This is a genomic window from Nostoc sp. FACHB-888 (assembly GCF_014696655.1).
Taxonomy (GTDB): Bacteria; Cyanobacteriota; Cyanobacteriia; order Cyanobacteriales; family Nostocaceae; genus Nostoc.
This window is the reverse complement of record NZ_JACJQM010000003.1, coordinates 1-230,686: the sequence shown is the minus strand read 5'-3', so window position 1 is coordinate 230,686 and position 230,686 is coordinate 1. Positions and strand designations below refer to the sequence as shown.

211 protein-coding genes, 3 tRNA genes and 3 pseudogenes (1 of these 217 cut by a window edge) are annotated in these 230,686 nt (G+C 42.1%); 126 read left to right on the top strand and 91 right to left on the bottom strand.

The window, feature by feature from the left end; translation table 11 throughout:
- Positions 1–100, bottom strand: the beginning of a protein-coding gene (gene folP, locus H6G26_RS03730) for a dihydropteroate synthase (protein WP_190727965.1). The gene continues 749 nt to the left of window position 1, outside the view; the window shows 100 of its 849 coding nt (coding positions 1–100); it begins with the start codon at positions 98–100; the stop codon falls past the left edge of the window.
- Between the two features lie 52 nt (positions 101–152).
- The gene (tpiA, locus tag H6G26_RS03725; protein ID WP_190727988.1) at positions 153–884 is read right to left on the bottom strand and encodes a triose-phosphate isomerase; all 732 of its coding nucleotides are present in this window, start codon (positions 882–884) and stop codon (positions 153–155) included.
- A gap of 212 nt (positions 885–1,096) precedes the next feature.
- On the opposite strand from tpiA, the gene H6G26_RS03720 reads away from it, so the two are divergent.
- Positions 1,097–2,578: a GTP-binding protein gene (locus tag H6G26_RS03720; protein ID WP_190727964.1), complete on the top strand. Its 1,482-nt coding sequence runs from the start codon at positions 1,097–1,099 to the stop codon at positions 2,576–2,578.
- Positions 2,579–2,656: 78 nt separating this feature from the next.
- Here H6G26_RS03720 and H6G26_RS44195 read toward each other — a convergent pair whose 3' ends face one another.
- Together H6G26_RS44195 and H6G26_RS03710 are read right to left on the bottom strand one after the other, a co-directional pair.
- Positions 2,657–4,069, bottom strand: coding sequence for a tetratricopeptide repeat protein (locus tag H6G26_RS44195; RefSeq protein ID WP_190727963.1), 1,413 nt, complete (start codon positions 4,067–4,069; stop codon positions 2,657–2,659).
- A gap of 351 nt (positions 4,070–4,420) precedes the next feature.
- Positions 4,421–6,073: a mechanosensitive ion channel gene (locus H6G26_RS03710; RefSeq protein WP_190727962.1), complete on the bottom strand. Its 1,653-nt coding sequence runs from the start codon at positions 6,071–6,073 to the stop codon at positions 4,421–4,423.
- A gap of 255 nt (positions 6,074–6,328) precedes the next feature.
- Here H6G26_RS03710 and H6G26_RS03705 point away from each other — a divergent pair, with 255 nt between their 5' ends.
- Positions 6,329–6,769, top strand: a complete 441-nt coding sequence (locus H6G26_RS03705; protein WP_190727961.1) for an SRPBCC family protein — start codon at positions 6,329–6,331, stop codon at positions 6,767–6,769.
- Between the two features lie 56 nt (positions 6,770–6,825).
- Here the strand turns inward: H6G26_RS03705 and H6G26_RS03700 are convergent, their stop codons facing one another.
- A complete protein-coding gene (locus tag H6G26_RS03700) occupies positions 6,826–7,650 on the bottom strand; it encodes a SirB1 family protein (protein WP_190727960.1) in 825 nt (274 codons plus the stop codon).
- A gap of 389 nt (positions 7,651–8,039) precedes the next feature.
- Here H6G26_RS03700 and H6G26_RS03695 point away from each other — a divergent pair, with 389 nt between their 5' ends.
- From H6G26_RS03695 to H6G26_RS03680, 4 genes and pseudogenes are all read left to right on the top strand, one after another.
- Positions 8,040–8,717 (top strand): PEP-CTERM sorting domain-containing protein, encoded by a 678-nt coding sequence (locus H6G26_RS03695; RefSeq protein ID WP_190727959.1) that lies wholly within the window; start codon positions 8,040–8,042, stop codon positions 8,715–8,717.
- Between the two features lie 413 nt (positions 8,718–9,130).
- Entirely contained in the window at positions 9,131–10,579 is a 1,449-nt protein-coding gene (gene atpD / locus H6G26_RS03690) for a F0F1 ATP synthase subunit beta (protein ID WP_118167550.1), read from the top strand.
- 129 nt (positions 10,580–10,708) lie between these two features.
- Positions 10,709–11,122 (top strand): ATP synthase F1 subunit epsilon, encoded by a 414-nt coding sequence (gene atpC / locus H6G26_RS03685; RefSeq protein ID WP_100901210.1) that lies wholly within the window; start codon positions 10,709–10,711, stop codon positions 11,120–11,122.
- A gap of 492 nt (positions 11,123–11,614) precedes the next feature.
- Positions 11,615–12,022, top strand: a pseudogene (locus H6G26_RS03680) (serine/threonine protein kinase); the annotation flags it as partial.
- Positions 12,023–12,032: 10 nt separating this feature from the next.
- Here H6G26_RS03680 and H6G26_RS03675 read toward each other — a convergent pair.
- Positions 12,033–12,332: a 30S ribosomal protein PSRP-3 gene (locus tag H6G26_RS03675; RefSeq protein WP_069071048.1), complete on the bottom strand. Its 300-nt coding sequence runs from the start codon at positions 12,330–12,332 to the stop codon at positions 12,033–12,035.
- A 258-nt stretch (positions 12,333–12,590) separates the two neighbouring features.
- On the opposite strand from H6G26_RS03675, the gene H6G26_RS03670 reads away from it, so the two are divergent.
- Together H6G26_RS03670 and H6G26_RS03665 are read left to right on the top strand one after the other, a co-directional pair.
- Positions 12,591–13,394 (top strand): TIGR01548 family HAD-type hydrolase, encoded by an 804-nt coding sequence (locus H6G26_RS03670; protein WP_190727958.1) that lies wholly within the window; start codon positions 12,591–12,593, stop codon positions 13,392–13,394.
- Positions 13,395–13,670: 276 nt separating this feature from the next.
- Positions 13,671–15,065: a cytochrome P450 gene (locus H6G26_RS03665; RefSeq protein WP_190727957.1), complete on the top strand. Its 1,395-nt coding sequence runs from the start codon at positions 13,671–13,673 to the stop codon at positions 15,063–15,065.
- A 292-nt stretch (positions 15,066–15,357) separates the two neighbouring features.
- Here the strand turns inward: H6G26_RS03665 and H6G26_RS03660 are convergent, their stop codons facing one another.
- The 3 genes from H6G26_RS03660 to ruvB all read right to left on the bottom strand — a co-directional run bounded on the left by H6G26_RS03660 (position 15,358) and on the right by ruvB (position 18,099).
- Complete coding sequence (locus H6G26_RS03660) at positions 15,358–15,789, bottom strand: glycosyltransferase (RefSeq protein WP_190727956.1); 432 nt, start codon at positions 15,787–15,789, stop codon at positions 15,358–15,360.
- A gap of 148 nt (positions 15,790–15,937) precedes the next feature.
- Positions 15,938–16,741 (bottom strand): tetratricopeptide repeat protein, encoded by an 804-nt coding sequence (locus H6G26_RS03655; protein ID WP_190727955.1) that lies wholly within the window; start codon positions 16,739–16,741, stop codon positions 15,938–15,940.
- Between the two features lie 257 nt (positions 16,742–16,998).
- Positions 16,999–18,099 carry a Holliday junction branch migration DNA helicase RuvB gene (gene ruvB, locus H6G26_RS03650; RefSeq protein WP_190727954.1) on the bottom strand — a complete coding sequence of 367 codons (1,101 nt, stop codon included), beginning with the start codon at positions 18,097–18,099 and terminating at the stop codon, positions 16,999–17,001.
- A 192-nt stretch (positions 18,100–18,291) separates the two neighbouring features.
- Here ruvB and hisF point away from each other — a divergent pair, with 192 nt between their 5' ends.
- The 6 genes from hisF to H6G26_RS03620 all read left to right on the top strand — a co-directional run bounded on the left by hisF (position 18,292) and on the right by H6G26_RS03620 (position 22,587).
- The gene (gene hisF / locus H6G26_RS03645; protein ID WP_190727953.1) at positions 18,292–19,065 is read left to right on the top strand and encodes an imidazole glycerol phosphate synthase subunit HisF; all 774 of its coding nucleotides are present in this window, start codon (positions 18,292–18,294) and stop codon (positions 19,063–19,065) included.
- 99 nt (positions 19,066–19,164) lie between these two features.
- Positions 19,165–19,359: a hypothetical protein gene (locus H6G26_RS03640; RefSeq protein ID WP_100901219.1), complete on the top strand. Its 195-nt coding sequence runs from the start codon at positions 19,165–19,167 to the stop codon at positions 19,357–19,359.
- 95 nt (positions 19,360–19,454) lie between these two features.
- Positions 19,455–19,527 (top strand) — tRNA-Ala (locus H6G26_RS03635).
- A gap of 364 nt (positions 19,528–19,891) precedes the next feature.
- Positions 19,892–20,638, top strand: a complete 747-nt coding sequence (locus H6G26_RS03630; RefSeq protein ID WP_190727952.1) for a GDSL-type esterase/lipase family protein — start codon at positions 19,892–19,894, stop codon at positions 20,636–20,638.
- Positions 20,639–20,764: 126 nt separating this feature from the next.
- Positions 20,765–21,199, top strand: a complete 435-nt coding sequence (locus tag H6G26_RS03625) for a hypothetical protein (protein WP_190727951.1) — start codon at positions 20,765–20,767, stop codon at positions 21,197–21,199.
- 554 nt (positions 21,200–21,753) lie between these two features.
- The gene (locus H6G26_RS03620) at positions 21,754–22,587 is read left to right on the top strand and encodes an AMIN domain-containing protein (RefSeq protein WP_190727950.1); all 834 of its coding nucleotides are present in this window, start codon (positions 21,754–21,756) and stop codon (positions 22,585–22,587) included.
- A gap of 90 nt (positions 22,588–22,677) precedes the next feature.
- Here H6G26_RS03620 and H6G26_RS03615 read toward each other — a convergent pair whose 3' ends face one another.
- Positions 22,678–23,217 (bottom strand): DUF3172 domain-containing protein, encoded by a 540-nt coding sequence (locus tag H6G26_RS03615; protein ID WP_190727949.1) that lies wholly within the window; start codon positions 23,215–23,217, stop codon positions 22,678–22,680.
- Positions 23,218–23,994: 777 nt separating this feature from the next.
- Here H6G26_RS03615 and H6G26_RS03610 point away from each other — a divergent pair.
- Complete coding sequence (locus tag H6G26_RS03610) at positions 23,995–24,825, top strand: ABC transporter permease (protein WP_190727948.1); 831 nt, start codon at positions 23,995–23,997, stop codon at positions 24,823–24,825.
- A 53-nt stretch (positions 24,826–24,878) separates the two neighbouring features.
- Entirely contained in the window at positions 24,879–25,352 is a 474-nt protein-coding gene (locus tag H6G26_RS03605; RefSeq protein ID WP_190727947.1) for a GNAT family N-acetyltransferase, read from the top strand.
- Between the two features lie 35 nt (positions 25,353–25,387).
- Here H6G26_RS03605 and H6G26_RS03600 read toward each other — a convergent pair whose 3' ends face one another.
- Positions 25,388–25,864 (bottom strand): NAD(P)H-quinone oxidoreductase subunit N, encoded by a 477-nt coding sequence (locus H6G26_RS03600; RefSeq protein ID WP_190727946.1) that lies wholly within the window; start codon positions 25,862–25,864, stop codon positions 25,388–25,390.
- A gap of 956 nt (positions 25,865–26,820) precedes the next feature.
- Here H6G26_RS03600 and rplC point away from each other — a divergent pair.
- The 31 genes from rplC (at position 26,821) to prfA (ending at position 44,749) form a co-directional block, all read left to right on the top strand.
- Entirely contained in the window at positions 26,821–27,453 is a 633-nt protein-coding gene (gene rplC / locus H6G26_RS03595; RefSeq protein WP_190727945.1) for a 50S ribosomal protein L3, read from the top strand.
- Positions 27,454–27,556: 103 nt separating this feature from the next.
- On the top strand, positions 27,557–28,195 hold the full coding sequence (gene rplD, locus H6G26_RS03590) for a 50S ribosomal protein L4 (protein ID WP_190727987.1): 639 nt from the start codon (positions 27,557–27,559) through the stop codon (positions 28,193–28,195).
- On the top strand, positions 28,188–28,502 hold the full coding sequence (locus H6G26_RS03585) for a 50S ribosomal protein L23 (protein WP_012410723.1): 315 nt from the start codon (positions 28,188–28,190) through the stop codon (positions 28,500–28,502). The genes rplD and H6G26_RS03585 overlap by 8 nt, the downstream gene beginning before the upstream one ends.
- 102 nt (positions 28,503–28,604) lie before the next feature.
- A complete protein-coding gene (gene rplB, locus H6G26_RS03580; RefSeq protein ID WP_100901241.1) occupies positions 28,605–29,468 on the top strand; it encodes a 50S ribosomal protein L2 in 864 nt (287 codons plus the stop codon).
- A 99-nt stretch (positions 29,469–29,567) separates the two neighbouring features.
- On the top strand, positions 29,568–29,846 hold the full coding sequence (gene rpsS / locus H6G26_RS03575) for a 30S ribosomal protein S19 (RefSeq protein ID WP_012410721.1): 279 nt from the start codon (positions 29,568–29,570) through the stop codon (positions 29,844–29,846).
- A gap of 81 nt (positions 29,847–29,927) precedes the next feature.
- Positions 29,928–30,284: a 50S ribosomal protein L22 gene (gene rplV / locus H6G26_RS03570; protein ID WP_190727944.1), complete on the top strand. Its 357-nt coding sequence runs from the start codon at positions 29,928–29,930 to the stop codon at positions 30,282–30,284.
- Between the two features lie 55 nt (positions 30,285–30,339).
- Entirely contained in the window at positions 30,340–31,122 is a 783-nt protein-coding gene (rpsC, locus tag H6G26_RS03565) for a 30S ribosomal protein S3 (RefSeq protein WP_094342453.1), read from the top strand.
- Positions 31,123–31,209: 87 nt separating this feature from the next.
- Positions 31,210–31,635 carry a 50S ribosomal protein L16 gene (gene rplP / locus H6G26_RS03560; protein ID WP_190727943.1) on the top strand — a complete coding sequence of 142 codons (426 nt, stop codon included), beginning with the start codon at positions 31,210–31,212 and terminating at the stop codon, positions 31,633–31,635.
- A 3-nt stretch (positions 31,636–31,638) separates the two neighbouring features.
- Positions 31,639–31,866, top strand: coding sequence for a 50S ribosomal protein L29 (gene rpmC, locus H6G26_RS03555; protein WP_069070774.1), 228 nt, complete (start codon positions 31,639–31,641; stop codon positions 31,864–31,866).
- 6 nt (positions 31,867–31,872) lie between these two features.
- Entirely contained in the window at positions 31,873–32,121 is a 249-nt protein-coding gene (gene rpsQ / locus H6G26_RS03550) for a 30S ribosomal protein S17 (protein ID WP_100901244.1), read from the top strand.
- Positions 32,122–32,167: 46 nt separating this feature from the next.
- Positions 32,168–32,536, top strand: a complete 369-nt coding sequence (rplN, locus tag H6G26_RS03545) for a 50S ribosomal protein L14 (RefSeq protein WP_069070772.1) — start codon at positions 32,168–32,170, stop codon at positions 32,534–32,536.
- The gene (rplX, locus tag H6G26_RS03540) at positions 32,536–32,889 is read left to right on the top strand and encodes a 50S ribosomal protein L24 (RefSeq protein WP_100901245.1); all 354 of its coding nucleotides are present in this window, start codon (positions 32,536–32,538) and stop codon (positions 32,887–32,889) included. The genes rplN and rplX overlap by 1 nt, the downstream gene beginning before the upstream one ends.
- A gap of 109 nt (positions 32,890–32,998) precedes the next feature.
- A complete protein-coding gene (rplE, locus tag H6G26_RS03535; RefSeq protein ID WP_190727942.1) occupies positions 32,999–33,547 on the top strand; it encodes a 50S ribosomal protein L5 in 549 nt (182 codons plus the stop codon).
- 20 nt (positions 33,548–33,567) lie between these two features.
- On the top strand, positions 33,568–33,969 hold the full coding sequence (gene rpsH / locus H6G26_RS03530) for a 30S ribosomal protein S8 (RefSeq protein WP_012410712.1): 402 nt from the start codon (positions 33,568–33,570) through the stop codon (positions 33,967–33,969).
- Between the two features lie 86 nt (positions 33,970–34,055).
- A complete protein-coding gene (rplF, locus tag H6G26_RS03525; protein WP_190727941.1) occupies positions 34,056–34,604 on the top strand; it encodes a 50S ribosomal protein L6 in 549 nt (182 codons plus the stop codon).
- 2 nt (positions 34,605–34,606) lie between these two features.
- On the top strand, positions 34,607–34,969 hold the full coding sequence (rplR, locus tag H6G26_RS03520; RefSeq protein ID WP_100901248.1) for a 50S ribosomal protein L18: 363 nt from the start codon (positions 34,607–34,609) through the stop codon (positions 34,967–34,969).
- 110 nt (positions 34,970–35,079) lie between these two features.
- Complete coding sequence (gene rpsE, locus H6G26_RS03515) at positions 35,080–35,607, top strand: 30S ribosomal protein S5 (protein WP_190727940.1); 528 nt, start codon at positions 35,080–35,082, stop codon at positions 35,605–35,607.
- A 48-nt stretch (positions 35,608–35,655) separates the two neighbouring features.
- Positions 35,656–36,099: a 50S ribosomal protein L15 gene (gene rplO / locus H6G26_RS03510; protein WP_190727939.1), complete on the top strand. Its 444-nt coding sequence runs from the start codon at positions 35,656–35,658 to the stop codon at positions 36,097–36,099.
- 74 nt (positions 36,100–36,173) lie between these two features.
- Entirely contained in the window at positions 36,174–37,484 is a 1,311-nt protein-coding gene (secY, locus tag H6G26_RS03505) for a preprotein translocase subunit SecY (RefSeq protein WP_190727938.1), read from the top strand.
- A gap of 2 nt (positions 37,485–37,486) precedes the next feature.
- Positions 37,487–38,041 (top strand): adenylate kinase, encoded by a 555-nt coding sequence (locus H6G26_RS03500; RefSeq protein ID WP_190727937.1) that lies wholly within the window; start codon positions 37,487–37,489, stop codon positions 38,039–38,041.
- Between the two features lie 178 nt (positions 38,042–38,219).
- A complete protein-coding gene (gene infA / locus H6G26_RS03495; protein WP_006276978.1) occupies positions 38,220–38,444 on the top strand; it encodes a translation initiation factor IF-1 in 225 nt (74 codons plus the stop codon).
- Positions 38,445–38,561: 117 nt separating this feature from the next.
- Positions 38,562–38,675 carry a 50S ribosomal protein L36 gene (rpmJ, locus tag H6G26_RS03490; RefSeq protein ID WP_015129703.1) on the top strand — a complete coding sequence of 38 codons (114 nt, stop codon included), beginning with the start codon at positions 38,562–38,564 and terminating at the stop codon, positions 38,673–38,675.
- Positions 38,676–38,788: 113 nt separating this feature from the next.
- The gene (gene rpsM, locus H6G26_RS03485; protein WP_190727936.1) at positions 38,789–39,169 is read left to right on the top strand and encodes a 30S ribosomal protein S13; all 381 of its coding nucleotides are present in this window, start codon (positions 38,789–38,791) and stop codon (positions 39,167–39,169) included.
- 54 nt (positions 39,170–39,223) lie between these two features.
- Complete coding sequence (gene rpsK, locus H6G26_RS03480) at positions 39,224–39,619, top strand: 30S ribosomal protein S11 (RefSeq protein WP_012410703.1); 396 nt, start codon at positions 39,224–39,226, stop codon at positions 39,617–39,619.
- Between the two features lie 326 nt (positions 39,620–39,945).
- Positions 39,946–40,893 carry a DNA-directed RNA polymerase subunit alpha gene (locus tag H6G26_RS03475; protein WP_190727935.1) on the top strand — a complete coding sequence of 316 codons (948 nt, stop codon included), beginning with the start codon at positions 39,946–39,948 and terminating at the stop codon, positions 40,891–40,893.
- A gap of 32 nt (positions 40,894–40,925) precedes the next feature.
- Complete coding sequence (rplQ, locus tag H6G26_RS03470; RefSeq protein WP_118167591.1) at positions 40,926–41,276, top strand: 50S ribosomal protein L17; 351 nt, start codon at positions 40,926–40,928, stop codon at positions 41,274–41,276.
- An 89-nt stretch (positions 41,277–41,365) separates the two neighbouring features.
- A complete protein-coding gene (truA, locus tag H6G26_RS03465) occupies positions 41,366–42,214 on the top strand; it encodes a tRNA pseudouridine(38-40) synthase TruA (protein ID WP_190727934.1) in 849 nt (282 codons plus the stop codon).
- A 65-nt stretch (positions 42,215–42,279) separates the two neighbouring features.
- Complete coding sequence (rplM, locus tag H6G26_RS03460; protein ID WP_012410699.1) at positions 42,280–42,741, top strand: 50S ribosomal protein L13; 462 nt, start codon at positions 42,280–42,282, stop codon at positions 42,739–42,741.
- Complete coding sequence (gene rpsI / locus H6G26_RS03455) at positions 42,741–43,157, top strand: 30S ribosomal protein S9 (protein WP_104906415.1); 417 nt, start codon at positions 42,741–42,743, stop codon at positions 43,155–43,157. The genes rplM and rpsI overlap by 1 nt, the downstream gene beginning before the upstream one ends.
- A gap of 148 nt (positions 43,158–43,305) precedes the next feature.
- Positions 43,306–43,548, top strand: a complete 243-nt coding sequence (rpmE, locus tag H6G26_RS03450; protein ID WP_069070756.1) for a 50S ribosomal protein L31 — start codon at positions 43,306–43,308, stop codon at positions 43,546–43,548.
- 103 nt (positions 43,549–43,651) lie between these two features.
- Positions 43,652–44,749, top strand: coding sequence for a peptide chain release factor 1 (gene prfA / locus H6G26_RS03445; RefSeq protein WP_190727933.1), 1,098 nt, complete (start codon positions 43,652–43,654; stop codon positions 44,747–44,749).
- Between the two features lie 9 nt (positions 44,750–44,758).
- Here prfA and H6G26_RS03440 read toward each other — a convergent pair whose 3' ends face one another.
- Positions 44,759–45,205 carry a hypothetical protein gene (locus tag H6G26_RS03440; RefSeq protein ID WP_190727932.1) on the bottom strand — a complete coding sequence of 149 codons (447 nt, stop codon included), beginning with the start codon at positions 45,203–45,205 and terminating at the stop codon, positions 44,759–44,761.
- A gap of 240 nt (positions 45,206–45,445) precedes the next feature.
- Between H6G26_RS03440 and H6G26_RS03435 the strand changes: the two genes are divergently transcribed.
- Both H6G26_RS03435 and H6G26_RS03430 read left to right on the top strand, forming a co-directional pair.
- Positions 45,446–45,808, top strand: coding sequence for a helix-turn-helix transcriptional regulator (locus H6G26_RS03435; protein WP_094328443.1), 363 nt, complete (start codon positions 45,446–45,448; stop codon positions 45,806–45,808).
- Positions 45,805–45,969, top strand: coding sequence for a DUF29 family protein (locus H6G26_RS03430; RefSeq protein ID WP_190727931.1), 165 nt, complete (start codon positions 45,805–45,807; stop codon positions 45,967–45,969). The genes H6G26_RS03435 and H6G26_RS03430 overlap by 4 nt, the downstream gene beginning before the upstream one ends.
- A 50-nt stretch (positions 45,970–46,019) precedes the next feature.
- Here H6G26_RS03430 and H6G26_RS03425 read toward each other — a convergent pair.
- Positions 46,020–47,080: pseudogene (locus H6G26_RS03425) on the bottom strand (IS630 family transposase).
- 343 nt (positions 47,081–47,423) lie between these two features.
- On the opposite strand from H6G26_RS03425, the gene H6G26_RS42035 reads away from it, so the two are divergent.
- From H6G26_RS42035 to H6G26_RS03395, 6 genes are all read left to right on the top strand, one after another.
- Entirely contained in the window at positions 47,424–47,588 is a 165-nt protein-coding gene (locus H6G26_RS42035) for a hypothetical protein (RefSeq protein WP_206757530.1), read from the top strand.
- A gap of 204 nt (positions 47,589–47,792) precedes the next feature.
- Positions 47,793–48,656 carry an Rpn family recombination-promoting nuclease/putative transposase gene (locus H6G26_RS03415; protein WP_190727930.1) on the top strand — a complete coding sequence of 288 codons (864 nt, stop codon included), beginning with the start codon at positions 47,793–47,795 and terminating at the stop codon, positions 48,654–48,656.
- Positions 48,657–48,823: 167 nt separating this feature from the next.
- The gene (locus H6G26_RS03410; RefSeq protein ID WP_190727929.1) at positions 48,824–50,509 is read left to right on the top strand and encodes an ABC-F family ATP-binding cassette domain-containing protein; all 1,686 of its coding nucleotides are present in this window, start codon (positions 48,824–48,826) and stop codon (positions 50,507–50,509) included.
- A gap of 221 nt (positions 50,510–50,730) precedes the next feature.
- Complete coding sequence (gene gpmI, locus H6G26_RS03405) at positions 50,731–52,329, top strand: 2,3-bisphosphoglycerate-independent phosphoglycerate mutase (protein WP_190727928.1); 1,599 nt, start codon at positions 50,731–50,733, stop codon at positions 52,327–52,329.
- Positions 52,330–52,420: 91 nt separating this feature from the next.
- Complete coding sequence (gene secG / locus H6G26_RS03400; RefSeq protein WP_094328436.1) at positions 52,421–52,654, top strand: preprotein translocase subunit SecG; 234 nt, start codon at positions 52,421–52,423, stop codon at positions 52,652–52,654.
- Positions 52,655–52,664: 10 nt separating this feature from the next.
- Positions 52,665–53,480, top strand: coding sequence for a peptidase (locus H6G26_RS03395; protein WP_190727927.1), 816 nt, complete (start codon positions 52,665–52,667; stop codon positions 53,478–53,480).
- 225 nt (positions 53,481–53,705) lie between these two features.
- On the opposite strand, the gene H6G26_RS03390 is transcribed toward H6G26_RS03395, so the two are convergent.
- From H6G26_RS03390 to H6G26_RS03370, 5 genes are all read right to left on the bottom strand, one after another.
- Positions 53,706–54,854, bottom strand: a complete 1,149-nt coding sequence (locus H6G26_RS03390; RefSeq protein ID WP_190727926.1) for a glycosyltransferase family 4 protein — start codon at positions 54,852–54,854, stop codon at positions 53,706–53,708.
- Positions 54,855–55,208: 354 nt separating this feature from the next.
- Positions 55,209–56,846, bottom strand: coding sequence for an MFS transporter (locus H6G26_RS03385; protein WP_190727986.1), 1,638 nt, complete (start codon positions 56,844–56,846; stop codon positions 55,209–55,211).
- Positions 56,833–57,837, bottom strand: coding sequence for a DNA repair protein RecO (recO, locus tag H6G26_RS03380; protein WP_190727925.1), 1,005 nt, complete (start codon positions 57,835–57,837; stop codon positions 56,833–56,835). The genes H6G26_RS03385 and recO overlap by 14 nt, the downstream gene beginning before the upstream one ends.
- A gap of 80 nt (positions 57,838–57,917) precedes the next feature.
- On the bottom strand, positions 57,918–58,598 hold the full coding sequence (gene deoC, locus H6G26_RS03375; RefSeq protein ID WP_190727924.1) for a deoxyribose-phosphate aldolase: 681 nt from the start codon (positions 58,596–58,598) through the stop codon (positions 57,918–57,920).
- 170 nt (positions 58,599–58,768) lie between these two features.
- A complete protein-coding gene (locus tag H6G26_RS03370) occupies positions 58,769–59,947 on the bottom strand; it encodes a DNA cytosine methyltransferase (protein WP_190727923.1) in 1,179 nt (392 codons plus the stop codon).
- A gap of 294 nt (positions 59,948–60,241) precedes the next feature.
- Between H6G26_RS03370 and H6G26_RS03365 the strand changes: the two genes are divergently transcribed.
- Complete coding sequence (locus H6G26_RS03365; RefSeq protein WP_190727922.1) at positions 60,242–61,519, top strand: glycosyltransferase family 4 protein; 1,278 nt, start codon at positions 60,242–60,244, stop codon at positions 61,517–61,519.
- Positions 61,520–61,637: 118 nt separating this feature from the next.
- Here the strand turns inward: H6G26_RS03365 and H6G26_RS03360 are convergent, their stop codons facing one another.
- The 6 genes from H6G26_RS03360 to H6G26_RS03335 form a co-directional block, all read right to left on the bottom strand.
- Positions 61,638–62,975, bottom strand: coding sequence for an iron uptake porin (locus H6G26_RS03360; RefSeq protein ID WP_190727921.1), 1,338 nt, complete (start codon positions 62,973–62,975; stop codon positions 61,638–61,640).
- 138 nt (positions 62,976–63,113) lie between these two features.
- Positions 63,114–64,121 (bottom strand): phosphotransferase, encoded by a 1,008-nt coding sequence (locus H6G26_RS03355; protein WP_190727920.1) that lies wholly within the window; start codon positions 64,119–64,121, stop codon positions 63,114–63,116.
- A gap of 104 nt (positions 64,122–64,225) precedes the next feature.
- Positions 64,226–66,061, bottom strand: a complete 1,836-nt coding sequence (locus tag H6G26_RS03350; protein WP_190727919.1) for an ABC transporter ATP-binding protein — start codon at positions 66,059–66,061, stop codon at positions 64,226–64,228.
- Positions 66,062–67,243, bottom strand: coding sequence for a glycosyltransferase (locus tag H6G26_RS03345; protein WP_190727918.1), 1,182 nt, complete (start codon positions 67,241–67,243; stop codon positions 66,062–66,064). It lies immediately after the preceding gene.
- A 3-nt stretch (positions 67,244–67,246) separates the two neighbouring features.
- Positions 67,247–68,512, bottom strand: a complete 1,266-nt coding sequence (locus H6G26_RS03340; RefSeq protein WP_190727917.1) for a glycosyltransferase family 4 protein — start codon at positions 68,510–68,512, stop codon at positions 67,247–67,249.
- A gap of 52 nt (positions 68,513–68,564) precedes the next feature.
- The gene (locus H6G26_RS03335) at positions 68,565–69,851 is read right to left on the bottom strand and encodes a glycosyltransferase family protein (RefSeq protein ID WP_190727916.1); all 1,287 of its coding nucleotides are present in this window, start codon (positions 69,849–69,851) and stop codon (positions 68,565–68,567) included.
- A gap of 423 nt (positions 69,852–70,274) precedes the next feature.
- Between H6G26_RS03335 and H6G26_RS03330 the strand changes: the two genes are divergently transcribed.
- The 8 genes from H6G26_RS03330 (at position 70,275) to H6G26_RS03295 (ending at position 78,268) form a co-directional block, all read left to right on the top strand.
- Positions 70,275–71,831, top strand: coding sequence for an ATP-binding protein (locus tag H6G26_RS03330; RefSeq protein ID WP_190727915.1), 1,557 nt, complete (start codon positions 70,275–70,277; stop codon positions 71,829–71,831).
- A gap of 6 nt (positions 71,832–71,837) precedes the next feature.
- A complete protein-coding gene (locus tag H6G26_RS03325; RefSeq protein WP_190727914.1) occupies positions 71,838–72,512 on the top strand; it encodes a response regulator transcription factor in 675 nt (224 codons plus the stop codon).
- 22 nt (positions 72,513–72,534) lie between these two features.
- Positions 72,535–73,665 carry a HAMP domain-containing protein gene (locus tag H6G26_RS03320; RefSeq protein ID WP_190727913.1) on the top strand — a complete coding sequence of 377 codons (1,131 nt, stop codon included), beginning with the start codon at positions 72,535–72,537 and terminating at the stop codon, positions 73,663–73,665.
- A gap of 191 nt (positions 73,666–73,856) precedes the next feature.
- On the top strand, positions 73,857–74,315 hold the full coding sequence (gene rsfS / locus H6G26_RS03315; RefSeq protein ID WP_190727912.1) for a ribosome silencing factor: 459 nt from the start codon (positions 73,857–73,859) through the stop codon (positions 74,313–74,315).
- The gene (locus tag H6G26_RS03310) at positions 74,312–74,812 is read left to right on the top strand and encodes a CGLD27 family protein (RefSeq protein WP_190727911.1); all 501 of its coding nucleotides are present in this window, start codon (positions 74,312–74,314) and stop codon (positions 74,810–74,812) included. The genes rsfS and H6G26_RS03310 overlap by 4 nt, the downstream gene beginning before the upstream one ends.
- 86 nt (positions 74,813–74,898) lie before the next feature.
- Entirely contained in the window at positions 74,899–75,852 is a 954-nt protein-coding gene (locus tag H6G26_RS03305) for an asparaginase (RefSeq protein ID WP_109011960.1), read from the top strand.
- 451 nt (positions 75,853–76,303) lie between these two features.
- A complete protein-coding gene (locus tag H6G26_RS03300) occupies positions 76,304–76,786 on the top strand; it encodes a group I intron-associated PD-(D/E)XK endonuclease (protein ID WP_190727985.1) in 483 nt (160 codons plus the stop codon).
- 42 nt (positions 76,787–76,828) lie between these two features.
- Complete coding sequence (locus tag H6G26_RS03295) at positions 76,829–78,268, top strand: DUF697 domain-containing protein (protein ID WP_190727910.1); 1,440 nt, start codon at positions 76,829–76,831, stop codon at positions 78,266–78,268.
- A 191-nt stretch (positions 78,269–78,459) separates the two neighbouring features.
- Here H6G26_RS03295 and H6G26_RS03290 read toward each other — a convergent pair whose 3' ends face one another.
- From H6G26_RS03290 to dnaJ, 5 genes are all read right to left on the bottom strand, one after another.
- Positions 78,460–80,049, bottom strand: a complete 1,590-nt coding sequence (locus H6G26_RS03290; protein WP_190727909.1) for a glycoside hydrolase family 57 protein — start codon at positions 80,047–80,049, stop codon at positions 78,460–78,462.
- 711 nt (positions 80,050–80,760) lie between these two features.
- Positions 80,761–81,480, bottom strand: coding sequence for a Uma2 family endonuclease (locus H6G26_RS03285; protein WP_190727908.1), 720 nt, complete (start codon positions 81,478–81,480; stop codon positions 80,761–80,763).
- 184 nt (positions 81,481–81,664) lie between these two features.
- Complete coding sequence (gene rsgA, locus H6G26_RS03280; protein WP_190727907.1) at positions 81,665–82,765, bottom strand: small ribosomal subunit biogenesis GTPase RsgA; 1,101 nt, start codon at positions 82,763–82,765, stop codon at positions 81,665–81,667.
- A complete protein-coding gene (locus H6G26_RS03275) occupies positions 82,762–83,019 on the bottom strand; it encodes a sulfurtransferase TusA family protein (RefSeq protein WP_190727906.1) in 258 nt (85 codons plus the stop codon). Before H6G26_RS03275 ends, rsgA begins: the two co-directional genes overlap by 4 nt.
- Positions 83,019–84,146 carry a molecular chaperone DnaJ gene (gene dnaJ, locus H6G26_RS03270; protein WP_190727905.1) on the bottom strand — a complete coding sequence of 376 codons (1,128 nt, stop codon included), beginning with the start codon at positions 84,144–84,146 and terminating at the stop codon, positions 83,019–83,021. Before dnaJ ends, H6G26_RS03275 begins: the two co-directional genes overlap by 1 nt.
- Before the next feature lie 167 nt (positions 84,147–84,313).
- Here dnaJ and H6G26_RS03265 point away from each other — a divergent pair, with 167 nt between their 5' ends.
- Positions 84,314–84,592 (top strand): hypothetical protein, encoded by a 279-nt coding sequence (locus tag H6G26_RS03265; RefSeq protein ID WP_190727904.1) that lies wholly within the window; start codon positions 84,314–84,316, stop codon positions 84,590–84,592.
- A 184-nt stretch (positions 84,593–84,776) separates the two neighbouring features.
- Here H6G26_RS03265 and dnaK read toward each other — a convergent pair whose 3' ends face one another.
- Both dnaK and grpE read right to left on the bottom strand, forming a co-directional pair.
- The gene (dnaK, locus tag H6G26_RS03260; RefSeq protein WP_190727903.1) at positions 84,777–86,735 is read right to left on the bottom strand and encodes a molecular chaperone DnaK; all 1,959 of its coding nucleotides are present in this window, start codon (positions 86,733–86,735) and stop codon (positions 84,777–84,779) included.
- Between the two features lie 227 nt (positions 86,736–86,962).
- Positions 86,963–87,712 (bottom strand): nucleotide exchange factor GrpE, encoded by a 750-nt coding sequence (gene grpE, locus H6G26_RS03255; RefSeq protein WP_190727902.1) that lies wholly within the window; start codon positions 87,710–87,712, stop codon positions 86,963–86,965.
- A gap of 611 nt (positions 87,713–88,323) precedes the next feature.
- On the opposite strand from grpE, the gene H6G26_RS03250 reads away from it, so the two are divergent.
- From H6G26_RS03250 to H6G26_RS03235, 4 genes are all read left to right on the top strand, one after another.
- Positions 88,324–90,330, top strand: coding sequence for a GspE/PulE family protein (locus H6G26_RS03250; RefSeq protein WP_190727901.1), 2,007 nt, complete (start codon positions 88,324–88,326; stop codon positions 90,328–90,330).
- Between the two features lie 154 nt (positions 90,331–90,484).
- Positions 90,485–91,615: a type IV pilus twitching motility protein PilT gene (locus tag H6G26_RS03245; protein WP_190727900.1), complete on the top strand. Its 1,131-nt coding sequence runs from the start codon at positions 90,485–90,487 to the stop codon at positions 91,613–91,615.
- A gap of 73 nt (positions 91,616–91,688) precedes the next feature.
- Positions 91,689–92,912, top strand: a complete 1,224-nt coding sequence (locus H6G26_RS03240; RefSeq protein WP_190727899.1) for a type II secretion system F family protein — start codon at positions 91,689–91,691, stop codon at positions 92,910–92,912.
- A 127-nt stretch (positions 92,913–93,039) separates the two neighbouring features.
- Entirely contained in the window at positions 93,040–93,585 is a 546-nt protein-coding gene (locus H6G26_RS03235) for a hypothetical protein (protein ID WP_190727898.1), read from the top strand.
- 169 nt (positions 93,586–93,754) lie between these two features.
- On the opposite strand, the gene H6G26_RS03230 is transcribed toward H6G26_RS03235, so the two are convergent.
- Positions 93,755–94,759, bottom strand: coding sequence for a saccharopine dehydrogenase-like oxidoreductase (locus H6G26_RS03230; protein WP_190727897.1), 1,005 nt, complete (start codon positions 94,757–94,759; stop codon positions 93,755–93,757).
- Positions 94,760–95,305: 546 nt separating this feature from the next.
- Here H6G26_RS03230 and H6G26_RS03225 point away from each other — a divergent pair.
- From H6G26_RS03225 to H6G26_RS03215, 3 genes are all read left to right on the top strand, one after another.
- A complete protein-coding gene (locus H6G26_RS03225) occupies positions 95,306–96,238 on the top strand; it encodes a hypothetical protein (RefSeq protein ID WP_190727896.1) in 933 nt (310 codons plus the stop codon).
- 8 nt (positions 96,239–96,246) lie between these two features.
- Positions 96,247–96,807, top strand: coding sequence for a hypothetical protein (locus H6G26_RS03220; RefSeq protein WP_190727895.1), 561 nt, complete (start codon positions 96,247–96,249; stop codon positions 96,805–96,807).
- A 159-nt stretch (positions 96,808–96,966) separates the two neighbouring features.
- Positions 96,967–97,236, top strand: a complete 270-nt coding sequence (locus H6G26_RS03215; RefSeq protein ID WP_190727894.1) for a DUF4926 domain-containing protein — start codon at positions 96,967–96,969, stop codon at positions 97,234–97,236.
- A gap of 75 nt (positions 97,237–97,311) precedes the next feature.
- On the opposite strand, the gene H6G26_RS03210 is transcribed toward H6G26_RS03215, so the two are convergent.
- The gene (locus tag H6G26_RS03210; RefSeq protein WP_190727893.1) at positions 97,312–97,581 is read right to left on the bottom strand and encodes a DUF2442 domain-containing protein; all 270 of its coding nucleotides are present in this window, start codon (positions 97,579–97,581) and stop codon (positions 97,312–97,314) included.
- Positions 97,553–97,798 (bottom strand): DUF4160 domain-containing protein, encoded by a 246-nt coding sequence (locus tag H6G26_RS03205; protein WP_190727892.1) that lies wholly within the window; start codon positions 97,796–97,798, stop codon positions 97,553–97,555. Before H6G26_RS03205 ends, H6G26_RS03210 begins: the two co-directional genes overlap by 29 nt.
- Positions 97,799–97,974: 176 nt before the next feature.
- Here H6G26_RS03205 and H6G26_RS03200 point away from each other — a divergent pair, with 176 nt between their 5' ends.
- From H6G26_RS03200 to H6G26_RS03175, 6 genes are all read left to right on the top strand, one after another.
- Positions 97,975–98,235, top strand: a complete 261-nt coding sequence (locus H6G26_RS03200) for an AbrB/MazE/SpoVT family DNA-binding domain-containing protein (RefSeq protein ID WP_190727891.1) — start codon at positions 97,975–97,977, stop codon at positions 98,233–98,235.
- The gene (locus tag H6G26_RS03195) at positions 98,229–98,552 is read left to right on the top strand and encodes a type II toxin-antitoxin system PemK/MazF family toxin (protein ID WP_347242429.1); all 324 of its coding nucleotides are present in this window, start codon (positions 98,229–98,231) and stop codon (positions 98,550–98,552) included. Before H6G26_RS03200 ends, H6G26_RS03195 begins: the two co-directional genes overlap by 7 nt.
- Before the next feature lie 94 nt (positions 98,553–98,646).
- The gene (locus H6G26_RS03190) at positions 98,647–99,024 is read left to right on the top strand and encodes a hypothetical protein (protein WP_190727889.1); all 378 of its coding nucleotides are present in this window, start codon (positions 98,647–98,649) and stop codon (positions 99,022–99,024) included.
- A 923-nt stretch (positions 99,025–99,947) separates the two neighbouring features.
- The gene (locus H6G26_RS03185; protein ID WP_094328129.1) at positions 99,948–100,157 is read left to right on the top strand and encodes a DUF2997 domain-containing protein; all 210 of its coding nucleotides are present in this window, start codon (positions 99,948–99,950) and stop codon (positions 100,155–100,157) included.
- Positions 100,158–100,196: 39 nt separating this feature from the next.
- The gene (locus H6G26_RS03180) at positions 100,197–100,583 is read left to right on the top strand and encodes a DUF1257 domain-containing protein (protein WP_190727888.1); all 387 of its coding nucleotides are present in this window, start codon (positions 100,197–100,199) and stop codon (positions 100,581–100,583) included.
- Entirely contained in the window at positions 100,583–101,044 is a 462-nt protein-coding gene (locus tag H6G26_RS03175) for a ferredoxin (protein ID WP_190727887.1), read from the top strand. Before H6G26_RS03180 ends, H6G26_RS03175 begins: the two co-directional genes overlap by 1 nt.
- A gap of 176 nt (positions 101,045–101,220) precedes the next feature.
- On the opposite strand, the gene H6G26_RS03170 is transcribed toward H6G26_RS03175, so the two are convergent.
- From H6G26_RS03170 to H6G26_RS03150, 5 genes are all read right to left on the bottom strand, one after another.
- A complete protein-coding gene (locus H6G26_RS03170; protein WP_190727886.1) occupies positions 101,221–101,505 on the bottom strand; it encodes a YiaA/YiaB family inner membrane protein in 285 nt (94 codons plus the stop codon).
- Between the two features lie 555 nt (positions 101,506–102,060).
- Complete coding sequence (locus H6G26_RS03165) at positions 102,061–103,704, bottom strand: DUF4335 domain-containing protein (RefSeq protein WP_190727885.1); 1,644 nt, start codon at positions 103,702–103,704, stop codon at positions 102,061–102,063.
- 231 nt (positions 103,705–103,935) lie between these two features.
- On the bottom strand, positions 103,936–104,541 hold the full coding sequence (locus tag H6G26_RS03160; protein ID WP_069069205.1) for a DUF3038 domain-containing protein: 606 nt from the start codon (positions 104,539–104,541) through the stop codon (positions 103,936–103,938).
- Positions 104,542–105,263: 722 nt separating this feature from the next.
- Complete coding sequence (locus H6G26_RS03155; RefSeq protein ID WP_190727884.1) at positions 105,264–105,914, bottom strand: Uma2 family endonuclease; 651 nt, start codon at positions 105,912–105,914, stop codon at positions 105,264–105,266.
- 14 nt (positions 105,915–105,928) lie between these two features.
- Positions 105,929–108,343: an endonuclease MutS2 gene (locus H6G26_RS03150; RefSeq protein ID WP_190727883.1), complete on the bottom strand. Its 2,415-nt coding sequence runs from the start codon at positions 108,341–108,343 to the stop codon at positions 105,929–105,931.
- A 451-nt stretch (positions 108,344–108,794) separates the two neighbouring features.
- Between H6G26_RS03150 and H6G26_RS03145 the strand changes: the two genes are divergently transcribed.
- Both H6G26_RS03145 and H6G26_RS03140 read left to right on the top strand, forming a co-directional pair.
- Entirely contained in the window at positions 108,795–109,298 is a 504-nt protein-coding gene (locus H6G26_RS03145) for an OB-fold-containig protein (RefSeq protein ID WP_190727882.1), read from the top strand.
- A complete protein-coding gene (locus tag H6G26_RS03140; protein WP_199326616.1) occupies positions 109,192–109,656 on the top strand; it encodes a flotillin domain-containing protein in 465 nt (154 codons plus the stop codon). Before H6G26_RS03145 ends, H6G26_RS03140 begins: the two co-directional genes overlap by 107 nt.
- On the opposite strand, the gene H6G26_RS03135 is transcribed toward H6G26_RS03140, so the two are convergent.
- From H6G26_RS03135 to H6G26_RS03100, 7 genes are all read right to left on the bottom strand, one after another.
- The gene (locus H6G26_RS03135) at positions 109,653–109,949 is read right to left on the bottom strand and encodes a DUF2288 domain-containing protein (RefSeq protein WP_190727984.1); all 297 of its coding nucleotides are present in this window, start codon (positions 109,947–109,949) and stop codon (positions 109,653–109,655) included. The two genes, H6G26_RS03140 and H6G26_RS03135, sit on opposite strands and share 4 nt — an antisense overlap.
- 77 nt (positions 109,950–110,026) lie before the next feature.
- Positions 110,027–111,064, bottom strand: coding sequence for an AI-2E family transporter (locus tag H6G26_RS03130; RefSeq protein WP_190727983.1), 1,038 nt, complete (start codon positions 111,062–111,064; stop codon positions 110,027–110,029).
- A gap of 154 nt (positions 111,065–111,218) precedes the next feature.
- A complete protein-coding gene (locus H6G26_RS03125; RefSeq protein ID WP_190727881.1) occupies positions 111,219–111,857 on the bottom strand; it encodes a 1-acylglycerol-3-phosphate O-acyltransferase in 639 nt (212 codons plus the stop codon).
- Positions 111,858–112,069: 212 nt separating this feature from the next.
- On the bottom strand, positions 112,070–112,960 hold the full coding sequence (gene fabD, locus H6G26_RS03120) for an ACP S-malonyltransferase (protein WP_190727880.1): 891 nt from the start codon (positions 112,958–112,960) through the stop codon (positions 112,070–112,072).
- A 129-nt stretch (positions 112,961–113,089) separates the two neighbouring features.
- A complete protein-coding gene (locus H6G26_RS03115; protein ID WP_190727879.1) occupies positions 113,090–114,082 on the bottom strand; it encodes a beta-ketoacyl-ACP synthase 3 in 993 nt (330 codons plus the stop codon).
- Between the two features lie 214 nt (positions 114,083–114,296).
- The gene (gene plsX / locus H6G26_RS03110; RefSeq protein ID WP_190727878.1) at positions 114,297–115,319 is read right to left on the bottom strand and encodes a phosphate acyltransferase PlsX; all 1,023 of its coding nucleotides are present in this window, start codon (positions 115,317–115,319) and stop codon (positions 114,297–114,299) included.
- Between the two features lie 253 nt (positions 115,320–115,572).
- A complete protein-coding gene (locus H6G26_RS03100) occupies positions 115,573–117,054 on the bottom strand; it encodes a leucyl aminopeptidase (RefSeq protein WP_190727876.1) in 1,482 nt (493 codons plus the stop codon).
- 189 nt (positions 117,055–117,243) lie between these two features.
- Between H6G26_RS03100 and H6G26_RS03095 the strand changes: the two genes are divergently transcribed.
- A complete protein-coding gene (locus tag H6G26_RS03095) occupies positions 117,244–117,588 on the top strand; it encodes a type II toxin-antitoxin system RelE/ParE family toxin (RefSeq protein ID WP_347242428.1) in 345 nt (114 codons plus the stop codon).
- A 19-nt stretch (positions 117,589–117,607) separates the two neighbouring features.
- Positions 117,608–117,778, top strand: a complete 171-nt coding sequence (locus H6G26_RS03090; protein WP_190727875.1) for a hypothetical protein — start codon at positions 117,608–117,610, stop codon at positions 117,776–117,778.
- 138 nt (positions 117,779–117,916) lie between these two features.
- Here the strand turns inward: H6G26_RS03090 and H6G26_RS03085 are convergent, their stop codons facing one another.
- The 5 genes from H6G26_RS03085 to H6G26_RS03065 all read right to left on the bottom strand — a co-directional run bounded on the left by H6G26_RS03085 (position 117,917) and on the right by H6G26_RS03065 (position 121,603).
- A complete protein-coding gene (locus tag H6G26_RS03085; RefSeq protein WP_190727874.1) occupies positions 117,917–119,083 on the bottom strand; it encodes an EcsC family protein in 1,167 nt (388 codons plus the stop codon).
- Between the two features lie 207 nt (positions 119,084–119,290).
- Positions 119,291–119,554 carry a type II toxin-antitoxin system PemK/MazF family toxin gene (locus tag H6G26_RS03080; RefSeq protein ID WP_199326615.1) on the bottom strand — a complete coding sequence of 88 codons (264 nt, stop codon included), beginning with the start codon at positions 119,552–119,554 and terminating at the stop codon, positions 119,291–119,293.
- Positions 119,541–119,789 carry a hypothetical protein gene (locus H6G26_RS03075; protein WP_190727873.1) on the bottom strand — a complete coding sequence of 83 codons (249 nt, stop codon included), beginning with the start codon at positions 119,787–119,789 and terminating at the stop codon, positions 119,541–119,543. The genes H6G26_RS03080 and H6G26_RS03075 overlap by 14 nt, the downstream gene beginning before the upstream one ends.
- A 50-nt stretch (positions 119,790–119,839) precedes the next feature.
- On the bottom strand, positions 119,840–120,667 hold the full coding sequence (locus H6G26_RS03070) for an alpha/beta hydrolase (protein ID WP_190727872.1): 828 nt from the start codon (positions 120,665–120,667) through the stop codon (positions 119,840–119,842).
- A gap of 210 nt (positions 120,668–120,877) precedes the next feature.
- Positions 120,878–121,603: a 1-acyl-sn-glycerol-3-phosphate acyltransferase gene (locus H6G26_RS03065; RefSeq protein WP_190727871.1), complete on the bottom strand. Its 726-nt coding sequence runs from the start codon at positions 121,601–121,603 to the stop codon at positions 120,878–120,880.
- Between the two features lie 370 nt (positions 121,604–121,973).
- Between H6G26_RS03065 and metG the strand changes: the two genes are divergently transcribed.
- The 5 genes from metG (at position 121,974) to menH (ending at position 127,190) form a co-directional block, all read left to right on the top strand.
- The gene (gene metG, locus H6G26_RS03060; RefSeq protein ID WP_190727870.1) at positions 121,974–123,578 is read left to right on the top strand and encodes a methionine--tRNA ligase; all 1,605 of its coding nucleotides are present in this window, start codon (positions 121,974–121,976) and stop codon (positions 123,576–123,578) included.
- 168 nt (positions 123,579–123,746) lie between these two features.
- On the top strand, positions 123,747–124,376 hold the full coding sequence (locus H6G26_RS03055) for an NYN domain-containing protein (RefSeq protein ID WP_041565095.1): 630 nt from the start codon (positions 123,747–123,749) through the stop codon (positions 124,374–124,376).
- Positions 124,376–125,584, top strand: coding sequence for an LPS export ABC transporter periplasmic protein LptC (lptC, locus tag H6G26_RS03050; RefSeq protein ID WP_190727869.1), 1,209 nt, complete (start codon positions 124,376–124,378; stop codon positions 125,582–125,584). Before H6G26_RS03055 ends, lptC begins: the two co-directional genes overlap by 1 nt.
- 143 nt (positions 125,585–125,727) lie before the next feature.
- Complete coding sequence (locus tag H6G26_RS03045) at positions 125,728–126,129, top strand: metal-sensitive transcriptional regulator (protein WP_190727868.1); 402 nt, start codon at positions 125,728–125,730, stop codon at positions 126,127–126,129.
- A 242-nt stretch (positions 126,130–126,371) separates the two neighbouring features.
- Positions 126,372–127,190 (top strand): 2-succinyl-6-hydroxy-2,4-cyclohexadiene-1-carboxylate synthase, encoded by an 819-nt coding sequence (menH, locus tag H6G26_RS03040; RefSeq protein WP_190727867.1) that lies wholly within the window; start codon positions 126,372–126,374, stop codon positions 127,188–127,190.
- A 14-nt stretch (positions 127,191–127,204) separates the two neighbouring features.
- Here the strand turns inward: menH and H6G26_RS03035 are convergent, their stop codons facing one another.
- Positions 127,205–127,900: a glycoside hydrolase family protein gene (locus H6G26_RS03035; RefSeq protein ID WP_190727982.1), complete on the bottom strand. Its 696-nt coding sequence runs from the start codon at positions 127,898–127,900 to the stop codon at positions 127,205–127,207.
- Positions 127,901–128,106: 206 nt separating this feature from the next.
- Positions 128,107–128,766, bottom strand: a complete 660-nt coding sequence (locus H6G26_RS03030; RefSeq protein WP_190727866.1) for an NAD(P)H-binding protein — start codon at positions 128,764–128,766, stop codon at positions 128,107–128,109.
- A 178-nt stretch (positions 128,767–128,944) separates the two neighbouring features.
- On the opposite strand from H6G26_RS03030, the gene H6G26_RS03025 reads away from it, so the two are divergent.
- Positions 128,945–129,619, top strand: coding sequence for a DUF1997 domain-containing protein (locus H6G26_RS03025; protein WP_190727865.1), 675 nt, complete (start codon positions 128,945–128,947; stop codon positions 129,617–129,619).
- 64 nt (positions 129,620–129,683) lie between these two features.
- On the opposite strand, the gene H6G26_RS03020 is transcribed toward H6G26_RS03025, so the two are convergent.
- A complete protein-coding gene (locus tag H6G26_RS03020; protein ID WP_190727864.1) occupies positions 129,684–130,154 on the bottom strand; it encodes a DUF4079 domain-containing protein in 471 nt (156 codons plus the stop codon).
- A gap of 296 nt (positions 130,155–130,450) precedes the next feature.
- Here H6G26_RS03020 and H6G26_RS03015 point away from each other — a divergent pair, with 296 nt between their 5' ends.
- On the top strand, positions 130,451–131,734 hold the full coding sequence (locus H6G26_RS03015; protein WP_190727863.1) for an ankyrin repeat domain-containing protein: 1,284 nt from the start codon (positions 130,451–130,453) through the stop codon (positions 131,732–131,734).
- 669 nt (positions 131,735–132,403) lie between these two features.
- On the opposite strand, the gene H6G26_RS03010 is transcribed toward H6G26_RS03015, so the two are convergent.
- From H6G26_RS03010 to hpsA, 12 genes are all read right to left on the bottom strand, one after another.
- Positions 132,404–133,792: a SpoIIE family protein phosphatase gene (locus tag H6G26_RS03010; protein WP_190727862.1), complete on the bottom strand. Its 1,389-nt coding sequence runs from the start codon at positions 133,790–133,792 to the stop codon at positions 132,404–132,406.
- A 922-nt stretch (positions 133,793–134,714) separates the two neighbouring features.
- Positions 134,715–134,957, bottom strand: coding sequence for a hypothetical protein (locus tag H6G26_RS03005; RefSeq protein ID WP_190727861.1), 243 nt, complete (start codon positions 134,955–134,957; stop codon positions 134,715–134,717).
- A gap of 333 nt (positions 134,958–135,290) precedes the next feature.
- Complete coding sequence (ftsY, locus tag H6G26_RS03000) at positions 135,291–136,943, bottom strand: signal recognition particle-docking protein FtsY (protein ID WP_190727860.1); 1,653 nt, start codon at positions 136,941–136,943, stop codon at positions 135,291–135,293.
- 210 nt (positions 136,944–137,153) lie between these two features.
- Positions 137,154–137,795: a transcription antitermination factor NusB gene (gene nusB / locus H6G26_RS02995; protein WP_190727859.1), complete on the bottom strand. Its 642-nt coding sequence runs from the start codon at positions 137,793–137,795 to the stop codon at positions 137,154–137,156.
- Positions 137,796–137,917: 122 nt separating this feature from the next.
- Positions 137,918–138,682: a DUF502 domain-containing protein gene (locus H6G26_RS02990; RefSeq protein ID WP_190727981.1), complete on the bottom strand. Its 765-nt coding sequence runs from the start codon at positions 138,680–138,682 to the stop codon at positions 137,918–137,920.
- 534 nt (positions 138,683–139,216) lie between these two features.
- Complete coding sequence (locus tag H6G26_RS02985; protein WP_190727858.1) at positions 139,217–140,125, bottom strand: glycosyltransferase family 2 protein; 909 nt, start codon at positions 140,123–140,125, stop codon at positions 139,217–139,219.
- A gap of 126 nt (positions 140,126–140,251) precedes the next feature.
- Positions 140,252–141,094, bottom strand: coding sequence for an HpsJ family protein (locus tag H6G26_RS02980; protein WP_190727857.1), 843 nt, complete (start codon positions 141,092–141,094; stop codon positions 140,252–140,254).
- A 367-nt stretch (positions 141,095–141,461) separates the two neighbouring features.
- Positions 141,462–142,109 (bottom strand): TIGR04282 family arsenosugar biosynthesis glycosyltransferase, encoded by a 648-nt coding sequence (locus H6G26_RS02975; protein WP_190727856.1) that lies wholly within the window; start codon positions 142,107–142,109, stop codon positions 141,462–141,464.
- Positions 142,110–142,193: 84 nt separating this feature from the next.
- Positions 142,194–142,724, bottom strand: coding sequence for a type II secretion system protein (locus H6G26_RS02970; protein WP_190727855.1), 531 nt, complete (start codon positions 142,722–142,724; stop codon positions 142,194–142,196).
- A 22-nt stretch (positions 142,725–142,746) separates the two neighbouring features.
- On the bottom strand, positions 142,747–143,643 hold the full coding sequence (locus H6G26_RS02965) for a hypothetical protein (RefSeq protein WP_242053575.1): 897 nt from the start codon (positions 143,641–143,643) through the stop codon (positions 142,747–142,749).
- Between the two features lie 242 nt (positions 143,644–143,885).
- Positions 143,886–144,587 carry a type II secretion system GspH family protein gene (locus tag H6G26_RS02960; protein WP_190727853.1) on the bottom strand — a complete coding sequence of 234 codons (702 nt, stop codon included), beginning with the start codon at positions 144,585–144,587 and terminating at the stop codon, positions 143,886–143,888.
- Between the two features lie 24 nt (positions 144,588–144,611).
- Positions 144,612–149,120 (bottom strand): hormogonium polysaccharide biosynthesis protein HpsA, encoded by a 4,509-nt coding sequence (gene hpsA, locus H6G26_RS02955; RefSeq protein ID WP_206757528.1) that lies wholly within the window; start codon positions 149,118–149,120, stop codon positions 144,612–144,614.
- Between the two features lie 781 nt (positions 149,121–149,901).
- On the opposite strand from hpsA, the gene hpsE (H6G26_RS02950) reads away from it, so the two are divergent.
- From hpsE (H6G26_RS02950) to H6G26_RS02935, 4 genes are all read left to right on the top strand, one after another.
- Complete coding sequence (gene hpsE / locus H6G26_RS02950; RefSeq protein ID WP_190727851.1) at positions 149,902–150,876, top strand: hormogonium polysaccharide biosynthesis glycosyltransferase HpsE; 975 nt, start codon at positions 149,902–149,904, stop codon at positions 150,874–150,876.
- The gene (gene hpsE, locus H6G26_RS02945) at positions 150,867–151,838 is read left to right on the top strand and encodes a hormogonium polysaccharide biosynthesis glycosyltransferase HpsE (protein ID WP_190727850.1); all 972 of its coding nucleotides are present in this window, start codon (positions 150,867–150,869) and stop codon (positions 151,836–151,838) included. The genes hpsE (H6G26_RS02950) and hpsE (H6G26_RS02945) overlap by 10 nt, the downstream gene beginning before the upstream one ends.
- Before the next feature lie 83 nt (positions 151,839–151,921).
- The gene (locus H6G26_RS02940; RefSeq protein WP_190727849.1) at positions 151,922–153,052 is read left to right on the top strand and encodes a glycosyltransferase family 4 protein; all 1,131 of its coding nucleotides are present in this window, start codon (positions 151,922–151,924) and stop codon (positions 153,050–153,052) included.
- Between the two features lie 12 nt (positions 153,053–153,064).
- Positions 153,065–153,955 carry a glycosyltransferase family A protein gene (locus H6G26_RS02935; protein ID WP_190727848.1) on the top strand — a complete coding sequence of 297 codons (891 nt, stop codon included), beginning with the start codon at positions 153,065–153,067 and terminating at the stop codon, positions 153,953–153,955.
- Between the two features lie 125 nt (positions 153,956–154,080).
- Here the strand turns inward: H6G26_RS02935 and metH are convergent, their stop codons facing one another.
- Positions 154,081–157,608 carry a methionine synthase gene (gene metH / locus H6G26_RS02930; RefSeq protein ID WP_190727847.1) on the bottom strand — a complete coding sequence of 1,176 codons (3,528 nt, stop codon included), beginning with the start codon at positions 157,606–157,608 and terminating at the stop codon, positions 154,081–154,083.
- 465 nt (positions 157,609–158,073) lie between these two features.
- Between metH and H6G26_RS02925 the strand changes: the two genes are divergently transcribed.
- From H6G26_RS02925 to H6G26_RS02910, 4 genes are all read left to right on the top strand, one after another.
- Positions 158,074–158,703, top strand: coding sequence for a DUF4126 domain-containing protein (locus tag H6G26_RS02925; RefSeq protein WP_190727846.1), 630 nt, complete (start codon positions 158,074–158,076; stop codon positions 158,701–158,703).
- A gap of 488 nt (positions 158,704–159,191) precedes the next feature.
- Positions 159,192–161,564 carry a COR domain-containing protein gene (locus H6G26_RS02920; protein WP_190727845.1) on the top strand — a complete coding sequence of 791 codons (2,373 nt, stop codon included), beginning with the start codon at positions 159,192–159,194 and terminating at the stop codon, positions 161,562–161,564.
- A 579-nt stretch (positions 161,565–162,143) separates the two neighbouring features.
- The gene (locus H6G26_RS02915; protein ID WP_190727844.1) at positions 162,144–163,481 is read left to right on the top strand and encodes a P-loop NTPase fold protein; all 1,338 of its coding nucleotides are present in this window, start codon (positions 162,144–162,146) and stop codon (positions 163,479–163,481) included.
- Positions 163,451–168,625: a hypothetical protein gene (locus H6G26_RS02910; RefSeq protein ID WP_242053572.1), complete on the top strand. Its 5,175-nt coding sequence runs from the start codon at positions 163,451–163,453 to the stop codon at positions 168,623–168,625. Before H6G26_RS02915 ends, H6G26_RS02910 begins: the two co-directional genes overlap by 31 nt.
- A 248-nt stretch (positions 168,626–168,873) precedes the next feature.
- Here the strand turns inward: H6G26_RS02910 and H6G26_RS02905 are convergent, their stop codons facing one another.
- The gene (locus tag H6G26_RS02905) at positions 168,874–169,200 is read right to left on the bottom strand and encodes an XRE family transcriptional regulator (protein ID WP_190727843.1); all 327 of its coding nucleotides are present in this window, start codon (positions 169,198–169,200) and stop codon (positions 168,874–168,876) included.
- Positions 169,197–169,571, bottom strand: a complete 375-nt coding sequence (locus H6G26_RS02900) for a type II toxin-antitoxin system RelE/ParE family toxin (protein WP_190727842.1) — start codon at positions 169,569–169,571, stop codon at positions 169,197–169,199. The genes H6G26_RS02905 and H6G26_RS02900 overlap by 4 nt, the downstream gene beginning before the upstream one ends.
- Positions 169,572–169,681: 110 nt before the next feature.
- Here H6G26_RS02900 and H6G26_RS02895 point away from each other — a divergent pair, with 110 nt between their 5' ends.
- On the top strand, positions 169,682–169,912 hold the full coding sequence (locus tag H6G26_RS02895) for a DUF433 domain-containing protein (protein ID WP_190727841.1): 231 nt from the start codon (positions 169,682–169,684) through the stop codon (positions 169,910–169,912).
- Entirely contained in the window at positions 169,909–170,262 is a 354-nt protein-coding gene (locus tag H6G26_RS02890) for a DUF5615 family PIN-like protein (protein WP_190727840.1), read from the top strand. The genes H6G26_RS02895 and H6G26_RS02890 overlap by 4 nt, the downstream gene beginning before the upstream one ends.
- A 367-nt stretch (positions 170,263–170,629) precedes the next feature.
- Here H6G26_RS02890 and H6G26_RS02885 read toward each other — a convergent pair whose 3' ends face one another.
- The 3 genes from H6G26_RS02885 to H6G26_RS02875 all read right to left on the bottom strand — a co-directional run bounded on the left by H6G26_RS02885 (position 170,630) and on the right by H6G26_RS02875 (position 173,199).
- Positions 170,630–171,106, bottom strand: a complete 477-nt coding sequence (locus tag H6G26_RS02885; protein ID WP_190727839.1) for a hypothetical protein — start codon at positions 171,104–171,106, stop codon at positions 170,630–170,632.
- Between the two features lie 888 nt (positions 171,107–171,994).
- Positions 171,995–172,068: transfer RNA gene (locus H6G26_RS02880), tRNA-Arg, on the bottom strand.
- Positions 172,069–172,101: 33 nt separating this feature from the next.
- Complete coding sequence (locus H6G26_RS02875; protein ID WP_190727838.1) at positions 172,102–173,199, bottom strand: tocopherol cyclase family protein; 1,098 nt, start codon at positions 173,197–173,199, stop codon at positions 172,102–172,104.
- Between the two features lie 35 nt (positions 173,200–173,234).
- Here H6G26_RS02875 and H6G26_RS02870 point away from each other — a divergent pair, with 35 nt between their 5' ends.
- From H6G26_RS02870 to H6G26_RS02860, 3 genes are all read left to right on the top strand, one after another.
- Entirely contained in the window at positions 173,235–173,846 is a 612-nt protein-coding gene (locus H6G26_RS02870; RefSeq protein ID WP_190727837.1) for a tetratricopeptide repeat protein, read from the top strand.
- Positions 173,847–173,925: 79 nt separating this feature from the next.
- Positions 173,926–174,894, top strand: coding sequence for a WD40 repeat domain-containing protein (locus H6G26_RS02865; RefSeq protein WP_347242427.1), 969 nt, complete (start codon positions 173,926–173,928; stop codon positions 174,892–174,894).
- A 320-nt stretch (positions 174,895–175,214) separates the two neighbouring features.
- The gene (locus tag H6G26_RS02860; protein WP_190727836.1) at positions 175,215–175,970 is read left to right on the top strand and encodes a hypothetical protein; all 756 of its coding nucleotides are present in this window, start codon (positions 175,215–175,217) and stop codon (positions 175,968–175,970) included.
- Positions 175,971–176,545: 575 nt separating this feature from the next.
- Here the strand turns inward: H6G26_RS02860 and H6G26_RS02855 are convergent.
- From H6G26_RS02855 to H6G26_RS02840, 4 genes are all read right to left on the bottom strand, one after another.
- Positions 176,546–177,379, bottom strand: coding sequence for a metallophosphoesterase (locus H6G26_RS02855; protein WP_190727835.1), 834 nt, complete (start codon positions 177,377–177,379; stop codon positions 176,546–176,548).
- A 197-nt stretch (positions 177,380–177,576) separates the two neighbouring features.
- Positions 177,577–178,407: a metallophosphoesterase gene (locus H6G26_RS02850; protein WP_190727834.1), complete on the bottom strand. Its 831-nt coding sequence runs from the start codon at positions 178,405–178,407 to the stop codon at positions 177,577–177,579.
- Positions 178,408–178,650: 243 nt separating this feature from the next.
- The gene (locus H6G26_RS02845; protein WP_190727833.1) at positions 178,651–179,106 is read right to left on the bottom strand and encodes a pentapeptide repeat-containing protein; all 456 of its coding nucleotides are present in this window, start codon (positions 179,104–179,106) and stop codon (positions 178,651–178,653) included.
- 277 nt (positions 179,107–179,383) lie between these two features.
- Complete coding sequence (locus H6G26_RS02840) at positions 179,384–180,262, bottom strand: alpha/beta hydrolase (protein WP_190727832.1); 879 nt, start codon at positions 180,260–180,262, stop codon at positions 179,384–179,386.
- A gap of 259 nt (positions 180,263–180,521) precedes the next feature.
- Between H6G26_RS02840 and H6G26_RS02835 the strand changes: the two genes are divergently transcribed.
- From H6G26_RS02835 to H6G26_RS02820, 4 genes are all read left to right on the top strand, one after another.
- Entirely contained in the window at positions 180,522–181,340 is an 819-nt protein-coding gene (locus tag H6G26_RS02835; RefSeq protein WP_190727831.1) for a DUF1206 domain-containing protein, read from the top strand.
- A 33-nt stretch (positions 181,341–181,373) separates the two neighbouring features.
- A complete protein-coding gene (locus H6G26_RS02830) occupies positions 181,374–182,519 on the top strand; it encodes a family 10 glycosylhydrolase (protein ID WP_190727830.1) in 1,146 nt (381 codons plus the stop codon).
- 12 nt (positions 182,520–182,531) lie between these two features.
- Positions 182,532–182,963, top strand: coding sequence for a DUF2358 domain-containing protein (locus H6G26_RS02825; RefSeq protein ID WP_190727829.1), 432 nt, complete (start codon positions 182,532–182,534; stop codon positions 182,961–182,963).
- A 187-nt stretch (positions 182,964–183,150) separates the two neighbouring features.
- Positions 183,151–184,716, top strand: a complete 1,566-nt coding sequence (locus H6G26_RS02820; protein WP_190727828.1) for a DUF262 domain-containing protein — start codon at positions 183,151–183,153, stop codon at positions 184,714–184,716.
- 76 nt (positions 184,717–184,792) lie between these two features.
- On the opposite strand, the gene uvrA is transcribed toward H6G26_RS02820, so the two are convergent.
- The 5 genes from uvrA to H6G26_RS02795 all read right to left on the bottom strand — a co-directional run bounded on the left by uvrA (position 184,793) and on the right by H6G26_RS02795 (position 193,969).
- Positions 184,793–187,681: an excinuclease ABC subunit UvrA gene (uvrA, locus tag H6G26_RS02815; RefSeq protein ID WP_190727827.1), complete on the bottom strand. Its 2,889-nt coding sequence runs from the start codon at positions 187,679–187,681 to the stop codon at positions 184,793–184,795.
- Positions 187,682–188,297: 616 nt separating this feature from the next.
- Positions 188,298–190,673 (bottom strand): AAA-like domain-containing protein, encoded by a 2,376-nt coding sequence (locus H6G26_RS02810; RefSeq protein WP_190727826.1) that lies wholly within the window; start codon positions 190,671–190,673, stop codon positions 188,298–188,300.
- Positions 190,660–191,460, bottom strand: coding sequence for an AAA-like domain-containing protein (locus H6G26_RS02805; protein ID WP_190727825.1), 801 nt, complete (start codon positions 191,458–191,460; stop codon positions 190,660–190,662). The genes H6G26_RS02810 and H6G26_RS02805 overlap by 14 nt, the downstream gene beginning before the upstream one ends.
- A gap of 409 nt (positions 191,461–191,869) precedes the next feature.
- Positions 191,870–192,928, bottom strand: a complete 1,059-nt coding sequence (locus tag H6G26_RS02800; RefSeq protein ID WP_190727824.1) for a serine/threonine-protein kinase — start codon at positions 192,926–192,928, stop codon at positions 191,870–191,872.
- 147 nt (positions 192,929–193,075) lie between these two features.
- On the bottom strand, positions 193,076–193,969 hold the full coding sequence (locus H6G26_RS02795; RefSeq protein ID WP_190727823.1) for an alpha/beta fold hydrolase: 894 nt from the start codon (positions 193,967–193,969) through the stop codon (positions 193,076–193,078).
- A gap of 199 nt (positions 193,970–194,168) precedes the next feature.
- Here H6G26_RS02795 and H6G26_RS02790 point away from each other — a divergent pair, with 199 nt between their 5' ends.
- Positions 194,169–195,857: an S-layer homology domain-containing protein gene (locus tag H6G26_RS02790; RefSeq protein ID WP_190727822.1), complete on the top strand. Its 1,689-nt coding sequence runs from the start codon at positions 194,169–194,171 to the stop codon at positions 195,855–195,857.
- Positions 195,858–195,868: 11 nt separating this feature from the next.
- Here H6G26_RS02790 and H6G26_RS02785 read toward each other — a convergent pair whose 3' ends face one another.
- On the bottom strand, positions 195,869–196,306 hold the full coding sequence (locus H6G26_RS02785) for a VOC family protein (RefSeq protein WP_190727821.1): 438 nt from the start codon (positions 196,304–196,306) through the stop codon (positions 195,869–195,871).
- A 111-nt stretch (positions 196,307–196,417) separates the two neighbouring features.
- Between H6G26_RS02785 and H6G26_RS02780 the strand changes: the two genes are divergently transcribed.
- Positions 196,418–197,197 carry an MBL fold metallo-hydrolase gene (locus H6G26_RS02780; protein ID WP_190727820.1) on the top strand — a complete coding sequence of 260 codons (780 nt, stop codon included), beginning with the start codon at positions 196,418–196,420 and terminating at the stop codon, positions 197,195–197,197.
- Between the two features lie 107 nt (positions 197,198–197,304).
- On the opposite strand, the gene H6G26_RS02775 is transcribed toward H6G26_RS02780, so the two are convergent.
- Positions 197,305–198,327, bottom strand: a complete 1,023-nt coding sequence (locus H6G26_RS02775) for a mechanosensitive ion channel family protein (RefSeq protein WP_190727819.1) — start codon at positions 198,325–198,327, stop codon at positions 197,305–197,307.
- A gap of 108 nt (positions 198,328–198,435) precedes the next feature.
- Here H6G26_RS02775 and H6G26_RS02770 point away from each other — a divergent pair, with 108 nt between their 5' ends.
- The 8 genes from H6G26_RS02770 to H6G26_RS02735 all read left to right on the top strand — a co-directional run bounded on the left by H6G26_RS02770 (position 198,436) and on the right by H6G26_RS02735 (position 213,137).
- Positions 198,436–199,353 (top strand): histone deacetylase, encoded by a 918-nt coding sequence (locus H6G26_RS02770; protein ID WP_190727818.1) that lies wholly within the window; start codon positions 198,436–198,438, stop codon positions 199,351–199,353.
- 87 nt (positions 199,354–199,440) lie between these two features.
- Positions 199,441–203,916: a translation initiation factor IF-2 N-terminal domain-containing protein gene (locus tag H6G26_RS02765; RefSeq protein ID WP_190727817.1), complete on the top strand. Its 4,476-nt coding sequence runs from the start codon at positions 199,441–199,443 to the stop codon at positions 203,914–203,916.
- A 365-nt stretch (positions 203,917–204,281) separates the two neighbouring features.
- Positions 204,282–205,160 (top strand): bile acid:sodium symporter family protein, encoded by an 879-nt coding sequence (locus H6G26_RS02760; RefSeq protein WP_190727816.1) that lies wholly within the window; start codon positions 204,282–204,284, stop codon positions 205,158–205,160.
- Positions 205,161–205,224: 64 nt separating this feature from the next.
- Positions 205,225–207,057, top strand: coding sequence for a hypothetical protein (locus tag H6G26_RS02755; protein WP_190727815.1), 1,833 nt, complete (start codon positions 205,225–205,227; stop codon positions 207,055–207,057).
- A 745-nt stretch (positions 207,058–207,802) separates the two neighbouring features.
- Positions 207,803–208,942, top strand: coding sequence for a glutamate--cysteine ligase (gshA, locus tag H6G26_RS02750; protein WP_190727814.1), 1,140 nt, complete (start codon positions 207,803–207,805; stop codon positions 208,940–208,942).
- Positions 208,943–209,357: 415 nt separating this feature from the next.
- Positions 209,358–209,819, top strand: a complete 462-nt coding sequence (locus tag H6G26_RS02745) for a tRNA (cytidine(34)-2'-O)-methyltransferase (RefSeq protein WP_190727813.1) — start codon at positions 209,358–209,360, stop codon at positions 209,817–209,819.
- 790 nt (positions 209,820–210,609) lie between these two features.
- Positions 210,610–212,898, top strand: coding sequence for a peptidoglycan DD-metalloendopeptidase family protein (locus tag H6G26_RS02740; protein WP_190727812.1), 2,289 nt, complete (start codon positions 210,610–210,612; stop codon positions 212,896–212,898).
- 165 nt (positions 212,899–213,063) lie between these two features.
- A tRNA-Met gene (locus tag H6G26_RS02735) sits at positions 213,064–213,137 on the top strand.
- Positions 213,138–213,206: 69 nt separating this feature from the next.
- On the opposite strand, the gene H6G26_RS42315 is transcribed toward H6G26_RS02735, so the two are convergent.
- A complete protein-coding gene (locus H6G26_RS42315) occupies positions 213,207–215,513 on the bottom strand; it encodes an amylo-alpha-1,6-glucosidase (protein ID WP_242053570.1) in 2,307 nt (768 codons plus the stop codon).
- 131 nt (positions 215,514–215,644) lie between these two features.
- Between H6G26_RS42315 and H6G26_RS02720 the strand changes: the two genes are divergently transcribed.
- From H6G26_RS02720 to H6G26_RS02710, 3 genes and pseudogenes are all read left to right on the top strand, one after another.
- Complete coding sequence (locus H6G26_RS02720) at positions 215,645–216,256, top strand: peroxiredoxin (RefSeq protein WP_190727811.1); 612 nt, start codon at positions 215,645–215,647, stop codon at positions 216,254–216,256.
- A 158-nt stretch (positions 216,257–216,414) separates the two neighbouring features.
- Positions 216,415–216,951, top strand: a complete 537-nt coding sequence (locus H6G26_RS02715) for a peroxiredoxin (RefSeq protein ID WP_190727810.1) — start codon at positions 216,415–216,417, stop codon at positions 216,949–216,951.
- Between the two features lie 57 nt (positions 216,952–217,008).
- Positions 217,009–217,673 (top strand): annotated as a pseudogene (locus H6G26_RS02710) (glutathione S-transferase family protein).
- A gap of 42 nt (positions 217,674–217,715) precedes the next feature.
- On the opposite strand, the gene H6G26_RS02705 reads toward H6G26_RS02710, so the two are convergent.
- The 3 genes from H6G26_RS02705 to H6G26_RS02695 form a co-directional block, all read right to left on the bottom strand.
- Positions 217,716–218,750 carry a J domain-containing protein gene (locus H6G26_RS02705; RefSeq protein WP_190727809.1) on the bottom strand — a complete coding sequence of 345 codons (1,035 nt, stop codon included), beginning with the start codon at positions 218,748–218,750 and terminating at the stop codon, positions 217,716–217,718.
- Positions 218,751–218,869: 119 nt separating this feature from the next.
- Positions 218,870–219,379 (bottom strand): AAA family ATPase, encoded by a 510-nt coding sequence (locus tag H6G26_RS02700; protein WP_190727808.1) that lies wholly within the window; start codon positions 219,377–219,379, stop codon positions 218,870–218,872.
- A gap of 73 nt (positions 219,380–219,452) precedes the next feature.
- A complete protein-coding gene (locus H6G26_RS02695) occupies positions 219,453–220,742 on the bottom strand; it encodes a glucose-1-phosphate adenylyltransferase (RefSeq protein ID WP_190727807.1) in 1,290 nt (429 codons plus the stop codon).
- A gap of 191 nt (positions 220,743–220,933) precedes the next feature.
- On the opposite strand from H6G26_RS02695, the gene H6G26_RS02690 reads away from it, so the two are divergent.
- The gene (locus tag H6G26_RS02690) at positions 220,934–221,155 is read left to right on the top strand and encodes a CU044_2847 family protein (RefSeq protein ID WP_199326613.1); all 222 of its coding nucleotides are present in this window, start codon (positions 220,934–220,936) and stop codon (positions 221,153–221,155) included.
- A gap of 43 nt (positions 221,156–221,198) precedes the next feature.
- Here the strand turns inward: H6G26_RS02690 and H6G26_RS02685 are convergent, their stop codons facing one another.
- Positions 221,199–221,498: a hypothetical protein gene (locus H6G26_RS02685; RefSeq protein WP_190727806.1), complete on the bottom strand. Its 300-nt coding sequence runs from the start codon at positions 221,496–221,498 to the stop codon at positions 221,199–221,201.
- 279 nt (positions 221,499–221,777) lie between these two features.
- Between H6G26_RS02685 and H6G26_RS02680 the strand changes: the two genes are divergently transcribed.
- Positions 221,778–222,650: an S-methyl-5'-thioadenosine phosphorylase gene (locus H6G26_RS02680; RefSeq protein ID WP_190727805.1), complete on the top strand. Its 873-nt coding sequence runs from the start codon at positions 221,778–221,780 to the stop codon at positions 222,648–222,650.
- Between the two features lie 206 nt (positions 222,651–222,856).
- On the opposite strand, the gene H6G26_RS02675 is transcribed toward H6G26_RS02680, so the two are convergent.
- A complete protein-coding gene (locus H6G26_RS02675; RefSeq protein WP_190727804.1) occupies positions 222,857–223,453 on the bottom strand; it encodes a hypothetical protein in 597 nt (198 codons plus the stop codon).
- Positions 223,454–223,551: 98 nt separating this feature from the next.
- Entirely contained in the window at positions 223,552–224,121 is a 570-nt protein-coding gene (locus H6G26_RS02670; RefSeq protein WP_190727803.1) for a DUF6658 family protein, read from the bottom strand.
- 341 nt (positions 224,122–224,462) lie between these two features.
- Here H6G26_RS02670 and H6G26_RS02665 point away from each other — a divergent pair, with 341 nt between their 5' ends.
- Positions 224,463–225,383 (top strand): lysylphosphatidylglycerol synthase domain-containing protein, encoded by a 921-nt coding sequence (locus H6G26_RS02665; protein ID WP_190727802.1) that lies wholly within the window; start codon positions 224,463–224,465, stop codon positions 225,381–225,383.
- A 12-nt stretch (positions 225,384–225,395) separates the two neighbouring features.
- Here H6G26_RS02665 and H6G26_RS02660 read toward each other — a convergent pair whose 3' ends face one another.
- On the bottom strand, positions 225,396–226,715 hold the full coding sequence (locus tag H6G26_RS02660) for a hypothetical protein (RefSeq protein WP_190727801.1): 1,320 nt from the start codon (positions 226,713–226,715) through the stop codon (positions 225,396–225,398).
- 1,169 nt (positions 226,716–227,884) lie between these two features.
- Between H6G26_RS02660 and ndhL the strand changes: the two genes are divergently transcribed.
- The 4 genes from ndhL (at position 227,885) to H6G26_RS02640 (ending at position 230,248) form a co-directional block, all read left to right on the top strand.
- The gene (gene ndhL / locus H6G26_RS02655) at positions 227,885–228,097 is read left to right on the top strand and encodes an NAD(P)H-quinone oxidoreductase subunit L (protein ID WP_190727800.1); all 213 of its coding nucleotides are present in this window, start codon (positions 227,885–227,887) and stop codon (positions 228,095–228,097) included.
- Positions 228,098–228,121: 24 nt separating this feature from the next.
- Positions 228,122–228,433 carry a DUF3007 family protein gene (locus tag H6G26_RS02650; protein ID WP_190727799.1) on the top strand — a complete coding sequence of 104 codons (312 nt, stop codon included), beginning with the start codon at positions 228,122–228,124 and terminating at the stop codon, positions 228,431–228,433.
- Between the two features lie 85 nt (positions 228,434–228,518).
- The gene (trpA, locus tag H6G26_RS02645; RefSeq protein ID WP_190727798.1) at positions 228,519–229,346 is read left to right on the top strand and encodes a tryptophan synthase subunit alpha; all 828 of its coding nucleotides are present in this window, start codon (positions 228,519–228,521) and stop codon (positions 229,344–229,346) included.
- A gap of 236 nt (positions 229,347–229,582) precedes the next feature.
- Positions 229,583–230,248 (top strand): heterocyst differentiation related protein, encoded by a 666-nt coding sequence (locus tag H6G26_RS02640; protein ID WP_190727797.1) that lies wholly within the window; start codon positions 229,583–229,585, stop codon positions 230,246–230,248.
- Positions 230,249–230,686 lie beyond the last annotated feature (438 nt).

Here is a 230,686-nt window from a genome sequence, read left to right as displayed (position 1 = left end):
CATCACTAAAGCTATCAGGCGTTACATTCAAAATGCCCATCAAATAAGTTCGCTGTCCCCACTCGAAACAGCGTCCCCGAATTATCAAATTGCTTGGCATAAATCTACATTAGGCATTCCCATGCAGAGCATGGGAACGAGAAAAAAACACATTACACTGACTTAAAATTCACAATTCGAGCGAAACTTTCAGGTTCCAAACTTGCACCTCCTACGAGGACACCATCAATTTCTGGTTGAGCCATAATCTCATCAATATTATTTGGCTTGACTGAGCCACCATATTGAATTGATACATTTGGATTACTCAACTGGCTACGAATTAAGCCAATAATTCGATTAGCTTCCACTGCTTCACAAGTGTCACCAGTGCCAATTGCCCAAATTGGCTCGTAGGCAATCACCAAATTACTTTGATCAATATCTAGTAAGCCTTTATCGAGTTGGAGAGCAATCAGTGATTCAGTTTCTCCCGCATCTCGTTGTTGTTTAGTTTCGCCAACACAGAGAATTGGAGTCAAACCAAACCTTTGAGCAGTTCGGAGGCGCAGATTAACGGTTGCGTCCGTTTCACCAAAGTATTGTCGTCGTTCGCTATGACCGACAATTACAAAGCGCACACCACTTTCTGTCAGCATTGGGCCAGAAATCTCACCTGTATAGGCTCCGTATTCTTCCCAATGGATATTTTGTGCCCCCAGTTGGATGAGGCTACCGTGCAAAGTCTTGGACAAAACACTTAAATCAGTGAAAGGAGGGCACAATATCACTTCTCGCCCTTGGGGGGTTTCTTCTAAGTGGGGCAGAAATCCTCGTAGAAACTCTTGGGTTTCTGCCTGGGTTTTGTACATTTTCCAGTTGCCGGCAATAAAGATTTTCCGCACAGGTAATTTAGTCAATATCCTAACGAGTTATTTAGATGCATTTTTCAGTTTATGACTTTTTGTTAGTCATTAGTCTACGAATTGGGCATGGGGCATACTTATTTCCCTTGTCTCCTTTGTCTGCGTTGTTATCTCGCCAAACCGCTTCTAAAAATAACTAGGATAGTAAATGAGGTGTATTTAAAATCTAAAAACTAAAATCTAAAATTAATATGACTTCGATATTGCCCTTACCTGAACCTCATCAAAGCAATTCCGCCAATACTGATGCAAATTCTCTTAGCTGGGAGGAAGAACTGGATAGTGCCATTTTCAGTTTTGAAGATATTCAGACAGAACTGAACTATAAACAAGCACAAACGGCGTTGCGAAACTTGGTAGCCAATCTTGACCTCACCCCCCAAGAAAAAACCGGATTGGAGACGGAAATTGCTGATTTGGAAACCATGTTAGGGAAATTAGACCGCATGGTGGTACAGATTGCGGCTTTTGGTATGGTGGGACGTGGTAAGTCTTCTCTACTAAATTCTTTGGTTGGACAAACAGTATTTGAAACAGGGCCGCTGCATGGTGTCACTCGTGCTGCACAAAGAGTTAATTGGAGTATTAGTGAGGAAGCGATTGGAGAAACTGAACGTGCTTTGCGAGTTACTCTCCCTGGCGTAGGTCAATCTCAGGTGGAATTAATTGACACTCCTGGGTTAGACGAGGTAGATGGTGCAACCCGTGCTGCATTAGCTGAACAGATTGCAAAACAAGCGGATTTGATTCTGTTTGTGATATCTGGCGATATGACAAAGCTAGAACACGCTGCCCTTTCTCAGTTGCGGGAAGCAGGTAAACCGATCATTCTGGTGTTTAACAAAGTAGATCAGTATCCAGAAGCAGACCGGATGGCAATTTATCACAAAATCCGGGATGAAAGGGTGCGGGAATTACTCACCCCGCTAGAAATTGTCATGGCTGCCGCATCGCCATTGGTAAAGACGGCAATTCGTCGCCCTGATGGTACTAGGGGCATACAGTTGCGTACAGGTAATGCCCAAGTCGAGGAACTGAAGCTAAAAATCTTGGAGATTTTGCATCGTGAGGGTAAAGCCTTAGTTGCTCTTAATACTATGCTTTATGCCGATGTTGTAAATGAGCATTTGATAGAGCGAAAACTGACGATTCGGGAACAGAATGCCGATCAGTTGATTTGGAAGGCTGTTATGACCAAGGCATTAGCGATCGCACTTAATCCCGTAACTGTGGTAGATATTCTGAGTAGTGTGGTAATTGATATTGCTCTGATTTTGGGTTTATCTAAACTCTATGGCTTCTCTATGACTGAAGCCGGGGCTGTACAACTGCTACAAAAAATCGCCCTCAGCATGGGCGGAATCGGTGCAAGTGAATTGTTAGCAAATTTAGGCTTGAGTGGATTAAAAACTATACTTGGTATCTCTGCAACAGCTACCGCAGGTATTGCCCTTGGCCCTTATATATCAGTGGCAATCACACAAGCGGGAGTAGCTGGTGTTTCTTCTTACGGTATTGGACAAGTTACCAAAGTTTATTTAGCCAACGGCGCAACTTGGGGGCCTGATGGGCCGAAAGCAGTGATTAATCGCATTTTGGCAAACCTGGATGAGACTTCAATTCTCAACCGCATTAAAGATGAATTGCTCCACAAAGTAAAACTGAGGAAATGAAGGGGATAAATAAGAGGCGCAGGAGACAAGATCCTCCCCTCTGCTCCCTGCTCCCCTGCTTCTTTCCGTGCCCAATGCCTAATGACTAATCAAATCTTGAAACTGCTGATATTCTCGAATATTGTCAAAATCAGCGTCAGTCTTTGCCATCTCTCGGTATTCAGGATTTAGATTGATAGCTTGTTGCAAATTCTCTATTGCCAAATTGATACTTCCTTGCAAACCATAACAGCAAGCTTTGTTGTACCAAGCTTCGTCTTTGTCGGGTTTGAAATTGAGGGCTTGGTCATAAGAGGCGATCGCTTCTTCTAATCTGACCAAATCAAATAGCGCATTGCCTTTAGCAAACAAGATGTTAGAGGAATCAGGTGTAAAAGTGAGAGCTTTGTTTAAGCAACGTAGTGCATCTTGATAGCGTTTTGAGTTGATTAAATTCCAGCTAAAACTCAACAGAGAAGTTTGAATTTCTTGGTGTTTCTCTGCTAGCTGCAAAATTAACCGAGTGAAGGGCAATGTGTATTCCCCTGCTTCTACTTGCTTTGGTTTCGCCTCAATTTGCCCATCACGGGGTTCTAGGATGCGTTCAGCTGAAATCAGATAATTGGTAGCTTTGCGTATTTGCCAATAATACCAAAGTCGCTGCCAGAAATTCCCAGCCGCTAACATCCGTGCAGTCGGCTCTACTGTGAAGCGATAAAGTGGAATGTCGAATTGTTGCAGCAAGTCCACGGCATCATAAATGTAGCGGCTTACAGAGTACTTTTCTACTGCCTTCTTGTAACGTTTTTCCCAAGGACTGGGTTTTCCAGGATCTTCGGAGTGTGTTTCATTTCGGGCGGTGGCGATGACGCGGATTTCTGTCGGTTCGCATAACTCCTCATACTTATTCAAAGCTTGCAACAGCCTTTCTTGCAAGGGGACTTGAAACCGTTCTGCGAGACTTTTCTCGGCTTCGGGGGATATTTCGTGGCGGCTGGCATACATTTTTTGATTGAGATCGTCAAAGAAAAACAGCAATTTGCGGTTTGTGCCAATCTCCCTTGGCATAGCTGCCGGAATATCTAGCCATTCTCCTAATTTGAGGTAAAGCACCGTCCAGCCTTCTTGGTTGAGATGGTTTACTAACTCTGCGGCTTCCCGTGTTTTGCCTAATCCCGTGCGTCCTAAAATCAATATCCAGCGATCTTTTTCTAACTGCCGCTTTAGCTCATTGCAGATGTGACGATTTGCTACACGTTCTTGGTAAACTATGTTTCTATCAGCCAAAGGATCGTCATCTTTACCACCCAAAATTCGCTGCATCAGGTCTTGACTCTTGGGTGTAATTACCTCAAAAGCAAAATTTTTCTCTGGAATGCGACGCTGGCGGTGTCGCCAGATGAGCCACCACAAAACACCCACAATTGCAGGGAACGCACCTGAGAGCAGGTTGTTAATAAACTCTTTGTTGTTGATGTAAAAATCTACAATTGGCTGAAGAAGGTTAAACACGCAGTTTATTTTGAGCGATCGCTACCTAATTGCTTCTTAATCACAGTTTAATTCTTCTTAGCGCTTGCTATGAAGCCCTGAGCTAGTAAAAATAACTGCTGCTTCAGCCGTATTTTAGTATTAGTTTAGCGATCAAAGCCAAGCTTTTGACCTTTTAACTCGGCAGTTTGACCTTTTAACTCGGAACTTGAGCTTCTGAACTCAAAATATCAAGTTCTACACTCAAATTCCAAGCTCCTAAGTTGTAACTTTCAACCTTTTAGGTAAAATGGCCGAGAAATTTTTTCCACTATTAATGCTTAAGGCTGCACTTTCTAAGATTTACAGAAGAAATTGCGCCTTCATCAACTTTTAGTTTCTACCTTTGAAAGAGTTTAGCCATTCTTGAACTTGCTCACGGGCAATATCGCGTCCCCCAAGACCAAAGGCTAGAGCAATAGCAACTGCGATCGCACCTAGTAAAAGTCCAAAGGCTAAATTCACAATATCACTGGCAACTCCAATCTGTTGCAGTGCCATTGCAGAGACTAAAACAATGATGGAAATCCGCGCTACTTGACCTAAAATTTGTGCCTGGCGATCGCCGGAACTGGTAATGATGTTAAAAGCCAGATTTGCCAGGAATAAGCCAATAGCAAATATTATCAATCCCGCTAAAATCCGCCCGAATATGACCACGATACCAGATACTAATGCTGTCAGGGCTGCAATATTCAGGATATTCACCGCCGCCACCGTTGCAAACAGCATGATACCCACTAAAGCAACAATGCCTGCAATTTCTGATGGAGTGCGGGTTGGAGTAGATTCAACTGTTGGTTCTGTTGAAATTTCGATTCGTCTACTGGGTCTTCTCAGACCCAATATAGTGAAAATGTTATTAAAACCTAAATTGGTGAGGATACTTGTAACTAAATCCGCGACAAAGCGCCCCACGAAATAGGCAACAATCCAAATTGCAACGGCTGTAAAGATGGCAGGTAGCGCGTTGAGAATCTGTTGCAGCATTGCAATCGCCGGCACAGATATCGCATTAATTTGCAAAGCATTAAGGGCTGCGATCGCTACAGGAATCAAAATCAAAACATAGACAATCGTGCCGATAATACTCGATAGAGGTTGCACCCCCGCAGTGGCAGATAATCCCAACCGACTACCTAAATGGTCAATACCAGTTGTCGCCAGCAAGTTCGTCACAATCCGCCGCACCACATTAGCTATGAACCAGCCAACGACAGCAATTAATATCGCTGCTAAAATATTCGGCAGAATTAGCAGAATTTCGGTAATTAGAGCTTGTACTGGTTGTAGAGCCTGCCTTAGTTCGAGAGTATCCAAAACTGGGGCAAGAAACAATAAAAATATAAACCAATACAAAGCATTGCCAATTGTTTCACTCAGAGACAATTGATTAAGCCTGGGTGCGCTGTCTGCTGGTTCTGGATTCAAACGCTCATCCAAGTTAAATGCCTGTAATGAACGAATAGTGATAATCTTCACAATGGTCGCCAAAAACCAAGCAGTTAGCAAAATGATTCCAGCACCAACTAACTTTGGCAAAAAGCCAATAAGTTGATTGAGAAAATTATTAAGGGGCCGAGACGCTATTTCCAGATCCAATGTCTGTAAAACAGCTACTGCCGTCAACAAAAGAATGCTCCAAAATACTATGCTGGAGATAAATTTCTCCACTTGGGGAACATCTTGACGGCCTGTTATCCCTGCGGCAATCCGGTTATCAATGTTTGTGCGATTAAGGATTCCTCGCGTCACTGCTGCTGCGATCGCTGCAATTAGCCAACCTACTAACAAAATTGCTACTGCCCCTAGCAGACGGGGTGTAAACAAAATCAACTGTTGAACAATACTTTGCACATCAGCGATTCCTTGGTTCACTGCTGGTTGAACCTGTTGCAAGCTGGGCGATTGTGCCAAAAATTGCTGTCCCCTCATCGATAAACCAATATCTATCAACTGGGTTATTCCCTGCCAAGTTGTGTTCATGGTTTCCCGCTATTAAGGTTTTAAGTGTTTCGTCAAAAACACTGGCATACTTATGAGGTGCTTAGATTTGAATAATTTTGCACGCCAGTAAGTTTACTAGTATTTTGCCTATCAATTTACCAGCAAATTACCCGTAAACTCATTTTGTTTGTTATTTGCTCTTTTTCCTTGCTAAATACCCCATGCCCAACTAATCTGCTGAAAGTGCTTGATTTTGGGTTATTCTAAGTGCAGCAACAGCATAAAAAATGTAGAATGTCCCAAGTTTTGGAACAATCGATTCAAATTAATGCTACAGCTACGGTAGTGGAGTGCTGTATTACTGATCTAGCGTTGATGCACCGTTGGCTGAATCCCGTTCTCCGTTGCGAACCTGTGGGCGACACTTGGAGTACCGATGTAGGCAGCCAAAGTCGTTTTATTATTCAAATTCCTCTACTAAAACCCACGTTGAACAGCGTAGTTGTAGAACGACAACCAGGTTTGGTAATCTGGGGATTTGAGGGATTTTTTCAAGGGCGCGATCGCTGGGAATGTCAACCCACAGAAAAGGGAACGCTCTTACTGAACCGCTTTGAATACGATATCCCTAACCCTTTAGTTAGTTGGGGTTTTAACACCTTTGCCGCATCTTGGACAAAAGAAGATATGCAAACCCAACTGCGTCGCCTCAAACGAGTTGCAGAAAATTTGTAATTCGTAATTCGGCATTAGGCATTGGTTCTTCTTTCTCCCCCTGCTCCCCCTGCTCCCTACCTATCCTTACCCAATTCAATAAGTAGCCGCCGAATCACAGATGCATCCTCGGCATCAGGAACTTTTGCTAAATAATTTTGAAAGTCGTCTATGGCTTGGGGATAGTAACCAAGTTGATAGGAGATCAAACCGCGATCGCGCAATTCTAAAGTTAAATCAGGAAACAGTAACAAAATTCGTTCCACTGCTGCTAGCGTTTTTTCTAACTCTTGCTGTTTAAGGTAAATAAATTTTAAATTTGTCAGCATCCGTGCTAAAAACTGCCGACGACTGACTACGGCTAAAAATTCTGGTTGTAGCGTTACAGGTTGCTGATAAAGTTGAGACAGCCGTTCTTCGCAATCTTGGGCAAATATTATTTCACCACCATTGAAAGCATCGACAAAAATCTCTATATCTGGAATATCAGGGCGGATTAGGAAATGTCCCGGCATCCCCACACCCACCATTGGGAAATCAATCCGTCGGGCAACCTCTAGATAAACCAACGCCAAGCTAATAGGAATCCCCAGCCGACGTTCAATTACATCATTGAAAAAGCTGTTGCGCGGGTCGTAATAGTCAATTTTATTACCAGAAAACTTTAAATCTTCGTAGAGATACTGATTAATACTTTGAACTATCCGCAAAGGATATCGTGAATCAGGTAGGCGTTCCTGAAGCTCCCATGCCATTGTATCAAGAGCGTTGAGATATTCCTCTGCATCTAGCTTGGGATATTCTTCTTGTGCAATATATAAAGCTGCCTTTGCTAGGTCAATATGCTCGTCAGACTGTTGAATCTCCTGATAAAAATATTGTCGTGCTGACGATAAATTCATAAGCTGTTGTTCGGTGGAAGTGTAAAGATGAAGCGGGTGAACTTGCACCAGTTTGTCGTAACTACATTTATTTTAGCAGGTGCATCAACACCATTTTACGGCAGTAGTTCCCAAACTTACACAGCTTTAGATTTTTAGCCTTAATCAAACCCTGTGGGTACAAGAGTAGTATAAAGCTGCTGTAAAAAAACATCGCAACTTTAAATTTTTTGTCTATGTATTTGCTAAAAAATACCTATGTAAACCTTATATTAACTCAGCTTTTACTACTATGTTAATTGAATTCACAATTTAAAGTTTACGTATTTATACTTATTTTTCATGCTCAATAAATAAATTAACCACTAAGCTATTTAACAGTTACTGAGCAAGGAAATAAAGTAATTTCTATGACTACGTCAATCGGTTTAAAATATTTAAGCAAAATCAGCATAGCGATCATAGCTTTTACTGCAATTGGAATTGCAACATCGGCTTCTGCGAAGGCCGCAACCGTAGTTCTTGTAGAAGACAATTTTAATACCGAAAATAGCGGTAATAGGGCGTTAAACTATAACAATTTTGCCAATTGGAATGTTACAAACGGAACAGTTGACCTGATTGGAAATGGCTTTTTTAACTTTTTCCCAAGCAACGGGCTATACGTAGATACCGATGGCTCATCATCTCTGGCTGGCAAACTTGAATCTAAAGAAACATTCGCGTTTAATGTAGGTGACATCCTCAACCTAACTTTCAAGCTAGCTGGCGATCAAAGAAATAACGGTTTTAACTCTGTGGCCGTATCGTTGGGTAGCCTGTTTAACGAAACAATCACACTGCCATCGACCGATAACTTTACAACTTTTACTCGTAACATCACAGTCACCTCAGCGACAACCGGCAAATTGGCTTTCGATGGGGTTGGTGGAGATAATGTTGGACTACTGCTGGATGACGTGAAATTTACCAAGACCACCTCTGTTCCTGAGCCTACTTCCATAATCGGTATCCTAGCCTTCGGTGCTTTCAGCGCTACTTCCCTTTGCAAGCGCAAACAGCTACAAAAAGCTGCCGTAAAAGCCTAAATTTTTTCTCACCCCATTTTGATACCCGCTGTATTTATTAATATCAGGCACAGCAGTTTTTTATTTTGACTAAATAATTTTAGATTTTAGATTTTTTTGGTTCATGACCCGTATCCTTTCCAGGGTCAAATCCCTTTCTGAATTGCTCCTCGTGCCTGCTGCCTCCTTCTTCAATCCAAAAAACGCTCGCAGGCTCGCTTTTGGCATAGCTATCGGAAATCCAAAATCCAAAATTGCTTGACTGACTTGAACAGTTTTACAAGCAAGTCTACCTTGGCTACTCAGACAACAGTCTTAAGGATCAATTTAAGGCGAAGGTAGGGTCGTTCAGTGCTAATCTGAAAGGTGACATTGCTTAATTTTATGTCTTCTCCGACCGTATCTGAAATATAGCTTCAATCATTAGGCGCAGCATGGTCACAACCGCAGAAAAAACAAACATTGGCTACATTACCCAAATCATTGGCCCAGTTGTAGACGTTAAATTTCCCGGCGGGAAATTGCCACAAATCTACAACGCTTTGAAAATCGTTGGCACTAACGAAAGTGGACAGGAAATCAACATCACCGTTGAAGTACAGCAACTGCTGGGCGACAACCAGGTGCGGACTGTTGCGATGAGTTCCACCGAAGGCTTAGTGCGCGGTTTTGAAGTTACCGATACAGGCGCTCCCATTACCGTGCCAGTTGGTAAAGCCACTTTGGGTAGAATTTTCAACGTCCTTGGCGAACCTGTGGATAACAGGGGTCCAGTAAATGCTGAGGCAAGTTTACCCATCCACCGCTCTGCTCCCAAATTCACCGACTTGGAAACCAAACCTTCGGTGTTTGAGACTGGGATTAAAGTTGTTGACCTTCTAACTCCCTATCGACGCGGCGGTAAGATTGGTCTGTTCGGCGGTGCTGGTGTTGGTAAGACCGTGATCATGATGGAATTGATCAACAACATTGCTACCCAGCATGGTGGAGTATCCGTATTTGCTGGCGTGGGTGAACGCACCCGTGAAGGCAATGACCTCTACAACGAAATGATTGAATCTGGGGTTATCAATAACGAGAACCTCAACGAATCAAAAATTGCTCTAGTCTACGGTCAAATGAACGAACCACCCGGAGCGAGAATGCGGGTTGGTCTTTCGGGATTGACAGTAGCAGAGTACTTCCGGGATGTGAACAAGCAGGATGTGCTGCTGTTTATTGATAATATCTTCCGGTTTGTGCAAGCAGGTTCGGAAGTATCCGCGCTATTGGGACGGATGCCTTCTGCAGTAGGATATCAGCCCACATTGGGAACCGACGTAGGTGAACTGCAAGAGCGGATTACCTCGACTACAGAGGGTTCCATTACCTCCATTCAGGCAGTGTATGTACCTGCGGATGACCTCACCGACCCCGCACCTGCTACTACCTTCGCCCACTTGGACGGAACCACAGTACTGTCTCGTGGTTTGGCAGCTAAGGGAATTTATCCCGCAGTTGACCCCCTTGGCTCCACTTCCACCATGCTTCAACCAAACATTGTAGGTGAAGAACACTACAATACTGCCCGTGCGGTGCAATCAACTCTGCAACGTTATAAAGAACTCCAAGACATTATCGCTATTCTCGGTTTGGATGAATTGTCTGAAGAAGACCGTCTAATCGTGGCGCGGGCGCGGAAAGTTGAGCGCTTCTTGTCTCAGCCGTTCTTTGTAGCAGAAGTATTTACTGGTTCTCCTGGTAAGTATGTGAAGTTGGAAGATACCATCAAAGGGTTCCAGAAGATTCTGTCTGGTGAGTTGGATGCTCTGCCAGAACAGGCTTTCTATTTGGTTGGCGATATTAACGAAGCGATCGCAAAAGCTGAAAAAATTAAAGGTTAGTCATTAGTCATTAGTCATTGGTCATTAGTCATTAGTCATTAGTCATTAGTTCAACTGCTAATGACTAATGGCAATTACAAATGACAAAGGACAAAAGACAAAAGACAAAGGACAAAGGACAAAAGACAAATGACATTAACCGTTCGTGTAATTTCCCCAGACAAAACAGTATGGGATGCCCCAGCTGAAGAAGTAGTTTTGCCTAGCACCACTGGTCAACTAGGTATCCTAACTGGACACGCGCCACTTTTGACCGCCCTAGATACTGGTGTAATGCGAGTTCGCGGCGCGAAAAATCAGAATTGGGAAGCGATCGCTCTTTTGGGCGGCTTTGCCGAAGTCGAAGAAAATGAAGTGACAATTCTGGTTAATGGCGCTGAACGTGGCGACAAAATTAACCTTGATGAAGCACGTACTGCTTACAACCAAGCAGAAGCGCGTCTAAGTCAAGTGTCAGCAGACGATCGCCAAGCCCAAATCCAAGCAAATCAAGCCTTCAAACGCGCCCGCGCTCGGTTTCAAGCAGCTGGCGGTTTGGTCTAATTTAACTTTCTATTTCAAGTTTGTAGGTTGGGCAATGTCCAACCTACAAGATATTTATGAAGAAGAGCTTGCCCACCTTGTAGGTAGGGGAATTTTGCTTTTATAAGAACGTTATCGTTTAATCAAGCAGATTGGTAAAAAGGGATTCTATAAAACTTAGATTTGGCAACTGTTAGAAGATTTGTTGCCAGTTTTTCAATTTATTAGCGATCGCAACATTATCCACCGCGATATTAAACCCCAAAATATCATTCGTAGATCCCTAATTACAAAAAAAAGGGATTTCGTCGGTAAATTCAGTAGCATTTAGTCCCCAAAAAAGCTTTTAGCTAGCGCTAGTTATAACAGAACAATTCGTTTGTGGCAGATACCTGCATTAGAAAGAGGCGGAAAAGCAGCGAGCAGGGAGCAGGGGGATATGAATAGTACTGAGTTAAAAGACCACTCACAAGAGGGGCGGAGGACATTCCCCCTTCCCCCTTGCCTCCTGTTGAAAACCGTCCATGCTATACCTTGTTAGGCACCCTTTCGGGTCATGCATGGGCGGTTTCGACAGTCGCTTTTAGTCCTGATGGTCAAATTTTGGCGACCGGTAGTGATGATAACACTATTAAATTGTGGGAGGTAAACACTGGTCAGCTAATTTGCACACTTGTAGGCCATTCTTGATCTGTGGTGGCTGTGGCTTTTACTGCGGATGGCGAAACACTCCTAAGTGCAAGTTGCGACAAAAAAGTTAAACTTTGGAGGATAAGCACAGCAGAAGAGATTGTTACTCTCTCTGGTCATGTAGACTCAGTATCTGCTGTTGCTGTGAGCAAAGTTACACAATTAATTGCAAGTGGCAGCCGGGACAAAACTATCAAACTGTGGCAGCTTGTAGAACAGCACAATAGCTAATTTTGTAATATCAGGCGCTACCTGTGAAGGCAACTTCTGGAAATTTCAATTGAGCTTCTGCCATTGGACGGTTTCTGCCTTCCTCTTGCCAGTAGTTAATCACTTCTGTTGCTTTATTAAGCAACTCGACACGATCCACATCAGTAATCCAATGTTTGGACTCTAATTCTTTTTTTAACTCTTCCCAGGCATCATTTCTGGGCCAGAAAAAGTACTTAGTCAAGGGACTTGTGCCTTTGCCGACAATTTGATCGACTGCTAGAGCAACGTTTTCGTCTAACCACAGAATTTTCAAAATAAACTTGGTCAATCACACCTCCGGGAATCTCCGGGCATTACTGAACTAGGATAGCGATCGCTTATTTTAACGCAATACCCTATCAAATGACCAAACAGTGATTGGATTCGGCTAGCATAAGGTTTAGTCGGTGCTAACTACAAATGCTTATGACTGCCCAACTGCCCTAATCTCAAACCACATCTGGTTCAGATTTGTATGAGCAAGATTTTTACCTGAGTCATGATCTCACGTTTTATGATGATGTAAAACTCTTTTGCTTCCTACCCCATGACTCAACCAACTTCTGCAAAAGCGATCGTTGTTTTCGATATTGATGGCGTTGTGCGCGATGTTAGCGGTTCCTATCGCCGGGCGATCGCAGATACCGTAGAATATTTTACTACCCAAGCATATCGTCCAACCCCACTGGATATTGACCAACTGAAGTCTGAAGGTGTGTGGAATAACGATTGGGAAGCATCGCAGGAATTAATTTATCGCTACTTTGAAACCCAAGGACAGAGCCGAGAACAACTGCAATTAGATTACAGTGCGATCGTTGCCTTTTTTCAATCCCGCTACCGAGGCTTAGATCCAAATAATTTTACAGGGTATATCTGTAATGAACCCTTATTATTACAACCTAGCTATTTAGAACAACTTACCCAAGCCGGGATTGCGTGGGGATTTTTTAGCGGTGCAACTCGTGCTTCCGCCAACTATGTATTAGAAAAACGCCTGGGCTTAGAATCTCCGGTGTTGATTGCGATGGAAGATGCACCAGGGAAACCTGACCCTACAGGACTTTTCGCTACAGTTCGTGAGTTAGAAGATGGAATTGAGGAAAGATTAGCGATCGTGTATGTGGGAGATACGGTAGCAGATATGTATACCGTCGAGAAAGCGCGGAGTCTAGATTCTGCTCACATTTGGCTTGGTGTAGGCGTTTTACCACCGCACGTCCAGGAAACAGCAGCGCGTAGTGATGCATACAGTGAGACACTAATAGCAGCAGGAGCAGCAGTAGTTTTGCGTAATGTGCAGGAATTGACTCCAAGACAAATTCAAGAATTGGTAAATTCATTTGCTTGATCTGTAGTCTAAGATTAATCAAGCTACTACAGCACGGCATAAATAAACCACCCCTTCGGGTTCGGCAGTTCCTCATGGGGGGAACCCCCATCGCCTTTGGCGTCTCCCCTTGGGAGAAGACCGGACTGCCTCACCATTCCAAATCAACGAAGCTCTTACGCTGTATAACTGTTTGACTTTTGACTTTTAACTTTTGACTTCCGCCTTGCGGTACTAGGGGTGCATGAATGACTGGCTGATAACAATCTTGCTCCAATTATTGGAAGATAAATAAAAATGTCTGCACTTAAACTGCCTAACGGCCCTCAAACTCACCCTTGGGTACAGATGTATCAATGGCTTACTAATCCCTTAGAATACATCGAAGACTGTGCTAAACGTTATGGTGATATCTTCACCCTTCAGCTAGGAAAAAATGTTGCTCCTCAAGTTTTTATTAGCAATCCCCAGGCGATTGGGCAAATTTTTACTACAGATCCAAAACAGTTAGACTCTGGTGAGTCAGCAGGGATTCAAGCGCCTTTATTAGGACGGCAATCACTACTGGCGCTGGAAGGAAAGCCTCATCAGCGACAACGAAAGCTATTGACACCACCCTTACATGGGGAACGAATGCTAGCTTATGGTGAATTAATCTGCGACATCACTCAGCAAGTAACTAATCAGTGGCAGGTTGGAGAAAACTTTGCAGTTCTGTCATCAATGCAAGCAATCTCTTTCCAAGTAATTTTGAAAGCTGTATTTGGTCTAGAAGATGGGCCACGTTACGAGAAACTCCATGAATTCTTGATTACAATTCTGAATCCCAAAATCCCTATTTTAAGAACAGTTCTGCTTCTTTTCCCATCACTGCGACAGGATTTAGGAGCGTGGAGTCCTTGGGGAAAATACTTGCGTTTACGGCAGCAAATTGATCAACTTATTTACGCCGAGATTCGCGATCGCAAAGCACAACCCGATCCATCTCGCACTGATATTCTATCTTTGATGATGGCTGCTCGTGATGAAGCGGGAGAGCCGATGACAGACTTGGAATTACGTGATGAGTTGATGACTCTATTAGTGGCGGGTCACGAAACTACTGCAACTTCGTTATCATGGGCGCTGTACTGGATTCATCATCAGCCGCAGGTGCGGGTAAAACTGCTGCAAGAACTAGATAAGTTAGGTGAACAACCAGATCCAAACGCTATTTTCCGATTGCTTTATTTGAATGCTGTCTGTTCTGAAACCCTACGCCTTTACCCAGTAGCGGTATCGGGACTAAATCGATTGGTCAAATCACCGCTACAAATTGGGGAATACAACTTTGAGCCTGGTACTTTGCTCATTCCCTCTATTTATTTGACCCATCATCGGGAAGATTTATATCCTGAGTCGAAGCAATTTAAGCCAGAGCGTTTTCTGGAACGGCAATTTTCTCCTTATGAGTATTTACCCTTTGGTGGCGGGAATCGTCGCTGTATTGGAATGGCATTTGCCTTGTTTGAGATGAAACTGGTTTTGGCAACAGTGCTGTCTCACTGGGAGATGGAACTGGCTGATAGCAAACCAGTGCAGCCAGTACGTAAGGGTTTGCTATTTAGCCCAGCAGGTGGTGTGCAGATGGTGGTGAAGGGGAGACGCCAGCAAAATCAGGTAGTTCGAGAGACTAGCTCTAGTTTATTGTGAAATAAAGATTTTTACTCAATCCTCGCAACGCAATGTATAAACTGAAAACTAGCCCTTCTATATAACTCAATATGCTTGGGTTAAGAAATTTGCACGAGCTATAACTTCTCTCTCTTCTCTCTACACACATCAGATATCCACAAAAAATCCTTAACCCAAGCGTATTCCTATATAACCTGTTAAATTCTGATAACTTTATCTGTCTATGCAGATTTGCCCTTAGCGTCTTCGTTGAAATTGTCAAATACGCTCAAAAACCATCTATTTGAACATTGACCACTTAGCATAAAATTTATCCAGCATTAGGTATTAAATAGCTGATTCCTTCAGTAAGTCTTGTCTCTACAATATCAGCAGCTTTGTCCAATCCCCCGGTGCTTTTTAGTACCATCGACATCCGACGTGCCGCATCAACATAGCTTGAGTTCACGAGTAGGTCATTTATTTTATGGCGCACCTCAGTACTGTCAAAATGGTTTTTGTTGAGTTTTAAGGCGACCCCTAAGTCTAAAGCACGGGCTGCAAAATAGTGCTGATCTCCAAAGAAAGGTAATGCCAGGATCGGTTTTTCCCAATACAAAGCTTCGTTAATGCTGTTCATACCACAATGACTGACAAATGCACTAACAGCTGGATGAGAGAGAACTGTTCGTTGTGGAACAAAGTCTTCAATACGGAAACAGGCAGGTAAAGCAGGAAGACTACGCTGCTGGTTCTTAGGCAATGACCACAGTATCCTAAATCGACTATCCGTAAGTCTAAAGTGACGCGATGACCGCGCTTTTGGAGTTCTTTACCCAAGGGGAGCATAGTGTTGAGATGACCAGTTGTTGCTGGACAGATCAGCCCAAAATGAGTCATTATCAATACCTCTATTTGATTTTCAAGAACTTATCTAAAGCTGACACCATACTGGGAGGCCAACGCCGGATATTTTTTACCCAGTCGATATCCTTGTAGCGGCTATCCAGTCCATAAGCTGCTACCCAGTTACTCTCGGCTTCACCTTGTTCTCCATTTACCCAATATGCAGCTGTGAGAGCGGCACGCACATCAGCAAACTTCGAGTATTTACGGGCAATATTTCGCATCTCGCGGATTGCTTGCTTTTTTTGACCTGTTTCATAAAGAGCAAGTGCGTAGTTAGCACGGGCGAAGGCAAAATTTGGGGCTATCTCATTAGATTTTTTGTAGTCTACGATCGCATCTTCCCATTTTCCTAAACCTGTTTTGGCATTTCCCCGATTGTTATATGCCATCGCATCGTTAGGATCGAGTTCTAAGACATGATTATAATCTGCGATCGCATCGTCCCATTTTCCCATCCCTTCCAACGCCGCACCCCTGTTCAAATATGGATCAGTGACATTTGGCGCTAGTTCTATCGCTTTGTTATAATCTGCGATCGCCTCTTGCAACTTATTCTGACTCACCCGCGAATTTCCCCGGTTACTCCACGCCCCGGCATTTGTCGGAAATTGCTCAATAATTTTTGTCCAGTAAGTTTCAGCCGTCGCAAAATCACCTTGATTCGTTGCTGCAAAGGCTTGATTTGCCCACTCATCACCTTGTTTTAACTGTTCTTGAGTAATAGGCGGTTGAGATTGTGCCATGACTGGAGTACCCCAGCCAAACACAAGTAACAAACTGAGAAAAATACCAATAAGTTTAATCATCTAGGTTTACTTAATTTGTCATTTGTCATTTGTCATTTGTCACTCGTAATTGAGCATGGGGAAGAGGAATGGAGTTCAAAGGCTCATTAATGGAGTTCAAAGACTCGTCGCCGAGTATTAAAGACTCCTTTACGAGTATCAAAGACTCGTCGCCGAGTATTAAAGACTCATTAACGGAGTTCAAAGACTCGTCGCCGAGTATCAAAGACTCGTCAGCGAGTATTAAAGACTCATCCCCTATTCCCTATTCCCCATAATTACAATAATGACAACTGTTCATTAGGCGGCGTGAATCCTAAATGCTTATATGCTGCCTTAGTCGCCATCCTGCCGCGATGAGTCCGAGTTAAATACCCAATCTGCATGAGGTAAGGTTCGTACACCTCTTCAATTGTTTGAGTATCTTCACCCGTCGCGGCTGCCATTGTTTCTAACCCCACTGGGCCGCCGTTAAATTGTTCAATTATTACACTTAGCATCTGGCGATCTGTCCAATCTAAACCGCAAGGATCTACTTGGAATAGTTGCAATGCCTCAGATGCAATGCTTTCATTAATTTCACCAGATACTTTTACTTCCGCATAATCACGGACTCGCTTAAGTAATCTATTAGCAATCCGTGGTGTTCCGCGTGAACGACGGGCAATTTCTGTAGCCCCATCTTCTGTAATAGGGGTTTTAAGTAATTGAGCGGTTCGCAGTACAATTTGAGTCAGTTCGTCAACTTCGTAAAATCGCAGTTTTTGAATTAAACCGAAGCGATCGCGCAGTGGTGAAGTTAAAGCACCGACACGGGTTGTAGCACCCACTAAGGTAAACTTTGACAGAGGCAAACTTCTAATCCGAGCGCTGGAACCCTTGCCAATAGTAATATCTAAGCGATAATCTTCCATCGCCGGATAGAGAATTTCCTCCGTCATCCGCGAGAGACGATGAATTTCATCCACAAATAAAATATCCCCAGGCTTCATGTTCACCAGTAGCCCGACAATATCCCGTGGACGTTCTAGCGCTGGCGCACTAGTAATTTTGTAATTTACCCCCATTTCCGATGCTAAAATCATTGCCATTGTGGTTTTGCCCAATCCTGGCGGCCCATACAGCAGCAAGTGATCCAGCACCTCACCACGAGACTTGGCTGCTTTGATGGCAATATCTAGCACATCCTTTAAATCTTTTTGCCCAATGTAATCAGCAAATCGGTGTGGTCGAATACCCTCTTCTTGTTGATCTTGTTCATCAATAGCAGCTTCAGGTTGCAAAATGTTGTCTGTGGATGGTGCTTTCGTCGACTCTCGAAGCTGCTTTGGTTCTCCGTTGGGTTCTGGAGGCTGTTTTTTCGAGGAGATTATCGCCATAATTCAGCTATCTACTTTATAAGGGACTAGGGAGTGGGAGAGCAGGGGGAGTAGAGAGAGTAGGGGGAGTGAGAGACAAGAATTAAAAACCAATGCCCAATGCTCCATGCCCGTGAAAATTTTAGTTTGAGAATACCCGCGCCAATTTAAAATTTAAATTCCGGTCAATTACCCAGAAGTACAAAAGTTATTATGTTATCTAAAAGAATCTTACCGTGCTTAGATGTGAAGGCGGGACGGGTTGTAAAAGGAGTTAACTTTGTAAATCTCCAAGATGCAGGCGATCCGGTAGAGCTGGCCAAGGTTTACAACGAAGCCGGTGCTGATGAGTTAGTATTTCTGGATATTACAGCTACTCATGAAGACCGAGCTACAATTTTAGATGTGGTCTATCGAACTGCTGAACAGGTCTTTATTCCATTGACTGTGGGTGGTGGCATTCAATCCTTAGAAAATGTTAAAGCTTTGTTACGAGCAGGCGCAGATAAGGTTAGTATTAATTCTGCGGCGGTGCGTGATCCAGACTTGATTAATCGGGCAAGCGATCGCTTTGGTAATCAATGCATAGTTGTTGCTATTGATGCCAGATGCAGAAATAACCCGGAAAATCCAGGTTGGGATGTGTATGTACGGGGTGGCAGAGAAAATACAGGCTTAGATGCCCTACTTTGGGCACAAGAGGTTGAAAAACGGGGGGCCGGAGAACTGCTAATCACAAGTATGGATGCTGATGGAACCCAAGCCGGGTATGACATTGAGATCACACGGGCAATTGCCGATGCTGTAGAAATTCCAGTCATTGCTTCTGGTGGTGCAGGTAATTGTGAACATATCTACACAGCCCTAACTGAAGGCAAAGCTGAAGCAGCATTACTTGCGTCATTGTTACATTACGGTCAATTAAGCGTAGCAGAAATTAAAAATTACTTGCGCGATCGCAATGTACCAGTAAGAACATTATCTTGAACCATAATTTACCATCTAATGACATCTATCTAGGGTTAGCCACACTTCCCTAAAAGGGTGTTAATATTATTTTACAAGTATTAACAAATATTAAAAAATATGTTGCTTCCTATATTACTTTTTGATGTAGCCCTAGTGGCATGGTCGCTGCATTTAATGGAAAGAGCCTACGAGAGTAAAGAATTTTCTTTAATGCTGGCTGGTACATTGGTTGCTCTGGCTGCTGCTGCCATGTTAGTAGTTTACTTCTTGATGGGGCACTGTATGACCTATTTATTGCAAGTGTCGTTGTGAATGCTGAGTGGTAGAGAAAATATTAAAAATTTAGTTTCCAAAAAAAAGCTTGACAAGGTACTAACAATTAAGCAATTATGTATAATGGATTTTAAGGGGTTATAGCGCAGTTGGTAGCGCACCTCAATGGCATTGAGGGGGTCAGCGGTTCGAATCCGCTTAGCTCCATTCTGGAAGCACAAAGCCTTTCCGTTAATGGAAAGGCTTTGAAAATGTTAAGAGAGTTTTATTTTCTGTCTACCTAGCTAGTTTGGAAAGTTGGAGTGATAGAGACTGTAATGATTTTCTGGAGCGATTTGTGGTTGCTGTAAGAACTCTAACCAATTTTATAGCAATTCTTCAACTTCATACTCATCAGTATCAATGATTTGTGCGATCGCTTCTTCTTCCTCTATATTCTTTGCGGTTCCGGCAATATTAACTTTGCAACCATATCAAGAACTAGAACCATAGATGCTTGGATCTTTAAATATAGGCATCTATGGTATAGAAATGTATAGAATCTTGTAAAGATATAAAATATAGTTCTTAAATGCACACATTTCTAGCTTCTTCCTCAATGCAGCTGTCTGTACCACCAAATCACTTTCAGCCAATGAAAATTGTCGCGCTGGGGGACAGCTTAATTTATGGATTCGGCGATCCGGAAAAAGGAGGCTGGATCGAGCAACTACGGCGATGGTGGATGTTGCCGGATAGTGCTGGCCATGTTCTTTATAATTTAGGGGTAAGAGGCGATCGCACGCAACAAGTAGCCCAACGGCTAGAAGTTGAATTTCGCCACCGGGGTGAATTGCGAAATCGTGTCCCCGACTTGATTATTTTATCAGTAGGCGTGAATGACTCAGCGCGGTTGGCACGTCTTGATGGTCGAAGCTACACAGATTTTGCATTGTTTGAAAAGGAAATTGCAACTCTTTTAGATTTAGCACAGCAACTATGTCCTGTGTTATTTGTGGGCATGGTGCCAGTGGATGAAGCCAAGATGCCATTTTTAGATTGTTTTTACTATAATCATGCCGATCAGTACCGCTACAAAGAAGCAACTCGAATTGCTTGTACCAAACGGCAGATTCCCTATTTAGATATTTTTGAGCAATGGATGGAACGCGGTGAAAATTGGCGGCTTAAACGCTTGAGTGAAGATGGTCTTCATCCCAATACACTAGGTTATCAAGCTTTGTTAGAAGATGTGATCAATTGGGATGCGATACCTTCGGTAGGCTTTGCCAACGCAACTTACCATTCTAAATTTGATTACCACCTTAAGCCATCCTAATCAAATAAACATCTTAATGCTTTGGGGCTAACCTAATATTCTCGTATCTTCCATCCTTACAAAAAGCACTACAATAGTGCTGAATTTTTAAATCCATCTTTTCCCTATTTTATATTCAGTACTTTTATGACACCAACTTTATTTGGTCGTTGGCAAACTCGATTATTATTACTTGCGACGGTGGGCGTAATTGTGTCTTTGCCTTTTGCAATGGGTTTGATTGGTTCTAGTACTAACTCAGTTTATTTTTGGATACTTGGTTATGTCGCCATCTTTGGCTTAGGTTGGGATGCACTTTATAACTATCTCCAAAAATTCCGATGGGACAGGGATTGGCCAGCAGCTTATCAACTTTTAGCTGGTATATGGGAATTAGTATTTGTGTTCTGCGGAATAAAACTGTTTGGCTTTTTACCAATACCTTTACCTAAAGAAGAGCTACCGTTAGCAGTTTTTTTATTACACTATAGCGTCGTGTGGCTAGCAGTTTTTATTAGTTCACAAAGCCTGATGCGAATTATCTTTCCCCGTTGGCGTTTTCGCGGTGGGGAATGGTTGTAAAACCTCAAATCCTTGAAATATTCAATTTGTTTTCACCTAGTAGGGGCATCAACTAGCTATCCAACTCAAGGCTCCTCCTCGAATTAACGGTTGGTATCGTCTAATATTATGCCCGCATAATTAGTTATGCTAACTACAATTATTATACCCCTCCCCGTAAGCGAGGAGGGAATACAAAGCGTAGCTTTGGCGGGGTGGGGTTCCTAAGGTTTAATAAGTAATCAAGCAGACATGATATAACCCCGTCCCGATAATTTGCCGAACTGGGAAAAATCGGATAACCTGACGTTAAACATTCAACAATCGGGTATTTACTTAAATATCTCTGTATTATCGGCAAGCGCTAACGCCGATACTGACGAAAAGCCCTCTCTGGCAGGCATCTTCAGAAATCAACAGTTAAATTTATGTGGAAAAGTTGGCAGATCAATCCTTTGTAATATTCTTCGCCCGAAAAAGATAATTGAATTAGGGAGGGGAGAGTAGAAATTCTAAGGGCGAATTAAACAGCAATGTGAGCGCATTGTATGGGTTTCATGGAGCAAATAAAAAGAATGGATCAGGGATTAAAGACTAAACAATTCTACCAATGGCGCAAGCAGCTATTTAGCATCAGTCTATTAGGCTTTTGTGCAGCGATCGCCCTCGAAACTTGCACTACTGCTGCTACAACAGTGGCAAAGCTAAATAATTGGCGTTTTTCCCCCAAAACACAGCAACTCGAAATCACGCTCTCAGCAGGCACAACCCCTCGTTATTTCTACCTTACCGAACCATCTCGGCTTGTTGTAGATTTACCGAATACTAAGTTGGGCAAAGTTACAACACAACAAAATTATTCTGGAGCAATCAAAACTATTCGCGTTTCTCAATTGAACGAGAACGACACACGCATTGTCCTAGACTTAGCACCAGGGACTGTTTTTAATCCTAAAAAGGTACAACTGCAACCCGTTTCCCGAAAAAACTCTACTCGCTGGGTGTTTCGTCCGGTTATTTCTGGTAAAACTACTGCCGTGAAACCAGGAAACTCCCAACCTTCACTCAAGAAACAACCTCAAACACCCCAAAAGCTGCCTAGTAACCCACCGATAACCACTACTAATTCACAACCACCCTTACTTACAGTTCCGCCTCCATCCAATGAACTGCCCTCAACAATTACTACTAACTCAGGACAGCCTTTTGTCACTGTTCCTCCCCTAACTTCTAATACATCCTCTCAACAACCTAGTTTGATTCTTCCCCCTCCGTCTTTCCCAAATCAACCCGGTAACTTGAATAACATTCCTCCTTTCGGTATGTCGGAATTCCCAGTTCCAACAATCCCTAATGCTCCCAATCCCCAGGTGATAGAGTTTGGTCAACCCCTTCCTAAAAATAAATAGTGGGGAGTAGAGAATGGGGGGATGAGGGAGCAGGGGAAGCAGAGGCAGAAGAATAACTAATGCCCAATGCCCCATTCCCTATTCCCCAATCTAAAATCTATCAGTTTCCTGAGGTGTTCCAACTGCTCCTGGTTGAGCCGTAAAGAAGTTTTGAGCAGCTTCATTTTGATATATACACCTAATATCAGGTTGGCCACTGTCCAAGTTACCTGTGAATCCAAAGGTATTCAGGCGATTTTTGCAATCTCTTACCTGATCGGATGTCACCAGCTTACGGTTCTCTAAAAGCGCCCAGTTATTTTGTCGGATCACACATCCAGGACGCATACTGGGTTGGGCAACATAGACATTGAATGGATTGAGAGTGACGAACAATCTAGCGTCCATCACCATCGCGCTGGCTCCGTACTGCACACAAATCTCAGGGTTAGGTGCTTTCAAATCAATGAATTCACGAGAAGCCACATTTGATGGCGCCAAAGTGGTTGTAGAACTAAAAGCAATGCCAATTCCAATTCCTAAAATCAACACCCCTCCCATAATTGCGATGGTGAAGAGGTTAAACATTGGGGATTGAAAAATAGAGGGTTTAGAAGTAGTAGCCGATCTACCAGTGGGTTTACGTCTCATTGTTGCTTAATCACCTTCACGCCGATTTGGCAGGGAGTGGTCTAAAGTTTTCTCCCTCTTTCAGTATGCCTATTCTTGACTGTAATTGTCTGCAAGTTTGTGGGTAGTATTCTTCATTAAATGATAAAAATATAACGCTTCATAATCACCTGAGGTACATCAGATCAAACTCCTCGCTTGCAGGCAGGGGATTGGGGGTGGAGTTCTTGTACCCCACTCAACCAAGAACCGCTATAAAAACTTATCTAGATATATGGACAGAATTTCAACCTTTTCGGTTCTTGTTTCCATCTTAAAGAATTGGTGAGTATTTTTATTTATTTGCCAATTTAACGAATTTTTATTACCTTTGTGCTACTTCATATGGAAGTCACAAAGTAACCATCCTTAAACTTTTATATTTTATTAACCAATAATAAAATAGCATATTTTTGATATCTATGATAGCTCGGCTTGATTCAATTTTCACAAATGATGCAGTCAGAATGCTTGGATTATCTAGCTTTTTATTCGTAATTTTGCGGAAAGTCGGAGCGGAGGAAACTTGTGCTTATAACTTTCCAAAACAAATGTTTCGTATTCTTATTAGATATTTTCCTTACCCCTAGTAATTAACATGGTGGTTCTGCTTTACGTGAGGTACACCCGTAAGGAAACGGCATTGCCGTGTCCCTACGCCTGGCGACGTAATGTTGTACTGCATCTGAATCGGAAGCGCTATATGTCAAACAATGTAAATTAAAATTTAAGTAAGTTTTAATAATTAATTAGAAGCAAGTGGCATCTCAAAGAGCGTTATTCTCAACAAGCAAGAAGTTCAAAACTTCACAACTTCAAATCCTTCTAGCTGATAGTCTGACTATTTTTTGGGGAGATTGGTTAGATTTACGTGTCAGAATCGTACAAATTGCTGCATCAGGCTTAATATCCCCACTGATATATATTTTAGCTTTTGGCTTGGGTTTAGGTAGTTCCATCAAACCCGGATCAGGGATTAGTGGTAATTATAACAACTATTTAGAATTCATATTACCGGGGATGGTAGCGCTATCGTCGATGACGATTAGCTTTGGTGGAACGACATTTTCGATTTGTGGAGATAGATTATTTACTAAAACCTTCGAGGAATTATTGTTAACTCCCATACACCCCTTAGCGTTGCATATCGGAAAAATGCTGGCGGGAGTAGTGCGAGGGTTGATGACATCTGGTTCCGTGATTTTGGTAGCGGTATTATTGACAGGAAACTGGAATTTTCTTAACCCGCTATTTTTACTGTTGGTAATACTGAATTGTTCTGTATTTGCTGGGTTGGGGGTAATTGTGGGGTTGAGTGTGCGATCGCTCGAATCAGTTGGACTCTACAACAACTTTATAATTATCCCTATGTCTTTCTTAGGAGCGACCTTCTTTGATCCTGGTACATTACCAGCTGCCCTGAAAGTCGTCGTTTACCTATTACCCTTAACCTATGCCAGCATCGGACTGCGTGCAGTTGCTCATTTACCCCTATCCCAGTTTCCTTGGTATAGCATACCGATTTTGCTGATGATTGCGATCGCACTTTCAATGTGGGGTGCTTATAAATTTGCTCACCAACAGGATTAAAGCCTTGATTACAACCTATGCTTTAACAGTTTCTGCAACAAATTCCAGAACTTATGCCGATCCGCCCTGCTACAAAAGCTGACGTACCCGCAGTTTTACCAATGGTTGCCAAAATTTGTGCTTTGCACGAGTCTTGGGATTCCGCCAAGTATGGTTTTCTGCCGAATCCAGAACAGCGTTATGAACAATGGTTGACACGGTTGACAAACAGCGACCGCAGCATATTTTTAGTATCTGAAGATGAAGGGCAACTTGTAGCTTTTCTGGTGGCAACGATTGAGCGAGAAATACCAATTTATCGGTTACAGGAATTTGCTTTTATTCACGATATCTGGGTTGAGCCGGAATACCGCCAAAACGGAATTGCGCGGCAAATGGTGATGCTAACTGTTGAACGCTTTCATCAGATGGGCGTTAAGCAAATTCGTCTAGATACAGCAGTTGTTAACGAAGCTTCACGGCGATTGTTTGCATCTTGTGGCTTTCGACTCAGCATTATTGAAATGCTGATTGAATTAAGTCATTAGTCATGAGCAAATGACTAATGACTAATGACAAAGGACTAACTAGCTAATAGAGTTTTTTCGAGAGAAGTCCAACGGAAAGCGCGATCGCCCCCTCTCTCAATCACTACTCTCACTCGTGGTTCTAGCTGAGGCAAATTCGCTAAATACTCAAGTTCCTGATTGGAAAGAATATGCCCTTCAATAATCCACAAAACCAGCCCCTTTGACTTTGGTGGCAGCTGTTCTAGATGAGAATTGATAACTGGGGGTAAATAGTATACATAACCTACTGCCGCACCACTACCATTACTTTTTTTACCAAGATGAGGAGGTCTGACTCCATGAACTCTTGTGAGATACGCAGCTACGTCGCCCAGTCCCCTGGCGGTAATGTGAAGGGTAGTATAGCCAGCTGCGCGTAGTCGGCGCTGATATCGACCTTCATAACCCCCTTCCAGAGGTACATACACTCCAAGAGCGCCAAATTTTTCCAGATCGCGGATTAAACCGTTGCCAGTGGTAATTAGTGCCATAGATTTTTGTCTTGTCCCACTTAGATATCTCTATTATTTACCCTGAACCGATAGATTAAAAGCATTTTCTTTGGGCATGGGGCATTGGGCATAGTTATTCTCCCTAATATTCTGTCTCCCCTGCTCCCCCTGCTCCACTGCTTCTTCCCCACTCCCCAAAAATAACTCTATAAATTACTAGACAAACATAAATAAATAATTTATATTATTAGATTGTGACTTAAAACGCAATTTAGACTGCCTTTTTACTGCCATTGTGAGGTAGTGTTAGCATGATAAGCTGATAACTCAATCTAGATTGGATAATCTAACTTAGATTGAACTCATAGACTGGTAAACTAAGAAAGCTTTCAGGTCAAGAATGGAGCTTATGGACGAACAACCAAAGCCGATCCTAAGCTCCAGGGTAAGTTTACTTCTATGCCTCTCAAAGGTAGGCAAAATCTTAAACAATAGTTTAAGGTATTTAAGGAAGTATAAACTGAGCAGCAATGTGGTTTCATGGCATTACGTCAGTCTCAGTTAACGGATACTGGGCAGTAAAAACTGCTTAAGTCCAACTGCAACAGGGCAGTAGCCAGCCTCCGGGAAGCCATCTTATGGGCGTCTAAAAATCGGAAAACCCGCCGACAGCGCTGCCTCCAGAAAGTGCCAGAGCAATTGCTTGGACGAAAGCATTGCTGCACACAGCTTAAAGCTGTAGCGCCTTGCATTGATTCCAGAAGTTACTCCTTCCCAACGGGAAGGGACTTGTAGCTGTTCTGGTGATCTATTGAGTGAAGCTAAACAGATTCACCAAGCAGTACGGACACGGTTTGTTGTGTCCCAAAGCATTTGGACTGGTTTACTAAACCATCCAAATTTCGTAGGCTAATCCGGCCTAAACTGATGCGTACAAAGCGTGTCCTCTAGAGTCCAATTTTAAGGTCAGCAAGTAGAAAGGAGAACCAGTTACTGTGTCTGTAGGTATTCTCGGCACCAAGCTGGGCATGACCCAAATATTTGACGAAGCAGGAGTAGCCATTCCTGTGACTGTCATTCAAGCAGGGCCATGCACCGTAACACAAGTTAAAACAAAACAAACCGACGGTTACTTTGCCATTCAAGTTGGTTATGGCGAAGTTAAACCAAAGGCACTCAACAGACCATTATTGGGTCATTTGGCTAAATCATCTGCCCCAGCATTGCGTCACCTAAATGAATATCACACCGAAAGTTCTGGTGATTATGCTTTAGGTCAAGAGATTAAAGCAGATATTTTTAGCGCAGGTCAAATTGTCGATGTAGTTGGCACAAGCATCGGTCGCGGCTTTGCGGGTAACCAGAAGCGGAACAACTTTGGTCGCGGGCCCATGTCACATGGTTCCAAAAACCACAGAGCGCCCGGTTCTATTGGTGCTGGTACAACACCAGGTCGTGTCTATCCAGGTAAGCGGATGGCAGGACGTTTAGGTGGTAAACGCATCACAATCCGGAAGCTGACCATAGTGCGAGTTGATGCAGAACGCAACTTATTGCTAATTAAGGGAGCTATTCCTGGAAAACCAGGTGCTCTAGTAAGTGTTGTGCCTGCAAAAGTAGTGGGATAGTCAAAAGTCATTAGTCAAACGTCATTAGTCATTAGTCATTGGCTAAGGACAAATGGCAAAAGACAAATGACCAATGACCAATGACAAAGGACAAATAACAAAGATGGTTGAAAGCGTAGTTAAAAATTGGCAAGGAGAACAGGTCGGCGAGACGACCTTCGAGTTGCGCGTTGCCAAGGAAGAAACAGCGTCTCATATTGTGCACCGCGCCTTAGTACGGCAATTGACCAATGCTCGTCAAGGAAATGCCAGTACAAAAACTCGTTCTGAAGTCAGAGGCGGTGGCCGTAAACCTTGGAGACAAAAAGGTACTGGTCGCGCTCGTGCAGGTTCTATTCGTTCGCCACTGTGGCGTGGTGGTGGTGTGATCTTTGGGCCAAAACCCAGAGACTTCAACCTCAAGTTGAACCGCAAAGAGCGACGTTTAGCACTGCGGACAGCATTTGTAAGCCGCATTGACGACTTGATCGTAGTAGAAGAATTTAGCAGCGAACTATCTCGCCCCAAGACTAAAGACTTAGTGGCAGCGCTTGCCCGTTGGGGAGTAGTACCAGAAAGCAAGTCCCTGTTAATTTTGTCTGAAATTGCGGATACAGATAATGTTTATTTGTCAGCCCGCAACATTGAAAATTTAAAACTAATTGCAGCCGACCAGCTAAATATTTTTGATTTACTGCACGCTGACAAAATTGTAGTTACGGCATCAGCCCTAGAAAAAATCCAGGAGGTCTACAGTGCCTAGCTTTGACCCCCGTGACCTTGCCGACTTAGTACGTCGCCCAATCGTCACCGAGAAAGCGACCATCTTAATGGAGCAGAATAAGTACACCTTTGAAGTAATTCCAAAGGCATCTAAGCCAGAAATTAAGGCTGCAATCGAAGACTTGTTTCAGGTCAAGGTTGTAAAAGTCAACACCAACTTACCACCACGTAAAAAGCGGCGCGTTGGTAAATTTATTGGTTATAAACCTCAATATAAGCGGGCTATTGTTACAGTCGCACCTGGGGATGAAGACAAGATTAGACAAGTTCTATTCCCAGAAGTTTAACAAAGTTATGAGTTAGGAGTTAAGAGTTACTAAACTCAAAACTCAGCACTCAGCACGGGCTAAACGCCCCGCTAACGCTATCAGCACTCAGCACTTAAAAATATGGGTACTCGTTCTTATCGCCCTTATACCCCCAGCACTCGCCAAGTTACAGTTTCTGACTTTGCGGAGATCACGAAAACCGAGCCAGAAAAATCCCTAACTACCTCGAAGCATCGCGCCAAAGGTCGGAATAATACTGGGCGGATTACTAGTCGTCGCCGGGGTGGCGGACACAAACAACTTTACCGGATCATCGATTTTAAAAGGGATAAACATAATATTCCTGCCAAAGTCGCAGCAGTTGAATACGATCCTAACCGCAATGCCCGAATTGCCCTTTTGTATTACCAAGATGGCGAAAAACGGTATATCCTCCATCCCAACGGATTGAAAGTTGGAACAATAATTATTTCTGGGCCTGAAGCTCCTTTTGAAGATGGTAATGCTTTACCTCTCTCAAGGATTCCCTTGGGTACTGGTGTTCACAACGTAGAATTGACTCCTGGCAAAGGTGGTCAAATTGTCCGTGCTGCTGGTGCTAGCGCTCAAGTTGTGGCAAAAGAAGGTAATTATGTAACTCTTAAATTGCCTTCAGGAGAAGTCCGCTTGATTCGGCGCGAATGCTACGCCACCATTGGGCAAGTAGGCAACACCGATGCGAGAAACCTGAGTGCAGGTAAAGCAGGACGAAATCGTTGGAAAGGTCGCCGTCCTAAGGTTAGAGGTAGCGTCATGAACCCAGTGGATCACCCACATGGTGGTGGTGAGGGTAGGGCACCTATCGGTAGATCAGGGCCTGTTACACCTTGGGGTAAACCCACATTGGGCGCGAAGACACGCAATCGTAAAAAACTTAGCAGCAAATTGATTATCCGTCGTCGCCGTAAGTCTTCCAAACGCGGTCGCGGTGGTCGTGAGTCTTAAGGAGTTAGGAGTTAAGAGTTATAAGTTGAGAGTAAAATCTAACTCCTAATTCCTAATTCCTCACTCATAATTCCTAAATCCTAAATCCAAAATTGAACTATGGGTCGTTCTCTAAAAAAAGGTCCTTTCGTTGCGGATCATCTCCTAAAGAAAATTGAAAAGCTCAACGACAACAACAGAAAAGAAGTTATTAAAACTTGGTCAAGAGCTTCGACAATTTTGCCTCTAATGGTAGGTCATACCATAGCTGTTCACAACGGACGCCAACACGTTCCAGTTTTTGTAAATGAACAGATGGTAGGGCACAAGTTGGGTGAATTTGCCCCGACGCGCACCTACAGGGGTCATGGAAAAAGTGACAAAAAAGCAGGTAGGTAGTCATTAGTCATGAAGTCATTAGTCATTAGCTAAAGACAAGTGACAAATGACAAATGACAAATGACAAAATTGGAGAAAACTATGGCTACTAATACTACTGAAGTAAAAGCGATCGCTCGTTTTATCCGCATCTCGGCCTACAAAGTACGTCGGGTACTGGATCAAATCCGGGGGCGATCATACCGTGAAGCGTTAATCATCCTGGAATTCATGCCCTATCGCGCTACTGAACCCATATTAAAGGTTCTTAGAAGCGCTGCTGCTAATGCCGAACACAACGCTGGGTTAGATCGGACTCAACTAGTAATTACTCAGGCTTATGCCGATCAAGGTCCATCGCTGAAGCGGTTCCAACCAAGAGCGCAAGGTCGAGCTTACCAAATTCGCAAACCGACGTGTCATATTACTGTGGCTGTAGCAGCTGCCCCAGAAAAATAAGCTTTTTTTACACGAAATAAATTGCGTAAAGTAAGAAATTTTAGAGGAAGCATTCGTGGGACAGAAGATTCATCCAGTTGGTTTTCGCCTGGGTATTACACATGAACATCAATCCCGTTGGTTTGCTGTTCCTGATCGTTATCCAGAACTTTTACAAGAAGACTACAAACTGCGTCAATATATAGAACAAAAGCTGGGTAGACAGGCTCAAAACAACGCCGGTATTTCCGAGGTACGGATTGAGCGTAAAGCCGACCAAATCGATTTAGAAGTACGTACAGCTAGACCAGGTGTAGTAGTGGGCCGTGGTGGACAAGGTATTGAATCTTTGCGTACCGGACTCCAAGGACTGTTGGGTAGCAATCGCCAAATTCGCATTAATGTAGTTGAAGTTCAACGAGTTGATGCTGATGCCTACCTAATTGCCGAATACATTGCTCAACAATTGGAACGCCGGGTTTCCTTTCGGCGGGTAGTGCGTCAATCGATTCAACGTGCCCAACGCGCTGGTGTCCAAGGTATTAAAATCCAAGTTAGCGGTCGCCTCAACGGTGCAGAAATTGCCCGGACAGAGTGGACTCGTGAAGGTAGAGTACCTTTACATACCTTACGGGCTGACATTGACTACTCTTATTGCACCGCAAAAACTGTTTACGGCATTTTGGGTATCAAAGTATGGGTGTTTAAGGGAGAAATTATTCCTGGACAGGAACCAGATCCGCTACCACCAGCAAGCCGTGATCGGGAACGAGATCCCCGCGATCGCGATCGTGAACCCCGTCGTCGTCAACAGCAACGTCGTCGCCAGCAATTTGAAGACCGTTCAAATGAAGGATAAATCGTCATTAGTCATTAGTCATTAGTCATTAAGAAATGGCAGATGACAAATGACAACGGACAAATGACAAATGACAAGTAACCAACCATGTTAAGCCCTAGAAGAACTAAATTCCGCAAACAACAGCGCGGACGGATGGAGGGACTAGCCAGCCGTGGTAGCACCCTCAACTTCGGTGATTTTGCACTCCAAGCACAAGAACCAGCTTGGATTACTTCCCGGCAAATCGAGGCTTCTCGACGGGCAATGACTCGTTATATTCGTCGGGGTGGACAAATCTGGATTCGGATTTTCCCTGATAAACCTGTAACCATGCGTGCTGCTGAAACCCGGATGGGTTCTGGTAAAGGTAATCCAGAGTTTTGGGTAGCTGTAGTCAAGCCAGGACGAATTTTGTTTGAAATCGGTGGGGTTTCTGAAGAAATTGCCCGTGAAGCTATGCGTTTGGCTTCATTTAAACTGCCCATCAAAACCAAGTTTATTGTGCGCTCTCAACCACAGGAGCAGGAGTAGCTTATGCCTCTTCCCAAGATTTCAGAAGCTAGAGAATTAAGTGATGAGAAGCTCTCTGATGAAATTGTCGCGATCAAAAGACAACTATTTCAGTTGCGCTTGCAAAAAGCCACCAGACAACTAGAAAAGCCCCACCAGTTCCGGCAAATGCGACACCGCCTAGCCCAGTTGTTAACGCTAGAAACAGAACGCAAACGGGCAGCAAGTCAATCGGCTAAAGAAGAAAAGTAGGAGATTATGGCAGTTAAAGAACGAGTTGGCTTGGTAGTGAGCGATAAAATGCAAAAAACTGTGGTTGTAGCCATAGAAAACCGCGCTCCTCACCCCAAGTACGGCAAAATTGTGGTTAACACCCAACGATATAAAGTTCACGACGAAGAAAATAAGTGTAAAGTAGGCGATCGCGTTCGCATTCAGGAAACTAGACCCCTGAGCAAAACCAAGCGCTGGAAAATCACAGAAGTCCTGAACGTCAAACCTACTTAAACCTCATCGTTGTTAGAAACTAACAACATCACAAGGGAGAATAATTGTGATTCAACCCCAGACTTACCTGAATGTCGCAGATAATAGCGGCGCCCGTAAACTAATGTGCATCCGCATCTTAGGTGGAGGCAACCGCCGTTATGGTTTTATCGGTGATAAAATTATCGCCGTTGTCAAAGATGCTACACCTAACATGGCTGTAAAAAAGTCTGATGTTGTGGAAGCAGTAATTGTCCGCACTCGTAAAGCCGTATCTCGTGACAGTGGCATGAGTATTCGCTTTGATGATAACGCTGCTGTAATCATCAACAAAGACGGTAATCCCAGAGGCACACGGGTTTTTGGCCCAGTTGCTCGGGAACTGCGCGATAAGAACTTTACCAAGATCGTTTCTCTGGCTCCGGAGGTGCTTTAATGGCAACCAAACAGGGTACGCCCAAAGTATTCCACAAAATGCACGTTAAAACTGGCGACACCGTACAAGTTATCGCTGGCAAAGACAAAGGAAAAGTTGGTGAAATTATCCAGGCACTTCCCCAACTGAGTAAAGTCATCGTCAAAGGTGTCAACATTAAAACCAAGCACGTGAAACCCCAGCAAGAAGGGGAATCAGGAAGGATTCTAACCCAGGAATTCCCGATTCATAGCTCCAACGTAATGCTTTATTCCACCAAGCAAAACGTTGCCAGTCGTGTTTGTTATACCTTTACTTCAGAAGGCAAAAAAGTCAGGAAACTTAAAAAAACTGGCGAGATTCTGGATAAATAGTTAGAAGTTAGGAATTAAGAGTTAAGAATTAAATTTCACTCATAACCCATAACTTATAACTCGTAACTTTGTTCCCTGACCAAGCCCAGGGATATCAGGACAAAAAACTATGGCGACAACAAGACTCAAAAGCTTATATCAAGAGACAATCGTCCCCAAACTGATCAATCAGTTTCAATATACCAACGTTCATCAAGTACCGAAGTTGGTAAAGGTTACTATTAACCGAGGTTTGGGTGAAGCAGCTCAAAATGCGAAGTCGCTGGAAGCATCCATCAACGAAATTGCGCTGGTAACAGGTCAAAAGCCAGTGGTGACACGGGCAAAAAAAGCGATCGCTGGCTTTAAGATTCGTCAAGGGATGCCTGTGGGAATCATGGTTACCCTCAGAGCCGAACGGATGTATGCCTTTTTTGACCGACTGGTTAGCCTATCACTGCCCAGAATTCGAGATTTTCGCGGCGTTAGCCCTAAAAGCTTTGACGGACGGGGTAACTATACTCTGGGTGTGAGAGAACAGCTAATTTTCCCAGAAGTCGAATACGACAGCGTTGATCAAGTACGTGGGATGGATATTTCCATCATCACCACAGCAACAAACGACGAAGAGGGTCGCGCCTTACTTAAAGAATTAGGAATGCCCTTTCGCGATCAGTAAGTTCATCTATAGAGGGAACGATGGCGGCTAACGACACAATTGCAGATATGCTGACGCGCATCCGCAATGCCAACCTGGCGCGGCATCAAACTACACAAGTGCCAGCTACAAAAATGACCCGCAGCATTGCCAAAGTGCTACGGGAGGAAGGCTTTATTGCTGAAATCGAAGAAGCAGAAGAAGGGGTAAAGCACAACCTAGTGATTTCCCTGAAATACAAAGGTAAGAATCGTCAGCCTCTAATCACCGCCTTAAAGCGAGTGAGTAAGCCAGGCTTGCGTGTTTACTCCAACAGAAAAGAATTACCAAGAGTACTAGGCGGCATTGGCATTGCCATTATTTCTACATCCAGTGGGATTATGACTGACCGCGAAGCGCGGCGTCAGAACTTGGGTGGCGAAGTGCTTTGTTACGTTTGGTAGTCATTGGTCATTAGTCATTTGTCACTTGTCATTAATGAAAGACAAAGGACAAATAACAAAGGACAAATAACAAAGGACAAAAAGTCATGTCTCGTATCGGTAAACGTCCAATTACTATTCCCGCCAAAGTTCAAGTGGCGATCGATGGTACGAATATTGTGGTGAAAGGCCCGAAAGGAGAACTTTCTCGCACTCTTACACCAAATGTTTCACTCTCTCAAGAGGGAGAAATATTACACGTAAATCGTCGGGATGAAACTCGTACTTCAAAGCAACTGCACGGCTTGAGCCGCACTTTAGTTGCCAACATGGTTGAGGGAGTTTCTCAAGGTTTTCAACGCCGTTTAGAAATTCAAGGTGTTGGTTACCGGGCACAACTTCAAGGGCGTAACCTAGTTTTGAATATGGGTTATAGCCATCAGGTGCAAATTGAACCACCAGATGGAATTCAGTTTGCAGTAGAAGGTACCACTAACGTCATTGTCAGCGGCTATGACAAAGAAATTGTAGGTAACACAGCTGCCAAAGTTCGTGCCGTTCGTCCACCAGAACCTTACAAAGGTAAAGGCATTCGCTATGCCGGTGAAGTGGTCAGACGGAAAGCTGGTAAGACTGGTAAGGGTGGTAAGAAGTAGAAATGAAACTTACTCGTAGAGAATCAAAAAACCGTCGTCATCGACGCGTTCGTGGCAAAGTTATTGGCTCTACAGAACGTCCGCGTTTAGCGGTATTTCGTTCTAATGAGCATATTTACGCCCAGATAATTGATGATACTCAGCATCAAACCATCGTGGCAGCATCGACTGTAGAACCAGAACTGAAATCTAGTTTAGCGTCATGTGCAAACCGCGACGCATCGGTGCAAGTTGGTAAGTTGATCGCAGTGCGATCGCTAGAAAAAGGCATCACCAAAGTAGTCTTTGATCGCGGTGGTAACTTATATCATGGCCGTGTCAAAGCATTAGCTGATGCAGCACGCGAAGCTGGTTTAGATTTCTAAAGTCATTGGTCATTAGTCATTGGTCATTAGTCATTGGACAAATGACAAAGGACAAATGACATAAAGATCAAATGACATAAAGACAAATGACGTTCACCAGAGCATAAATTATGGCAACAGAGCGTAAAAGTAAAACAAAGCGTGCCAAAAAAGAAGAAACTACTTGGCAAGAGCGGGTTATCCAAATCCGCCGCGTGAGCAAGGTCGTCAAAGGTGGTAAAAAACTCAGCTTTAGAGCGATCGTTGTTGTCGGTAACGAACGCGGTCAAGTTGGTGTCGGAGTAGGCAAAGCTTCAGATGTAATTGGTGCCGTCAAAAAAGGCGTAGCCGACGGCAAAAAACACCTTATTGATATCCCAATCACCAAATCCAACTCCATTCCCCATCCCATTGATGGTGTCGGTGGTGGTGCGAAAGTGATGATGCGCCCAGCTTCACCTGGTACTGGGGTAATTGCTGGTGGTGCTGTGCGGACTGTGTTGGAATTGGCAGGAGTTCGTAACGTCTTAGCCAAGCAACTTGGCTCTAACAATCCGCTCAATAATGCTAGAGCCGCAGTCAATGCCTTATCTACACTGCGGACTCTTTCTGAAGTCGCAGAAGATCGCGGTATTCCTATTGAAAGTCTCTACATTTAGTAGAGTCGCACTTACAGAGCTTTTGTGTAAACAAGAACTAATTACATCATGAGACTCAACGATGTTAAGCCGCAAAAAGGCTCAAAGAAACGCAAGAAGCGTGTAGCCAGAGGGATTTCTGCTGGTCAAGGTGCCAGTGCTGGTCTAGGTATGCGTGGTCAAAAATCTCGCTCTGGTAGCGGGACTCGACCAGGTTTTGAAGGTGGTCAACAGCCATTGTACCGCCGCTTACCTAAGCTGAAGGGCTTTCCGATTGTGAATCAGAAGATTTACACTACGATTAATGTAGAGAAGCTAGCCTCCCTTCCCGCTAATACGGAAGTAACTTTGACCTCATTGAAGGCAGCAGGTATCCTTACTGCTGTGAAGGGGCCATTGAAAATTTTAGGTAACGGGGAATTGAGCACTCCGCTTAAGGTACAAGCGGCAGCTTTCACAGGTACAGCTCGTAGCAAAATTGAGGCAGCTGGTGGTAGTTGTGAAGTCTTATGAGTGAGCCGGAACAGCGCACTTAAATAGAAGCCAACTCGCTGTCAGCGCCTGGTTCACTATAAAGGTAGCACTCTATGATCAGTCGAGATAAAGCCCCAACGGCTCAAGAAACTTTTATGCAGATGGCACAAGCAGCTGGCCTCAGAGGTAGGCTGCTTGTCACCGTCGGTATTTTAATTTTGGTTCGCCTGGGCATCTTCTTGCCCGTACCAGGGATTGATAGACCAAGATTTGCCGAAGCCATATCAGGTAGTAATACCATATTCGGCTTATTGGATATATTTTCCGGGCGAGGACTTTCCACTTTAGGAGTCTTTGCTTTAGGGATTTTGCCCTTCATTAATGCGTCTATTATCATCCAATTGCTGACCGCTGCGATTCCATCTTTAGAAAATTTACAGAAAAATGAAGGCGAAGCAGGTCGGCGAAAAATATCGCAAATTACCCGCTATGTCACCGTAGTTTGGGCAATTCTTCAAAGTACAGCTTTTTCGGCATTATTTCTCCAGCAATTTGCCTTAAACCCAGGGCCAATCTTTGTAGCTGAAACTGCGATCGCTCTGACTGCTGGTTCTATGTTCGTAATGTGGGCATCAGAACTAATTACAGAACGTGGCATAGGTAACGGTGCATCTTTGTTGATTTTTGTCAATATTGTCGCGTCATTACCAAAAGCTTTGGGTGATACCATCGACTTGGTACAAGCGGGTGGTCGGGAAACAGTAGGTCGTGTGATCGTGCTGATCTTAGTTTTCCTAGCAACAATTGTTGGTATTGTGATTGTGCAAGAAGGAATGCGCCGCATCCCAATTATTTCGGCTCGTCGCCAAGTAGGTCGGCGAGTGTTGGCAGAGCAGCGTAGCTATCTGCCTCTGCGGCTAAATCAAGGCGGCGTAATGCCAATTATTTTTGCTGCTGCCATCCTCAGTTTGCCACTGCTGATCGCCAATTTTACTAAAAATGCCGATTTAGCCAATATAGTTAACACTTATCTGAGTCCAGGCGGTTCTAGCTCCTGGGTCTATGCCTTGGTCTACATGATTTCCATTGTTTTCTTCAGCTACTTTTATTCTTCGTTGATTCTCAACCCAGTAGATGTGGCACAAAACTTGAAGAAAATGGGTTCTAGTATTCCTGGTATTCGTCCCGGCAAGGCAACTAGCGAATATATCGAACGCGTGTCCAACCGACTTACTTTTTTGGGTGCGATCTTTTTGGGCTTGGTTGCTATTATACCCACTGCCGTGGAAAGCGCTTTGAATGTGAAAACTTTCCAGGGAATAGGTGCTACCTCTTTGTTAATTTTAGTTGGTGTGGCAATTGAGACAGCCAAACAAGTCCAAACTTACGTCATCTCTCAGCGCTATGAAGGAATGGTGAAATAATAGTGACGCGATTAATCTTCTTGGGGCCGCCTGGAGCTGGTAAAGGAACACAAGCTCAAACTTTGGCTGAACACTTGAATATTCCCCATATTTCTACTGGTGAAATATTAAGACAAGCCATGAAAGAGCAAACTCATTTGGGAATCAAGGCTCAAAACTATGTAAATAGCGGCGAGTTAGTCCCCGACCAGCTAGTGCAGGATTTGGTACAGGAGCGCCTCAACCAACCAGATGCAGAAAATGGTTGGATTCTTGATGGTTTTCCCCGCAAAGTGACGCAAGCGGCTTTTCTAGAAGAATTGCTGGAAACAATACATCAGAGTGGCGAAAGGGTAGTCAATCTAGATGCACCGGATGATGTTGTGGTAGAACGTTTGCTAGCTAGAGGACGAAAAGATGATACCGAAGAGGTGATTCGTCGCCGTTTAGAAGTATACCGCGCTGAAACTGAACCTTTAATTGATTATTATCGCGATCGCCAAAAACTTTTAACAGTCAATGGCAATCAGTCCCAAGAAGATGTCACTAGTGAACTTCAACAGGTAATAACTTCTTAACTTGAGAACAGGGAGTAGAGCATTCACCACTCAATACTCCCCACTGCCCCTACGAAGAAGCAGATCAATTTTAGCTAAGATATATTAATAAACTGTTGATATATTTCTTAAAGTGTGTTCTCTTGCAGATAAAGCGCTGCAACTGAACACGAAATTGTTGAGTTGAGGAAAAAACAAATTGTCTAAGCAAGATTTGATTGAAATGGAAGGCACGGTTACAGAGTCCCTGCCCAACGCAATGTTTCGCGTTGACTTGGACAATGGGTTTAACGTGCTAGCTCACATTTCCGGCAAAATTCGCCGAAATTATATCAAGATTTTGCCCGGCGATCGCGTCAAGGTGGAGTTAACTCCTTACGACTTGACCAAAGGCAGAATTACCTATCGACTACGAAAGAAGTAACTATATGTAGAGAATTTTACCATAAAACAATTCTTTTGACTGTTTACTAGTTAATTAGCTGGATTAATTTCCCTAGAAATGCTATAATTTAATATTTGGAGTCAAAAAATAAAAGGCATGAAAGTTAGAGCCTCAGTCAAGAAAATCTGTGAAAAGTGTAACGTGATCAAACGTCGTGGTCGTGTCATGGTGATCTGTGTGAACCCCAAGCACAAGCAACGTCAAGGATAACGCTCTAACCACAGAGTGATTTATACACGCATATGATCATTAAAACGAAAAGACGCGATTAATCACGTTTTTTTAACCAACAGTAATTGCGAGAACAATAGGGAGAGTTCATTGTGGCACGTATTGCCGGAGTAGACCTTCCACGCGATAAGCGCGTCGAGATCGGTCTGACCTACATTTATGGAATTGGTTTATCACGCGCTCAAGAAATTATAGCGGCTACTGGTGTGAACCCAGACACCCGCGTTAAAGACTTAAGTGATGCCGATGTAACAACCCTACGAGGGGAAATAGAAAGCAACTATCAAGTTGAAGGCGACTTGCGGCGCTTGGAGTCTTTGAACATCAAGCGCTTAGTTGACATTGGTACCTACAGAGGACGTCGTCATCGCATGGGACTACCAGTTAGAGGACAAAGAACTCGCACCAATGCCAGAACCCGTCGAGGCAGAAGGCAGACAGTGGCTGGGAAGAAGAAGGCTCCAGGGAAATAAATTTGCAACGCTTGCTAATCTGAGCAAGTTTTACCTTAAATCAACGAAACAAGTATGGCGAGACAACCAACTAAAAAATCCGGGAGCAAGAAGCAGAAACGGAATGTACCCAGTGGGATGGCCTACATCCAGTCTACTTTCAACAATAGCATTGTCACCATTACCGATCAAAATGGAGATGTGATCTCCTGGGCTAGTGCTGGTTCTAGCGGTTTTAAGGGAGCAAAAAAGGGAACTCCCTTTGCAGCGCAAACTGCTGCTGAAAGTGCAGCCCGTAGAGCCATTGATCAAGGGATGCGCCAAATTGAGGTAATGGTTAGTGGGCCAGGAGCAGGTAGAGAAACCGCTATCCGGGCACTTCAAGGAGCAGGACTGGAAATTACGCTCATCCGGGATATTACCCCAATTCCTCACAATGGTTGCCGTCCACCCAAGCGCCGTCGAGTTTAAACACCAAGACTTGGGCATTAAGGGCGAGAAGCTACAACCAAAGGAAGTAAAGTTACTTGCAATGATTGCTTGAGCGTCTAACGTGCGAACTGTCATTGGGTGAAACCTTGGGCTACCAAAAGTGAGTCAGATTTTCCTGCGGGAAAAGCTATTAAACTTCGGAACCCAAAATATTATTAGCGCCTGCAAGCTCAATGGGAGTGTCAAACTATACCGTAATTTCATACTAGTAGTTTGATTAACCTATAATCTACAGGACATAAATTCAATTCGGGAGGCAATTGATTTGTCTGCTAGCAGCACCTTAGAAAAAGGGAGGCTCATCCGTGGCGCAGTTTCAGATTGAATGTGTAGAGTCGAATACTGAAGAAAGTCGGAACCATTACAGTAAATTTGTTCTGGAACCTCTAGAACGCGGTCAAGGGACAACGGTTGGCAACGCACTGCGGCGAGTTTTACTCTCCAACCTAGAAGGCACAGCAGTTACAGCAGTGCGGATTGCAGGCGTTTCACACGAGTTTGCTACAGTTCCGGGCGTGCGGGAAGATGTACTGGAAATCCTCATGAGAATGAAGGAAGTTATCCTAAAAAACTATTCCTCGCAGCCTCAAATTGGTAGATTACTCGTTAGCGGGCCAGCAACAATCACTGCGGCACATTTTGATTTGCCTAGTGAAGTAGAAGTCATCGACCCGACCCAGTATGTAGCCACCATCGCTGAGGGTGGAAAGCTGGAAATGGAATTTCGGATCGAGAAAGGCAAAGGCTATCGCACTGTAGAGCGAGGACGTGAGGAAGCCACATCGTTGGACTTTCTCCAAATCGACTCCATATTTATGCCGGTGCGAAAAGTCAACTACAGTGTTGAAGAATCTCGTGGGGAAGGCTTGATTCCAAAAGACCGACTGTTGTTGGAAGTTTGGACAAACGGCAGTATTTCCCCCCAAGAAGCACTATCTTCGGCTGCTGGAATCTTGGTAGATTTATTCAACCCCTTGAAAGACATCTCCCTAGAACCAACAGACACAGGTTCAGAGATTCCAGACGACCCAACTGCCCAGATACCCATTGAAGAGTTGCAACTTTCTGTGCGGGCATATAACTGTCTCAAACGGGCACAAGTTAACTCTGTGGCAGATTTGTTGGATTATACCCAAGAAGACCTCTTAGAAATTAAGAATTTTGGTCAGAAGTCAGCAGAAGAGGTTGTGGAAGCTTTACAGCGCCGCTTGGGCATCACCCTGCCAATGGAAAGAGGCTCTAAACACCCTTAAGAAAAAACGTTCATAATTCATAGTGCATAATTATGCGTCACCGTTGTCGCGTCAAAAAACTCAGTAAACCAGCCGATCAACGCCGTGCTTTATTGCGATCGCTCGCCACCGAGCTGATCCGTCATGGTAAAATCACCACCACTTTAATTAGAGCGAAAGTTCTCCGAAGTGAAGTGGAAAAAATGATTACTCTAGCCAAAAATGGCTCCTTGTCAGCACGCCGGGAAGCTCTTGGCTATATCTTCGACAAACAACTGGTTCACGCTCTATTTGAGCAAGCTCCTACTCGATATGGCGATCGCCAGGGCGGTTATACCCGCATCCTGCATACCGTACCGCGTCGGGGCGATAATGCAAAAATGGCAATAATTGAATTGGTTTAAGTCATTAGTCATTGGTCATTAGTGAATAACAAAGGACAACTGACATAGACGCCCTTTGGCGGCTTCCCGTAGGGTAAGACAAAATCTGTATGTTAGAAAGCCACCAGCCTACACAAACTCATCGAGTAGCCTTGGTAATCCAATACCTGGGCACTCATTTTCATGGCTGGCAACGGCAAAAACAACACCGGACAGTTCAAGAAGAGATTGAAATTGCGATCGCTACTATTCTTGGCTACCATGTAACACTACATGGTGCTGGGCGAACCGATTCAGGAGTTCATGCTGCTGCTCAAGTAGCCCATTTTGAAGCTACAGGTTTAATTCCGCCTCACAAGTGGGCAACAATCCTTAACAGCTACCTGCCGCCAGATATATTAATCAGGGCTTCAGCTAGTGTCGATAACCGTTGGCACGCTCGCTTTAGTGCAGCCTATCGACGGTATCGCTACACAATATATACTGAAGATCGGCTTAACTTGTTTGTAAGACCCTTCAGTTGGCATTATTATTATGCACCCCTGGATGAATCTTTAATTCAAGCTGCCTTGAAACCTCTCTTGGGAAAGCATCACTTAGCTGCTTTTCACCGTGCAGGCTCAAAGCGATCGCATTCCTGGGTAGAGGTGCAAGCAGCAGAGTGTCGTCGCAGTGGGCCATTTATCCATATTGAAATACAGGCAGATGGATTTTTGTATGGCATGGTACGGCTGTTGGTAGGGATGCTGGTACAAGTAGGTTCTGAACAACGAACACTTTCTAGCTTCACCGAACTCTGGAAAGAAGAACGCCGGGAAGAAGTGAAACACGCCGCCCCGCCCCAAGGCTTGTGCTTGTTGCGAGTTGGCTATCCAGATTTTCCCTTTCCAAAAGAGATTTGGTACGACACCTTGCCAAAGTTCGTCACTAGTCAAGAGTCATTAGTCATTGGTTCTTAGTAACTACAAATGACAAAAGACAAATGACTAATGACAAATTAAAAATGACAAAGGACAAATGACAAATGACAACAGTTAAAACATACCTTCCTTCTCAAGCAACCCTTGAGCGTGAGTGGTACATAGTAGATGCCACCGATAAACGCCTCGGTCGCCTCGCCAGCGAAATCGCCCAGGTATTGAGAGGCAAAAAGAAACCCGAATATACACCCCATCTAGATACAGGTGACTTCGTAATCGTCATCAATGCCGAGAAAGTAGCAGTCACAGGCAAAAAGCGTACTCAAAAGCTTTACCGCCGCCATTCTGGTCGTCCTGGTGGGATGAAAACCGAAACTTTTGCTAAACTGCAAGACCGCATCCCAGAGCGAATTTTAGAACAAGCTGTTAAAGGTATGCTACCTAAAAATAGCCTGGGTAAGCAGTTGTTCACCAAGCTGAAAGTTTACGCTGGGCCTACGCATCCCCATGATGCTCAGAAACCTAAAGAACTAAAAGTTAGTACAATTCCTGGAGAAGAAAATTAATGGTAGTAGCAGATGCTAATAGCGGTCGCGCCGTATACTGGGGTACTGGCCGTCGTAAGAACGCAGTAGCACGGGTACGCTTAGTTCCAGGCACTGGTCAACTGATTGTGAACGGTAAAGATGGAACCTTGTATTTCCAATTCAACCCCAACTATCTGGGAGTGATTAAAGCGCCCCTGGAAACTCTGGGATTAGAAAACGAATATGACATTTTGGTAAAAGCAGAAGGCGGCGGCTTGACTGGACAGGCTGATTCTGTTCGTTTGGGAGTTGCTCGTGCTTTGTGCCAACTCGACCCAGACAACCGCCCACCTTTGAAAACCGAAGGTTATTTGACTCGCGATCCGAGAGCAAAAGAGCGGAAGAAATATGGTTTACATAAAGCTCGGAAAGCGCCTCAGTACTCTAAGCGTTAGGGAATTGAGCATGGGGCATCCCTTCTCTGCGAGACGCTACGCGAACGCTCGGGGCAAGTGGGCATGGGGCATCTCCCCACTCCCCACTCCCTAGCTTCAATTGAACGCTGAAAGTTATAATTTATATAGATTCATCACAAAAAGAACAATGGCTAAAGCTGATATTCACCCCAAGTGGTATCCAGATGCTAAAGTTTACTGCAACGGTCAAGTTGTTATGACCATTGGCTCTACCAAGCCAGAATTGCATGTAGATGTTTGGTCTGGGAATCACCCCTTTTACACCGGCACTCAGAAGATTATTGACACTGAAGGTAGAGTAGAGCGCTTCCTCCGCAAGTACGGTATGAGCAGCACTCAAACATCTGGTGACGAACAAGACAAAAAGTAGCGGGTTGGCTCTGCTGTTAACGACGGCCCTGCATCAGCTGGGTCGATTTTCATTTATATGCTCGAGCCAATTTGTTATTTTTTAAGGAGCGATCGCACTCGTCATGGCTGAATCATACTTACTGGACAAACTAAAATCCGTTGAACAAACTTTTAATGAATTAACACGTCGTCTTGGCGATCCCGATACCGCTAGCAATCCTGATGAATATCAAGAAATTGCTAAGTCTCGTTCTTCTTTGGAAGAGGTGGTTAATACTTATGAGATTTGGAAAACAGCCCAAGAAGACTTGATCGGAGCGCGTCAGGTTTATAAAGAATCTGCAAGTGATCCAGAGTTGCAAGAAATGGCATCACTGGAAGTAAAAGAACTTGAAGAAAAAATAGAACATTTAGAGTCTCGCTTGAAAGTCTTGCTGCTACCACGCGACCCCAATGATGAAAAGAATATCATGTTGGAAATTCGCGCTGGTACTGGTGGCGATGAAGCAAGTATTTGGGCTGGCGATTTGATGCAAATGTACACCCGCTATGCCCAGACTCAAGGTTGGAAAGTTTCTCTAGTGAGCGAATCTCGCGGAGAAATGGGTGGCTGGAAAGAGGTTATTCTAGAAATCAAAGGTAATGACGTTTACAGTCAGCTAAAGTTTGAAGCTGGAGTGCATCGTGTGCAGCGCGTGCCGGCAACTGAATCTGGGGGACGGGTTCATACTTCCACAGCTACCGTGGCGATTATGCCAGAGGTTGATGATGTAGAAATTCATATTGACCCGAAAGATATTGAAATGACCACAGCTCGTTCTGGTGGTGCTGGTGGACAAAACGTCAACAAGGTGGAAACAGCCGTTGACTTGATGCACAAACCAACGGGAATACGCATTTTCTGTACAGAAGAACGCAGCCAATTGCAAAACAAAGAACGGGCAATGCAAATTCTGCGGGCGAAGTTGTATGACATCAAGTTAGGCGAACAACAAGCAGCTGTTACTTCCATGCGGCGATCGCAAGTTGGTACTGGATCGCGATCAGAAAAAATTCGCACCTATAATTATAAAGATAACCGCGCTACCGATCATCGGTTAGGTCAGAATTATTCCCTTACCCCTGTTTTGGATGGTGATTTAGAGACACTTATCCAGTCTTGTATATCTCTAGACCAACAAGAGCGTCTGGCGGAGTTAGCGACTTCTGGCGCTAACTAATTTTTGCTGTTAAATATCCTGTAAAACCACTTGTTGTACTGTTGCTTTTAACACAGACAGGTGGTTTTCTAATATTGCGTGGAGTGTATCTTCTATTTCACTTGGATAATGGTAATAAGCAAATTCGTACTTCATAACGTAATTTAGCTTCGCCCATTCCTTCAGCGTTTGACAGGTATAAATTAGCTTTTCCGTTTCTTCTTGCCAACGCGCAAAAATCCGGTAGCTAAAAAAGCTGCTGCATATATTGCCTTTTGCATCCCAGTAGGAAATACACACTTGATGCTTCAGAAGGTGGATTTTTTTAATTTGCTTAACATCGTAGCCTTTAACCTTTAAAGCTTCTTTGGTTTCTGTGTCAGAAATGTTCCACTGTTCTGGTTTAATTTTATTAGTGGCTATAAGATTTTTACCTTTGCGGCGATATTGGTTAATTTTGCGTGGCTTGCGAAACATGATGCACCTTCGATATTATTTCTTCGCAGCAAAGTTGAACTACTAGCACAAGCGCCGTAGCAAACTAAGTTTTTTGGGTTGGTTAAAGATAGATGGGTTATTCTACTAGCTTGATGCCTGTAGTTGCCGATTTACAACCAGAGATATAGTTTAGTACTAAAACACAAGGCTGTCAATATAAAAGTAAACTTGTAATATTGAAAGTAGACTTGTAAATACAGTTGGCTAGCTATATAAGCAGTGAAGATCGAAAGCAAACAAAAACTGATTGAAATCATTAAACTAGCTCGCGGTTCAATGAGTCAGCGAGCATTTGGTAAGCTTTTGGGGGTATCTGCTACTGCTGTTCAGATGTGGGAAAAAGGTGTGAAGGTGCCAGATACAGAAAATTTGGCTCGAATCGCATCGAAAGCAGGCTACACAATGGAAGAGTTAATTAGCTGCATAGATGGCAAGCCAATTCCAGAAACCTCAGATTTGAGTCTGATTCTTAGACAAATCCAGCACATGCCTTTGGCTCAAGTGGCTCAAATTGTGCAAGCTGCGGCAGAGAGATTGGCGGCTGTGGCTGAAGCATCCGGGGATGAAGCAAAAGCAAGTTGATAGAAGAAGTCTTGCTAGATGGTTTTGAAGCGGGTGTTAATTTATGGCTAAGAGAAACTAACTTACCATTACGAACTTTTCCAGAGCATTGCCCTTATTTATTTGATGATGCGATCGCAGAGAATTTTCTGTGCGATACTCGTCAAGGCTGGGAAGGATAATTACTACCATTTTTATGAGGCTCATATCATGTCCGGGTAATGACTTACGATTAAACACCAATTTGAAGCCACCAATAAAAACCAGTTAAGCCACGAATTAACTCTGTCTGTTGGAGTAAAGATTGACACCGATGAAACAAAACATTCTCTAAATCATTGAGTGTCTCAAAAGAGCGATTAGCAATTGGTTCGTCAACCAAAGTCCACAGCTTTTCTGCGGGCTGTAATTCGGGTGAGTGAGATGGCAAAAACATTAAGTGTAGCCCTTCAGGAATCTCCAAACCCTTGCTGGTATGCCATCCTGCTTGGTCAACAGCTAACAAAATACGTTTATCAGCACCTAAACCAAATTCTTGAGCAAAATCCGCTAAAACCTTGTTAAATAGCTCTGTATTGACATAAGGAAGAATCCACCAATAAGTAACTCCTGTTTTCGGATGTACAAAAGCATACAACCATAGCCATTTAAACCGCCAATTTACATCAGCGATTGGTGTTTCTCCTTCTGGGACGTAAACTCGTCGCAAAACTGGTTTGAGTCCCAAGCGATGTTCATCTTCGCACCACAACTGAATTTCCGCATCTGGGTAGTTGGCTTGAAGTTCTTCTACTTCTGTAGCTATTTTTTTTTCCAGGCTTCTTGCTCAAAAGGGTCGCTTTTTGTGTGAGACGGACGGGGTACTCTGAGCCTAAAAGTCATCTGCCGCAATATTTCCCATCCCCTCTGTCTGCTAATATGAGTTCCTGTTACTTCACTTAACCAATCTGCCACCTTCCTGCCATTCCATAATCCTCCATCCGGTGTTTTTTCTTGTAACGCTTGCCATAACTGTGCCTGCTCGATATCATCCACTAGTGGCTGTGTACCTTGGTTGAATACTCTGCGATCGCCTAATCCTTGCACTCCTAACTCGTTGTATCTTTTTACCAATGCGTACATCCAGGTTCTGCTGTAGCCCGTTATTTCCTCGATTTCTTCCGTTTTTTTGCCTTGGGCTACTAACCAAATAATCTGGTACTGACGGCTTTCTATGCCGTCTTTAGCCTGACGGTAACGTTATTCTAGCTCTTCAATACTTAGATGTGTGGCTACACTAATTCGTTTCGGCATTGGTCATCTTTGCACTCACCTCTTTTATAATAAGTGATTACCCGGACATGATATCATTTGTTATTTGGAGATACCTTAAATAGAACGAGGTGAAAAAAATTATATACTTATAAGTTTTACTCCAAGTTAGTTAGATATAGTTACATCTATGAAACAAGTAATAGAAAATGTAAAACAAACTATAGCGCAAAAATAAATACTTTGGGCTCATCCAATTGCACTGAAATTACAAAAATATCACTATAGTTTGGCAATCCAATGGGCAATAGAATGCATACAAATATATTCATCGGAGATTGAATCGGACAAACTCTCCCAGCTTAATAAATATATTCAGCAAGCTTTGTCAGAGCCAAATTTTTTAACTCCTTTACAGTGTAATGAAATTAGTCGAGAAATATGGTATTTGCCTGAAAGGGAAGAAATTCAAACTGCAATAGCTCGACTATGGGGTTCTATGGCAGCTTTTAAAGATGGAGAAAATCTTGGTGGAGTCTGCGATTTATAATCGCCAGTGATAGGGTATTTTACTGGCAGTTAAGGAATAAATGGTTTTAAAATGGTGCAATCTTAAAATATTTAGGGGTGCAGCTAGGTCGCTACGTAATGAGCCTTTAGATTAACAACTTAAAACAAATAATCTTTAATATACCAGTTTATCATCAAGGTAATTTGGTGGGATTTTTAAACCAGAATATGCCAGTGAAATAGCATGGAACTAGAGCGATCGCAGTTTTACTTATATCGGCTGTTTCAAGAGTTCCCTGATATCTTCTTTGAACTTATTGGTAATCCTCCAGAAGAAGCTAGCTTTTATCAATTTTCATCAGTTGAAATCAAACAAACAGCCTTCAGAATCGATGGTGTGTTTCTACCGACGCAAGGAAGCGAGAACCCGATTTACTTTGTTGAAGTGCAATTTCAAGCAGATGGGGAAATTTATTCACGGCTAATTGCAGAAATATGTTTATACCTCCGTCAGAATCAACCATTAAATGACTGGGGTGCTGTAGCTTTATACCCCAACAGGAATGTAGATACAGGCGATATCAAACATTACCGTGAGTTTTTCACAAGTGGGCGCGTCAGGCGCATTTATTTGGATGAATTAGGTGAAGGTGCATCGCTTCCAATTGGCATTGCAACTGCTAAATTAGTAATTGCAAGCGAAGACATTGCAATCGCACAAGTAAGGGAGTTGATAGACAGAACCAAGTCAGAGATAAGTTCACCACCAAAACAGCAGCAATTATTACAATTTATAGAGACTATTTTGGCTTACAAGTTTCCCACAATGAGTAGGGAGGAAATGGAGGAAATGTTTGGATTAAGCGAGTTAAAGCAAACCAGATTTTATCAGGAAGCCTTCCAGGAAGGTGTTGAACAAGGCATTGAACAAGGCATTGAACAAGGCATTGAACAAGGCATTGAACAAGGCATTGAACAAGGTGAGGTTAGAGGTGAGATTAAGGGGAAACTAAAAGCAGTAACAGCAATGTTGGCAGTAGGGTTGACTGTAGAACAAATAGCAGAGGCGTTAGATTTGAATGTCGAAGAAGTTAGACAAGTAATATAAAGCCAGCCTTGAGATAGATGTGGTAAATTTTATCCGTGGCTCAAGCCAAATTTGGTTTGCGGCTTCCAGACTTTGTCACGACGAATTTATAGTTAATTTTTGTTAATATTAGAGGCGGTGTTAGTACTTCGTCCTCAACCACCCACTCCCTACCTGAGAGAAACTTAATGCTGCGACTAGAACATATAAGTAAAATTTATCCCACAGGCGAAGTTCTCAAAGATATCAACTGGGAAGTTAAACCAGGCGATCGCATTGGCTTAGTCGGTGTCAACGGTGCTGGAAAATCCACCCAGTTAAAGATCATTTCTGGGGAAATGGAACCCACCTCTGGCGTAATTATCCGTCCTAATAGCTTACACATAGCCTACCTCAACCAAGAGTTTGAAGTAGACCCCACCCGCACCGTTAGAGAAGAATTTTGGACTGTCTTTAAAGAAGCCAACGAAGTACAGTTATCTCTAGCGCATGTGCCACAAGAGATGGAAACGGCTAGCCCAGAGGAACTGGATCGACTGATCGACAAGTTGGATCGGTTGCAGCGCAAATTTGAAGCCTTGGATGGCTACAACTTAGATGCACGCATCGGGAAAATTTTACCAGAGATGGGGTTTGGGCTAGAAGATGGCGATCGCCTCGTTAGTGCCTTCAGTGGTGGTTGGCAAATGCGGATGAGTTTAGGAAAAATTCTGCTGCAAAAACCCGACTTGTTACTGCTGGATGAACCGACTAACCACCTAGATTTAGAAACCATTGAGTGGTTGGAAAATTACCTCAGAGGGCTAATTACGCCGATGGTAATAGTCTCCCATGACCGGGAGTTCCTTGACCGCCTCTGCACCCAAATTGTAGAAACTGAACGTGGTGTTTCCAGTACCTACCTTGGTAACTACTCAGCATATTTGGAACAAAAAGCCGAAAGTCAATCAGCACAGCTTAGTGCTTACGAACGTCAGCAAAAAGAATTAGAGAAACAGCAAACCTTTGTTGATAGATTTCGCGCCAGTGCTACCCGCAGTACCCAGGCAAAAAGCCGGGAAAAGCAACTCGACAAAATTGAGCGCATTGAAGCACCTATCGCTGGGGTAAGAACTCTACACTTCCGTTTTCCCCCTGCACCCCGCAGTGGACGCGAAGTAGTAGAAATTAAAGATTTAACTCATCTTTACGGTGATAAAATTCTGTTTTTGGCAGCAAATCTGTTAATTGAAAGGGGCGATCGCATTGCATTTCTTGGCCCCAACGGTGCTGGAAAATCTACTCTTCTGCGCGTAATTATGGGTATGGAACCACCCACAGAAGGTAGCGTTCAATTAGGGGATCACAACGTTATTCCTGGTTACTTTGAGCAAAATCAAGCTGAAGCTTTAGACTTGAAGAAAACTGTCATGGAAACTATCCATGATGAAGTTCCAGACTGGGATAATCAAGAAGTCCGCACGCTTTTGGGACGCTTCTTATTTACTGGTGATACTGTATTTAAGGCAGTTGGGGCATTAAGTGGAGGAGAAAAAGCTCGTTTGGCGCTGGCAAAAATGCTCTTACGTCCTGCGAACTTACTAATTTTAGATGAGCCGACAAACCACCTAGATATTCCAGCGAAGGAAATGCTGGAAGAAGCGCTCAAAAATTATGATGGTACGGCAATTGTAGTTTCCCATGACCGCTACTTTATTTCTCAAGTAGCTAATAAAATCGTCGAAATCCGTGATGGGGAATTCCGCGTTTACTTAGGAGATTATCATTACTATCTCCAGAAAATTGTCGAAGAAAAAGAACAAGCAAAATTAGCTGCGATCGCTGCTGAAAAAGCTGCTAAAAAAGCTGCAAAAGCTTCCAGTAAAAAGAAATAAGAGATCGAGTACAGACTTAGTAGTAGTGCTAAAATACTACTACTAAGTAATCACTTGTTATTAGCGATCGGCAACACTACAGAAAAATTGCTAAAGTTTAAAAAATTATTCAAAAAATTGAAAGTCTTTCATAAAAGAAATTAATAAGCAAAAATTCACTTGCGGCGTGGTTTAGCAGTGGTATCATTCGGGTATTACAAAAAGTAAAGGGCAATTTTACTATGACCAAAGCACCTGTTGCTCCTGTGGTGCTAGTCATTTTAGACGGATGGGGCTACTGCGAGGAGAAGCGAGGAAACGCTATTAATGCTGCTAAAACTCCCATTGTGGACAGTTTATGGACAGCTTACCCGCATACCCTCATCCGCACATCAGGAAAAGCCGTAGGGTTGCCAGAAGGTCAAATGGGCAACTCGGAAGTAGGTCATTTGAACATTGGTGCTGGGCGAGTTGTACCGCAAGAACTGGTACGCATCTCTGATGCGGTCGAAGACGGTTCTATTGCCTTAAACCCAGCACTCGTCAAAATTTGCCAGGAAGTTCGTTCTCGGAATAGCAAGCTGCATCTAGTCGGGCTTTGTTCTGAGGGAGGGGTACATTCGCATATTACCCATCTATTCGGACTACTTGACTTAGCCAAAAACCAGCGAATTCCAGAAGTTTGTATCCACGCGATTACTGATGGTCGTGACACCGCCCCAACTGACGGTGTAAGAGCAATCACGATGCTGCAAAATTATATAGACCGCACAGGAATTGGGCGCATAGTTACCCTCAGCGGTCGCTACTACGCGATGGATCGCGATCACCGCTGGGATCGGGTCAAACGCGCCTATGACGTGATGACCCAAGATGGTACAGGTGATAATCGCACGGCTGTGGAAATCTTGCAAGCATCTTACGCTGAAGGGGTAAAAGATGAATTTATCAACCCAATCCGAATTGCACCCGGCGCAATAGAACCAGGGGATGGGGTGATATTTTTCAACTTCCGCCCCGATCGCTCCAGACAACTGACTCAAGCTTTGGTCAGTCCTACTTTTAACGGTTTTGAAAGACAGCAAATCACACCACTGTCTTTTGTCACGTTTACACAGTATGATTCAGACTTACCCGTGGCTGTAGCCTTTGAGCCGCAAAATCTCAGTAATATTCTGGGAGAAGTCATAGCTAATCATAATCTGAATCAGTTCCGCACCGCCGAAACAGAAAAATACGCCCACGTCACCTATTTCTTTAATGGGGGTCTAGAGGAACCTTTTGCTGGAGAAGATCGGGAATTAGTAAGCAGCCCAATGGTAGCGACTTACGATCACGCCCCAGCGATGTCAGCAGCAGGAGTTACAGATGTTGCGATCGCTGCGATTCAAAAGGGTATATATTCCCTAGCTGTGATTAACTATGCCAACCCAGACATGGTAGGACATACTGGTCAAATCGACGCTACCATTACAGCAATTGAAACAGTTGATCGCTGTTTGGGACGACTACTAGAGAGCGTTATCAAAGCCGGTGGTACAACAATTATTACTGCCGATCACGGTAACGCTGAGTATATGCTAGATGAAGGGGGCAATCCCTGGACAGCTCATACTACTAACCCAGTCCCCTTAATTTTGGTAGAAGGCGAGAAAATCAAAATCCCTGGATATGGTACAAATGTCGAACTGCGAAGCGATGGCAAGCTATCCGACATCGCCCCCACAATTTTAGAGATTTTACAGCTGCCTCAGCCACCAGAAATGACCGGGCGATCGCTGCTGAAAACAGCTGAATATGAGTTGCAACGTACTCGCACCCCCGTACAAGTGGGGCTGTAAAAGAGTTCTGAGTGCTGAGTTAGGAGTTCACTTAAAACTCCTAACTCCTGTAGTCTGTTTTTTGAAACTTTTTATAAATGAGATTGCTACCATGACAGTTACTAATATCGTGCAAGGCATTTGGGCGTTTTCCGCCACTGGTTTGATTATTTTAGTTTTGCTGCATAGCCCCAAAGGTGATGGGATTGGAGCCATTGGCGGACAAGCCCAGCTATTTAGCAGCACCAAGAGTGCAGAAAACACCTTGAACCGAATTACTTGGGCATTGACAGTAATTTTCCTCGGTTTAACAGTAGTTTTAAGTGCTGGTTGGCTGCCTAAATAAGGATAAGTCAATGGGGAGAATAACCCAACACCCGATACTTAACACTCTAATAAATTTAATTTCACGGCGGTTAATTACAGCTCTTGCCTTGTTTTTTGGCACAGGGCTGTTAGTCATTTTTGCTAATCTCCAGTCGAGTGATGGGTTTACAATAATACCAAAATCTGTATATTCAGACTTAAAAATTTCTCTCCCTGCATCATCTTCCCCAAAACCCCATCCCTTACCAGCTACACTCACACAGTGGCAAGATAATACTAATAGTGGTGACTACTTTTCTCAAGTCACAACAACTCAAGTTGGTTATTTAGTCTGGTCGCAATTTCCGATTCGAGTTTACGTAGAACCACCAAAAGCCGTCAGCGAAAAACAAGCTCAAGCATGGGTTAACGCTGTATTACAAGGTGTAGAGGAGTGGAGTAATTATTTACCTTTAATAAGAGTCGAACAGCCAGAAATTGCTGATATTACAATTGTGCGAAAAGCGCCACCTTTACAAATTTCCCCTGGTAGTAATATAACCCGTGCGCGATCGGCACAAACTACTTACGAGTTATATACCAGCAGCAAACTTTTATCCCACCGCTTCACCATCTTGCTAAGTCCCAGTCAAACAGGTGAGTATCTCATTGCAGCAGCCCGCCACGAATTCGGTCATGCGCTAGGAATTTGGGGTCATAGTCCGCTACAAACTGATGCTTTATACTTTTCCCAAGTTCGCAACCCGTCGCCTATTTCTGTTAGGGATGTGAATACTTTGAAACGAGTTTATGAACAGCCAACCAATTTAGGATGGTCTTTAGTAGACAATTCAAAGATTAATTGATCAATATGATTAATTTTACTTAAAAATCCTACTTTGCGTTTTGCAGAAACTAGCTACAAGTTATACACATGAATATGTTTCGTGCAAACAATCTAAGTTTAAAATTAAGGCAACCAAGCACCTGATGCATCTGTAAAACAGTGATAAGCGTAAAAATGCGTAGGCGCAGCCCGCACTTCGACTTGGTTCAGTGACTACCGTAGGCATCGTACTTCTTCTCTTTCCTTACGCTCTGCGACTTAGCGGTAAAGGTCGCTGTGCTAAAACTTCTTTATAAAGTTCTTCCAGCAGAGTAATATTTTTACTAAGGGTATAGCGGTCTAATACACGCTGTCTAGCTTTTTGCCCCAGTAAGGTTGTTAACTCTGGATGGTCTTGCAACACTGGTAAGAGGGTTCTTAATTGCGATCGCGCTGTTTTAGTACTAATAACTACACCTGCGCCCTTTTCTAATACTTCTCCATCTGCACCGACATCTGTTGCTAAACAAGCCAACCCACATGACATCCCTTCTAACAGAGATAGAGACAAACCCTCTACCAATGAAGGCAAAACAAATACATCTGCGCCCCGCAAAATTTCAATGCGCCGATCTTCATCAGCGATAAATCCTAACCAGATAATGCCATATTCTGAACCATAAAACGGCTCTAAGGAAGACTTCAAAGGGCCGTCGCCAACAATTAGTAACTTACTACCAGGCTCCATTGCAGACTGCTTCCAGGCGCGGAGGAGAGCTTCAACATTTTTTTCTGGTGCTATGCGCCCCTGATAGACAAACAAGCGTTCGGCTTTAAATTCTGTTTTGATTTGAGAAAACCCTGGAGAATACTTAGCCGTATCAACACCATTGGGAATTACGGCTATATTTTCTTTCCTGACACCCATCCCTGCCAATAATTCTCGCTGAATTTGGGAAAATACAATCACGCGATCATAGTTAACTAAAAAAGGCGCGTAGAGCTGATAAGCCAAAAGTTGTGTTCCCGATATCAGCTTTGCTCCCTTGCCAGCAAACGGTGTGTGAAAAGTGGCAACTAGGGGCAACCTGAGTTCCTCACAGATTTCCGGTAGAAAAAAGTCTAGAGGAGATAGCGTCAAGGAAGCATGGACTATATCTGGCTTGATTTTCCGCAGCGACTCCGTTAAAAGTTTGGTCGCTTTAAAAGTGGGAATTGTATAAACCTGGGACTTGTAAATGAAAGGGAGAGAAACCTCGCGAAGATTTGGCCAATTGTCAGGTTCAGACTCTTCCTGGGCGAAGTGAAGAAAACTAACTTGATGTCCCCTATCTAGCAAAGCATTTGTAATTTCTCGACTGTAGGTGACATTGCCGCAAAAGGGTGATTTTTTTCCAATCCAGGCTATACGCATTCTTTATTTAGCTGTAAGAAAAGCGGGTTTGATCTATTACTTGTGTGTCCTTCGTGATTTTTATTTTATCTAACTATACTTGCTGGTTTTTTTAGTTATTACAGATTTCCAGCATAATCTAGTTTAAAAAGCCTATTTTAAGCTGATTAAACCAGTGGATTTATGGCTTTATTTATTCTACTTATAAGTTGTTAATTTCTAATATTTAAACAACTTATTCTGACTAATGTCAGATTGATATCCCGCAAGTATGTGATAAATTTTCACTGGACACAGTTTAGCATGAACACAAAAGCTTTAAAGAAATTACTAATTACTTCAAGGTAATAAATAGTAACTCTTGTTAGCTGATAACTATTTATGTGAGTTATACCAGGTTAATATACCTCCTGAAAAGACGATCGCAGCTAATCCCAAAAAAACTGCCTGTAACCCCACAAAGGTTTCAGCTACACCTGCTAATGCTAAAGGTAAAGAGAGAGCAATATTAATTACATTATTTTGTAAACCAAAGACTTTACCGCGCATTTCTGGAGGTGTTTCTGTTTGGATCGCTGTTTGCATAGGAATTCCCACTAATGCCCCAAAGATACCTAATAGCGTCACTAGTAACAAGACTAGCCATAGTTGGGTTGTAAATACTGATAGACCAATCAGGGATGTTGCCATGCCCATACAACCGTACAAACTTAGTTGAGTATAGGAGAAGCGTTGACCAAATTGACCAAGAATTGTTGCTCCAGCAGCGATGCCAACACCACCGGCTGCTAGTAAAAAGCCGAACTGGGAGGCTTTCATGTTGGGAATGATTTCCGCCATGCGAACGGCTAGAACAGTTAATGCTGCAAAGACAGAGAACAAGATAATCAACTGAAGCAAAGCATTGCGGACGCGATGATTTGCTCTGAGGTAGGCAAAACCATCTCGCAAGTCAGAGAATACGTGAGGGAATTCTGTATCGGGGTGGTGCTGTTTTTCCTTAGTTGCCAAGAGGAATAAAATTAGTCCAGCGATCGCATAACTACCACCTACTAAAAGTTCTTTGCCCAAACTACCGCTACCACCAATTTGCAACCAAAGACCATCGGCGATCGCTAATAACGGTTCCCCAACAGCAAACCCAACAATCACCGATGCCATCATCGTTGTCGTATAAAGCGAATTTGCTGAGAGTAAATCCTGTTCTTCTACCATTAAGGGAATTGCCGCCTGTTCTGCTGGTGCAAAAAACTGCGTCAGTGTGGAAACCAAAAAAGTCACACCCAGAATGATCAAAAAACCCACTGGCAACACTCCTATGGGTTTCCAGCCATGAGTCAACCACATCAGAAAAGGAATTGACAAAACCAGGATGCCGCGCCAAATATTTGTTGCCACCAGCACAGCCTTTTTCGGCCAGCGATCGACAAACACACCAGCAACGGAACCAAACAATACGGCTGGAATAGTAAAAGCCATCATCAAGACTGATACCCAACCACTAATGCTCTGATTACTAGCCTGAAACTGAGTATTAATCAAAGCAATCATCAACACCAAATAAACTTTATCTGCTAGTTGAGAGAAAACTTGACCGCCCCAAAGAGCCAAGAAATTAGGGTTTTTCAATACAGGCAAAAACCCCTGCTGTTTGACATTTCCTGAAACAGCTTCTCCACCTGAACCAGATCCATCTAATTTTGGCGGTTCTTTTTCTGGGATATTAGCAACTGGCATCTGCCCGTTGCTACCTACCTCAGCAGTGGTTAATTTGTTCTCAGATTTTGTTTCTGATTGACTTGGAACATCAGTTTTTGGTATCTGGGCTGTCCAACTTTGATCGTTTTTAGAAACATCTTTTGGAGACATTTCTTGTCCATTGATTTGACTAGGTGTAGACTTAAAAACGGCACTTAAGTGATTCCTAACTGTAGGATCTAATGCCCTATTCTGTTTTTTGGCGAGGCTTGGTGACAAAGGCAGGATTTTTTTATCCAAATCAGACGGTTGCATCATGGTTGGCAGCAAAATAAGAGTCTATCAAGGTAGCAGAGCGAATAGGGCGACCTAATTGATACTGAGCATACTGGCGCAAAATCTGCTCAACAGATAACCAGTGATGATCTCTAGCACCATCAATTTGCATTATCTCTGGTTGTGACAGATGTTGAAGCAAAGCCAGTTCCATAGCACTAAAACGACTAGAAATTACAGGTATTTCTTGCCGATGCACAACAACGGTTTGAGCATGGGGTATAGGGAATGGGGCACTTGTACTGAGCTTTGCCGATGGCGCAGCCTCTCCTAGAGAAATATGCGGCACTTGTACTGAGCTTTGCCGTTGGCGTAGCCTCTCGTAGAGAACTATTTGGTTATTAATCTCCCCCTCTCCCCCTCTTCCTCTCTCTTCCTCTCTTCGTAAACGTTCCCTAGTTTCTAAGCAAACTGTCCCACCCGCAGGGATGCTAAATCCTACCTGCCAGTTGGGGTCTGTAAAATCTGGGTTGAGGGGGCGCCCAGATAGGCAACATACTTGCACTTGCGGCGTTACTCCTGCTAAGGCTAAAAGGTGAAACACTCCATGAGCCAGATGAGCCAAAACACCAGATGCATTTGCACTAGACAACGCCTCCAACCGATGGAGATGTTCATTGAACAACTCATAAAGTTCTTCTTGGGGTTGTTCGCTCAAAGCTTGACACAAGACTATTTCTGCTAAATACTGGCTGGCAGCCAATTTTCCCAAATCTTTAGCTAGACCAGGATAAGTTTTTAACGTCTGTGCTTGAGTAATTTTATCAAGCGATCGCCCTTTCGCAATCAATAGTTCATTCACAACGAACATACCACTCCTGCCACCCAGGCTGGAGTTGTGCTTGCGTGCCCCTGGGGCCACTGCTCGAATCAGACCGAATTCTGGTGTCAAAATCGTCACTATTTTATCCGATTCTCCTAGCACCTGGGTTTTAAGATTAATTCCGGTTGCTTTGTAGGTTCTACTCATTAGTCATTGGTCATTGGTCATTAGTCATTAGTCATTAGTCATTGGTCATTCTTCAATTGCAAACGACAAATGACAAATGACTATTCACCCTTTCCCAGGTTATCGCGCTGGCGGATCAAATCGATACCGCGAGATGTGCCTAATCTAGTAGCACCCGCTATGATTAAGTCTAGAGCTTGATTGATAGTGCGGATACCACCTGAAGCCTTAATTCCTACTTTTTCTTTTGCCAATTCCTGCAAAAGTCGTACATCTGCCACTGTTGCACCACCATTCCAGCCTGTACTAGTTTTTAAGAATGCTGCTCCCGCCTCCATAGCTATTTCAGCAGCTATTTTTTTTTCGGCATCTGTCAATAGGTTGGTTTCCAAAATTACCTTAACAGTTTGCCCAGTCTCTTCACAAATTTCGGCAATTTCCCGGTGAACTTCTTCAGTTTTACCAGCTTTCAACCAGCCCAAGTTCATAACCACATCCAACTCAGTGGCTCCATTCTCTGCCGCTTCTTGAGCTTCATATAGTTTCACTGCTGAAGTCGTCGCACCAGAGGGAAAACCAATCACCGTACAGACTTTTGGATTTTTGCCGTGCAGGAGTTCCACTGCTTGTTTGACATAGGCGGGGTACAAGCAAACAGCCGCAAAATTAAATCTGTATGCTTCTTCACACCACTGCTTAACCTGCTCTGGAGTAGCCGTTGGCGTTAACAGGGCGTGATCGATAAATGGCGCAATATCAATATTCGGATAGTCTGCTGCCATCGTGTCTTCTGCCAGTAATTGATTATTAAACTTTATAAAAAATTAAAACATTTCTTATATATATATTAAACCATATTTATTACAAGTTTATTCTGCAAAGAAGTTATTGACTTCTCTTGGATGTTGGGTTTGTAGATGTCGCGGAGTTACTGTGAGTGTTTAAGTTGACATTAGGCAGTAGTAAGCTTAGAAATATCAACAGTATTTGTCATGCCAGTTCCTAAGAAGTGAAAAATAGTTTTAGCTAACGCCTTCGATGCCAAATATGGTACGCCATTACCAATAGTCTTAAACATATTCGTCAGAGACATATTCTCTGGAAGTACAAAATTTGCAGGTAAAGATTGTATTGCTAAAGCTTCCGCCACAGATATTCGCCGGATTTTATAGGGATGCAAATGTACTTCATTATTTCCATAACAAGCTGTCGGAGAATAACGCCATCTGTGAAGACGCTTGAAAGATTTTTTAGAATCATCTCCTTCATCAATAGCAGCAAATCTTGTAATACCTGCCCTTGGTTGAAAGCAGTTTTCTGCATTGGGATGCTTTAGCACATTATTTTTTCTAAACCAGTATTCAACTGTTAATTCTTGAGGTATGCCGTCAGGGCAAGGGATGATAGAGTTTTCTTGGAATGGTTCGCACTTACGCCAAGGATAAGCAAAAACCTTTGCTTGAGGATATAAAATCTGATTGTTCCAAGGAAAAATCTCTTCAGGTAGTAACTTTTCACTACTGAGTTTTATTCCTCTATCCTTGATAAAACTATTTCGGAAACCAATGAGAATAATTCTTTCTCTATCTTGGGGTACGCCATATTCGATAGCATTAATTAATCGCTCTGTTAATATGTAGCCTGCTTCCAGTAATTGTTGCTTGAGCGATTCAAAAAATAAACGGTGCTTTGTTGTTTTCCATAATCCCTTAACGTTCTCAAATAAAAAGAAATCTGGAAGGTTGCGGCAAATTAATTCAATGTAAGAAGCGGAAAGCTTGCCATTATCTCCTAAACGTCCTCTATTTTTACCGCCAATAGAAAAATCAGGACAAGGAGGCCCCCCAATAAAACCGACAATATTATTAGATTTACGACAGTCTTGTACTAACTCCCGTAGGTGTTGTATTTGCAAACTTTCGATAAGTTGGGTGATATCTCCTGCTTCTCCTTCATGATACCCGTATTTTGGCAACGGTAGATTAAGAAACTGCCGTGAATAGCGGTATGCAGCCATGAATGGTGAAAAAATTTCATTGACGTAAACAATGTTAAAACCACTGGTTTCAAAACCTAAATCTAGGAATCCTGAACCAGCAAAAAAGGAGAAAATACAAGGGCGATCGCTCATTCAATAATTACTATTAAGAAACAGCATTATCGTCTTAATTAATATCAGAATATGTAGGGATTATACTTACGTACTAATCAAAAATTAGCAATTTTAAGATTTCTAGAACAGTAAAAAAAATTCACAGTTCCTCTAAGTATTTAATATCAAAGTTTACTTAATCTTTAAATAAAATACCTGACATAAAAACAGTCTGAAGTCACAATTAAATATAGGAGTTTCTAAACTCTAAATCATATTTAAGACAAATATTTGTCATTAAATAAAAAGCCGGGCTACTTCGGACTAATTTTTATGCGAATTTTAATTTACTCCTACAACTACTATCCAGAGCCAATTGGTATTGCCCCACTGATGACTGAATTAGCAGAGGGACTAGTGAAGCGTGGGCATGAAGTGCGTGTAGTCACTGCTATGCCCAATTACCCTGAGCGTCAAATTTACCGGGAGTATCGGGGCAAGTGGTATCTCAACGAATATAAAAATGGCGTTCAAATCCAACGCAGTTACGTTTGGATTCGTCCCCAACCCAACCTATTAGATCGGATATTATTAGATGCTAGTTTCGTTGTCACTAGTTTTGTGCCCGCCCTCATCGGTTGGCGCCCAGATGTGATTCTCTCAACATCACCATCCTTGCCAAGCTGTGTACCAGTTGCTCTTTTAGGATGGTTACGTGCTTGTCCTGTGATCTTAAATCTACAAGATATATTACCAGAAGCAGCCGTCCACGTCGGTTTACTGAAAAATAAATTACTTATAAAGTTATTTACAGTGTTGGAAAAGTTTGCGTACCACACTGCTAGTAAAATTAGCGTCATCGCCGATGGGTTTGTGGATAATTTACGAGCTAAGGGCGTAGAAGCTGACAAAATTGTGCAAATTCCCAACTGGGTTGATGTAAATTTTATTCGTCCTTTGCCTAAAGAAAATAACCTTTTCCGGGCAGCACATAACCTAAATGGCAAATTTGTAGTACTTTATTCTGGTAACATTGCCCTAACCCAAGGCTTAGAAAGCGTTGTCAAAGCTGCTTCTGTGTTGCGCCATATCCCAGATATTGTTTTTGTGATCGTTGGGGAGGCAAAAGGTTTACAGCGATTGCAACAAGAATGTCTAAACTGTGGGGCAGATAATGTTTTGCTACTGCCATTTCAACCCCGCAAATCTTTGCCACAAATGTTGGCAGCTGCTGATGTTGGCTTGGTGGTGCAAAAGAAAAATGTTGTATCTTTCAATATGCCGTCAAAAATTCAAGTGCTACTTGCTAGTGGAGCAGCCTTAGTTGCCTCTGTGCCTGACAATGGTACAGCAGCAAGAGCCGTCAGGCAAAGCGGCGGTGGAGTTATCGTTCCTCCAGAAGATCCCCAAGCTTTAGCAATGGCAATTTTAGAATTATACCAAAACCCCGCAAAGGTCAAAACTCTAGGTTATAAAAGTCGCCAATATGCCGTTGAGCAATATGCTTTCGAGCAAGCTTTAAATCAGTATGAATCATTGTGTTACTCATTGATGGCAGAACGTAAGCGTAGATCAATTCAATCCACAAGAGTTACCAAACAAGAAGTTTAATTTACAGCACTGGGGTTAGATTGCTCAAAGTGCTAAATTCAAAACCCCAACGATTCTGCTCTAGTTGCTCTGGCTGTTACAACATAATTTTTGTACCCTGTTTATAGCTGGGCTGTACTTAAAAGCTAAACGTTGTCCGAACCGTACCAACATAAATGCTGCCATTACTATCATTATGTTCTGGACTTGTAATCACAAAAAATCCCGGAGTTATTGCTAGATTATCCGTGACTTGAAAGTGGTAAAAAGCTTCCAGATGTAGAGACGTATCTTTATCTTTGAAGTCATCGCCGAAACTATTGTGAGTCACCTTGGGAGGTTGACCCACGGCAAATCCTGCAAAGCTGCCTTCTTGTCCGATATCTTTAAGAGCTAGTAGCACTGCCCATGTGAAGATGGACGCATTTGGATTAGCTGGTAAATCTTCTGCTTTTGCATTAATAAAACCAACTCTACCACCGAGAGTAATAACTGGGCTAAGTTGCCAAGCAGCTTCTGCACCAAATGAATTAGCAACGATCGCATCTGCCTCATCATTAAATGGATCGCTAGTTAATTCGCTTCCAGTTCCTGTCTTCAAATTATTATGAGAGTGAATATAGGTAAGGCTGAGTTCTGTTGTTTTAGTGGGTTCGAGGGTTAGTTGAGCGATCGCTCCGTAAGGGCTAGCAAAAATCCCCTTCTCTGAATTAGCTGCATTGCTGCTGATATATCCTAATGACAAATTCAAAGCTTTATTCAAATTATGAGAAATACCGATACCTGCGCCACTACCTTGTCGACGAATAGGATTTTCTCGTCCAAATGTAGAAATCGATCCGTCTCCACTACCGCTAAAAAGAGGATTGACACTAGGAACAAAGTCGCCTAATCCTCCTCCCAACGCGTAGAAAGTTATGCGGGTTCGTTTACCTAGCGGAAATCTGTACTCTAGCTCATCTACTTCCACCCCATTTTCATCGTCACCATCAAATCCCAAATTTGTCATTTGAGTTCCAGTTACATCTTCTAATGCTGGTGTGTTCCTTGCTTGTAAGCGTACTTCCAATTTATCTTTTCCAGTAAAACTGCTTACGAAGCTCAGACGGACGCGATCGCTCAATACTAAATTTTCATTTATTGGTTTACTACTGTTGGCTCTCTTTTCACCAGCGAATCCAGTCACAGCGAAGATGACTTCCGCCTCAAGCTCAACATGGGGAGAAAACTGTTGCGTTTCTAATGCAGCAACGTTGGTTTCTAATGAAGTGACTTGTTTCTCAAGGGTTTTTAATTCTGTCGATAATTCAGAAACAGATGTGATTTTACTTAATGCATGATTATCAGTATTAGATTCATTGAAATTATTAGGTTTATCGGGAATAGGTGTTGCAATAGCTGGAGTTATGCTATTCAAAGTGCATAAAACAATTAAACTAATTAAGCGAAGTTGTCGCCAATAATTTGAAGCTAACAATGCTCTCTCCTGAAAATTAGCACTTAAAATATAGGATTTTAAACCTCAAGACGAACCGCAAAGACTTAGAGAACACAGAGAATAAGGAGAGAATTTTTATAAATTATTTAAGATTGTTATAGAAAATAAGAGTTTAAATCATGATGCATTTCTAACATATAAACGTTGTTCACATAGATTTAATAATGCTTCTGTAGAAAAACGACGTTCTAAGAATTGTGTACTGATGTGAATATGTCGTACTAGTGTTAAGGTGACGTAGGATTCAATTGAAGTTTTGAATTCCTCGCTTGTAAGCTGGATAAATTTTTCAGTTAGGGCAGTTTCCCAATCGCTTAATGCTTCTGAATTGCCAAGGATGCGAAGGCTGTATTCTTTAATATGAGCAATGAAGTTACCAATATCAATGGCCGGATTACCTTCACAATATAAATCAAGGTCGATAAGATACAAACGAGAACCATTAATAATCACTTGATCGGGATAAAAATCTCGATGGATACCACAGTGTTTTTGTTCTGGAGTATTTTCTCCTAAATGATTAGATGCTGCTAATATTTGTTCTAAGCGTTTTTTCCATTCTGGATATTGTTGCATCACCAATGGAATCCTTTCATTCAAGATTCGCATCTCGTCTGACATGGTATGAGAACGGCGAGGAGTAATGTTAGTTTGATGAAGTTTATGAGCAACTTCAGCAATTCGTTTTGCCAAAAAAATGGTGTTGGTTTGAGTTAAGAATTGAGTGGCGATGGCTCCTTGAACTTTTCGCTGCAACCACATCTGCCATTCGGGAATTATCCCTACAGGTTGCGGTACTGAAATTCCATCAGCGCTATCATCTGCAAATCCTGTTTGCCACAAGGATTTTTGTAATTCATAACTATTAAAGTCTGTTCCTTTAGCTCGGATTTTGCCAATTAGTGTAATAGTTTGCCCATAATTATTGAGCAATTCATATTCAATCAAACAACGCCGCCCTGGTTTGTGGCGAATGACTTGAATTTTTTGCAGTTGAGCATTTTCAACGATTGGCAAGTACTGAGTGAACCGTTGTTGTACTTCCAATGGATCAATGGCTGCTGATAAAAATGGCATTTTGGGATCAGTTACACTGTTGAAGCGATCGCTGACGAAAACACTCATATTTATTCGCCTCTAAATATTAACTGGGCGTAAATCTAAAAACTTTTATCCTCTCTACACTTCTGCGTGAGAAAATCAACTTGTAAATAGGCAGCACTATAGGGTTATGTCATCAAAGGATTTGACTTTTCCTCAGTTCGGATTGCAGTCTGCATTTGATACAATGCCGCATAGCGACCATTCTGTTGGATTAATTTCTGATGAGTGCCTTGTTCTAGCACCTGCCCATTTTCTATGTAAAGAATTATATCTGCGCGAGTTGCAAGATACAGATCGTGAGTAATTAAGAAGGTAGTGCGGTTTTGCGAGACCCGTTGTAGAGCATCAACGATCGCTTTCTCGTTGCCTTGATCTAGCCCAGTCGTGGGTTCATCTAAAATCAAAATTGGAGCTTGACGAATAGCAGCGCGGGCGATCGCAATTCGTTGGCGTTGTCCACCTGAAAGGGTTGCGCCTCGTTCTCCTACAAGTGTGTTGTATCCTTGGGGTAAAGCTTGGATGAAATCATCAGCATTAGCTAGACGAGTGGCTGCTTCAATTTCCGCATCTGATACGCCGGCAATGCCGTAGGCAATGTTTTCTCGAATAGTCGCGGCAAATAAGAGACTGTCTTGCAAAACTACACTAATTTGTGGGCGTAATGATTCCAATGTGTACTCGCGGATATCCCGCCCATCAATCATGACTTTACCCATCGTCGGGTCATAAAGTCGTAATAATAGACTTACTAAGGTAGATTTACCACCACCCGATGTACCAACGATCGCTACTTGCTGCCCTGGTTGAATGGTTAAATTGATATCTTCGAGCAGAACTTGTCCTGGTTCATAGGCAAAGTGAACGCGATCAAAACAAACCTCACCTCGGAAAATTGGAGCTGGTATCGCATCCGGCAAATCTCGGACATCAGGTTGCTGTGATAATATATCTAAAATTCGCTCACCAGAAGCAGCAGCTTTAGCAAGTCTTCCGGTGTACTTAGCAAAGTTCTGAACCGGCTTAAAGGCATTTTTGAGATAGGTGAGAAACACCAGCACATCACCCGGTGTCAGAGCATTTCGCAATGCCAGCCAGGAACCGTACCATAAAACAAGTGCTGTTCCTAGTGCAATTACAGCATCAACGGTTCGTTCGAGATGAGCCGCAAGGCGTTGGGTTTTGACGCTTTCCTTTAGGCTACGCTGATTTTGTCGAGAAAAAACTCGCGCAAAGGCATCTTGCAGCGAGAGGGCTTTGACCAATTTAATCGCAGCAATTGACTCAGCCGCCGTCGCCGCCACAGCCCCTTCTTGTTTGCGTTGCCTTAATGAAGACTCTCGAATTCGCTGACTCAGCCGATTTGTGACTAATGCAAACAATGGTAAAGTGAGCAGTGCAAGTAGGGTAAGGCTGCTATTTATCCAAAGCATCACGCCAATCATGCCAAACAGTGTCAGAATACTCACCACCAGTGGTAATGCTGCCGTGATCATAATTTCTTGCAGACGGCTAGCATCGCTACTTACACGAATAATTAAATCGCCGCTACGAGCTTTGGTGTGGTAAGACAAAGACAAATCTTGAAGATGACAATACAGATGATTACGCACCTCAGTCATGACTCGGCTACCTACTGTTGCTAGTCCGACGGTACTCCAATAGGCGGCAAGTGCGCGTAATCCGGTAATGACAAGGACTGTAACTGCTGAAACTGTCAGTAATGTAACTGGCTCCAGGCGATCAATTAATGGAAGATTGGTAGGTCGATTGCCCCGAATCAAAACGTAATCAAAAACAAATTTTAGGGGCCACGGTTCCAACACCCGTAATCCGACATCCGCAACCAGAGCGATCGCAGAAATTAAAAGTAGTCCATACTGTTTCTGAATGTAAGGCCAGAAATAACGTAGTATTCCCCATAGACCGGGAATAGCTTTTTTCTGTGGCTTTGAACGTCCCATTTATCGTCTCACCTCCACTTGGAATTGAGACGGAGTATTTAATCCAGCTATATGCAAAATCTGTTGCGCGATCGCCTCCCAAGTGTGATGTTCTATGACTGTTTTCCGCGCCGCTTGTCCCAAAGAATGGCGCAAAGTGGGCGATCGCCACAATTTTTCTAATGCCTCTGCTAAGGCGATCGCATCACCTGGTGGACAAAGAATCCCATTCACCCCTGTGTCAATTAGCTCAAGCAATTGCCCAATACCACTAACAACTACAGGCAAACCAGCCGCCATATATTCATAAACTTTCAACGGTGAAAAGTAAAAATCGGATTCAGCCGCATAAGGTGCAACAGCAACATCCATTGCTGCTAATAATTTCGGAATTTCATCAGGATTCACTGCTCCGGTGAATTTAGTATGAGAGTGTAATCCTCGTGCCAATAATTCGGCTTCAAGATTTTCCCGTTCGGGGCCATCGCCAACAATCAAAAGTTTGGCATTGGGAACTTGTTGATGCAGTTGAGCAAAAGCTGCTGTAAGAATTGGTAATCCATGCCACGGTTTCAATGTGCCGACAAATCCCATTGTAAAGGTTTCTTTTTCCGTTGAAAATGCACGAGCAAAAGCAGAGAAGCGATCGGGATTTACACCATTAGGGATGACATGAACTTTGCTACTTTTGACGAAATTCATTAAGTAAGTTTTCACTTCAGATGAAACAGCAATTAGTGCTGTAGCAGCTTGAAAAACCCGATTGGCAACCTGTTCAGCACTGTGGCAATCAATCAAGCCACGATGTTTTGTCTGTTCTGCAATCAGAGGTGAATTGACTTCTAATAATCCGGGAATTCCCATTGCTTGAGCAAATTCCATTGCGCCATAACTCCAAAGGGAGTAACGCTCATAAATTAGGTCAAATGGGCCAAACCTCTCCAAATCTAAACGCAAATCAGGATTAATTGATAAGGCAATTTGCTCTCGCACAGCGCGTTCCAGTTTTGGGATGGCTGGGAGCTGATGAACTGAAATATTAGTTAAATCTGCGGGTGGTTTTCCACCAATGCGAGTGGCAAACAATTCAACTTGGATATTTTGCTGTTGCAATGCTCGAATTACTTCTTGGACATGAATAGAGCATCCTTTTTGCCCAAATACAGGAATTCCTGGATCGGCACAGATATAAGCAATTCGCACGCTCTACACCTCCTGAACTACTTTTAAAGTCATGGCAGCATTCGGTTCAGCCGCATGAAATATTGCTCTTAATGCTGCGCTATTGCGATGAATGTCAAACTCAGATTCAATTAATTGTCTGGCTTGGGTTGACAACTTGACTCGCAAGGCGGGATTAGTAAGGAGTTGTTGTAGTGCGATCGCTAATTGTTCGGTATCATGTTGTGGCACAATTAATCCAGTCTGGCGATCGCGCACTAATTCGGGAATTCCAGTTACATCTGTACTTACACAGGGCGTTCCCAATGCCATCGCTTCGAGTAAAACTGTCGGCAGACCATCCCGGTTGCCATCTTGTCCAATAATATATGGAGCTGCAAACACAGCAGCTTGTTGCATCAATTGAAATACATCATTTTGAGGACGTGGGCCGACAATTTCCACAGTAGATTGCAGCCCTAAATCTTGGATTTTTTGTTGCAATACAGCTTCTAATGATCCAGTACCCACTATTTGACATTGGAAATCACAATTTATTCCCTTCAAAATCGCACAAGCATCTATTAAAATAGATAGCCCTTTCTTCTCAATTAATCGACCGACAGAGAGAATCAATGGAGGACGATCAACCGGGGAAGAATATTGTAATTGTCGTAAATTTAAGCCATTGTAAATACGTTGAACTCGCTTTGCACCATAAGTTTTTTGCAAATAATTGAGGTTATAGTCACTGACAGTTACGACAGTGGCAGCATCTTTGAGCTTGCGTTGCATATCTTGCAATTCAACGCTTTCATGAAAGATGTCTTTAGCATGAGCAGTAAAGGTGTAGGGAATACCCGTAAAGTGAGATGCTAACCGAGCTACACTGGTTGCAACTGTGCCAAAGTGAGCGTGAAAATGGGTGATTCCTTTGAGTCGCGCTTCCCGTGCTAGCCATGCAGCTTGGTAAACGGTGCTAGCTTGTTCACCTTGAGCATAAGCCAACTTCGACCAAAAATCTGGAATAACTTTACTTGCTTCTTGTAATTCTGCCCAAAAATAGCTTGCTGCTGTGGGAGCAAGACTATTAAGGGATTTGCTCATTCGACCTTGAATTGGCTTACGAATGTAGTTGACAGTAGCACGTACCTGGGAAATAATATTTTGAAAGTGAGTGTCACACGGTGGCCTCAAAGCAAAAATTTCAATATCTAAACCTGCCGCTTCATGAGCCAAAATTTCATTAACGACGAAGGTTTCAGAATAGCGAGGATAACGTTTAAGAATGTAACCAATACGGATTGACATAATTCGTAATTCGTAATTAAGAAGGTTCTTTTTTAGGCTCCCCTATCTCCTTTCAAGAAGCTTGTTGGGATGAATGATGAGCAGAGATTAGTATCTCATTTACGAATTGAGGAATGCGGGTAAGTCCATCAAGATCGATACAATTACGGGCTTGTGGCGGCTCAACTTCCTGCATTAACCAATCTGTCAATGCTTGAGGTTTTAAATGATGCGGGTGCAGCATATCAACTAAACCAAGTGCCTGTAGGCGTTCGGCACGGATCAACTGCTCTCGACGGGGCTTGATTCGAGGTACAATAAGTGATCGCTTTTGAAATGACAGCAATTCGCAAGTTGTATTGTAACCACCCATAGCAATGATGCGTTCAGCCTGATTCAGCAATAGCGTTGGTTCAGCTAAATATTTCAACACCCGCAAATTAGAACGTTTAGCAGCATACTTCTGAAGCTGTTGCTGTACTTTTTGCGACATGAACGGTCCCGTCAAGATGATGCCGCTCATCTCTGGTGGTAGTTCAGCACAAGCAAATGTTTCTGCCAAACGCGCTCCATCTTGTCCGCCTCCCACCAAGCACAACACGAATCGTTCAGATGGCAAATTCAGTGATTTCAATGCCTGAACGCTATCCATATCTACGAATTTGAGGCGGTTACGCTGGTCAAGATAGCCAGTGTAGCGTAGTTTGGCTAAAGTCTTTGCATTGAAGCGATATTCCTGTGCTAGGTCATAAATGGCTGGATCACCATACACCCAAACTGCATCATAGTAGGTTTGAATCGCCTCTTCATTAGCTATTCTTTTCCACTCTCGATGCACAGATGTAGGGTCATCTAACACATCCCGTAAACCTAAAATGCAGTGCGTTTTTCCTTGGGTACGCAAATAATCTAGTGTTGGTTCTAGCTCTCTCACCGCTCCTCGCGGTACATTATCCACAATCAGAATATCGGGTTTAAAGGTTTTGATGGTGGTAAGAATAACTTGCGATCGCAGCGTAATAATTTCCTGCAATGATAGATCCAATCGTCGCGCCTGATATTGCCCATCAATATTTTTGTGCAGAGCAGGTAAGGTCAAACAATCAACTCCTGGTGGGGTTGGTACATTGCTAGCATCTTGTATGCCACTAATCAGCAAAACATCAATTTCTAGGGCTGAACATCCCAATGTTTGAGCAATCAACAAATTACGCCGCTTATGTCCCAGTCCCATTGTGTCGTGCGAATATAAAGCAATACGACATTTACGAGCATTGCTAGATAAACTACTAACCTCTGAAGACGCTATGCTAGCCGACGTTCGTGCTATTTTTTTAACGGGGGTTAACAAGTTTTTCATCTGTACTCCTGACAAACTTTTCATCCGGTGGCTGACGACTTGGAAATTGAATTAACACTTTTATCCAAACTTTAAATTTTGATTTTTGAGTTAAATTGAAAAATTAATGATATGCTCACTCTATGAATCAAATCAAATAAAAACTTCCTAATTTTTCATGTCTTTATTATTAAAACTTGCTTATCTTTCTCACTAAAATTAATAGGTTTTATTTTTTGAATTAGAGTTTTAAAACCTAAAATTAAAATTAGATTATTATTTGGTTAACATAAAGTTAAACACTACTTTATAAATTATCAATTTCTTATTAAAAGTGCATGAGAAATTGATGAAAATTCTCTCATCAAAAATTAATTAGTAGATTGTAAGCCTTAAATCGAGGATTTGATGAATTTAAACAGCCTCAAATGAGGATGACTCAAAATGAGCAGGGTATTAAACCGTTTTTGCGATCGCATATCTGTTTTCAAAATATCTCAGTTGTTTTTAGTTTGGCAGCAACTATTGGGAGAAGCACGCACCCGGATTTTGCTCTGGTACTTGCTGATTTTAGGAATAACGTTTCTCATTGCCATTCCGGCATTTCGCTATCAGCTGTACCAGCGCATTGATGAGCGTGTTCGTCAGGATATGGAAGGAAACATGATGGCTTTTAAGGCGCTGATTAAGGGCGAAAAGTTTGTTACAGAGAATAGACTCACTGATGATTCAGAAGAGATATTGAACGAGTCAATATTGTCTGGAGAAGAACAAATAACTACTCCAGCCTCCGTAGAAGACTTAATCAAGCTTTTTAGAGCTTATTTGTTGTATCGGCGACCAGAAGATGAATCCTACTTTATCACTTTTCTCGATGGTGAATTCTATAAATCTAGTCCTAGCGCCCGCCCTAAGCTTTTAGCCAGAGACTCATTACTTATGAGACGGTGGGCAAAACAGACCCAACCAGAACAGGGAGAACAAGAATTTTTTGCCCCTGATGGTAGTAATATTCTTTACATGGTGGAACCCATTACCATTAATGGACAAACACGGGGAGTCTTTGTCGTTGCCCACAATACCGCCGGGGAGAGGACAGAAGCCTTAGAAGCAATCACTGTGATTATTCAAGTTTTCAGCTTAGTGTTTGTGGTGTCGTTAATCCTTACCTGGTTTGCTGCGGGGCGGATACTCTCTCCTCTACGAACAATTCTCACTACAGCTCATGCCATCAGTGAGTCAGATTTAACTCAGCGTTTGCCTGTGCGAGGTAAGGGAGAACTGGGGGAACTGGCGAAGACATTCAACGAAATGATGGACAGACTAGAAGCAGCCTTTGCCAGCCAGCGTGAATTCGTTAACGATGCTGGACATGAACTGCGAACTCCCATCACTATTATTTGTGGACACCTAGAACTGATGGGAGATGATCCCCAAGAACAACAAGAAACCGTGGCACTGGTCATCGGAGAACTAGACCGGATGAGTCGTTTAGTTGATGATATGATTTTGCTGGCAAAAGCAGAACGCGCCGACTTTTTACAGGTAGCAACAGTAAATGTGGCAGATTTAACCAAAGAATTATTTGTTAAAGCCCAAGCACTGGCAGAGAGAGACTGGCAACTAGACTCTGTGGCCAAAGGTCAGATTGTTGTTGACCGTCAAAGAATTACCGAAGCCATGATGAATCTGGCCCAGAATGCTACTCAGCATACTAAAGAGAGTGATACTATTTCCATAGGTTCAGCGATCGCCAAAGAAAAGGTGCGCTTCTGGATACGCGATACAGGCGAAGGCATTCCACTGGTTGATCAAAAACGAATTTTTGAACGCTTTGCCCGGTCTTCAAACAGTCGCCGTCGTTCAGAGGGGGCTGGGCTGGGGCTTTCTATCGTGCGGGCGATCGCAGAGGCTCACGGTGGGCAAGTATTACTTCGTAGTCAGTTAGGAGCAGGTTCGATGTTTACCATCGTTTTACCGCTCGATCCCCCCAATAAATAAGCGTCTATGCCCAACATTCTCATCGTTGAAGATGAACCCCGGATTGCCTCATTTATTGAAAAAGGGTTGCGATCGCAAGGGTTCACAACAACAATTCTTACAGATGGGTTGTATGTGCTAGATGTGATCCAAAGTGCAACCTTTGACTTATTAATTCTGGATCTAGGGTTGCCTGGAAAAGACGGGTTTCAAGTACTCGAAGAACTGCGCGGACAGGGAGAAGACATACCTGTAATTATCCTCTCTGCCCGGAGTGACATTCACGACAAAGTTGCTGGACTAGAAGGGGGTGCAGATGATTATGTCACCAAGCCCTTCCGATTTGAAGAACTGTTGGCGCGGGTAAGGTTACGGTTGCGAAGTACTAGACCTGCCAGAGATGCCCAAGAATTTATCCTCAAAGCTGGTAATATTGAGCTTAATTTGCGAACTCGACAAGTGAAAATAGGCGATCGCCTAATAGAACTACCTGCCCGTGAATTTGCTATGGCAGAAATGTTTTGCCGACATCCAGAACAAGTCATCAGTCGAGAACAACTCCTCGATCACGTTTGGGGTTACGACTATAACCCAGGTTCTAATATTGTCGATGTGTATGTTGGTTATCTCCGTAAGAAACTAGGTAGCAAACTGATTGAGACAGTTAGAGGCATGGGTTATCGCTTGCGAACTAAGTGTTGAATGCTGAGTCTTGAGGTTCAATATGAAACAGCATCACAACTTCGATGAACTGGCTTTTGACCGGTCAAATATTCCCTTGCAATCAACTAACTCCAGTCCAAACAAAAGCAATTCTAGATATTGGTTCAGTCATCTGAAGGTTGGTCAAAAGATTGGCATTGGATATGCACTGATTTTGAGCATCGCTGTACTGGGAACTAGCATTGGGTTTCTGATTGCAGATCATTACCAGCGACAAGCGCAAAAGCGTGAAGAAGCAGCGATTGAAGAGTTATATAAGATGTATCAACTGAAAACCAGCGTGTTTCGTGTTCGTACCAACCAACACAAGCTGATTTTATACATGGATCAACCAAAAAGATGGCAAGAACAATATACTTTGTTAGTTAACTATGTTGAGCAAGCTAGACAAGTTTGGTTTGAGTTCAAAACTAACTACAGTATTGAGAACCCAACTCTATATGATTCTGTAATTGAACAACAAGCAGTTCACCGCTTGTTACAGGTCCACAAAGGCTTTGATACTTACTTACAGCGCACAGAGGCTCTGTTTTACGATAACAATCCCAGTAAATTATCAGCAAACGATATTAAAATAGCACAAACTCAACTGTTCAATTTCATGCATAGCTCATCAATTTTTATGATTGATGATTTTCTCGATGACATCACCAACCTTGTAGAAGTCATAGCCGAGGAGTATCAGCAAGCCAATTGGGAGCTGCGAAGGGCAGAGAAATTACGTCTAAATATTATCTTAGGTAGCCTGTCACTATCGATCGCGATCGCCACATTATTAGCAATTTTCACTAGTCGAGCTATTGCCCGTCCTATTCAAACAGTCACCCATATTGCCCAACAGGTTACAGAAGAATCTAATTTTGACTTACAAGCACCCGTAACAACCAATGATGAAGTTGGGATTTTGGCTACTTCCCTCAATCGTTTAATTTTGGAAGTTCAGCAACTCATCACAGTCCAAAATGATGCTAACGAACAGCTAGAGGTATACAGCCAGGTACTAGAAGAGAAAGTACGCGAACGAACACGGGAGTTAAATGAAAAAAACATTAGCTTAAAGTTGGCATTAGAGGAATTGCGGTCTACTCAAGCTCAACTTGGAGAAACTGAGGAGAATGGCGAGAAAACCTGAAAAACAACAGCCATTCGCAACTGCTGATTGCTAATATCGAAATCTAAGCAGTCAATTATCAAACTAGACCCCATAGACACGCGTTTTTTTGTTAGTATTCAAAAAAACCTATTGACACATTTTCAGATCAATTGTTTGTGATTTGTAAGTAAATGTAAACAATTGTTTCAAAAGAAAGCACCTGAGGTTTAATGACTGATTTTTTCCAAGGAAATTTCCCATTACAATCCGTCCCACTGACGAAGAGTGTGGCAAAAAGCCATGCCCATACTGAAGAGGAGAGCGGAAAATTAGCTGCAACGATAGCAGAAGCTGCATCAGACCGCAAAGCGGGTGAGATTTTATTGCTCAAAGTAGCAGAGGTATCTTACCTGGCTGATTATTTTGTGATGATGACTGGCTATTCTAAGGTACAAGTCAGGGCGATCGCTCAAGCAATTGAAGGAAAGGTCGAAACTGAGTTACAACGGCGTCCTATAAGGACAGAAGGAAAACTTGAGGGGAGTTGGGTACTACAAGACTACGGTGATGTAATCGTTCACATCATGATGCCCAAAGAACGGGAGTTTTATAATTTAGAAGCGTTCTGGATTCATGCAGAGCGTATTTCTCTTCCAGAATCTGATGAGGGTGAGGGTAAGCCAACATGATTAGGTCTTCGGTTTCAAATTGCCCAGTTCCCACAGACCAACAACCGCTCAATGAGTACGAAGAGTTAAAAACTTCCTGGCTATTTCGTGATAGTACTTTAGATTTGCGCGAGTATATCACGAAAATTGCTTGGATTTGGAGTTTATCTTGGCTGGTCGCAGGGCCTGTGGCAGCAGCAAGTTTTCCTCCCAACAAGTATATTGCACATTTTATCCTCTGTGGTGCAGCAACAGCGAGTGTTGGAGTAGTGCTGGCACTGGTAAGGTTGTACTTAGGCTGGTTTTACGTGTGCGATCGCCTTTGCAGTCCCACAGTATTTTATGAAGAGTCCGGCTGGTACGACGGCCAAACTTGGACGAAGCCACAAGAAATCCTCAACCGCGATCGCTTAATTGTTTCATACGAAATTAAACCTATTCTGCGGCGGTTACAATTTACTTTCGCTGGCTTGGCGGGAATGTACGTTATTGGTACTATAGTTTGGCATTTGTTTTAAAGAGTCATTGGTCATTAGTTATTAGCTAAGGACTGGTGACTAATAACCAATGACTAATTAATTAAAAAGGTAATAAATATAAACCCATGACAATGGGAAAACGAACTCAAGCCACAGCACTGGAAGTCCGGTTGCTGCGGGAAGGTATTATTGAATCCAGGCATATAGTCCAGGCTGTTGTATGCGACGAACGAGGACGGGTTCTAACCGTTGCCGGGAATTCTGAAACTGCTGCATTTATTCGTTCAGCCCTCAAACCGTTTCAGGCACTCGCAGTCACCACCACAGGTACACTGGAACGCTATGACCTCAGCGATCGCGACTTAGCAATTATCACAAGTTCCCATAAAGGAAGAATAGATCAAGTCCGACAGGTATTTAACATCCTTTGGCGGGCCGATCTTGACCCAACTATGCTCCAGTGTCCAATTCCTGAAGGTAAGCACAGTCCTCTGGAATACAATTGCTCTGGTAAACATGCAGGAATGTTAGCTGTTTGTCAGCAACGCCGTTGGCCCTTGAATAACTACTTAGATCGCAAGCACCCAGTACAGCAGTTGATTTTGGGCAAAGTAGCAGAATTGCTGCGAATGCCAGCTGAAGAATTTATCAGCGCTCATGATGACTGTGGTGCACCAACTTATCTGATGCAACTCGGTCACATGGCATCTTTATATGCACTGTTAGCCTCTAGTACCAATCTTGATATGGAGCGCATTGTCCGTGCTATGACTCATCACCCCGCAATGGTAGCAGGAGATGGAGAATTTGATACGGAACTGATGCGCTTAACTCCAGGTGAACTGGTCAGTAAAACTGGTGCCGAAGGAGTACAGTGCATTGGTAGACTCGGTGAAGGCTTAGGATTGGCAATCAAAGTTATGGATGGGGCAAAACGAGCAAAATACGCCGTGGCTATTCACTTACTCCAGCAAATGGGTTGGATTAGTCCCAGCGCCGCCGAAAGCCTCTGTGAAAAGTTTGTCACCTTAGGAAAATACAAGCGTTTAGAAGTAATTGGAGAATTATCATTTTTGTAGTTGCAAAACTCTTGACCATAGGTTATGATAAAAAAGTCAAGAGCGACGCGGGATAGAGCAGCCTGGTAGCTCGTCGGGCTCAACGGGCAAAGTTAACTAGACGCTTATTAGTTAAGTTTGCTATGGGCGGTACATAATGAAAGTTATGTGCGTTTATCTGTCAAACTCGGGGAAGCCAATAGCGCGGTAATCCCGAACCAAGCTCCATAAATGGAGAAGGTGTAGAGACTGGAAGGCAGACACCCTAACGATAATGACGAGGGTGAAGGGACAGTCCAGACCACAAACCAGTTAATCTGGGCAACGAAAGTTGTAGTTGGTAAGCATAACCCGAAGGTCAGTGGTTCAAATCCACTTCCCGCCACCAAGTGAATGATAAAGCAAAACCCTGTTTTCTTAAAAGATTACAGGGTTTTGTTTTATGCTGATTGTCAGCTACTCAGTTTTACAAATGGACACAAAGCTTAAGGGAGACATAGCAGAACAAGCTGCTGTTCTTCATGCCTTAAAGCGTGGTTGGGGAGTTTTAAAACCTTTTGGCGATCGGCTACCTTACGATCTAGCATTTGATGTAGAGGGAACTTTAATTAAAATCCAAGTCAAATATGCTTGGTTGGATGAACCTTCGGGCAATTATGTTGTAGATAACCGCCGTACTAAAACCAATCGACGGCTGATGCTTCGAGAAGCATATAAGCTATCAGACTTTGATTTTGCCTTAGTATATATAGAAAAACTTGATCTGTTCTATGTTTTTCCCGTAGATGTGTTCATAGATTATGGAAGCGAAGTACACCTTGTTGAAGCTGAAAAACGACAGAGGAAACCTCGTTCTGCACAATATCGAGAAGCCTGGGAGTTAATTTTACAGGCATCAGTAGCTAAAGAAAGTTGTATTCGATCGCCTGTTCAACTCGGAGAAGCAGGTTTTTGATCTATTCTGGAAGAAATAGCCATCTAAAAGGCGCGGAGAATCATGGTTGTGAAGTTGCAGCGACCAATTTTAGTGGGAGGATTGGGACTGTCCTTTTCTCTATGGATGTTACAAAGTTGGCACGATTCTATAGTGCAGGTGAGTGAGTTTGGTTTATTGAGTGCCTTAGCTGTAGGCGGTGGTTTGTGGTTGTTCCAAAAAAATCGCCCGAAAGACAGTTTAGACGAGCTAGATGGTATGGTGGTGGATCGGGCGATAGTAAAAAGTGCGATCGCTAAAACTGAAACTGTAATTAATCAACTAGCACAAGAATCAGAAAACCACACAGCATTAGAGACACTTAGAGAACAAGTTGCCCAATTGTTGTTGGAGTTAGACAGACAAGAAATTAAAGTTGCTGTGACTGGCGGTAAATCCGTAGGTAAAAGCACTTTAATTAAAGTGTTAAAGGATAATGTCGAGACACCAAGTTTCGTGTCTCTAGAAGAAACAGCACCTTTATTTAGAGAAGCGGGTGACAATTCAGATGCAGCTGTTTTGGCAGAAGTAGCAAAATCAGATTTTGTTCTGTTCTTGACAAACGGTGATTTGACAGACTCAGAATTCCAAACCTTACAGCAGCTAAAAGCAGTAAATCAGCCCACAATCCTGGTTTTGAACAAACAAGACCAGTATTTAGCCGATGAAAGCGCCAGTATCTTGCTGTCATTAAAACAGCGAATGCAAGGGAATGTACTTGCAACAGCCGCCTCTCCCATTCCCATCAAAGTCCGAAAGCATAAGGCTGATGGTTCTGTGCAAGAGTGGATGGAACAACCAGCACCAAATATCCAGCAGTTGACGCAGCAGTTGGATGAAGTTTTGGTACAGCAGGGACAACGGCTAGTTTGGGTAACAACCATGAGAAAAGCCGGGTTGTTGAAAGCTGAGGCGAAAAACTGGTTGAATGGAACCAGACGTGATCGCGCCACCCCAATTATTGAACAATATCAGTGGATAGCTGCTGCTGCTGCCTTTGCTAACCCAGTTCCAGCCCTTGACATCCTTGCAACTGCGGCCATTAATGCTCAGATGGTAATGGATTTGGGTAATATCTATCAACAAAAATTTTCCCTAGAACAAGCACAAACCATAGCTGGAACAATGGGAAGTTTAATGCTGAAACTGGGTTTAGTTGAACTTTCTACAAAGGCTATTAGTACTGTTCTTAAAAGTAATGCCGTTACCTTTGTTGCTGGTGGCGTAGTGCAGGGAGTAAGTGCAGCTTATCTAACTAGAGTCGCAGGGTTAAGCCTAGTTGAGTATTTCCAACAGCAGGAAATAGCAATAGATTCTGGGACTGGTTTGAATTTGGAAAATTTGCGGCAAACTTTGCAAAAGGTATTTCAGCAAAATCAGCAGATTGGTTTTTTGCAGGGATTTGTTAAGCAAGGCGTGAAGCGTTTGTTGCCAGAAGTACAGCAGGTTGAATTGGTAAAATAAACACTCCTTACTACTAATATAGGGTGGGCATTGCCCACCCTACTGCTGTTGATTATAAAAAGGCATTGGGAAAACCCACTCTTTTTAAAGATGGGACGCAGTTGACGGTTAACTGTCAACTGTCAACAATCAACAGTCTTTCATGTTCTCCCATGCCCTTTTGGGGTGGGATGAGCTTAATTTTTGTGAGACTATAGTGGACGATATACGCGATAGTTGATTTCGGGGAAGATATTATCCATTAACTCGACTTTTTCTAGCCAACCACTGTCAACTTTGCCGATTTTCACGTCTTCGTAGAGCTTATTGAACCGCATTAGGTGCGATCGCGTCCTTCTAATTGCATAGGGTACCATTGTTCCCGTCCGCATAATAAATGCCCAGTCAGAAGATTGTGCTAATAACAATTCCCGCGCCGCTTGGTTAAGCGCTTTCCACTGCAATTCATCCTCTGGTTCTAAATGCGATATTTCAATCATCCGTTCAGCAGCTTTGTGCAAATGCGGATAAACCCATGCATTTGTTTCATTTAACCAATACTCGTGGAAACCCTTGAAACCCCAACTCGACTGCGAAGGACGACAAACTTGCTGCGTTGGCTGATCTCGCAAATAGTCTGCTAAATGAGTCATTGCATAGGTTCCTTGGTCGTACCACGACTTACGGAATAGGTAATCAATGAACCAAGGCCCTTCATACCACCAATGCCCAAATAACTCTGCGTCATAAGGAGAAACAATAATCGGTGGGCGCTGCATCATACCATAAAGATGCTCAGATTGGCGCTCTCGGTTATACATAAAGTTAGCAGCGTGTTCAGCAGCCTTTTCCCTAGCCCAATAAGGATCGTAGAGCGCTTTATCTGATAGACCTAAACCACGCCCCGTAATTTTGTGATACTTAATACCCGTATTCTTCCGTTGGCCATTGGGCATGATGTAGGGCTTGATGTACTCATATTCTGCTTCCCAACCCAAATCTTTGTAAAATTCTCGATATTCCGCCGCCCCAGGATAGCCCACTTCAGAAGACCATACCTGTTGGGACGATTCATGATCTCGACCAAAGACCGCAACACCAGTTTCTGTATAAATTGGGGCATAAGTGCCAAAGCGCGGACGGGGACGGGCATAAAGAATGCCATGCCCATCAGTGAGGAAGTAGCGTAACCCAGCATCGGCTAGCATCCGCTCTAAACCCTCATAGTAGGCGCATTCCGGCAACCAAATGCCTCTGGGCGGTTGTTCAAAGGTTTGCTCGTAATGTTCACAGGCTACCTGAATTTGCGCCCACACCGCTTCTGGATACATCTTCATCAACGGCAAATAGCCGTGAGTAGCGCCGCAAGTGATGATTTCCAGGTTGTTACTGTCTTGGAACTGCTTAAAAGCTGTCACCAAGTCACCTTGATTGCGTTCCCATATCTGACGCGCTTCTTTAAACTCAGTAATGTAATGTTCAGCTAAATAACGAAGATGTCCATTATTGACATTATGTTCTGCTTCTAGCGCTATAAGTTCTTCTAGTTGAGTCAAGTGTGCGTCATAGCGTTCTTGCAGCAGAGGGTCACGAAGCATCGACACTAGAGGTGGTGTCATACTCATCGTGATTTTAAAGTCGATACCGTCTCGCTTTAAGCCTTCAAATACTTTCAATAAGGGGATGTATGTTTCTGTGATGGCTTCATAGAGCCATTCTTCCTCCAGCACGTAGTCACTTTCCGGGTGACGAACGAAGGGCAGATGTGCATGAAGTACAAGCGCGACGTAGCCGATAGCCATAGTGATTTTGGGGTGATACTTGTAAGTTGAAGGTCGAGAGGTTTGGCTGAAATTAACAATATTTTAAGACTTTATGGGGATAGTGAAGATACGAGTGTCAACTTTTCACATAAAAGGAACGCTTAGGCTGCTGCTTCATGTTAACTGTTCATCTCTAACCAAATTATCAATCCTAATCTTTAGTACCAGATGTACATGACTTAAAGTCGTGACAAGTATATTTCCCAACTTTTTAGGTGCATGGCTGGCGTAAAAGCAGCGAAGTTGGAATGTATCTACTAATACCAATTCAAATAATGTTTGCGACACATCAATTATTTGTAAGGGCACAACAATGTTGTGCCCCTACCCATCTGTCGCATTCTTTTTTCAAATTGGTATAATTACTATTTTCATGTTCAGCAAGATACTGGTATCTAGCTTCACTAATTTTCCAAACTCCGCGCCGGGAATCACTCTTTGCAAGTCCTTCTTTCATCAGTTCCTGATGTGTATGATTACCTCTGCTATTTTTTGATCGGCGATGCCTACGGCGGGCTACGCCTACGCCAGAACTGTGCAAAAAAACGCTGAACTCGAACGCCGAAACTTAGTAACAGTAATGATATAATCTCGTCATTAACTAGCAAAAGTTGCAAGCAGTTTTAGAGATTGTCCAACGGACTTTATCAGATATTGTTTGGTTGATAGTACTATTTTTCCATGCCTTTTTCAAAATATTTGCTCAGGATCAATACCTGCGGCTCGTAATCGTTCTGTCAATATTGCAGACCGTTCACGTTCCTGTTCTAGCTCTTGATTTGTTTGCTGTAATTGTTGATTTGATTCTTCCTCTGGCAACATCACCAGCTGTCTGTCTGGTGTAAAAAAGCGTAATTTGCCTAAATATACTGCCAAATACAGCCCTAATTGCTGACTCCACAACCAACCAGACTCAGTGGGTACAAGTTCTTGATATTGCCCATCAACTATGTGAAATCCCTGTAATTCTAAGTTATTTGGGTCAAACCAAAAGTAATCTGGAGTGCGAAATGTATTCTCGTATATTTGTTTTTTCAAACCTTTATCAACCGAGGCAGTGGAATTAGATAATAGCTCAATAATTACATTGGGATATTTGCCGTCTTCTTGCCACACAACCCAGCTTTTGCGGTCTTTCTTTTCTGTATCTAAAACCACAAAGAAATCAGGGCCTCGAAATTCTTCTGACTTTTTTTGGTTAGGACTGAAGTAGATTGTCAGGTTCCCGGTAGCATAAAAATCCTGACGATCGCGCCACCACCATTTGATGAGGCGGATAAGTAAATCAATTTGTTCGCGGTGTAAATCAGATTCCAATGGGGGTTCGTCACTATAGATGTCGCCTGGGGGGAAAATTATACTTTCATTGACATCTTTTACACTAGTGGTGGTAGCAAGGGGCTGAGACATACAAGATAGTTTTTCTATTTGTATCCATGCTATCGTGACCAAGCTTTACATAGAAGTGGGACACCGATAGCGAACGCGAGTGCGTCTCGTAGAGAAGCGGTAGCTAGCGAGTCAGACGCTCCTGCGTCGCTAACGCTGCTCTATCGAGCGTCATAGCCCGTCGTAGACATCGCACTCCTTATTCTTATTCTTCATCCCGATATAATTCCTGCAAGTCCTGTAACTGAGTCTTGCGGGAAATGCGGCGATATTTTTTACTTTCTAGCTTGGGTTCGTATTGACTCTGCCCTTTGCCTTTGCTTTTTAACTTCATCGTAGATTCAGGATCAGCTTGTTGGTGCAGCTGAGTTTGACGGGCGATCGCATCGGACAAAAATTCTAAATAATGTTCATATCGTTCCCAGTCTCCCCGCACCGCACATTCCGGCTCGTCTCGATGCAGACAATCGCTAAACCGACAGCTAGCAACTGCTAACCGCTTTCTTGCTTCTGGGAAATAATGAATTAATTCTTCTGGTATACAATCCATGTCCGGCTGATTAAAGCCGGGGGTGTCTGCAAGCATTCCACCATTAGGTAGCTCAAATAATTCTATATGGCGAGTGGTATGACGACCACGAGCTAGTTTGCCAGAAACTTCCCCTACTCGCAGTTTGGCAGATTCAATCAGCGTATTAATCAGGCTGGATTTGCCAACGCCAGAAGGCCCAGCAATTACAGTAATTTTACTGCTTAAGTATTTGGTTGCTTGGTCAGTATTTATACCATCTTTGACGCTGATAAATATTGGTTCATAGCCCCAACCAAGAAGGCGATCGCTAATTTGCTGCTGTTCCTGGGGTGAAATTAAATCACTTTTATTCAAACATAAAAGTACATCTAAGCCTGTAGACTCAGCCTTAATCAGAAACCGACTCAGTTGATAAGGTTCCAAAGGCGGATCAGCAACGGCAAATACCAATAGGATTTGGTTAACATTGGCGATCGCTGGACGATCCAATTCACTTTGGCGGGGTAAAACATCAGCGATCGCTCCCCGTCCCCCAGCCCAATCTGGCTCTTCTACCACAACGCGATCGCCTACCATCACCTGTTGCCCGATTTTTTTCAGGCGTGTTCGGCGAGTACAGAGCAGGAGAGGGGGATGGGGAAGATGAGAATCTTGCTCCCTCATCTCCCTAATCTCCCCATCCTCTTGATCCAGTTGTACTCGGTAAAAATTAGCTTGCACGGCTAGCACCGTACCCAATAAAACCTCAGTTGCAGCAAAATTTTCCCCTGTCATTGGCCAGCATCTGGGCGGCGTACTAACAGAGAAAAATAACTACTACAGTCTGTAATCTGTTCCACCTGATAACCTGACATTGTTAGACTATCGGGAACCTGCTCAATCGGCTCACCAGGGTCTAGCCAGACTTCTAGCAAACCTCCCAATGGCATTTTCTCCAGACGTAGTTTTGTCCGCACAAAATTAATTGGGCAAGGAGTGCCGCGTAAATCAAGTTGAGCATCAGGAGTTAAAAGAGAAGAGGGCTGCATTACTTAAATAAATTTCCCAAGAATCCTTCTAAACCGCCTTTACCAGTGCGATCTCCCTTAATTTTAGCCAGCTTCTCTAACAGTTCCCTCTCCTCAGGGGTGACCTTGCTGGGAATATCAATTAATACTGTCAGCATATGATCCCCTCGACTAACAGGATTACCTAAACGGGGTACACCGCGATTTTCCAACTTCATCACCGTATTGGGCTGGGTTCCAGCCGGAACGATCAGTTCTACTGGTCCATCGACCGTATCTACCTCTAAGCGACAACCTAAAATCGCTTGCAGGTAGCTAAGTTTGATTTCCGAGAGAATATTAATGCCATCCCGTTGGAATTCCTCGTCCTCATTTACGAACAAGTAAACGTACAAATCCCCAGGAGGGCCACTGCGTTGACCAGCATCTCCTTCACTAGAAATCCGCAAGCGTGTGCCATTATCCACCCCAGCCGGAATGGTAATTTTGAGTTTCTTTGTAACTTGATTTGCACCCTTACCATCACACGCATCACACTTATCTTCAATTACCATCCCTGTCCCATTACAGGTGGGACAAGTCGAGACTTGGGTGAAACTGCCAAAAGGTGTTCTAGTGACACGGCGGACTTGACCCGATCCGGTACAAGTCGAACAAGTCCGAGGGCGGGTTCCAGGTTTAGCACCAGAACCGCTACAGACTTCACAATTTTCTAGATGGGAAATGCGAATTTCTTTTTCCCCGCCAAATACCGCTTCCCGAAAGTCTAACTTCAGGTCTAGCCGCAGGTCATCGCCCCTTGCAGGTCCACTGCGCCGTCTTTGTTGCGTGGGATTACCCATACCACCAGCAAAGCCGCTAAAAATGCTTTCAAAGATATCGGCAAAACCACCCATATCGCCCACATCTTGGAAGCCAGCGCCAGCACCTGACACACCCTCTGGGCCAAAGCGATCATAACGAGCGCGGGTTTCTGGCTCTGAGAGTACCTCATAAGCGCGGTTAATTTCTTTAAACCGATCCTCCGCCCCCGGTTCTTTGTTCACATCTGGGTGATACTTCCGGGCTAGACGGCGATAAGCTTGTTTGATTTCTTCTTTGTCGGTGTCACGAGAGACACCCAGGATTTCATAATAGTCGCGGGCCATATAGCAAAGGTAAAAGTTAGAAGGAAGAAAGCAGAAGTCAGTAGAACGTCACTCACGGTCACTTGCTACCCTACAGGAAGGGGTTTTACTTTACAGATATGCAAGAGAAACACACTATCCTTTAAAGGGCGGCTTGCCGGAGGTCAGGCAGAAGATAAAATTAATTTTTGTTAATAACTGATTTTACCCTTTACCCTTTACAAAAATCACCGACAAATCTTGAGCAACAGGTGCTTTCCTCGTGGGAGACGACAAAAGCTATAAAAGTTATGAGCAGGGGAAGCCTCTGCTCAGACTTCTCACTGCCGAGTCGGCTGTCTCTTTTACAATTGTGCTACGTAGGAGAGGAAAACCCCGCCCATCAACCAGAGGGGCTAGCCGCACCATTAGGTGTGGAAAACCACCCAGATGCAATGGAAGTGCATCTGAACCGACATACTGCCTAGCAGTAATTTGCTTCTACAATCTAGCAAACTGCTGGGGTCTTGTGAAACTTCGCTAAATTTATAATCAATATTTAGATATATTAAAATGTCTTAATAAAATTCTGCAACTTAGGGGAGTAGGGAAGCGCCAAGGGAGGCAAGGGGGACATAGAGAAAACTATGCTCAATGCCCCATGCCCAATCCCTAATCTATTGCCTCATAATCAACCTGGGCAGTACTTTCTTCGTCAAAATCAAAGTTGAATTGTGGTATTAGTGTGCCATTCATTGGTGAGTCTACTTCTGGAGTAGAAAGACTAGTTGAAGCCTTTTCAATCTCATCACTTTGATTATTAGCTCGATTATAGACATCAGCACCAATTGCAAACAGGGTTTGTTGGAAGTCGTCTAAGCGCTGCTTAAATTCCACTATGGAGATGCTGGAGTCGATCATTGCAGCTTGAAGTTGTGAAACTTTTTCACTGGCCAGGGTTTTCATCTGGTCGCCGATAAAGTTGCTATTATCCTTGATGGTGGATTCGTAACTGAACAACAGATTATCTGCTTGGTTTTTGAGTTCAACCAGTTCTTTACGTCTTCTATCTTCTTCAAAAAACAGTTCGGCCTCTTGACGCATCCGTTCGACTTCGTTGGTACTCAAACCACCTGTATTGGTAATCCTGATACTCTGTTCTCTACCTGTACCTTTGTCTTGGGCAGAAACCTTCATGATGCCGTTGACATCGATTTCAAAAGATACTTCAATTTGCGGCACACCACGGGGAGATGGGGGAATTCCTGCTAACAGAAACTTGCCGAGACTTTTATTATCTCGTGACATTGCCCGTTCACCTTGCAGAACGTGAATTTCTACCGAGGTTTGCCCATCAACTGCTGTGGAAAAAACTTGTGACTTACTTGTAGGAATTGTGGTGTTGCGTTCAATGATTTTGGTGAACACTTCACCCAAAGTTTCAATTCCCAAGGACAGGGGGGTGACATCCAAAAGTAAGAGATTATCGACTTCGCCACCCAACACTCCTGCTTGGATAGCCGCTCCCAATGCTACCGCTTCGTCAGGGTTGATAGAGCGATCGGGAGCTTTGCCATTGAAAAACTTAATTAGCGCGTTTTGGACTGCGGGAATACGGGTAGAACCACCTACCAAAATAATCCGATCTATGGCTTGTGGTTTGAGATCCGCATCTTTGAGCGCTTGGATCATTGGTTCGATGGTACCTTCAATTAAATTAAGTGCCAGTTCTTCAAATTTAGAACGGCTGAGTTCCATTTCCAGATGCTTTGGCCCGGTTTCATCAGCTGTGATAAACGGCAAGTTGATGGAGGTATTCATCATGCTGGAGAGTTCAATTTTTGCCTTCTCTGCTGCTTCCCGCAGGCGTTGCAGTGCCATCTTATCGTGGGAAAGGTCGATTTTCTCTTGTTGCTGGAAGCGTTCCATCATCCAAAGCACGATCGCATTATCAAAGTCGTCTCCACCCAAGTGGTTGTTACCACAAGTAGCCTTAACTTCAAAAACGCCATCTCCAAGTTGCAGGATCGATACGTCAAAAGTACCGCCTCCTAAGTCAAATACTAAAATTAGCTGCTCTTGGTCTTGCTTTTCCAATCCGAAAGCTAAAGCCGCAGCCGTTGGTTCATTGATGATTCGCAGGACTTCTAGTCCAGCAATTGTGCCAGCATCTTTAGTTGCTTGTCTTTGGGCATCTGTAAAATATGCTGGTACGGTGATCACTGCCTGAGTGACTTCCTCACCCAAGAAGTTTTCCGCATCCTGCTTCAGTTTTTGCAGGATCATGGCGGATAGTTCTTGTGGCGTGTAGTTTTTTGAGCGAATTTGGACATCAACGGTATCATCTCGACCTTTGACACAGTTGTAGGGGACGCGATCACGTTCTATGTCAGTATCTTCCCAACGCCGCCCGATAAATCGTTTAATACTGTAAATTGTGTTTTCGGCATTGGTTACGGCTTGGCGCTTTGCCAATTGACCAATCAAGCGATCGCCACTCTTCCCAAATCCCACAATACTTGGAGTAGTTCGTCCACCTTCAGAATTGGAGATCACCAGTGGTTGACCGCCCTCCAAAACTGCGACGCAACTGTTAGTAGTGCCTAAGTCGATCCCAATAACTTTTCCCATACTTGCCAGTATTTTTACCGAGTTGTTCTGCTGTAATCTGTCGCGGACTAACTTTTTTGCTACGAACCAAGGCTAGGGGATAACGTCTGTGGAACCTCTGTTGCTGGTAGCAAAAGAGAAGTTGAAACACAGAGAGTTATCCAAAGCCTTGTCCAAGTTTTAGGTACGCGATGCTCGTCCTTACTAGAACCCAGGCACTTTAGGTCAGCGAGACGAGCGACTACAGCTTAACTGTTGGCTGGACTCGACTGATCTTGCTCCGTAGAAGGTGTATCTTCCTTTGGAGCAGCTACTTTGACCATTGCATGGCGTAGCACGCGATCGCCCAAGTAATATCCGCGCACTAACTCTTCTAACACTGTTCCTTCAGGATGTTCATCCGTAGGTTCCCGCATTACTGCTTCATGCAGGTTAGGATCAAATTCTTGACCTTCAGGACGCATTGGTGATACACCCAAGCGCTTCAGGCTATCTACTAATTGTTTGTAAACGCCTTGGTAGCTTTTGTGCATGGTCATTTCACCATCAGATTGCGGTTTGAGGTGCGATCGGGCCCGCTCAAAATTATCGACCACTGGCAGCAATTCCAGAATCGTATTCCGCTTCATCAACGTCTCTAGCTCTTCTTTTTCTTTGCTAGTGCGTTTCCGATAATTCTCAAAATCTGCGGCAATCCGCATATATTGAGTACTACGCTCTTCTAGTTGCGTTTTGAGAGACTCGATTTGTTGAGTCAGTTCTGCCAAAGCTGCTGTTTGCACTCCAGTGTTTTCGGATGCAGCGACACCAATTTCTGGATTGAAAGTAGTCGGCTCCCCCGATATATTGGTTTGGGCTGCCACTTGCTCTGTAACCTCGCTACCAGATTCATTGAAATTAATTTGGGCTTGGGAATCACTCTTCATTTCTTGCTTTACCTCTGTTGGTTCACCCAATTGCTGGCTTGTATTGTTTATCTGTTTATTTTCATCCATCATTGTCTACTCATTCCAGATGCTTTTTATGGCAGTGTATTTCCACAGCTTGCAACCGTCGTCATCTACGACTTGCAACTGAGGCTGATTTTATTGCCGACAAGTTCCTAGAAGTGATGTAACCGCCCTCTTATTGTGGCAAATGGTGAACACGTTAGCGTAGACCCCACTAAGGCGGTAACCCGAACGAGTAGTGTACCTCTAGCAGCAAGTAATTTGGAAAAGTGGCACTAAATATGATTCGCCCTTCATCTGATTCATGAGTCAGTTTTTTAATGAATTACTACTTAAAATTTAACCATTTATCAAATATTGTCATTCCTTCGGAAGTGCTAAGTGTTGTTAGCGGATAGATATGGTTGAGCCAGTGCTGAGTCAGATGTTTTGAGTCTTGGGTTATCCCTATAACTAAAAATTTGTTGATTTAACGTAGTCAGGAATTTATATTTTCTCTACTATTACTTCTTTTTGACTCAGCACTAAGCAAGAAATTTGAGCAACGGAAGCCATCACTCAGAAGTTCGGTGACTTAGGACTTTTTCGATACATGAGAATTCTGTCTCCCAGCCTGGGAATACTTTAAGCAGAGGTTTCCCCAAATCAATTGCTCATTTATGACTTACTCGTCACCACAACGGCGCAGTACCGCTCTAACTACCAGAACAGAGTTTTCGCCCTTTGGCAACAAGCTAGTGCAATCTGGCTATGTCAATACCGAACAGATGAGGCAGGCACTAATTGAAAGCCGCAAATCTGGCAGGCCCTTAACGGAAGTATTAGAGTCAATTACTGGGCAAGAATTATCACCTGAGTTGCTCAGGCAATACAAAAAACAGCAGCTATTTGAACTTAAAATACTATACGGTGTTGAATTTCTTGATCCGGAAGTCAACTCCCTTGGCAACACGATGATGGGGAACCTGATTGAAACCCTCATCCCAGTGGATATCTGCCGTCGCCATCGTTTAGTACCACTATCGAAACACGAAGACCAAACCCCGCCCTCAGTTTTAGTGGCGATGGTCGCTCCAGATAATCTAGAGGCTTCCGATGATCTGAACCGGATCTTGCGACCCCAAGGCTTGGCGTTGCAGCGCATGGTGATTACACAGGAAGACTACCAGCAGCTAATCAACCGATATCTGGATGAAATGGCTGTTAAGCAAAAGCACCTAGAACAACAAAAGTTTACAGATATTAATCAGGATTTAGAAAACCTCGGAAATCTCGATATTTCGGATGCTCCTGAAGAAATGGAGGCTGATCTAGGGGCAGCGATGAAGGGTGCAGAGGATGCCCCAGTCATCAACTTAGTCAACAGAATCCTAGCTAAAGCCTTGCATGAGGGCGTTTCTGATATTCATATAGAACCGCAAGAAGAAAACTTACGCATTCGCTTTCGGAAGGATGGGGTACTACGTGAAGCTTTTGATCCTCTACCGAAAAAAATCATTCCGGCGGTGACAGCCCGATTTAAAATCATCTCCAATCTAGACATTGCCGAACGACGTTTACCCCAAGATGGGCGCATCCGGCGGATGTTTGAGGGACGTAAGGTGGACTTTCGTGTAAATACCTTACCCAGTCGCTACGGGGAAAAGGTGGTGCTGCGGATTTTGGATAACTCTTCAACCCAGCTGGGATTAGATAAGTTAATTACCGATCCAGAGACTTTAGATATTGTCAAGGATATGGTAAGTCGTCCCTTCGGTCTGATTTTGGTGACTGGGCCAACTGGTTCTGGGAAAACAACCTCGCTGTATTCTGCACTGTCAGAAAAGAATGATCCCGGAATTAATATCAGTACTGTGGAAGACCCAATTGAGTACAGTCTGCCAGGGATTACTCAAGTACAGGTGATTCGAGAAAAAGGGCTGGATTTTGCTACCGCTCTGCGGGCTTTCTTACGACAAGACCCAGATGTGCTGCTAGTGGGTGAAACGCGGGATAAAGAGACGGCAAAAACAGCAATTGAAGCTGCCTTGACTGGTCACTTAGTATTAACTACCTTACATACCAACGATGCCCCAGGTGCGATCGCTCGTTTGGGAGAAATGGGAATTGAGCCTTTCATGGTTTCTAGTTCCCTAATTGGTGTTCTAGCTCAACGTTTGGTGCGGCGTGTATGTTCTGAATGTCGTGTTCCCTACACTCCCACAACCGAGGAATTAGCTCGTTATGGTCTATCAGCTTCTTCAGATGTTGGAGTTACCTTCTATAAAGCTAACACCTTGACATTAGATGCGATCGCCGAAGCCAAAACCAAAAATCAGCTTTGCTCAAAATGTAATGGCGTCGGCTACAAAGGGCGTTGTGGTGTCTATGAAGTCATGCGAGTCACCGAAAACCTACAAACCCTTATCAACGAAGATGCACCCACGGAACGTATCAAGGAAGTGGCAATAGAAGAGGGCATGAAAACCTTACTAGCTTACAGTTTGGACTTAGTGCGCCAAGGTTCTACCACCCTAGAAGAAGTAGAACGAGTGACGTTTACTGATACTGGTTTGGAAGCCGAGTTAAAAGCCAAACGCAAGATTGGTCTTACCTGCCGGACTTGCAACGCCACATTAAAACAAGAATGGTTGGATTGTCCTTACTGTATGACATCTCGGTTTTGAGATTAGTCATTGGTCATTAGTCATTAGTCATTGGTGAAGGCTTAATAACTTTAGACAACTGACAAATAACATAGACGCTTCTGCGGCTTCCCGCAGGGTAGGACAAAGGACAAATAACAAATAACAAATAACAAGCATTAAAAGGAGCAGAATTATGGAAATGATGATTGAAGACCTGATGGAGCAGTTGATTGAAATGGGTGGCTCGGATCTGCACTTATCCGCAGGTTTGCCTCCCTACTTCCGCATCAGTGGCAAACTCACCCCCATAGGTGAACACGTATTGACAGCTGATCAATGTCAAAGGCTGATTTTCAGTATGCTCAACAACACCCAACGCAAAACCTTAGAGCAAACCTGGGAGTTGGATTGTTCTTATGGTGTTAAGGGTTTAGCTCGCTTCCGGGTCAATGTCTATAAAGAACGTGGTGCTTATGCTGCTTGCTTACGGGCATTAAGTTCTAAAATTCCTAACTTTGAAAAATTAGGTCTGCCAGATATAGTGCGAGAAATGTGTGATAAGCCGAGAGGGCTAATTCTAGTGACAGGCCCTACAGGTTCCGGGAAGACAACTACCCTAGCGGCGATGATCGACTTGATTAACCGCACCAAGGCAGAGCATATTTTAACAGTGGAAGACCCAATTGAATTTGTCTATGAACCAATTAAAAGCTTGGTTCACCAACGACAACTGGGTGAAGATACTAAGAGCTTTGCTAATGCTTTAAAAGCAGCTTTGCGGGAAGATCCAGATATTATTCTAGTGGGAGAAATGCGCGATTTAGAAACGATTTCTTTGGCGATTTCCGCAGCAGAAACAGGACACTTGGTATTTGGCACTCTCCACACCAGTTCCGCCGCGCAGACAGTTGACCGGATTATTGATGTTTTCCCCCACGAAAGACAAACCCAAGTGCGGGTGCAGTTATCTAACTCGTTAGTGGGAGTATTTAGCCAAACTTTGGTATCCAAGAAAAATCCTAAACCCGGTGAATATGGTCGGGTGATGGCTCAAGAAATTCTGATTGTCACTCCTGCTATTTCTAACTTGATTCGAGAAGGCAAAACATCTCAAATTTACTCAGCAATTCAAACTGGCGGCAAATTGGGGATGCAAACTCTGGAGAAGGTTTTAGCCGATTTTTACAAAGCAGGAACTATCTCCTTTGAAGCTGCTATGTCTAAGACTTCTAAGCCAGATGAAATTCAACGTCTCATTGGTAATTCTACACCGCAAGGAGCTGCCGCAGGTGCGAAACCCGGTGCTGCTGCCAAAGCCCATTAAGGAATTGGAAAGATGAGGGGGATGAAAAACCCTTGACTATTTTGAATTTGAATTTTTAATTTTGAATTGATTTATGCCAACCTACGTTGCTCGTGTTCGGGATTCTCAAGGAAAATCTCGAACGGAAAAAATTACTGCTGAATCTTTGGTACAAGCTCGTACTAATCTTAGAGATCAAGGTTTTGTAGTCCAAGAACTCAAACAATTTCAAGGATTTCAGACAAATTTTGACTTAAAAAAATTCCAGACTTCCTTAGTTAAGGTTTCTGTGAAAGACAAAGCCGTTTTTTCCCGTCAATTTGCCGTTTTGATGAATGCGGGAGTTGCGATCGTTAGAAGTTTAGGGGTACTTTCCGAACAGTGTAGTAATCCTAAACTGAAACAAGCTCTTGTGGAGATTAGTAGTGATGTTCAAAGCGGAATGAATCTTTCAGAGTCAATGCGGAAGCATCCTGACTGCTTTGATGGATTATATGTGAGTATGATTCAAGCAGGCGAAGTTGGTGGTGTTTTAGACGAAGTATTGAATCGTTTAGCCAAGTTGTTAGAAGATGTTGCCCGCTTACAAAACCAAATTAAATCAGCATTGTCTTATCCAACTGTTGTAGGTTTTATAGCAGTTGCTATCTTTCTCGGTATGACCATTTTTCTGATTCCTATTTTTGCTAATATTTTTACACAAATCGGAACTGAATTACCGCCTTTAACGCAATTCCTCATGGATGTTAGTCAATTTCTGAGAAGTCAGAAGGTTTTCCTGCTTATTGCTATTCTTGTAGGATTGAGAATTGCCTATACACAATACGCTAAGACTCCTGTTGGTCGCATAACAATTGATCGTCTTTCCCTCAAGCTGCCATTGTTTGGTGACTTAATTCAAAAATCTTCAGTTGCCCGCTTTAGCCGGACTTTTGGTTCTTTGACTCGTTCAGGTGTACCAATTTTAACTTGCTTAGAAATTGTCCGAGATACATCCGGAAACCAAGTAATTGCCAATGCTATAGACGCAGCCCGCATGGAGATTCAACAAGGAGGTATGATTAGCATTGCTTTACAAAAAGATGCCGTTTTTCCGGCTATGGCAATTCAGATGATTAGTATTGGAGAAGAAACTGGAGAATTAGATGCAATGTTGATGAAAGTTGCTGATTTCTATGAAGATGAAGTCGAGCAAGCGGTAAAAGCAATGACTAGTATTTTGGAACCAGTTATGATTGTAGTTCTGGGCGGAATGGTTGGAACCATTCTGCTAGCAATGTATCTGCCTATGTTTAAGGTATTTGAAACGTTGGGATAGGGGATTAAAAGTTAGGAGTTAGGAGTTATAAGTTAGGAGTTTAAACTCTTTATTTCTCATCTTCATTATTAATTCCTAACTACTTAATTTTATATATAACTCCTCACTCCTAACTATTGAATAAACTATGACTGTGCAAAAATCTCACTACGAAGCGAGTTTGGCAGAGTACAGCAATCATCTAGCTGCGATCGCCTTACTAAAACAATATCGGCCATACTTAGAGATGATTCCCAGTTTGCGCCGTCCTGATGAAAGTGTCATTAGTATTCCCTTGCCAATTGTCCGTCTTCGCAATACTGCTACAACAGACCCACAAACGATTTGCTTACCCTGTGATGTGGCAATTTTGATGTGCGATCCAGAGTGGAAAATCAAAACTGGAGCAGAAATTTTAGTTTTTATTCACCGTGCTCACGAAGATTTTTCTGATTTGTTAGGACGTTGGCGACAAACCCAAGTTTTCTTGGACAATGATTATGAGTGGTTAATGCCTCTGCGCCACAGTCATATTTTGAGTGAGGGAGCTAATACTATATATCCTCTGTTTGTTGTTTTTAGTGATACTTTAGAACGCATCCAACGAGGACTAATAGGAGCCGAACTTCCATTTATTATGCAAACATCAGCTCCACTAGTTGAGGAGAATTTACCAAATATTTTCTCTTCATAAATTCCCCCAACTTAAAAAGATTAGGAGTTAATAAAGAGAATTAAATAAGTTAAACGTTGAAAGTGAGGAGTTAAAAGTTTTAAATTGCAAATTTTGCACAAAGCCAGAGATTGTTAAGTCTCAAGTTTAAGTTTTTAACTTCTAACTCCTAACTCCTAACTTTTAACTATTACCTAACAAATTGCGGCATAATTTCGGCAGCAGTAAATATTCCATAGATGCCGCGTTGGTGCAATTGTCTACCAGCTTTGAGATAGCCAAAGGCAGGTCCGCAGACATTGGCTGCCATACTGGTTTCATCTCCCAGAGTAAAGGTATGGGTAGAAATTTTCCCTTCAAAGGTGCGCCCTGTTACCTTAACATTGGTGCTAAGAGGCTTTTTAGGATTACGAGTATCGACTACACCACCAACAGTAACGCGATCGCGATCGCAAATTCCCGCTACCTCTAGCATCACATCATCAGCGTGTTCCATATTCTTCAAGGTAAGCACACCATTGGTTTTATCTAGTAGTGCTTCTACTTCTGCCTCAGTCATCGCCCTAGCGGTTTCCACTGTATAACCAGGCATATGACCAATATCTTCCCGAACAGTGGCGCGGTAAGCTTCCCAGTTGGCAATTCCCACTCCAAAGGTAATTTCAACTTGATGAATTTCGGCGTAGCTTTGGGCTGCTAATGCGGCGGCGGCGGTTAACAGTCCGGGTGTAGCACCACAGCCTGTCATATAGGTAATCCCGGCTGCAAGGAGTTCTTCTTTCATCGCTAGTAGTTGTTCTACAGCAGTGGTGCGCTTAATTGCATCCACTAACACCCCACGCCAACCAGATTTAATAAACTCTTTGGCTACAGAGGGGATAAAATCGTTTGGTAGGTTGGGTAAAGCCAGAAAATACCCATCCACAGGTTGAGCTATTGCAATTACATCCTGAATACTTTGATTTGTTAACGTACCAACTGGCTCTAAATAACCTACCGAACCTTGGGATTGGTAGGTTGCAATGCATTGTTGAGTATTTAAACCTTCAGCAGCGTAAGCGTAACCTTTTTGATCTGCTGCTGCGACTAAAATCATTTCCTGTTTAGCAGCAAGTACCTTGGCGGCGGCTTGTCCGAGTCCGCCGAAACCTAGTACTCCTATACGTATCGCTGACGAAATATTTGCTGTACTCATAGTCAATTACTTAAGTTGAATCACTTGCCTTCAAACTTTACCATCTCAGCTTGTGGCTGATGGCTGACAGCTTTTAGCTATAAAGGTTAATTATGCTTTATTATCCTAGTTTCTTCCCCAACCAAATCAGTTTTTTCACCAGAAATTCTTGCTGAGTGATTTAGAGGTAGTTTAAAAAGTCTAAATTTATTACTTGCCTTGGCGACTGGAAGTCGCGGCTACACAGACAAAACCCACCTTCGTGGGTTAAAAATGAGGTTAACAGCTTTCAGTATTTACCGTCTTCGCAAAAGTAAGTAAAAAGGCACAAATAAAGATAACTATGAGAAAGAAAGATAAAAAAGGCTAAAACCCTCTTGCCTACTACCTTATCTCAACGATAAATATTCCCGTTAATCTAGTTCCATACGGAAGCATAACGTATAATAACTAGTCATACCAAGAGGGGATCTGATGAAATAGTATTTTGAGGTTATCTATTGATGTTAAGTACACTTTAGGTTGTCTATAGTTAAGTCTTGATCAAATCAAAATTTGAGAGAAAGTATGCGAACATTTTTATCAGCTTATACCATTAGGATTGAAAAAAAGAGAGATAAAAATCATAAAGGGAATCATCCACCTAATTACTGTAGACTCAACTGTTTTAATGGCTATGATGATTTGCTTAATGTAATATCAAGTTTTCTTCAACAATTAACTACTAATAAAAGAAATGATGTTTATAACATTTACATGAAAGCTTCCCAAATTCAAGATGATGGAAGAAGTATCAATGGACTTATTGAAAGTGGTATCTACGGTATTTCTAGCAAGCTTCGAGACGTAGATACAGATTCGATAACTTATAAAAAAAAGAAGAGTGATGCTGAAGTTCTACCTTTTTATTTCTTGATTTATATTCCAAAAGACACAAATGAAGGAATTATGCTTTTACAGCGTACAGGTAAATATGGTATTCGCACACACTTTGGTACTTTCCTAGACAAGTACTTTTCTGAGAAGTTTCCAGGTTTTGCAGTTGAGATAAATACTTTAGTACAAGAGGAAATAATTAAAAAAATTCTATACGGAGGCACTATTAAAAAGCTTCGATGTGTTAAGTATCAAGCTCCCCTTGATCGAGTTGATGGACTTGATGAAGGTCATGAAGAAATTCCCTACAACATGGAAATCGTATTATCTGGGAATAAAATTCCTTTTATGGGTAAAATTCAAAACTTTTTTAACTCAAAAGGCAGTGTTAAAAATCTTATCGAACTTCGTGATTTTAACTTCGATTACGACACTGTAAAGGTTGATGTTGATCTTGATGGAAGTCTTAGAACATTTGATTTAGGTTGCCTTCACAGAGGTAAAATTTACTATGATATATCTGATAAGGTCGTTATAGATTCTGATGATTATCCCACTTTTCAAAGTATACAAACAATTACGAAAACTTATCTAAAAGAAGTTATTAATCAAATCTATCCTTAGTAAAGATAATGTTAAGCAAAATTTCAATTTTTAGTATCATTAAAGACCATATTGCGACATTAAAGAGCAGTCAAACAGGAAAAATATACTATCCAGATATCATATTGTTCTTTATTTTACCTGCTATTATTTCTGCTGTAATGATTTATTTAGGAGTTATTCTAAATGATGGTTTGGTTAATGCCCTAATTACTTCTTTATCAATATTTTCAGCTTTATTATTCAACTTGCTCTTATTAGTTTATGATATTTCAGGAAAAAATACAGATCAGAACCAAACTACAGATCAAATTGAAATTAAAAAAATTATTCAAAGGCGTGAGTTACTTCGAGAAATATATGTCAATGTATCTTTCTCAATATTAACTTCCATCATAACTGTAGTTATATTATTAACCTATTTCTTAAAACCTAGAAGCTGTAATTTTGGAATGATCAACTTATGCTTATTACAATTGTTACTAGCATCAATAATTTACTACTTTTCTGTCCAATTTATTTTAACTCTATTTATGATTTTGAAACGAATATACAAACTTCTAGCGAAAGCCTTTGATTCAAGAATTTAAGTTCAAGCTAGAGCTTTATAAGCATCTGAGTATTGATTAAAACGATAGCCTATGGTAGTTAGAAAGACCAATTATGAGTGGTTGGATTATTGAAAAAGGTTCTAATGTCCCCAGATTAACTACCTGCTATCCTCTGTAAATATTTGGAAGTGATAGAAGATGACTAAAAATACAATCAAGTTGCTGAATGTAGTAGCACTGACAGTTGATCTACCTGAATACAACTTGCACCGTGGTCAAGTTGGCACAGTAGTAGAATTATTAGCCGATGGTGCTGCATTTGAGGTTGAATTTAGCGATGCCTTCGGCGGGCTACGCCTACGCAATGGCCGCACTTATGAATCTGTTGGTTTACGCCCAGAGCAAATAATGGTGTTACATTTCGAGCCAGCATCCCCTGATTCAGTCCCGGAAATGGTTACAGTGTAAGCCAGAGAAAGCTTTCTATATATAATACGCAAAGAAGATTGTGCGATCGCTTATTGTAGCGCCTAGAGCGATCGCTTAACTTACCACTTTGGTTCTTGGTGCAGGTGCGCCACGCAGCATTCCTTCTGTGCTAAGGTCTTCATCAATTTCTTCCCAATGAATACCAAAGCCGCCTCCGCAGGTTTCCCATTTTAATCGTTGTTCAAGGGTAGCATTGAGCAGCCTGGGATACCAAACTAATGGCACTGTGATTGTTCGCCCGTCCATCAAGTCAACACTGATAGTTTCTTCAGTAAAACGTACATCTTTAACTCTTTCATCCGCCCGAACTGCCAAAATACCCATCCCAAGCCTCCAAAAGTTTTGCTTGATTTTCTTGTACTAACTCTTCTAATTTTCGCAGTTCTTTGGGGCTAAAGCCAATGCTACTTGATAAACTGACCTGCTCAAGCCAAAACTTAGCTGTTGAGTCATCCCGATCAATATGAATGTGGGGTGGCTCATTAGGTTCATGACTGTAGAAGTAGAAACGGTAAGCACCAATTCTTAAAATTGTTGGCATACTTCAAGACTACACCAAAGCTATTTATCTAAACCTACGCATATTACACATATACCTGAAAGTGCATAGTCTACCACCGTAGGCATCGCCTTAAAAATTATTGACCAATTGAACAGTTGTTGACAAAATCCTTGAGTGTAATCACAATGTAATTACAGCTAGGGATAAGTATCCTCATGGGAACAGCAATTAGAACCCGTATTATTAAAATTGGGAACTCTCAAGGTATTCGCATTCCTAAACTTCTGCTGGAACAAAGTGGTATTGATGAAGAGGTGGAAATTGAAATTCAAGATTGTCACCTAATTGTCCGTGCTGCCTCTCAATCGCGTCAGGGGTGGGAGGAAGCATTTGCAACTATGGCGAAGCAACACGACGATGCACTGCTCGATGATGCTGTAACTACAGAGTGGGAGCGTCTAGAGTGGGAGTGGTAGTCAATCGATTTGATGTATTTTTGGTTAACCTCGACCCAACGATTGGCAGTGAGATTCAGAAGACAAGACCCTGTGTAGTAATTTCACCAGATGAGATGAACAGATATATTGCTACGGTCATTGTTGCTCCCATGACAACTAAAGGACAATCTTATCCAACTCGTGTTGCTTGTCAGTTCCAGGGTAAGGACGGGCAAATTGTTTTGGATCAAATTCGTACAGTTGACAAAAATCGATTAGTCAAAAAGCTAGATCAGATTGACTCTGATGAACAAAAAGCAGTTTTAGGTACTTTGGCTGAAATGTTTGCTGAATAATGCGTCTAAGAATTGTACACACTGGATAATTACTTATCTTAAGCAAAGTTTCTGTGTTGGCAGCGATCGCCTACAATAGTGCAAAAACCTTGAGTTGCATTGTACCTTTGGTAGAAGTTCAAAAGAGTTAAAAATTCTTTGGGAAGCGTTGTGTAACGTATCCCATGCAACGATTTATTCATATCAAGTCCTAACTAGGTTTGAAGATATAGAAGAAGAAATAGCAAGATTAGCTGCTATTTTGATAATGTTACTAGGTTGCAATCTGCATTTAATTAATAAGCATTATGTAACCAAGGAAATGGTATATTTAGCAAAACAATATCACAGTCAAGAAGGTGAGTTTCAGCGTTGCCGAGATGCAGCAAAAATTGCTGTCAAAACAGCTACAATATTTATTTCTGATCCGGCTCGGCAAGTTATCAGAGAATATTCCAGGGTTTGGCAACTAGCTCCTTCTATAAGTTCTTGAAGAAGACAGAAGGTTCTTTTCACTTATTAGGATTCAAACCCCTCCTAAAAAGAAGCCACCAAATTAAAAATTTGGTGGGGGTCTTAAACCGCAAGCTCGGCAATGGTTCGCAGCAGAGAAAAGATAGCGTAGCAGGGCAAACGCATCTAAATTACTCTTGATCACAACGAAGGTTAAGAAGGAACGAAAAAATCAGGATTTCGCGTTTGATTATTTTTTAAGCCCCGAAGCGATCGCCTAAAACCTTAGCAATAAGCAAGAGTTAATGACATTATTTTTGACTATATTGAGAATATAGCTTGCTTATTGACATGATGTGGCCGCCCTGGATACCGTAGCGTTAGCGAGTCCACGTTCGCGCAGCGTCTCGCAGAGAGCGTCGGACAGTATTCCAACTCAGCCTCCTGCTCTCTGCCTTTCTTGATAAATCCAAAGGAGTATTTTTACTTAATGATTCAGTTATAAGTAGAGGTTACTTGCTATCGCGTACTCAAGAGGTATAGGGCAGCTAGGTCTTGCAGCATAGCCTGCGCTACTCCAAACTACTTAGGAAATCTCAAGAGAATAAGGCAAATTTCATGAAAATGATAAGCTTTCTCAATAAATTTTATATTTTTGTAAATTTCCTTGCTGGCTATATTCTCTATAATGCTTATTTTTAGAGCTTTTGCAGTTTACTTGGCAAACTCAGTTGTTACCTTGACTAATTGATGAGGTTAAGAGAAACTAACTAAATACTGATGTGCCTGCTTATAGTATTAATAAGTTTTGTAAAGATTCTGAGATATATATGTTGATAGATGGAACATTAGTTAACAAATGGCAAATTTGTATCTAACGTAAAAATGTTCCTACGGCTGTATTTATAGCCTTCTGCTAAGGCAGTAGAATTTTAAGCGTACTTATCGTGGTTGGCCAAGAGCATGGAGACATTAGAGTTCATAATCTATCCAGACGGTCGGGTACAAGAGAAAGTCACTGGCATTGTGGGTAATTCTTGCGCTGAAGTTACAGCAGCAATAGAGGCACAGCTGGGGCAAGTACTTAATCATGAGCCAACCTCAGAATATTTCGCCGCGAAGGTGCAGCAATCTAATGTGGCGAATACACACACCACTTACAGTGATTGGTAAGTTTTCTCAGTAGTTTAGCGTTATTAATTCACAACGACCATGTCACACTTTAGCCAAATTAAGACTCAAATCCGTAACCTTGATTCTTTGAAAGATGCTCTGACTGAATTGGGCATAGACTGGAAACCCGGCCCACGCGAAGTACGCGGCTATCGCGGTCAAACCCATCCTGCGGAAGTTAGTATTGAGCAGGAAAATGGCTATGACATCGGCTTTAGATGGAATGGCAAGGAATATGAATTAGTGGCTGATTTGCAATATTGGCAGCAAAACCTGTCTGTGGACGGGTTCTTGCGCCAGGTAACACAGCGCTATGCTTATCAAACAGTTGTCAAAGAAACCGCTCGTGTTGGTTTTCAAGTTTCTGAACAACAAAAAAATGAAGATGGTTCAATTCGCCTAGTAGTACAGCGCTGGAGTGCGTAATGGCTGATTTTCTGCCGTCGTCAGAAGAACAAGAAGACAACCGTTCCGGTTTGGAACCAGAATTGGGGGGTTTTTTGCGCGATGCCCCAGGACGTTCTGGTTTAGAACCGGAATTGGGTGGTTTGCTGCGCCAAAATGGTGTTTATGTTGATGAAATCACCTGTATTGGTTGTAAGCATTGCGCTCATGTTGCACGTAACACTTTTTATATTGAACCAGATTACGGGCGATCGCGCGTGGTTCGCCAAGATGGGGATGCTGAGGAAATTATCCAAGAAGCAATTGACACTTGTCCAGTTGATTGTATTCACTGGGTTGATTACACTGAACTCAAAAAATTAGAAGAAGATCGCAAATATCAGGTAATCCCTTTAATCGGTTATCCGGTAGAACAAGCAGTTGTAGCTAGCGAACGTCGGCGTAAAAAGCAAAAGTTAAAAACTAAAAAATCCCGTTATTAAGATCAAAACGTTAAATCAATACAATAAAGGACTGGATACACCAGTCCTTTTGTTTTCGTCATACTAGTTAGTTTCTGATGTGTAGATCACATCAAATTGGAAAAGGTAGTATTGTTTGATATTGCTAAAACGGCTTTTTAGTAAAGCCTTTTAATCCAAAATTAGTATGGCTACCTTCATTTTAAATTTAGAGGATCATGTTGTGAAAGCAATTTTTCTACTTTCGCTTCGTCTAACCTAGCGGTTAATCTTCTTGTTTCGTGCAAGTCCCTAGTAGTTTTTGCCAATGTAAAAGTTGAGCCAACAGAAAAAGCCAAACCCATACCCATAAAGCCTTTCACCCAGCTATTTACAGGTAAATTTACAATACCGAAGGTGGTCATAGAAATAGAAATCACAAAAGCTGCCCAAGTTTGAATAACCCAAGCTGAACTGTCTTTTTGAGTACCAATTGTTTGCATATTTCCTACCTTTGAAATGAGTGATTTATACCAATTCGTAACTTGTAATTAAGAGGCGTAAGATTTAATCTAGGTTTCCAGACTTGTATCTATAGTTTAATTTTGGAGAATTGGTGTTATCAGTGATTGTATTAAGTGGTAGGTTTACTGGTATCAATAGTAAGACCAGTTTGGTAACTGGACTCCAAAAATCAAGCTCAAGAGCAATTGGAGTAAATCAAAAGTGGCATAAGGTTTGTACCACTTTTACAAGTGGCATTAAGCTAAAATCTTTCAGTATTTTCGATGAGCCAAGTAGCACGCCTCTCGAAGTACAAGGTTAATTGCCCAAGTCGACTTAAGTAGTGCTTGGGCTATTACTAGTCGTCTAAAGACAACTTTATTTATTAGCCGAGTAATGAATTACTCGGCGGTTGTTTGGACTAGTATCGCAAGGCGGAAGTCAAAAGTCAAAAGTGTTATGGAATAAGCTCTTTAGAGATTTTAAATGGTTGTTCCATATACGCCGTGGTGTACTAGTGCAATATCTCAGATTAAACGGATTAATTTACTGATTTATTCATCTGGAAAAGTCTGTACCTTGCCATCAGGGCTAAGAACAACTCGAATTCTGACATTTTGTCCGCGTGTATTGGCGGAAACAAAAGGTTTACCAACTTCAGGCATCCCAGCATTATCAACGAATTCTCTTGCTGCTTTATTAAGGGGAAAAATTCGTTCCACTGTGCCGTCAACACTGACTATCAAACTGTACTCTAATGTTTGTCCTAGCCCAGTGGGTGGTTGCCAACGCTTTTTCAAGTATTCTCTGGCTTCTACTACTTGAGGTGTATCAAATAATGTACCAGTAGCCACTTCTCTGGATGTAGGGGTTTTGCGTCCGTCGCCTAATTGATCGATAAAGGGATTATTATCCGCAGTTCTAGAGGAAGAAAGTTGTGAAGCAGGTTTTTCTCCGGGAGAAGGTGGCTGTAGGGAATTGATTCTTTCCTCTAACTGTTGTGAAGTTAGTGGTCTTTGCTCTAGCTGTTGTGAGGTTAGTGAGGAGGGCTGGGTAGAAGTATTGCCACTATTGGGTATAGTGCCAATAGACGGGGGGACTGGTGAGATATTAGTTGGTAAGCTGCTTGTACTAGAAGATAGTCTGGGTGGCAAATTCCGCAGCTGAGGGAGAGCACCAGCTTGGGGACTTGACCCTGTAGGGTTCTGTCCAAGATTTGGTAATATGGCAATTTCCTGGCCTGGGGTTTTGCTGGATGGTGCGTTAGTGAAGCCCGCAGAAGGCATCACAGGATTAGTAGGAAGGCTTGCAGTCGTCCCCTGAGGTATTGTCAGTGCATTATTTGGAGGTTGCGGTATAGATAAACTGGAACTAGGGGCTGTTAGAGGTGCTTGGGGTAAACTGGATGTGGAAAGTGGAGGGGTAGAACCTAACAAGTTATTTGATGGAGTGGTGAGTCCAGTTTCAGGCGTAGGAAAGCCTAGTGAGGTTGAAGGTTCTAGAGCAGTCTTTACTGCTTCCGGATCTGCTGTTTTAGCTGTCTGCTGTTGGTTTTGTCTAATGTTGTTAGCATATTGCCAAGTAAGTGGTAATAAACCTACACCTAATACTAATACTGCGGCAACAGGTGCCCAAACAGGGAACCTTAGAGTCGAAGTGCTATTGAGAGTTGGGAGTGCCATGACATCAGTTGAGTACTCATCTAAAGCACTGGCCAAATCGAATAGTTGCAGCAGACTGAGTTGAATTACGGGGCCGGATGAGTGGTTGGCGAGAGAACCGAGAAATAAATTGTGAGTTAAATGGCTACTTGGTTCTAAGCGGATATTTCCGCCAGGAATCTGGGTACTAAAGGAATTTAATGTTTTTATAGAGGACTTTAATTCCGGCTCACCTAATGCTGTGCTTGACTCCTGGGTGTCGGAGAAACTGACGCAAAAGCTTTCTGGAGACTGTTGGAGGAATTGCTGTACGTAGCTTGTAACTGCATCACATAAAGCTTCGAGTTGTTCGCGATCGCCCCGAATTGGAACTCTTTGTTCTTCTGGGAGTCGGGGATCATCAAAACGTAGCTCAAAGCTTAGATGCTTGAGGACGGTTTTCCCCATCCAACGGGATAAAGGTGAGCTTTGCGCGAATACTTCTAGCGTGCAAGTAGGGGGTGTGTAGCAACGAATAACAGAATTTGATAGAGGCATAGCAGGAACGGCGAGGAAGACTATTTGGGATTTTGCAAAAATTTGAGCTAGTTGCTTGCAAAGAAAAGCTGAAACGGTGGATTCCTCCACTCAGAATTTTGTCAGGTTCTTTCCGTTATGCAAAGAGAAATCCAGGTGATAGTGCATCGCCCAAGAAGCTCACGACCATCCAAAGGATTTCCTAATCTAGCAAACAAATCACAAGCGAATTTTGGTTGAGGAATTTCAAATCTAAAATTTTGTAGAACGATCTATAAGTGCTAGCCAGAGACGGCGATGCCCACCAGGAGCACTGTAAAAAAGTAAATCTACAAGCAGTTTTAATGCCAGGTTGGTTAGTAAATCCGTTGAGATTTGCTCGTCCTCTTCCATCCGCTCTTGGTAGGTGTTGCAAAAAGCATCAATATAATCTCCAAGTAAAGCAGCTTGGTGAGGTTCCCGGTTATTTTCTGCCATTTGTTCCAACAGACCGACGGCGCGGCGAATCAATTCCTGGTGCTGTTTGGCTAGGTAGCAGATGATTAGAACAAGCGATCGCGCTTCTTCGACATCTAGCTTTTTTCGCCCTCCTTGACCTTTGCGTAGGGGATTTGATTGGCGGAGTCGCCATAAAGCTACGCGGTCTGGCACTCTTGACTCTAAATTCAGATCAGTTGCCGCCGAAAGCATAGCCTCTGAACCAATTCCAGTCAAGGTTTCTAGCGCCAACAGCACCAAGTCTAATTGGGTTTTGATATTGTCCCATTGAACTGTGTTTGGGGCTGGAAGCTTGATTAGATCCTCCCACTGGGAATTTGGAGTGGCTGAGTTGGCGGCCGAGTGCATAACTTTTAGCATAGGTGATCAAGCTGATAGGGGATGTTGCTGTTACCCATTTTGAAACCAGACTCTCAAGCATCAAGCTTGGTTTCCCGTAGTTATGAGCCAGAGGTCATCTAGCTTTTTTATGTGGTAAACAGTAGGTATCTTTGTCCTACTCTAGATGAAAATTTATTTTCGACAAAGTAGAAAAGTATCAATTCTAGTTAAGGTTTACCCGGCTTTCGCTGCTAGTTCCGTACAAGAGTATAAATAAACTATTGTTTTGAATGCTAACCGCTAATTATCGTCAAGTAATTATGTAGAATACCTCCTAATTTATTTGCGGTTTTAAATTTTGGAATTTTTTGATGTTTATTATTTGATATTTATGTATACATAATTACTATACAAATCTTTTCTCTGTTTGCAAAAGGTGCTTCTTGCTGCCAGATATCATTACACCCCAGTTTTGCTTATATGTAACCTTTTATTTCAGGGCAGTCTGGACAACATCAGGACGATTGATGCCTCCTTGAAACTAATGACAAACTGAAAAATTTGATAAAGTCGACGCTTGAAGATGTTGGCTAATTGATTTCTTCCAACTTAGTTGGTATCGTAGCTCTAACTCTAACTGCAAACCACGCACATATCAAAACTCATTTATAAACTTGATGGGCAGAGGTAATAGTTTAGACTATATGCTTCTATAGCACTGATCACAAATTTTTTTAAATAGCAATTTCTGGCAATCTCAACTAAATCTGGCTACTAATTTGCTGTCTTATCCACGCACGAAATGCTTTCATTGTCGCATTTCTACCATTAGTTTTACTCTGCACCAAATATTCGGGAATCACTTGGAAAATTGGAAAATTTGAGAAAATAGAACTGGTATTTGATTCTACATATTTCCCGTTTAACAGGACATTAATTTCCAACTTGCTGCCGTTCCATCGCCACAGTTCCGGTACTCTCAAAGCTTGATAATTATTGAACCGAGTGCGGGAGGTAATATCAATTTCAATAGCCAAATCTGGAGGCGGGTCGGTTTCTAAATTGATTCTATCTTTGCCCCTAATTCTAGCTTCATTTTGGATATAGAAACAATCATCGGGTTCTACCCCAGCATCCATACTTTCCTTATTAAAAGTCGTAGAGCCTAAACTCCAAAATTCCAGATCGAGTTCTTCTAATAAAACTTTTACCAAATCCCCAATAAGAACTTTAGCTACTTCATGTTCTGGCAATGGAGCCATTATTTCCAGCATCCCTTGACTGTAGCCTATGCGCGAACTGCGATTGTCTCCTAATTCTGCTAAAATTCGTTTGTATGCCGGCCAGGAGACATCTTTAATCAACAACTGATGACCGGCTTTAACAATTAGTTGATTGAGTTCAAGTAACATAGCATTCCTGCTCTTTATTTGATGTGAGCAACAGTAACACCGGTGCCGCCATCTGCTTGTTCTGCTGGTTCGTAGTTGTTAACTCTGGGATGCTGTTGCAAAAATGCGTGAACTCCTTGTCGCAGTTTGCCAGTACCATACCCGTGAATAATCCAGACTGGGCCTGTAGCTTCCGAGATGGCTTTATCTAAAATGTATTCCGCATCAGCCACTCGCTTACCGCGCAAATCGATGGTGTTTTGCGAGGTACGAATTTCTGGGACATTTTGCGGTGGTGGCGTTACTGCTGCTGGGGCTGGTTTGGGTTTGACGATTGGTTCGGGTTTTTGACCATCTAGAGATTCTAGGTCTTGCAACTTCACCGTCATCTTCATTAGCCCAAAGCGAACACTTAACTCCCCATCTTGATCCGGGGCGGTGATCACATCCGCTATCTGTCCGAGTTTGGGAATGCGGACGCGATCGCCTACTTTGGGCATAAACCCAGCTTTTGGTTTTGCTGGCGTTGCTGGCTGATATTGTTGGCCAATTTGATTTAAAGCATTGGTTGCTTGCTGGGCCTCTTGAGCTGTGGGCGTACCTTTCTGCAAACGGCGAATCACTTGGGCAATTTCACCTTTTGCTTGAGCGATCGCTTCTTTGACTGCTATTTCCTGTGAAGCCCGCAAACTACTTTCCCTCTCCTCCAAACTTGCAGCTTTTGCGGATACTTCTTTGTATAAACGTTCTGCTTGCTGCAACAAACTTTGGGCTTGAGCTGCTTTGGTTTCCTGGCTGCGGCGTTGCGCTTCTAAGCCTGCAATCACCTGGTTAACTTCATCTGTAGCCTCTCCAACTTGAGTTTTCGCCTCTTGTACCACTTCTGGCTTTAATCCCAAGCGCAGGGCAATGGTTAAGGCATTAGAACGTCCGGGAATGCCCCACAGCAGACGGTAAGTAGGCGAGAGAGTACTTTCGTCAAATTCAACAGAGGCATTTTCAAACCGCTCATCTTCGTATTTTAGGGCTTTCAGTTCCCCGAAGTGAGTGGTGGCGATCGTTAGCTGGGCATGGTTGGCTAGATATTGCAACAAGGCGATCGCTAAGGCGCTACCTTCAACTGGATCGGTTCCGGCGCCGACTTCATCGAGTAAGACTAGGGAATTGGGCATAGGGCATGGGGCATTGGACTCTCCCTCATCTTTCCCATTCCCTAATGCTTCTAAAATCCGACTAATTCGGCGGATGTGTCCAGAGAATGTGGATAAACTTTGCTGCAAGGATTGTTCATCGCCAATATCTGCCAGCACTTTATCAAACCAAGGTATTTCTACTGGTTCGCGGGCGGGGACAAATAAACCCACTTTGGCCATCAATGCTGCTAAACCTAAAGTTTTTAAGGTTACAGTTTTACCACCAGTATTTGGCCCGGTAATCGTTACTACTCGAATTAGCGGGTTTATCAGCAAATCTACAGGAACTACTGGTTGCCCTTGTTCGTGCTGTTGTTGCCACACTAACAATGGATGTCGTAGATTCCGCAAGGTAATGATTTCATTGTCTTCTCGCCGGATAAATCGCGGCGGATTCGCTCCTAGCCAGTAGCTATACCGTGATCTAGCGGTTGCCAAATCCAAAGTGGTAGCGATCGCTAACAACCTCTCCAAATCTGGTTTGACTGCGGCTACCCGTTCTGTCAAAACGCGGCGAATTGCTTCTTCTTCTGCTTGCTCTCTTCTAATTATCTGCCGCAGTTGGTTGCCTAAAGGCACTACTGAATTCGGTTCCACGTAAAGGGTAGCACCGCTAGTAGAGGTATCGTGGACAATACCGGGGATTGCATCTTTTTGGGGTGCTTTTACCGGGATGACAAAGCGATCGCCCCGTTGCGTAATTAGCTGTTCTTGAACTGCGCTAGATTTGGCCTGTAATATATTTTGCAGTTTTTGAGTAATTTGGCTGCGTAATCGCCGCAAATCTGTGCGAATTTCTCCCAGTTTTTGACTCGCGCGGTCAGTTACCTGGGCCCGTTCATCAATACATCGGTGAATTTCTTGCTCTAGTTCTGGATAAGTCCGCAAATCGGCAACCAACTCAGTCAATATCGGCAAATCTTCCTGATTGTCGATGACACGGCGCAAACTTCTAGCACCAGCGAGAGTGGTGGCGATCCCTAACAGTTCATCCCCTGCCAAAACTCCACTGCGTTCTGCCCGTTCTAGGGAATCGCCAATATCTTGAATTCCTTCAAATGACAGCCCCGTGGTGAGACGAGTTTCTAGTTGGTAGACTTCTTTGGTTTGCTCTAACAACTGTTCGCTTTGAATCTGAGAATCAGGTATTTTCAGATGACGCGCAGCTGTCGCCCCCAGCTTAGTTGCCGCAAAGGTGGCAAGATGCTGGCAGAGGCGATGCCATTCTAATAGTTCTAAGGTTTCAGATTGGATCAAGGTTTCAACATCTAATCTGAAATCATCGTAACAATTCTAGCTCCTAGATGGATAAATCTTAAAGGAGAAAATTTTGGTTTAATCAATAGTCAAGAGGTATATTTCCCCTCTGTTACCTCCACGTCTTGTACACTTATGTATTTTATGCTACACGAAATGCCGTCTTAGTCTAAAATTAAATATTTTTGTTGACTTCATATAACCATGTAATGCGGCTATATTGTAAAAAAATAGAAGTTTTTCGGTAATCAAATAATTTTTGATTTACTTCATTTAGTGAATCATTGCTTAATAATTATATTTTATTTTAAATAGAAATTATAGATATTTTATAGACAAATACTCATAGGATAAATATGTAATTTTTTGTATTAAATATTGTAGTATTAACATAGATTTAAATAGACTTAGATGCTATAAAAGTACCAGCACATATAATTTACGAAATATTATGCTGTTCAGCCCAGCCAACTTGCCCTATTGGATATTTATAGGGATGGGAGTCTTGCTGTTCTTATTTATGATAATTTCTGGCGGGGGAGGAGAAGATATTGATGCAGACGTTGATGCCGACGTTGATGCAGATACGAATAACGAATTGAGTTTTGGACAATTCCTGGGATGGGCAGGTATTGGTAAAGCTCCACTTATATTGTTACTGGCAACAGATTTGAGTCTCTGGGGCGTTTTCGGCTGGATGTTGAATGTTTGGTTTCGTGGGATTATTAATAATAAAGTTAACAGTTTATTCGGGCTTACAATATTATTTTTTTCGATGATAATCAGCCTATTGATGGGAGGATTAATAGCGCGGCCAATTGGCAAAATTTTTGCCGAGTTTGGTGAGGATGCAAGTAGCGATCGCTCTCACAAGGGCAGTAAAATTACTCCTGAAGATATTAGCAGAAGCAGAAGGTATTCAAGCAAAAATTGCTGCCGAAAATTCTATTATTAATGCCAATCTCACTGCCAAAATTATTACCTCAATTTGGCCAGAGCTAGCCGATAAACTACCAGAAATTGTCACCGCTTTAGCACCACAACCAGGAGTTTTAGGAGATACTCGGATCTATTCATTTCCTGGTGCAAACGGTAGTAGTGGCAGCCAAGATATTAACAAATTACTATTATCTACCAGTGGGCTTTCCTTAATCAACACCTTACTTGACGAAGGCAAATTAGGCGAATTAATTGGTCAAATCAGCCAGTTAGTGCGTGGCAATAACCAAGTAATAAGTGACACAAAAAGCCATCTTTCCTTAGAAACTATCACAACACCAACTCTGATCGAAAACGCTACAGAAACTGATTAACTAGCGACTATTTCTTGCGCCAGAACGTAAGGCTGAACGATGAGAGTATTAAATCGCTTAGTGCGATTGCCATTCCATTCTCCTACCTGTACTGTAGTGGGTTTGACAATCAATTGTTGATCAATCCACTGTTCTACTGATGGTATGTTATCACTGGCGATCGCTACTCCAACATCCACCAAGTTTAGCTCAAGTGCCACCAAAATTACCGCATCTCTTTGTACATGAGGAATTAGCCACTCCCACTCTGCCTCATCCAAAATTTCCGTTAATTCCGCTCTTAAATCCGACATCATTCCCCAATGTTTATTTATAGATGGCTATTTTCACATTATTAACTAAAAGGTACTTCCTAACAAATGACCAATTACTAAACTTCTGATTTCATTTCATCAATTTCAAATAAAGATACAATTACTCCAGCTATAGGAATAGATATAAAAACACCTAATAATCCTGCTACTTTAGCCCCTACTAGCAAAGCAAAGAATACTACTACAGGATTAAGATTGAGCGCATCTTGCATAATCCGAGGCGCAATCAAGTTGTCTTGTATCTGCTGGAGGACAATACAAGCTATTAAGACTTTCAATGCTAACCAAACACCTTGAGACAAGACAACTAAACTAACTGTGCTTACTCCTAATGTTGCTCCTATGCCAGGAATGATATCAAGAATTCCGACTATCACTGACAATATCAAAGCAAAAGGTACTTTTAATATTAAAAAAACTAAAAAAGTCGTACTTGTGAGAAATGCACTTAATAACAACTGACCTCTAAAAAATCCGAGAAAGGAGCGTCTGATTATATTTGTAAATCTATTCCGCCGATGTTTTGGTACTATTTTTATGGTAAGATTCCACAGCTTGTCTCCATCCAATAACATAAAAAAAGCCACAACTGCAATCAATATAAATGTAAGAAAGTTCGTCATAAATCCTTGCAAAATAGCCAAGCTAGTAACAAGGCTAGATACAGCTTGATTCCGCAGTTGTTCTTCAATGAAACTTAAATCTATCTGTAAATTACGACCTCGCAAAAATCCTTCTAGTCTCTCTAATAAAGGTACTAAAGAATTTAAAAACGCAGTGATACTATCAATTAATTGTTGTCCTTGAGATAAAACCGTTAAGCCGACGGTAATGATCAGACCGCCTATAATCACAATACTGAGTAAAAAAACGACAACAACAGCTACACCGTGGGGCAAAAAACGCCGCAGCCATTGTACAGGATAACTGAGTAAAAAAGCCAAAATTGCAGCAAAGGTGAAAATAACAATGACCGCTTCAAAGTAAGCTAAAAGCTGTACAATTGCCCAGCCAGAAGCAACCAAAAGCAAAAAGCGGACTAACGCCAGATTATTTAATCGCTCCCAAAAATTCTTGGCTTCAAAGCCGCTCATATGCTGTTTAAGGTGAAATTGGTGGTAGATTTGCCTAGCAGCTGCATTTAAGCACAAAGTTTCACTTCATTGCTAGAGCACATTGACACTAAACATACAGAGGTTAAGGCGCGATCGCTACCACCCTAAAGCATATATCTCTTGCTTGTTTAACTCATCTTCCTAAATCATGCATATCGTTAATTACCGTGGCACACTTTTGTGTCAATGCTTCCAATTCCTCTTTATTACTGGAACTAGGAGCATCAATCAAGTTCCCAATTCTCACAGTGATGGGAACTGCGCGAGGTAGGGACGATCCTTTTTGTAAAATCTCCTCAGTACCCCAGACACTCACCGGCAATATTGGGGCTTTTGCTTTCGCCGCTAGTAGCAGTGCTCCTCTCTTGGGGTCTGTAATTCGACCATCTGGGGTGCGAGTACCTTGCAAGAAAACACCGACAGCCCAACCGTTATTAAGATATTCTAGGGCGGAACGGATGGCATTGCGATCGGCATTTCCCCGGCTCACGGGGTAAGCGCCATACAGTTTAATCGCTTGCGCCAAAACCGGGATTTTAAATAACTCTTCCTTAGCCATGTACGCCACTGGACGACGTACACAGTTGGAGACAATTGGCGGGTCAAAATAACTAGCGTGATTACTCACTACCAGCAACGGCCCTGATTGGGGGACATTTTCCGTACCATAAATCTGGCCCCGAAAGTAAGCGTGAAGCATGGGGCTGACGACCGACCATTTAAAGGCGTGGTAAAGTGCCAGACTGATAAACGGTTCGCGGTTTCTGTCCACAGAAGATAATTCAAATCAGACTGAATTTAGCATACGCGATCGCCAGGTCCAGAGCAAACCCAAAAAAGCAGTAGATATGAATTACTTCGCCCATCTGGAAAACTTTCTAGAAACGCTGTGCGTAGCAAGATTGCCGTAAGGGTACGTGGAACTCGCTACCGTTGCGCTATCCGCTTTATCGGTCAGAATTCAGAATTAATTCTGATTCTTAACTACTGAATTCTGTTTGGTAAATCAGCAACACTCTGGATATTTTTTAATATTAAATCGGGGCTACTACGTTTGATTAAACCAGTTAGCACTTTACCAGGGCCAATTTCTACTACTTGCTCGATGCCATTGGCTGGTAATTGCAGAGAAATTTCTCGCCATCTTACAGAACCAGTCATTTGTTTATTCAAGCGTTGCTTTAAAATCTCGGCATCAATAGATGGAATTGGTTCTACATTAGACAACACTGGCACAGTAGCTGGTTGAAATTCCACAGATTCTAAAATGTCTTGGAATTCCGCAGCAGCTGGTGCGATTAAATGTGAATGAAATGCTCCAGAAACTTTTAAGGGAATAGCACGCTTGGCTTTCACTTGAGTCATTATTGCTTGTACAGCCTCAGTCGTGCCTGAAATTACCACCTGAGCCGAACTATTGTCATTTGCTAGTACTACATCAGGCGTTTCGGCAATGGCTTTTTCCAACTGTTCGTGGTCAAAGTTCATCAAAGCCGCCATCATTCCACCGACGGCACTATCCATGAGTTCTGCACGGCGCTTTACTAGATATAAACCAGCCGACCACTCAAAGACACCCGCTACATAAAGGGCAGAATATTCTCCTAAACTGTGGCCAGCAACTAAATCTGGCTGGTGTCCTCGTTCTCGCAGAAGGTCAGCAAGAATGCTTTCTACTACATAAAGACTTGGCTGAGTGTATAGCGTCTGTGATAACTTTGCTTCTTTGTTTTGACAGATATCTGTTACAGACCAGCCCAAAATTTCCTCAGCTTGGGCAAATTTGTCTTTAGCAGATGGTATATCTAATAAGTCTATTCCCATTCCCAATACTTGAGAACCTTGTCCAGGAAACACCCATGCAGTTTTAGTCATTGGTCAATAGTCAATAGTCATTGGTCATTGGTCATTAGTCATTGGTCATTGGTCATTGGTCATTAACAAAGGACAAATGACTAATGACATAGACGCGCTAGCGGCTTCCCGCAGGGTAGGACAAAATATTCACCTTCCCCATTGAAAAATTGCCGCACCCCAGGTTAGACCGGCACCAAAGCCGGATGTAGCAACGATGTCATTAGGTTTAATTTTACCTTGTCGTACCCCTTCATCTAAAGCTAAGGGAATGGAAGCAGCAGAGGTATTGCCGTACTGGGCGAGATTACTTATAACTTTATGTTCTGGGATATTCAGGCGTTGGGCAACAGCATCAATAATTCGCTGATTGGCTTGATGCAACAGGAGCCAATCTATTTGGTCAACGCTGAGGTTGGCTTGAAATAAGGCTTTATCTATGATCTCTGGCACTTTTTGCACAGCAAAGCGGTAGACTTCTTTGCCGTTCATAGTAATAGGTTGATAAGTGCCTTTAGTGATATTTACACCGGGAAGCAATTCTTGGGAAGCGCCTGCATAAGCAAGGTTGAGGTGATGGTTTTGAGTGCCATCACTTTTAAGGGCAAATCCTAATAAGCGATCGCTTTTGTCAGCTTGTAATACTACTGCCCCTGCACCATCGCCAAATAATACACAAGTGCGCCGATCTTCCCAATCTACCCAGCGAGAGAGGATATCTGCACCTATTAACAGGACGTTTTTATAGACACCTGTTCTAATGTATTGGGCTGCTGTAACTAAACCAAATACGAAGCCAGAGCAGGCAGCAGTCAAATCAAAGGCTACTGCATTGGCGGCTCCTAATTGAGCCTGTACTTTACAAGCAGTACCAAACAAATCATCAGGGGTGGAAGTCGCTAGCAGAATCAGGTCTAAGTCTTCTGGTTTAATTCCCGAAGCTGCGATCGCTTGACTGCTGGCGGCAGTAGCGAGGTCACTCAATGACTCAGATGGCACGGCTAACCGTCGTTGACGAATTCCCGTTCTTGTGGCAATCCACTCATCTGATGTTTCAACTACTTCACTCAATACCTGGTTGTGTAGGGAAGTTGCTGGTACTGCCGAGCCACTTCCGGTAATTGCTACGCCTAAGTTTTGCACTCCTAATCTCCTGAGCTATCAGCTTTTTGTCTCTTGTCCCTTGTCCTTATCTTTTGTGTCCCTTGTCATTTGTCAATTGTCAATTGTCCTTTGTTGCTCGTAACTAATGACTAATGACCCTTCGGGTTCGCCAGTTGCTCATGGGGGAAACCCCCAAGACCGCACTGGCTCACCAATGACTAATGACCAATGACTAATGACTAGTGACTAATGACTAACCGCTCTCGCGCTCTAGGATATATTGGGACTGAATTCGTTGTAGTACCTGGTTGTCAACGGCTTCTTTGGCCATGCGAATTGCATTAAAAATTGAAGGAGCTTGTGAGCTACCGTGACCGATAAAACAGACTCCTGCCACGCCTAACAGCAAAGCGCCGCCGTGTTCTGCGTGATCCATTCGCTGCTTAATCCGCTTTAGGTTTGGTTTTAAGAGCGCTGAACCGATTTGACCGTGCAATCCTTGGGGTAATTCTTCCCGCAGAATTTGCAGAATCACTTCTCCCACTGCTTCGGCAAATTTTAATAATACATTGCCGACAAAGCCATCACAAACAATCACATCAAAGCGACCGGAAAGTACATCACGCCCTTCGGCATTGCCAATAAAATTAATTTGGGAATTTTCGCGGAGCAGTTGGTGGGCGCGGACGACTGCATCATTACCCTTAGAGTCTTCTTCACCGATATTCAACAAACCCACTTTAGGTTCGGTTGTACCCAAAACATATTGACTGTAAGCCGATCCCATGACAGCAAACTGCTCTAGAAATTTAGGACGGCAATCTACATTCGCGCCGACATCAAGTACCAGTACTGGCTTACCAGCAATAATTGTTGGAAAAACAGTCCCTATGGCTGGGCGGTCAATTCCCGGCAATCGTCCTAAGCGGAGTAAAGCTGATGCCATAGCTGCCCCAGAGTGGCCAGCAGAAAATACGGCATCTGCCTTTTGCTGCTTGACTAAATCCATCGCCACATTGATAGAAGCCTTGCGTTTGCGTCTAACTGCATTTAAAGGCTCCTCATCCATAGCGATCGCTTCCTCAGCAGGAACGATCTCCACCTGCCCTAAATTCGTTTTTGGCGGCAAGGCAGCTTCTATTTGTTGGGGATCACCAACAAGTAATACATCTACACCCAATTCTTCCTTTGCTCGCAGTGCGCCAGCAACGATTTCACCGGGTGCGTGATCCCCTCCCATTGCGTCAATTGCGATCCGTACGCGAGTCGATCCCATTGCTCAGAGCTTTTAGAAACCTTACAAATTTTACCAGATGGCTTTGCCGAAAAAGCTTAACTTTCTGACTGCCAAGTTATTTCTGTTACTATTGCAACAATTTTTGCTGGCAAGCTCAAGATAGCACGAATTTGGGCATTGGGCATTGGGCATGGGGCATTGGGCATGGGGACAAGGGGAAAGACTTGTTTCAAGTTTTACTCTTCTCCCCTGCTCCCTCATTCCCCTCATCTTCCCCTGCTCCCTCTACTCCCTACTCTCCAATCCCCAGCACCCAGTTAACTAGCGTCCGAACGCCGTAGCCGGTTGCCCCAGCGCCGTTGTAACCATTTTCTTTATCTGTCCACACTGGGCCAGCAATATCTAAGTGCGCCCAAGGTGTCTCTTTGACGAATTGCTTCAGGAAAAGGGCGGCGGTAATAGAACCACCTGGACGCGGCCCAGTATTTTTCATGTCCGCAATGCCAGACTTTAGCCCTTCAAAATATTTTTCTTCCATTGGCATCCGCCAAATCTTTTCCCCTGAAGTTTGTGCAGCTTTCTCTAGCTGGGAAGCTACAGCATCATCGGGAGTGTACAAACCAGCAATATCTTCACCCAAGGCAATAACATTAGCACCGGTTAAGGTGGCTAAATCCACGATCGCATCTAATCCCAATTTGTCGGCAAACACCAAGGCATCTGCTAAGGTTAAACGCCCTTCAGCGTCGGTGTTGTTCACTTCGATTGTTTTGCCGTTTGATGCTGTGAGAATGTCTCCAGGGTGCATGGCGCGACCGCTAATCATGTTTTCAGCCACCGCCGATATAAAGTGAACCTCAACATCTGGCTTAATTTGAGCAATTGCTTTTGCCGCGCCCAAGGTAGCAGCTGCACCACCCATATCAATTTTCATGGTTTCGATGCCACTACCAGCACCTTTGATATTCAGTCCACCGGAATCGAAAGTTACACCTTTGCCAATAATTGCTAATTTCTTTTTGGGTGTACCTTCTGGCTTGTAAGTCAGGTGAATGAATTTAGGTGGCAACTCGGAAGCTTGCGCTACTCCTAAAAATGCACCCATACCCAACTTTTCACAGTCTTCTTTTTCTAGAATTTCTACTTGTAAACCGTAATCCTTTGCGATCGCTTGAGCAGTTTCTGCCAAAGTAATTGGTGTTACTGCATTAGCTGGTGCTGCTACTAACTCTCGTGCCAAGTTTACGCCTGACACAATTTGGTTAGCAAGGGTGATGGCTGCTTCTTGTCCACCGAATCCTAGTAAATCTACGGTCTCTATTTGTGAACCTTTATCTTCTGGTTCTGATTTAAAGCGAATATCTTGGTAAAGCGCTAATTCTATACCTTCTGCGATCGCTTGGGCACTTGCGGCTGGATCGTTATTCCACAATGGGAAATTAAATCCCAAAATTTTGCTTTTTTGCTTTTTTGCCACTCTGGCTACAGCAGCAGCAGCGCGTCGCAAAGTGTCGAGTTTTAGTGCATCTGGTTTACCTAAGCCTACCAAAATCAATTTCCGCACTGGGCTACCAGGATTCACACGAGTGAAGATAGTACTATTGGCTTTACCTTTAAATTCTTCTTCAGCAATTAGTTCTTTTAAGACTCCGGAAAACTTTTGATCTAAAGTTGCCAATTCTCCAGTTAACTCTACTGCATCTTCAAATAATCCAATTGCCAAACTATCGCCTGCCCACTCTAGCAAAGGCTTATCACTAAGTTGAATTGTCATGTTGGGATTTTGTGTAAATATTCCTTCTTGTACCAGTATTGCTCAAATTTCTTGTTTCAGGCTGAGGGGAGCGGGGGGGGAAGGGGATAGACGAGATGAGGGGGTTGGGGCCAGTAGCTATAATTTAGTACTGAGAGTGTCAATCTATATACTCTTGAAAAGGTATGACATCTTAACCGTAATAAATTGGTGGAATGGCAAGTTGAGTTTCATCATGATTTTGAATCTGAATTTGATGCTCTGTCTCAAGAAGTAAAAAATGAGTTGCTTGCTACTGCTCAAGTATTAGAAATGTTTGGCCCACAAGCAAAACGTCCTCATGTTGATACGCTCAAAGGGTCGAAGTACCGAAACATGAAAGAGTTACGATTCTCAGCTTTTGGTGGTGTTTGGCATGTGGCGTTTGCTTTTGACCCATTGAGGCAAGTCATTTTATTGGTAGCAGGTGACAAATCCGGCGTTAGCCAAAAACTTTTTTATAAACACTTATTCAAAAGGCTGATGCACGGTACAAGAGCCATCTTAAAAAACTAAAAGAAGAAGGGTAAGAAGAATGGGCAAAAGCCTAAGAGAAAAAATTAAAGAACAGCCAATAGAAAACCAAATAAAAATTGAAAGTCGCGCTCAGGAATTAACTAGGCAAAAACTTAGATTAGATAAAAGGAAAAGGTTTAAAAAAAGAGAGGTAGTTATATTTGGAAAAAAATTAATGATAGAACATTAATTTAGTAAAACACTAGACAAGCCTGCCAAGCCGTTGGAGTTTGGCAAGCTTTAAAGTTATTAAAAATGGCTAGTTTTGTGTCTGATACTAGTGAAATCCGCTCATAACTCCACTTTTTTACCTCCTCTGCCTAATGCGTTATGCCCCAATTCCATTTTTGTCAATATCAAATTTGCTAGCGATCGCCTCTATTATTTCTTGCTCAACGGGTGTAGTCTTATTGTCAAGCTGGGCAATTTTGTAACACTGAGCCAGCAAGGGTATGGCAAAATCACGATTCAGCTGATTGAGCAGTATATCTAAAGACTTAGGTGATTTGATATTTTGGGCAATGGCATCTAAGGAGTTAGGATTGAGGTTTAGAGTTTTTAATTCTGGCAGAATTTCATCCCAGGTCTTCTCTGGATGACTAGCCAGGATTATGTGAACTAAAATTTGATCCATGACGGCTTGTTGAGCGATCGCAGTTTCTAAATACTTTTCACTCTCTGCTTTTAATGTTGCTAGTGTCTGTGGCGATGCAAGCGAAGTTGATTCATCTAGCTTGGCTTCGTAAAATCGACAAGCAGCATACCCCAAAGAATAGATCATCGTTGCATTTGAACTAGCTCCTATTACCGCACCCGCCAAGGGTATATTTCGCAGCAAGCCTAATCCCGCAGCTTTCAAGAGACGACCTCCACCCAAGCCCAGACCAAAAATTGCCAAAACTTCACCTTTACGGGTAGGATCTTTTAAATCTAGCCCGTAGACAGATGCAATCTGATAAAGCATTTCTGACTGCAATTTGGTTGTGGCTGTTAAATCAATTGCCAACAATGCAACTGCTATTCCTGGCAAAACACTTGTTGCTAGTCCAACTGTCCCTGCTTGAGTCGCTTTTTCCACCATGATTCGGTGAGCAATCTGGCTAGGTGATTCATTTGGATACTGTTGCTTGAGCTTTTTTACCGCAACTTCTGCTTTTTCTAAATCAACAGCGTCAGTAGTACCAATTAGCCAATTTAAATTTAATACTCCAGATAGCTTTCTAATCACCCAATTTTCGTTAAGGCGATTCACAACTTGACCGCTAGTTTGAGTTGTTTGCTCAATTAACTTGTGTGTTTCTTTCGCTGTCGCTTCTCCCACCCCTACTGCTGTGTCTAAAACTGCTTTGCCAGTCTGAGCAACACTTGTAAAAAAAGACTCTAATGCAGACGGTTCATTTTCTACTGATGATTGAGCCTGAATTTTTCTTTCTGAAGTTTCTCTGGGTGAATTAACTGGTTTATTCACCTCGATTTCTTGGGGTTTGTCTGTCATTGCTTGACACCATCTTGTAAAGCCTCTCGTTTGGTTGTAGCGAAATTATGAGCGGCTCTACATCCCTCTATAAACGTAAATATCAGTTTCAGATTAACTATTTTCTTCTCTGAATAACTGTCTTAATCCTTCAAAAATAGGAACATATTGCTCAGGGGTGAGTGTTCCCGAATACGCCAAAACTCGATTTATATCTAATCCCCGCGTTTAATCTAGTAAGACAATGGAAGACAGAGACAAACCACCAGCATCGGCTAACAAACGCGGATATAAGCTAGGATTATTGAACGCCCAAGAACCACTCTGGGTAGTTAAAGGTGCAATCATTAGCATTGGATAGCGGACTTCTCCCCAAGGTATACCGACCACTACAGCAGGTCGAGTTCCTTGCTGTTCACGTCCTCTAGGAGTACTAATAGGCAAACTTACTATAACTACGTTGTCACATTCAAGCAAATCAGGTTGGAGCATTCTTACCACCAACAACTTTTAGCCCAACTCCAGGGATATACTCTACTGGCTTGGCTTTTGGCTGTCCTTGGGAACCCCAATCATAAGAGTCTTCTGGAAATAAATTTCCTTCGCTTTGATTAATTTCGTCATTTAACAATTGCCACAGTTGATGTTTTTCTTCTAAAGCAAGGTTGGCAATGGCATCTAGAAGTGATTCAAAAGGAATTTGCAGTTTGACAGTTGTTTTGGTCATAGTAGGTTTTGAGTTTGTTTAATTAATTTCTGATGAGATTGCGCCTCACCCTACCCTCTCACTTCTAGCCCCCTACCCATATCAGCATTACCTTCTAAGAAGTCGTTAACCTTAAGAATTTCATAGAGATTAATATCTTCCTCTAGCAAGCAAGCGTGTCCGCAATCGGGCAGCACCAAAATTTTGGCATTTGGTAAGATATTACCTATCCGCTTCACTTCAGTTACAGAAGGCAAAAGGCGATCGCTACCACCGGCAATCAATAAAACTGGTTGAGTTAAGCGACTTAAGTGTTCTTCATCAACTTCAAACTCTCGCAGTAAAGACAACCGCCAAAGAACGGTTTCTGAAGGGACAGAACGCATAGTTTTTAGCAGTTCATGGCGATCGCTCCGAGAAATGCGTTGCAAAGATGCTAAAAACGGCAATAATCCCAGTGCGCCAACATCATACAACTCTGATGGCACCAAGTAAGTAAGTTGGGATGCCCAATTCAACCAAGGGCGAAGACGAAAGGCGGATGCTGGGTTAATTAAGATAATTCGCTTAAATAAATGCGGCCTTTGGATCGCCACTTTCATTGCCAAACAACCACCAAACGACTCGCCACATAGGTAAACTGACCTCTGAGAGCTTTTTTCTAACTCAGCGTGGATCAAGTCCAATACACTCTTAGCTAGTACATCCCAAGTGTTAAGGTCTTTGCGTGGGATCGCCAAACAACGGACATCAAAGCCAGTTTCTAATCCTGCGGTTTGCGATCGCAATAGTTGACCTGTTCCATCCATTCCTGGCAAATATACCAACAGTGGATACTCTGGCTTTACTCGTTTAGGAGTTAGGAAACAAGGCTTTAGCTCAACTTCTGAGATAGTCATTGATCATTAGTCATTAGTCATTAGTCAATGGTATAAAACTTTTGGATTGCTGATTGTTGCTTTTAGAAGCTTCGGTACTTTTGAGCAAAAACAAAAAAAGTCTTACAAGCTACTGAAACTTATGGGGACAATCCAAAATTGTTCGACTGAGCAAAGCCGTACCACTTAGTGGAAGCAAGCTACGCGTAGAATTCCCAAAATCGAATGGCTCTAATAGCAACCTTGACGCAGTAAGTTGCTAATTTCACCATGACAGTGTTCTGTCAGTTCAGCCACAACAGTTCTGGCTTGTTTGCCATGATATTGTTTTTGATGTTGGGGCGTAATCCAATAAGGGCGACCGATTAACACTGCAACCCGATGATAAATTACCAGAGGATGCCAACCACTTTGGTTAAATAAAGGTTCTGAAGGGTCAAATAGACTCAAAAGCCTTAAGGGGAAACCAGAAGTGTTTACTTCTTCTAAGGAGGCGATCGCGATCGGCAAAATAGCTAAATCCTGCACATCAGCCCGCAATGCCAAATGGGCAAAACCCCTCTGAAAGTCACCCACATGGTTTGGCTGAGTAAATTTCACCATTGGTTCAGTCCCTTCTGGAAATACTCCCACCATCTGCCGAGACTGCAATAGCACCTGCGACTGCGAAAAAAAGCTTTGCTGGCGGTTTTGAGTTTCCTCCAAAGGAAAACACCCCAATTGTCCGGTGACAATTTCCCGCATTATTGGCACTTGTCCCATGTAGTGATGGCAAGCAAAGCGAATCGGACTTGATAACGCCGCCATTAAAATCAGCGCATCCATAAAGCTGCGGTGATTACTGACTACCAAGACGCTGGCATCCTGAGGAATGTGATCCTCGTAATAACGAAACATTTGCGTTGAGAGTGCCGCCACCAAAGCGCGAGAAATCTCTAGGGGGCTATTTCGACTCATACCTAATCAATATATTTTCCGGTAAAGATGGCAGTTTATCTTAATTTAATTTTTACATTTCTTTACCACTGCCATGACCGTCTTAAGATAGAAATGTCTAATCTACAAAAACAGCTAAATTTTCACCATCCTAGATTATGTATTTTTGATCACAATATTTTCTAATAGAAAGTATTCAAAAAAATTATCATTAGTTAATTTATTTATTGTAAGCAAAAATGAGTTGAATTGATGCATATTACAAAACAATTTATGACCGGAAAAATTTGCTAATATTAAGGTATTATTGGAAAAAATAAAAATATTATTGTATAATTGCGTGGTTTTTCCGATAAAAGTAAAAGATTTTATAAGTTAATTTTTATTTTGCATGAATCCAGTGAATAAAAAAGAATTGACATTTGCACTAACAACACCACTATATTATGTAAACGATGTCCCTCATATAGGCAGTGCTTATACGACGATCGCAGCAGATGTAGTAGCTCGATTTCAAAGACTCCTGGGGCATAGGGTATTACTGATTACAGGTACAGATGAACACGGGCAAAAAATTCAGCGATCGGCAGAAAGTTTAGGCAAAGCGCCACAAGAATTTTGTGATGAAATTGTTCCTAGCTTCGTTAATTTGTGGCAGTTACTCGACATTCAATATGATCGCTTTAGCCGGACTACTGCTGCTCGTCATGAAGCGATCGTTAAAGAATTCTTTGAGCGAGTATGGAAATCTGGTGATATCTACCAGGGACAACAAAAAGGCTGGTATTGCGTATCCTGTGAAGAATTTAAAGAAGAACGCGACCTACTAGAAGGACACCGTTGCGCGATTCATACTAACAAGGAAGTGGAGTGGCGAGACGAGCAAAACTATTTTTTCCGCTTATCCAAATATCAAACTAAGCTGACAGAATTTTATCAATTTAGACCAGATTTTATTCAACCAGAAAGTCGGCGCAACGAAGTCCTCAGTTTTGTAAATCAAGGGCTGCAAGACTTTTCCATTTCGCGGGTAAATTTAGATTGGGGCTTTCCTGTACCAGTTGATCCCAAGCACACCCTTTATGTCTGGTTTGACGCGCTGTTAGCTTATGTAACGGCATTACTAGAACCAGATGCAGAACCGACTTTAGCAAATGCTTTAGAAACATGGTGGCCAATCAACCTGCACCTAATTGGTAAGGATATTCTGCGCTTCCATGCAGTTTACTGGCCAGCAATGCTATTGTCGGCTGGCTTACCCTTGCCAGAACGAGTATTTGGACATGGCTTTTTGACCAAAGATGGTCAAAAGATGGGTAAAAGTCTGGGTAACACCCTTGATCCTGTAGCGTTAGTTCAGCGCTATGGTAGTGATGCCGTTCGTTATTACTTCCTTAAGGAAATCGAATTTGGCAAGGATGGAGATTTTAATGAAGTTAGGTTCATTAACGTTCTGAATGCAGATTTAGCAAATGATTTAGGTAATTTGCTCAATCGCACCCTGAACATGGTGAAGAAATACTGCGTTGACAATAGTGTACCTTCAATCGGCAATGAAGCAATTCCTGACGAAAATCCTTTGAAAAAAAATGGTTTACGTCTAGGAGAACAGGTAAAACAAGCCTATGAAGAGTTAGCTTTCAGTCAAGCCTGTGAGGTCATCCTTTCACTGGTGCAAACCAGTAATAAGTTTATTGATGAACAAGCTCCTTGGTCATTATATAAACAGGGACAGCAGGAGTCGGTGGAAAAAGTTCTCTACGCAGTTCTAGAATCGGTTAGACTAGCAGCTTATCTGCTATCCCCAATTATTCCCAACATCAGTAGCGATATTTATCACCAGCTGGGCTTTGGAATAAACTTTAACGATCAAATACAAATTTCAGTTAGCGCTCCTTTTACCACCCATGCAACATGGGGGATACTATCTAGTAAACAACAGTTGGGTACACCCCAACCGATTTTTAAGCGAATAGAACCCCCAAAAAACGAGTAGTCCTTATCAAAATCTGATTTTGTTCAATTTCTTATTTCTCTGGTAAAAATTTATCGGGGCTGAACTTAAATTAGTCCCGGAACATTATCATAAGCCGCTGTGACTAGCATCTAAAAGTTGGTAATTTGTATCAAAAATAACAGGGATAAAAATTGAGGTATCACAATGATGTTGAATAATTTTGAAACCGATTCAATATTTACGCCAGAACAAGTTTTGGAGAATCGGGGCCGAGTCGCCATATTTATTGATGGCTCAAATCTATTTTACGCTGCGCTGCAACTAGGAATTGAAATCGATTACACGAAGCTGTTATGTAGATTAACTGGTGGTTCTAGACTACTGCGGTCTTTTTTCTACACTGGTGTAGACCGGACAAACGAGAAACAACAAGGGTTTTTGCTGTGGATGCGCCGCAATGGCTATCGAGTCATTGCTAAAGATTTAGTCCAGCTACCAGATGGCTCTAAAAAAGCTAACCTGGATGTAGAAATAGCAGTAGACATGATGGCGCTAGTAGATTCTTATGATACCGCAGTTTTAGTAAGCGGGGATGGGGATTTGGCATATGCGGTAAATTCAGTCAGCTATCGCGGCGTGCGGGTAGAAGTAGTGAGCTTGCGTTCGATGACTAGCGATAGCTTGATTAATGTAAGCGATCGCTACATTGATTTAGAAGCCATCAAAGAAGATATTCAAAAAACCCCTCGCCAAAGCTATCCATACCGACCATTATCTGGGATCGGTTTTTTGGAAGATCCAAGAACTAGTGATGGACACCTAGAAATCCAAGAATAATGGCTCATCAATTTCATAAAAGGGGGAGACAGGGGGAGAGAAAAATTAAAAATTACTCCCCCACTCCTCCCTTCCTTTTTTTACCTTTGATTTGTTTATTGATATTTAGTTTAGTTGCTTGCAGCGATAAATCTCCCCTAGCTTCTCAAGAAAATTCTGCGGCTTCATCTAACGAAGATAGCAATTTGACTTTCTTTGATGTCACCTTAGAACAGGCAGATGAAGTGGGACGACCAACTTGGAAAGTCCAAGCTAAAAAGGCAAAATACACCAAAGAAAAACAAATTGGTCAGGCTGAAAGTCCTTATGGTGAACTATACCAAGATGGCAAAGTAGTTTACCAAATCAAAGCAGATGTTGCAGATATTGAACAAGATGGGAAGCAGTTGTTTCTCAAAGGTAGGATATTTGCCACAGATCCCAGTAATGGAATTATATTGCAAGGTAATGAATTAGAATGGCGACCCCAAGATGATTTGTTGATTGTCCGCAACCAAATTAACGGTAATCATAAACAACTACAAGCTGTAGCGCAAGAAGCGCGAGTTAAAACCCGCGAACAGCGTATAGAATTTTCTGGAAGGGTAGTAGCTAATTCCTCTGATCCCCGATTACAAGTAAGAACCGAGCATTTGATTTGGAATATTAAAGAAGAAAAATTGATTGGCGATCGCCCTTTAGAAATTGACCGTTACAAAGATAATAAAATTAGCGATCGCGGCAAAGGAAATTCTGCCGAAGTCAACTTAAAAACGAAAATTGCCACTATTAAACAGAATGCTCAATTAGAATTACTAAACCCGCCAGTGCAAATAACTAGTAACTCGATGACCTGGAACATGAACGCAGAAACTGTTACTACGAATTCCCCCGTACGGATGTTCCAACGTGCCGAAAATCTTACCGTGACCGCCAATAAAGGTGAAATGAAAATACCACAAAAAACGGTTTATTTAACAGGTAACGTTAACGCCATTGGTCAGCGTCGCCAGTCTTTGAAATCTAATACATTAACTTGGTATTTAGACAACAAGTTAGTTGAAGCTCAGGGAAATGTTGTTTATCAGCAAGTTGACCCAAGATTAAATTTTACAGGTGAAACAGCCGTTGGTAATCTGCAAACAGAAAATATTGTTGTCAAAGGTGGCAGTTCTAGCGGTAGGGTAGTAACAGAAATTATTCCCCAAGAAAGAGCCAATCGTCAGTAGTAGAATTAGGGGGAATGGAGAGTAGGGAGTAGGAAATAGGGGGGACAAGGTGAAAGACTTGTCCCCAAGTCCTCTTACCCATTCCCCACCCCCTGCAACGCACTAGGCTAGGATTTTAGTACTACAAGTCTTTTGATAACCTAATGAACGGATCAAACCAATTAGCTAAGGAATCCTTGCCAACATCCCAGCAAGCAGAGCATTCCCACCATCACAATACAGACCACCAGCATAAAGATCATACTCATGAAACTGGAGAGCAGGCTCATCCTCACGTCCATACCGAAGAGTCATTACGACGAATTGCCAATCGATTATCGCGGATAGAAGGTCATGTTCGTGGTATCAAAACAATGGTGCAGCAAAATAGCCCTTGTCCTGATGTTCTACTGCAAATTGCCGCAGTCCGGGGCGCATTAGATAAGGTAGCACGAATTGTTTTGGATGAACATTTAACTGAGTGTATTGCTAGAGCCGCACAAGAGGGTAATATTGAGGTTGAAATTAAACAGTTAAAAGCTGCTTTAGATCGATTTTTGCCTTAAAAATTAGAAGAAGAATGTGAAATACATTTGCAAAATTGGTGATGCACTAACAGCGATACATTAAAATTCAATAGTGCATCATGATATTCACAATAGCAACATCAGCTTGTGAACTGATAGTCAATCTATTTTAATAAACTTTCTCTGCTTTTTCCTGTTCCCTCCTAAAAACGGGAAACGAGAAAATAAGCTTATTCAATAAGATAATTTGCTGTATAGCAACGATGGTTTTGAGCTAGACTATGATCGGAGAAAACTATCAATTTTACTATTCCTTAATTGGCAACCCAGACAAACCACCAATTCTTTTTTTGCACGGTTTTATGGGCAATATAGATGAATTTAATGAAGCCATAAAATTATTATCTGACGAGTTTTATTATTTAATACTTGACCTTCCTGGACACGGCAAAACTAAAGTTTTGGGTGGGGACGAGTACTATACGATGGCAAACACTGCTGATGCTTTAATAAACTTACTGGATCAGTTAAAAATTGCTAAATGTTTTTTAATTGGTTATTCAATGGGTGGGAGATTGGCTTTATACCTCACTCTGCATTTTCCAGAACGTTTTCATAAAGTTGTGTTAGAGTCAGCTTCCCCAGGTTTGACAACAGAATTAGAAAGATTAGAACGCATTAAACTTGATACGCAAATAGGCAGAAAACTGACAAGAAGTCTTGGAAAAAGTGATTTTGTAACTTTTTTATCAAATTGGTATAATCAACCAATTTTTGGTTCTATAAAAAATCATCCAGAATACGATCGCATGATAAAAAGTCGGTTGCAAAATAATCCACAAGAATTAGATAAATCATTGCGCTTCATGGGTATTGGATGCCAACCTTCTTTGTGGGAAAAGCTACAAATAAATAAAATACCTCTGCTCTTACTAGTCGGTGAATATGATAAAAAATTTATATCTATTAATACAGAAATGGCTCAAATCTGTAAATTTGCTCAACTAAAAATAATTAGTAATGCTGGACATAATATTCACTTTGAAAATACTTTGGCATTTGTGGAAAATATCAAAGATTTTTTGTATGCAGCAACTTAAAAATTAGGATAACTTCACTGGCTTTTTGGCAACTTCTTTCCTGCATTGCTAGAAGGAGTTCGGGATGGTGTCGAATTCGGGGTTTTTAGTTGATTAACTGCGGTTAATTCCTCTTGTAACATTTTCTGATAAATCTTAGGTAAAGAGCTACTAACAGAATTAGTTTCTATACCATATCCTAGACTTGTCCAGGTGGGAGAGAGCCGCCGCAAAACATCATTTAACTTTCCCTGACGCAACAGTTGAGAAATATCTGTTCCCCAAACTTTAGAATCATTTAGCCAACGGTAAACAACTACATCTTGATATTCTGCTTCAAAACTATAAGCAGTCCAAAACATCATTTGCATTGGATTTGGGTGATAAAGGGGGGCTAAACGATACCAAGTAATATTGATAATTTGATATCTGCCAGCAGCCGTAGAACAATTACCTGTATTTGGTCCTGTAACAATTGTGACGCATATCTCAGGATGTCGGCTAAGGTCGTTGACTTTTTGTCCACCATATAACAGCGAATAGGGACGATTACCACTCGCTTCACTCGCCGAGATGGTTCGCATTAAAGCGCGGATATAGGGGTCGCCCCCTTTCATTACCAAAGGCGGCTGTTTAACTGCAAAGATGGGATCAGAAGGCGATCGCAAGTCTCCAGTAATATACCATTGCAACAAATACACAAAGCCAAGAAGCGCGGCTATTGGCCCAATAAGTTTTTCAACACCTTTGAATTTAAAGCCCTTCAGAGTCCGACTCCTTCCAATTCGCTCTTTTTCTTTTTACTCACAAAAATTATCGACGAACTCATTCTGGCAAAGTTCACTCTAATACATTCGTAGGGGCACAGCAAGGCTGTGCCCAAAGCGCGTGTTGTATCCAAGCAAAAGAGTTTTAACTCTAACTCGCCACTGGTTGATTACGCGACATTAGCAAATAACTCACCAAAAGTTTTGGAAGTAGCTTCAGGTTTGGCAACAATTTCGACAATTTTATTGCGTGCATCCGCTTCAAACAACGCCTCAACAGCAACTTGGGCGACTTTTTGCCTGGGGATGCTACCGTCAAAGAGTGTATCAGCACTCTGCATTACGATCGCGTCGGTGTTATCTTCATTTTTCAACCCACCAGGTCGCACAATCGTATAGGTAAGACCACTTTTCTGGATATACTCTTCAGCTTGTTTTTTCCACACTAAAATCAGCCAAAACAAGTTCAGTGGATGGAATAACTGCGAAGTACACAAAGAAGAAACTAAGATAAAATGCTCAATTCCCTTTGCCCTAGCACCTTCTACTAGATTTTTAGTTCCTTCAAAATCTACTTTATAGGGACCAGTGGGGTCAAAGCTAGGTTTTGCACCAGTAGCAACCAACAAAACTGTGCTATCTCCCAACGCAGCATTTAAACTTTGTGGTTGTAACACATCACCTACTACTAATTCGGCTTCAGGAGGCAGAATACCCCTAGCTTTCTCTATATCCCTTACCAAGGCTCGGACGGGAATATTCCGCGCTATCAACTCTTGCACAATCCGGCGACCTGTTTCACCCGTTGCCCCTGCTACAAATGCTTTCATGAGAAATGCTATCCTGGGAAACTATTGTGTGCTTGTTCAGTTCTTTATTTTAGTAATTCTATGGAGTTGATGGCAGATTAATGAGGTTTCGGTAAAAATGATATATGAGTGCGAAATCACCCAGGTACGTGGGGAATTATTGATATAGACGAACGCCAAAGTATACATTAATGCATTTATGCTTTCAAGAAAAGCCGAATATAAATCCTGGGAAATAACAGAAGCAGTTTTACCTGTAGCCTCCAGCCAAGAAGAAGCAGAGGACATATTAATAGAAGCAAATGTAGCGACGGCCACAAAATTTTATGGTCGTTATCAAGATTTTATGGAAATGCCTGCCTCAGCAGAGAAGGTTGCTGAGTATCTTAATAATCACGCCTCATGGTTTTCCCGTTGCGCTGAACCCATGAAGGTGCAATTACTTGGGGAAAATGGCTACGCTTTAGTAATTGGTCGTTTTGGTGCTTTTGGTTATGATGTAGAACCAAAAATTGGTTTGGAATTGTTGCCCCCGGATGAGGGTATTTACCGCATCCGTACAATCCCTATTCCTGATTACCAACCGCCTGGTTATGACGTAGACTATCGGGCATCTCTACAGTTAGTAGAAAACGATACTTCTACTAGCATTGGTGAGGTTACAAGAGTTGAATGGGAATTGGATTTAATAGTTGATTTGCACTTCCCTAAGTTTATTCAGCGATTACCCAAATCTATAATTCAATCTACAGGCGATCGCTTACTTAACCAAATTGTCCGTCAAGTCTCCCGCCGCTTAACTCGCAAAGTTCAAGAAGATTTTCATAAATCTTTGGAAATACCATTTCCTACTAATTCTAAGCAAAAACGGTGAGCCAACAGTTTTTTGTCATTTGTCAAAAATTAATGACAAATGACAAATGACAAATGGCAAAGGACTAAGCTTTAGTGAGAATTCTTTGGACAATTTGCACACCAGTCACAGCCTGCCAAGCAAAAAGTCCCAAAAGCGTGAAATTTAGCAAAATGTGAGTTGCACGCGCCCAATTTGCCCCTTTTTGCATATAAGGCGACAAAGCAGCAGAAAATGCAATCAGACCCGTCATGCCCAGTCCTGCCAGTAGGTGAGGCCCGACAAATAACTTGCCATTATTGATGTAAGTGACACCCATCCCTCCGATCGCACCTACTACCATCAAAGCTAGGAGTATAGACCCGATTTGGTAGTGTCTAACGTTATATCTACCTTTAAGCAGTTCTTTCTTTTCTTCCCCCTGAGCATTTCTGGTACGCTGGAGTTGCAGCCCCAAGTAAGCAGCATAAATTGAGAGTACTAATAGCGCCCACATGAGCACCGGATGAAAGAAGTTCAGCCAATATTTCACCGATGCAGAAAGTTCCAGACTCATAGTGTTCTCGCCCAATTATTAAATCTTCATAAAAATTAGCATAACTCTATTTCCTGTGCTTAAAGTTGCACAAGCTAAAAGAGGCTGAGAAAGACGAAAAAACAGAAGAGTGAAGCCTCCCTCAGTTTAATTTGCATCAAGTCAATAGCCAGAATGTTTGCCAAGACTGGATTTATTAAATTTTAATTTTAAATTTTGAATTTTGAATTGCATAACCCTCTTGCCAAAGTGGATAAACAATCTCAGACTAAATTTTGAGGGTAGACGAACAAAACCCCCTGTGGGGGATCTCATCCATGACTGAAAACAATGATACTTTGCTGCTAAAAGCGGCTAAAAGCGGGGATATTAAGCATCTGTGTGCCCTAATAGCTGCTGGTGCGAGTGTGGACGCGTGTGATCGCCAAGGCACGACAGCATTAATGTTTGCTGCCAATTTAGGTTACACCGAAATTGTGCGATCGCTGCTGGATGCTGGGGCAAATATCAACTTGCCCAGAAAACTCTATGGTTTGACGGCTTTAATGTTGGCGGCTAGTGCCAAACAGCTTGACATTGTACAGCTTTTACTATCTAAAGGTGCTGATGTAAATGCCACTAATGAAGATGGCAGCACAGCTTTAATGGCAGCTGTACTCAAAGGCCATGTCGATATAGTGCGACTCTTATTGGCTGCTGGTGCAAAGGTGAATATCGCAGACCAAGATGATGATACTGCGTTGAAACTTGCCGTTAAGCAGGGAAAAATAGAAGTTTTACAAGTAATTCTCCAAACTGGTGTCGATGTCGATATCCGAGATCAGGAGGGTGAGACACTCTTAACATTAGCGGCAGATTTGGGACATTTGGAGGTTGTGGAAGCACTGCTAGCAGCAGGGGCTGATGTGGATGTGAAAAACGCTGATGGTGGAACTGCCCTATCGGCAGCAGCTGCTGCTGGACATAGTGCGATCGCAGCAGCTTTACTAGATCGAGGTGCTGAAATTAATCTCCAAGACCAAGATGGCGAAACTGCTCTACACCTTGCCGTTGTAGAAGGCTACATTGATGTCGTGCAAGTGTTACTTAACAAGGGTGCAGATGTCCAAATTAGGAACCACCTGGGTGATACACCACTGCTCGTAGCAGCATTGCAGGGGCACAGCAATATCGTCGAAGCATTGCTGCGTTCTGGGGCAGATATTACCGAGAAAAACCTTGGCGAAGTACCTTTGACGCTGGCTACATCACAAGGACACAGCCAAACAGTGAAAGTGTTGCTAGACTATGGTGCTGATGCCAACACTCCGGGCGATGATGGCAAAACTGCTTTGAGCAAGGCAACCGAACGCAAGCACACAGAGATAATACATTTGCTGCTGGCAAAGGGGGCGGATGTGAATTTTCAAGACTCAGCGAGGGCAACAGCATTAATGTGGGCTGCCTCAGCAGGTTACAGCGAAATTGTACACGTATTATTACAAGCTGGGGCAGATATGAATTTGAAAAACCGGGGTGGTTATACTGCTTTGATGATTGCAGAATTTAATGGTTATAAGAATGTGGTGCGGAGTCTGCAAAAAGCTGGGGCGCAAGAATAGTTATCTGAATTCTTTAACTAAAATATTTTCAGAAATATCTTGACAAATCATTAAATGAAGGTTATTTACTTAAATACCAAGGAGATTTAAAAAGCCAAGTCTAGGCGTAAGAGACAAAGAAAGCAAAACTCCGTCGTAGCTGTTGTGAACTTACTACGGCGGAGAAAAGAAAAATTAAAACGCTAAGGGGGAGCAGGCGAAATGCTTGCGCCACAAGGATAGAAAGAAAGCAAAAATGAAGAAGTAAATTTACCTTTTACTTTTTACCTTGTACCTTTTACCTAGTCTCTCCCTCGGCGTTTCCTACTGTGCTAGATGTGCAAAATATATAGTTTTTACTTTAAGAGAAAAGTATTGTAACGATCATTTTTTATGTATCCTCCTAAAGACTGAATATAAACGAATCTCAAAAAAGGTTGATGTGCGACCATTTGGGCGATTGCTACGGCAGTCAAAGAAAAAAATAAAGAAAAAATTAAATTTATAGGACTTATGCACTGAAGCCTGAAATCTAGATCCCCCCTAGCCCCCCTTAAAAAGAGGGGAACTTCTAAAGCCCCCTTTTTAAGGGGGTTGGGGGATCTGAGTGCGTAAGTCCTGATTTAGTATGGTAAATCCTCAGTCACCATCGGTTTAATCATGACTTGACCAAGCAAAAATGGCTAATAACTATAAAATTTGTAGAACAACTAGTGTCATATCATCAGTGTTTTGCTTATCAGCACCGATGAATTGCTCAACTTGGTCAAATAAGTAATCCACAATCTCTTGTGGCCCATTGCAGTACTTGCAAGCTGTATTGAAGCCAGTGACAAAATTATCTTCATCGAAGCGATCGCCACTAGCGGCGGCGGCATCGGTCAAGCCATCTGTATAATAAATAATTGTATCCCCAGGCTCTAATTGTGCCTGGGCATCTTCATATTGGCTGTTAGCATCCAAACCGATTAACATTCCTAGAGTATCTAAACGGCTGACAGTTTTCGTAGCTGCGTGCCACCATAACGGAGGATTGTGTGCCGCATTGCTATAAGACAAAATTCGGTTGTGGGGATTATATTCTGAGTAAAATAGCGTTATGAAGCGGTGGGAATTTTCCAAATCCGCATACATAACTCTATTTAAGTTTTGCAGAATTCCGGCTGGGGAATTACCATGTAGTACTTCACCGCGTAGCATTCCCCGCATCATCGTCATAATCAGCCCTGCGGGGACACCCTTGCCCATGACATCTCCAATAACCAAACCCCAGCGACCAGTTTCTGTACCATCTTTGGCCTTGGGCTGAATCTTATTGTGATTAGTAGCAATAAAGTCGTAGTAGTCTCCGCCGACGCGATTGGCCGGCTTACAGCGTGCCGCTAAAACTACACCAGGGATTATGGGACATTGACGTGGCAGAAGTCGCCGTTGAATTTCTGCGCCAATTTCTAGTTCTTGGTCTAGGCGTTCTTTTTTTCTTAGTTCTACAGCTAGTTCATCGTTTTCGATCGCTACTGCTGTTTGGTCTGCTACTAACCTAACTAACTTTTGCCTGGTTTCTGTCCAACTATATTCTGGATCGCGGCTCAAGACATAGAGCCATCCCCGTTCTGTATGCTTTACCAGAATCGCTGTGCCAAAGATTTGTACATCTGTCCCCAGATAGCGATGCATCTGGTCATCCAAAATCCCGGTGGCATTGGCTAGAGGGGCAGTATTGGATACAAGCGGGATTTGACTGCTGGCTATTTCTAACGCTTTGCGGATATTCTTGCGCTGTCCACTATCTTGCCAATGTAACTGCTCTAACCTGACTTGACCATTTTTGTAGAGAAACAGGGCGCTGCCGTCTGCATCTGTCACTCTTGTTGCCATCAGCGGGATCAGCTCCAAAAACTGATTCAAATTATTGAAACTTCTCAGGGCAAATCCTAAAGAACTTAGCAAATCTTGAATTTTGTTCTGTTCCCGGTGCAACCTTGCCACGAGTTCTTTAAGTGCTACGACTGGTGTGACATCTGTCGCGGCACTACTATTGTTGTCAGTGGGTTGAGAGGGCAGTTGAGACACAGGCACAGGTACTATTGCACTTTATATTGGCAGATTTTAGATTACTTATAAATCTTTTGGCTTTGGCATTGCTAAACCATATTTAGACAAGACTTGTCATTTTAGCAAGAGTATAAAGACGTAACAGGCAACTTTTCTCAGTATTTTATTGGCTTATTGTATTTTTGATCGAATATTAGTAATTTCAAATCATGTATTTTTAATCAAAAGCCAACCCGTAAAAATTACTAGTTTTCGGTGATAGTTAAGAAAGATTTTCATTTTTTCATAACTTAATTCCCAAAGCATATCTCTATAGTCATAAAAATACTTTATTAAAAGGATAATTCATCATGCTTTCAGAGTAGCCGTTTGGGCAGAGGCAACTAGGAGACTGGAAGTTTTTTCAGTAAAAACCTCTATAACGACTCAAATCGAGCTTGGGTCTCGTAAAAACAGACTTAAACTGAATTTCCATACCTGAGAATATATAAATAAGTATTCAAATACTTAATTTGTATACCATAATTGCTGGAATAATCGCCAAGATTGAGCTTTTAATTTTGAATTTCTCGTTTTGAATTGCCAAATATGCAAAAATTTAACCCATTAAAACGGAATAAAAGTGAGATAACCCAATCTTTTGAGTTAGCGGTAACAGACTCAAACCATTAACCTGTATTGGATTTTAGGAGTAGTCATTTGGTAAGTGTAAGATATGAATAGAAGAGATGACACTAAATCTAAAAAAATATCCTCCAAAAAGTTTAAGTTAAAAGCGAGAGAGAGGGTTTTAGTTTAACCATCAGAGTTAAAACCTCTCGATTGACTACAAGAAAATATTTGTAGATACTTTTGCAAGTAGGAACTGAAAATACACCTGAGAGTGTTGAATCAGCTTACTTACACCAATTCACTTTTTAAGTCCACAGTGGACGATTTTATGAAGTTATGATGTCGGAAGCCGTCCTTTTCCTAATGTCGGCGCTGGGCAAACAGATGAAGCTCGTACTCCTACTTTTAAGTAAGTTACGTGCAGTGTGCAGCTCTCCCAACTCCCGAACGCAGTTCCTTCTCCTGTAGTTGCCCCTGCGCGTAGCTTGCTTCTCTGTTCGCAAAGCGAGGAGTACAAGTCGCTATAGTCAACACAACCAACCTGTGGAGGCAAACCATTCCACAGTGCTGGACTCATCCGCGCTGGCTCCCCAACGCATTGCTCACCGTTAGACAGCTGTCCATCCTCCAATAGCTGTATTTGTGGGGGTGAGCGTCTCGCTTGCCCTTTAAATTGCTACAAAATGGAAGTTTGCGGAGTTTTGCGTGTTGCAACTAAATGCCCATTCAGAGCGTGAAAAAAGGGCATTAGCTTGAGATTTTAACAAAAGTTACCCATTTATGCTGACAAACTCATGATTTATAGAACTTGATCTGTTTCTAGTCTTTTCTTTCTAATTAGTTCAAGTGATAATACCAGATCAGTTATCCCTAAACTTATTAGTTGTCAAGAAAAATATTTAACTCCCAATTAGCCGCTCAATAGAGCTTCAACAAACTCATAGCTAGAAAAGGGACGCAAATCTTCAATTCCTTCGCCAGCACCAATAAAGCGAATAGGTAAACCTAGCTGTTGCACAACGGCAAGGGCAACACCGCCTTTGGCAGTGCCATCTAGCTTGGTTAAGACAACGCCACTCAGTTGGGCCGCTTGGGAGAAAACTTCGGCTTGCCGCAGTCCATTTTGACCTAAAGTGGCATCTAGAACTAAAAGAGATTCAACTTTGGCATTTGGGGCTTTTTTGTCGATAATTCGCCGGATTTTGCCGAGTTCGTCCATTAAATTTTTCTTGTTTTGCAGTCGCCCAGCTGTATCTACCAGAAGTAATTCTGTTTGCCGCGCTTGGGCGGCTGCGATCGCGTCAAATACAACTGCTGCCGGGTCTGTATTCTTTCCCGGATTGGCAATTACTTCTACACCACTTCTACTACCCCAAACTTTCACTTGTTCGACGGCGGCGGCGCGGAAGGTGTCTGCTGCGCCAATCAAGCATTTATAACCAGATTTTTGTCCCAAGTGAGCAATTTTGCCGATGGTAGTGGTTTTACCGGCACCATTCACCCCAGTGATTAACCAAATATTCAGGATTTCTTTTTCTGGGGTAAAGCTAGTTTTCTGGGATGCAATGCTTGGTGCATCCAGCATATCCCGGAGGATTTTTTTCAGATAAGCGATCGCTTCTTCAGGTGCAGTAACTTCTTCTCGAAGTTTTGTCTGTAAGGCATTAATAATAAAGTCTGTTGCCTCTACACCCACATCAGCTTGCAGGAGCAATGCCTCAATTTCTGTCACAGCAGCTTGGTTTAGCGGCCCTTGACCAACGATCGCCTTCAGTTGGTTGAGAATACTCCGGCGAGTTTTGTCTAACCCTTGCCGGAGCTTTTTCAGCCAGGTAATTTCTTCAATAGAAACGTCTTCTGGACTTCTACCTTGATCTGCTAAGACTTTCGCCGACCAGACAAACCCATCATCAAATACCAGTCCAGGAATTTCCTCTCCTGTGTCTGAAGTTGCAGCTACTGGCTGTACTACCTCTGGTTCTGGAACTTCAATGGCGGTAGCCATTAGTTGTTCCAGCTTGGCTTGCCGTTCTGCTGCTGCTCGTTGTAAGAAGGATGAGGTGGCTGGTGCTGTTGGCTGTGTTGCCTCTGGCGTAACTAATGTTTCAATAGATGTTGGTTCAGTTTCACTTGTCGTTATTTCTGGGCTTTCAACATCTGGATCTTCAGCAATTGCTGCTACTAAGGAATCTTCTGCACTTTCTTCCTCAGTAGCAGCTTGAATAACTTCTGGAGGTGCTGTTTCTGGGGCTGTACTAACAGGTTCCTCAGTTGTTTCTGGTTCAGTGATTTCCGTAATTGCTGTTTCTACGGTTTCAGCTTCTGCTGAGTTATCTGCTGAATCAGGCTGAGTTTCTACTACCTCGACTTGTTGTTTTTGCTGAATATTTTTGTAGGCAGCTTTAGCAAACGCTAACAAGTCTGGTGCAGTTTCAGCAGTTGGTGTTGACGTTTCGGCTGGCTCTGGTTGGGGTTCTTGTGCAGGAGGGGTTTCTTCCTGTTTTTTATCAGAGGGAGTCTCAGAGGAATCGTTATATTTACGACGGAACCAATTAAAAACCATTGCAGCAGTATTAGTTCTATGAGTTATAAGTTATAAGTTATGAGTTTAATTTAAGTTTGCACTTTTTCTTGTGGTGAAAACTTCCCGGTTATCCTCACCTTTCAACGCTAGTTTGAAAAGAATCGCTATAACTACGAGCTTCGCTTTGAACGTTCGCTCGGAGGAAGCCGCAGAAGCGGCTACAGACTTTTCTCCACGGCAATATAAAAATTATGCTGTTTTTTTCTGCTCAATGACTCGGCGCAAAACACCGTTAATAAACCGATGACCATCGTCTCCACTGTAGCGTTTAGCTAACTCTACAGCTTCGTTGATGGCAATGCTGTCTGGAACTCCTAAAAACTTCATTTCTGCCACAGCGATTTGCAGGATATCGCGGTCAATCTGGGCGAGGCGAGTTACTTGCCAATCTACTAAGGCAGTAGAAATGAGTTCATCTATAATGTGTCGATTTTCGTTGACGGTAATCACAAGCTCTTTAGCGTAATTACGAACTCCCTTATCCTGATTCGCTAGCTGGATCAATACTGGGAAATCCATTGCTGTACCCAACTGATTGATTGCTGTCTGGGTACAGGCGATCGCTTCTTGGAGCATTGTTCTCGCAGAATTGAGGTCGGAGGCCCGAGTTTGGCTACTTAAAAGGCGGTCATTACTGCGTTGCAGTTCACCTGCGGCATTATCGAGGGTATCTTGCACTTCTGAAGTCAGAGTGCGTACTGCTCCTAGCACCAACTTAGATACTAGTTGATCATCTTCCAATTTATCTAATTTTTTGGGGTTTACTGGCAATTGGCTAAGGCTTAAAAGCGCCAATTCACGAGCAATTTGCTGGGGTTTACGAGGTTGCATAAAACTGAGGGGTGATTGTGCAAGAACTGATTAACTAGGCAGGACAAACTTATAAGTCTATCAATTTTGGCACAGTCAAACAACAACATTACGCATTTGCTTGTGACTTTGCCAGATTGATTTTAAGTTTCTTCAACGGGAATAACCTGCTGCTTGATTTCGTCGTGTTTTATTTCTAGTGTGGACTCTTTAGGGAAAAATAAGGGCGTATTGGGAGCAACAATCCCACCTGATACAACTATTTTAAAGGCGTCTTCAATTGATATGGAGAGGTTTACCACCTCGTCTTCAGGAACGACTGCGTACCATCCAGTAGTCGGATTCGGGGTGGTGGGTATAAAAACACTTAGCACGGGGCGAGACATCTGGGCTTGGATATCACTGCTGATTACACCAGTGACAAAAGCGATCGCCCAAATGCCTCGACGGGGATACTCTACCAAAATTACCCGACGAAACTTGCCATTAGAATCTTTTAATATTGTTTCTAAAAGCTGTTTTAGCGTTTTGTATACCTGTCCTGCTAAAGGAATTGCCTGTAAAAATCGCTCACCAAAATCTAACAACCACCTACCAGCAATATTCCGAGCCATCAAGCCCATCAACAAGATGCTTAATAGTGGTACAGCTAAACCTACCAATAGATTCAGTAGATTTACCAAGAATGGATTTAACCCATCAAAGGGATTTAGTTGTTTGGGGATTTGGGTGAGGAAGTTGATTACCCAAGTAGCAATGGTAATCGTTAGCCAAATAGTGGTTGCAAGGGGAATTACTACCAACAAACCAGCGATCAGGTCGTTTTTTAAGTCCTGTTTTAGGCGATCGATTACCAAGCCCCGATTCTCCTGTTTTAAGCTAGAGGAACTTTTGTTATTGGTATTCATACCAGCAGATTCGTCAAATTCCGAAGACTTTAACTTTAGGCAGTTTCTACCGCAAGTAACTGTCCAAAACGCTAGCAGCTTGGCTGCCGCCGCAAAAACACGTACTTGTTGCTGGAAATCAGCTATTTTCCTACAAGCATACACATAGACATTAACCAATCCAACGCTGACTGGTTATTCTCAAAGGATGTTACTTTTCTTTGTAAGACTTGTAAATGATTGTTGCAAGTCTCTTGGGTATTACTAATCTACCGCGCTCAATCAAAAGCTGCTCGTGATTGTAAAAGTCAGAGCCGATAAAGAGAAGAATTATTTTATTTGGTCAGTCACTGACATTTGAGCAGGTGCGGCTTTTATGAAATGCTCTGTTAAAAATATTAATTTGTTATGGTGGTTCTCGTTTAACGTGGAAAACGCGATAGGGACGCATAGCTAGCTATGCGTCCCTACTTCTGGATTCTGATTTTGCGATCGCGTACCCTCCAATCGCTGCTTGTTGATTTTACTGGGATTCCTTCTAATCTCCAATCTCTTTCACGCCACATCAGCCTGTGTTGTTTCAGAATCAGCACACTGCACCTGTTGTGTACTCTCTTGTGCCAGAATTGCCGTTGTGTCTGAATTAGGTTTTGGTAGATACTTCATTTCCCAGACTTTGAGCAAAATCAGGTATTCGTAGAATGCCTGCAATGTACACCAAGCAAGTCCGGCGCGTCCATCTAAACAACCGCCTAAGATAAAATACATATATATAAACCGTAGCAATGGTCTGGCGGGTAAACGCAAAGACAAATCTTTCAAGGCGCGGCGTTTTTCGACTTCCGATTTGCCAAAGAATAAATCTCGCCAGTTAACTTTTCCTTGTTCTAGCTGATACAGCGTTTCTTGAGCTTCATCTGTAGAATAACGGTTATGCTTGTCAATCCAACGGTTCAAACCTTTGCTACAAGTGTAGTGTGGGTATGTTTCTTTTAAAAAGCTAGTTGCACCCTCACAAACTTCCCGCTCAGTATGACCATAGTCTGTAAACCAGACTTTACCGTGGCAAAAGAGGCGCATTTGGTAACGGGGATACTGTGTGCTGTAGCGAATCCAATGATTCATGAACATGACACGTTCAGCCACGTAGTAACCGATGTAATCTGGATTCTGACTTACCTTTTCGCATTCCGCGAATAGTTCTGGTGTCATGCGCTCGTCAGCTTCGAGAATATAAACCCATCCGTGCTTTGGAGGGATAGACTCTAACATCCAGGTGCGTTGGCGTCCGTGGCTTTCAAAAGCGTGTTGGACGACGCGGATGGGATAGCGACTAGCGATTTCTACAGTGCGATCGCTACTGCATGAATCCACAACAATTATGTCATCCGATAGCATCGCCGATTCTATACAAGCAGCAATATCTAATTCTTCGTTATATGTCAGTATGTAAATTGAGAACATTACCCAAGTTTTATAGCGATTTTACTCAGTGATAATTGCCTTTTTATTGTTATTAGCTACTAGGCGCATGGCAGTATAAGCCGTCAATAATTATTGGATACGTTCTACTGCCATACCGATAGTGGATTAGCGTGCAGTAGCTCTAGGTTTACCACCTTGTACAGCACCCCTGCCTTTTAAGCCTGTCCAGCCGATGATAATGTAACCAATAGACAACAGCAAACTGCTAATCCCAATCCGCAGTCCAGACTTCCAAGCATTATCTCTAGCTTGTTGCTGTGCTTCGTCTCTGCGCTGGCGAACTTGGCTTAGTTGTTGACTTTGTAGTGTCTTAATATCTGTTTGTTGTTCGATAGCTTTGTTAAGTGCTTGGGGATCTGTTTTAGCCTTCCTCAACAAATCTTTGATATTTGCAGGAATTTGAGGACTCTCAAGTGCTTGCTTATATCTCTGCTCATCCTTAAGGATTTCACTAAACTGAGCTTTGGTTTGGTTTCGCAGTTGCTCTAGTTGAGCTTTTCCTTGCTCAGTATTCAATTGTGCTTGCAATTGCGATAACCGAGCGTTCAGTTGATTTTCTGCCTGATCTGCTTCTTGGGTGATTCGGTTGAGTGTTTGAGTCTTAGCTTGATTGACGTTATTAAGGTGTAGGGGAAAAATCAGCAAGAACATCAACCCTAAAATACTTGAGAGGATCATAGCAGGAAATCTTAAATCAATACCTTGGGGGCGATCGCCTCCTGCATCAGCACTATCAATCCAATAGGCAGCAAATAGAAGTCCCAAACCTACTAAAGGAACAATTCCCCGATCAACTAGCGCTGTTGCCAAGTTGATTTGCCATACCCGATTAGTTGGTTGAAAGGGTAACAATAGAATAAAAAAGTCAACGAAAAAGGACAAAATGCAGATTATTCCAACTACTTTAAGTGTGAGGGCAGTAGTCACGGAAGGAAAACGGTTAACCATAATTTTTCAAACTGGCGGTGAATACGAGTGATTTTCATATTTCAAGCTACTTGAATATTGTCCCCATGATGGTAACTTTTGTGTAGAAACACAAAGCAGATTCAATACTGGTAAAGGCTATCTGCCTCTTGGTTTTCAACTAGGCCACAGTAGCATTTGTTATGTAGAGTGTCTTCAGGAAATTCCTGGTATTTGAAGATACGAAGCTAATGCGGGGTAGTAAGAAAAGACTGATTAATTACCCGATCTCCCTTATTGCAGTTTTCAATCGGTCGTAACGCGGGCCTTTTGTCGGGTCATACAATTAGCTGTGCGCCTGTAGCGGATCTTGCATCCATACAAAAATTGCTATATCTTCCTTATCTCCTCATTTTTCTATCTCCCCTGCAAGGGCTTGTTCCCAAATCGGCAGATCCTCCGGTCGGTCAACATCGGCTAGAGGCGACAAGTTTATATGTGATAAATTCAGTTTCTGGGCAATATCCACGGTTTTCTGGAATACTTGAGCAGTTCCCCACTCGATGTTAACGAATAACTCCGGGATAGGTTGGCGCAAACCAATTAAGTAATATCCACCATCGATCGCAGGGCCAAGTACCAGGTCAGAGGTGTGTAACTTTTCAAAGGCTGTCGCTAGAATCTGGGCATTGACTCCAGGACAATCTGTACCGATGATAATTACATTTTCTGCACCAGATTGAAAGGCATCGAAAAGCGATCGCGCCATCCGCGAACCTAGATCCCCTTCACCTTGAGACTGGTAAACTAAATCCAACCCCAGCCAGTTTTGCATAAGTTGCAAATCGCCACCTGCAAACCGCACTTCCATAGATATGTCAATGACTTTTTGCAATTCTTGAACCTGAAATATTGTATGTTCAGTCATTTCCCGTTGAAGGTTGGCAGCACCAACAGTTCCCAAAGCAGGAATAAGTCGGGTTTTAGTCTTCCCAGGTTCTGGATAGCGAGTGAAAATAATCAGGTGCTGTTTTGATTTTGCTGGTAAATTCAGCACACAATACCTTATTTAAATGAACTAATAATATTTTAATTTAAATAGAGTTATTCAATAGCATGAATGTGTTTCATCTCAGATTGATTAGTTACATCCACTATCCTTATCAGTCCGCATTGCGCCTAGTAAAGTTGAAACGAAGATGCACGCTTTAGTACCACTACTATTTCGAGGTATGAAGGTAATTTTACCCAGTTCTCCAACTCCATTTACAGAACCATCATACTTAAACTGTACACGATAGTAGTTAGGAGGGTTTTGAGTAAAAGTGGAAGTAAATGTAATTGCTTTAGAGTTATCTGCAATCAAAGATTTTCCATTCGTGCTTTGACATTCATTTGAAGAAATTACAGGTTGTATTGAAGCTAAAACTTGATTGCCATCATCCCAAAAACAAGCTTGCCAACTAACTCTTTGTTGTTTAGCTTTAGCTTGAGCATCACGCAGTAATGTCAAGGCTGTATTTTGAGAGGTATTTATTCTCTGTCTATTTACAAATCCCAGCCAACCAGGAATAGCGATCGCAGACAGTATTCCAACCATGATAATAACAACAAGTAATTCAATTAAAGTAAAACCGGCATCTGACTGCCTTGAAGGTAGTTGATTTTTCATATTTTGTTTATAAACCAGCTATTTATGACTGTGGAATTTTATCAATAACACCACGCATAAGTACTTGAGATTGTAAAACTGGACGGAAATTATTACTTGTTACCCCTGATTTGCCGTTTGCATTACCTCTCAGATATAAAACTACGTCTTGATTGATACCAGTTTGAGCTATTTCTCCTGTTGTGCCTACAGCAGTTCGCACACAGGCAAAAAAGCTAGTACCGCTTGCAGGACTGCGGATATAGCCAGCGTTACACGAAGGAAGAGTAGCTGGAGGTGTTGCATCAGGAGCATCAACAAAATCTACTAAAGTGGCAGTACCATCTGCTGACGGGAGAGATGCTTGCAGATTAGCACCATCACTGGTTTTTCTTGGCCACATTTGAAAGGAAGTACTATCTGTTCCATACGGATCTACATATCCTGTAGATAGCGTAAAAGTTTTCAATTCATTAATATTTGCATAGTTATATTTACTTAAAGCATACCGTCGAATTCTAGATTTTCCCGTCCAAGTGGGAGGAACGCTACTATTATCCGTTGACTGTAAATAAACGACTAATGTATAAGTCCGACGCTTAGTTATGAGGTCTTTACATTCTTGTTCTTTGCCGGTAGTTACAGTACTGCAATCACCTAAACCAGCTAAGTCACTATCAGGAATTGTTTCTGGTTTCCAAAAAGCCAAAACTGGTTTTTGAGTAGAAGTAGTAAATGATGCTGGTAAGTAGTTTTGTAGTCCTGGGCAATAATTGACGGTTGCGCCAATACTAGCCGTTGGAGCAGTACCTTGAGGCGTTGTTGTCAGACAATTATTATCATAAACATACAAAGCCTCCCGTAATTCTGCGGTTATGTAGTTCAATGCCATTTGCATTTCTTGTTGGGTTTGATCACGGGCATTTTCTCTGCTGTTCATTTGTAAGATATCTACAACCAGTGATAACAAAGCTAAGATAATCACAGTACTTATGATTAGAGCGACTAAAAGCTCTATCAGCGTAAACCCTGATGTTTGGTTTTTTTTAGAATAAGCCCAGTAGCAATTTAGTAGCAATCTCAGGTGTTTTGTGTTCATAGATTTTCAGACTGATTAAAATAGCAAAATATGACATCAGAACATTACAAAACAAACATCCTCTAATAAAGTGTTTCAATTATCTAAGGACAAGAGGACGGTTTAGGGAGTTTTAGACACAAAAACCTTTTATATTGAGTTAGTGAATCTCTAAGGTCGCTGCGAGCCACAGCCGTGTACATCACAGCTAAAGGAAACTTTCGCTGGTTTCCAGTCCCTGTCGTGAATTTCAGAGATGCTTGGGTTTTTTGGAGTCCTGACTCGTCTTTAGATAAGGATGAATACACTCTCACCCCCATTTGAAAAGCTACTATTTGAGTTCCATTACTAATTTCTTTGGTGCGGAATTTTTGTACGTAAAAACTAGGCTGACTAATGTTATCTGTGTAGACAGGACAAGCAACATCTGCTGTGAAAGTAGTACAGGTACTACTACTAAAACTCGTCGGTGCATCCACTGTTTCTACATTAGCTGTCGCAGATGCAGAAGGAGGTAAGTCAGTATTAGCATAGATTCCTTTTTCTGCCAGCAACCTTACCTTATCAATTTCGAGTTGAGCGAATTGTCTTACTTGTTCAGATTTTTGATTTTGAACACGAGTAGCTACTACCAAAAAAATTGGAGGAGTAATTGCTACAAGAGTGACTGTAATTACTATTATCGCCATCAAGGATTCTATAATTGTGAATCCTTGTTCTGGATGTAGCTTGGCAACTATTTTTTTTAACTCAAGATAAGTTTTGAGTTGTCTTGAGAGGTGTGAGTAGCTGTTAATTGGTAGCATATTAATCTCCTCCAATTGGAAGCTTTAAGAACAAGAAGCCGCAGGATCAATATAAGCTCCGTTCGCATTGATTCTGGCACAGCGTAATTTTTTAATGTAGGGGTCTTCTACAGATAACTCGCTATAAACTTCACTACGGTTAGTGCCGGGTGTCACAAAGCGTCGAGATACTGGACCGGCTGTTTGATATTGCAAGGCAACATCATAACCCCATAAACGGGTTGGTGGTTTAAAGTATTTAGTCTCTTCAGCAGTAGCAGTAGTTGCATCACCAGGTTCCCACGCTTCTTGATCAAACACTCCTGTACCTTGATTGCTGAATCTTAATTGGATAAAAGCTCCCGACATGAACAGCTTCACGGTGTCTTGCCAGTTTTCCAGCATACGCGGGAACGTATGAAAGCCTCCATAGGACTGACCTGCTCTAGAGGGAATGATACTTTGAACGATAATCGCATTTACCCTAGTTTGATTAGCAATACCAAGACATTTTCTGTTATCGGGGCAACCAGTAGGATCTACCTGAGAGAATTTTAGGTAACTGTCATTGCCGTCGATGGTTTTAAGTTCGTATTCCTTTCCTCCATCATACTTAGGTTTACCATTCGCAGAAATTTGAATTGGAGATGTGCTGTCAGAGGAATCTTCTCGATCCCAAGATGTTCCACTAGGAGTTAAGCCCGATAATGCTACCCTAGGACGATTTTGGTTGAGGTAAGAGGTGTATCTAGCAGATGTAGCGCAACCATACTTACTTAAAATTGAGTCTGAAGGATTAGTTCCAGCATAGATAATCCCATCTTCTATACTGCCTGCACAGAATTGGTTGGACAGAATATTGATATCATCGCCCAGTACTTCTGTAGGCCGCCAAGTATCTGATGTTGGTTGGGCAAATCTATCATCCTTTGTGCTTCTATCATAAAAATTACCCCAATCTTCGGCAAGCTTACCCTGGTTGTTATCACCTCTGAACTCTTCCAATAAATTAGCAGTAGTACCATCAGTGCTGTGGAGATTAAAGTCTCCCTGGATATAAACAGAGTTATTAGAAACAAATGACATACCAGCAGTGCTATCCCCTCTATTTAAGCTAGAGCCATTTTTTAACCGGAACCCATAAGGACGACGGTCTGGATCTGGAAGAAAGTCTACAGGTTTGATACTCATGCCATTAACAGTATTTAAAGGTGGGTCACTCTCAGAACCAGGAACAGCATTCATGGCGGTTCCTACTGGTCTAGCGATCGCATCTTCCCTTACTGCATCTTCTCGAAAGGCGTAGAATATACCATTGGGGGGGGGCGCATTAGGATTAGTGGCGGTGTTATCGTTTATTGGTAGCAATTTATCACCAGCTGGAGCATCTGTATTTCGCAGCAGGTTGAGATCAACATCTAATACCCGCACACTCATCATCTCCCGACCGTTAAACAGGGCAGAATCTTTAAAGGCGACTTTATAGTATGTCGTAGTAGGTGTACCACTTGTTGAATCAACAAACTTAATTAGGTTGTTGAAATTTGTGGTGTTGTTATTGGGTAAGTTACTGCCAGTACCAACACTACTAGTAACATTAGTTTGGGGAGTGACCCAAGTTGATGCTGTCTTTGGTTGTGTGGCAATGGTTTGTAAGTCATCATCAGTCACAACTTGATAGCGGTTAGGCGTAGATATATCTGGATTAACTGCGGTGATGTACGCGTTACTACTACGATCTAATTTATCTGCTTCTTCATTATGAGTCTCCAATGGGAAGAGATAATATAAAACTGGGTATTTGGAGCCAGAAGGACACAGCTTTTGTAGTCCGTTTTGTTGATTTACCGAACCACCACCAGAGCTTCCAGAGCTAGTAACAAATGTACTATTTGTACAAGCACTTCCTCCCGTAGTAGAAACGCGATCGCGTTTTGTCTGTTCCTTAAGGACAACTAGCTTTGCCAATCTCACATATTCAACATATTTGGCTTTGTCTGCGGCACTAAGAGTTGGATCATTCTGCTTATCTTCCAACATTTTGATTACCTGGGCGGTGTTATTACCTGGAAAACCACCACCTTTGATAGCTTCATCTAGATCGTCCAACAACTTCGTCGTTGAATCCGTAGTGTCCCAGTTATCGTTGTAATTATATTGAGTGACAAAGCTCATGTTGTAGGCTAACATCCCTAACATACAACTTGCTGTATCTATATAAGATTTATCTGCAATAGTTCTTGAACCACTGGGAACAGCAAGCGCCCGCCGCAGATTAGAAAAATCCCCAAAAGTTGTCGTCATTTGTGGATATGGGTGGGTAACTGTTTGTCCAGTTACTGCCTGTGATGATGCAGAATCCTGCCTGGGTGGGAAAGCGCCGTAAGGATCTCCGCCCAAATATGCCAGATTTCGTAGCGCTTTCCCTAGAACAGGGCCATCAGGATCAGCAGATGGAAAACTAAACTCCCAACCATTAGTACCTCTGCCTGAGAAAAAGTCAGTAAAAATAGGGGTATCGTCTATTAAGTTTGTGGTTACAACTCCTGTAATTGGATCAGTCGTGTTTACCCTGCGTTTATACTTAATCTTTTCAAAAGTCGAACTGCGCTTCAGGGTTTCTGCCGTTCCTGGGTGAACCGTAGTTGCTAAACAAGCTAAAGGAGTCAATCCACCCCCAGTTTTGTAGTGATAAACAGCAGTAGCTTGCACCGCAGCCAAATTATCTTTTTGGGTACGACGTTGAAGAAACTCATGCTTTCTCCCCATTCCAGTAGGTGTAACTGAGCTTGTAGGCAGTTCATTTTTTATTAATTCCAGCCTTTGTCCCACAACAACTCGTAAACCCCCTGTTACTGCGCGTCTTTCCCAATAGCCATCTAAACCTAAAGCTTCAGGGTTTTTTACATCTGGGGGAGCATTTCTGGTGAGAGCATCGTAATTACTTCCTGCATTACTTATAGTAATTGCATCACCTACCTTATTCGCAACAGGTATTTTGATTGCACTTACACTAATAGGCTTACCATCATAAGTAGGGTTCGGCCCATAAAGGTTATCAGCCCGATAGGTATCATCTAGATAAGGCGGAGTAGTTTCTTCATTAAAAACTCTTTTCTTTAGTACTAGAGAACTGTCTTTCCAAGTAGTATTTCTGTAAGTTGTATTTGTTAAATCAGTAGCCCTAGATTTAAATACCTCTTCCGTCAATAGAGCTACTGGATCAACGGCCATTTGAGCAGGTGTCGCATTTCCATTAACGGAATCCACTGCGTTAGAGTTATGCGTTGCAGAATCACTGGAACCGAATGCTTGATTTTGGGTTGGAGCATTTCCATTACCATTAAATAAGTCAAATGTTGACGAACCCCCAAACTGCTGGGCATTACTAGCGACTGATTTATCTAATCTACCTGCAACTATCTGACCTTGAAAAGTTGTTGTTCCTGATATATCCCTATAACTACTAACTGTGACTTTAGAATCACTAGCTGAAGTATTTACACAGGAAGAAGTAGAGCTAATTAGGTAAGACTTAAAAGGATTACCGTACGGACCAAAGAACATATTTGCATCACTATGCATTGCTCCATTCCAACGAAATGTAGGACTTTGAGCTACTTCGAGGTCATAGCGGAAGTAAGCTCCCCATTTATTACCTTTATCGACTTGTCTATCTTGTTGTAACTCTAGTGTAGTTACAGATCTACCTGGACTACTTGCTTTGTCAACAACAAAAGCGTTAACTTGAAAAGTTTTAGCTAAAGTTGCAGAATTAATCGGTTCCCAATCTTTTTCATTAGCTGCTAATTGAACTGCACCACCACAATTCTGTGCAGTAGATTGGCTGGTGTTGATTGGACCGTTGCGAACAACAAGATAAGGTGCTTTCGTAGCCGCAGCATTTTTTACCTCAGCCAAAGTAGTAGTACCAGCTGCGTTGGTTACTTGCTTCTTAAAAATAATTGAATAGGCGATAGTTTTATTATCTTCGGTAAAGTACCATCCCACACCAGGTTTAGCAGGAGTGCTAGAATCATTAAAATTTGAGAGGCGTGTCTCACCAGGGAATGTATAAATATCATTTCCACTGGCTGGTGCGTTAAGAAGGGTTTCTATAGTACCATCTGATACTACACCAGCCGGCAAACGAGGATCTTGCCTAAAAAGGTACTCTAATTTTGATTTAGCTCTGTCTACGGCTGGTGTGGCTGCATTGTAAATAACCTGTTGTTCACGTTCGCTAATAACCTGACTGGTACGGTTGAAAGTGCGAAAGATTATAGCTGTGACTACCAAAGTTACGATCAACAACAGCATAACGGTTGTTGGCAGCACAAACCCACCTTGGTGTCGCTGGAAATTCACACGTAAAACACGCGCTAACCAACGAATAGCTGATATTTTTAAAGCTTTTTGTAATTTAATAACTTGCCGCAGAAAGCGGATAAATGCTCTGATGTATTTGCGCTTAGTCATAGGTGCATTCTTAAAACCAAAGAAGTTTGGCCAAAGACCCAACACATCTCGGTTAATAGAGTTAAACTCTTGCATATCTCCCCAACCCTTCTTATTAACAAAGGTGGGGGATCTAGCTTTAACTGAAAAGTCTTGGACAAAGACCTGTACTTTTACGATGAAATTTTATTTCAGTAATGGCATTGGGCTTTACCCAATCCATACTGATAAGCTAAGGTTACCCACTTAGTTTGCAAAAACTATCAACGTCAATTACAAAAAATATATAAAATTTTTATACATCTTTAGAGTGCATTATAAATGCGTCCTAAATTCCTCAAAAGGATGTTTACACGATTAGTAAAAAACTCAGGCTTTAATGAAGGTGCTTAGTGCGGCGGCGGAGTGGAAAACGAACTGCAAAGCCTTTATTTACCTGTGTGTCAGTTAGTTCACATTTATCAAACATAGCATCTTCAGATATAATTGAATATTTTACAGAAACTGAACAGGCAGTGATAAAGTAAGCGCTTACCATTATTTGCCTATGTAACAAAAATTTAAAGCATGAATTCATCAGCAATACTTGACTTTTAGCAAAATTAATGGTTTAAGTATTTTCCTGCATGATTATACTGGCAGCCCTTGTGAATGTGGCATGAGATAAGGCAAAGCGTTAATTCTTGCAATTATCTGGGTAATATAAATTTGAGGGTCAAAACTTTATCTTTACTTGTTCCTCAAGCAGCCCGCTTTATAAACCATTCCATTATCCAAAGCAGAAACTCACAAATAGAAAAAACTTAAGTCAATACACTGACGCCTTGTTGCTAGAATGCTGTTGCTGTTAACCCAGATTTGCACGAGATTGCTGAACATGACTACATTAACTGATTTTACTGTAGCCATTTGTACCTACAATGGCGAAAAGCGTTTGCCTGAAGTTTTGGAACTGTTGCGAACCCAAGTTAACATCCCATATCTTCGCTGGGAAGTTATTGTCATCGATAACAACAGTACAGATAACACCAGCAAGATTGTTCAAGAATATCAAGCAAATTGGTCAATTACTAATCCGCTCATTTATTACTTTGAACCACAACAAGGTGCAGCCTTCGCGAGGAAACGGGCTATTCGTGAAAGTCATGCTGAACTGATTGGCTTTCTTGATGACGACAACTTGCCAGCATTAGATTGGGTTGCAGCAGCTTATGCTTTTGCACAAGAGTACCCGAAAGCTGGTGCCTATGGTAGTCAAATTCACCCTAGTTTCGAGGTAAAACCACCAGAAAATTTTCATCGAATAGCTCCATTTTTAGCAATTACAGAACGTGGCTCACAGCCTCTTTTGTATGAACCGCGCAAAAAATTGCTGCCCCCTTCAGCTGGACTTGTTGTACGTAAACAAGCTTGGCTAAAGAGTGTTCCTATAGATTGTGTCCTAACAGGAAGGGTAACAGGGAATATGTTGACCAGTGAAGATTTAGAAGTATTATCATATATCCAAAAAGCAGGCTGGGAAATTTGGTATACCCCTACAATGGAAGTGAATCATAAAATACCTAGTTGGCGCTTACAAAAAGACTACTTAATTCCATTTTTTCGTGGAATTGGACTCAGCCGCCATGTCACTCGCATGATCAGTATTAAGCCTTGGCTTATACCGTTGGCGATAATTGCTTATATGACCAATGACATACGTAAAATTATTGTTCACCTGCTTAAATATCGCACCCAAGTTAAGACTGACCTAGTAGCAGCTTGTGAGATGCAACTAATATTAAGTAGTCTGTTCAGCCCTATTTACTTGTGGAAAAACCGATATTTAAACCAGAATTCAAAATGGATTTAATCGACTTAACAGTAGTTATTCCAACCTATAATGGCGAGGTTCGTTTACCCATAGTCTTAGATAAACTGCTTCATCAGATAGGAGTAGAAAATCTTAATTGGGAAATTATTGTTGTTGATAATAATAGTACAGATGGTACAGCCAAGGTTGTTCGCAACTACCAAGAAAGCTGGTGTCATCCATTTGCCTTGAAATATATTTTTGAAGCTGAACAAGGGGCAGCATTTGCAAGAGCGAAAGGCATTTTGGAAGCAAGAGGGGAAATTGTCGGTTTTTTAGATGATGATAATTTACCTGAAGATAATTGGATCATGGAAGCTTATAAATTTGCACAAGAGTATCCTCAAGCAGGAGCATGGGCTAGCCAAATTCATGGTAATTTTGAAGTAAAACCGCCAGAGCATTTAAAACCAATTTTATTTTATCTTGCGATTACTGAAAGGGGTAAAAATCCTCATATATACGAACCTGGCAAGCAAGGCTTTCCTCCTTCGGCTGGATTGGTTGTACGCAGAAATGTCTGGAGAGATAATGTTCCTATTCGCCTTTTTTTAGTTGGTAGAGTCGGTTCATCTATGTTAGGGAGTGAAGATGCTGAATCTTTACTATATATTCATCAAGCTGGGTGGAAGATTTGGTATAACCCAAAAATGGTAATAGCTCACATTATCCCATCTTGGAGATTAGAACCTAATTATTTATTTTCTCTGATGTATGGGGTTGGTTTAGCTCGCTATTACTTGCGTATGAAGCTACTTAAAAGTTGGCAAAGACCCTTTGCTTTTTTATTGTATTTTATTAACGATATACGCAAAGTAATATCGCATTTTCTTTTATATCGGAAAATCTTCAAAAGCGATATTGTTGCGGCCTGTGAAATGGAAAGACTAACTGCTACTGTTATCAGTCCTTTCTATTTGTGTAAAATAGCTTTTCAAAAAAAATTAACATCTTTAAAATGATTACCATTGGTAACTATGTTATAAAGCAATTACTAAGCTAATCTAATAAGTTTGTTTGAGTATATTTTATTTTACGACTTCTTATGCATATTATTGTTTTGGAAAATGAAGTAAGCTCCCTGCGCGGTGGACAAGAGTTAAGCCTATTTGATGTTTGCTTTGGTCTATATAAACGTGGACACTCTATCACTTTAGTTTATGTAACAGAAGGCAACTTACTTAAGGAATATCAGTTTTTTTGTACTAATACAATAAAAATTAATGGTTTTAGAATCGAACGAAAAAAAATAATTGATTCACTACACAAGTTTTTTATAGATATAAGAAAAATAAAAACCCTTAAAGATAGCGTAGTATATAGTAACCAATACCATAATAGTTTTTTTGCTTATACATTAGCTGTATCCAAGAATATACCATTTGTTTGCCATCTTCGCTTACCGCCACCAGAAATCAAAAAGCTTGGTTTCCAGTGGGGTATTGGGATGCACGGTGCAAAACACTTAATTGCCGTTTCTAGCCAGACTAAAATAGATTGGATAAAGCAAGGTTTTAAAGAAGATAAAATTGACGTTGTATACAACGGAATTAATATTGAAAAATTCCAACCATCAGTCCATATACCAATTACTAAAAAGGAATGGGGTATTTCTGACGATGTAGAAATTGTCTCTTACATTGGAAGATTAGATAAGGAAAAGGGACTCGAAACACTAATTAGAGGTTTTTCTTTATTCCTCAAAACTCACAAAAGTGCCAAGTTATTGATTGCTGGTAAACCATTATGTCATACAGAAGAATATAAAAAATCTCTAGAATATCTGGTATCTGAACTGGACATAGCAAACTCTGTTAAATTTCTTAGTCATCTAACTAATCCTGTTCCTCTTTATCAAATAAGTGATGTGACAGTTTTAACTAGTTTACATTCTGAACCATTTGGCAGAACAATTATTGAATCAATGGCATGTGGAACTCCTGTGGTAGCTAGTCGTACTGGTGGAATACCTGAAATCTTGACAGGAGAGTTTCAAGCCCTTCTCTGTGAACCGGGAAATGTACAAGATTTAGCAGATACTTTGAATTCTGTATTTAAATGGAAAAATTTAGATCCTCACTTAAGTACGAAATGTAGGAAACATATATTACATAATTTTAATGTAGACAAAATGGTTGATGGTATTGAAAAAATTCTATTAAATTATCAAACATAAAGGTTAATTAATATGCAAATAAATAAACCAAAAATTTCAGTAATCATCCCTACTTATAATCGCAAACACTATTTAGAAAGAGCCATAAATAGTGTTTTGAATCAAACATATACTGATTACGAATTAATTGTAGTTGATGATGCCTCAACTGATGGAACTAAAACTTTTATTGCGGAAAAATATCCTGACGTTTGCTGCGTTAGTTTATCAACAAATTCAGGTGCTAGTGGAGCAAGGAATGAGGGTATTCACCTTGCAAGAGGCAGCTTTATAGCTTTCTTGGATTCTGATGACGAATGGTTACCTAAGTATTTAGAAACCCAAATTCAATATATTGAAAATAGCACTGATAATGTAATAGTTTTCTGTGGGTGTATCCACCAAATGCTAGATGGGAAAATCGAAAAGTTCAGTTGTCAGCCCTGGCTAGCATATCCCGATTTAACTTATCATCTATTGTCTGAAAACTTTATATTGACAGCATCAATTGTAGTAGTAAGTAAAAAAGCTTTAGATAAGGCAGGCTATTTTAATGAAAGCCTCAAAATTTGCCAAGATAAAGAGCTATTTTTACGATTATTTTGTTTAGGTAATGCCGTTCACGTTCCTTACTATTTGGTAACTAAATATTCCCATTCTAGTAATCTTACAGGAGATTATAAACTATGGGCAAAAGAGACATTTGATCTATTGGATATATTTTTTGCTAATAATTTGAGTCTGCCTTATAAGCACTTCGAAATTGAAACTAGAAGTCACAATGCTATGAGATTAGCAAGAATACTATGGGTTGAAAAGAAGAAATTTTTATTTGCAATACAAATGTTGCTGAAGGCCTTTATAATTTCACCAAGGTATATAAGCCAACATTTGAGGAAAAAATTGGTTAAGACTACTGCATAGTTTATTTTGCTGTATATTATCGAGTTTTACATTTTTTTACCTGAGTTAAAATTAACTCTTACTTTACATTTTTACGACTTGTTTAATTCCCCTTTTCCGTTGTGGAGAAGGGGAAAAGGGGAAGGTTACGCGCTAAAGTATTTTGCTAGTGGGTGGTAAGCAATAATTGCAGTGGTAGATTGTTCTGGATAAAGTTGTTCACTTTCATCCATGTACAAGTTAATCCTGTCAGTCTGCAATAACTCCAGTTGCTTGTATTGGTCTTGGATATTTGGGCAAGCGGGATACCCAAAGCTATACCGTGAACCACGATAGCGTTGTGCTAATATATCCCGAATATTGTCGGGTTCCTCAGCAGTAAAGCCTAACTCTCGGCGAATTCTGGCGTGTGTCCACTCAGCCACAGCCTCCGCTACCTGTACCGCCATACCGTGAAAATACAGATAATCAGTGTATTGGTTGGCAGAAAATAGCTTTTGGGCGAACTCTGTCGCAATCTCGCCTACAGTTACGGCCTGCATTGGGAAGACATCAATAATTCCCGATTCTTTTGATGCAAAGAAATCTGCTATGCACAGCCGTCTTAAAGACTTCTGTCTGGGAAACTCAAAAGTTGCAACCTGTTGTGATTGGTTCTCTGAGTCATATATATGTAGAGAATTCCCTTCAGACTGACAAGGGAAATACCCATAAATCACCTGGGGATGCAACAGATTTTCTTCAAGAATCCGCTGTTTCCAAGTTTCTAAAATTGGGTACACTTTCTCAGCCAAGAAAGCCTGATATTCTTCTTTAGATTGCTCTTTTGGTTTGCGGAATTGCCACTGTCCAGCAACTAAAGCTTGTAAATCTAAGTGCCAGAATATTTCCTCGATGGGAATATCACTAGGCTGCAATAACTTCGTTCCCCAGAAAGGCGGTGTGGGACGTTCAATATCTACAGCCACAGCTTCGGAACGTCTTGTATCAACTTTTTTTGGTTCAGCAGACGTTTCTTCAGCAGTCTTAGTTTTTGGTTCTTTGTGACCATTAGTCGAAACTTCAGCAGTTTCAACTTCGTTTAAAAATCCCTGCAAATCTTCCCAGTTACCAGTAGCCTTTGCTGGCATTAATTTATCCATGAAGTGCAAGTCAGAAAAGGCATCTTTGCCATAAACAACTTTACCTTTATAGGTATTTTGGCAATCTTCATAGACAAACTTGGGAGTCAGCGCCGCACCGCCTAAAATTACGGGGACACTAATTCCCTTTTCGTTGAATACCTCCAAGTTTTCTTTCATGAAGGCGGTGGATTTCACCAACAAACCACTCATGGCTATACAATCAGCTTTGTGCTGTTCGTAAGCGTTGATGATATTTTCCACCGGCTGCTTAATTCCCAGGTTAATTACTTTATAGCCGTTGTTGGATAAGATAATATCCACCAAGTTTTTACCAATGTCGTGGACATCACCTTTAACTGTGGCAATGATAAAGGTTCCCTTGGCATTGTTACCTGATTCTGATTTTTCCATGAACGGTTCTAGAAACGCAACCGCCGCTTTCATGGTTTCCGCAGATTGCAAGACGAAGGGTAGCTGCATTTGTCCAGAACCGAATAATTCCCCGACAACTTTCATACCATCTAGCAGGAAAGTGTTGATAATTTCCAAGGGGGGATGTTCTTCTAAGGCTTTTTTCAGATGTTCTTCTAAGCCAATCCGTTCGCCGTCGATGATGTGGCGTTTTAGACGTTCTGGGATGGGGAGACTTTCATCTAAGGAGCGATCGCGCTTAGTTGTTACTCCGGCAAACGCTGTGGTAAGCTCTCCCAAGGGATCGTAAACGCAAACATCACCCTCAAACTTCCGCTCATCATAAATCAACTGACGACAGATTTCTTGATGGCGTTCATCAATCTTCGAGAGCGGTAAAATCTTGTTAGCGCTAACAATCGCTGCATCCATTCCCGCCGTCGTCGCTTCGTGCAAAAACACCGAGTTCAGTACCATCCGCGAGGCTGGATTCAAACCAAAGGAAATATTGGAAACACCCAAAATCACATGACATCCAGGCAATTCTTGACGAATGCGCCGGATGGATTCAATTGTGGCTTTACCGTTTTCTCGGTCTTCTTCAATCCCAGTGGAAATGGGTAACGCTAGGGTATCAAAGAATATTTCTGTGGGTGGTATGCCGTATTCTACAGCTTGACGGTATGCGCGTTGGGCGATCGCAAACTTTTTGTCTGCTGTCCGCGCCATCCCATCTTCATCGATAGTACCAATGACTACACCAGCACCGTATTTTTTCGCTAAATCCAGCACCTTCAAAAAGCGCGGTTCGCCGTCTTCGTAGTTGGTGGAGTTCAGCAAACACTTACCACCGGCAACCTTTAAACCCGCCTCCATCTTTTCCCATTCGGTGGAGTCAAGCATTAACGGCAATGTCACATTATTAACAATGCGCGAAACTAATTCGTGCATATCCCGCACGCCGTCGCGTCCCACATAATCGACGTTGACATCAAGGATGTGTGCGCCTTCTTTTACTTGCGCCCTCGCCATTGAAACGAGTCCATCCCAATCTTCCGCATTTAGCAAATCACGGCATTTCTTGGAACCACTGGCGTTGAGACGTTCGCCAACAATCAAGAAGGAATTATCTTGATCGTAAGGCTGAGTGGTGTAAATTGATGCTGCTGCTGGTTCTAAACTTGGATGCCTAACTTTTGGCTTTAATCCTTTAGCTACTTCTGCCAATTGTTGAATGTGTTCTGGACGTGTCCCACAGCAACCCCCAATCACTTGGACACCCAAATCTTCAACAAAATGCATCAATGACATCCGTAATTCCAACGGTGTTAAGCGGTAATGCGCTTGACCGCCGACGTTCTCAGGTAAACCCGCGTTGGGTATACAGGAAACGATGAAAGGTGAATGTTCTGCCAGATACTTAATATGTGGTTTCATCAAGTCTGGGCCAGTGGCGCAATTTAGACCGAGAATATCAATTGGATAAGGTTCCAAAATTGTCAGCACAGCACTGATTTCTGAACCAACCAACATTGTGCCCATGCTTTCCATTGTCACAGACACCATCAACGGCCGGCGATCGCCTTTTTTGGCAAACACCTCTTCAATGGCATTCAGCGCCGCCTTAATTTGCAGCACATCCTGGCAAGTTTCCACCAGGAATAAATCGACACCACCATCCCACAGCGCCTCTGCTTGTTCAGCAAAAGTAGCTTTCATGGTGTCAAAGTCAATATGTCCCAAGGTAGGAAGTTTTGTTGTGGGGCCGATGGAACCTGCCACAAACCGGGGTTTTTCTGGCGTGGAAAATTCCGCAGCTACACGTTTCGCCAATTCTGCGGCTGCCTTGCTGAGGTAGTAGGCTTGGTCTGCCAAGTCATATTCTGCCAGCACCAGAGACGTACTGCCAAAGGTATCCGTTTCAATAACATCAGCACCAGCAGCGAGAAAGTCGCGGTGAACCTTAGCCACAGCTTCGGGTTTGGTGTGGACTAAGTATTCGTTACAACCTTCATACTGTGGGCCACCGAAGTCTTCAGCAGTGAGGTTTTGGGTTTGTAAGTTGGTTCCCATTGCCCCGTCGAAGACGAGGACTGGGCTATCTGGACTACGCAGGCGTTCAAGGAAAGGATGAGTCATTTTTTCCTAGAAGAAATGAGGATATCAAGTGAGTTTTCTGATACTCGACTTACTTTATTATTTTCCAAAATTATGATATTTTCGGCATTTTTTTAATAAAGTCTGTTTTGCTGAAACTCATCATTGGCTCATGTTGACCTGATTTCTCAAGGTTGGCGACGACAGAATCAATATTTCAGCGTGCTACCTCAAACTGGCCAACTTGAGAGGTTGTTTGAAAAGTCCCAAAGTCTACTAATAACCTCTCCCCGAAAGGTCAAGAGGCTTTGATTCCTGCTCCCCAACTCTAGTAGGGAAGGGGTTGGGGGTTAGGTCTGAGAGTAAAGTTGCACACGGCGTTGATTCTACACATAGTCAGATGAAATATTGCCGTCAAGTTTCTTATCTTGGAATCACAACTTAGAGTTGTCACTCCGTTCAGCTCAAAGATGGGAAAAATACTAGGAGTATTACTTGAGTCCTACTATGGATTTAATTTCTTTGTTTAATCTAAATACATTTATTGAATTATTACTAGGGATTAGTTTGAGCGCGGCAGCTGGCTTCAGAGTATTTGTACCACTGCTAGCATTGAGTGTGGCTTCAGTTTTTGGACATTTAGATTTGCCGACTAACTTTGATTGGGTGGAAACCCCTCAAGCTGTAATTGTATTTGCAGTGGCTTGTTCGCTAGAAATTATCGGTTATTACATTCCTTGGTTGGATCATCTGCTGGATATTGTTGCCACACCTGCGGCATTTATCGCCGGGACAATCGTCACAGCATCTGTTGCTCCAGAGATGAATCCACTGGCGCAATGGACGTTAGCTTTAGTTGCTGGTGGTGGAACCGCAGGATTAACTCAGGGATTAACAAATATATTGCGGATAAGTTCTACTGGCGTTTCAGGTGGATTAACCAATCCAGTTGTGTCAACTATTGAGTTGGTCATCGCAATCGGACTGTCTGTGCTGGCGCTAGCTTTCCCAGTGGTAGCAGGAGTGATTGTGATTGGTTTTCTAATAATAGCTATTCAAAGAATCTGGAATTTCTTCTTGAGTAAACCATCTTCTCAAACTAACGAAACCGTTTCTCCATCAAGAGAATTGGGATAAGTACTTATGGATTTGTTTTAGAACTGCGTAGGCGTAGCCTGTCGTAGACATCGCTATTATAAAGCGATCGCAGTCTTCGGGTGTGTTAGCGCGAAAGCGTAGCGCACCCTTTGAACTCCGTAAATGAACCTTTTACATTCGCCGACGAACCTTTTATATTCGTGAATGAACCTTTTATATTCGCCGACGAACCTTTTATATTCGTGAATGAACCTTTTATATTCGCCGACGAGCCTTTTATATTCGTGAATGAACCTTTTATATTCGCCGACGAACCTTTTATATTCGTGAATGAACCTTTTATATTCGTCAATAAGTGAATGTTGTTGCGAGGTTAGCGATGTCTACGACGGGCTACGCCTACGCACTCAGCTAATTTAAACATTACAGCCGTTTTTATGCACATGAACACACTAATCCAGTCTCTAATGCTTAGTTGCGATATACTACCTTAGTAAATATCGCTACAAAGTTGGTGAGGTTTGCAGGTGACAAACGAAGAACTGTTACAAGTTATTGAAAAAGCTGCCAGGAAAAAGGCAACGGTGCTATACCTCAATGACAATCAACTCAGCAGCCTGCCGCCAGAAATCAGCCAACTCTCCAGCCTGACAACGCTATACCTCTCTAACAATCCATTAACCTCGCCACCACCTGAAATTGTCGAGCAGGGAACACAGGCGGTTTTAACATATCTGCGAGAAAGGTTAGAGGGCAGTCAACGGCAGTGGATTTCTAAACTGCTAGTCGTCGGTGAAGGAGGTGTGGGTAAAACATCCTTATTAAGAGCATTGCGCGGTGAAGAGTTCGACACCCAGGAATCCACCACCCACGGTATTGAAATTAAATCCCTGGAATTAACCCATCCCACGCAAGCTGTCACCATGCAGCTGAACACCTGGGACTTTGGGGGACAGGAAATCTATCACGCTACCCATCAATTCTTCCTCACAAACCGCTCTCTATTTTTACTCGCCTGGAATGCCCGACTGGGATTTGAGCAAGGTAAACTCTACTACTGGCTAGATACTATCAAAGCCTTAGCCCCGGAATCTCCGATTTTACTCGTCGCCACCCACATCGATGAGCGAGATGCCGATCTTCCCCTAACTGAGTTACGCCGCAAATACCCCCAGATTATCGAACATTGTAAAATTAGCTCTAAAAGCAGCAATGGCATTGAAGAATTGCGGCAAAGAGTCGCAGAATCAGCCGCTAATTTGCCCTTGATGGGTGAAATCTGGCCTACCACCTGGCTAAATGCTGCCAATGCCATCCGCACTCAGCCAAAAAAACAAATCACACCGCAACAATTGTGGGACATCATGGCTGAGTTCCAAGTTGCTGATATAAGCAAGGAAGTGCTGGCGCGATGGCTGCATGAATTAGGCGAAATTCTCTACTTCCAAGACAACGAAGAACTTAACGATATCGTTATCCTCAAGCCCCAGTGGGTAACTGAATATATCAGCAAAGTTTTGGAAAGCGAAGACGTAATCAAGCGTTGTGGTATTTTTAGCCGTCAGGAAATGGATCGACTATGGCACGACTTAGAGCGATATATGCGCGACCACTTCCTGCGCCTGATGGAGCGTTTTGACCTTTCCTACCCCATTCCCGAAAGCCAGGATCTCAGTCTGGTTGTGGAACGTTTGCCTTTCGACCCGCCTAATTATGAACACAAATGGCAGCAAATTAAACAAACAGGCGAGTGCAACGAAATTTCGATGAAATTTCAACTCAATACCATTCCTGCCGGTATTCCCACTTGGTTTATTGCGCGTCAACACCGCTTCACAACTGGCATTCATTGGCGTAACGGTGTCTTATTTGCTTATGAGCAGGAACATTTAGCATTAGTGGAAGCTGTTAAAAGCGATCGCTATTTGCAATTAACAGTCCGAGGAGCATACCCCCAGAATTTCTTTGCATTGCTCAAAGATGGTATTGAGCTAACTCTGGCGAGGTTTCCTGGATTGCAGATTCAACGTTTTATTCCCTGTCCTGGTCACAGAGGGGAAGCATGTATTCACCTTTTCAACTATGCAAATTTAGAGAAAGCTATTACTAGACATCCACCAATTATAGATATGCAATGCCAGGAAAGTTTTGAAAGTGTTGCAGTGTCATCTCTACTTTTCGGATTGGATTGGCGTACAGAGGATAAAGTGCTGTCACGTATTGACCAGTTAGAAAAAACAGTTGTTGACACAGTTGTTGGTGGACAGGAAGCAATTCTTGATCAACTCAACAATATCAGGGAATTTATGCAGCGGGAATTTACCAATGCATTCCGCCGCGAACAAGCAAAAATCGATTCTCGTTGTCCCAATGTCTTTGTTCTGCGTCCCCGTGGCGATAAAGCTTGGCAAAAGAATCTAACTGGACAGAAATTAGATTTACAACTCTATTGCCAAGCACCAGGCTGTTGGCATCCCACCCAAGAAGGCGGTTTATATGAAATAAATGAACCTGCCAAATGGTTGAGAGTAACTGCACCTTATATTGGTAACTTATTCAAAGTCTTAAAATATGCTGCACCGATAATTGGCCCTTGGCTGGGTGTGGTAGACCCCAAAGAATATGAAACGCTATTTAAAAATGACTTAGAACTATTTAAAGAACTAGCAGCAAAATTACCTGAACTCAAAGAATCTGAAGATTTAGAATTAGCAGACAAAATTGCTAGAGGTGAAGATTTAGATCCAGAACGCGCCGATGGTGCTGCTTTGCGTGCCTTGCGTCAACTTTTAGAAGAAGAAGATCCCCAGCAGCACTGGGGTGGCTTAAAGAACGTCTTGACTCCAGAGGGACATTACCTGTGGCTATGCGAACACCACGCAGCAGAGTATAAACGCTAAGTATTTTAGATTTATACTCGTGAATGAGTGAATGTTATTTTAAGGGTTGCGATGTCTACGACGGGCTACGCCTACGCACTCAAATAATTTGACCATTCAAAGCGATCGCACCCAACTAATTGGAATATCAAAGCCGACTCACAGATATTGCCTCTACCCAGATCAATCCTTTTATTTCTTAACTTGACACCAATGGAGAGACGCCCACCCCACAAGAAGTAGTTGAGTATTTTTTTTGGAAGTTTTTTGAGAACCGCTATATATTCAAGTTCACTACAAAATTGTACTCAACAGTACCTTTTTTTGTATTGGATATTTTTAATATTCATAAGAGTAGCTTATTAAATACTAGATACTTTTTCTAATTGTACTTATAGTAGTATTTCTGCCTACTTAAAATTAAATATCAGCATTGCAATGTGCTACATCTAACCTATACATGAACAATTATCCGAAATGCTGCTAGTTTAGTTAGTAGTTTGGGTGAAATGTACTTAAATTAAGGGATCAATTCCCTAAAACCAATATTTAGCCAATATATTTTGTCATCCCTATTCCTGAGTGAACTCGATTAGTTTTATGCTCCTAGATTTAGAAAGATTTTATCAGGCTTGCAATCCGAGCAGACCTCTAATCATAGGAAATGCCAGCGATCGCAGGTACTATATCGATTTTGCTGCGGTGCGGGGTGGTAAAATCATTGAGGCTTTACAGCGCACGATCGCTCGAATATCGCCGGATGTACCAACTTGTCAGCTATTTACAGGACATCTTGGCTGTGGAAAATCAACGGAGTTGTTGCGGCTCAAAGCTGAGTTGGAAGTGCAGCAATTTCATGTAGTTTACTTTGAGTCTACCCATGTCTTAGAAATGGCAGATGTGGATGTGACTGATATTTTGTTAGCGATCGCAGGACAGGTGAGTGAAAGCCTAGAAGCAATGAAAATTAGGCTCAAACCTACTTACTTTACCAAGTTATTTGGTGAACTTGTAGATTTTCTGCAAACGCCAATTGATCTTGGGGTAGAAGCAGAGTTGTCTGTGGGGATTGCCAAAATTACAGCTAAAACTAAAGAAAGTCCCCAGTTGCGGCGGCGGTTAAGAGATTATCTAGAACCGCGAACAGCAAATATTTTACAGTCAATTAATCAAGAATTGCTAGAACGTGCCAACAAAGAACTGAAAGCCAGGGGTAAAAAAGGACTGGTAGTCATTGTTGATAACTTGGATAGAGTGGCAATTCGGCCTTTACCATCGGGGCGATCGCTGCCAGAATACTTATTTATTCAGCGTGGTGAACAGTTACGCAAACTTAATTGTCATGTAGTCTACACTATTCCTCTAGCTCTGACTTTCTCCAACGATAGCGCCGAACTTCAGCATCGTTTGGGGGGAGGAGTTGCACCAAAAATGTTACCGATGATACCTGTACGTTTGCGCTCTGGGGAGATTTTCACCCAAGGGCTAGCAATGATGCAGCAAATGGTGCTAGCTAGAGCTTTTCCAGACATTTTGCCTAGCGATCGGTTAGGCTTAATTACAGAAGTGTTTGATAGTCAGGAAACCTTAGATCGATTGTGCTTGATTAGTGGTGGTCATGTACGCGACTTGCTAGGTTTACTGTTTGACTGTCTGCGAGAACAAGATCCACCCTTTGAGCGGGAGTGTGTCGAATTGGTGATTCAAAGACAGAGGGATTACCGAGCTAACGCTATCGACCCTCATGAGTGGGAACTAATCTTTCAGGTGGTGCAACAGCAGAGAGTTAGAGGTGATATCCAATACCACACTCTATTGCGAAGTTTATTTATATTTGAATACCGCGATCATCAGGGAGCCTGGTTTGCCGTCAACCCAGTTTTAGCAGAGACAGAAAAATTCAAATCATGGTTGAAGGACACCCACAAGCAGATATAAGAGCAGCTAACGAGCGTGCTTTGCGGAGTTTGGGGAGAGCAATTGCCCTCTCTAGCGGTCAATTCTCTTTGGTTTTGGTGTGCTGCAATTATCGAGTTTTGCAAGAGCGAATGCTGCAACGACTCGAAGAAATCTCTTCAGGAGTACACCGAATTGAAAAGGTAGTTCTGTCGCATAATGCTAGAAGCCTTTACACAAGTATTCATTTACAACTGCTAACGGAAGATAATCCGCCATTAGCGTTGATGATTTTGGGTTTAGAGTCAGTAGATGGACTTGATGATCTACTTAGGTCTATCAATCATATACGTGATGAATTTCGTAAACGCCACCCATTTCCGATGATTGTGTGGGTGAATGAGGAAGTGTTGCAAAAAATAGTGCGTTTAGCACCAGATTTTGCTAGTTGGGCGGCGACACCGATTCGGTTTGAAATGACAACTCATTCATTGTTGCAAAAATTGCAACAGGAAACTGACTCTCTATTTGCTACGGTGTTACCAACCGATGCTGCACAACATCAAGCTCCTCAAATCGCAAAGCATTATTTCACTGTGGAGCAAGTCTGGGAACATAGCTATGAACTCCACTTTGCCATTAGAGAGTTGCACAATCGTGGTATTACCTTAGAGCCAGAACTACACGCTAGTTTAGAATTTGTTTTTGGTCTAGATAATTATATTAGCGATCGCATCAATACAGCTTTAAACCATTTTCAGCAAAGCTTGCAAGTTTGGCAAAAGTTAGAAGAAAGAGGGAATGGGGGAGCAGGGAGAGATCAGGAAGTATTTTCTTCGCCATCTCCTCCATCTCCCCCATCTTTGCTACTTCTGCGAGAAGGAGTTTTGCTATTTTATATTGGGTTGTGTTATTGCCGTTTGGCAGAGCAAAATCAAACAGAAAACCGTCGCCATTGGTACACAGCTAAATCTTATTTTCAGCAGTGCTTGAATATCTTGCAGGTGGCTGGGCGTTCAGATGTAGTTGCTGGATTTATTGGTCAACTTGCAGAGGTTTTGCAATATCTCCAAGAGTGGGAAGAGTTGCAAACTGTTGCTCAAAAGTCTTTGGAGTTACATCAAACTTATGGTAGTCAAATCCAATTAGCTTGTGACTACGGTTTTCTGGCGCAAGTGGCTGTGCAGCAGTCGCGGTGGGTACAGGCAAGTATATTAGCACACGTATCACTGCTGAAATTAGGTGAGTCGCAAAAGCACAATGACCCTTATAACTGCTTATTTCCGTTACTGTTGGGGCAAATTTACTATTTAGTTTTAGCGAAAGCACAGCGAAATTTAGGTGAGTTAGAAGTAGCTCGTGAATACTTAGACAAAGCGACAAAAGAACTACCAGCAGCCTTAGAAAGCAGTGCCCATCAATACGATGCCCATCGTTATATTCGCTTATTGCGGACACTGCGATCGCTCTATTTTGAAGAAGGGCGATATCTGGAAGCCTATTACATTCGACAAAAACGGCGTTCTGTTGAGCAACAGTATGGTTTTCGAGCTTTTATCGGTGCAGGGCGTTTGCAACCGCAAAGACAGGTGACAAACCCAGCATTGATGTCATCTTCTGGGAGTAGCAGCGTTGCTTTAGAAATTGCGGCTTCCGGTCGAGAGCGTGATATTAATAACTTAATTGGGAGAATTAGCCGCGCCGATCAAAAATTGACGGTGATTCACGGTCAATCAGGGGTGGGTAAGAGTTCTATTGTAACTGCGGGCTTAGTTCCAGCACTGCAAAATCGAGCCGTTGGCGATCAAATAGCTATACCTGTGGTGCTGCAAGTTTACACCGATTGGGCGCGGGAACTAGGGAAATCTTTAGATGAGGCGATGTCTAGTGACGCGTCCCTTGCCATATATGCTGACATCATGGCAGAAGCAGCTATTGAATCGGAAGCTTTGCCCTACTCTGTTACACCTATTACCATCCTCAGAATTTTACAGCAACTCAAAGAAAATGCTGATAACCATCTGATCACAGTTTTAATTTTTGACCAATTTGAAGAATTTTTCTTTGGTTATAGCGATCGCAATCAAAAGCAAGAGTTTGATAAATTTATTAGCGACTGCCTGAATATCCCCTTTGTTAAAGTTATCTTTACTTTGCGAGAAGATTATTTACATCGTTTATTAGATTTTAAACATATTTCAGCATTAGAAGCGATTAATAATAATATTCTTGACAAACATATTCGCTACCAGTTAAATAATTTTTCGCCAGAATATGCTAAAGCAATTATCCGAAAATTGACAGAGCGATCGCAGTTTAATTTAGAGCCTGCTTTAATTGATGCCTTAATCGAAGATTTATCCACAGGATTTGGAGAAGTCCGCCCCATTGAATTGCAAGTTGTAGGAGCGCAAATTCAAGATGAACGAATTACTACACTAGAAGAATATCAGCCATATAGACCCAACAAACTTATCGAGCGATATCTTAAGGAACTGATTAAAGACTGCGGCCCAGAAAATGAACGAGCCGCGTTACTCATCTTATACTTATTAACAGATGAAAGTAACAACCGACCTTTTAAAACTCGTGCTGAGTTAGCGGTGCAGCTAGCAGAATTAGAAGATGCTAGTAAATTAGAGTTAGTATTAGAAATTTTAGTTAGCTCTGGTTTAGTAGTACTATTCCCTGATGTACCAGAACGCTATCAGCTGATTCACGATTATTTAGTAGACTTGATTCGCTACCTGCAACAACAAGAATCGAGCTTACAGGTACAACTTAACCAACTACGCTACAAAGTAGAACAGAGTCAAGCTGAGATTGAACGGCTTAAGAGTGAACTTAGCCAAAATGAGCAGCGATCCAAATTGGTAGATCCTCATCCCCAACAGGGTTTGGATTTATTAACAGAATTACGGGAGTTACACAAGCGCGAAGAATTGAGTCAGTTAGAAATTGAGCAATTACGAGTTGAACTCAAAGAAAAAGAATTAACAGCTAAACTTGCAGAAAGTCAAAAGAAACAAAGGCTTAGTGAAGCTCAATTAAATCGTTCCTTAAAAATTGCCCTGACTGCTTCTGTTCTCGCCATATTGGGATTAAGTGTTTCCATAGTGACAGCAGTAGATAGCGAAATTAAAACCCTCAGCGCATCTAGTGAAGCTCTATTCGCATCACAAAAAGGTATTGATGCTTTAAAAGAAGGTTTAAGGGCGGGGAAAAAATTACAACAAACAGTCTGGGTAGATTCCAATACCAGAGAGCAAGTACAGACGGCGCTTTATCAAGCAGTTTCTGGGTTAAGAGAATATAACCGCTTGGATGGGCATATATCTGGGGTAAATAGTTTTACATTTAGCCTTGATCGCTCTTTAATTGCCTCAGCCAGTGCTGATACTACAATCAAACTCTGGCATCTTGATGGTAGATTGGTCAACACATTATCTGGGCATGAAGATGTAGTTAATAACGTCAGTTTCAGCCCAGATAGTCAAATGATTGCTTCCGCCAGTCAAGATAAAACGGTGAAACTTTGGAGTCGAGAGGGTCAACTGCTTGCTACTCTATTAGGGCATCAGGGTGTAGTGAATAGTGTCAGTTTCAGCCCAGATAGTCAGATTATTGCCTCGGCGAGTACAGACAAAACAGTAAAACTGTGGAATCGGGATGGTAAGCTGCTCAAAACCTTGCTCTTACATGATGGTGCAGTCTTAAGTGTCGCTTGGTCAACCGATGGACAGACCATTGCTTCCGGGAGTGCTGACAAAACGGTGAAATTATGGAATCGAGATGGTCAACTGCTTAAAACCTTGCTCTTACATGATGATGCAGTCTTAAGTGTCGCTTGGTCGCCCGATGAGAAAACTATTGCTTCTGCTAGTTTAGACCAGACAATTAAACTGTGGAATTTAGAGGGTAAGCTACTGCGAACTTTATCGGGGCATAGTGCTGGAGTTACCAGCGTCAGCTTTAGCCGTGATGGTAACATGATCGCTTCTGCAAGTACCGACGAGACAATCAAACTTTGGAGTTTTGAAGGTGTGTTGCTCGCAACCCTGAAGGGACATAATAATTGGGTTAATAGCGTCAGTTTCAGCCCAGACGATCACACCCTGGCTTCTGCAAGTCGGGATAAAACTATTAAACTTTGGCATTTGGACGGTGTGTTACTACGAAAGCCCAAAGCCGATAACAATGACTGGGTAACTAGCATCAGTTTTAGCCCAGACGATCACACGTTGGCAGCAGCAAATCGAGACAAAACTGTAAAACTTTTCAATCGAGACGGTAAATTACTGCGTACATTCACGGGGCATGAAGGTCAAGTTTGGGGCGTTAGTTTCAGTCCAGATGGTCAAGTAATTGCCTCGGCTAGTAAAGATAAAACGGTGAAGCTTTGGAGTGGTGACGGTAAACTAATCAATACCTTACAAGGCCATACTAGTACCGTCTTGAGTGTAGCTTGGTCGCCTAATAGTCAAGTAATTGCTTCGGCTAGTAAAGATAAAACAGTAAAGCTTTGGAGTCGAGACGGTAAACTGCTCAACACCTTGCAAGGGCATGAAGATGCAGTGAATTGGGTAAGTTTTAGCCCAGATGGTAAGTTGCTAGCCTCAGCCAGTGATGACAAAACGGTGAAAATCTGGATAGAGGGTAAATTACTATACAGCTTAAATGGTCATAGCCGCCGAGTAAATGGGGTTGCTTGGTCACCTGATGGTCAGGCGATCGCTTCAGCTAGTATTGATAGCACCGTGAAGATTTGGAACCGAGACGGGAATCTGCTAAATAATCTTGCGGGCGATGGTGATAGTTTCATCAGTGTGAGTTTTAGCCCCGATGGCAAGACTCTAGCAGCTAGCAGTGATGACAAAGTAAGAATTTGGAACCGAGAAGGGACATTGCTGATTGCTTTGAAAGGCGATAAGCAAGAGTTAACCAGCGTCAGTTTCAGTAATGACGGTAAGACTCTGGCTGCGGGTAGTGGTAATGGTACAGTGATTTTTCGGAATTTGGCAGATATCGAGTTGGAAAAATTGCTGGCACGAGGTTGCAATTTGCTACATGATTATTTGCAGACTAATCAGAAGGTAATGAAGAGCGATAGCACAGCGTTAGCGAGTCCGCGAGCGTCTGGCTCCGCCAACGCCAGGGGCGATCGCGCCTTGTGTTCTGGTAGGTGATGGAGATTTTGTTCTCATTCAGATTGCAATGAGTCGCTGATTAGCAAGGAAGAAATTTATTCTAGTCGTCTTTTTGCTACTAGTTTGATGCGCGATCGCTCCTCCAATTTTAAGAGCGATCGCTGGCTTAACTCAATAGACTTTTTGCATGAGTAAGTCTCTGTGTTTGAAATAGAGTTACCTGCAAGCTGCTTTTTAATAAATCTTGTTTTGCTCTAAATTCAGATCCAACAGGCTTCCATTCTGTCCTATAGCGATATAACAGTTTCAGCAGATTGACCCGGCCCATTACGAGGGCGAAGATGTAAGGTGATTTCCGTATCGAGCCGCTTGAGGAAAATGAGGAGTTTGCCCTCGCTGAACCGTTGAAACTCTCCTTTCATCAAATGAGATACTTCTGGCTGGGGAATGCCAAGAAGTTCGCTGATTTCGCGCTGTTTCAGGTTGCGTTGAGAAAGGAGGCGCAGTACCTGAATCCCAATCTTTCCTCGCATAAAAAGTTCCGAGGCATCCTCTAAACCGAGATCAGCAAATACGTTGCCACTGCTTTCTTCAAAAACGGGTTCCTGTGTCATTGTTGTTTCTCCCTTACCACTGCGTCCTTATAGGGTTGTTTAATCAGGTCAACATCAGCCTGTGGGGTTTTAATCCCCTGCTTTGATTTCTTCTGAAAAGCTTGCAGAACATAGATTTTCTCTCCAATCTTTACCGCATAGACTGCCCTGTAAGTATCGGTATCGTAGCGTTTGACGATTTCATACACGCCGCTTCCAACCCCTTTAAAAGGTTTGGCATCCATTGGTGTTTCCCCCGCTTGCACCAATTGCAGCGCATAGCCTACTGATGCACGCACATCAACAGGAAACAAGCGGATATTTTTGAGAGAGTCTCCCATCCAAACCAGAGGCCGTAAAGGAATTTCTATAATATCCTCGTCATCGTCCATTTTATATGAAATTTCCTATAAAATAAGTTAGACAATAGTATGAAATCCCCCGCGTACGAACGGCGTATCGCGTTATATATATTAATCATCTATCAAAATAATCTTAATTCATGCAAAAAATCGTATCCGATCCAAAAATAATGATGGGCAAACCTGTCATTTCAGGAACTCGTATTACAGTTGAGTTAATTCTTGAAAAACTTGCTGCGGGTGAAACACCTCAGCAAATACTCGAAGCGCATCCGCGACTTAGCGATGAAGGAATTAAAGCAGCTTTGGCATTTGCGGCTCAAGCTTTGCGGTGTGATGTCATTTATCCAACGATTGAGAAAGCTTCTTGAAGTTTTTAGGGGACGAAAATTTAGATTGTCAAATCGTTGAACATCTGCGGCTTGATGGTCACGAAGTTTTGTATGTTGTGGAAATGGAACCAGGAATTCCTGACGATGAAGTTTTGAACTTGGCTAATAATGAAGGTGCAATTTTATTGACATCAGATAAAGATTTTGGTGAGTTAGTTTTCCGTTTGCGTAGAATTGCAGCAGGTGTGGTATTAATTCGGTTATTTGGTTTATCTCCAAATGATAAGGCAGAAATTATTACCAATGCCATTAATAAACACGCAGATGAATTATTAGGAGCTTTTACTGTTATTTCATCTAAAAGTATTCGCATTCGTAAAATAACGTGAATTTTAGATGCGATCGCAGATGCAATGAAGAGTGCGAACCGTTAAAATGCGATCACGCCTTGTGTTCTGGTAGGTGATAGCGTTCTAGATTGTTTCCGAACATTCCCTTAACGGCTGAACAGATTTTTGCAATGAGTCGCTGATAACTCACGGTTCGCCTATTTTAAATTGAGTTAGAAAAAAGCCGAACGATTTAATAAGGGTTCCAAGCTGTAATTTAAATATACTATCGTTTCGACTTTATTCGATCGCATAAAAATAGAGTTTTGAGAGCGAAGCGGGAATGTGAACTACCTCGTCGTAAGACGGACAAGGCATCCCTTTCTTTTATCTTCACCTTTTTATAGTGTCAAGTCAGTCCGTGATTTTAGTCTACGTAGTCTGTTGGTATTTGCGAATCAACAGTGTTATCTGAAACTATGGGGCGGCTACCATCTATCTCTAGAGTATCTTGAACTTGAAAATTACTCTTAGCGATCGGACGTTGACCATCTATATCAAGAATAGCTTCAGCCTCTAAATCACTAGGATCAATTGGACGTTTGCCGTCTACGTTTAGCGTGTCATGCTCTTGAAAAACGCTCTTGGCGATCGGGCGTTGACCATCTATATCAATTGTTTGAACGTAATTATTTTCATCTTTCACAATTGGACGTTGACCATCTATATTAATTATTTCCTGAATTTGAATGTTACTTGGATCAACTGGACGGTGACCATCTATATCAATTGTTTTAGTTATCTCTTTGGGTTCACCAGAGGATAAAACGATATCAGTTTCAGTACCTTTTGTATCCTGAACCAAATTATTTTTAGTACTATCAACTTTGTTCTTGTTATCCATGTTTTTATTGTTCTTCTAAAAATTGTTTAATAAATCTGTTAGAAATTGGTATTGGCGAAAGTACTACATTGCTGAGGTTCGGCCGTTTGGATACCTCGTTTAAACCAACGAACCCTTTGAGCCTGTTGTTTGAGGTGACTCAGTTATCGGGCTATCACTTAGTAGGGAATCTTGTTGCCAAAGTCCACTGGGATCACCACCCAATAATAAAACCAGTAGCGATATCAGTGTTTATCCAACACCTCCACCCACGACAGGTGCGGAAATTTTCATTCCACGCCAATCTTCAACATTTGTACTCCGACGACCTATTTGCTAACGCATAATTACTGCTTAACCAATACTCACAAAAAAATATCCCTTGAACTAGGTAAGATGAAATCTACACAAGCCCTTTAGTGGGAGCAAATAAACATTACTGATTTCACGTATCGATCTCGTCTGCCTACGGACAAAATATAAATAAAACCCCCTCAGTCTTTAGAGGTTGTTTGAAAAGTGGTTGGCTGTGATTTTAGGCACTTATTGCTCCCCCCTAACCCCCCTTAAAAAGGGGGGAACCGGAATCAGAGTCCCCCTTTTTAAGGGGGATTTAGGGGGATCTAAAACGTTTTGCTACCAAGATGAGAACTTTTCAAACATCCTCTTAGGAAGGTTATTAACTAAGTTAGTCTTACTCGGTAGTTGAAAGCTTGCTTTATCAACGCTATACAAATGAATTATTAGGAGCTTTTACTGTTATTTCACCTAAAAGTATTCGCATTTGCAAAATGACGTGATGTAGAAAAATTATCTATAAGATATTTTTACTGTTTTTCAGTTACTACAGTAAAAAATAAAATTCCTACAACCTGCTATTAATCAAAGTCATAGAAATTTATTTCTTTACGGGACTGGTGCGATTCGAACGCACGACCTGACGCTTAGGAGGCGTCCGCTCTATCCAACTGAGCTACAACCCCAACTATGAAGCATATATAATTATAGCAGTAGTTTTAGCGAGACTGCCAAAAATTATCCCAAGAGCCGCCACCTACTTCTAAGCCACAAAGAAAACTTTCTGCTTTGAGAATTATTTTAGATTTTCTCCCATTTAGTTCTCGTAACTCTAAATTTAAGTTTCCTTGCATGGTGTCTCGGCAACAGTATCTTAAACCATCCTCTGTAGGCGCACGCAGAGGTGTACCAGGTAAATCTGTAGTTCCTGTCAATTCAATTTCATAATTTGAGTTGGTAGCTTTCATTTGCCATCTACCCCAAGGCTGAATTTGCCAGTCTACTTGTGAATTCCAGGGAACGAATTCATAAAACTTGCCTTGATAGTGCAACCCAATCATCGCTACAGATTCCATCCACCACAGCACACCACGCCGTCCACCGCCAGCAGTTAATGCTAAGTCGGGTTCGCCCTCAAAGCAATTACAATTTATCCAAAACCATTTTTGAGGAAAAGCACCACCCCAATTTTTCTCGCCGTAGGCTGGGGCGTTGGTGAATTCGTAGATTTTGCCATTCCAGTCAATCTTTCCACTGGCTAAACCGTGAGCCATCAAAATCTGCCATCCGGGTTCAAAAATCTGTGAGAATGAGAGCCAGCCTGCGGTTGATTGCTGAATACTATTTTTATTACCCCAACCGTATATTGGTTGAATTTCATACTGCCAACGGCAATAATTATTGGTGGCGCGATCGCAGATAATCCCCTGATTCAAGGTTGCTGTAGCTTGATATCCCTCTTGAACATGATGCTCAAACTCTGCTGGGAGCAAGTATAGAGGAGAAATTTGCAAATCTGTTTTACCCCAATGACCTAAACCCAAAACATCTCGACTACCCCAAAATTTATTCACATCAGGAAAAGTACGCCATAAATACTCATCATCTGGGCCGAGGATTTGGGCTGCACCGCCACTGTGGGGTTTACCGCCGATGGGATCTTCGATGGAGTACATAAAGGCGAATGTTTGCCCAATTTCCGGCAAAGTGATGCGGTAATACCAGCCTTCAAAGAAGCGGCGACTACTACCATCCCAGTGATAACCAGAATGGGGCGTTTGAGTTGATTGGAGGAGATTTAGGGGAATAGTTAACATATATCTATATAGTTATAGTTGCCGATTTTTTCAGTATGCGCGATGACCTCGATCTCAATCATGCTTATGAAATTCTTGGGTTGGAACCGGGTGCATCACAAGCACAAGTAAAACGAGCTTACCGTCAACTGGTGAAAATTTGGCATCCCGATCGCTTTCTTGAGCAAAAGCAAAAACAGGAAGCTGAGGAAAAAATCAAATCAATCAACGCAGCTTACAATAAGCTCAAATCAGAAAGTCCATCTGAGGCTCCTATTCCTGAAAATCCATCTTCATCTTCGCCTAAAAATCCCACCAAAATATCTGTCAATCGTTGGGATGCTGAAACTTTCTATAGTTTAGGGGTAGAGAATGCTACAGAAGGAAGGTATGAGGATGCGATCGCAGATTTTACCCATGCAATTCGTCTAAATCCTCACTATGTTGAGGCGTATAAATATCGTGGGTTAGTTTGCTCACAACTGGGATACGAATATAGAGCCGCTTCCGATTTAAATAAAGCTGCACAAATAGAAGAAGAGTTAAGGAATCCGGGTGCTGCACGGAGAGTGCGATCGCCTAGATATGTATCCAAACCTAGACCTCTACTAGAAAGATTTTGTCAGAGAATTAAAAAGATATTACGGCTAAATCGGCGTTGGAGATAAAAAGCGAATATAGTTTAAGACGCTTCAGACGGCGACACCATATCTTGAGTTAGATAATATTTGTGCTTGGGAATACTAAGTGTATTCAGATTTACTGCTGATTTATTTAGTATTCTTGAATATGCAAGATTTAATATCTGTACGCACTCTCAAAGGTCATTCAAATAAGGTAATGTCTGTCGTCTTCAGTCCAGATGGGCAGACTTTCGCTAGTGGTAGTGATGACAAAACCATAAAAATTTGGCATTTAACTAACCAGGAACCACGCACCCTCAAGGGACATGGAGAGTCTTCATGGTCTGGAGGGGTAAATTCTGTTGCTTTTAGTCCTAATGGTAAGATTCTAGCCAGTGCTAGTGATGACAAAACTATTAAATTGTGGGAAGTTATAACAGGGAATGAAATCTGTACCTTCATAGGACATGAAGAAAAGGTTTACTCTGTTGCCTTTAGCGCGGATGGAAAAACTTTAGCTAGTGGCAGTAAAGACAAGACGATCCAACTTTGGTCAATAGAGACAGGAAAGAAAATACACACACTCAAAGGGCATTCAGATGACGTTTTCTCCGTTGCTTTCAGCCCAGATGGAAAAACTTTAGCCAGTGGCAGTAATGACAAAACCATCAAGATTTGGCATTTGGCTAAACAGAAGGTCCTAACTCTGACAGGGCATTCTGATTGGTTTGGAGGGGTAAAATCTGTAACTTTCAGCCCAAATGGCAAGACTTTAGCAAGCGGTAGTTGGGACAAGACAATTAAGCTATGGCATGTCGAAAGTGGTGAAGAACTCTGTACACTAACTGGGCATTCTGATCATGTTTGTTCTGTTGCTTTTAGCCCCAATGGCAAAATTATAGCTAGCAGCAGTAAAGACAAAACGATCAAGCTATGGCAAGTAGATACAGGCAATGAACTCTGTACTTTTTCAGGATCTGAAGATGCGGTTTATTCTGTTGCCTTTAGCCCAGATGGTAAGACGCTGGCTAGTGGCAGTGGAGATAAAAATATTACCCTATTTCCCATCAGTAAGGCTGTCATTCTTTTATAAATAACCTATAAGCATAATCTATTCAAGTTGATTAAAAATTTAGATAACTGAAGCAAATTACTAGATTTTTCATCAACACATCACCTAACAGTTTAATAACATCTATCTTTGGGATAATCTTTCTTTAGATTAAGTATTAACTTCCTGGAGATAGAGCCACTTGTTTAATCTCAGAGGTTATTCTGATAGTTACCAACAGTTGAGTAGCAAATAAAACTCAATATTTATCAGCAACATAAATTTTTAAGCTCATTAAAACCTCTTGTTCATTACAAAACTTTAGTTTGTCAAAATCATATCGAGGAGCGAAATCAACAGCTATGTCTATTCCCAACGAACGCGAAATCAAAAACAGTGAAATCAAGCAAGAATCTTACACTGATATTAATGGTAATACTCACACTGACTTGACACGAACCACTGAAACAGTCAAGAACAACACAGCTAATCCCAACTCTTACACCAACGGTTACGTACAAGGTCGAAATACTGAGCGTAGCTACCAGCAAGCAGATTTAGCCCAGCGTGATGAAAACAATGCTAGTGGTGGTTTGCTGTTGGGTATTATCATCACTTCCCTGCTTGGTTTGGTTATAGGTGGCGTCTGGTACTTCAACCAGCAGAATAACGCAGCCGTTGACAATATTGTGCCGGTCGCAGTTCCTGTACCAAGTAGTAGTCCAACTCCTAGTGCTTCTCCACAAACAAAAACGACGATAATCGAAAGAACTAGGGAAGTACCTGTTCCTGTTGCTGTTCCTGTTCCACAACAGCAGGTTACACCTCCATCTGCACCTCGCCAACCGGATATTAACATTACTATTCCACCCCAGCAGCCTACCGCAGAAAAAGCGCCTTCTGTAACTCAGCCAACACCGAAAGTTACACAAAGTCCAAGTAGTAATACTCCGAATTCGCAGAACGAGGGTGGTACTTCTAGTAATACTGTGGTTCCATCTGCAAAAAATGATACCTCTAAAACCACTCCACCTCAAGGAGTAGACCAGTCAAACAGTACATCTAATAGCGGTTCTTCTACCGCAGATGATACTACTACAGGCGGTTCTGCTCAATAACGACTTCTGAATCAGCCCACTTGATAATGCTGGTATTAACACCAACATCTAACAAGTGGGAATATTTTTAAGAAAAATTTCTGAATTGTTGCGAAAAGTAAATGGTACTCAAGTTTAGTAAAGGTGTCTTGTAGCTAAAGAAACATGATGCTAGATTAAGAGCAAGGTACAAACAGGTTAAGAGTTAAAGAAAAACTTTCAAGTTAGAGCCTGTACCTCCTGCTCTAATATTCTCGCGATCGCTATGCTTGGTTGTGGCATCCATTGAATGTATTCTCGCTTGAAGTTCAATGAGTTGTTTTGGAGGTTTTAAAACGCACTGCCAGAAAATGCCTGCCTAGTTTGAATGTTAGGATGTGCAATTCTGAGTATAGCGATGTCTACGACGGGCTACGCCTACGCCAATGCTGTCCACCTTAGTTTGAGTTAATTACTTCTGAATTCTTTGATCTTCGAGAAACCGCCCCAAGCTGCTGATATTTATCCATCGTAGCTTCAGGCGGTTTCTGCTTTGAGTGTTATGCATTTTTGTCCTTTGTCATTTGTCCTTTGTTATTTAGACTAATGACTAATGACTAATGACTAACTAACGTAATTACAGTCACTTCTGGCGGACAAAACAAACGTCCTGGTTTATAAGTTCCTAAACCACGATTGACATATAGTTGATTTTCTTCTACTTTGTGAAACCCTTGCGCCCACTCCCAATAGCGCACGACTTTAGAACAGTCTCCCAGGAAAAATGTTACCCAACGCCGTAATTTTTTGGGAATTTGTTTCAGCAGCTTTTTATAATAAAATACTAAAGGCCCAATGCCTGGAATTACGATGTGACCACCGTGGGTATGACCAGATAGTTGCAAATCTACGCGCCATTGCTGCAATATCTTAGCTGTATCTGGATTATGGGATAAAACGATGCGGGGTGTAACGGAGTCTAATTGATTCATGACTGGTGCAGGGTAAAATTCCTGTGACCAATAATCAGCTAGTCCTACCAATGGTAATTGTTTTCCTAATGGATAAGCGATTTCATTCCAAAGCACATGTACCCCAATGCTAGTTAACGCCTGTGTAACTTCTGCTTTTGAGTGGCTGTAATAGATATCATGATTACCAAGTACGGCGTAGATACCACAGCGACTTTGCAAATGTTTGAGTCGAAGCGCCAATTGGTGAATCGGCGTCGGATCGTCAGTTACGTAGTCACCAGTTAATAAAATTAAATCTGGTTCAGCTTCGTTAGTAAGTGCGATCGCTTTTTCTAACATATCTTCCGACAGCCGCAAACCATCGTAGTGAAAATCTGACAACTGCACTAGTGTTATACCTTGTAAAGATGCTGGAAGTTCCGCAATCTTAACCGTGATTTTATCTACTCTTAAATGTCCCGTAAACAACCAATGCATAAGGCAACCGATACTCCTCATACCAGCGCTTACAGCTTACCAAAAATCAAAATGTAACTTGATAAACTGCAATAATTTATGTCATATACTCCAAATATAACTAACTAATTAACTAAAATACTAGCTTTAATTTGTAGTGATTTATTAGCCAGAATACCTACTGTGATTGCGTTCTTGAATTTTGACATTTGAATTACTTAGTCACCTCGTAGAGTGATTATAGTAACTTCTGGGCGGCAAAATAAGCGTCCTGGGAGGTAAGTTCCCAAACCACGATTGACATATAGCTGATTTTTTCCTATCCGATGGAAACCCTGTGCCCATTCCCAATGCTTGACTACAGAAATATTTTCTTGCAAAAATGGCACTCTACGCCGCACTTTGCTAGGTATTTTTTCTGTAAGCTTTTCGTAAAAAAACATTGCAGGTCCAATTCCGGGAATCATAATTTGACCACCGTGAGTATGACCAGATAATTGTAAGTCAACTCGCCATGTTTGCAGTATCTCCGCACTATCAGGGTTGTGAGATAAAACGATGCGGGGTATGTCGGGGTTTAGTTGATTCATGACTGGTACGGGATTAAATTCCCGTGACCAACTATCTGCCAATCCAACAAGAGGCAATTCTTTTCCTAATGGATAGGCAATTTCGTTCCAAAGGACGTGAATTCCAATGCTAGTAAGGGCATCGGTAACTTCTGCTTTTGCGTGTTTGTAATGGATATCGTGATTGCCAAGAACAGCATAGATACCACTGCGACTTTGCAGATGTTTGAGTCGAAGTATCAGTTGGTGAATCGGTGTCGGATCGTCAGTTACATAGTCACCAGTTAATAAAACTAAATCTGGTTCAGCTTCGTTAGTAAGTGCGATCGCTTTTTCTAACATCTCTTCCGATAGCCGCAAACCATCGTAGTGAAAATCTGACAACTGCACCAACTTCTTACCTTGTAACGATGCAGGCAACCCTGTAATATTAACCGTTAATTTTTCTATACTCAACGGCCCAGATAACAACCAATGCATAAGACGTTCAATAAAGCTCAATCATAGCGCTTACAGCTTAAGGAAACATCCTTGCTTCGTGTGTAGCGGCCAGCACAACTTAATAAGAAATCCCCTCTGCTTTCGTCATACTAAAGTCATTACAAGGCAGAGGGGTTTAATTTTTTATTCTTATATAGTGTATGGGCAGATTTTAAGGTTAATACTGGTAAAAAACCAGTTTCTCTGATGTTGTGTTTATTTAACCTGCCTACTTAGTTCAGCCTAGTCCCAATCAGGAATCTGGGCATCTTCTCCACCAATCCCGATTCCAGTGTTAAATATTTCAGCATCAGTTAGGTTGAGATCATTCATTGATGCTTTATACACATTAGAATCGTGAATTGTAGCGCGAGTAAAATTTACTCCGTTAAGATTAGTTTGCTTCAAATTCACATTGGTGACATAAGCTGATGTTAGGTTCGCACCTGCCAAATTTGCACCAGTTAAGTCAGCACCTTCGAGGTTAGCCCCTACAAGGTTGGCTCCTTGGAGCTTCGCGTCTCTCAAGTCAGCACCAATTAAATGAGCGCCACTGAGGTTAGCTCCCGCTAGATCACACCGGATACATTCCCCAGTTGAAAGCAGCTTTTGTAAGTCCTGCGGATTTTCGGCTCTAACCGAGCTAGCGAAAAATAGGGGAGTTGCTAAGGCCATGGCCGCTAATAGCTGGAGTTTCATACATTTTCCCCCTTAAATAATCAAGTTGCGTCCGTTCTGTCCCTCACAACTCTATTATCTCATTAAACTTCTTGAGGTCAATCCATCTCTTGACAACTTAGTTGTGATATGAAACAGGGATAAAGGTAATCTAACAAATGCCGTTAATTCTGATTTTTGGCGATTTTTACTTGATAATGCCTAAAAAACTGTCAGTGTTAAATCACTGTTAAATCTTTTTAGGAGCTTGCACTACTCGCCATAATTTGGCTAGTTTGATAAGTATTTATACTTTCTACTAAATACTGTTAGTTTTAGTCCTCAGAAATTCTCGCATATACTGATTAACCAATTCAGGTTGTTCTTGCTGTACCCAATGCCCACAATTGGGTATGTACTTAATTTGAAAGTCCCTGACATAGGCTTCGGTATTGTAGGTTAGTTCCTTGCCAAGTGCAGTGTCATTTTCTCCCCAAATCATCAGTGTTGGCACTTCTAGAACGCCCCAATTTGGATTTAGCATTCTCTGTTGAAAAATATTACGGTAGTAGTTCAACATTGCTGTGAGGGCACCACGTTTTGCAGCAGCATTTTTATAAGCTTCAAGATCCGCTTTGGTGAAAGCACTCTTGTTAACTGCTGTACCTTTAAAAGCTGTTTCAATTACTTGGTAGTCTGAAGATTGTAAAAGTAATTCTGGTATCCAGGGTAGTTGAAAAAGGAATATGTAATTGCTACGTAGCAACTGTTGGGGAGTGCGTAACCCTTGGGCAAATTTGGCAGGATGAGGAAGGTTAAGGATAATTAATTGCTCTAACATTTCGGGGTGAGCATAGGCAAAATTCCAAGCGATCGCACCACCCCAATCATGTCCAACTAATACACATTTTTGGTATCCTAATCCTTTAATTACTCCCTCAATATCTTTGATAAACTCATCCATTACATAAGCTGATTGCTCATTTGGTTTATCACTATCGTTGTAGCCACGCAAGTCAAGGGCAACGACTTTAAAATCTTGAGCAAATTCTGGTATTTGATGCCGCCAAGAGTACCAAAACTCAGGAAACCCATGCAACATCAATATTAAGGGGCCTTCACCTTGGGTAACGTAGTGTAGTTTTACCCCATTGGTAGTTATATATTCGTGTTTCCAAGAAGTTTCTATTAAAGACATAATTAATCTAAATTAGCATTAAAAAACACTAAATAATAATACTGTATTTAATAACTACTGTAGTATTATTTTGAGAAGCCTCACATCTATTAAAAGGCAGTATTACGATAGTGAATTTTTATAAAAAAATTAGACAATTTGCCCTGGGGTAGATGTAAATAGTGGGTAAACTTTAGTAGAGACAATTTGCCCTGAGGTAGATGTAAATAGTGGGTAAATTTTGCTAAAAGTATAGATATAATACTTCTCCCCAACTACTATGACACAACAGTTGACAAACCATGCCTCATTGTGGGTTGAGCGACTGGGACGATTTGGCTATGTTTCCAAGGGAGTAGTTTACGGTATAGTTGGACTACTGGCAGCACAGGCAGCTTTTGGCAGGGGTGGTAAAACAACTGATACCCAAGGCGCTCTTCAAACAATCGTCAACCAGCCATTTGGTAAATTTTTGCTGGCTTTAGTTGCAATTGGCTTGATTGGATACGTAATCTGGCGTTTTGTACAGGCAATTAAAGACCCAGAAAATAAAGGTAATGATGCCAAGGGTTTGGCAGTGCGAATTGGTTACGCAGTTAATGGCTTGATTTATGCAAGTTTAGCCTTAAGTGCTGTGAAAATTGTTATGGGTACAGGCAGCGCTAAAAATAGTAGTGATTCTACTGAAGATTCTACAGCACGTTTGCTTTCTCAACCCTTTGGTCAATGGTTAGTTGGAACTGTGGGGGTGTTTGTAATTGCTCTAGGCTTCTATCAGTTTTATCAAGCTTTTAGTGGGAAATTTCGTAAAGAACTCAATTTAACAGAATTAAGCAACACACAAGCCCAATGGGTAATGAGGATTTCCAGATTTGGTTTAGCGGCACGGGGTATAGTATTTTGTATTATCGGTTGGTTTCTAATCGAAGCTGCTAGGCAATCGAACGCTGCTACCGCACAAGGTTTGGATGAAGTATTACAGACGCTAGCGCAACAGCCTAACGGAGCATGGCTTTTGGGTATTGTGGCACTAGGTTTGGTTGCCTATGCCATTTACACAATAATACAAGCGCGGTATCGTCGGTTAGTTAATGTTTAGATGGTGCAATGCCGAAAATTTCAATTTATATAAATGGCGATAATAGAAACTCGTGGTATTTGGCTGACCACTACTGATAGTAAAGTTCTCAGGTCAAAGCAACGCATTGCTGAGGCGATGGATTTTCTGGCCGAGATGGGATTTAATGTGGTGTTTCCCGTTGTTTGGAACAAGGCAGTAACTTTATATCCTAGTAAAATAATGCAGCAGACTTTTGGAGTCGAAATTGACCCTATGTCTGTAGGCCGTGACCCTTTAGAAGAGGTGGTAGTTGAGGCGCGGCGAGTTGGGTTAAAAGTTATTCCTTGGTTTGAATACGGTTTTGCCAGTTCCTATAATTTGAATGGTGGTGTACTTTTACAAAAAAAACCGGAATGGACTGCGCGCGATCGCAACGGCAATTTACTGAAGAAAAATGGTTTTGAGTGGTTGAATGGACTCGACTCACAGGTGCAGGAATTCTTCTTGAACTTGGTGCTAGAAGTTGTAAAGAATTATGATGTGGATGGGGTTCAAGGAGACGATCGCTTCCCTGCATTACCCTGTGAAGGTGGCTATGATGGGGGAACTGTCACCCGCTATCGCCAGAAATTTAATTGCAATCCGCCACACAACCCCAAAGATAGGCAATGGTTACAGTGGCGTGCAGATATTCTCAGTGATTTTTTAGCGCGTCTCTACCGGGAGGTGAAAGTGGTGAATCCTAATTTGCTAGTAGCGATCGCACCTAATATTCATGATTGGGCATTCCAGGAATATCTGCAAGACTCACCCGCATGGCTGAAACGGGGAATAGTTGATATGATTCAGCCGCAGATTTATCGCCGTGACTTTAGGAGTTACTGTGCGATCGCTGATAAACTAGTAAACCAGCAATTCAAAGATGCGACGCTGCCCAAGTTAGCACCGGGAATACTGATAAAACTTGGCTCTTACTGTATTAGTCCAGAATATCTGGTGCAGGCAATTGAATACAATCGCCAACTTGGCATTCAAGGAGAGGTATTCTTTTTTTACGAAGGTTTGCGCGAGAATAACAATAACCTAGCTAAAGTTTTGCGAAATGGGCCTTATGCTAAGTCTGCATCATTTCCCACTCTGTCTGATTTGAGTGTGGGTGGTGTAATTAACAAGAGTACATCTTTAATTTGGCAACGGTTGTTAAAAAAGATTTTTTAAGGAAAAATGCGCGTGGAATCTCAATTATCGGTGGAACAGGTAATTAAAACTTTAAAAGAAGATTTACCAACACTTTTTGAAAAAGATATTTCATATCACATTTATACAGACGATATCTACTTTAAAGACCCAGTAAATACATTCAAATACAAATTTAACTATCGCATTATATTTTGGACTTTGCGATTTCACGCTCGGCTATTTTTTACCCAAATTTACTTTGATGTACATGAAGTATCTCAGTCAGCCGAAGATACGATTTTAGCAAAGTGGACGGTGCGAGGAGTGTTACGCGTTCCTTGGAAAGCAGGTTTGCTTTTTAATGGTTATTCAACGTATAAGCTCAATCAAGATAATTTGATATACGAACATATTGACACATGGGATCGAAAACCTGGGGAGATTTTAAAGCAGTTTTGGCAAAGGGGAGATATGGCTAATTAGCTGTTTTGCCCAAAAAAACTTGATTGACATTTTAACCTAAAATCTTTGTCTGCACTGCCTCCTGGCGTTATTTAGTTTTCTCGAACTCACGTTTATTTACATCCCAACGATTTGCCTTATAGAAATTGTAATATTTGTAATATATAATAAATCACTAGAGCAATTTTATACTGAAATAGTAGCAGAGATGGTAAAGGACAGCCTAAAGGTCAGTCTAGATGCACTTGTACCGAGAGAAGCATTTGAAGTACAAGGACAGCAAGGCCAAAATATAGGAAGAAATATTCCTATGATATCTATTCGTGATTTAGAAAAACTCTCTTTTTTCTATCCATTTTTACGCAAACCTGATTTTCAAAGAGAAACTAACGAGTGGGAGTCTCAGAAAATATGTGAGTTTATAAAAAGTTTTTTAGATGGTGATTTAATACCATCTGTTATTCTTTGGAGAAGTTCTAGTAGTTATTATTTTGTCATTGATGGCTCACATCGACTTAGTTCTCTAATAGCTTGGATCAATGATGACTATGGCGATGGTAAAATTTCCAAAGAATTTTATGATGGAGATATTACAGAAGAGCAAAAAGGTGCTGCTCAAGGGGTAAGGAAGCTTATTAAAACAAATATAGGTTCCTATAAGGATTATCAATCCTTAACACAGCATCAAGGAAAAGTAGATCAAAATTTTATTGATAGAGCAAGAAACTTAGGAGCTTTAGGTATCCAGCTACAGTGGGTTGAAGGTAATTCAGAAAAAGCAGAAGCATCTTTTTTTAAAATTAATCAACAAGCAGCACCTATTGGTGAAACCGAAATGCGTTTACTACTGGCACGAAAGACACCCAATGGTGTTGCTGCTCGTGCAATTATGAGAAGTGGTAATGGCCATAAATATTGGTCAGACTTCTCCCAAAATAAACAAGATGAAATAGAACAACTTGCTCAAGAAATACATCAACTTATTTTTGAACCTAAACTAAAAAATCCTATTAAAACTCTAGACGTGCCAATAGTAGGAAGTCTATCGGCTCCTGAAAAAATTGAAGTCATATTAGAATATGTAAATATGGTTAATAATATAGAAGTAGATAATCAATTAGGAGACGATCCGACAGGAGAAAAAACAGTAGAACTGCTAAAAAATTGCAAAACGGTAGCGCAAAGGATAAATAGCAATCATCCTTCATCTCTGGGTTTGCAACCCATTATATATTTTTACACTAGTGCTGGAAAGCCAAAAATAGGCTCATTTTATGGCATCGTTACCTTAATGTTACATTTAGAAAAAACTAAATACTTTTCTAAATTTATACAAGTCCGAAAAGATTTTGAATGGGTGATTTGGCAAGATGATATGGTTCCGCAGATTGTTAGTAAAAATGGAAATGCACTTAAGGCTAGAGACAAGGTTAAAGATTTTTATATAAAAGTTATTGATAAATTATTGCAAAAAATAGATAAGAAAAATGTGATGAAAGAGATTATTGCCGAAAAAGGTTTTGGCTCTTTAAAAACTAAAACTAAAAGTAATACAAATGATACCCAAAGTAAAGAATTCTCACGAGAGACAAAAGCAGCAGCTTTTATCAGAGATGCTTTACCTGGCTCTCCACGATGTAAAATCTGTGGTGGCTGTCTACCTACTCGTCTTAACTCCATAGATCACATCAAGAGAAAAGCTGATGGTGGTCTAGGGACTTTAGAAAATGCACAATTGACTCATCCATACTGTAATACAACATATAAAAATTAAATATTTTAAAACCAAGTATGAAATTAGATATGGTGGTGAGGTAGTAGGATGCGCTAGCTTTCACTAAAGCATCTTGCTACTTCTTAACCGCCGGATACTGCTTCAAAACTTGCTTTAAATATTGCCCAGTATAAGACCTGGGATTTTTTGCAACTTCCTCTGGTGTTCCCACAGCAATCAATTCTCCACCTTTGTCGCCACCTTCTGGTCCCAAATCTATTACCCAGTCAGAACAACGAATTACATCTAAGTTGTGTTCAATTACTAAAATTGAATTACCTTTATCTACCAATCTTTGCAACACATCTAACAATTTGTGGACATCATAAAAAGATAACCCTGTTGTCGGTTCATCGATTAAATAAAGTGTCTTACCTGTAGCGCGTCGAGATAATTCTGTTGCCAATTTCACCCGTTGCGCTTCACCACCAGATAAGGTAGTCGCAGGTTGTCCTAGTTGGACATAACCTAAGCCGACATCAAATAAAGTTTGCAAACGCGCGATCGCTTTGGGTATATTCTGGAAAAAGTCTAAACTCTCCTCAACGGTCATTCTCAGTACATCAGAAATTGACTTATCTTTATACTTCACTTGCAAAGTTTCGCGGTTGTATCTTGCACCCTTACAAATTTCGCATTGCACGTAAACATCCGGGAGAAAATTCATTTCAATAACATTCACACCCTGGCCACTACAAGCTTCGCAACGTCCACCTTTAACGTTGAAGGAAAATTGTCCGGGTTTGTAACCTCTGGCTTTAGCTTCTACTGTTTGGGAAAATACATCCCGAATGGCATCGAAAATTCCTGTGTAAGTTGCAGGGTTAGAACGTGGTGTGCGTCCAATAGGGGATTGATCGATAACGATCGCTTTATCAATCGCATTCAATCCCTGAATTTTATCCAAATGTCTGGGTAAGGGAACTTTCTTAGTTAAATGGTGTTGCAGAGATGGGTATAGTAACTCGTTAATCAGCGTAGATTTGCCAGAACCAGACACACCAGTGATGGAGACGAGTTTACCTAATGGAATGTCTACATCTATATTTTGTAAATTGTTGCGATGGGCATTTTTAATTCCCAAACTGCGCCCATTTCCTTCTCGGCGTTCTGCTGGTGTGGTAATTACTCGTCTTCCTGATAAATATGCACCCGTCAAAGAATCTTCTGCGGCTAATAACGCCTGAAAATCACCTTGGGCAATAATATTTCCACCGTGAATTCCTGCACCAGGGCCAATATCAACAATGTGGTTAGCTGCACGAATTGTTTCTTCATCGTGTTCAACGACAATCAATGTATTACCCAAATCGCGCAATTTCGTTAAGGTTTTGAGCAACCTGCCATTATCTCGTTGATGCAAACCAATACTCGGTTCATCTAAAACGTAGAGAACTCCTGTTAAACCAGAACCAATTTGCGTTGCTAGACGAATCCGTTGGGCTTCACCACCGGAAAGAGTCATGGCGGGACGGTCAAGGGTGAGATAATCTAAACCTACATCCAACAAAAATTGCAACCTAGCTTTGATTTCTCGCAGGACTAAATCAGCAATTTGTAACTGGCGATCGCTCAACTTGAATTGCTCAATTCTCTCCCGACAATCTCGAATTGATACGGTAGTCAATTCTAAAATTCCATATTGTCCCAACTTCACCGCCAAGGCTTCCGGTTTTAACCGTTTTCCCTTACAAACTTCACACGGTTGATCGATTAAATACTGCTCTAATTTTTGCTTAATTAATTCAGAACCACCCTCATACTGCCGTTGCAAAATTGGAATAGCACCTTTAAAACTCTGCTTTCTTTGCGCTTCTGCGGCTCGTTCATCTTTCTCTCCAAACAAAATAATTTGTTGCTGTTCTTCTGTCAGCTTGCTCCAATTTGTTTGTAACTCAAACCCATAAATTTGTCCGACGCTATAGAGTAATTCCAAGTAATAAGAATTATCTTTTTCTGACCAAGGCGCGATCGCAGCATAAACTGGCGCTTCCCAGTCGGGTACAATCAAGTCTGGCGCAAATCTCCTTAAAGTCCCGATGCCATGACAGTGCGGACAAGCACCATAGGGCGAGTTAAAGGAGAATAATCGCGGCGATAGTTCCTCCATTACCGCGCCATGTTCTGGACAAGCAAAGTTTTCCGAAAATACTAATTCTTCTTCTTTTTCTTGTCCATCGTCACCAAGCAGACTCACCAGAATGGCTGCAATCCCACCGGATTGCTTGAGACACGTAGACAGGGAATCAACCAAACGCTCCTGAATATCAGCCTTTTTCACTAAGCGGTCAATTACCACTTCGATGGTGTGGGTAAAATTTTTATCCAATTCAATGGAATCTGACAGTTCGCGGATCTCGCCATTGATCCGCACGCGGACAAAACCTTGAGATGCCAGACTTGACAAAAGCTTACGATGTGTGCCTTTCTTCCCCCGGACAACGGGTGCAAGAATTTGGAAGCGGGTACGATCTGGTAATTCCATGATGCGATCGCACATCTCATCGATTGTCTGGGGGGCAATACAGCGATCGCATATCGGACAATGGGGTTCGCCAGCCCGACCAAACAACAGCCGCAAATAGTCGTAAATCTCCGTCACCGTACCCACAGTGGAACGCGGGTTATGGGACGTTGACTTTTGGTCAATAGAAATTGCTGGACTTAAGCCTTCAATGGCTTCTACATCCGGCTTATCCAGTTGTCCTAAAAATTGCCGTGCGTAGGCGCTGAGGGATTCCACATAGCGACGTTGCCCTTCAGCGAAAATGGTATCAAAGGCTAGGGAAGACTTACCAGAACCCGAAACGCCAGTAAATACGATTAGGCGATCGCGTGGCAATTCCAAGTCAATATTTTTCAGATTATGCTGCCTAGCACCCCGAATCCGAATGGTATTCTGGCTGTTGTGGCTGGGGTACGGAAGATGTCCATTCAAGGATGCTGCTAGCTGTTTGTCTGACATATTGGGCGGCGAAGAAGGAGTTTCTTATGAAACAGTCCTTAATAATACTATCTTTAATTAGTTTATAGTAGAACAATCGTACTGTTTTAGTTAGTTATCGTTCCAGATTCATGGCGCAGATATCCTTAAGAGTCGGCTAATTTGGAAGCATCCCGATTGAATATCCTTTTGAGGGTGAAGCTATGGTATCGCAAATCCAACCGCCGACCCAGCCAAAGGTTATCTACTTAGATAGTGACGGATAACTAATTGCTAATAATACCATACAGTTTGGCTAGATTGTAGAAATTAAGCAAAATATAGAGTGGCTATTTGCTGACTTAACTGGAAACTTCAAGCTTTGAACTCGGAGGTTCGACCTTTTTACTCGGTCATTGGTGTTCAGAACTTGGAAGTTCGACCTTTTTGCTCGGTCATTGGTGTTCGGAACTCGAAACGCCGAGATCAGAACTGTGATCGCATCTCTAATTTACCGAGCGATCGCTTTTAGCTCTACATTTAAGCTTAGAATCACTGCAAAAATTAGGTTTTAAACTGCGATCGCGTCTTTTCTTTGGCAAGCGATCGCCTTTGACTCTACATTTAAGCTTAGAATCACTACAGCCTCACCCCCTGATTACTTCTTGTTGCAAAGCTGCCTATCGCTATCACTCAAATTAGGCGCATAAATTAAATAGTTATGCAACCACCGACAACCCCGTGCTAGTAATTGCTCCAAGCTTTCCACATTCCACGCATAAATAAACACAACTCGCCTTGTTTTGTCCAAGGAGGCGCTGAGGATGTGCTGCCCATCGCGGCTAAAACTGGCACTTATGACCCCACCATCACGCCCTTGGAACTTGGCAATTTCCTTGCCTTGTAAGTCCCACAGCCGCGCTGTATTGTCATATGAGGCGGTGAGGATGCGCTGCCCATCCGGGCTAAAACTGGCACTTGTGATATAACCTTCATGCCCCTGAAATTTGGCAATTTCCTTGCCCTGTAAGTCCCACAGCCGCGCTGTATTGTCATTTGAGGTGGTGAGGATGCGCTGCCCATCCAGGCTAAAACTGGCACTTATGATATAACTTTCATGCCCCTGTAACTTAGCAATTTCCTTGCCCTGTAAGTCCCACAGCCGCGCTGTATTGTCATATGAGGCGGTGAGGATGCGCTGCCCATCCGGGCTAAAACTGGCACTTTCGACACTATTTTCATGCCCCTGTAACTGAAACTTGGCAATTTCCTTGCCCTGTAAGTCCCACAGCCGCGCTGTATTGTCATATGAGGCGGTGAGGATGCGCTGTCCATCCGGGCTAAAACTGGCACTTGTGACAACACTTTCATGCCCGGCCATTACTGTAGATCCCTGCACTTTATCCAAAATTGTCTGTAAAGCTAAAACTGGACTAGCCGCAGGATAAGCTTCTAATTTTCCCTGACTATGCTTGTCTATTAAACGTTTTAAGTCCTTGCCATCCCGCATGGCTGCCAGCAAAGCCCCCAGTTGATTAAACTGAGAGCGGTTAATATTCGCTACTCCTGACCGTTCCAGTCGCGTAGTGTCTAAGGCAACTTGACGGTCTGCCTCTGCCTCTTTCTTGGCAATCTGCGCTGTTTTCAAATCTCGTTTTGCTAACTGTTGTTGTTGCTGTGCCTTTTTCCGGGCAATTTCTGTTACTTTCAGCTCACTTTGAGCTTTTCTTGCTTGTTGTTGTGCTTGTTGTTTTTCTATCGTTGCTTTCTTCGCATCTTCCTCAGCAGACTTTACCTTCTTTGTTGCAGCTTTAAACTGCTGATTAGCTTTTACCAAGTTAGCTTTTGCAGAATTTAAATTCTTATTTGCTTGTTTCTCTTTGGTTTCTGCTGCTTTCTGTCTGACTTCTGCATCGTTTGCCTGCTGCGATATCTGCTCATTTTTTTGACGCTGGGCTTCGGCTTCTGTCTTAGCTGTATTTAAATCTGTTATGGCATGATTAGCTTGCTGAGTACTCTGTTGTGCAAATATTCCCGAAGCAATTGCCCCCACCAGAGCAAAACCCAGCACTACAGAACCAATGCGAATTCGTTGATTAGCTTTGCTGTTTGCTTTTGCTAAAACCTGTTTCGCCTGTTCCTCTGCCTCTAGCCTTTTCTGCACATCACGCTTTTCCAACTCTTGGCTAGCAGCTAAAAACCGATAGTCCAAGTCACTCAAACTTTTACCTACTGCCCATTCTTGGGCATCTTGCAAACTCTGTCCCCGCAACAAGCGCGACTCATCTTGACGTTCCGACTCAACCCAGGCATTAAATGTATCGGAGTAGGGGCGCAAGTTTGCTAAAATCTTGTCGCACCATTCCTGCTTAAACACCTCTGTATAAATCCGGTTATAAATTTGCAGCTTTCCGTCTCGCTTCACCACCAAACCCGTCAACCGCAATTCCGTTTGTTCAGGACTATCATCAGCGACTATCTCTCCCTGCTGCAAAATCTGCTGATACAACCCCAACAATCGCCCAGTCCACTGTTCCCCACTCCGCAAGATTCTGTGACGAATCGTTTTCAAATGCTCCGGCTCATCTTGCGTCTCCCAATTCTCAATAATCCCCTCGCGTACCAACTCTTCCACCCAGTCCCCAGCCCCTAGTCCCCAGTTTCTAGTCTCCAGTCCCCCCTGCACCAGCAACTTACAAACTTTTTGCGTCAAAAACGGCTGTCCTCCCGTCCAGTCCAGCACCACCTGCATCAATTCTTGAGAATCACCCACTTCAGCCAATCCCTGTGCCAAGGGTTGGGCCTCTGGAAGTTGAAAGCCAGTTAAATCAATTGCCTGTCCAATATTAAAAGGTGTCCGGCGTTTGTCTTGAATCAAATCTGAAGGCGTAGACACGCCAATTAAAGCAAAGGTGAGGCGATTATATTCAGGATGGTCTGCTCGTCGGTTGTAGCAATCGCGAATAACTGCAAAAAAGTCATCCAAGTTGAATGAAAGACTCAGAACGCTGTCAATTTCATCATTGACTAGCATGATGGAGAACACGCGACATGAGTGAAGTTTTGCCCATCTGTCGGGGGGCTTTGATGCGAATTAAGGCCCCTGGTTGAAGAATCGCTTCATAACAGTCTACCTCAATAGGCGATCGCTCCACATAGAAAGCAGAGTTTAGAGACACCTGCCCTTCTGGATTTTCTAAGGAGACTGCTGCTTTTATCTCGGTATCGGGAATCGTTTCGTTAGCAGAGATAGCACCTTGGGGATTGTTCCGACTTTTCAGCACTGGTGTCGAAGACTCTGGAATACTTTCTAAATCAATCGCGCTACAGCCAAACTCATAAGCATCCTCATACGACCTATCAGCGCCTAGTGCATCATAAAAGCCTACCGCAAATTTAATTGCGGCGCGATCGCCAATTGCCCGATTCATCCCAACTACGCAATTAATGTGTTGGTAAATAGCCTCAGCTTGCACCTCGCTATAGCAAGCATTTAACAATATACACTCAACTTTGTCTTTAAATAACTTAAATAACCTTGCCAGTGACTCCGTACTCACTAGCTGCATTTGCCCTGTATTATTTTCCAAGGCTAAACCTTGATTTCCTCCCCCATGTCCTGAAAAATGGATGATATGAGGATTATGATCTAAAAGCGCACGCCGCAAATCGTCAGGACGCACCGCCCATTTAGTAATCAGTTCAAACTTATCTCGGCTGCGAGAGCGTTGCAACCCTTCCTGAATTTCCCTTACTTCCTCGTCCAAACGAAGTTTATCTGTCGTTGTGGGATTAGCTGACACAATCAGGATTTTTTTCACAGCGCTATCAACTATTGAATGCAGGCTTCTGGCTTAGATGTAGTTTACTACAGCAAGTAACTAGACAATTACTGATAGTGCATTACCGTTAATGAGCTTTTGATACTCATTCACGAGTCTTTGATACTCGCCGATGAGTCTTTGATACTCGCCGATGAGTTTTTGATACTCGTGAATGAGTCTTTGATACTCGCCGATGAGTCTTTAATACTCGCCGATGAGTCTTTGATACTCGTGAATGAGTCTTTAATACTCGCCGACGAGTCTTTGATACTCATGAAAATGACAAGAATTTTCACAAGCCTAGAATACACATAATTGTAGGGGCACAATATATTGTGCCCCTATGCGTGTAGTCTATTCAAGTGAAAACCGTTGTAATCTTTAGCCAGATGCGACCTAATTAATCTTAATCTCCAGTTTTTTCTTGGCAACTTGCGTTTAAATCAAAACTTTGGCATTCTGTAGCTTTCAGTAATTGCCTAACCGTATCACTAGGTTGACAACTCATCAAAGTTGCCCCCATTGCAGCGAACATCACAACAGTGGCTAGTCCCAACACAGTAGCTCGTTTTTTAAGTTTGATTGTACTGACTAAAGTATTTATCCCAGTGGCACTACCAACAACCTCAATTGCCTTAAGTGCTTCCAAAGCAATAGCCGCATTAGCATAGCGACATTTTCGATTGCGTTCCACCATTTTCATCAACCACCGCCGCAAACGTGGACTAATGTGAGGAACTAATTGCTGGAAATTAAAGCGATAGTTATCATCAATTAATTTCCCAATCTCAACAGAACGAGTATTAGTAAGTAAGCAAATCAGTGTTGCTCCTAAACTATATAAATCTGATGCCTCAGTCAGGGAATGACCAAACTGCTCCTCCGGTGGCATAAAACCTGGAGTTCCTGCTACAAAGCTGCTCAGAGCTACTTTTGCACCCTGTATTCTAGCCAAACCAAAATCAACCAGATAAGCATTTAGTTGCTCATCAACCAAAATATTCTCTGGTTTAATATCCCGATGAATAATTGGCGGAATTTGCTTTTGTAGATAAACCAAAATCTCTAAAATTGACAAAGCAATTTGCTTTATTTCTTCTGGATTAAAGCTGCTCGTCAAGCCTAAAGATGGGGCATTTTTGTATTCCTGCACCAGATAAAAAGCCCCTGGTATTTCAAAAGAATCTATATAGTGAGGAATGCGAGAATGATTTAGTTGCTGCAAAATTTCGATTTCGCGCTGATATGCTTTTACACCTGATAAATCAGCATCCGCACGAGCAAAACAAAACTCTTTAATTACCACCTGTTGCTTAGAGTTGAGGACATTAGCTAAATAAGTAATGCGTCCCCCTTCTCGGTTGCGTCCTAGTTCGCTGATAACTTGATAGCCTTGTTTGGAAAAATCTGGATGGTGATTTAAGGGAATTGCCCTTTTATATTCATTACGCACATCAAGCTCCATTACACAACATACAAGTTTGATTCTGTCAAGGTGCAATTCAAAAAATTAAGATCCACTCACCCAGATTGTTAGTCCCATTTCTACCCTGCATGGGCCAAGGCGCATCAGCAGAAAGTGCCTTTGCATTTGCGTCTTGGCGGGAAATAGTTAACTTTGGGCTAACCAATCGACAATCTGGGCATTAACAATATCTGGAACCTCATCGTGGGGACAATGACCGGCATTGGGAATGGGAACAATTTTGATTTCTTTGCCATTCTCACGCGCCTCTTCGTAAATCTTTGCCCCGGTGATTGGTGTCCAAGGATCGTCAGCACCCCAAATTACTAATAGAGGACGTTCTACTTTGGGCAAAAGTTCCTCTGGGCTTGGGCCAGGAGGGGCTGTGAGAATAGAGGCGAAAACTTGTTGCGCTCCTGGGTCGCATGAGGGAGTATAAAGTAAATCGACTAATTCATCGGTGACCGCTTCACGCTTTTTGTAAACTTGGTAGAGAGTACGCCGAATTTGGGCTTTTTGGCGGATGCGGTTATAGACAAATTTACCTGTAATTGGCGATCGCACAAACCGATTAAAAGTTGACATCACAATCCGTAGTGGCGGGTTCAATTCGTGCGGACGATGACTCAAACCACCCGCAGAGTTAATTAAAATACCACCAGCAGCAATTTCTGGATGTTCTACCAGTACAATCAAGCTCAAAAGTGCGCCGATGGAGTTGCCAATAAATACAGCAGGTTCTTGGATGTGTGCTGTGCAAAAATCTTTCAGCAGTTCCACCCAAACTTCCACAGTGTAATCAATGGGCGCTTTATCAGAACCGCCAAAACCCAAAAGGTCTATGGCAAACACCTGGTAGCCAGCACTAGCTAAAACTGGGATATTTTTGCGCCAGTGTCCAATAGAAGCACCGAAGCCGTGAACCAGTACCAAAGGGCGTCCTGTACCCATGACGGTGTACTGGATTTTGTAACCCTGCCAATTCCAAATGAATTTTTCAAAGGCGTCTTGAGTTGGAAGCTGTTGTGTCGTTACAGTCATTAATAAGATTCATAAAGTGTTTCTTCAAATATATTAATGTTTCTGACCTAATAACTCCCTACTCCGTACAGACGCAACTAATCGCGTCTCTCCCTACTGATTTAAATGTTAGTTTCATCCACATCAAGGGATTAATAAGTCAAGGGATACCAAATACCCCTGTGACTTTTTAGACGAATGGTAGTGTGAGATGAAATACATGAATCAAAGTTACTTAGCTCAAATGAGCAAGTTTGTTCTGGCTGCAACCTCTGTGGCAATATTTTCACCAATAGCTTCTGCCTACGCAACTTTAGGATTCTCTACCACCGTCGCCCAAATATCTGATCATTCCACAGGTCAACAACTTTTAGCGGATAAAAAAGTAGAAACAAGGAGCCGTACTACTACTATTGAGCGGCAAACTATCACTACAGAAAGCCGTAATAGTACTGTTTCTACAAAAGGAAAAAAGACAGGTTTTAGCCTTGCCATTTGGGAACCATCTGGTAACTTGTCAGAGGTGATTGCTCGCATTTCTGTCAAGAGTAAAGGTGGCAAGGGCTATTTAAAAGAGCGGTTTTTGGGTGATTACAAGTACAAGATTAAGCAAAAAGCAAAATTTGCTAAGGGGTTAAAAGCCAGCGATCGCATCGTCGTGCGATTGTATGATGTTCAAAACCGCTTTATTGGCTACAGCGAATTTGAATGTTTGTCTGCAAACACCACAGTTAACCTGATTTTGTCAGCCAAGCCTACAGAATACCAAGTCGTTCGTACTGTTTATGGTGTTGATGCTGACCAAAACGGCACTATTGACGCAGGTACCACCACCTACGACTACTTTACTCAAGTTAGCGGCCAACGTGTTAGTTTCCTAAGCAGTTCCCAAACCTTCCAAGGTAGTCAGTTCCAAGTAGAAGGTTTGTCAAAAATTGCAGGAACCAGCGTTTATCCCGTTTCTTTCACGCAGGGTGAGTATGCTTTAGTCCGTCAGTCGTTCGTGAGCGTCTTTAGCTCCGACTTGGCAGAGGCTTTGCAAGCTACTCCTGGCAGCTTGGTGCAGGTGATTGAAGTCAGCGAGAACTCTAGCTACGACATTAGCCAAATGCTGATGAATTATCGCCAAGTTGGGATGTCTCGCGCTCTCCAGGTTGGGTTTTCTGATGTTTCCACAAACTACTGGGCTAAAGATTTTATTGCCGAATTGGCTTCAATGGAAATTCTCGAAGGTTTTCCTGATGGGACTTTTCGCCCTGATGCACCAGTAACTCGTGCCCAATTTGCGGCAATGTTGCGGAAAGCCTTTACCAAGGGGAAAATTCGCCAAGCGATCGCATTTAAAGATGTCTCAACTCAATATTGGGCTTACAATGCCATCAGCGAAGTTTATCAAATGGGCTTTTTAAACGCTGTTATTGGCAAAGGTTTCAACCCCAGTCAAAGCCTTTCTCGCCTTGATATTTTGGTAGCATTAGCGCAGGGATTAAATTATCAAAGCAGTGGTTCCACGGATACAATCTTATCTGTTTACAGCGATGCAACTAGTATTCGTAGTGAATATCGCAGTCTGATTGCAGCTTTGACACAACGCGGTATAGTCGTCAACTATCCCAATGTGAACTTGCTAAATGTTGAACGGGTAGCAACCAGATCTGAAGTATCTGCTTTGCTATACCAAGCCCTATCTAGCACCGGAGAGGTAGCAAACATCTCCTCGCAGTATGTCGTTGGACAACAACAACAAGTTGCAGTGGAGGAGCAGACTGAAACTTCGACCGAGGGCGTCAAACCGCGTCGCAATTGCAACCAAGGAATTGGTAATGGTTCTGAGGGCTGTGACCCAGGCAATTCCAGTCCTCACGGTGGCAGTAACGACGAAGGTGGACGCACCCCTGGCAAGAAGTAACATCAATTTTTTTAAGAGACGCGATTAATCGCGTCTCTAGCTTGCTCAAGTGTAAAATTAATTTCCTGACCATAAGAAATTTCCAATGTATGACCATCTGGGTCTCGAATAAAAGCCCAGTAACCAACCGGATGACCCCAGTCATTTGGCCCATCTAGCAGTATTCCCTCAACGCGTGCCTCATTGCACAGGCGATCGATTTCCCCGCGATTCTGATAAGCTACCCCAAGATGGGATAGTGGTAATAGTGTGCCTTCTACTTTAGCTGCTTTAATTAGGACAATCACAAAAGGTCTAGTTAGGTCACTAATCCAAGCAACATCTGATTGAGTCGCTTGATCAATGCGATGATGCACGACTGTCATCTGTGCATACTTTGCATAAAATGAGATACTTGCATCAACATTACTGGCTGCAAGTGCAATGTGAGTAAAACCAAGATCGGACATAAAAAAACTCCGTGGTAGACTTGACCCCACCAATGTAGGTGTTGGCCTTAGTGCTTACTAAGAAAGGTGACACCATTGATAATGAAGGTAGGCGTTATCTTCACAAAATTTATGTTTTTAACTTGGTTAGACAGTAACTCTTGGCTGCTGGAAATCGGCGGGAAACGAATACTAATTGACCCTTGGCTGGTTGGTTCGTTAATTTTCAGCAACTTGGATTGGCTATTTAAAGGGTCGCGATCGCAAAACCGCCCAATACCAGATAATATTGATCTAATTCTGCTGTCTCAGGGTTTAGAAGACCATGCTCACCCACCAACGCTTAAGCTGCTCGACCACAGCATCAAGGTTGTAGCTTCTCCCAATGCAGCCAAGGTTGTACAGAAATTAGGTTACACCCAGGTAACAGTATTGCCTCATGGTGAAACTTTCACTTTAAATAATCAAGTTGAAATCAAGGCTTTCCCCGGTTCGTCCATTGGCCCTACTCTGGTGGAAAATAGTTATCTCCTCAAAGAATTGGAAACTGGTTTAACTGTATATTACGAGCCTCATGGGGAGCATTCTCCACAGCTTCAGCAAGCTGCACCCATCGATGTAGTGATTACACCGTTTATTGACATGACGTTGCCTTTGCTTGGGCCAATTATTAAAGGAAATAATAGTGCTTTAAAAGTAGTAAAGTCTTTACAGCCTCAAGTAATATTACCGACTGCGGCTGGTGGGGATGTGGCGTTTGAGGGATTGCTGATGAAACTCATTCAGACTAAAGGAAGTGCTGAAGAATTTCGTTCGTTACTAGAGAAAAACAATCTTTTGACGCAAGTACTTGAGCCGAAACCAGGCGATCGCTTTGAACTACCATTAGAAAAGCGAGCATTAGCAATCTAACTTAGCTTACATCTTGCATCTAGCTCTAGCGATTAAAATCAAGGTTTTCAACCCGCGCAGGTGGGTTTTGCCTGTGTAGCTACGATTTCTAGTTGCTAGGGCTAATTTTATTCCATAGCTGAATTATTTTGCATATTATACACTTCTCTAATCGGAAAAGGAATTTGAATTCCTGCTTGCTGATAGCGTTTGTGTAATTTTTTGACGAATAGATGTTTACCAATACGCTGATCAAAGTATTCATTGACGCGCATATAAAGGGTAAAATCTATACTAAAATCATTGAAAGTATGGAATCTAATATATGGTTCAATTTCTTTTAATTCCGGTGCAATTTCTTGCATGACTTCTTTGGCAACTTCTACAGTCACTTTTTCAACTTGTTCCAAGTCGCTATCATAACTTACCCCCACATCCATTGTTAAAGTAATTTCCTTTGCGGGTAAATGATAGTTTGTGAAAATTGCAGAAGACAATTTTGAATTGGGAACAATAACTACATTATTTGAAATTTCTTTAATTGTCGTATTGCGCCAAGAAATATCTATGACATATCCCTCATGACCAGCGTCTAATTTCACATAGTCTCCGGTTCTAACTTGCTTAGAAATAACTAAGTAAAAACCAGAAAACAAATTCGCAAGTGTGTCTTGAAGCGCTAAACCAACTGCTAGTCCACCAATACCTAAAGTCGTGACTATTGGCGTAATTTGAACACCCAGCGTTTGCAATATGATTAATGCTCCTAAAACTAAAACAGTAATCTTAGCAAGGTTAGAAATTAGTGATGTGGGAACACCTTCTGTTCTACGAATAAATAAATTAACAAACCCAGCAGCCAATCTTGATAAAACTAGGGTTACTGAATAAAGCAATGCGATCGTCAGAACTTTTTGTAGCACGAGCGCAATATCTGGCTTGAGAGGAGAACTCAGAATTGCCCAAAAAAAACCGGCAATGACAAACCAAATAAATGTCATCCGGTGCAGGGAATGGAATATAATATTACCCCCGGCAATTCGTTTATTATTAACGAATCTTTCCAGCTTTTTGAAGATAACTTTTTCACCAATTATTCCAGCTAGTAAGCCAGCTAGAATAAATCCAATAGGTGTAATCCATTCAATCATATCAATTTCAAATTTGGAATTTTAGATTTAGGAGAGCAGCATTTTTGCTGTGATTATGGCTAAATTTTACCTTGTTGTCGGATTAGCTGCTTGATATTTTCTTTCCTTATGGACTTGCCAATTATTTACCACCCAGATTACGTTGCTCCCCTACCTGAAGGACATCGTTTTCCAATGTCTAAATTCCGACAACTCTACGAATTGCTGTTAGCTGATAATGTAGCCAATCAAGAACAATTTCATACCCCTGAACCTCCACCGCTAGAATTGATAAAGTTAGTCCATACCCCAAGCTACGTTCAAGCTTATTGTGAAGGAACCCTAGACCCCAAAGCACAGCGTCGCATTGGTTTGCCTTGGAGTCCAGCATTAGTGAATCGTACCTGTGTAGCGGTAAGTGGTACAATACTCACTGCTAAACTGGCATTAAGTCAAGGTTTAGCTTGTAATACTGCTGGTGGAACTCATCATGCCTTTCCTAGTTATGGGTCTGGTTTTTGTATTTTCAACGATTTAGCGATCGCCTGTCGCGTTTTACAAAAATTCGGACTCGTCCAAAAAATCCTAATTGTGGATTTAGATGTTCATCAAGGAGATGGCACAGCTTTTATCTTCCAAGACGACGACAGCGTTTTTACTTTCTCCATGCACTGCGAAGTCAATTTCCCCGGTACTAAACAAAATAGCGATTTGGATGTTCCTTTGCCAGTGGGAATGGAAGATGACGCATATTTACAAACTTTGGCGAATTACTTAGCAGATTTACTATCTAAAGTCAAGCCAGACTTAGTATTTTATGATGCTGGTGTTGACCCTCATATAGGCGATCGCTTGGGCAAATTAGCTTTAACTGATGCTGGGATTTTTCGCCGAGAAATGCAGGTTTTGAGTACCTGTATGAGTAGCGGTTATCCAGTCGCCTGCGTCATTGGTGGCGGTTATGCTGATGATATGAAATCTTTAGTATGGCGACACTCCCTGCTGCATCGTGCCGCTAGCGAAGTTTATCAACAGTACAAACTATAGTCATTTAAGGGGTAATAGTAACCGAAATCGTAGAGTTTTTAAACCCTCAATTGTCCTTGAAAATTTTGTTCGCAAAGGCAGTACTGGATGAACAACGGCAAACTCAGAATCTACGAACTAGCAAAAGAATTGAATTTAGATAGCAAGAAGCTATTATTAATTTGCGAAAAGCTCAAAATTGTAGTTAAAAGCCATACCAGTTCAATCTCAGAATCCGATGCAGAACGTATTCGTCTAGCAGTAAGTAAACTAACAGCAAAATCCTCGAAAACTAAAACAAACTCTGAAGATTGGGGCTATATGTTTATAGCTTCAGCAATTGATAGTTTTATTCGCCATCTTGAAGGTGAAACTGCTCTTAAATCATATCCCGAATTTAGGGATCGACGCGATCGCGCCAATAAGTTAATGTTGGAATGTGTTGGTCAAAAGCCTTTTCTATTTTATGTGCGTCGCAAAGGCGCGGGGAAAGAGGCAAGAGAAGAAATTTGGGATTTGATAATAGCAACAGATAGCGATGATTTTCAATTACCCGCAAGACTTGAGAAGCTCAAAAAAACATTAGGATTCAGAGCTGCTGTACAAAAAGATGGACGCGACGGTTTAAAAATACTATCGGCTCAGTTATTACAACCCTCACGGGGACACGCCGATAGCTATGTTATACCTTGTCGCTTGCGTCTCTTACCTAATCATCAGCATCATCTCGACATTTCACCCACAACATTGAAACGCATTGCAGCCGCGCCAGTTTGTGGCGAAAATGTGCCTACAGAAGAACAACTCAAAGCCTGGAAAGCATTTTTGCAAATTGAAGAAAAAATCGCTAAAGCGCGTCAATTTTGCGTGCGTTATGTAAATCATAACTATAACTTCAAAAGACGGATTAGTTTTGAAATTGATGTAGCTTCAGCCACCCTTGACGGCTTCTATCAAAATTCTCTCGATGTGGAAAACTTTTGGGAACGAGCAAGGCGCACAAAAAATGAAGATTTAAAACTTTTTGAAACTGCTCCCGTCGGCAAAAATTGGATTAGCGGTCGTCAATTAGGGACTGTTGAAGAAGTTGATCCCAACCGTTGTATTATCAGCCTCCGACTAGAACGCGACTTAGCTGAATTCATGGCAACAGAGCGTTATAAGTTGCCAGATACAGGATTTTTATGTTTTGAGGCAGTTGGTGATATTCAGCAGATTCAGCGCAAGAAAAAAGCTTTAGATGATTTGAATAATGGCTACACCCAAAATCCCTATTTGGGCAACTTTTTATTCGATGCTTCTCAAGCTAGACAAATCAAAACAACTGTTGAACTTAAAGCACAAGATTTATTATTATCTTCAGCTAATCCTGGTCAGAAAGCAGCAGTAGAAAAGGTACTTGCCGCTAAGGATCTTGTTCTCATCCAAGGGCCACCAGGTACTGGTAAAACTACCGTAATTGCCGAGATTTGCTATCAAATTGCGCTTCGAGGTGGACGAACTCTAATTGCTTCTCAAGCGAATTTAGCAGTAGATAACGCCCTAAGTAGATTAGTTCATAACCCTGTGATTCGTGCCGTACGTAAGGGTAGAGCCGAAAAAGTTGGTGAGGAAGGACAGCCATTTTTAGAAGACCAAGTGATTGGCAGATGGCTAGAAAATACAGCAAATGACTGCGAAAACAACCTGACTCAACGCCTCGAAAATATAAAATTTTTCAGTCAATTGCTGGCATCATCAGAAAGATTCACAACCTACTTCCAAACAGAGGAAGAATTGAATCAGCAACAAAGTAAATTCAATAAAAATAAGTTAAAAATCGAGGTTAACTTTAAAGATCAAGAACAATATTATAATGAAGCTGTAGAAAAGCAGAACAATGTTGAATCTTTAATTGCAGGTTTGGAAAACATACTAAATACTGCACCAAATATTAACTGGGAAGCTCCAGAAGTTGCAGATTTTTTACCGCTTCTTAAGCCATACACAGAAGGCAACAATTTAGTAGAAGAATTTTTAGCAAATGTTCGTCAAACCATAAAATATACTAATGAGCTTGGCTTTGTACGTCCGGCGCTTGGTGCTTTTGGTTTAGCGGTTTGGTTGCGTGAAACTGTAGCAACAGAAATTTCTGGATTTAAAACTGCTTTGGCTCATGCTCAAGAAGCAAGTGAAGCCATTTTAAAACTTGCAGCATCAGTGGAGGTTGTCAAACAAAATTTCGCATCGTTAAATCAGGTACAACCAGATTATCAAAAATATATTGCCAAACTGCAAAACCTCCAGCAAACAATCCAGATTTGGGAAAACCGTAAACGGGAAATTGATTATATTATCTCAGCAGTAAAAGAATGGAAATCTACAGCACCTTCTCATCTTTATCAAACTTTAAAAGATTGTCAGCAATCAGGTTTACCACTAACAGAAAATTTAGTAGACTTACCGCTAGGTTTGTTGATGTTTGCTAATACATTAAAATTGCCAATAGTACCAAAAATTTACAACATTAACCTACCAGAATGGGAATTATTGACAAAGGCGATCGCTTATGAAATAGACGGAGGTTTTACTGACAGACGGGGTAAACAGCATAACTTTAGCTATTTTTTACAACAAAATTTTAGTCAAATTCCAATGGTGTTCTCAAAGAGCGATCGCACCCAATGGCAAGAAACCTATCAACAGTTTAGCAACTATCAACTACTCAATCCCAAACAGCGAAAATTACTGGTTGAGAATACCCAGGTTTTCTTAATTAGAATGCAACGGACTTATGGTGCATCATGGGAATGGAATAATATTGATTCTACCCTCACTAAGATTACACAAGAATTGCTAGATACAATCCTTGCAAATGCCCGTCAATGTGTTTTAAAAGTAAAAACCGAAACTGATCAACAGCTTCAGCATCTGCAACGCCAATTAAATGAACTTCAGAAAAATGAAATCAGCCAACAGCAAATATCCATTACTCAAGCTGAGGTAGAAAAAGCACAGCAAGACGCTAATTTGCAACTTGCACGAGTTATTAATATTTTGCAAGAACTTAATAAACAAAATATTCCTGCTCTATTACGAATTATAATTGAGAAATATCTCGCCACACAATCAAATATTTGGGAGCAACCACAAGAATTTTCAAGTCAAGTGAATTCTTGGGGAACTTGTATTAATCAGCTTGAAACTTTAATTTCGTCATTAGAACCTTTTGCCGTGTTGGAGATGATTAAAAGTTCTCTACATGAGCATTTATCAAAATTACAAGAAGAAACTGAAACTTCTCTACAGCAGGTTCAAAAATTACAAATTAGCTTACGTGAAATTGAACAAAAATTACAACCACAGCCATCAGAAACTTTAATTGAACAAAGGAGTTGGTGGTTGACAGAATGGCAAAAAATCCCGGATAAATTTAAGCCAGATAACTCTGCTGGTGACTTGTTTAATATAGATTTATTACGCGCCATCAATATTAAGTTTGAATCTTGGCTACAGCAACTCCAAAAAGACGAAATTTATCTCAATAGATATCAGAATTTTGTACAAGATTGGATTGAGAAATTAAGAAAGCCAACTGAAGGCGATCGCGACGATTTAAGACGCATATACTTAGATAATGCCAACGTTGTTGGTATCACCTGTGTTCAAGCTGCAAATAGAGGTTTTTCGGAAGAATTTAAATCCTTTGATGTCGTCATCATTGATGAGGTTAGTAAGTGTACTCCACCAGAATTACTAATCCCCGCATTGAAAGGCAAAAAGTTAGTTATGGTAGGCGATCATCGGCAATTACCACCGATGCTTGATACTAGTACTTTAGAAGAAGTTGCTCAAACAATTGGGAATACACGAGACGAACTACAATTTTTAGAAGAATCACTGTTTAAAAGTCAGTTTGAATCTGCAGATGAAAGCATTAAACAAATGCTAACTACCCAATATCGAATGCACCCATTTATTATGGGAGCAATCAATCAGTTTTATGACGGTAAACTAGAATCTGGTATTTTGGAGCCGGACACAAAACGCGCACATCATTTAGCAGGCGAAATCATCCAAGAATCTCAGCATATTATTTGGGTAAAAACGCCCATAGAAAATCAGTTTTTAGAGCAACGAAACGGAACTTCTTACTTTAATATTCCAGAAATCGATGCGATTGAACGTCTGTGTCAGCAGTTTGAGACTACTTGGGTTTCTAAAGTTGCTAATGGTGAACCAAAAAAAGAAATTGCCGTAATTACGTTTTATGGTGCTCAACTAAGAAAAATCGATGAACGCCTGCAATCTGAACTTTTCCCTTCATTAGAGATTCGTACTGGGACAGTAGACAGATTTCAAGGTATGGAACGACCCGTTGTAATTGTTAGTATGGTTCGCAACAATAGTAAAGGAGATGTGGGATTTGCTAAAAAACCAGAACGGGTAAATGTTGCATTTTCTCGCGCTCAAGAACTGCTGATAATTGTGGGTTGTCATAGTTTATTTACCCATCAATCAGGTAAAGTCGGGAATATGTATTCTGAAGTATCAAATATTGTCAGTCTTCATGGAGGTTTCGTTGATGTTTCTCGAATCATTTGAAAAGTAAGTGCTTTTGTTGTGAATTAAAGGCTTAGGTGAGAAACCGCAAATATAAAAATCTGAGAAAAAGTAATTCTTAAGCTTTTATAAAGAAGTTACAATTAACAAACTGCCCTCCAAAACTGATTATTTCTCATTTAGAAATAGACTGGAGACTTTTATGACCCCAGCAGCGATAGCTACACCTACAAAAGAATCACCCCTTTTGTTTGAAGGACTGACTTGGAGAGAATTCAAAGCAGTTGAGCAGCGCTTCACAAATAGCTGACGATTTCTGTAAACCTATTACAGTTCTTCAATTAGAATTTTAACGGTAACACGATACAATCCAGATGCACTTTTATTGTTACCAATGCAAATTAAGGATGGAAACAAATTTTCTGACGGCTGTTTTTCTGCCCCTGGCTTTATTTATTATTATGTTAGGCATGGGGTTAACCTTGACCCTAGAGGACTTCAAGCGAGTTATAATCTATCCCAAAGCGGTGGTGATTGGCTTGGTAGCGCAATTGATCATGTTGCCGATTGTAGGCTTTGGCATTGCGTCGGTGTTTCCCCTTAGCCCACAATTAGCGGTAGGCGTGATGATTTTAGCAGCCTGTCCCGGTGGCCCTACTTCTAATATGATTACGTTTTTGGCTGGAGGTGATGTTGCTCTTTCTGTGACGCTAACAGCTATTAGTAGTTTCATTACGGTTTTTACGATCCCTGTACTAGTAAATTTGTCAATGCAGAGATTTTTAGGTGAAGGAACAACGTTACAGTTACCTTTCTTAAGTACCGTTTTGCAGATTGCGGTGATCACACTTCTACCTATAGCAATTGGGATGATAGCCAAGCGCTATGCACCCGCACTTGCAGACAAGGCAGATAAATCTGTGAAGTGGCTATCTTTATTTTTCCTGGCGGTGGTAATTACTGGAGTACTGCTGCGAGAACGGAATAATTTTATTTCTTATGTAATAGATGTGGGCTGGGCAACTCTGGTTTTGAATGTAGTAACAATGGCTTTAGGTTTTGCGATCGCAACCTTAACCCGATTAGGAGAAAAAAGCGTTACGGCAATTACGATAGAAGTAGGAATTCAAAATGGCACTCTGGCGATCGCGATCGCTTCCACCCCTACCCTGCTGAATACTCCCACAATGGCCATTCCTGGAGCAATTTATAGTCTGCTAATGTTTGTAACTGGTGCTGGATTTGCTTGGTGGGCTAGTCGTCGCCAAGGCTTGTTAAAAGCATAAAACTAATTTGCCTCATAGGTTATAAGTATTTGTACAAATTGAATTATCCAATCTTATTCCGTTGATGTTTTTTGCCTCTTCTGCTAAACCAATTGATGACAATCTCAAGAATGTTGTAGACGAAATAGAAGCGCAAAGCCCTACCTTATCAGTTTTAGCAGCACGTCAATTTCGCTATGGCTTGCGTCAAACCCCGATAGAAGTAAATATCAAAGAACCCCGCCAGTTTAACGTACTCGAAGAATTTATTATCCGCGCTGCTATTGAATTTCAACCTCCACCAACAGAGGATGAATTAGCCTCTGTACTTGGGCTTGATTCTGTTTTTATCAAAACTACTACTGCAACTCTCCGTTCATTACAAACTCTATCAGCAACATCGCCAATTACAGTCACTCCTGAAGGTCGCTCATTTTATGAAAAAGGGTCTGTACCACAGCCCCCATATCCTGTCCAGCTTAATGCTATTACAGACCCTTTAAGCGACAAGATAACTTTTCAATCTGAATCTTTAAATGAGACAGTGATAAATTTGCCTGACTTGGCAGATTTTATATCTATTGATAATACCATTGTTGATATCCCTTCCTTACCACTTGGGGAAATCCAAAAAAGTATTCAAGCTTCAGGTTTAGCACTTCATGTGCCAGAAGAGGGAAAAATTGTTACTTCCTATAAAATACTAACTTCGACTCAAAAAATTTGGAGAAAAATATCGCTTTTCATTATCTTTGATGCCCTTGAAGATAAATTGAGAATCCAAATAAGAAATGGAAAGCAAATTTTAGAGTCAGCATCAAATTGGTTAGAACTGCTACATACTGAAGGTAAAATATCCTTGCAAGTATTATGTAAATGGTCAACCGAAGCCATCAATTTTGAGCATCAAGCAATTCTCAAATACAAAAACACTGAAATAGAAGTTAGACTTGAAAATATTCGTCAAAAGGCACTAGAAACTGCCGCAAACTCTAGTAAAAAAGTAGATCATTCTACAGCATTAGGTGAAGCTGTACAGCTACGCGATGGACAAATTTCTCAAGCTTTCTTAGAAGTTTTAAATTCGGCTAAAAGTCAGATTTTTATCTATTCTCCTTGGGTGAATCAGGCAGTTGTTAATGAAAAATTTATAACTCTGTTACATAAATTAGCTAATCGCGGAGTTTGGATTTTAATTGGACATGGAATTGCGCGGCGACAAGAAGATGAAGATAAACCAATTTCACCAGAAATAGAGAAAAAACTTCGAGCGATAAAAACACCTGATGGTTTACCATCTATACAGGTTTTCTGGTTGGGAGATTCCTATGTCAAAGAAGTAATAGTTGATAAACAAATCCATCTATTTGGATCTCATAACTGGTTATCCTATCGCGGCGATTATCTACCACGAGGTGAATCAGTTTATAAAGTTACAATTCCATATCAAGTTCAGGAAGCTTATGAATTTCTTGCTAATCGCTTCCAAAATCATGCTCAAAAATTATGGGGAAATGCTTTAGAAAACCGTGATTCTCAACTGGCTGTAGAGTCTTTATGCCTGTGGGGTGCGCTAGGTATGGAAGAGATTGCACTTAAAAAGATACAGCAAAACAATTGGCTTGAACTTATGCCTGTATGGTTGAATGTAGCACTACAGGGCTTAAGGTCGAAGAATATACAGTCTGATTCAGCAATTTTTAAAACTGCACTTTCGTTGCTGAGTCAAATTTCTATTGAAGAAGCTTTTATTAAGCAATTACAACAGGGATGGCGTAAAGTTATCGGCGCGATCGCAATTAACAATCCCAAAACTGCTTTAAACTTACTTAGTGATGAAGTATGGGCGCAGTTTCTACGTCTCAATATTGCCCAAAAGAGTGATTCACCTGATAATTTTATCTCCCAACATATCTAACTCACTAGCAGAAGCCTCTAGTATTACACTCAAGGCTTTGACTATGGAGTTATTTAAGTTATCTCTTCATGTAACCTTTTTATTATGTAAGTATGAATAACAAGGTCATAAGAAAAGAGATAACTATAAAAAAAATATGATGGTGCTAGCATCATATTTGCTAAATAGTATAGTATCGATAGTATAATAGTAGTATGCACGCAAAGCGGATATATATCTTTAGATAGATATTTCTATTTTCAATTAGTAACCTGATGCGCGTCTAAATTGTATAAACACTCTTTATGGTCGTTAACTGTTGACGGTTGATGGATGGTTATCAGTCATCAGTCATCAGCCTTCATGTAAATGTTCAAGTTAGATGCATAACAGCTTATGAAATGTCTAATAAGAAAGTTATAGAACTAAGTGTCTTTGGACTAGGCTAACTATACTAAAACGGCTGAATTTGAACAACACTTTTATCTATTTGCACAGTGCAAGGGACAAGGGAAAAGAAGTTTACTGTTGCCCGTTGCCCGTTCCGTCTTCCCTCCGAGGCAACAGACTCAGTAAATCATAAATTAGGCTATTCTTCATACCTCGGTAGTAATAATTACGGAAGGATAGCTAATAAATCTGTCATCCTGATTTGGCGTGAGTTTGCAATTCAATGATTCTTAACCTTTGATTGACTTAAAGATAGATCCAGAGATTCGTCTAATTCGATACAATTTATAAGCAGAGAGAGCCGAAGGAGAACAAGGTGGTCTTATTAAAAGGCTTTGAGATTGAGATGTATACTGGCACGCCTCAAGGTGAAATCGTCGGTCTCTCCGACAAAATTGTTGCCGCTTTGGATGGATTTATGCGGGAGCCAGATAGCCGCAACGTCGAGTACATAACCCAACCATCCCATAATTACGAGAATTTATTGTGTGCCTTGCTGCGTCCCCGGCGGGAGTTGCGAAACTACCTCAATCGCTTGGGCAATTACACCCTAATACCGGGGAGTACTTTATCTTTGGGTGGCGGCGATCGCTTTTTGCGTTCCGATCCAGCAAACCCCTATCATGACTACATTGAGAAAACCTACGGTACGAAAGTAGTAACCGCCAGTGTACACATAAATGTAGGCATCAGCGACCCAGAAGTATTAATGCGAGCGTGCCGGGTGATCCGTATGGAAGCGCCTCTATTTCTCGCCCTCAGCGCCTCATCTCCCTTCCTGGATGGCAAAGCTACTGGCTATCACTCTACCCGTTGGGGCGTATTTCCGCAAACGCCTAGCCATGTGCCATTATTTGCCAGCCACGCCGATCATATTCAGTGGGTGGAAGATCAACTCGTTGCAGGAACCATGCAAAACGTGCGGCATCTATGGGCATCGGTGCGGCCAAATGGCGATCGCCGTCCATACGATCTAAATCGGCTAGAATTGCGAATTTGCGATTTAGTCACAGATCCCATTGCGTTGCTAGCGATTACTGCCTTATTAGAAGCGCGTTTGTTGCAAATAATCGAAAATCCCAGCATCGATCCGTTAACCCAAAGTATTTTCTCTGGCGAAGAACTTGTAACCCTGACTGCTGAAAATGAAGCTGCTGCTGCTACTGGTAGTCTTGATGCTCATTTGCGGCATTGGCAAGATGGCAGAAGCATCCTAGCCAGAGATTGGATTTCTGAAATGTACCAAGATGTTTGGGCGATCGCTAAACAACGAGGTTTTGGCTGTTTCCTTTCTCCTTTGCAAAAAATCCTCCGCGAAGGGAATGAAGCTCAACAGTGGTTGCAATTACACGCAGTCGGTTTTGACAGCCAGCGCGTCATCACTCAGGCTATTATTGCCACCCAAGAGCGCGAAATCGAACTCGAAGACAAATTATGTTCCTCTCTGCTGTCTTAACTCAAGGGACATTGGGGATTGGGGATTGGGGATTGGGCAAAGACTTGTTTCAAGTTCTCACCTCTTGTCCCCTTGTCCCCCCTGCCTCCCCTGCTCCTTCATCTCCCTCATCTCCCCCTACTCCCCAATCTCTGCCTCATCTACTGTCTTCAGACAAACGGTAGATTCTCTTGGATGCACTACCAGAACTAAAAGGCACAAACACTGAGTTTTTCTACATAAAACTTAACATTTCCCAATTTTAGTCTAATATCCTCTCAGGCATTGCTCTGGGAGGGTTTACGCTTCGTTTTAAAAATCTAATCGCTGGAGGATGCTTGATTATTATTAATAAAACCTATGAATAGCCTCTACCCTTTGGTAGATTTAACATAGACAATAAATTGTTTTATACAATACCTAGCTTATACGGACAATGCCTCAGGTAGTTTTAGTTAACCCGCAAATTCCTCCTAATACAGGTAATATTGCCCGTACTTGTGCGGCTACGGGTACAGAGTTGCATTTGGTGGGGCCTTTAGGATTTGAAATTAGCGATCGCTACCTCAAAAGGGCTGGCTTAGATTACTGGCCTTACGTCAAGCTGCACTATCACGAATCGCTAAAAGCCTTTAAAACCGCACATCAGGAGCGTGGAGGCAGATGCTTAGGTTTTACTGTCCGTGGCAATTGTAATTATGTTAGCTTTCAGTTTCAACCTGATGATTGGCTGCTGTTTGGTAGTGAAACTACCGGCTTACCACCAGCAATTCTGTCAGATTGCGATGCTACTTTGTATATTCCCATGAGCCAACCGGGGGTTCGCAGCTTGAACTTGTCAGTCAGTGTAGCAATTAGCTTATTTGAAACCCATCGTCAGTTAGGCTATTTACAATAGTTGTTTACCTATATGCCTATAAGTAAATATACTTATGATATTTCCAGATATCTATTTAGACGAATGATTTGTGGCAGCAAAAATTTTCTTTATTACTGCAATAATATGTAAAACAAGATACCTAAAATTGGGCTTTTTTCTAAATTGTAGTGGAAGATACTTACAAGGAGAGCAAGGTTAGTATAAGAAATTTGTATATAAAACTTGGGATATTGCCAAATTTGAATGATAGATTTTGATGAATTTGAAACATCCTAAGTTGAGGAACAAAAAGGCTAAACTCCAGTCATCTGGGATATTTCAGCCATTTTAGTTCGAGCAACGCTAAAAAGAAGTTCCAAAGTAGCCGATAGATCATACGGTTGTTTTTTAGGGAATAATCAACGTAAAGTCTCGTGTTGAGAAGACTGATTGAGTAGAAATATCTTGAAGATATCTACAGTAGGGGGCATCACTTTCCCAGAAGTCGCAGCAATTTAATTCTCGGCAGCGACTATGGACTTGGCAAATATCTTGTCCAGTCCCCGCGATTGACGCAAGACAAGCGCGGACAATGGTAAAAAGTAAAACGTCTTAGGTGGTGTGAGGAGTGGTTCGGACAAGTAAACACAGCAAATTTTTTTTGCTAATACGTGTGAACTTGTTTAAATCAGAGAAGCAGGTTAATCTTGCGTAAGCATCTCTGGTGAATGTGATCTTGATCTATCATTTGTTGTGATCTAAATCATTGACTAAAATCCAACGGAAAAATCGAGGTCAGTTAAGCGCTAGTGATCATAGGAGGTCGTCTTTGAAACGAGCATTGAAAAAGAGAGTAAAAGCTGTGTTGAACAATAACCCCAGCAGCGATGATGCCCCGGTAGAACTGCTAAATGTGATAAATCCAAAAGTTAATCGCCGGGTGCGGACAAAAGCCGCCATGATTGGCTTGGCCATCTCTATGGGAGCAACCAGCCTTTTGGTGACTCGACAAAGCGATCAAGCCCAAGCAGCAGTGCCTGTAGGTAGCCAAAAGGCAACTTCAACGATTCCTGCTATTCCTGACACTGAGGTGAAATTCGCCTCCACAAGGCTGGAGTCCCAAGCAGTCTCATCAGCGAGCGTGCCAGAAAATCCTGTAATCGTGGAACCAACGGCAGTCTCACAAGTGCCTGGGCTTGAAGCTAAATGGCAAGTCGCGGCAAATGGAATGTCTTTGCAAGTTCCTGCATCAGCAACATTTTCCCAAGGAACAGCGGTTTATAAAAATTCCACCTACCTGAAGCCGCAAGTGGCACAGGGATTGAACAATACCTTAGCTGAAACTAGTTTCCCAACAGTTAATAATCTGTCTGAGTTTGGTGCTAATGGTGTTGGTATTACAAATGCATCACTAAGTGCCCAGTCACAAACAGTGGCAACATCTGGAGCAGCTAACAGTGAGATAAATGCACAACTTAAAGCGCAACAAGAGTTCGCACTGAATCGCTTACAAGAAAAATCGAACCGTTTAAGAAATAGTCTGGCACAGCTGCGGTCTGAGAAAACCAAAGATTTATCACAAGCTGATATAGGCTTGGCGCAGCCGACGACTGTAGTTGAGAAGACTTTATTAGCCAAGTCAGACGCTTCTGTTGATGCAAGCAAAGCGAACTTGATATCGAAGTTAAAACAGAAGACACAGACTAGTGCACTAACACCAGCTACACCAACAGTTATTGCCTCCTCGACTCGAACAGCCTACGAAGTTAAGCCTGGAGATACACTAGCAGCGATCGCCAGCAGATACAACACTTCAGTATCAGAACTAGTCAAGGCAAATAACCTCAATAATCCAAATGAACTGCAAATTAGTCAAAAACTGATTATTCCAGCAGTCGCTCAAGTTGAGGCAATTGTAGCGAGTTCCCCTACATTTGTAGAGTCCAGCAAAACTCCTCATGTTGCCGCCTCCACTGTAAACATTGGTAGTGCCAACTCATATCTACCTAGTTCACAATCACCAACTATTGCCGACAACAGTAGCGTTGCCGTCCCTACACCGATAACTGTTCAGATTCAGGCAAATAGTGCAACCGACTTAGAAACACCCCCCCCCACGGCTAGTTCTTATGGCGTCGGTGGTGACATTCCAGTGCCAAAAGCTTTTGCCGAAATGCAACAGCCTAAAACAGCAACAAATAGAGTAGCAAGGGAAAATAATAACAATAATGACCGTTTGCGGGGCTTACAAGCCGAAATTCAGAGGTTACAGCAGAAATATCGCGCTCAACAGTCTGGGAACTTAGTTGTGTCAGCAGCACCTACTGAAACTAACAATGCTGCGATGCTCACTCCTACTTCTACCCCCAATAATTTCCCTGTACCCAGCGCTACTCGACCAAATAGTGTAGCGATCCCAATTCCAGTTCCTACACCGATTCGGTCTAACTATAGCGTTCAACCAATTAAGACCCAATTCAGTGCTACTGTCCGTCCTAGCGAGGCAGTAAACCCAGAGTTCTTGCCTAATCTTGGTTCTGCTAGTCAGTGGACTCCCCCTCGCACTCCATCTGCCACAAGGGTTGCAACACCTCCTGGAAAAGTAAATGCCTCTGATTCCTTAGGAAAGATGCGGGGAACCACAGTTTCTCCACAGATAATACCGCCCTTGGCAGCAGTGGATCAATATCTGCCCAGACCCATTGACGAACTTACACCTCCTCCATCTTCCTCAACCATATCTTACACATGGCCGGCGAAGGGAACGCTCACCTCTGGTTATGGCTGGCGCTGGGGTAGAATGCACAAAGGAATTGACGTTGCTAACTCCACTGGCACGCCAGTTGTCGCCTCAGCTGAGGGGACGATAGAAAAAGCTGGTTGGAATAAGGGTGGTTATGGCAACCTTGTCGAAATCCGTCATCCTGATGGAAGCACGACTCGCTATGCTCATAACAGCAAGATTCTGGTGCAACCTGGTCAGCAGGTGAATCAAGGAGAAACAATTGCTTTAATGGGTAGCACTGGTCATAGTACTGGACCACACACTCACTTTGAAATCCATCGATCAGGCAAGGGTGCTGTTAACCCAATAGCTATGTTACCAGAACGCGTTTAATTCCTAGCTGTCTGTAACTAAGTTATTACCTTGTTAATTGAGGGAGGTAAACTCCCTCTTTTGCCTTTTATGACCTTAAAAGGGATAAAAGCTGTAAGAAAATTGCAAAAATCCTAGTATTGAGCAAATTTGTATGCTACAATAGTTTATAATTTGAATATATTTGGCTCAGTAGCTCAGTTGGTTAGAGCGCGGGACTCATAAGCCTGAGGTCGTTGGTTCAATTCCAACCTGAGCCACTTTAAAAGTTATAAGTAGCGAGTATTGATCTATAGGGATCTCTAATACTCACGACTCAAAAGTCAGCACTATTTCATATGGCGGATTACTTCAGCAACTGACCAAGCTTGAGCGATCGCTCCTCTGGGCTTGTGAGGTGCATCACCATCAAAAATCTCAGAAATAGAACCAAGACAAGCGTCAAATAGGAAGTGATCTAGCAGAGGTTGCCAATCAAAAGGCAGCGATCGCTCTGGATAAAAACGTTCCCAAGCCCGAATATATGGCCCAATTAGCCAAGCCCAAACAGTGCCTTGATGATAGGCGCGATCGCGTTGCTCTTGGTTACCCTCATATCTCCCTTTGTATTCGGGATCTCCTGGATCAAGGCTGCGAAGACCATAGGGCGTGAGCAAGCTGACAGTTGCCAAATCTAGTACTTGACACCCTTGTTGTGAAGAAAAGGCACAATGGTGTAGTGACAGGGCCAAAACGGCATTGGGGCGAATTTGAAAATTCCGACGATCATCCGGCTCAATAGTATCGTACAGATAACCTAGCTGAGGATTCCAGAACTTTTGCAGCGAGGTTTTAACGTGTTGTGCTTGTTGAGCATAGCGCTGTGCTTGCTTAGTGAGACGCACTGGCTCACCAAACTCAAGCTGGCTCAATCGTTCTGCCCACTGACTCAGCCAACATAAAGCTGAATACCACAGCGCATTGATTTCCACTGGCTTACCGTACCGGGGAGTGACAGGGTGTGCCCCAATTACCACATCCATCCAGGTAAGAGCTAGATCACGACCATCCCAACTAACTAACCCATCGGTAGCATCGATTTGGATATTGAAATGTGTACTACCAACAAATGCTTTGTAGATTTGCTGTACTACGGGGAATTGCTCTGCCAAAAACTCCCAGTCTTGGGTAGCTTCTAAATAAAGCCCTAAAGTTTCAATCCACCACAACGCCGCATCAATACTGTTATAAATTGGTTCGCCATTGGCATCAGGAAATGTATTAGGAATCAAACCGTGGCGACAATAATGCCCGAAAGTCCGCAATAATCCTTTCGCTACGTCAAAGCGTCGTGGAACAAGTGCTAACCCCGGTAAAGCGATTAATGTATTGCGCCCCCAGTCATTAAACCAGTGATAACCAGCAATGACCGTAGGGCCAGCAATTGAGGCTCGATAGACGATAAACTGATCGCTTGCTTTGAGTAGCTGTTGCCAGATTGTAGATTGGGCATTGGGCATTGGGTATGAGGCACTTGTACTAAGCGTACTCTTACGGAGAAGCAAGCTACGCGTAGCATCTGTCTGCGGCACACTGTTCGCGTCTCGTAGAGAAGCCGTTGGCGGAGTATCTAGTAGAGAAGTATTGAGCATCGGGCATTGGGCATTAGTTGCTTCCACTCCCCCTGTCTCCCCTGCTCCTCTCCCTCCTTGACTCCATCTAAAAATCTGCGAGAGCCTTTCTTGTTCTGCCTCTACGGCTTCTGCAAAGGTTTCAGAGGTGAGAATACCTGCCATCGAGTCGGGAAAACCTACTCGTGCTTCTAGAGTCACCACATCTCCTGGTTGCAGTGTGACTATCAAGTAACCAGGACTGTAGAGGTCTTCCTTGTCGCCTAATCCCCGTTTTGTCTCCTCAGGCAATCCATAATTCCAATACCAAACTGCATCTGTTCGATATTTTCCTTGTGTCCAGCGCAAGTGCCAAGGTATACCGAAATGCCCAGCATTTTTTGCTTGCAGACAGACTTGCTGTTGCCCAAGCAATTCTGAGAACTGTAATCCTGGACTAGCAGTTTGCTGGTGGTGAAAGTTACGTTCTGCTATCAGCAGTCGCAGCCGTAAAATCGCTGTATCACTTCCGTTATAGCGATATTGGATCAAAATTCGATGGCAAAATTCGGCAGGGGCATTGGGGATTGGGCATTGGGGATTGGGCATTGGGTATGGGGAAGGGTGCAGAGGAGAGGAATTTTCCCCTTGCTCGCCGCCCCATGCTCCCTGCCCCCTGCTTCCTGCTCCCTGCTGCCTGCCCCCTACTAACCCATAGGGCATCACTAACTGTCTAGTTAACTGCCAGTTATCTTGACCCCAAATCCATTTTGGAACTGGATTAATATCAAAACAGCGTAGCAGTTCGTACCCTGTCGGCTCAATCTGACCGTTACCCCAAAAATTTGTCCCTAGCGCTACAACGCTTCCTAATACTTCCAAGCTAGCTTCTAGGTGCGAAAACAGCAGAGTGCGCTCAGAAGGAGGGTTTGTCGCGGCAAACAGCCAACCGTGATAAGTGCGGGTGCGGACATCAGAAACCGTACCACTGGCGAAACTTCCTAAGCCATTGGTAAGCAACCATTCTCTTGTATCTAAATCAAGCATTTGCTACTCAAAATCGTTATGAGTATGATATAGTCGTAACAGATCGTAATTAAACTGTGAGAGCGTGGATGGGTGAGTTTTACTTGACCCAAATTCCAACGCTACTAAACCGATAAAGGAGAATTAGGTTAATGTCCCTTACTTACGGAACCGAAGGAAGCCTCCGCGTTGGTCAACAAGCTCCCGATTTCACAGCAACGGCTGTGGTAGATCAGGAATTTAAAACAATCAAACTTTCCGATTATCGCGGTAAGTATGTCGTCCTGTTTTTCTACCCACTAGACTTTACCTTTGTTTGCCCCACTGAAATTACAGCATTTAGCGATCGCTACGAAGAATTCAAGAAAATCAATACAGAAGTCCTTGGGATTTCTGTGGATAGTGAATTTTCTCACCTCGCTTGGATTCAAACAGATCGTAAGTCTGGTGGCGTCGGCGACCTGAATTATCCTTTAGTCTCCGATATCAAAAAAGAGATTAGCGCCGCTTACAACGTTCTTGACCCAGCAGCAGGCATTGCTTTGCGTGGTCTGTTCCTCATCGATAAAGATGGTATTATACAGCACGCTACCATCAACAACCTAGCTTTTGGTCGCAGCGTTGATGAAACCCTGCGGACATTACAAGCAATTCAGTATGTTCAGTCTCACCCCGACGAAGTTTGCCCAGCGGGTTGGCAACCTGGTGACAAAACAATGAATCCTGACCCAGTGAAGTCTAAAGTTTACTTCTCTGCTGTCTAGACTACGTTTGCTAAACAACTCTAATTCAGGCTATTGGAGTTAAAAGCAAAATCAATGAAAACCACAGATAAACAGAGATACACATTAAACAGTGTCAACCTCGGTATCTATCTGTGGTTTTTTTATAAAATAGTATTTAAATAATTAAGGATAAAAATATGCTGACTTCAACTGATTTTAGTGGCTTATTAAATGAGCGATTCTTCCGCAATTTTTTACCAGTTCCAGCGACAAATAAACTTAGGTTGGGAGTAGGAACGCCAGATTTTCAACTGCCAGATATCACCAACGGAACATTAGTAAAATTGTCTGATTATAAAGGTAAGCAACCAGTGTTACTCGCCTTTACTCGCATCTTTACTGAAAAACAATATTGTCCTTTTTGTTTTCCTCACATCAAAGCTTTAAATGAGAACTACGAGAAATTTCAAAATCGTGGCATAGAAGTTTTAATGATTAGTAGTACCGATGAATGGCAGAGTCAAATAGTTGTGAAAGATTTAGGCATAAAAATGCCGTTGTTGAGTGATCCCAGTTGTAGAGTGTTTCGTACCTATCAAGTAGGGCAAGCACTGGGAGCACCTTTACCAGCCCAGTTCGTATTAGATAAAGAAGGAAAACTTGGCTACTGGCATTTATTTTCTTTTTTGGATCACAATGCTAGTGTTGAGACTTTGTTAAAACAATTCAATTGAGTCTAAGGTGTAAAATTGGCAATGCTCGCCCTACTGATAAAACTGTGAGGTTTTATGGTGCTGACCCTTTATCACTCACCGATTTCTCCCAACTCTCGCCGCGTTTGGATTACTCTGCTGGAAAAAGGACTTGACTTTGAATTAGTAGAGATAAACTGGATGGGGAGCAGTTTAAGCCAGAGTTTTTGGCAATTAGCCCCTTCCATCACATTCCGGCTTTGGTGGATGACGGCTTTAGTGTAGTAGAATCTTTGGCAATTCTGGACTATTTAGAGGCAAAATATCCCACACCTGCGATGTTGCCTAAAGATGCCAAGGATTTAGCGATCGCACGCATGGTACAACTGGTAACTGTGAATGAGCTTTTGCCAGCAACCACTACGTTTTTACCTCAAATATTAGGCTTACCTGAGGAAGAACCAGAAAAAATCGAGCAGGCGAAACAGAAAATTTCAATAGTGCTGAAGCTTTTTGAAAATTTACTTGACGATCGCCCTTACTTTGGTAGTCAAAACCTAACTCTCGCTGATGTAGTGGCTGGAACTGTAGTAATATGGTTGCCGGAAGTGGGCATTTCCTTAAGTGATTATCCAAAAGTGAATGCTTGGAACGACCAATTAGCTGCACGGGCAACATGGCAAGCTACCGAGGCTACACCAGAAGCAATGGAAGCGTTTAAGTCCATGATAGTAGCGAGAAATACGCAGCAAATTCATACTTAAATGTAAAGACGGTAAATTTACCGTCTCTACAAAGCTAAATTTTCACAGCTTGACTTGCTGCAAATGACTGCGGGGATTATAAGTACGTATAGCCCGGATTTTTTCATAATATTCCCGCTCTTGTTGGCTGAGGTCTTTTGGTGGTGCGATCGCCACCTTCACCAACTGATCGCCACGTCCACCCTTGGCGAGAGGCCAACCTTTGCCACGTAAACGCAGCGATTGACCAGAACGCACGCCTGCTGGTAGCTTGACATTAACTGAACCATCAGGTGTGGGTACATCAATAGACGCTCCCAGGGTAGCTTCATCTGGCGTGATTGGCACTTCGCACACCAAGTTATCGCCTTCCATTTGAAAGAACGAGTGCGGCTGAAGTTCGACTTTTAAATATAAATCCCCTCGTTGTTGAGTCATCGGGTTGATTTGACCTTTACCCCGCACGCGCAGGCGGGTACCAGGTTTAGCGCCAGATGGGATACGAACATCAATTGTTTCGTTACCTAAACTGAAGCGCTTTTGCACACCGTTAAATGCTTCAGCAAAAGTTAGAGTAATTGCAGCTTCACTATCCTGGGAAGTACCCGTGCTTGCATCACCAAACCCATAATCGTTAAAGCCGTTAAAACCACTCGACGTATTTGTAGAAGTACGGTAAGAGTAATTTTGTGAGTAATTTGAGTAATTATTTTGCTGTGAGTAACTTTGTCGCCCACCGCCAGGGGTAGCACCACCAAAGCGTCCTAGCAACTCATTAATGAATTCATCAAAATTGCCATATTGACTGAAGTCAAAGCCACCCATATCAGCACCAACGCCGCCAGATGGGAAACCTTCACCAGCTTGTTTCCAATATTGACCAAATTGGTCGTATTTTTTACGCTTATCTGGGTCTGACACAACCTCGTAGGCTTCGCTAACTTCTTTGAAGCGTGCTTCTGCCTGTTTGTTATTTGGGTTGACATCAGGGTGATATTTACGGGCTAGTTTACGAAAGGCTTGCTTAATCTCCTCTGGAGTGGCAGTCTTACTAACTCCCAAAATTGCGTAATAGTCTTTGAAGTCGGTTGCAGCCATCTACCAGCCTCCTATAGAAATTCCTGTTATGTTTTTTTTTAAGATGAGAGACGTTTAATTTGCTAGGTATAGTGCCAAGCAAAAGAATCTGATTTTAAATTAACAAAAAATATAGAAAATCAAGTGTGGTTCTCGCTCAACAAGCGATCGCAATTTCCGTACTCTGATTTTTCTGATAAGCGGATTAGCCTGTCTAATCCCTCTTCCAGGCTTGGGGGAGCATCTCGAAGTTGACGGTGCATTCGCAAGATAATTTCTTCAGGAACTTGGCGCGATCGCCTTTTATTCCGTGCTAAACACAGCCAAACTGGCGTATCCACCCAAATTCCGGTAATGTGGGTAAAACCTGAGTCATGGGCTAAAGCAATGACTTGACGACGATTGCGGCGCTGGGCATTGGTGGCATCGAAAATAGCTGTATTTTCTGTAGAAATAGCTTGCTGAAATTGCCGTCCTACTTCCCGCCAAATCACCAGCCATGGCCCCTGAATGGCTTGGGAACCGAACAGTTGCCCCCTGATGCCATCCGTAGAAATCAGTGGCATTTGGGGGCATTCTGTAAGTAATTGTTTTGCCAAAGTTGACTTACCGCTAGCTGGAAGGCCAATCAGCAAAATAAGTTTAGTCATTTGTCCTTTGTCCTTTGTGGTTTGTCATTAGTCATTTCTGAATAACTAATGACCAATCACCAATGACTAATGACTAAATTATTGTTCCATCGGGAATGACAGCATTTTTCAGCACAACGGTAATGCCACTGCGGATGTAGAAACCTTGACTTTCGCGGTCAGCTTCTTGGACGTTATCTTTATTGATAATTTTGACATCGTGACCGATACTGGCGTTTTTATCGATGATGGCACGGCGAATAATCGAGTCACTACCAATACCTACAGGAATGTCACCTTGTTCTACATTGGATTGGCGTTCTACAGAAGCTTGGTAAAAATCTGCACCCATGAGCAAAGATTCTTCGATGAGGCAGCCAGATTCAATTCGCGATCGCACTCCCAAAACTGAATGTTGAATGCGACAATTTTTCAAAATGCAACCTTCCCCAATAATTGATTCTGTTACCTGGCAATCTAAAAGTTTACTCGGAGGCAAGTAACGAGCGCGGGTATAAATTGGAGCCTGTTCATCATAGAAACTAAAAGGTGGCTGGGGCTGCTGAGTCAGTGCTAAATTGGCATGATAAAATGCCTCAATTGTTCCAATATCTTCCCAGTAATCATCAAAAAGGTAAGCTTGAACGTTGTAATCTTTAGAGGCATCAGGAATAATTTCTTTACCAAAATCAGTCCTTTCTATACCTTCTCTGAGCAATTTGAACAAAACCTCTTTTTTAAAGACATAAATCCCCATTGAGGCGATGTAAGGCTGTTGCTGGGCTTGTTCTTTCGATAATCCCAGTACGCTTGTATCAACGCGCATTTGGATTAATGCTTCACCTTTAGGTTTTTCGCTAAAATCGATTACTCTACCAGAATCATCAATTTTCATCAAGCCAAAATCTGAGGCGCGGCGCTCATCGATAGGGATAACTGAAAGAGTAATATCAGCCCCCGTTTCTCTATGGCGCTGGATAAACTGGCGATAATCCATGCGGTAGAGGTGATCACCTGAAAGGATCAAATATTCGTCTGCATTCCATTCTTCCATTAACCACAGATACTGACGCACAGCATCGGCTGTACCTTGGAACCAGTTTGGGTTTTCTGGCGTTTGTTGTGCCGCTAGAACTTCCACAAATCCCTCATTGAAGCCAGTAAAGTTATAGGTACGGGCGATGTGACGATTCAGAGAAGCTGAGTTGAATTGTGTCAGGACGTAGATTTTGAATATTTCGGAATTTATGCAGTTACTGACAGGGATATCAATTAAGCGATACTTTCCTGCTACTGGTACTGCTGGTTTAGCGCGGAGTTTCGTTAGTGGGTAAAGCCGAGTACCCGCGCCACCACCAAGGATGATTGATAATACTTTTTTCACAAAATTTCTCCCGACTGCCTTTCAACTCTCACTCTCAGTTTAGGACTGTCTGCCACCACACGTAAGGGGGATCATGTGATTCTTAGGGATGAATTTTACAGAATACTGCTGATGATGGATAGTGGGGCTGATAAGAAGAAAAATAGAACACTTGTATTAATTGGTATGAAGAATAGGGTGCGATCGCTCGGATGCAACAAGCTCGGCAAATGATTCGCTCCTATACTATTTATGCTCTTAGTGCTTTTAAAGACTTTAATACTGCTGAGATTGAAGAGGTAAGACTTAAATTTGGCATTAAGCTGGGTGGTAAGGCGGGTATTCCTTACATTACCGAAGGCTCTTCTGAAAGTAATCTGGAAATTGAGGTGAAGTGTAAGTTTCCAGAAAAACAAAAACCTGATTCACAGTAACAGCAAAAAATTATCCGCGCGGGATAGGGTTAGGCAATGCCCATTAAACACCCAATCTCCTAGTACCTATTCTCTTATTAACTAAACCTAATTGCTGCGATCGCTTCAAATACTTCACCCAAGATTGCTCTGACAACTGGGAAATGGCATTTGGTGACAGTGTTGCTGTGAAAATATCTTTGCCACTGGTAACACCACTAACACCTAAACGTTCTAAAACAGCACTTGCAGCAGAGTCTAAAATTGGTTCAGTATGAATGAAAACCCCCAAATTTGATTCTTCTAAACTTTGAACATCATTTAGCGCTGTAGCAAGGGCAGCATCTAGCTTTTGATAATTCATTAGCAATTCCTGAGTAAAAAGTGCGGGCAATTTTTATTCTATCCTACAACCAATTTATCAAGTTTATGAGTTATCATTACCTATCTTTGTACAGAATTAATGCACTAATTTCTACGTCAAATTACAGATTAATTGCTAGAGGGATAAACCAACAATTAATGGGTAATAATTCAATAGTGTTAGCAGCATGAAATGCGATCGCTTTGTTTCTTGGCTTCTCTGCTACTCCCCTTTTCGGTAAAATAACTTAGCAGATCAGCAAGGAACAGGTTCAGGATCATGGCTCAAGCTAGTATTGGGATTATTGGTGGCAGTGGTCTGTATAAAATGGATGCACTCAAAGATGTAGAAGAGGTGCAAGTTCAAACCCCCTTTGGTTCACCATCTGATGCTTTGATTCTGGGGACTTTGGATGGCACACGAGTAGCTTTTTTGGCGCGTCATGGTCGCAATCACACGCTGTTACCCTCTGAATTACCGTTTCGCGCTAATATCTATGCGATGAAGCATTTGGGTGTGCAGTATTTAATTTCAGCTAGTGCTGTGGGTTCCTTGAAGGAAGAGGCGAAACCACTGGATATGGTGGTGCCAGATCAATTTATTGACAGAACTAAAAATCGAATTTCAACGTTTTTTGGTGAGGGAATTGTTGCTCACATTGCCTTTGGTGATCCGATTTGTAAGAACTTGGCTGGTGTGTTAGCAGATGCGATCGCATCTCTCAATTTACCAGAAGTTACTCTTCATCGTGGCGGCACTTATGTCTGCATGGAAGGGCCAGCTTTTTCCACTAAAGCAGAATCGAATCTTTACCGCAGTTGGGATGCAACAATCATCGGCATGACGAATTTACCAGAGGCGAAGTTGGCAAGGGAAGCGGAAATTGCTTATGCAACCTTAGCGCTGGTGACAGATTATGATTGTTGGCATCCAGACCATGATAGTGTGACGGTAGAGATGGTGATTGGCAATTTGCTGCGGAATGCTGTAAATGCTCAAAAGGTGATTCAAGAAACTGTGCGGCGCTTGAGTGAAAATCCGCCACCGAGTGAGGCGCATTCGGCGTTGCAGTATGCAATTTTGACTCAGTTGGATAAAGCACCAGCAACGACGAAGGAAAAGTTAGGGTTATTGTTGCAGAAGTATTTGTAATATTGGTGATGAATGAGCGATGTCTACGCCTACGCAATTTCTTATTACAGTTTTGCGTAAAGGCATGGAGTTTTTAATGCAGGGTATATAAATCTTACCCACCTAAAACTCAAACAAAGCCTGCTTACGCAGACTTTGTTTAAATGCCCCTAGACTTTACTCTATGGGGGCTTTCAGATTTTTACAAGAGATTAAATCGACTAATTTCAATCAATATCTCTGGCTGCCTTCTTCACTGCACTGCCTGCATCTTCAGCTGTGCGCTGAATATTTTTACCAGCATCTTCAGCGCCACTTTGAACATTTTTGGTCACGCCTTCAGCTGCATTTTGGGTATTTCCCTTGAGATTTTCAATTCCTCGCTGAGTACCCTTAGCTACGCCTTCTCCCAATTCATTAGCTGAACTACCGATATCTTCACCCAGGTTCTTCACTCTTTCGCCAAAGGGTGTACCTTGTTTGTAATTTCGACCATATTGCTCTGGGCTGTCAATTCCCTTTTGATCAATATTTTTTTGAGAATTTTTCGCCAGCGCATCAGCTCTGTCATTAGCTGCCTTTTCATCTGCTCCTGCTCTAGGATCTACATCACTAAAGTTATTCATTCCACCAGATGGAGAAGAGAGAGGATAATCTTTTGTGGGATCGTATCGTTCGAGATAAGGTGACTCAGCCTGTGGTGGTTGTTTTGCTACTCCTGGATCAGCACAAGCTTGTGTCAGAAATAAAAATATTCCTGCAAATAAAACAGTTAAAACTTTTAAGGGACGAATGCTTTTGAGCCAATTCATTGCTTTTTTCATACTCCTACTCCTTGCATTTTTGTGACTAAGTTAAACTTCAACCAAGATAGCATTTGGAATTAATTTTGCATTCCAAGCATTCAGACAAAATAAGGGTTCTATCTGCCTACTGCTGGATTTTTTTGTAATTCAGGTCTAGCAGCAGCTTCATCTGCCTTATCTTGTAAAAAGCCGGAAGCTCTTTCAACATTCTCTTTTACAGTCTCAATCCGATCTTGAAACCGATCTCCTACGCTTGGTTCATCTTGAATCAAACCACCTGGTTCAGCTTCTCGGAAGTCCTTGTCTGTGATAATTGGCAGTTCTGCTTCTTTATCGATTCGACCTGCTGGTGTCTCAGCACCAGGATAAAGTATCTTGGATTCTCTATCTGTTGTAGCAATCAACAATTGCGAACTTGGTTGTAAGCTAGCTTGGTCGCGCCCCTTATTGGCTTTTGGGTTTGCTATTTTCGGATCGGTAGACATTTTGTAGTTGGTATAGTTGTCTCCACCATTCTTATAAGGATTGTTTGATCCACCAGCTTGTACAGCAGGGTTTTGTGGATTTGCACCTTGAGCATTTGCCCCAGTACAAGCAGTGCTAACTATCAACAATAGTCCAGCTAAAAAGATAGTTAATATCTGACGCAATCTTATTTTTTTCAAGAATAGTCTCACAGCGTTCACGTAGTCCTCCTTACCAAAATATTAATAAGTTAAGAGTTTGCTGAATCTTTGCAGGGGTCAGCAAGTTATTGTGCTTGTTTTGGTTCGCTCAGTTTCGATAACCTCTATTAAGGATATGAATAATAAAATGCGCTTGACCTCTAGCGCAGGCTACATTTTAATGTATACAAAAATATTATTTTTATCTAACTCTAGAGAGATATAAAATAAAGTAATATAATTTTCATAAAAAGAACTACATCAATCTTTTTGATACTTCAAAAGCTTTGGATAAGTAGCTGATGTACTGTAATACTTGAGGCATTAGCCCCTTGTTGCTCTACCGTTAAATTACTAAATTAATGAAGAAATTTTTACGTTGGATAATTTTGGGGGGAACGCTGTTTTTTTTAGCGAAAGCTCTGAAAGATAATTGGATTGGAGTGACCGCTATCCGCATTGATGGGGTAGGATGGTCAATTATAGCGATCGCTACAGGCGTTACTTTATTAGCACATACTTGGGCAGGCTGGATCTGGACTTGGATTCTGCAAGAGTTAAATCAACCTGTGTCATCTCCCCAATTCATCCAGGTTTACCTAAAAACGAACATAGCTAAGTATTTACCAGGTAATATCTGGCATCACTACGGGCGAATTATGGCAGCCAAAAATGCCAATATTTCTGCTGGTGCAGCTACCTTAAGCGTTTTGCTAGAACCCCTACTCATGCTAGCGGCTGCTTTAATCATTATTGTCCTATGCAGTAGCCAATTTGCAGCAGCTAATACTATCTTCGTTCTGCAAATACTACAATTGCTGAGTTTAGCTGTAGTCCTTTGTGCGATTCATCCCAGGTTTTTAAACCCAGTTATTCGCTTTTTGTACAAATTAAAAGCAAAAAAGTCTGCTACTAGCACTGAACAAACTGTTCCCTTCAATCTTAAAAGCTATCCCCTACGGCCTTTGTTAGGAGAACTGGGCTTTATGCTACTACGCGCCACTGGGTTTATATTAACTATGTTCGCCCTGGGTTCGTTGAGTGTGGATCAAATTCCTTTGTTATTAGGCGCTTTTAGCTGCGCTTGGCTGTTAGGTTTTGTAATTCCGGGTGCGCCTGGTGGGTTAGGTGTATTTGAAGCGACTGCGTATGAACTTTTACAACACCACTTTCCATCTGCGCTAGTATTTAGTGCGATCGCTCTATATCGCCTCATTAGTATTTTAGCTGAAACTGCGGGTGCAGCCTTGGCTTGCTTAGACGAACGCCTTACTAAATCATGAATCAGACGGCACTCATCTTTGTCTATCTACCTTCATCTGCGAAAATACACGATAACCATCCAGATTTAACTGTGAATTACTGCTTTGATCTTCTCCCATCTTAATCAAGTTGTATTCTACATTTTCTGCGTAAATTGCAAAGGTTATATTAAAAATTTCCATAAAATTGATTACCCACTTACACTCATTTTCAGGATATTTCTCGTAATAACGAATTAAATGAGCAATTTTAATCTCTAAATGCCTCCGGGAGTTGCTACAAATCAAGATTGTCTTTAACAGTAGAATCACCAATGTTAAAGAGTGACCTTGAGTAAGTAATAATATAAATAATGACGAAGGTTCTTTTCCGTTTTCTGTTATTAAACAATCAATAACTCGATTACAGGTTCTCAAGAATAACTCTTTAGTGATAATTTCTTGATTAAAATCTTTCTTCCATAGATATAAATCCTCTGCAAATTGCTGCCGCAAACTTTTGACTAATTCTTGATTGTCTACAGAAAAAAATAAATATTTTTCTATACTTGTTTTAAATTGTTCAAGAGTTTGTCCTTGAGTTTGCTTGATAAATATATTAGCAATATTTTCATGGCTAAACACACCCTTTTTTAAAACAATTGCTTTTATTAAATGCAAAACATTATCTCCCAAAATACTGGGATTTTTGTAGCGCTTTGTGCTTGATACGGCAGATTGAGAACGAGCAATATACATTGCTAGTTCAAACTTAAATTTGTCTTTTATTTGCCTATAAAGCTTTCTGGAAGCCTCTTGTTGCTCTATTGGGTTATTCTCATTAACAGATTGAGCAACTAATAAATAGGAAGTGTAGCGATTAGCCCAATGACCTTGAGATAATTCGTCATGTTTAGTAGCAAATAGTTTTATTTCTTGGTAATCTTTACTAGTAATAAAATTCTCTAGCCAGCTTTTACAAATATTTGCTGCTGGAAAATCCTTGGTTTTTGTTTTTAAATTTTCAATTGCAAATAAGTTAACTAATTCTTGGATATATTTATCTTTTCTGTTAGTTTTCCAAGTATTAATTATTATATATATACATCGTTTGAGTGTATTACGAAACTCATGTTCGTTATGCTCTAAAAAAATGTTGTATATCCCAGGTATAGAATGAGAATATGATGAATCAAGACCGTCTATAAAAAAAGCCTTAAATTTACGTAAAACGTCATTTGGTGACATTTTATTTACAATTTCTATGAAAAAACTATAAACTTCTTCTTGTGCAATCTGCACATTTAGCTGTCTAGAGTTAGACGTAACGCAATGGGGATCTTCCTGACTAATTAATAAAGTATTAGCGGTCATTCCATTTATCAGTATAAAAAGGTTTCTTGTTTATATTATTACCAGCTTAACTCTATTGAACATTAGCATCAATCTATTCTTCAAATATTCAGTAAGATTTTTACATAAATTTGATAAACTCTAGCTGTAAATAAAGGATTAAACATAAATTGTTTAATCCTTCATCAAATACTCCAGTGTAATTGCTTAGTCTTGTAGCGAAACTTATTTAAATAAGCTACATGGATAGGGATACGAGATTACCGTGTCTTACATTTGTTATAAATTATACAAAAATACTCCTATATCTTCTATAGGAGTCTTTTCGCGTTTTAAATGGGGGTGGAGGGACTTGAACCCACACGACCTTTTACGGTCAACGGATTTTCATTCTCCCGCAGCTTTCACTGCTACCTGACGACTTTAACAAAGTCAGGTTTTAAGAATTGGACTCTCCCTTTACCCTCGGCTTAACGTTAGGGTAGCTCCCGTCGAGTCTCTGCACCTTCCCGCAATTTTGGATTTTAGATTTTGAATTGAAGACTAATCGTACAATCTAAAATCACAAATCTAAAATTTTTGGGCTTGGCTCAGGATTGCCATGTCTGTTGCCAGATTTAGGTTTCCCTGAGTTTGAGAGCTTCCACTTAAGGGATTTCTCCTTCAAGGCTCAGTTATCTAAGTCCGTAGCGTCTACCATTCCGCCACACCCCCGCAGGTGTTTTGCAACTAGTATAACTAGTTATTTTTTCGAGGCAGCAAATACCGCCTTATCTATTCCACCATCAATTGTGTCTTTTGTCCAACTAGATTAAAAATATTTTTTCCAAATTGGGCAATTGTTTTCTAGAGTTACAAGTTTTCCTTGTTTCCTCGTAATCAATCTGGATCAGTTTTTCATCTTGTCTTATCTAGACCATTTTTTATGGCAGATTTACTAATATAGCATAATACTAATTTTTGTCAATCAATCTGGAAATAAACGAGAAATTCTGGGGTAGTTATGTTGACCAAGAGGCAAGGGGAAGAAGACAAAGGGGCAAGGAGAATTGGGGACAAGGGGAAAGACTTATTGCAAGTTCTCACCTCTTGTCTCCCTGCCCCTTCTTTGAAAGCATCATAACTATAACTTTCCTCAGTTCCGCTCTTCAGCCTATGATGGAAAACAGATGCTTAAGACTTGAAAGTTTATGATTGTCGCCCTGCTGTATCTGATTTTGGCTGGAGCTTACCTTCTGGTAATCCCGATTGCTGTTTTGCTATACCTGAAGCAGCGTTGGTATGTAGCTACCTCCATCGAGCGCACCTTTATGTACTTTTTGGTATTCTTCTTCTTTCCGGGTTTATTGGTTCTATCGCCGTTTCTAAATTTTCGACCCCAACGGCGGCAAATTGAAGTTTAACTAGATTGGTAGGTCATAACTCTCATGCGACGGATTGACGCTATTGGAATTGGCTTAGGCGTTTTTATTGCTGGCGGCTTGGCATATATAGGATTGCAGCTAGTCGGTTTGGATAATCAGCAAGCTGGTATATGGAGCCAAGTCTTACTAGTCAGTGGGTTATTTGGCTGGTTAGCTACCTATTTTTTCCGTGCGGTGGGACAAAAAATGACCTACCACCAACAACGGGAAAAGTATGAGCAAGACTTTCTGCAAAAACGGTTAGATGAGCTTACTCCCGAAGAACTAGCACGAATTCAAGCCCAAATAGAACAAGAAGAGCAATCTCAGGTGTAAAGTTATCATTGGTCATTGGTCATTTATCCTTTGTTAATGACCAATGACCAATGACTGATGACCACTGACTAATGACTAATAACTAATGACTGCGATTTCTGATTGCTTTGAAACCCTTGGGCAAAATGGCGAGTGCGCTCTGATTCCGTTTATTACTGCTGGCGATCCAGATTTAGAAACAACAGCAAAAGCATTGCAGGTTCTAGATCAGAGTGGAGCCGACATTATAGAACTGGGCATACCTTATTCCGATCCTCTGGCTGATGGACCAGTAATTCAAGCTGCTGCTACCCGTGCCTTACAAAAGGGTACGAAATTGGAGCAGGTGCTGGAAATGTTGCAAGGGATTACTCCCAAATTGCGATCGCCTATTATTTTATTTATCTATTACAACCCAATTCTGCACCGGGGAATTGATAAATTTCTCTCTTCAATCGCTGCGGCTGGGGTAGCAGGATTGGTAGTACCAGATTTGCCCTTGGAAGAAGCAGCAGGCTTGCTCGAACCAGCTAAGAAGATGGGAATTGATGTAATCTTGTTGATCGCTCCCACCAGTGATGCTCAACGGATAGAAACGATCGCTCGTTCATCCCTTGGATTTATTTATTTGGTCAGTGTCACAGGGGTAACAGGGGTGCGATCGCAACTGGAAAACCGCGTGTCCGATTTACTCAAACAAATTCGTAGTGTTACTGATAAACCCGTTGGTGTAGGTTTTGGCATCTCTGAAGCCGCCCAAGCCCGTCAGGTAAAGGACTGGGGCGCAGATGCTGCGATCGTGGGCAGCGCTTTTGTGAAACGGTTAGCAGAAGGTTCGCCAGAGCAGGGACTAAATGCGATCGCCCAATTTTGCCAAAGTCTCAAGGTAGCCATCAAAACCACCAACACTAGCACAAATACTCCTCTTGATTAGACGGAGAAAGTAGATTAAAAAAGTATAACAGCGCAGATTTTCTATCCTTATTTGGTAGACAATTTGACCTTTATAGTCTTGAATATTAACATCAGATATCAAGATGTAAAAAAACTAGCTGATACGGTTGCTTATAGTTTGAGTATTATGTGAAGTCAAGTAGGCATAATTTATGAGTGTGAGAGTGAGTCAGTCACAAATGATTATAGTTACGTCGCAATTGAGGAATAAAGGCGATGAGTGAGAGTATGGCGTTTATCGGCGGGGTCGCCGTAGCTGGGCTGGCGGCTCTCGTATTGCTCAAAGGAACAAATACCCCGCTACAACCTAATTTTGCTGTTGCTCCGCAAATGCCAGGGGTAGTAGCGCCAGGAATGCAGCCACAAATGTATTCTCCTTATGGCCCCTATGGGCAACCAATGTATCCGAATCCTAATCAGCCGCCAGTTGCTCCCAACACTGACCAGCGTCTGGAGATGGAAAAGTTGAACACGCAGATGCAGTTGGAGCGTTTAAAAAACGACAATGAGCAACTGAAGTTGCAAAATCAACAACTCCAAGGTCAAGTTCAAAATTTCAATACTCAACAACAGTGGCAACAAGCCCAGCAGTATAACCAACAAAAAGTAACAGCACTCCAACCGCAAAATCCTTCTTGGTGGTCTTCACCCATGCTTTGGGCTGTGGGAGGCGCAACTCTCACTATTGGTGGTGGTGTTGTCGTTGCTGGTGTATTGGCTTTGTTTTCACCACGGCAGCGTCCAGCCCGTACTGTACAAGTGATTCACCCTTACCAAGGAAATACACCGCCCTTGGTTCCAGTCCGTCGCGCTGAGTTTCTACCTGCTTCGCGGATGGAAGCGAGACGAGTTGAAGCCCCAGAATACGACGAAATGCATTAAGGGACTACCAAAAAATAAATTTAGACAAAACCCGGGTGGGGTAAAGCGGATCGTAATGCTAAGTGAGTTGACTCAATATCACGCCTTTATAAGGGTTTTATCTTAAGTTGACATTAATACATAGCTGTGTTGCCCCTAGAAGAGGATATTTTTTTAACTAGAAGTCCTTAGTAGGGAAAATAAAACTAGAGATAAACACCGATTTAAAATCTCGTTTCCAGGTATCACCTGGAAATTTTTTTGTTGGGCTGCTGCCGTGAATTGAAGAGGCGGTAGCCCCACATTAGGTAATTTCCAGCCAGAAGTTGGGGACGAGATAACTGATAAGCTGTTACGCATTAGACTCATCCGCAAAACGTAAATGCTTACTGTAAGTGGGTTTGACGAATTTAGGTTCAATAGGCGATCGCTAACTTACTCTACGATAAAATAGGTGTT

What these genes read in the sequence shown, in the direction of transcription:
- H6G26_RS02985 (WP_190727858.1), bottom strand. Translation starts at nt 140,125, where the DNA reads ATGTTCTCAATTTACATACTGACATATAACGAAGAATTAGATATTGCT.
- H6G26_RS03340 (WP_190727917.1), bottom strand. Translation starts at nt 68,512, where the DNA reads ATGTCAATCCGTATTGGTTACATTCTTAAACGTTATCCTCGCTATTCT.
- H6G26_RS03055 (WP_041565095.1), top strand. Translation starts at nt 123,747, where the DNA reads ATGTTGAATAATTTTGAAACCGATTCAATATTTACGCCAGAACAAGTT.
- H6G26_RS03100 (WP_190727876.1), bottom strand. Translation starts at nt 117,054, where the DNA reads ATGACAATTCAACTTAGTGATAAGCCTTTGCTAGAGTGGGCAGGCGAT.
- H6G26_RS03720 (WP_190727964.1), top strand. Translation starts at nt 1,097, where the DNA reads ATGACTTCGATATTGCCCTTACCTGAACCTCATCAAAGCAATTCCGCC.
- H6G26_RS02745 (WP_190727813.1), top strand. Translation starts at nt 209,358, where the DNA reads ATGCCTCAGGTAGTTTTAGTTAACCCGCAAATTCCTCCTAATACAGGT.
- H6G26_RS03090 (WP_190727875.1), top strand. Translation starts at nt 117,608, where the DNA reads ATGGGCAAAAGCCTAAGAGAAAAAATTAAAGAACAGCCAATAGAAAAC.
- hisF (WP_190727953.1), top strand. Translation starts at nt 18,292, where the DNA reads ATGTTATCTAAAAGAATCTTACCGTGCTTAGATGTGAAGGCGGGACGG.
- H6G26_RS02765 (WP_190727817.1), top strand. Translation starts at nt 199,441, where the DNA reads ATGAACAACGGCAAACTCAGAATCTACGAACTAGCAAAAGAATTGAAT.
- prfA (WP_190727933.1), top strand. Translation starts at nt 43,652, where the DNA reads ATGGCTGAATCATACTTACTGGACAAACTAAAATCCGTTGAACAAACT.
- H6G26_RS02775 (WP_190727819.1), bottom strand. Translation starts at nt 198,327, where the DNA reads ATGATTGAATGGATTACACCTATTGGATTTATTCTAGCTGGCTTACTA.
- hpsA (WP_206757528.1), bottom strand. Translation starts at nt 149,120, where the DNA reads ATGCAAGAGTTTAACTCTATTAACCGAGATGTGTTGGGTCTTTGGCCA.
- H6G26_RS03230 (WP_190727897.1), bottom strand. Translation starts at nt 94,759, where the DNA reads ATGAGTACAGCAAATATTTCGTCAGCGATACGTATAGGAGTACTAGGT.
- H6G26_RS03655 (WP_190727955.1), bottom strand. Translation starts at nt 16,741, where the DNA reads ATGATTAAACTTATTGGTATTTTTCTCAGTTTGTTACTTGTGTTTGGC.
- hpsE (WP_190727850.1), top strand. Translation starts at nt 150,867, where the DNA reads ATGGATTTAATCGACTTAACAGTAGTTATTCCAACCTATAATGGCGAG.
- H6G26_RS03275 (WP_190727906.1), bottom strand. Translation starts at nt 83,019, where the DNA reads ATGCAGCCCTCTTCTCTTTTAACTCCTGATGCTCAACTTGATTTACGC.
- H6G26_RS03600 (WP_190727946.1), bottom strand. Translation starts at nt 25,864, where the DNA reads ATGGCACTAATTACCACTGGCAACGGTTTAATCCGCGATCTGGAAAAA.
- dnaK (WP_190727903.1), bottom strand. Translation starts at nt 86,735, where the DNA reads ATGGGAAAAGTTATTGGGATCGACTTAGGCACTACTAACAGTTGCGTC.
- truA (WP_190727934.1), top strand. Translation starts at nt 41,366, where the DNA reads ATGTTAGAAAGCCACCAGCCTACACAAACTCATCGAGTAGCCTTGGTA.
- H6G26_RS02885 (WP_190727839.1), bottom strand. Translation starts at nt 171,106, where the DNA reads ATGGATAACAAGAACAAAGTTGATAGTACTAAAAATAATTTGGTTCAG.
- H6G26_RS03140 (WP_199326616.1), top strand. Translation starts at nt 109,192, where the DNA reads ATGCAAGTAGCGATCGCTCTCACAAGGGCAGTAAAATTACTCCTGAAG.
- H6G26_RS03170 (WP_190727886.1), bottom strand. Translation starts at nt 101,505, where the DNA reads ATGCAAACAATTGGTACTCAAAAAGACAGTTCAGCTTGGGTTATTCAA.
- rplD (WP_190727987.1), top strand. Translation starts at nt 27,557, where the DNA reads ATGGTTGAAAGCGTAGTTAAAAATTGGCAAGGAGAACAGGTCGGCGAG.
- H6G26_RS02840 (WP_190727832.1), bottom strand. Translation starts at nt 180,262, where the DNA reads ATGTCTTTAATAGAAACTTCTTGGAAACACGAATATATAACTACCAAT.
- H6G26_RS03640 (WP_100901219.1), top strand. Translation starts at nt 19,165, where the DNA reads ATGTTGCTTCCTATATTACTTTTTGATGTAGCCCTAGTGGCATGGTCG.
- H6G26_RS03185 (WP_094328129.1), top strand. Translation starts at nt 99,948, where the DNA reads ATGGAGACATTAGAGTTCATAATCTATCCAGACGGTCGGGTACAAGAG.
- rsfS (WP_190727912.1), top strand. Translation starts at nt 73,857, where the DNA reads ATGACTGATTTTTTCCAAGGAAATTTCCCATTACAATCCGTCCCACTG.
- rplO (WP_190727939.1), top strand. Translation starts at nt 35,656, where the DNA reads ATGAGACTCAACGATGTTAAGCCGCAAAAAGGCTCAAAGAAACGCAAG.
- H6G26_RS03025 (WP_190727865.1), top strand. Translation starts at nt 128,945, where the DNA reads ATGCTTTCAAGAAAAGCCGAATATAAATCCTGGGAAATAACAGAAGCA.
- H6G26_RS02990 (WP_190727981.1), bottom strand. Translation starts at nt 138,682, where the DNA reads ATGAATACCAATAACAAAAGTTCCTCTAGCTTAAAACAGGAGAATCGG.
- ruvB (WP_190727954.1), bottom strand. Translation starts at nt 18,099, where the DNA reads ATGGCGATAATCTCCTCGAAAAAACAGCCTCCAGAACCCAACGGAGAA.
- H6G26_RS02795 (WP_190727823.1), bottom strand. Translation starts at nt 193,969, where the DNA reads ATGACTGTAACGACACAACAGCTTCCAACTCAAGACGCCTTTGAAAAA.
- H6G26_RS02760 (WP_190727816.1), top strand. Translation starts at nt 204,282, where the DNA reads ATGGAAACAAATTTTCTGACGGCTGTTTTTCTGCCCCTGGCTTTATTT.
- H6G26_RS02830 (WP_190727830.1), top strand. Translation starts at nt 181,374, where the DNA reads ATGGCGATAATAGAAACTCGTGGTATTTGGCTGACCACTACTGATAGT.
- H6G26_RS02640 (WP_190727797.1), top strand. Translation starts at nt 229,583, where the DNA reads ATGAGTGAGAGTATGGCGTTTATCGGCGGGGTCGCCGTAGCTGGGCTG.
- H6G26_RS03615 (WP_190727949.1), bottom strand. Translation starts at nt 23,217, where the DNA reads ATGAGACGTAAACCCACTGGTAGATCGGCTACTACTTCTAAACCCTCT.
- H6G26_RS02870 (WP_190727837.1), top strand. Translation starts at nt 173,235, where the DNA reads ATGCGCGATGACCTCGATCTCAATCATGCTTATGAAATTCTTGGGTTG.
- H6G26_RS02690 (WP_199326613.1), top strand. Translation starts at nt 220,934, where the DNA reads ATGCAACAAGCTCGGCAAATGATTCGCTCCTATACTATTTATGCTCTT.
- H6G26_RS02715 (WP_190727810.1), top strand. Translation starts at nt 216,415, where the DNA reads ATGCTGACTTCAACTGATTTTAGTGGCTTATTAAATGAGCGATTCTTC.
- H6G26_RS02785 (WP_190727821.1), bottom strand. Translation starts at nt 196,306, where the DNA reads ATGTCCGATCTTGGTTTTACTCACATTGCACTTGCAGCCAGTAATGTT.
- H6G26_RS03205 (WP_190727892.1), bottom strand. Translation starts at nt 97,798, where the DNA reads ATGCCAACAATTTTAAGAATTGGTGCTTACCGTTTCTACTTCTACAGT.
- H6G26_RS02940 (WP_190727849.1), top strand. Translation starts at nt 151,922, where the DNA reads ATGCATATTATTGTTTTGGAAAATGAAGTAAGCTCCCTGCGCGGTGGA.
- H6G26_RS03210 (WP_190727893.1), bottom strand. Translation starts at nt 97,581, where the DNA reads ATGGGTATTTTGGCAGTTCGGGCGGATGAAAGAGTTAAAGATGTACGT.
- uvrA (WP_190727827.1), bottom strand. Translation starts at nt 187,681, where the DNA reads ATGTCAGACAAACAGCTAGCAGCATCCTTGAATGGACATCTTCCGTAC.
- H6G26_RS03330 (WP_190727915.1), top strand. Translation starts at nt 70,275, where the DNA reads ATGAGCAGGGTATTAAACCGTTTTTGCGATCGCATATCTGTTTTCAAA.
- H6G26_RS03070 (WP_190727872.1), bottom strand. Translation starts at nt 120,667, where the DNA reads ATGACTATCTCAGAAGTTGAGCTAAAGCCTTGTTTCCTAACTCCTAAA.
- H6G26_RS03005 (WP_190727861.1), bottom strand. Translation starts at nt 134,957, where the DNA reads ATGAGTCCAGCACTGTGGAATGGTTTGCCTCCACAGGTTGGTTGTGTT.
- H6G26_RS03085 (WP_190727874.1), bottom strand. Translation starts at nt 119,083, where the DNA reads ATGACAGACAAACCCCAAGAAATCGAGGTGAATAAACCAGTTAATTCA.
- H6G26_RS02665 (WP_190727802.1), top strand. Translation starts at nt 224,463, where the DNA reads ATGAAGAAATTTTTACGTTGGATAATTTTGGGGGGAACGCTGTTTTTT.
- H6G26_RS02845 (WP_190727833.1), bottom strand. Translation starts at nt 179,106, where the DNA reads ATGAAACTCCAGCTATTAGCGGCCATGGCCTTAGCAACTCCCCTATTT.
- H6G26_RS02860 (WP_190727836.1), top strand. Translation starts at nt 175,215, where the DNA reads ATGTCTATTCCCAACGAACGCGAAATCAAAAACAGTGAAATCAAGCAA.
- H6G26_RS03605 (WP_190727947.1), top strand. Translation starts at nt 24,879, where the DNA reads ATGCCGATCCGCCCTGCTACAAAAGCTGACGTACCCGCAGTTTTACCA.
- ftsY (WP_190727860.1), bottom strand. Translation starts at nt 136,943, where the DNA reads ATGGTTTTTAATTGGTTCCGTCGTAAATATAACGATTCCTCTGAGACT.
- H6G26_RS02675 (WP_190727804.1), bottom strand. Translation starts at nt 223,453, where the DNA reads ATGAAAAAAGCAATGAATTGGCTCAAAAGCATTCGTCCCTTAAAAGTT.
- H6G26_RS03235 (WP_190727898.1), top strand. Translation starts at nt 93,040, where the DNA reads ATGACTGTGCAAAAATCTCACTACGAAGCGAGTTTGGCAGAGTACAGC.
- H6G26_RS03075 (WP_190727873.1), bottom strand. Translation starts at nt 119,789, where the DNA reads ATGACCAAAACAACTGTCAAACTGCAAATTCCTTTTGAATCACTTCTA.
- H6G26_RS03300 (WP_190727985.1), top strand. Translation starts at nt 76,304, where the DNA reads ATGGACACAAAGCTTAAGGGAGACATAGCAGAACAAGCTGCTGTTCTT.
- H6G26_RS03355 (WP_190727920.1), bottom strand. Translation starts at nt 64,121, where the DNA reads ATGAGTGTTTTCGTCAGCGATCGCTTCAACAGTGTAACTGATCCCAAA.
- H6G26_RS02855 (WP_190727835.1), bottom strand. Translation starts at nt 177,379, where the DNA reads ATGCATTGGTTGTTTACGGGACATTTAAGAGTAGATAAAATCACGGTT.
- grpE (WP_190727902.1), bottom strand. Translation starts at nt 87,712, where the DNA reads ATGATGGATGAAAATAAACAGATAAACAATACAAGCCAGCAATTGGGT.
- ndhL (WP_190727800.1), top strand. Translation starts at nt 227,885, where the DNA reads ATGATTGTCGCCCTGCTGTATCTGATTTTGGCTGGAGCTTACCTTCTG.
- rplR (WP_100901248.1), top strand. Translation starts at nt 34,607, where the DNA reads ATGAAACTTACTCGTAGAGAATCAAAAAACCGTCGTCATCGACGCGTT.
- rpmC (WP_069070774.1), top strand. Translation starts at nt 31,639, where the DNA reads ATGCCTCTTCCCAAGATTTCAGAAGCTAGAGAATTAAGTGATGAGAAG.
- H6G26_RS02650 (WP_190727799.1), top strand. Translation starts at nt 228,122, where the DNA reads ATGCGACGGATTGACGCTATTGGAATTGGCTTAGGCGTTTTTATTGCT.
- H6G26_RS02770 (WP_190727818.1), top strand. Translation starts at nt 198,436, where the DNA reads ATGGACTTGCCAATTATTTACCACCCAGATTACGTTGCTCCCCTACCT.
- atpC (WP_100901210.1), top strand. Translation starts at nt 10,709, where the DNA reads ATGACATTAACCGTTCGTGTAATTTCCCCAGACAAAACAGTATGGGAT.
- H6G26_RS03385 (WP_190727986.1), bottom strand. Translation starts at nt 56,846, where the DNA reads ATGCAACCGTCTGATTTGGATAAAAAAATCCTGCCTTTGTCACCAAGC.
- H6G26_RS02680 (WP_190727805.1), top strand. Translation starts at nt 221,778, where the DNA reads ATGGCTCAAGCTAGTATTGGGATTATTGGTGGCAGTGGTCTGTATAAA.
- H6G26_RS03620 (WP_190727950.1), top strand. Translation starts at nt 21,754, where the DNA reads ATGGATCAGGGATTAAAGACTAAACAATTCTACCAATGGCGCAAGCAG.
- H6G26_RS02970 (WP_190727855.1), bottom strand. Translation starts at nt 142,724, where the DNA reads ATGAAAAATCAACTACCTTCAAGGCAGTCAGATGCCGGTTTTACTTTA.
- H6G26_RS03390 (WP_190727926.1), bottom strand. Translation starts at nt 54,854, where the DNA reads ATGCGTATAGCCTGGATTGGAAAAAAATCACCCTTTTGCGGCAATGTC.
- rplP (WP_190727943.1), top strand. Translation starts at nt 31,210, where the DNA reads ATGTTAAGCCCTAGAAGAACTAAATTCCGCAAACAACAGCGCGGACGG.
- H6G26_RS03065 (WP_190727871.1), bottom strand. Translation starts at nt 121,603, where the DNA reads ATGAGTCGAAATAGCCCCCTAGAGATTTCTCGCGCTTTGGTGGCGGCA.
- rpsQ (WP_100901244.1), top strand. Translation starts at nt 31,873, where the DNA reads ATGGCAGTTAAAGAACGAGTTGGCTTGGTAGTGAGCGATAAAATGCAA.
- H6G26_RS03700 (WP_190727960.1), bottom strand. Translation starts at nt 7,650, where the DNA reads ATGAATTTATCGTCAGCACGACAATATTTTTATCAGGAGATTCAACAG.
- menH (WP_190727867.1), top strand. Translation starts at nt 126,372, where the DNA reads ATGATCGGAGAAAACTATCAATTTTACTATTCCTTAATTGGCAACCCA.
- H6G26_RS02820 (WP_190727828.1), top strand. Translation starts at nt 183,151, where the DNA reads ATGGTAAAGGACAGCCTAAAGGTCAGTCTAGATGCACTTGTACCGAGA.
- H6G26_RS03295 (WP_190727910.1), top strand. Translation starts at nt 76,829, where the DNA reads ATGGTTGTGAAGTTGCAGCGACCAATTTTAGTGGGAGGATTGGGACTG.
- gpmI (WP_190727928.1), top strand. Translation starts at nt 50,731, where the DNA reads ATGACCAAAGCACCTGTTGCTCCTGTGGTGCTAGTCATTTTAGACGGA.
- H6G26_RS02835 (WP_190727831.1), top strand. Translation starts at nt 180,522, where the DNA reads ATGACACAACAGTTGACAAACCATGCCTCATTGTGGGTTGAGCGACTG.
- H6G26_RS02705 (WP_190727809.1), bottom strand. Translation starts at nt 218,750, where the DNA reads ATGGCTGCAACCGACTTCAAAGACTATTACGCAATTTTGGGAGTTAGT.
- deoC (WP_190727924.1), bottom strand. Translation starts at nt 58,598, where the DNA reads ATGGCAGCAGACTATCCGAATATTGATATTGCGCCATTTATCGATCAC.
- H6G26_RS03015 (WP_190727863.1), top strand. Translation starts at nt 130,451, where the DNA reads ATGACTGAAAACAATGATACTTTGCTGCTAAAAGCGGCTAAAAGCGGG.
- H6G26_RS03310 (WP_190727911.1), top strand. Translation starts at nt 74,312, where the DNA reads ATGATTAGGTCTTCGGTTTCAAATTGCCCAGTTCCCACAGACCAACAA.
- rpmJ (WP_015129703.1), top strand. Translation starts at nt 38,562, where the DNA reads ATGAAAGTTAGAGCCTCAGTCAAGAAAATCTGTGAAAAGTGTAACGTG.
- H6G26_RS02910 (WP_242053572.1), top strand. Translation starts at nt 163,451, where the DNA reads ATGGTTGAAGGACACCCACAAGCAGATATAAGAGCAGCTAACGAGCGT.
- rplV (WP_190727944.1), top strand. Translation starts at nt 29,928, where the DNA reads ATGGCTACTAATACTACTGAAGTAAAAGCGATCGCTCGTTTTATCCGC.
- H6G26_RS02925 (WP_190727846.1), top strand. Translation starts at nt 158,074, where the DNA reads ATGGATTTAATTTCTTTGTTTAATCTAAATACATTTATTGAATTATTA.
- H6G26_RS03670 (WP_190727958.1), top strand. Translation starts at nt 12,591, where the DNA reads ATGACTCAACCAACTTCTGCAAAAGCGATCGTTGTTTTCGATATTGAT.
- plsX (WP_190727878.1), bottom strand. Translation starts at nt 115,319, where the DNA reads ATGGGATCGACTCGCGTACGGATCGCAATTGACGCAATGGGAGGGGAT.
- H6G26_RS02780 (WP_190727820.1), top strand. Translation starts at nt 196,418, where the DNA reads ATGTTTTTAACTTGGTTAGACAGTAACTCTTGGCTGCTGGAAATCGGC.
- trpA (WP_190727798.1), top strand. Translation starts at nt 228,519, where the DNA reads ATGACTGCGATTTCTGATTGCTTTGAAACCCTTGGGCAAAATGGCGAG.
- H6G26_RS02935 (WP_190727848.1), top strand. Translation starts at nt 153,065, where the DNA reads ATGCAAATAAATAAACCAAAAATTTCAGTAATCATCCCTACTTATAAT.
- H6G26_RS03630 (WP_190727952.1), top strand. Translation starts at nt 19,892, where the DNA reads ATGCACACATTTCTAGCTTCTTCCTCAATGCAGCTGTCTGTACCACCA.
- H6G26_RS02850 (WP_190727834.1), bottom strand. Translation starts at nt 178,407, where the DNA reads ATGCATTGGTTGTTATCTGGGCCGTTGAGTATAGAAAAATTAACGGTT.
- H6G26_RS03215 (WP_190727894.1), top strand. Translation starts at nt 96,967, where the DNA reads ATGACTAAAAATACAATCAAGTTGCTGAATGTAGTAGCACTGACAGTT.
- H6G26_RS03030 (WP_190727866.1), bottom strand. Translation starts at nt 128,766, where the DNA reads ATGAAAGCATTTGTAGCAGGGGCAACGGGTGAAACAGGTCGCCGGATT.
- hpsE (WP_190727851.1), top strand. Translation starts at nt 149,902, where the DNA reads ATGACTACATTAACTGATTTTACTGTAGCCATTTGTACCTACAATGGC.
- rpsI (WP_104906415.1), top strand. Translation starts at nt 42,741, where the DNA reads ATGGTAGTAGCAGATGCTAATAGCGGTCGCGCCGTATACTGGGGTACT.
- H6G26_RS03045 (WP_190727868.1), top strand. Translation starts at nt 125,728, where the DNA reads ATGAACGGATCAAACCAATTAGCTAAGGAATCCTTGCCAACATCCCAG.
- secY (WP_190727938.1), top strand. Translation starts at nt 36,174, where the DNA reads ATGATCAGTCGAGATAAAGCCCCAACGGCTCAAGAAACTTTTATGCAG.
- H6G26_RS03665 (WP_190727957.1), top strand. Translation starts at nt 13,671, where the DNA reads ATGTCTGCACTTAAACTGCCTAACGGCCCTCAAACTCACCCTTGGGTA.
- H6G26_RS03335 (WP_190727916.1), bottom strand. Translation starts at nt 69,851, where the DNA reads ATGAAAAACTTGTTAACCCCCGTTAAAAAAATAGCACGAACGTCGGCT.
- rsgA (WP_190727907.1), bottom strand. Translation starts at nt 82,765, where the DNA reads ATGACAGGGGAAAATTTTGCTGCAACTGAGGTTTTATTGGGTACGGTG.
- H6G26_RS03180 (WP_190727888.1), top strand. Translation starts at nt 100,197, where the DNA reads ATGTCACACTTTAGCCAAATTAAGACTCAAATCCGTAACCTTGATTCT.
- nusB (WP_190727859.1), bottom strand. Translation starts at nt 137,795, where the DNA reads ATGCAACCTCGTAAACCCCAGCAAATTGCTCGTGAATTGGCGCTTTTA.
- H6G26_RS03200 (WP_190727891.1), top strand. Translation starts at nt 97,975, where the DNA reads ATGGGAACAGCAATTAGAACCCGTATTATTAAAATTGGGAACTCTCAA.
- secG (WP_094328436.1), top strand. Translation starts at nt 52,421, where the DNA reads ATGACAGTTACTAATATCGTGCAAGGCATTTGGGCGTTTTCCGCCACT.
- rplE (WP_190727942.1), top strand. Translation starts at nt 32,999, where the DNA reads ATGGCGACAACAAGACTCAAAAGCTTATATCAAGAGACAATCGTCCCC.
- H6G26_RS03710 (WP_190727962.1), bottom strand. Translation starts at nt 6,073, where the DNA reads ATGAACACAACTTGGCAGGGAATAACCCAGTTGATAGATATTGGTTTA.
- H6G26_RS03130 (WP_190727983.1), bottom strand. Translation starts at nt 111,064, where the DNA reads ATGAGCGGCTTTGAAGCCAAGAATTTTTGGGAGCGATTAAATAATCTG.
- atpD (WP_118167550.1), top strand. Translation starts at nt 9,131, where the DNA reads ATGGTCACAACCGCAGAAAAAACAAACATTGGCTACATTACCCAAATC.
- H6G26_RS03410 (WP_190727929.1), top strand. Translation starts at nt 48,824, where the DNA reads ATGCTGCGACTAGAACATATAAGTAAAATTTATCCCACAGGCGAAGTT.
- H6G26_RS02755 (WP_190727815.1), top strand. Translation starts at nt 205,225, where the DNA reads ATGTTTTTTGCCTCTTCTGCTAAACCAATTGATGACAATCTCAAGAAT.
- H6G26_RS03290 (WP_190727909.1), bottom strand. Translation starts at nt 80,049, where the DNA reads ATGGCTATCGGCTACGTCGCGCTTGTACTTCATGCACATCTGCCCTTC.
- H6G26_RS03350 (WP_190727919.1), bottom strand. Translation starts at nt 66,061, where the DNA reads ATGGGACGTTCAAAGCCACAGAAAAAAGCTATTCCCGGTCTATGGGGA.
- H6G26_RS03240 (WP_190727899.1), top strand. Translation starts at nt 91,689, where the DNA reads ATGCCAACCTACGTTGCTCGTGTTCGGGATTCTCAAGGAAAATCTCGA.
- H6G26_RS02915 (WP_190727844.1), top strand. Translation starts at nt 162,144, where the DNA reads ATGCTCCTAGATTTAGAAAGATTTTATCAGGCTTGCAATCCGAGCAGA.
- H6G26_RS03135 (WP_190727984.1), bottom strand. Translation starts at nt 109,949, where the DNA reads ATGTCGGATTTAAGAGCGGAATTAACGGAAATTTTGGATGAGGCAGAG.
- H6G26_RS02790 (WP_190727822.1), top strand. Translation starts at nt 194,169, where the DNA reads ATGAATCAAAGTTACTTAGCTCAAATGAGCAAGTTTGTTCTGGCTGCA.
- H6G26_RS03145 (WP_190727882.1), top strand. Translation starts at nt 108,795, where the DNA reads ATGCTGTTCAGCCCAGCCAACTTGCCCTATTGGATATTTATAGGGATG.
- rplB (WP_100901241.1), top strand. Translation starts at nt 28,605, where the DNA reads ATGGGTACTCGTTCTTATCGCCCTTATACCCCCAGCACTCGCCAAGTT.
- rplF (WP_190727941.1), top strand. Translation starts at nt 34,056, where the DNA reads ATGTCTCGTATCGGTAAACGTCCAATTACTATTCCCGCCAAAGTTCAA.
- rpsE (WP_190727940.1), top strand. Translation starts at nt 35,080, where the DNA reads ATGGCAACAGAGCGTAAAAGTAAAACAAAGCGTGCCAAAAAAGAAGAA.
- rpmE (WP_069070756.1), top strand. Translation starts at nt 43,306, where the DNA reads ATGGCTAAAGCTGATATTCACCCCAAGTGGTATCCAGATGCTAAAGTT.
- H6G26_RS03155 (WP_190727884.1), bottom strand. Translation starts at nt 105,914, where the DNA reads ATGTTACTTGAACTCAATCAACTAATTGTTAAAGCCGGTCATCAGTTG.
- H6G26_RS03285 (WP_190727908.1), bottom strand. Translation starts at nt 81,480, where the DNA reads ATGTCTCAGCCCCTTGCTACCACCACTAGTGTAAAAGATGTCAATGAA.
- H6G26_RS42315 (WP_242053570.1), bottom strand. Translation starts at nt 215,513, where the DNA reads ATGCTTGATTTAGATACAAGAGAATGGTTGCTTACCAATGGCTTAGGA.
- H6G26_RS03245 (WP_190727900.1), top strand. Translation starts at nt 90,485, where the DNA reads ATGGAAATGATGATTGAAGACCTGATGGAGCAGTTGATTGAAATGGGT.
- H6G26_RS02810 (WP_190727826.1), bottom strand. Translation starts at nt 190,673, where the DNA reads ATGCTAGTCAATGATGAAATTGACAGCGTTCTGAGTCTTTCATTCAAC.
- H6G26_RS03080 (WP_199326615.1), bottom strand. Translation starts at nt 119,554, where the DNA reads ATGCTCCAACCTGATTTGCTTGAATGTGACAACGTAGTTATAGTAAGT.
- rplX (WP_100901245.1), top strand. Translation starts at nt 32,536, where the DNA reads ATGGCAACCAAACAGGGTACGCCCAAAGTATTCCACAAAATGCACGTT.
- H6G26_RS03220 (WP_190727895.1), top strand. Translation starts at nt 96,247, where the DNA reads ATGTTAAGCAAAATTTCAATTTTTAGTATCATTAAAGACCATATTGCG.
- H6G26_RS03705 (WP_190727961.1), top strand. Translation starts at nt 6,329, where the DNA reads ATGTCCCAAGTTTTGGAACAATCGATTCAAATTAATGCTACAGCTACG.
- lptC (WP_190727869.1), top strand. Translation starts at nt 124,376, where the DNA reads ATGGCTCATCAATTTCATAAAAGGGGGAGACAGGGGGAGAGAAAAATT.
- H6G26_RS02800 (WP_190727824.1), bottom strand. Translation starts at nt 192,928, where the DNA reads ATGGAGCTTGATGTGCGTAATGAATATAAAAGGGCAATTCCCTTAAAT.
- H6G26_RS03440 (WP_190727932.1), bottom strand. Translation starts at nt 45,205, where the DNA reads ATGTTTCGCAAGCCACGCAAAATTAACCAATATCGCCGCAAAGGTAAA.
- recO (WP_190727925.1), bottom strand. Translation starts at nt 57,837, where the DNA reads ATGAGTAGAACCTACAAAGCAACCGGAATTAATCTTAAAACCCAGGTG.
- H6G26_RS02685 (WP_190727806.1), bottom strand. Translation starts at nt 221,498, where the DNA reads ATGAATTATCAAAAGCTAGATGCTGCCCTTGCTACAGCGCTAAATGAT.
- H6G26_RS03225 (WP_190727896.1), top strand. Translation starts at nt 95,306, where the DNA reads ATGCGAACATTTTTATCAGCTTATACCATTAGGATTGAAAAAAAGAGA.
- H6G26_RS03695 (WP_190727959.1), top strand. Translation starts at nt 8,040, where the DNA reads ATGACTACGTCAATCGGTTTAAAATATTTAAGCAAAATCAGCATAGCG.
- rpsH (WP_012410712.1), top strand. Translation starts at nt 33,568, where the DNA reads ATGGCGGCTAACGACACAATTGCAGATATGCTGACGCGCATCCGCAAT.
- H6G26_RS03175 (WP_190727887.1), top strand. Translation starts at nt 100,583, where the DNA reads ATGGCTGATTTTCTGCCGTCGTCAGAAGAACAAGAAGACAACCGTTCC.
- rplQ (WP_118167591.1), top strand. Translation starts at nt 40,926, where the DNA reads ATGCGTCACCGTTGTCGCGTCAAAAAACTCAGTAAACCAGCCGATCAA.
- H6G26_RS02905 (WP_190727843.1), bottom strand. Translation starts at nt 169,200, where the DNA reads ATGACACAGGAACCCGTTTTTGAAGAAAGCAGTGGCAACGTATTTGCT.
- H6G26_RS03165 (WP_190727885.1), bottom strand. Translation starts at nt 103,704, where the DNA reads ATGCCTCTATCAAATTCTGTTATTCGTTGCTACACACCCCCTACTTGC.
- H6G26_RS03415 (WP_190727930.1), top strand. Translation starts at nt 47,793, where the DNA reads ATGGAACTAGAGCGATCGCAGTTTTACTTATATCGGCTGTTTCAAGAG.
- metH (WP_190727847.1), bottom strand. Translation starts at nt 157,608, where the DNA reads ATGACTCATCCTTTCCTTGAACGCCTGCGTAGTCCAGATAGCCCAGTC.
- H6G26_RS03625 (WP_190727951.1), top strand. Translation starts at nt 20,765, where the DNA reads ATGACACCAACTTTATTTGGTCGTTGGCAAACTCGATTATTATTACTT.
- H6G26_RS02875 (WP_190727838.1), bottom strand. Translation starts at nt 173,199, where the DNA reads ATGTTAACTATTCCCCTAAATCTCCTCCAATCAACTCAAACGCCCCAT.
- H6G26_RS03365 (WP_190727922.1), top strand. Translation starts at nt 60,242, where the DNA reads ATGCGAATTTTAATTTACTCCTACAACTACTATCCAGAGCCAATTGGT.
- H6G26_RS03395 (WP_190727927.1), top strand. Translation starts at nt 52,665, where the DNA reads ATGGGGAGAATAACCCAACACCCGATACTTAACACTCTAATAAATTTA.
- H6G26_RS03305 (WP_109011960.1), top strand. Translation starts at nt 74,899, where the DNA reads ATGACAATGGGAAAACGAACTCAAGCCACAGCACTGGAAGTCCGGTTG.
- H6G26_RS03020 (WP_190727864.1), bottom strand. Translation starts at nt 130,154, where the DNA reads ATGAGTCTGGAACTTTCTGCATCGGTGAAATATTGGCTGAACTTCTTT.
- H6G26_RS02895 (WP_190727841.1), top strand. Translation starts at nt 169,682, where the DNA reads ATGCAAAAAATCGTATCCGATCCAAAAATAATGATGGGCAAACCTGTC.
- metG (WP_190727870.1), top strand. Translation starts at nt 121,974, where the DNA reads ATGAATCCAGTGAATAAAAAAGAATTGACATTTGCACTAACAACACCA.
- dnaJ (WP_190727905.1), bottom strand. Translation starts at nt 84,146, where the DNA reads ATGGCCCGCGACTATTATGAAATCCTGGGTGTCTCTCGTGACACCGAC.
- H6G26_RS03160 (WP_069069205.1), bottom strand. Translation starts at nt 104,541, where the DNA reads ATGCTAAAAGTTATGCACTCGGCCGCCAACTCAGCCACTCCAAATTCC.
- H6G26_RS02980 (WP_190727857.1), bottom strand. Translation starts at nt 141,094, where the DNA reads ATGGTTAACCGTTTTCCTTCCGTGACTACTGCCCTCACACTTAAAGTA.
- H6G26_RS02720 (WP_190727811.1), top strand. Translation starts at nt 215,645, where the DNA reads ATGTCCCTTACTTACGGAACCGAAGGAAGCCTCCGCGTTGGTCAACAA.
- rpsK (WP_012410703.1), top strand. Translation starts at nt 39,224, where the DNA reads ATGGCGAGACAACCAACTAAAAAATCCGGGAGCAAGAAGCAGAAACGG.
- H6G26_RS02660 (WP_190727801.1), bottom strand. Translation starts at nt 226,715, where the DNA reads ATGACCGCTAATACTTTATTAATTAGTCAGGAAGATCCCCATTGCGTT.
- fabD (WP_190727880.1), bottom strand. Translation starts at nt 112,960, where the DNA reads ATGACTAAAACTGCATGGGTGTTTCCTGGACAAGGTTCTCAAGTATTG.
- H6G26_RS02700 (WP_190727808.1), bottom strand. Translation starts at nt 219,379, where the DNA reads ATGACTAAACTTATTTTGCTGATTGGCCTTCCAGCTAGCGGTAAGTCA.
- rpsS (WP_012410721.1), top strand. Translation starts at nt 29,568, where the DNA reads ATGGGTCGTTCTCTAAAAAAAGGTCCTTTCGTTGCGGATCATCTCCTA.
- H6G26_RS03325 (WP_190727914.1), top strand. Translation starts at nt 71,838, where the DNA reads ATGCCCAACATTCTCATCGTTGAAGATGAACCCCGGATTGCCTCATTT.
- H6G26_RS02965 (WP_242053575.1), bottom strand. Translation starts at nt 143,643, where the DNA reads ATGAACAGCAGAGAAAATGCCCGTGATCAAACCCAACAAGAAATGCAA.
- rplM (WP_012410699.1), top strand. Translation starts at nt 42,280, where the DNA reads ATGACAACAGTTAAAACATACCTTCCTTCTCAAGCAACCCTTGAGCGT.
- H6G26_RS02900 (WP_190727842.1), bottom strand. Translation starts at nt 169,571, where the DNA reads ATGGACGATGACGAGGATATTATAGAAATTCCTTTACGGCCTCTGGTT.
- H6G26_RS02960 (WP_190727853.1), bottom strand. Translation starts at nt 144,587, where the DNA reads ATGCTACCAATTAACAGCTACTCACACCTCTCAAGACAACTCAAAACT.
- H6G26_RS03370 (WP_190727923.1), bottom strand. Translation starts at nt 59,947, where the DNA reads ATGAGCGATCGCCCTTGTATTTTCTCCTTTTTTGCTGGTTCAGGATTC.
- H6G26_RS03250 (WP_190727901.1), top strand. Translation starts at nt 88,324, where the DNA reads ATGACTTACTCGTCACCACAACGGCGCAGTACCGCTCTAACTACCAGA.
- H6G26_RS03320 (WP_190727913.1), top strand. Translation starts at nt 72,535, where the DNA reads ATGAAACAGCATCACAACTTCGATGAACTGGCTTTTGACCGGTCAAAT.